This window comes from Nonomuraea sp. NPDC003214 (assembly GCF_053590035.1).
The window spans coordinates 286,467-514,453 of record NZ_JBSFSX010000003.1; the positions used below are offsets into that span (position 1 = coordinate 286,467).

201 protein-coding genes, 1 other RNA gene, 1 pseudogene and 1 riboswitch (2 of these 204 cut by a window edge) are annotated in these 227,987 nt (G+C 73.2%); of the genes and pseudogenes, 99 read left to right on the forward strand and 104 right to left on the reverse strand.

Annotated elements, in window-relative coordinates; genetic code table 11:
• From ACWDXC_RS10250 to ACWDXC_RS10265, 4 genes are all read left to right on the forward strand, one after another.
• A protein-coding gene (locus tag ACWDXC_RS10250) for a DUF1116 domain-containing protein (RefSeq protein WP_449981007.1) crosses the window boundary here: on the forward strand, positions 1–134 show its 3' portion. 1,237 nt of this gene lie to the left of the window's left edge; the window shows 134 of its 1,371 coding nt (coding positions 1,238–1,371); its start codon lies off the left edge, out of view; its stop codon occupies positions 132–134.
• A 128-nt stretch (positions 135–262) separates the two neighbouring features.
• Positions 263–2,488, forward strand: a complete 2,226-nt coding sequence (locus ACWDXC_RS10255) for a protein kinase domain-containing protein (RefSeq protein ID WP_449980262.1) — start codon at positions 263–265, stop codon at positions 2,486–2,488.
• Between the two features lie 23 nt (positions 2,489–2,511).
• Complete coding sequence (locus ACWDXC_RS10260) at positions 2,512–3,324, forward strand: MOSC domain-containing protein (protein WP_449980264.1); 813 nt, start codon at positions 2,512–2,514, stop codon at positions 3,322–3,324.
• A 63-nt stretch (positions 3,325–3,387) separates the two neighbouring features.
• Entirely contained in the window at positions 3,388–4,671 is a 1,284-nt protein-coding gene (locus ACWDXC_RS10265) for an MFS transporter (protein ID WP_449980266.1), read from the forward strand.
• 6 nt (positions 4,672–4,677) lie between these two features.
• On the opposite strand, the gene ACWDXC_RS10270 is transcribed toward ACWDXC_RS10265, so the two are convergent.
• Together ACWDXC_RS10270 and ACWDXC_RS10275 are read right to left on the reverse strand one after the other, a co-directional pair.
• Entirely contained in the window at positions 4,678–6,240 is a 1,563-nt protein-coding gene (locus ACWDXC_RS10270; RefSeq protein WP_449980268.1) for a bifunctional 3'-5' exonuclease/DNA polymerase, read from the reverse strand.
• A 21-nt stretch (positions 6,241–6,261) separates the two neighbouring features.
• The gene (locus ACWDXC_RS10275; RefSeq protein ID WP_449980270.1) at positions 6,262–7,746 is read right to left on the reverse strand and encodes a metallophosphoesterase family protein; all 1,485 of its coding nucleotides are present in this window, start codon (positions 7,744–7,746) and stop codon (positions 6,262–6,264) included.
• 132 nt (positions 7,747–7,878) lie between these two features.
• On the opposite strand from ACWDXC_RS10275, the gene ACWDXC_RS10280 reads away from it, so the two are divergent.
• Entirely contained in the window at positions 7,879–8,286 is a 408-nt protein-coding gene (locus ACWDXC_RS10280) for a hypothetical protein (RefSeq protein WP_357589518.1), read from the forward strand.
• On the opposite strand, the gene ACWDXC_RS10285 is transcribed toward ACWDXC_RS10280, so the two are convergent.
• Positions 8,283–9,857, reverse strand: a complete 1,575-nt coding sequence (locus ACWDXC_RS10285; RefSeq protein WP_449981009.1) for an FAD-binding oxidoreductase — start codon at positions 9,855–9,857, stop codon at positions 8,283–8,285. The two genes, ACWDXC_RS10280 and ACWDXC_RS10285, sit on opposite strands and share 4 nt — an antisense overlap.
• Positions 9,858–9,888: 31 nt before the next feature.
• On the opposite strand from ACWDXC_RS10285, the gene ACWDXC_RS10290 reads away from it, so the two are divergent.
• From ACWDXC_RS10290 to ACWDXC_RS10305, 4 genes are all read left to right on the forward strand, one after another.
• Positions 9,889–10,398, forward strand: a complete 510-nt coding sequence (locus ACWDXC_RS10290) for a TetR/AcrR family transcriptional regulator (protein WP_449980274.1) — start codon at positions 9,889–9,891, stop codon at positions 10,396–10,398.
• Positions 10,391–11,920 (forward strand): glycerol-3-phosphate dehydrogenase/oxidase, encoded by a 1,530-nt coding sequence (locus ACWDXC_RS10295; RefSeq protein WP_449980277.1) that lies wholly within the window; start codon positions 10,391–10,393, stop codon positions 11,918–11,920. Before ACWDXC_RS10290 ends, ACWDXC_RS10295 begins: the two co-directional genes overlap by 8 nt.
• 53 nt (positions 11,921–11,973) lie before the next feature.
• Complete coding sequence (locus ACWDXC_RS10300) at positions 11,974–12,888, forward strand: sucrase ferredoxin (protein ID WP_449980280.1); 915 nt, start codon at positions 11,974–11,976, stop codon at positions 12,886–12,888.
• 101 nt (positions 12,889–12,989) lie between these two features.
• Complete coding sequence (locus ACWDXC_RS10305) at positions 12,990–13,301, forward strand: WhiB family transcriptional regulator (RefSeq protein WP_125634885.1); 312 nt, start codon at positions 12,990–12,992, stop codon at positions 13,299–13,301.
• Positions 13,302–13,496: 195 nt separating this feature from the next.
• On the opposite strand, the gene ACWDXC_RS10310 is transcribed toward ACWDXC_RS10305, so the two are convergent.
• Entirely contained in the window at positions 13,497–13,730 is a 234-nt protein-coding gene (locus tag ACWDXC_RS10310) for a DUF397 domain-containing protein (RefSeq protein WP_219506737.1), read from the reverse strand.
• A gap of 125 nt (positions 13,731–13,855) precedes the next feature.
• Positions 13,856–14,758 carry a helix-turn-helix domain-containing protein gene (locus tag ACWDXC_RS10315; protein WP_449980283.1) on the reverse strand — a complete coding sequence of 301 codons (903 nt, stop codon included), beginning with the start codon at positions 14,756–14,758 and terminating at the stop codon, positions 13,856–13,858.
• A 127-nt stretch (positions 14,759–14,885) separates the two neighbouring features.
• Between ACWDXC_RS10315 and ACWDXC_RS10320 the strand changes: the two genes are divergently transcribed.
• On the forward strand, positions 14,886–15,359 hold the full coding sequence (locus ACWDXC_RS10320) for an ATP-binding protein (protein WP_219506741.1): 474 nt from the start codon (positions 14,886–14,888) through the stop codon (positions 15,357–15,359).
• A gap of 8 nt (positions 15,360–15,367) precedes the next feature.
• Here the strand turns inward: ACWDXC_RS10320 and ACWDXC_RS10325 are convergent, their stop codons facing one another.
• Entirely contained in the window at positions 15,368–15,997 is a 630-nt protein-coding gene (locus ACWDXC_RS10325) for a phosphoribosyltransferase (protein WP_449980286.1), read from the reverse strand.
• 598 nt (positions 15,998–16,595) lie between these two features.
• The gene (gene rsgA, locus ACWDXC_RS10330) at positions 16,596–17,693 is read right to left on the reverse strand and encodes a ribosome small subunit-dependent GTPase A (RefSeq protein WP_449980288.1); all 1,098 of its coding nucleotides are present in this window, start codon (positions 17,691–17,693) and stop codon (positions 16,596–16,598) included.
• Positions 17,694–17,991: 298 nt separating this feature from the next.
• Between rsgA and ACWDXC_RS10335 the strand changes: the two genes are divergently transcribed.
• Both ACWDXC_RS10335 and ACWDXC_RS10340 read left to right on the forward strand, forming a co-directional pair.
• A complete protein-coding gene (locus ACWDXC_RS10335) occupies positions 17,992–18,531 on the forward strand; it encodes a sigma-70 family RNA polymerase sigma factor (RefSeq protein ID WP_246645137.1) in 540 nt (179 codons plus the stop codon).
• The gene (locus ACWDXC_RS10340; RefSeq protein WP_449980291.1) at positions 18,528–19,244 is read left to right on the forward strand and encodes an anti-sigma factor family protein; all 717 of its coding nucleotides are present in this window, start codon (positions 18,528–18,530) and stop codon (positions 19,242–19,244) included. The genes ACWDXC_RS10335 and ACWDXC_RS10340 overlap by 4 nt, the downstream gene beginning before the upstream one ends.
• A gap of 273 nt (positions 19,245–19,517) precedes the next feature.
• Here ACWDXC_RS10340 and glyA read toward each other — a convergent pair whose 3' ends face one another.
• From glyA to ACWDXC_RS10360, 4 genes are all read right to left on the reverse strand, one after another.
• Positions 19,518–20,768, reverse strand: coding sequence for a serine hydroxymethyltransferase (gene glyA, locus ACWDXC_RS10345; RefSeq protein ID WP_219519586.1), 1,251 nt, complete (start codon positions 20,766–20,768; stop codon positions 19,518–19,520).
• Positions 20,769–20,793: 25 nt separating this feature from the next.
• Positions 20,794–20,876: riboswitch (ZMP/ZTP riboswitch) on the reverse strand.
• Positions 20,877–20,899: 23 nt separating this feature from the next.
• Positions 20,900–22,432: a serine/threonine-protein kinase gene (locus ACWDXC_RS10350; protein WP_449980293.1), complete on the reverse strand. Its 1,533-nt coding sequence runs from the start codon at positions 22,430–22,432 to the stop codon at positions 20,900–20,902.
• Positions 22,433–22,457: 25 nt separating this feature from the next.
• On the reverse strand, positions 22,458–23,390 hold the full coding sequence (locus ACWDXC_RS10355; protein WP_219519592.1) for a YihY/virulence factor BrkB family protein: 933 nt from the start codon (positions 23,388–23,390) through the stop codon (positions 22,458–22,460).
• 60 nt (positions 23,391–23,450) lie between these two features.
• On the reverse strand, positions 23,451–23,825 hold the full coding sequence (locus ACWDXC_RS10360) for a YccF domain-containing protein (RefSeq protein ID WP_449980295.1): 375 nt from the start codon (positions 23,823–23,825) through the stop codon (positions 23,451–23,453).
• A gap of 61 nt (positions 23,826–23,886) precedes the next feature.
• On the opposite strand from ACWDXC_RS10360, the gene ACWDXC_RS10365 reads away from it, so the two are divergent.
• The gene (locus tag ACWDXC_RS10365; RefSeq protein WP_281427552.1) at positions 23,887–24,015 is read left to right on the forward strand and encodes a hypothetical protein; all 129 of its coding nucleotides are present in this window, start codon (positions 23,887–23,889) and stop codon (positions 24,013–24,015) included.
• Here ACWDXC_RS10365 and ACWDXC_RS10370 read toward each other — a convergent pair.
• Positions 24,012–24,365: a glutaredoxin domain-containing protein gene (locus tag ACWDXC_RS10370; RefSeq protein WP_449980297.1), complete on the reverse strand. Its 354-nt coding sequence runs from the start codon at positions 24,363–24,365 to the stop codon at positions 24,012–24,014. The genes ACWDXC_RS10365 and ACWDXC_RS10370 overlap by 4 nt on opposite strands.
• Before the next feature lie 76 nt (positions 24,366–24,441).
• On the opposite strand from ACWDXC_RS10370, the gene ACWDXC_RS10375 reads away from it, so the two are divergent.
• The 5 genes from ACWDXC_RS10375 (at position 24,442) to ACWDXC_RS10395 (ending at position 28,102) form a co-directional block, all read left to right on the forward strand.
• Positions 24,442–24,525, forward strand: a complete 84-nt coding sequence (locus ACWDXC_RS10375) for a putative leader peptide (RefSeq protein WP_311132608.1) — start codon at positions 24,442–24,444, stop codon at positions 24,523–24,525.
• A gap of 103 nt (positions 24,526–24,628) precedes the next feature.
• Positions 24,629–26,302 (forward strand): nitrite/sulfite reductase, encoded by a 1,674-nt coding sequence (locus ACWDXC_RS10380; RefSeq protein ID WP_219519598.1) that lies wholly within the window; start codon positions 24,629–24,631, stop codon positions 26,300–26,302.
• Complete coding sequence (locus tag ACWDXC_RS10385; RefSeq protein WP_219519600.1) at positions 26,299–26,442, forward strand: Insertion element protein; 144 nt, start codon at positions 26,299–26,301, stop codon at positions 26,440–26,442. Before ACWDXC_RS10380 ends, ACWDXC_RS10385 begins: the two co-directional genes overlap by 4 nt.
• The gene (locus ACWDXC_RS10390) at positions 26,439–27,167 is read left to right on the forward strand and encodes a phosphoadenylyl-sulfate reductase (RefSeq protein ID WP_449980301.1); all 729 of its coding nucleotides are present in this window, start codon (positions 26,439–26,441) and stop codon (positions 27,165–27,167) included. Before ACWDXC_RS10385 ends, ACWDXC_RS10390 begins: the two co-directional genes overlap by 4 nt.
• Before the next feature lie 86 nt (positions 27,168–27,253).
• On the forward strand, positions 27,254–28,102 hold the full coding sequence (locus ACWDXC_RS10395; RefSeq protein ID WP_449980304.1) for a sirohydrochlorin chelatase: 849 nt from the start codon (positions 27,254–27,256) through the stop codon (positions 28,100–28,102).
• 99 nt (positions 28,103–28,201) lie between these two features.
• On the opposite strand, the gene ACWDXC_RS10400 is transcribed toward ACWDXC_RS10395, so the two are convergent.
• A complete protein-coding gene (locus tag ACWDXC_RS10400; protein WP_219519322.1) occupies positions 28,202–28,864 on the reverse strand; it encodes a DUF1707 SHOCT-like domain-containing protein in 663 nt (220 codons plus the stop codon).
• 113 nt (positions 28,865–28,977) lie between these two features.
• Between ACWDXC_RS10400 and ACWDXC_RS10405 the strand changes: the two genes are divergently transcribed.
• Positions 28,978–30,981 carry a zinc ribbon domain-containing protein gene (locus ACWDXC_RS10405; RefSeq protein WP_449980306.1) on the forward strand — a complete coding sequence of 668 codons (2,004 nt, stop codon included), beginning with the start codon at positions 28,978–28,980 and terminating at the stop codon, positions 30,979–30,981.
• Positions 30,982–30,991: 10 nt separating this feature from the next.
• Entirely contained in the window at positions 30,992–32,335 is a 1,344-nt protein-coding gene (locus ACWDXC_RS10410) for an ankyrin repeat domain-containing protein (protein ID WP_449980309.1), read from the forward strand.
• Positions 32,336–32,353: 18 nt separating this feature from the next.
• Here ACWDXC_RS10410 and ACWDXC_RS10415 read toward each other — a convergent pair whose 3' ends face one another.
• Both ACWDXC_RS10415 and ACWDXC_RS10420 read right to left on the reverse strand, forming a co-directional pair.
• Positions 32,354–33,247, reverse strand: a complete 894-nt coding sequence (locus ACWDXC_RS10415; protein ID WP_449981011.1) for a maleylpyruvate isomerase family mycothiol-dependent enzyme — start codon at positions 33,245–33,247, stop codon at positions 32,354–32,356.
• Entirely contained in the window at positions 33,247–33,804 is a 558-nt protein-coding gene (locus ACWDXC_RS10420; protein WP_219519328.1) for a sigma-70 family RNA polymerase sigma factor, read from the reverse strand. The genes ACWDXC_RS10415 and ACWDXC_RS10420 overlap by 1 nt, the downstream gene beginning before the upstream one ends.
• A gap of 169 nt (positions 33,805–33,973) precedes the next feature.
• Between ACWDXC_RS10420 and ACWDXC_RS10425 the strand changes: the two genes are divergently transcribed.
• The 4 genes from ACWDXC_RS10425 to ACWDXC_RS10440 are packed head-to-tail and all read left to right on the forward strand — an operon-like array spanning position 33,974 to position 38,463.
• The gene (locus ACWDXC_RS10425; protein WP_449980311.1) at positions 33,974–34,399 is read left to right on the forward strand and encodes an OsmC family protein; all 426 of its coding nucleotides are present in this window, start codon (positions 33,974–33,976) and stop codon (positions 34,397–34,399) included.
• Positions 34,400–34,432: 33 nt separating this feature from the next.
• The gene (gene glgX, locus ACWDXC_RS10430; protein WP_357589540.1) at positions 34,433–36,553 is read left to right on the forward strand and encodes a glycogen debranching protein GlgX; all 2,121 of its coding nucleotides are present in this window, start codon (positions 34,433–34,435) and stop codon (positions 36,551–36,553) included.
• Between the two features lie 30 nt (positions 36,554–36,583).
• Complete coding sequence (locus tag ACWDXC_RS10435) at positions 36,584–37,303, forward strand: pyrimidine reductase family protein (RefSeq protein WP_449980315.1); 720 nt, start codon at positions 36,584–36,586, stop codon at positions 37,301–37,303.
• Positions 37,300–38,463, forward strand: a complete 1,164-nt coding sequence (locus tag ACWDXC_RS10440; protein ID WP_449980317.1) for an ATP-dependent DNA ligase — start codon at positions 37,300–37,302, stop codon at positions 38,461–38,463. Before ACWDXC_RS10435 ends, ACWDXC_RS10440 begins: the two co-directional genes overlap by 4 nt.
• Here ACWDXC_RS10440 and ACWDXC_RS10445 read toward each other — a convergent pair.
• The 3 genes from ACWDXC_RS10445 to ACWDXC_RS10455 all read right to left on the reverse strand — a co-directional run bounded on the left by ACWDXC_RS10445 (position 38,460) and on the right by ACWDXC_RS10455 (position 41,538).
• Positions 38,460–39,680 (reverse strand): beta-ketoacyl-[acyl-carrier-protein] synthase family protein, encoded by a 1,221-nt coding sequence (locus ACWDXC_RS10445; RefSeq protein ID WP_449980319.1) that lies wholly within the window; start codon positions 39,678–39,680, stop codon positions 38,460–38,462. The genes ACWDXC_RS10440 and ACWDXC_RS10445 overlap by 4 nt on opposite strands.
• A 397-nt stretch (positions 39,681–40,077) precedes the next feature.
• On the reverse strand, positions 40,078–40,782 hold the full coding sequence (gene pgeF / locus ACWDXC_RS10450) for a peptidoglycan editing factor PgeF (protein WP_219518750.1): 705 nt from the start codon (positions 40,780–40,782) through the stop codon (positions 40,078–40,080).
• Positions 40,783–40,950: 168 nt separating this feature from the next.
• On the reverse strand, positions 40,951–41,538 hold the full coding sequence (locus ACWDXC_RS10455) for an N-acetyltransferase family protein (RefSeq protein WP_449980322.1): 588 nt from the start codon (positions 41,536–41,538) through the stop codon (positions 40,951–40,953).
• A gap of 154 nt (positions 41,539–41,692) precedes the next feature.
• Here ACWDXC_RS10455 and ACWDXC_RS10460 point away from each other — a divergent pair, with 154 nt between their 5' ends.
• On the forward strand, positions 41,693–42,580 hold the full coding sequence (locus ACWDXC_RS10460; RefSeq protein ID WP_449980326.1) for a tetratricopeptide repeat protein: 888 nt from the start codon (positions 41,693–41,695) through the stop codon (positions 42,578–42,580).
• Here ACWDXC_RS10460 and ACWDXC_RS10465 read toward each other — a convergent pair.
• The 8 genes from ACWDXC_RS10465 to hemG form a co-directional block, all read right to left on the reverse strand.
• The gene (locus tag ACWDXC_RS10465; protein ID WP_449980328.1) at positions 42,546–43,772 is read right to left on the reverse strand and encodes a low temperature requirement protein A; all 1,227 of its coding nucleotides are present in this window, start codon (positions 43,770–43,772) and stop codon (positions 42,546–42,548) included. The two genes, ACWDXC_RS10460 and ACWDXC_RS10465, sit on opposite strands and share 35 nt — an antisense overlap.
• A 147-nt stretch (positions 43,773–43,919) precedes the next feature.
• Positions 43,920–44,321, reverse strand: coding sequence for an RNHCP domain-containing protein (locus ACWDXC_RS10470; RefSeq protein ID WP_219518742.1), 402 nt, complete (start codon positions 44,319–44,321; stop codon positions 43,920–43,922).
• Positions 44,322–44,332: 11 nt separating this feature from the next.
• Positions 44,333–44,692, reverse strand: a complete 360-nt coding sequence (locus tag ACWDXC_RS10475; protein WP_219518740.1) for an RNHCP domain-containing protein — start codon at positions 44,690–44,692, stop codon at positions 44,333–44,335.
• Between the two features lie 210 nt (positions 44,693–44,902).
• Positions 44,903–45,898, reverse strand: a complete 996-nt coding sequence (ligD, locus tag ACWDXC_RS10480) for a non-homologous end-joining DNA ligase (protein WP_219518737.1) — start codon at positions 45,896–45,898, stop codon at positions 44,903–44,905.
• A gap of 208 nt (positions 45,899–46,106) precedes the next feature.
• A complete protein-coding gene (gene msrB / locus ACWDXC_RS10485) occupies positions 46,107–46,508 on the reverse strand; it encodes a peptide-methionine (R)-S-oxide reductase MsrB (RefSeq protein ID WP_219518735.1) in 402 nt (133 codons plus the stop codon).
• Positions 46,509–46,817: 309 nt separating this feature from the next.
• Entirely contained in the window at positions 46,818–47,561 is a 744-nt protein-coding gene (locus ACWDXC_RS10490) for a hypothetical protein (protein ID WP_449980333.1), read from the reverse strand.
• A 103-nt stretch (positions 47,562–47,664) separates the two neighbouring features.
• Positions 47,665–48,375 (reverse strand): hydrogen peroxide-dependent heme synthase, encoded by a 711-nt coding sequence (gene hemQ, locus ACWDXC_RS10495; protein ID WP_449980336.1) that lies wholly within the window; start codon positions 48,373–48,375, stop codon positions 47,665–47,667.
• Complete coding sequence (gene hemG / locus ACWDXC_RS10500; protein WP_364169170.1) at positions 48,372–49,775, reverse strand: protoporphyrinogen oxidase; 1,404 nt, start codon at positions 49,773–49,775, stop codon at positions 48,372–48,374. The genes hemQ and hemG overlap by 4 nt, the downstream gene beginning before the upstream one ends.
• A gap of 106 nt (positions 49,776–49,881) precedes the next feature.
• Between hemG and ACWDXC_RS10505 the strand changes: the two genes are divergently transcribed.
• A complete protein-coding gene (locus ACWDXC_RS10505; RefSeq protein ID WP_449980339.1) occupies positions 49,882–50,871 on the forward strand; it encodes a DUF4349 domain-containing protein in 990 nt (329 codons plus the stop codon).
• A 34-nt stretch (positions 50,872–50,905) separates the two neighbouring features.
• Here the strand turns inward: ACWDXC_RS10505 and ACWDXC_RS10510 are convergent, their stop codons facing one another.
• Both ACWDXC_RS10510 and hemE read right to left on the reverse strand, forming a co-directional pair.
• Complete coding sequence (locus tag ACWDXC_RS10510; protein WP_449980341.1) at positions 50,906–53,092, reverse strand: BTAD domain-containing putative transcriptional regulator; 2,187 nt, start codon at positions 53,090–53,092, stop codon at positions 50,906–50,908.
• 155 nt (positions 53,093–53,247) lie between these two features.
• The gene (gene hemE / locus ACWDXC_RS10515) at positions 53,248–54,267 is read right to left on the reverse strand and encodes a uroporphyrinogen decarboxylase (protein ID WP_449980343.1); all 1,020 of its coding nucleotides are present in this window, start codon (positions 54,265–54,267) and stop codon (positions 53,248–53,250) included.
• Positions 54,268–54,662: 395 nt separating this feature from the next.
• On the opposite strand from hemE, the gene ACWDXC_RS10520 reads away from it, so the two are divergent.
• The 6 genes from ACWDXC_RS10520 (at position 54,663) to ACWDXC_RS10545 (ending at position 59,964) form a co-directional block, all read left to right on the forward strand.
• Positions 54,663–54,818 carry a hypothetical protein gene (locus tag ACWDXC_RS10520; protein WP_219518012.1) on the forward strand — a complete coding sequence of 52 codons (156 nt, stop codon included), beginning with the start codon at positions 54,663–54,665 and terminating at the stop codon, positions 54,816–54,818.
• A gap of 60 nt (positions 54,819–54,878) precedes the next feature.
• The gene (locus ACWDXC_RS10525; protein ID WP_049567020.1) at positions 54,879–55,475 is read left to right on the forward strand and encodes a DUF3000 domain-containing protein; all 597 of its coding nucleotides are present in this window, start codon (positions 54,879–54,881) and stop codon (positions 55,473–55,475) included.
• Between the two features lie 45 nt (positions 55,476–55,520).
• Entirely contained in the window at positions 55,521–56,741 is a 1,221-nt protein-coding gene (locus ACWDXC_RS10530) for a ribonuclease D (RefSeq protein ID WP_219518008.1), read from the forward strand.
• 66 nt (positions 56,742–56,807) lie between these two features.
• Entirely contained in the window at positions 56,808–57,953 is a 1,146-nt protein-coding gene (locus ACWDXC_RS10535) for a Gfo/Idh/MocA family protein (protein ID WP_449980348.1), read from the forward strand.
• On the forward strand, positions 57,950–59,113 hold the full coding sequence (locus ACWDXC_RS10540; RefSeq protein WP_449980351.1) for a dihydrodipicolinate synthase family protein: 1,164 nt from the start codon (positions 57,950–57,952) through the stop codon (positions 59,111–59,113). The genes ACWDXC_RS10535 and ACWDXC_RS10540 overlap by 4 nt, the downstream gene beginning before the upstream one ends.
• Positions 59,110–59,964, forward strand: a complete 855-nt coding sequence (locus tag ACWDXC_RS10545) for a sugar phosphate isomerase/epimerase family protein (RefSeq protein WP_449980354.1) — start codon at positions 59,110–59,112, stop codon at positions 59,962–59,964. Before ACWDXC_RS10540 ends, ACWDXC_RS10545 begins: the two co-directional genes overlap by 4 nt.
• Here ACWDXC_RS10545 and ACWDXC_RS10550 read toward each other — a convergent pair.
• From ACWDXC_RS10550 to ACWDXC_RS10575, 6 genes are all read right to left on the reverse strand, one after another.
• Complete coding sequence (locus ACWDXC_RS10550; RefSeq protein ID WP_449980357.1) at positions 59,951–62,536, reverse strand: PEP/pyruvate-binding domain-containing protein; 2,586 nt, start codon at positions 62,534–62,536, stop codon at positions 59,951–59,953. The genes ACWDXC_RS10545 and ACWDXC_RS10550 overlap by 14 nt on opposite strands.
• 61 nt (positions 62,537–62,597) lie before the next feature.
• The gene (locus ACWDXC_RS10555) at positions 62,598–63,518 is read right to left on the reverse strand and encodes an alkaline phosphatase family protein (protein WP_449980360.1); all 921 of its coding nucleotides are present in this window, start codon (positions 63,516–63,518) and stop codon (positions 62,598–62,600) included.
• An 8-nt stretch (positions 63,519–63,526) separates the two neighbouring features.
• Positions 63,527–64,303, reverse strand: coding sequence for a sugar phosphate isomerase/epimerase family protein (locus ACWDXC_RS10560; RefSeq protein WP_449980363.1), 777 nt, complete (start codon positions 64,301–64,303; stop codon positions 63,527–63,529).
• Between the two features lie 396 nt (positions 64,304–64,699).
• Positions 64,700–65,734 (reverse strand): LacI family DNA-binding transcriptional regulator, encoded by a 1,035-nt coding sequence (locus ACWDXC_RS10565; protein ID WP_449980366.1) that lies wholly within the window; start codon positions 65,732–65,734, stop codon positions 64,700–64,702.
• A gap of 58 nt (positions 65,735–65,792) precedes the next feature.
• A complete protein-coding gene (locus ACWDXC_RS10570) occupies positions 65,793–66,896 on the reverse strand; it encodes a hypothetical protein (RefSeq protein WP_449980369.1) in 1,104 nt (367 codons plus the stop codon).
• A gap of 168 nt (positions 66,897–67,064) precedes the next feature.
• A complete protein-coding gene (locus ACWDXC_RS10575) occupies positions 67,065–67,622 on the reverse strand; it encodes a TetR family transcriptional regulator (protein WP_449980371.1) in 558 nt (185 codons plus the stop codon).
• Positions 67,623–67,705: 83 nt separating this feature from the next.
• Here ACWDXC_RS10575 and ACWDXC_RS10580 point away from each other — a divergent pair, with 83 nt between their 5' ends.
• Positions 67,706–68,431 (forward strand): SDR family NAD(P)-dependent oxidoreductase, encoded by a 726-nt coding sequence (locus ACWDXC_RS10580; protein WP_219517994.1) that lies wholly within the window; start codon positions 67,706–67,708, stop codon positions 68,429–68,431.
• Here the strand turns inward: ACWDXC_RS10580 and ACWDXC_RS10585 are convergent, their stop codons facing one another.
• A complete protein-coding gene (locus ACWDXC_RS10585; protein WP_449980373.1) occupies positions 68,432–69,874 on the reverse strand; it encodes an LCP family protein in 1,443 nt (480 codons plus the stop codon).
• 143 nt (positions 69,875–70,017) lie between these two features.
• On the opposite strand from ACWDXC_RS10585, the gene ACWDXC_RS10590 reads away from it, so the two are divergent.
• The 4 genes from ACWDXC_RS10590 (at position 70,018) to ACWDXC_RS10605 (ending at position 74,749) form a co-directional block, all read left to right on the forward strand.
• Positions 70,018–70,923, forward strand: a complete 906-nt coding sequence (locus tag ACWDXC_RS10590; RefSeq protein ID WP_449980376.1) for a hypothetical protein — start codon at positions 70,018–70,020, stop codon at positions 70,921–70,923.
• A 60-nt stretch (positions 70,924–70,983) separates the two neighbouring features.
• Positions 70,984–72,147, forward strand: coding sequence for a thiolase family protein (locus ACWDXC_RS10595; RefSeq protein WP_219507835.1), 1,164 nt, complete (start codon positions 70,984–70,986; stop codon positions 72,145–72,147).
• Entirely contained in the window at positions 72,144–74,237 is a 2,094-nt protein-coding gene (locus tag ACWDXC_RS10600; protein WP_449980378.1) for a 3-hydroxyacyl-CoA dehydrogenase NAD-binding domain-containing protein, read from the forward strand. The genes ACWDXC_RS10595 and ACWDXC_RS10600 overlap by 4 nt, the downstream gene beginning before the upstream one ends.
• 92 nt (positions 74,238–74,329) lie before the next feature.
• A complete protein-coding gene (locus ACWDXC_RS10605) occupies positions 74,330–74,749 on the forward strand; it encodes an SSI family serine proteinase inhibitor (RefSeq protein ID WP_449980381.1) in 420 nt (139 codons plus the stop codon).
• Positions 74,750–74,786: 37 nt separating this feature from the next.
• Here the strand turns inward: ACWDXC_RS10605 and ACWDXC_RS10610 are convergent, their stop codons facing one another.
• A complete protein-coding gene (locus tag ACWDXC_RS10610; RefSeq protein WP_449980383.1) occupies positions 74,787–76,244 on the reverse strand; it encodes an amino acid permease in 1,458 nt (485 codons plus the stop codon).
• Positions 76,245–76,284: 40 nt separating this feature from the next.
• On the reverse strand, positions 76,285–78,165 hold the full coding sequence (gene dxs, locus ACWDXC_RS10615) for a 1-deoxy-D-xylulose-5-phosphate synthase (protein WP_449981012.1): 1,881 nt from the start codon (positions 78,163–78,165) through the stop codon (positions 76,285–76,287).
• Between the two features lie 147 nt (positions 78,166–78,312).
• On the opposite strand from dxs, the gene ACWDXC_RS10620 reads away from it, so the two are divergent.
• Entirely contained in the window at positions 78,313–79,167 is an 855-nt protein-coding gene (locus tag ACWDXC_RS10620; protein WP_219507801.1) for a neutral zinc metallopeptidase, read from the forward strand.
• 142 nt (positions 79,168–79,309) lie between these two features.
• The gene (locus tag ACWDXC_RS10625; RefSeq protein WP_449980386.1) at positions 79,310–80,047 is read left to right on the forward strand and encodes a neutral zinc metallopeptidase; all 738 of its coding nucleotides are present in this window, start codon (positions 79,310–79,312) and stop codon (positions 80,045–80,047) included.
• Here ACWDXC_RS10625 and ACWDXC_RS10630 read toward each other — a convergent pair.
• The 5 genes from ACWDXC_RS10630 to ACWDXC_RS10650 form a co-directional block, all read right to left on the reverse strand.
• Positions 80,044–81,252: an ROK family transcriptional regulator gene (locus ACWDXC_RS10630; RefSeq protein WP_357591535.1), complete on the reverse strand. Its 1,209-nt coding sequence runs from the start codon at positions 81,250–81,252 to the stop codon at positions 80,044–80,046. The genes ACWDXC_RS10625 and ACWDXC_RS10630 overlap by 4 nt on opposite strands.
• A gap of 35 nt (positions 81,253–81,287) precedes the next feature.
• Entirely contained in the window at positions 81,288–82,550 is a 1,263-nt protein-coding gene (locus tag ACWDXC_RS10635) for a sugar ABC transporter permease (protein ID WP_449980390.1), read from the reverse strand.
• Positions 82,547–83,299 carry an ATP-binding cassette domain-containing protein gene (locus ACWDXC_RS10640; RefSeq protein WP_357591538.1) on the reverse strand — a complete coding sequence of 251 codons (753 nt, stop codon included), beginning with the start codon at positions 83,297–83,299 and terminating at the stop codon, positions 82,547–82,549. The genes ACWDXC_RS10635 and ACWDXC_RS10640 overlap by 4 nt, the downstream gene beginning before the upstream one ends.
• A 61-nt stretch (positions 83,300–83,360) precedes the next feature.
• Positions 83,361–84,476 (reverse strand): sugar ABC transporter substrate-binding protein, encoded by a 1,116-nt coding sequence (locus tag ACWDXC_RS10645; protein ID WP_219507790.1) that lies wholly within the window; start codon positions 84,474–84,476, stop codon positions 83,361–83,363.
• A 145-nt stretch (positions 84,477–84,621) separates the two neighbouring features.
• Positions 84,622–85,956, reverse strand: coding sequence for an amidase (locus ACWDXC_RS10650; protein WP_449980394.1), 1,335 nt, complete (start codon positions 85,954–85,956; stop codon positions 84,622–84,624).
• A gap of 160 nt (positions 85,957–86,116) precedes the next feature.
• Between ACWDXC_RS10650 and ACWDXC_RS10655 the strand changes: the two genes are divergently transcribed.
• The gene (locus ACWDXC_RS10655) at positions 86,117–87,520 is read left to right on the forward strand and encodes a DUF5685 family protein (RefSeq protein ID WP_449980396.1); all 1,404 of its coding nucleotides are present in this window, start codon (positions 86,117–86,119) and stop codon (positions 87,518–87,520) included.
• 60 nt (positions 87,521–87,580) lie between these two features.
• Here the strand turns inward: ACWDXC_RS10655 and ACWDXC_RS10660 are convergent, their stop codons facing one another.
• Positions 87,581–88,306 (reverse strand): sulfite exporter TauE/SafE family protein, encoded by a 726-nt coding sequence (locus ACWDXC_RS10660; RefSeq protein ID WP_449980399.1) that lies wholly within the window; start codon positions 88,304–88,306, stop codon positions 87,581–87,583.
• A 164-nt stretch (positions 88,307–88,470) separates the two neighbouring features.
• Between ACWDXC_RS10660 and ACWDXC_RS10665 the strand changes: the two genes are divergently transcribed.
• Positions 88,471–89,226 carry a neutral zinc metallopeptidase gene (locus ACWDXC_RS10665; RefSeq protein WP_449980402.1) on the forward strand — a complete coding sequence of 252 codons (756 nt, stop codon included), beginning with the start codon at positions 88,471–88,473 and terminating at the stop codon, positions 89,224–89,226.
• Between the two features lie 237 nt (positions 89,227–89,463).
• Here ACWDXC_RS10665 and acnA read toward each other — a convergent pair whose 3' ends face one another.
• Entirely contained in the window at positions 89,464–92,208 is a 2,745-nt protein-coding gene (gene acnA, locus ACWDXC_RS10670; RefSeq protein ID WP_449981014.1) for an aconitate hydratase AcnA, read from the reverse strand.
• A 134-nt stretch (positions 92,209–92,342) separates the two neighbouring features.
• On the reverse strand, positions 92,343–93,071 hold the full coding sequence (locus ACWDXC_RS10675) for a metal-dependent hydrolase (RefSeq protein ID WP_219507787.1): 729 nt from the start codon (positions 93,069–93,071) through the stop codon (positions 92,343–92,345).
• Between the two features lie 283 nt (positions 93,072–93,354).
• Between ACWDXC_RS10675 and ACWDXC_RS10680 the strand changes: the two genes are divergently transcribed.
• Complete coding sequence (locus ACWDXC_RS10680; RefSeq protein WP_449980404.1) at positions 93,355–94,056, forward strand: PadR family transcriptional regulator; 702 nt, start codon at positions 93,355–93,357, stop codon at positions 94,054–94,056.
• 12 nt (positions 94,057–94,068) lie between these two features.
• A complete protein-coding gene (locus ACWDXC_RS10685) occupies positions 94,069–94,569 on the forward strand; it encodes a DUF1707 SHOCT-like domain-containing protein (RefSeq protein WP_449981016.1) in 501 nt (166 codons plus the stop codon).
• A gap of 6 nt (positions 94,570–94,575) precedes the next feature.
• Here ACWDXC_RS10685 and ACWDXC_RS10690 read toward each other — a convergent pair whose 3' ends face one another.
• The 5 genes from ACWDXC_RS10690 to ACWDXC_RS10710 all read right to left on the reverse strand — a co-directional run bounded on the left by ACWDXC_RS10690 (position 94,576) and on the right by ACWDXC_RS10710 (position 101,048).
• Positions 94,576–95,976: a sugar porter family MFS transporter gene (locus ACWDXC_RS10690; RefSeq protein ID WP_449980406.1), complete on the reverse strand. Its 1,401-nt coding sequence runs from the start codon at positions 95,974–95,976 to the stop codon at positions 94,576–94,578.
• Between the two features lie 64 nt (positions 95,977–96,040).
• On the reverse strand, positions 96,041–96,166 hold the full coding sequence (locus ACWDXC_RS10695) for a hypothetical protein (protein WP_364169256.1): 126 nt from the start codon (positions 96,164–96,166) through the stop codon (positions 96,041–96,043).
• Positions 96,163–98,622, reverse strand: coding sequence for a polynucleotide kinase-phosphatase (locus ACWDXC_RS10700; protein ID WP_449980409.1), 2,460 nt, complete (start codon positions 98,620–98,622; stop codon positions 96,163–96,165). Before ACWDXC_RS10700 ends, ACWDXC_RS10695 begins: the two co-directional genes overlap by 4 nt.
• Entirely contained in the window at positions 98,615–100,084 is a 1,470-nt protein-coding gene (locus ACWDXC_RS10705) for a 3' terminal RNA ribose 2'-O-methyltransferase Hen1 (RefSeq protein WP_449980412.1), read from the reverse strand. Before ACWDXC_RS10705 ends, ACWDXC_RS10700 begins: the two co-directional genes overlap by 8 nt.
• 49 nt (positions 100,085–100,133) lie before the next feature.
• On the reverse strand, positions 100,134–101,048 hold the full coding sequence (locus ACWDXC_RS10710; RefSeq protein ID WP_449980415.1) for an LLM class F420-dependent oxidoreductase: 915 nt from the start codon (positions 101,046–101,048) through the stop codon (positions 100,134–100,136).
• Between the two features lie 121 nt (positions 101,049–101,169).
• On the opposite strand from ACWDXC_RS10710, the gene ACWDXC_RS10715 reads away from it, so the two are divergent.
• The 4 genes from ACWDXC_RS10715 to ACWDXC_RS10730 all read left to right on the forward strand — a co-directional run bounded on the left by ACWDXC_RS10715 (position 101,170) and on the right by ACWDXC_RS10730 (position 105,111).
• Positions 101,170–102,201 (forward strand): hypothetical protein, encoded by a 1,032-nt coding sequence (locus tag ACWDXC_RS10715; protein WP_449980417.1) that lies wholly within the window; start codon positions 101,170–101,172, stop codon positions 102,199–102,201.
• Positions 102,202–102,275: 74 nt separating this feature from the next.
• Positions 102,276–103,397 (forward strand): sensor histidine kinase, encoded by a 1,122-nt coding sequence (locus tag ACWDXC_RS10720; RefSeq protein WP_449980420.1) that lies wholly within the window; start codon positions 102,276–102,278, stop codon positions 103,395–103,397.
• The gene (locus ACWDXC_RS10725) at positions 103,394–104,515 is read left to right on the forward strand and encodes a sensor histidine kinase (protein ID WP_449980423.1); all 1,122 of its coding nucleotides are present in this window, start codon (positions 103,394–103,396) and stop codon (positions 104,513–104,515) included. Before ACWDXC_RS10720 ends, ACWDXC_RS10725 begins: the two co-directional genes overlap by 4 nt.
• Complete coding sequence (locus tag ACWDXC_RS10730) at positions 104,512–105,111, forward strand: response regulator transcription factor (protein WP_219507769.1); 600 nt, start codon at positions 104,512–104,514, stop codon at positions 105,109–105,111. Before ACWDXC_RS10725 ends, ACWDXC_RS10730 begins: the two co-directional genes overlap by 4 nt.
• Positions 105,112–105,115: 4 nt before the next feature.
• On the opposite strand, the gene ACWDXC_RS10735 is transcribed toward ACWDXC_RS10730, so the two are convergent.
• On the reverse strand, positions 105,116–106,318 hold the full coding sequence (locus ACWDXC_RS10735; protein WP_449980426.1) for an FAD-dependent monooxygenase: 1,203 nt from the start codon (positions 106,316–106,318) through the stop codon (positions 105,116–105,118).
• Between the two features lie 55 nt (positions 106,319–106,373).
• Here ACWDXC_RS10735 and ACWDXC_RS10740 point away from each other — a divergent pair, with 55 nt between their 5' ends.
• Positions 106,374–107,111, forward strand: coding sequence for a TetR/AcrR family transcriptional regulator (locus tag ACWDXC_RS10740; RefSeq protein ID WP_449980429.1), 738 nt, complete (start codon positions 106,374–106,376; stop codon positions 107,109–107,111).
• Here the strand turns inward: ACWDXC_RS10740 and ACWDXC_RS10745 are convergent.
• Positions 107,092–108,354, reverse strand: a complete 1,263-nt coding sequence (locus ACWDXC_RS10745) for a class I SAM-dependent RNA methyltransferase (protein WP_449980432.1) — start codon at positions 108,352–108,354, stop codon at positions 107,092–107,094. The genes ACWDXC_RS10740 and ACWDXC_RS10745 overlap by 20 nt on opposite strands.
• Before the next feature lie 80 nt (positions 108,355–108,434).
• Between ACWDXC_RS10745 and ACWDXC_RS10750 the strand changes: the two genes are divergently transcribed.
• Positions 108,435–110,054, forward strand: a complete 1,620-nt coding sequence (locus ACWDXC_RS10750) for an alpha/beta hydrolase (RefSeq protein WP_449980435.1) — start codon at positions 108,435–108,437, stop codon at positions 110,052–110,054.
• On the opposite strand, the gene ACWDXC_RS10755 is transcribed toward ACWDXC_RS10750, so the two are convergent.
• On the reverse strand, positions 110,041–112,068 hold the full coding sequence (locus ACWDXC_RS10755) for an APC family permease (protein WP_449980438.1): 2,028 nt from the start codon (positions 112,066–112,068) through the stop codon (positions 110,041–110,043). The two genes, ACWDXC_RS10750 and ACWDXC_RS10755, sit on opposite strands and share 14 nt — an antisense overlap.
• 103 nt (positions 112,069–112,171) lie before the next feature.
• Between ACWDXC_RS10755 and ACWDXC_RS10760 the strand changes: the two genes are divergently transcribed.
• Genes ACWDXC_RS10760 through ACWDXC_RS10770 form a run of 3 tightly spaced genes read left to right on the forward strand, consistent with a single transcriptional unit; the run spans position 112,172 to position 114,153 of the window.
• The gene (locus ACWDXC_RS10760) at positions 112,172–112,837 is read left to right on the forward strand and encodes a potassium channel family protein (protein WP_219507760.1); all 666 of its coding nucleotides are present in this window, start codon (positions 112,172–112,174) and stop codon (positions 112,835–112,837) included.
• On the forward strand, positions 112,837–113,496 hold the full coding sequence (locus tag ACWDXC_RS10765; RefSeq protein WP_219507758.1) for a potassium channel family protein: 660 nt from the start codon (positions 112,837–112,839) through the stop codon (positions 113,494–113,496). Before ACWDXC_RS10760 ends, ACWDXC_RS10765 begins: the two co-directional genes overlap by 1 nt.
• 3 nt (positions 113,497–113,499) lie before the next feature.
• Positions 113,500–114,153: a tetratricopeptide repeat protein gene (locus ACWDXC_RS10770; RefSeq protein WP_449980443.1), complete on the forward strand. Its 654-nt coding sequence runs from the start codon at positions 113,500–113,502 to the stop codon at positions 114,151–114,153.
• A 198-nt stretch (positions 114,154–114,351) separates the two neighbouring features.
• Here the strand turns inward: ACWDXC_RS10770 and ACWDXC_RS10775 are convergent, their stop codons facing one another.
• Genes ACWDXC_RS10775 through ACWDXC_RS10800 form a run of 6 tightly spaced genes read right to left on the reverse strand, consistent with a single transcriptional unit; the run spans position 114,352 to position 118,370 of the window.
• Positions 114,352–115,020 carry a DUF3159 domain-containing protein gene (locus tag ACWDXC_RS10775; RefSeq protein ID WP_449980446.1) on the reverse strand — a complete coding sequence of 223 codons (669 nt, stop codon included), beginning with the start codon at positions 115,018–115,020 and terminating at the stop codon, positions 114,352–114,354.
• Positions 115,021–115,024: 4 nt separating this feature from the next.
• Positions 115,025–115,411: an OB-fold nucleic acid binding domain-containing protein gene (locus ACWDXC_RS10780; protein ID WP_049570465.1), complete on the reverse strand. Its 387-nt coding sequence runs from the start codon at positions 115,409–115,411 to the stop codon at positions 115,025–115,027.
• A gap of 29 nt (positions 115,412–115,440) precedes the next feature.
• On the reverse strand, positions 115,441–116,079 hold the full coding sequence (locus tag ACWDXC_RS10785; protein ID WP_308125868.1) for a DUF3710 domain-containing protein: 639 nt from the start codon (positions 116,077–116,079) through the stop codon (positions 115,441–115,443).
• 34 nt (positions 116,080–116,113) lie between these two features.
• Entirely contained in the window at positions 116,114–116,554 is a 441-nt protein-coding gene (gene dut, locus ACWDXC_RS10790; protein WP_219507754.1) for a dUTP diphosphatase, read from the reverse strand.
• A complete protein-coding gene (locus tag ACWDXC_RS10795; protein ID WP_357591561.1) occupies positions 116,551–117,105 on the reverse strand; it encodes a PaaI family thioesterase in 555 nt (184 codons plus the stop codon). Before ACWDXC_RS10795 ends, dut begins: the two co-directional genes overlap by 4 nt.
• Before the next feature lie 11 nt (positions 117,106–117,116).
• A complete protein-coding gene (locus tag ACWDXC_RS10800) occupies positions 117,117–118,370 on the reverse strand; it encodes an AI-2E family transporter (RefSeq protein WP_449980451.1) in 1,254 nt (417 codons plus the stop codon).
• Positions 118,371–118,460: 90 nt separating this feature from the next.
• On the opposite strand from ACWDXC_RS10800, the gene ACWDXC_RS10805 reads away from it, so the two are divergent.
• Positions 118,461–120,752 (forward strand): DUF6351 family protein, encoded by a 2,292-nt coding sequence (locus tag ACWDXC_RS10805; RefSeq protein ID WP_449980454.1) that lies wholly within the window; start codon positions 118,461–118,463, stop codon positions 120,750–120,752.
• A gap of 7 nt (positions 120,753–120,759) precedes the next feature.
• Here the strand turns inward: ACWDXC_RS10805 and valS are convergent, their stop codons facing one another.
• Complete coding sequence (gene valS, locus ACWDXC_RS10810) at positions 120,760–123,261, reverse strand: valine--tRNA ligase (protein WP_449980457.1); 2,502 nt, start codon at positions 123,259–123,261, stop codon at positions 120,760–120,762.
• 109 nt (positions 123,262–123,370) lie between these two features.
• Here valS and ACWDXC_RS10815 point away from each other — a divergent pair, with 109 nt between their 5' ends.
• The gene (locus ACWDXC_RS10815) at positions 123,371–123,655 is read left to right on the forward strand and encodes a DUF4235 domain-containing protein (protein WP_219507747.1); all 285 of its coding nucleotides are present in this window, start codon (positions 123,371–123,373) and stop codon (positions 123,653–123,655) included.
• On the opposite strand, the gene ACWDXC_RS10820 is transcribed toward ACWDXC_RS10815, so the two are convergent.
• The 5 genes from ACWDXC_RS10820 to paaN are packed head-to-tail and all read right to left on the reverse strand — an operon-like array spanning position 123,588 to position 129,994.
• The gene (locus tag ACWDXC_RS10820; RefSeq protein ID WP_364169306.1) at positions 123,588–125,021 is read right to left on the reverse strand and encodes an alpha,alpha-trehalose-phosphate synthase (UDP-forming); all 1,434 of its coding nucleotides are present in this window, start codon (positions 125,019–125,021) and stop codon (positions 123,588–123,590) included. The two genes, ACWDXC_RS10815 and ACWDXC_RS10820, sit on opposite strands and share 68 nt — an antisense overlap.
• Before the next feature lie 21 nt (positions 125,022–125,042).
• Complete coding sequence (locus ACWDXC_RS10825; protein ID WP_449980461.1) at positions 125,043–126,575, reverse strand: FAD-dependent monooxygenase; 1,533 nt, start codon at positions 126,573–126,575, stop codon at positions 125,043–125,045.
• 13 nt (positions 126,576–126,588) lie between these two features.
• Positions 126,589–127,548 carry an MBL fold metallo-hydrolase gene (locus ACWDXC_RS10830; protein WP_449981018.1) on the reverse strand — a complete coding sequence of 320 codons (960 nt, stop codon included), beginning with the start codon at positions 127,546–127,548 and terminating at the stop codon, positions 126,589–126,591.
• Positions 127,545–128,354, reverse strand: coding sequence for a 3-hydroxyacyl-CoA dehydrogenase family protein (locus ACWDXC_RS10835; RefSeq protein WP_219507744.1), 810 nt, complete (start codon positions 128,352–128,354; stop codon positions 127,545–127,547). Before ACWDXC_RS10835 ends, ACWDXC_RS10830 begins: the two co-directional genes overlap by 4 nt.
• Complete coding sequence (paaN, locus tag ACWDXC_RS10840) at positions 128,351–129,994, reverse strand: phenylacetic acid degradation protein PaaN (protein ID WP_449980465.1); 1,644 nt, start codon at positions 129,992–129,994, stop codon at positions 128,351–128,353. The genes ACWDXC_RS10835 and paaN overlap by 4 nt, the downstream gene beginning before the upstream one ends.
• 81 nt (positions 129,995–130,075) lie before the next feature.
• On the opposite strand from paaN, the gene ACWDXC_RS10845 reads away from it, so the two are divergent.
• Positions 130,076–130,657, forward strand: a complete 582-nt coding sequence (locus ACWDXC_RS10845) for a TetR/AcrR family transcriptional regulator (protein WP_449980468.1) — start codon at positions 130,076–130,078, stop codon at positions 130,655–130,657.
• On the opposite strand, the gene ACWDXC_RS10850 is transcribed toward ACWDXC_RS10845, so the two are convergent.
• From ACWDXC_RS10850 to ACWDXC_RS10865, 4 genes are all read right to left on the reverse strand, one after another.
• Positions 130,646–131,446: a hypothetical protein gene (locus tag ACWDXC_RS10850; protein WP_449980471.1), complete on the reverse strand. Its 801-nt coding sequence runs from the start codon at positions 131,444–131,446 to the stop codon at positions 130,646–130,648. The two genes, ACWDXC_RS10845 and ACWDXC_RS10850, sit on opposite strands and share 12 nt — an antisense overlap.
• Positions 131,447–131,461: 15 nt before the next feature.
• Positions 131,462–131,761, reverse strand: a complete 300-nt coding sequence (locus tag ACWDXC_RS10855) for a DUF4193 domain-containing protein (RefSeq protein WP_049570503.1) — start codon at positions 131,759–131,761, stop codon at positions 131,462–131,464.
• Between the two features lie 282 nt (positions 131,762–132,043).
• On the reverse strand, positions 132,044–133,312 hold the full coding sequence (locus ACWDXC_RS10860; protein ID WP_449981020.1) for a sensor histidine kinase: 1,269 nt from the start codon (positions 133,310–133,312) through the stop codon (positions 132,044–132,046).
• Positions 133,313–133,350: 38 nt separating this feature from the next.
• Complete coding sequence (locus ACWDXC_RS10865; RefSeq protein WP_219507742.1) at positions 133,351–134,004, reverse strand: response regulator transcription factor; 654 nt, start codon at positions 134,002–134,004, stop codon at positions 133,351–133,353.
• A gap of 199 nt (positions 134,005–134,203) precedes the next feature.
• Between ACWDXC_RS10865 and ACWDXC_RS10870 the strand changes: the two genes are divergently transcribed.
• A complete protein-coding gene (locus tag ACWDXC_RS10870; protein ID WP_219507740.1) occupies positions 134,204–134,368 on the forward strand; it encodes a hypothetical protein in 165 nt (54 codons plus the stop codon).
• Between the two features lie 81 nt (positions 134,369–134,449).
• Here the strand turns inward: ACWDXC_RS10870 and ACWDXC_RS10875 are convergent, their stop codons facing one another.
• Positions 134,450–135,247, reverse strand: coding sequence for an inositol monophosphatase family protein (locus ACWDXC_RS10875; RefSeq protein ID WP_449980476.1), 798 nt, complete (start codon positions 135,245–135,247; stop codon positions 134,450–134,452).
• Positions 135,247–137,262, reverse strand: coding sequence for a prolyl oligopeptidase family serine peptidase (locus ACWDXC_RS10880; protein WP_449980479.1), 2,016 nt, complete (start codon positions 137,260–137,262; stop codon positions 135,247–135,249). Before ACWDXC_RS10880 ends, ACWDXC_RS10875 begins: the two co-directional genes overlap by 1 nt.
• Before the next feature lie 56 nt (positions 137,263–137,318).
• On the opposite strand from ACWDXC_RS10880, the gene ACWDXC_RS10885 reads away from it, so the two are divergent.
• A complete protein-coding gene (locus tag ACWDXC_RS10885; RefSeq protein WP_449980482.1) occupies positions 137,319–138,266 on the forward strand; it encodes a ferrochelatase in 948 nt (315 codons plus the stop codon).
• Here the strand turns inward: ACWDXC_RS10885 and ACWDXC_RS10890 are convergent.
• Positions 138,257–139,414 (reverse strand): lytic transglycosylase domain-containing protein, encoded by a 1,158-nt coding sequence (locus tag ACWDXC_RS10890; protein ID WP_449980485.1) that lies wholly within the window; start codon positions 139,412–139,414, stop codon positions 138,257–138,259. The two genes, ACWDXC_RS10885 and ACWDXC_RS10890, sit on opposite strands and share 10 nt — an antisense overlap.
• Positions 139,415–139,504: 90 nt before the next feature.
• On the opposite strand from ACWDXC_RS10890, the gene ACWDXC_RS10895 reads away from it, so the two are divergent.
• The 5 genes from ACWDXC_RS10895 (at position 139,505) to sepH (ending at position 146,579) form a co-directional block, all read left to right on the forward strand.
• Positions 139,505–140,710 (forward strand): MFS transporter, encoded by a 1,206-nt coding sequence (locus ACWDXC_RS10895; RefSeq protein WP_449980488.1) that lies wholly within the window; start codon positions 139,505–139,507, stop codon positions 140,708–140,710.
• Positions 140,711–140,788: 78 nt separating this feature from the next.
• Positions 140,789–141,484, forward strand: coding sequence for a polysaccharide deacetylase family protein (locus tag ACWDXC_RS10900; protein WP_449980491.1), 696 nt, complete (start codon positions 140,789–140,791; stop codon positions 141,482–141,484).
• A gap of 38 nt (positions 141,485–141,522) precedes the next feature.
• The gene (locus ACWDXC_RS10905; RefSeq protein ID WP_449980494.1) at positions 141,523–142,800 is read left to right on the forward strand and encodes a D-arabinono-1,4-lactone oxidase; all 1,278 of its coding nucleotides are present in this window, start codon (positions 141,523–141,525) and stop codon (positions 142,798–142,800) included.
• Positions 142,801–142,887: 87 nt separating this feature from the next.
• On the forward strand, positions 142,888–143,829 hold the full coding sequence (locus ACWDXC_RS10910) for a hypothetical protein (protein ID WP_449980498.1): 942 nt from the start codon (positions 142,888–142,890) through the stop codon (positions 143,827–143,829).
• A gap of 161 nt (positions 143,830–143,990) precedes the next feature.
• Positions 143,991–146,579 carry a septation protein SepH gene (gene sepH / locus ACWDXC_RS10915; RefSeq protein WP_449980501.1) on the forward strand — a complete coding sequence of 863 codons (2,589 nt, stop codon included), beginning with the start codon at positions 143,991–143,993 and terminating at the stop codon, positions 146,577–146,579.
• A 261-nt stretch (positions 146,580–146,840) separates the two neighbouring features.
• Here the strand turns inward: sepH and ACWDXC_RS10920 are convergent, their stop codons facing one another.
• Together ACWDXC_RS10920 and ACWDXC_RS10925 are read right to left on the reverse strand one after the other, a co-directional pair.
• Positions 146,841–148,535, reverse strand: coding sequence for a PH domain-containing protein (locus ACWDXC_RS10920; protein ID WP_449980504.1), 1,695 nt, complete (start codon positions 148,533–148,535; stop codon positions 146,841–146,843).
• Between the two features lie 101 nt (positions 148,536–148,636).
• Positions 148,637–149,158: a PH domain-containing protein gene (locus ACWDXC_RS10925; protein ID WP_449980507.1), complete on the reverse strand. Its 522-nt coding sequence runs from the start codon at positions 149,156–149,158 to the stop codon at positions 148,637–148,639.
• Between the two features lie 96 nt (positions 149,159–149,254).
• Here ACWDXC_RS10925 and ACWDXC_RS10930 point away from each other — a divergent pair, with 96 nt between their 5' ends.
• Positions 149,255–150,220 (forward strand): ATP-binding cassette domain-containing protein, encoded by a 966-nt coding sequence (locus ACWDXC_RS10930; RefSeq protein WP_219507728.1) that lies wholly within the window; start codon positions 149,255–149,257, stop codon positions 150,218–150,220.
• Positions 150,217–151,023 carry an ABC transporter permease gene (locus ACWDXC_RS10935; protein WP_364169356.1) on the forward strand — a complete coding sequence of 269 codons (807 nt, stop codon included), beginning with the start codon at positions 150,217–150,219 and terminating at the stop codon, positions 151,021–151,023. The genes ACWDXC_RS10930 and ACWDXC_RS10935 overlap by 4 nt, the downstream gene beginning before the upstream one ends.
• Positions 151,024–151,056: 33 nt before the next feature.
• Here the strand turns inward: ACWDXC_RS10935 and ACWDXC_RS10940 are convergent, their stop codons facing one another.
• Together ACWDXC_RS10940 and ACWDXC_RS10945 are read right to left on the reverse strand one after the other, a co-directional pair.
• Entirely contained in the window at positions 151,057–153,537 is a 2,481-nt protein-coding gene (locus ACWDXC_RS10940; RefSeq protein ID WP_449981032.1) for an ATP-binding protein, read from the reverse strand.
• Between the two features lie 591 nt (positions 153,538–154,128).
• Positions 154,129–154,809 (reverse strand): annotated as a pseudogene (locus ACWDXC_RS10945) (AfsR/SARP family transcriptional regulator); the annotation flags it as partial.
• 138 nt (positions 154,810–154,947) lie between these two features.
• On the opposite strand from ACWDXC_RS10945, the gene ACWDXC_RS10950 reads away from it, so the two are divergent.
• The 3 genes from ACWDXC_RS10950 (at position 154,948) to ACWDXC_RS10960 (ending at position 159,626) form a co-directional block, all read left to right on the forward strand.
• On the forward strand, positions 154,948–155,472 hold the full coding sequence (locus tag ACWDXC_RS10950) for a YbhB/YbcL family Raf kinase inhibitor-like protein (protein ID WP_449981022.1): 525 nt from the start codon (positions 154,948–154,950) through the stop codon (positions 155,470–155,472).
• Between the two features lie 198 nt (positions 155,473–155,670).
• The gene (locus tag ACWDXC_RS10955; RefSeq protein ID WP_449980512.1) at positions 155,671–157,179 is read left to right on the forward strand and encodes a hypothetical protein; all 1,509 of its coding nucleotides are present in this window, start codon (positions 155,671–155,673) and stop codon (positions 157,177–157,179) included.
• A 269-nt stretch (positions 157,180–157,448) separates the two neighbouring features.
• Positions 157,449–159,626, forward strand: a complete 2,178-nt coding sequence (locus ACWDXC_RS10960) for a SulP family inorganic anion transporter (RefSeq protein ID WP_449980515.1) — start codon at positions 157,449–157,451, stop codon at positions 159,624–159,626.
• A gap of 10 nt (positions 159,627–159,636) precedes the next feature.
• On the opposite strand, the gene ACWDXC_RS10965 is transcribed toward ACWDXC_RS10960, so the two are convergent.
• Both ACWDXC_RS10965 and ACWDXC_RS10970 read right to left on the reverse strand, forming a co-directional pair.
• The gene (locus ACWDXC_RS10965) at positions 159,637–160,299 is read right to left on the reverse strand and encodes a hypothetical protein (protein WP_364169368.1); all 663 of its coding nucleotides are present in this window, start codon (positions 160,297–160,299) and stop codon (positions 159,637–159,639) included.
• 79 nt (positions 160,300–160,378) lie between these two features.
• Entirely contained in the window at positions 160,379–160,996 is a 618-nt protein-coding gene (locus ACWDXC_RS10970; protein ID WP_219517181.1) for a maleylpyruvate isomerase family mycothiol-dependent enzyme, read from the reverse strand.
• Between the two features lie 55 nt (positions 160,997–161,051).
• Between ACWDXC_RS10970 and ACWDXC_RS10975 the strand changes: the two genes are divergently transcribed.
• Positions 161,052–161,666 carry a TetR/AcrR family transcriptional regulator gene (locus ACWDXC_RS10975; protein ID WP_449980520.1) on the forward strand — a complete coding sequence of 205 codons (615 nt, stop codon included), beginning with the start codon at positions 161,052–161,054 and terminating at the stop codon, positions 161,664–161,666.
• A gap of 2 nt (positions 161,667–161,668) precedes the next feature.
• Here the strand turns inward: ACWDXC_RS10975 and ACWDXC_RS10980 are convergent, their stop codons facing one another.
• The 8 genes from ACWDXC_RS10980 to ACWDXC_RS11015 all read right to left on the reverse strand — a co-directional run bounded on the left by ACWDXC_RS10980 (position 161,669) and on the right by ACWDXC_RS11015 (position 167,131).
• Positions 161,669–162,331 (reverse strand): HD domain-containing protein, encoded by a 663-nt coding sequence (locus tag ACWDXC_RS10980; protein WP_375072115.1) that lies wholly within the window; start codon positions 162,329–162,331, stop codon positions 161,669–161,671.
• 1 nt (position 162,332) lies between these two features.
• The gene (locus ACWDXC_RS10985) at positions 162,333–162,596 is read right to left on the reverse strand and encodes a hypothetical protein (protein WP_308126156.1); all 264 of its coding nucleotides are present in this window, start codon (positions 162,594–162,596) and stop codon (positions 162,333–162,335) included.
• 2 nt (positions 162,597–162,598) lie between these two features.
• A complete protein-coding gene (locus ACWDXC_RS10990; protein WP_449980524.1) occupies positions 162,599–163,075 on the reverse strand; it encodes a hypothetical protein in 477 nt (158 codons plus the stop codon).
• A gap of 250 nt (positions 163,076–163,325) precedes the next feature.
• Entirely contained in the window at positions 163,326–163,769 is a 444-nt protein-coding gene (locus tag ACWDXC_RS10995; RefSeq protein ID WP_375072114.1) for a MarR family winged helix-turn-helix transcriptional regulator, read from the reverse strand.
• A gap of 42 nt (positions 163,770–163,811) precedes the next feature.
• An RNA gene (gene rnpB, locus ACWDXC_RS11000) (RNase P RNA component class A) lies at positions 163,812–164,216 on the reverse strand.
• A gap of 148 nt (positions 164,217–164,364) precedes the next feature.
• Positions 164,365–165,591 (reverse strand): bifunctional RNase H/acid phosphatase, encoded by a 1,227-nt coding sequence (locus tag ACWDXC_RS11005; RefSeq protein ID WP_449980527.1) that lies wholly within the window; start codon positions 165,589–165,591, stop codon positions 164,365–164,367.
• A complete protein-coding gene (locus ACWDXC_RS11010) occupies positions 165,588–166,328 on the reverse strand; it encodes a zinc ribbon domain-containing protein (RefSeq protein ID WP_449980530.1) in 741 nt (246 codons plus the stop codon). Before ACWDXC_RS11010 ends, ACWDXC_RS11005 begins: the two co-directional genes overlap by 4 nt.
• Positions 166,329–166,330: 2 nt before the next feature.
• Entirely contained in the window at positions 166,331–167,131 is an 801-nt protein-coding gene (locus ACWDXC_RS11015; protein ID WP_449980533.1) for a Nif3-like dinuclear metal center hexameric protein, read from the reverse strand.
• A 112-nt stretch (positions 167,132–167,243) separates the two neighbouring features.
• Between ACWDXC_RS11015 and ACWDXC_RS11020 the strand changes: the two genes are divergently transcribed.
• The 6 genes from ACWDXC_RS11020 to ACWDXC_RS11045 all read left to right on the forward strand — a co-directional run bounded on the left by ACWDXC_RS11020 (position 167,244) and on the right by ACWDXC_RS11045 (position 174,271).
• Entirely contained in the window at positions 167,244–168,674 is a 1,431-nt protein-coding gene (locus ACWDXC_RS11020) for a flavin-containing monooxygenase (RefSeq protein ID WP_449980536.1), read from the forward strand.
• A 74-nt stretch (positions 168,675–168,748) separates the two neighbouring features.
• Positions 168,749–169,777 (forward strand): dipeptidase, encoded by a 1,029-nt coding sequence (locus ACWDXC_RS11025; RefSeq protein ID WP_449980539.1) that lies wholly within the window; start codon positions 168,749–168,751, stop codon positions 169,775–169,777.
• A 125-nt stretch (positions 169,778–169,902) separates the two neighbouring features.
• Entirely contained in the window at positions 169,903–170,613 is a 711-nt protein-coding gene (locus tag ACWDXC_RS11030; RefSeq protein ID WP_449981024.1) for a GNAT family N-acetyltransferase, read from the forward strand.
• Between the two features lie 57 nt (positions 170,614–170,670).
• Positions 170,671–172,104, forward strand: a complete 1,434-nt coding sequence (locus ACWDXC_RS11035) for an Nramp family divalent metal transporter (RefSeq protein WP_449980542.1) — start codon at positions 170,671–170,673, stop codon at positions 172,102–172,104.
• Between the two features lie 42 nt (positions 172,105–172,146).
• Positions 172,147–173,109, forward strand: coding sequence for a helix-turn-helix transcriptional regulator (locus ACWDXC_RS11040; RefSeq protein WP_449980545.1), 963 nt, complete (start codon positions 172,147–172,149; stop codon positions 173,107–173,109).
• 34 nt (positions 173,110–173,143) lie between these two features.
• Complete coding sequence (locus tag ACWDXC_RS11045; protein ID WP_449980548.1) at positions 173,144–174,271, forward strand: C45 family autoproteolytic acyltransferase/hydolase; 1,128 nt, start codon at positions 173,144–173,146, stop codon at positions 174,269–174,271.
• On the opposite strand, the gene ACWDXC_RS11050 is transcribed toward ACWDXC_RS11045, so the two are convergent.
• Genes ACWDXC_RS11050 through ACWDXC_RS11060 form a run of 3 tightly spaced genes read right to left on the reverse strand, consistent with a single transcriptional unit; the run spans position 174,243 to position 177,912 of the window.
• Positions 174,243–175,706 carry an AMP-binding protein gene (locus ACWDXC_RS11050; RefSeq protein ID WP_449980551.1) on the reverse strand — a complete coding sequence of 488 codons (1,464 nt, stop codon included), beginning with the start codon at positions 175,704–175,706 and terminating at the stop codon, positions 174,243–174,245. The genes ACWDXC_RS11045 and ACWDXC_RS11050 overlap by 29 nt on opposite strands.
• Positions 175,706–176,737 carry an acyl-CoA dehydrogenase family protein gene (locus ACWDXC_RS11055; protein WP_449980553.1) on the reverse strand — a complete coding sequence of 344 codons (1,032 nt, stop codon included), beginning with the start codon at positions 176,735–176,737 and terminating at the stop codon, positions 175,706–175,708. The genes ACWDXC_RS11050 and ACWDXC_RS11055 overlap by 1 nt, the downstream gene beginning before the upstream one ends.
• A complete protein-coding gene (locus ACWDXC_RS11060) occupies positions 176,734–177,912 on the reverse strand; it encodes an acyl-CoA dehydrogenase family protein (RefSeq protein ID WP_449980555.1) in 1,179 nt (392 codons plus the stop codon). The genes ACWDXC_RS11055 and ACWDXC_RS11060 overlap by 4 nt, the downstream gene beginning before the upstream one ends.
• A 160-nt stretch (positions 177,913–178,072) precedes the next feature.
• On the opposite strand from ACWDXC_RS11060, the gene ACWDXC_RS11065 reads away from it, so the two are divergent.
• On the forward strand, positions 178,073–179,410 hold the full coding sequence (locus ACWDXC_RS11065; protein ID WP_449980557.1) for a sensor histidine kinase: 1,338 nt from the start codon (positions 178,073–178,075) through the stop codon (positions 179,408–179,410).
• A 56-nt stretch (positions 179,411–179,466) separates the two neighbouring features.
• Positions 179,467–180,066 carry a TetR/AcrR family transcriptional regulator gene (locus ACWDXC_RS11070; RefSeq protein ID WP_219518216.1) on the forward strand — a complete coding sequence of 200 codons (600 nt, stop codon included), beginning with the start codon at positions 179,467–179,469 and terminating at the stop codon, positions 180,064–180,066.
• Positions 180,067–180,070: 4 nt separating this feature from the next.
• Here the strand turns inward: ACWDXC_RS11070 and ACWDXC_RS11075 are convergent, their stop codons facing one another.
• Positions 180,071–180,829: a class I SAM-dependent methyltransferase gene (locus ACWDXC_RS11075; RefSeq protein WP_364169421.1), complete on the reverse strand. Its 759-nt coding sequence runs from the start codon at positions 180,827–180,829 to the stop codon at positions 180,071–180,073.
• Between the two features lie 49 nt (positions 180,830–180,878).
• Between ACWDXC_RS11075 and ACWDXC_RS11080 the strand changes: the two genes are divergently transcribed.
• The gene (locus tag ACWDXC_RS11080; RefSeq protein WP_449980561.1) at positions 180,879–181,511 is read left to right on the forward strand and encodes a copper resistance CopC family protein; all 633 of its coding nucleotides are present in this window, start codon (positions 180,879–180,881) and stop codon (positions 181,509–181,511) included.
• Positions 181,508–182,536 (forward strand): copper resistance D family protein, encoded by a 1,029-nt coding sequence (locus tag ACWDXC_RS11085; RefSeq protein WP_219518220.1) that lies wholly within the window; start codon positions 181,508–181,510, stop codon positions 182,534–182,536. The genes ACWDXC_RS11080 and ACWDXC_RS11085 overlap by 4 nt, the downstream gene beginning before the upstream one ends.
• On the opposite strand, the gene ACWDXC_RS11090 is transcribed toward ACWDXC_RS11085, so the two are convergent.
• Together ACWDXC_RS11090 and ACWDXC_RS11095 are read right to left on the reverse strand one after the other, a co-directional pair.
• Positions 182,494–183,546: a hypothetical protein gene (locus ACWDXC_RS11090; protein WP_449980564.1), complete on the reverse strand. Its 1,053-nt coding sequence runs from the start codon at positions 183,544–183,546 to the stop codon at positions 182,494–182,496. The genes ACWDXC_RS11085 and ACWDXC_RS11090 overlap by 43 nt on opposite strands.
• 127 nt (positions 183,547–183,673) lie before the next feature.
• Positions 183,674–185,035, reverse strand: coding sequence for a cytochrome P450 (locus ACWDXC_RS11095; protein WP_449980566.1), 1,362 nt, complete (start codon positions 185,033–185,035; stop codon positions 183,674–183,676).
• A gap of 25 nt (positions 185,036–185,060) precedes the next feature.
• Here ACWDXC_RS11095 and ACWDXC_RS11100 point away from each other — a divergent pair, with 25 nt between their 5' ends.
• The 7 genes from ACWDXC_RS11100 (at position 185,061) to ACWDXC_RS11130 (ending at position 197,631) form a co-directional block, all read left to right on the forward strand.
• The gene (locus tag ACWDXC_RS11100) at positions 185,061–185,468 is read left to right on the forward strand and encodes a PaaI family thioesterase (protein ID WP_219518224.1); all 408 of its coding nucleotides are present in this window, start codon (positions 185,061–185,063) and stop codon (positions 185,466–185,468) included.
• Positions 185,469–185,514: 46 nt separating this feature from the next.
• A complete protein-coding gene (locus ACWDXC_RS11105; protein WP_449980569.1) occupies positions 185,515–188,199 on the forward strand; it encodes an alpha/beta fold hydrolase in 2,685 nt (894 codons plus the stop codon).
• Positions 188,196–189,041 (forward strand): ABC transporter permease, encoded by an 846-nt coding sequence (locus ACWDXC_RS11110; protein ID WP_219518229.1) that lies wholly within the window; start codon positions 188,196–188,198, stop codon positions 189,039–189,041. The genes ACWDXC_RS11105 and ACWDXC_RS11110 overlap by 4 nt, the downstream gene beginning before the upstream one ends.
• Before the next feature lie 239 nt (positions 189,042–189,280).
• Entirely contained in the window at positions 189,281–190,465 is a 1,185-nt protein-coding gene (locus ACWDXC_RS11115) for an FAD-dependent monooxygenase (RefSeq protein WP_449980572.1), read from the forward strand.
• A gap of 75 nt (positions 190,466–190,540) precedes the next feature.
• Positions 190,541–193,927, forward strand: a complete 3,387-nt coding sequence (locus tag ACWDXC_RS11120) for a BTAD domain-containing putative transcriptional regulator (RefSeq protein WP_449980574.1) — start codon at positions 190,541–190,543, stop codon at positions 193,925–193,927.
• 207 nt (positions 193,928–194,134) lie between these two features.
• Complete coding sequence (locus tag ACWDXC_RS11125) at positions 194,135–195,310, forward strand: FAD-dependent monooxygenase (RefSeq protein ID WP_449980576.1); 1,176 nt, start codon at positions 194,135–194,137, stop codon at positions 195,308–195,310.
• A gap of 206 nt (positions 195,311–195,516) precedes the next feature.
• Positions 195,517–197,631 (forward strand): ATP-binding protein, encoded by a 2,115-nt coding sequence (locus tag ACWDXC_RS11130; protein WP_449980579.1) that lies wholly within the window; start codon positions 195,517–195,519, stop codon positions 197,629–197,631.
• 50 nt (positions 197,632–197,681) lie between these two features.
• Here ACWDXC_RS11130 and ACWDXC_RS11135 read toward each other — a convergent pair whose 3' ends face one another.
• Both ACWDXC_RS11135 and ACWDXC_RS11140 read right to left on the reverse strand, forming a co-directional pair.
• Positions 197,682–198,683, reverse strand: coding sequence for a terpene synthase family protein (locus tag ACWDXC_RS11135; protein WP_364169455.1), 1,002 nt, complete (start codon positions 198,681–198,683; stop codon positions 197,682–197,684).
• 70 nt (positions 198,684–198,753) lie between these two features.
• Positions 198,754–199,140 carry an ankyrin repeat domain-containing protein gene (locus tag ACWDXC_RS11140; protein ID WP_449980583.1) on the reverse strand — a complete coding sequence of 129 codons (387 nt, stop codon included), beginning with the start codon at positions 199,138–199,140 and terminating at the stop codon, positions 198,754–198,756.
• Positions 199,141–199,234: 94 nt separating this feature from the next.
• Here ACWDXC_RS11140 and ACWDXC_RS11145 point away from each other — a divergent pair, with 94 nt between their 5' ends.
• Both ACWDXC_RS11145 and ACWDXC_RS11150 read left to right on the forward strand, forming a co-directional pair.
• On the forward strand, positions 199,235–200,134 hold the full coding sequence (locus ACWDXC_RS11145) for a proteasome assembly chaperone family protein (protein ID WP_449980585.1): 900 nt from the start codon (positions 199,235–199,237) through the stop codon (positions 200,132–200,134).
• Positions 200,127–201,173, forward strand: coding sequence for a Gfo/Idh/MocA family oxidoreductase (locus tag ACWDXC_RS11150; RefSeq protein WP_449980588.1), 1,047 nt, complete (start codon positions 200,127–200,129; stop codon positions 201,171–201,173). The genes ACWDXC_RS11145 and ACWDXC_RS11150 overlap by 8 nt, the downstream gene beginning before the upstream one ends.
• 25 nt (positions 201,174–201,198) lie before the next feature.
• On the opposite strand, the gene ACWDXC_RS11155 is transcribed toward ACWDXC_RS11150, so the two are convergent.
• On the reverse strand, positions 201,199–201,981 hold the full coding sequence (locus ACWDXC_RS11155) for a tyrosine-protein phosphatase (RefSeq protein ID WP_308126076.1): 783 nt from the start codon (positions 201,979–201,981) through the stop codon (positions 201,199–201,201).
• A gap of 73 nt (positions 201,982–202,054) precedes the next feature.
• Between ACWDXC_RS11155 and ACWDXC_RS11160 the strand changes: the two genes are divergently transcribed.
• Positions 202,055–202,930 carry a hypothetical protein gene (locus ACWDXC_RS11160; RefSeq protein ID WP_449980590.1) on the forward strand — a complete coding sequence of 292 codons (876 nt, stop codon included), beginning with the start codon at positions 202,055–202,057 and terminating at the stop codon, positions 202,928–202,930.
• On the opposite strand, the gene ACWDXC_RS11165 is transcribed toward ACWDXC_RS11160, so the two are convergent.
• Positions 202,911–205,427: an ATP-binding protein gene (locus tag ACWDXC_RS11165; RefSeq protein ID WP_449980593.1), complete on the reverse strand. Its 2,517-nt coding sequence runs from the start codon at positions 205,425–205,427 to the stop codon at positions 202,911–202,913. The genes ACWDXC_RS11160 and ACWDXC_RS11165 overlap by 20 nt on opposite strands.
• Before the next feature lie 75 nt (positions 205,428–205,502).
• Positions 205,503–207,620: a M6 family metalloprotease domain-containing protein gene (locus tag ACWDXC_RS11170; RefSeq protein ID WP_449980595.1), complete on the reverse strand. Its 2,118-nt coding sequence runs from the start codon at positions 207,618–207,620 to the stop codon at positions 205,503–205,505.
• A gap of 106 nt (positions 207,621–207,726) precedes the next feature.
• Here ACWDXC_RS11170 and ACWDXC_RS11175 point away from each other — a divergent pair, with 106 nt between their 5' ends.
• Together ACWDXC_RS11175 and ACWDXC_RS11180 are read left to right on the forward strand one after the other, a co-directional pair.
• Positions 207,727–208,908, forward strand: a complete 1,182-nt coding sequence (locus tag ACWDXC_RS11175; RefSeq protein WP_449980597.1) for a PucR family transcriptional regulator — start codon at positions 207,727–207,729, stop codon at positions 208,906–208,908.
• Positions 208,909–208,950: 42 nt separating this feature from the next.
• Positions 208,951–209,958, forward strand: coding sequence for an amidohydrolase family protein (locus tag ACWDXC_RS11180; protein ID WP_449980599.1), 1,008 nt, complete (start codon positions 208,951–208,953; stop codon positions 209,956–209,958).
• 5 nt (positions 209,959–209,963) lie between these two features.
• Here the strand turns inward: ACWDXC_RS11180 and ACWDXC_RS11185 are convergent, their stop codons facing one another.
• Positions 209,964–210,383, reverse strand: a complete 420-nt coding sequence (locus ACWDXC_RS11185; protein WP_449980601.1) for a MarR family winged helix-turn-helix transcriptional regulator — start codon at positions 210,381–210,383, stop codon at positions 209,964–209,966.
• A gap of 58 nt (positions 210,384–210,441) precedes the next feature.
• Here ACWDXC_RS11185 and ACWDXC_RS11190 point away from each other — a divergent pair, with 58 nt between their 5' ends.
• The 5 genes from ACWDXC_RS11190 to ACWDXC_RS11210 all read left to right on the forward strand — a co-directional run bounded on the left by ACWDXC_RS11190 (position 210,442) and on the right by ACWDXC_RS11210 (position 215,249).
• Entirely contained in the window at positions 210,442–212,175 is a 1,734-nt protein-coding gene (locus tag ACWDXC_RS11190) for an ABC transporter ATP-binding protein (protein ID WP_449980604.1), read from the forward strand.
• Positions 212,176–212,226: 51 nt separating this feature from the next.
• Complete coding sequence (locus ACWDXC_RS11195) at positions 212,227–212,919, forward strand: Crp/Fnr family transcriptional regulator (RefSeq protein WP_449980606.1); 693 nt, start codon at positions 212,227–212,229, stop codon at positions 212,917–212,919.
• Between the two features lie 93 nt (positions 212,920–213,012).
• Positions 213,013–214,308 (forward strand): MFS transporter, encoded by a 1,296-nt coding sequence (locus ACWDXC_RS11200; protein WP_449980609.1) that lies wholly within the window; start codon positions 213,013–213,015, stop codon positions 214,306–214,308.
• 53 nt (positions 214,309–214,361) lie between these two features.
• Positions 214,362–214,895: a hemerythrin domain-containing protein gene (locus tag ACWDXC_RS11205; protein ID WP_449980611.1), complete on the forward strand. Its 534-nt coding sequence runs from the start codon at positions 214,362–214,364 to the stop codon at positions 214,893–214,895.
• 33 nt (positions 214,896–214,928) lie between these two features.
• On the forward strand, positions 214,929–215,249 hold the full coding sequence (locus ACWDXC_RS11210) for a DUF5709 domain-containing protein (protein ID WP_219511585.1): 321 nt from the start codon (positions 214,929–214,931) through the stop codon (positions 215,247–215,249).
• A 10-nt stretch (positions 215,250–215,259) separates the two neighbouring features.
• Here ACWDXC_RS11210 and ACWDXC_RS11215 read toward each other — a convergent pair whose 3' ends face one another.
• Positions 215,260–215,916 carry an HAD family hydrolase gene (locus ACWDXC_RS11215; protein WP_449980613.1) on the reverse strand — a complete coding sequence of 219 codons (657 nt, stop codon included), beginning with the start codon at positions 215,914–215,916 and terminating at the stop codon, positions 215,260–215,262.
• Between the two features lie 105 nt (positions 215,917–216,021).
• Here ACWDXC_RS11215 and ACWDXC_RS11220 point away from each other — a divergent pair, with 105 nt between their 5' ends.
• Both ACWDXC_RS11220 and ACWDXC_RS11225 read left to right on the forward strand, forming a co-directional pair.
• Positions 216,022–218,025, forward strand: a complete 2,004-nt coding sequence (locus ACWDXC_RS11220; RefSeq protein WP_449980616.1) for a catalase — start codon at positions 216,022–216,024, stop codon at positions 218,023–218,025.
• Positions 218,026–218,074: 49 nt separating this feature from the next.
• A complete protein-coding gene (locus ACWDXC_RS11225) occupies positions 218,075–218,662 on the forward strand; it encodes a Uma2 family endonuclease (protein WP_449981026.1) in 588 nt (195 codons plus the stop codon).
• Here ACWDXC_RS11225 and hrpA read toward each other — a convergent pair.
• A complete protein-coding gene (gene hrpA / locus ACWDXC_RS11230) occupies positions 218,652–222,521 on the reverse strand; it encodes an ATP-dependent RNA helicase HrpA (RefSeq protein ID WP_449980618.1) in 3,870 nt (1,289 codons plus the stop codon). The genes ACWDXC_RS11225 and hrpA overlap by 11 nt on opposite strands.
• Before the next feature lie 221 nt (positions 222,522–222,742).
• Positions 222,743–223,480, reverse strand: coding sequence for a polyphosphate--glucose phosphotransferase (gene ppgK, locus ACWDXC_RS11235; RefSeq protein ID WP_219511580.1), 738 nt, complete (start codon positions 223,478–223,480; stop codon positions 222,743–222,745).
• 111 nt (positions 223,481–223,591) lie between these two features.
• Here ppgK and ACWDXC_RS11240 point away from each other — a divergent pair, with 111 nt between their 5' ends.
• Both ACWDXC_RS11240 and ACWDXC_RS11245 read left to right on the forward strand, forming a co-directional pair.
• Positions 223,592–224,707: a TIGR03118 family protein gene (locus ACWDXC_RS11240; RefSeq protein WP_449980621.1), complete on the forward strand. Its 1,116-nt coding sequence runs from the start codon at positions 223,592–223,594 to the stop codon at positions 224,705–224,707.
• A 70-nt stretch (positions 224,708–224,777) separates the two neighbouring features.
• Positions 224,778–225,440 carry a TenA family protein gene (locus ACWDXC_RS11245; protein ID WP_449980624.1) on the forward strand — a complete coding sequence of 221 codons (663 nt, stop codon included), beginning with the start codon at positions 224,778–224,780 and terminating at the stop codon, positions 225,438–225,440.
• On the opposite strand, the gene ACWDXC_RS11250 is transcribed toward ACWDXC_RS11245, so the two are convergent.
• The 3 genes in view from ACWDXC_RS11250 to ACWDXC_RS11260 are tightly spaced (at most 7 nt apart) and all read right to left on the reverse strand, a layout consistent with a single transcriptional unit that may run on beyond the window.
• On the reverse strand, positions 225,437–226,105 hold the full coding sequence (locus tag ACWDXC_RS11250) for an HAD family hydrolase (RefSeq protein WP_449980627.1): 669 nt from the start codon (positions 226,103–226,105) through the stop codon (positions 225,437–225,439). The two genes, ACWDXC_RS11245 and ACWDXC_RS11250, sit on opposite strands and share 4 nt — an antisense overlap.
• Positions 226,102–226,707: a response regulator transcription factor gene (locus ACWDXC_RS11255; RefSeq protein WP_219511574.1), complete on the reverse strand. Its 606-nt coding sequence runs from the start codon at positions 226,705–226,707 to the stop codon at positions 226,102–226,104. Before ACWDXC_RS11255 ends, ACWDXC_RS11250 begins: the two co-directional genes overlap by 4 nt.
• Positions 226,708–226,714: 7 nt before the next feature.
• Positions 226,715–227,987, reverse strand: the 3' portion of a protein-coding gene (locus ACWDXC_RS11260; RefSeq protein ID WP_449980631.1) for a carboxylesterase/lipase family protein. Its footprint extends 254 nt past the window's final position; 1,273 of the gene's 1,527 nt are visible here — the last part of the coding sequence; the start codon falls outside the window, past its right edge — the gene reads right to left on this strand; its stop codon occupies positions 226,715–226,717.

Here is a 227,987-nt window from a genome sequence, read left to right on the forward strand (position 1 = left end):
CCAGGACCGGGCTGCTGCCCGTGGTCAACACGGGCATCGCCGGGCGTGTCGCGGGCACCGGGCAGGTGGGGGCGGGGCTGGTGAGCCCGCCCGCAGAGGCGTTCACCAGCGCGCTCGCGGCCCTTGCAGGCTGACGTATCGGCAGGTCAGGGCTTCTGTAAGGAAGGTTTGGCTTCACACCCGGAATGGCCTGCCTATATCGTGGCGAATCTCATTAATCTGGAACGTATGCCGCGACGCAGGTAACAGATGGGGGCGTGACATGGCAGCCGACCGCGTACTCAGCGGCCCCGGCGCCGAGGGCGGCGCCTCACAGAGCCAGGGCCGCCTGATCGGCCGCCGATACCGCCTGATGTCGCCGGTGGGCCGGGGCGGCATGGGCATGGTGTGGCACGCCCACGACGTCCTGCTCGCCCGGGACGTGGCGGTCAAGGAGCTCATCCTGCCGTTCGGCCTGGACCACGCGGGCAAGCAGGTGGCGCACCGGCGGATGCTGCGCGAGGCGCGCTCGGCGGCCCGGCTCACGCACCCCGGCATCATCACCGTGCACGACGTCGTCGAGGAGGACGGCCGCCCGTGGATCGTCATGGAGCTGGTCCGCGCCTGGTCGCTGGAGCAGGCGGTGCGGCAGGGCGGCCCGCTGCCGGTGGTCCAGGCGGCCGAGATCGGCATCCGGGTGCTCGACGCGCTGCGGCACGCGCACTCGGCCGGGATCCTGCACCGTGACATCAAGCCGGGCAACGTGCTGCTCACCGCCGACCGGGTGGTGCTGACGGACTTCGGCATCGCCGCGATCGAGGGCGACGTGACGATCACGCAGACCGGCCTGCTCATGGGCTCGCCCGCCTACATCCCGCCGGAGCGGCTGTCGGGCCAGCCGCTGACCCAGGCGGCCGACCTGTGGTCGTTCGGGGCGACGCTGTACGCGGCGGTCGAGGGGCGGCCGCCGTACGAGGGGCCGGACGCGATCGCGGTCCTCGGCACGGTCCTCACGCAGGAGCCGAACCCGCCGCAGCGGGCGGGCGCGCTGCGGCCGGTCATCGACGGGCTGTTGCGCAAGAACCCGGCCGAGCGGCTGACCTCCGACCAGGTGGTGGAGCAGCTGGAGCGGGTGCTGCGCGCGCACGGCTCGGCCCGCCCGCGCGTGCCGGACGTGCCGCCGCCCCCGCCGCTGCCGCCCGACCCGGACTTCGGCGCGGACTTCGACGCGGGCGAGCCGCCGTCCGGGCCACTGCCGGGGCCGCCGTCCGGGCCGCTGCCGTCGCGGATCGTGGAGACCCCGTCGGGTCCGGTACGGGTCCCGTACGATCCGCTGGGCGGCTCGTCCGGCGGGTACGCGGTGGCGGGCCCGGCCGGCGGGCACCCGACCGACCAGCTCAGGCAGCCGCCGGCGGCGGACGGCTTCGACGCGTTCGGCAGCCGCTCCGGACCGCACCGCGTCCCGGAAGCCTCGTCGGGCTCGTACCCGCTGCCCGACCCCTCGTCCGGTTCGTACCCGCTGCCCGACCCTGCGTCGGGCTCGCACCGCATCCCCGACAGGTCCGGCCTGCACGACACGTCCGGGCCGCAGCGGATGCCGGAGGAGACGCCCGGGCCGCAGGAGGCGCCGTTCGTGGCGCGCGGCCTGCTCGACGGCCCGTCGAACCCGCCGCTGGGCGGCTACCCGAACGTGGACGACGACGAGCCGTCCGCGCCGCCGATCCTGCCGCTGACCAGCGACAGCCGGACCGCCGGCAGGTCCGCGCCGTGGCCGCTGGCCTCCCCCGACGACCTGCGCGACCAGTCCAGGGACCTGTCGCGCGAGATGCCGCACAGCCGCCTGGCCACGCTGCCGGGCGTGGCGCACCGCCAGACCAGGAGCAGGCGCAGGCCGGACGACTCGGGCAACGCCTGGGTGCGCGGCGGCAGGCCGACGCCGCTGCTGCTCCTCACGGCCGTGGCCGCCGTGGTCGCCGTCGTGGCGGCGCTGGTGCTGCTCTCCACCGGCGGCACGACGGAGCCGGCGGTGAGCGCGTCCCCGTCGGCGAGCGCCGCCGACGCCGCCCCCTCGCCGGTCCCCGACGGCTACCGGGAGCACACGCCGCCCGGCTTCACGGTGGCGCTGCCGGACAGCTGGAAGCTGACGTCGTCGGGCGACGAGGCCACGTTCACCGGCCCGAAGGACTCGGGCCTGACGATCGAGGTGGAGCAGGCGACGCCGCAGGCCGACGGCGGCCTGTCGGAGCTGACCCGGCGCGAGGCCGACGGCGGCGTCGACGCCTACATCCAGGTCCAGCTCCAGGCGGTGAAGTACCGCGGCTGGAAGGCGGCCGACTGGGAGTACACCTACACGACCGGCAACGGCGTCCCCATGCACGCCCTGACCAGGCACGTCACGATCAACGAGCGGACCGCGTACACGATCGCGTTCACGATGCCCGAGCTGCGCTGGGACGACGAGGCGGACACCCGCAAGGTCTTCCTGGACACCTTCCGCGAGACCACCTGATCGCCCCCTGTTACGGTCGCGGCATGGAGCTGGCGAACATCTACTTCTATCCGGTCAAGTCCACCACCGGTCACGAGCTGCGCAGTGCCGAGGTGGAGCCGTGGGGGCTGGCCGGTGACCGGCGCTACCTGGTCGTGGACGAGGCCGGCGAGCCGCTGACGGCGCGCGAGTTCCCGGTGATGCTGTCGTGCGTGGCGCGGCCGGACGGCGGCACGATCACGCTGACGGCGCCGGGCGCCGCCCCGTTGCGGGTCACGCCCACGGCGGCGCGGGTCATGGTCAGCGTGTGGGGGACGCCGGTGGAGGTGACCGACTGCGGCGACGACGCGGCGGCCTGGCTGGCGGCGCTGATCGGCCGGCCGGCGCGGCTGGCCTGGCTGGACGACCCGACCCGGCGTCCGGTGGACCCCGCCTACGGCCGCGCGGAGGACCGGGTGAGCCTGGCCGACGCCTACCCGCTGCTGCTGACCACGACGGCGTCGCTGGAGCAGCTCAACACCTGGGTGGCGGCCACGGCCGCCGAGCTGGGCGAGCCGGAGCCGCGGCCGCTGTCGATGCGCCGGTTCCGGCCGAGCGTGGTGGTCTCCGGGTCCGAGCCGTTCGCCGAGGACGCGTGGAAGCGGGTCCGGATCGGCGAGGTGGAGTTCAGGGGCGTCAAGCTGTGCGACCGGTGCGTGCTGACGACGGTCGACCCCGACACGTGGACCAAGGGCAAGGAGCCGATCCGCACGCTGGCCCGGCACCGCCGGTGGGACGGCAAGACCTGGTTCGGGCTCAACCTCATCCCCGACGGCACGGGCACGATCCGCCAGGGCGACCGGGTGACGGTGCTCTGAGCGCATCGGGACGGCCGACTGTCCTGTTTGGGGCCATCTCTGGGGTTATGCGAGACTTCACGGGTGACCAGCGCCCCCCCGAATGCTGAAATTTCGCCCCCTGGCCGGATCCGTGGCATCCAGCGCCGCATCCTCGTCGTGCTGTCGGCGGCGCAGATCGTGGGCGGGGTGGGCGTCGCCGTCGGGCTGGCCCTCAGCTCGGTGGTCGTCGACGACCTGTCGGGCTCGACGGTGATCAGCGGCTTCGCCGGGACCGCCACCGTGCTCGGCGCGGCGCTGCTGGCGCTGCCCACCGCCAAGGCCGCGGGCCGCAGCGGACGCCGGGCCGGGCTGGCGCTGGCCTACCTGGCGGCGCTGCTCGGCTGCGTGATCTCGGTGGCGGCCATCAGCATCGGCAACTGGCCGCTGCTGCTGGCCGGCCTGGTGCTGGTGGGCGGCGGCAGCGCCGGGAACCTGGCGGCCCGCTACTCGGCCACGGACCTGTCGCCGCCCGGCCACGCGGCCAGGCATCTGTCGCTGGTCGTCTGGGCGGCCACGTTCGGCTCGGTGGCGGGCCCGAACCTGGCCGAGCCCGCCGACCGGATCGGCATGGAGAGCCTGGGGCTGGTGGAGAAGGCCGGGCCGTTCGCGTTCGCGGCGCTGGCGTTCGCGGTCGCGCTGGTGATCATTTTGGCGGGCCTGCGCCCCGACCCGCTCAGGCTGGCCCGCGAGCTCGACGGCACGCAGTCGGCGGGCCGGGGCGGCAAGCGGACCGTCCGCACCGCCTGGCGCACGCTGCGCACGACGCCGATGGCCCGCAACGCGCTGGTGATGATCGCGGTCAGCCACACGGCGATGGTCTCGATCATGTCGATGACGCCGGTGAAGCTGCACCACGACGGCTCGTCCCTGGACGTGATCGGCATCGTGATCAGCCTGCACATCGCCGGCATGTACATGATGTCGCCGGTGGTCGGCTGGCTGGCCGACAAGGCGGGCCGGGTGCCGGTGCTGATGCTCGGCATGGGGCTGCTGCTGGCCTCGGCGGCGCTGGCGGGCACGGCCGGGCACCGGGTGTGGCAGGTGACGCTGGCGCTGTTCCTGCTCGGGCTGGGCTGGTCGTGCGGGCTGGTGGCGGGGTCGGCGCTGGTCAGCGAGTCGGTCGCGCTGGAGGCGCGGCCCGCCGTGCAGGGCCTGTCGGACCTGCTCATGAACGTGTGCGGCGCCACCGGCACGATCATCGCCGGGGCGATCGTCGGCGGCCTGTCGTACGGGGTGCTCGGGCTCGTGGTCGGAGTGATGGTGACCGCGGCCGGGCTCTGGCTGGTGGTCGTCCGGCGGCGCGCCGAAGACGCGGCGCCCGCCTAGGACCGGCTACTTCGCGTCGGCGTAGCAGCTCACCGCCACGGTCTCCATCGGGAAGCGGACCGGGGTCGGCCCGAACAGCAGCCTGCTCGCCTCCGCCGCGGCGGCCGACACCGCGGCCATGACCTCGCCGGCCCGGTCGAGCGGGCAGTGCACCATGACCTCGTCGTGCTGGAAGAACACCAGCCTGGCCGGGTCGGGCAGCATCCCGCGCAGCACCGCCATGAGGGCCAGCGCCCACTCGGCGGCCGTGGCCTGCACGACGAAGTTGCGGGTGAAGCGGCCCCGGTCGCGGGCCGCCCGGCCGCCCTCGGGCCCGGACACCAGCTCCCGCCAGCGGCCGGACGGCGGCGGGCTGGTGCGCCCGAGCCAGGACCGCACCACCCGCCCGTCCTCGCCCGCCTTGGCCGCGTCCTCGACGAACTGGTAGGCCCGGGGGAAGCGCTGGCGCATCACGGCCAGCAGCTTGGCGGCGTCGCCGCTGGTGCCGCCGTACATGGCCGACAGCATCGCGATCTTGGCGTGGTCGCGCTCGCCGCCGAACGCCTGGGCGAGGGCCGCGTAGAGGTCGATCTCCCCGGCGGCCCTGGCCAGCCCGGCGTCCCCGGCCATCGCGGCCAGCACCCGGGGCTCCAGCTGGGCGGCGTCGGCGACGACGAGGGTCCAGCCGTCGTCGGCCATCACCACGCGCCGCATCACCTTGGGGATCTGCAGGGCGCCGCCCCCGCTGGTCGCCCAGCGGCCCGACACGACGCCGCCCACCACGTACTCGGGCCGGAAGCGCCCACCGCGCACCCACTGGTCGGCCCACGCCCAGCCGTGGAAGCTGAACAGCCGGGCCAGCTCCTTGTAGGCCAGCAGCGGCGCGACGGCCGGGTGGTCGACCTTCTTGAGCTCCCACGAGCGGGTCGTCTTGAGCGCCACGCCCGCGCCCTTGAACGCCTTGACGAGCTGCTGCACCGAGTCGGGGTTGACCGGGTGGCCGAACGCCGCCGCCACCTCGTCGGCCAGCGCCTGCAGCCGGGCCGGGCGCATGCCGTGGACCGGGCGCGGCCCGAGCAGCTCGGTGAGCAGGGCGTCGTGCACGTCGCGCCGCCACGGCATGCCGTCGTGGCCCATCTCGGCGGCGATCAGCGCCCCCGCGGACTCGGCGGCCACCAGCAGCCGGAACCGCCCGGGGTCGGGCAGCGCCTCGATCCGGCGGAGCTGGTCGCCGAGCACCTCGGCGACCGCCTCGGCGGGCAGCGGCTCGGGCTCGAACAGGGTGCCGGGCACGCTCGGCTGCTCGTCGGGCACGGGCAGCCCGCGCAGCCTGGCGTGGGCGGCCCTGGCCGACCGGGGCTCGCCGTAGCGGCCCTCGTGCGCGAGCAGCAGGCCCTCGGTGAGGGCGAGGTCGTGGCAGCGCGAGACCCGCACCCCGGCCGTGAGCAGCGGCGGGTAGGACTCGCGCGTGTCGGCCCACACCCAGCGCGGCCGCTCTTGCTCCAGCTCGCGCACGGCCCGGGCCGGCGGGCCCGGCAGGGGCGCCTCGCCGATCCGCAGGACCGTCTCTCCCGCCACCACCGCGTACACGCCCCCCAGGGTGCCAGGCGGCTACGACAAAGCGATGCTCACCTCGTCCTCAAGCGGCGGGTCCTCCTCCTGCTTGCGGCATCCGGTGGCGGCGAAGCAGCGGATGGTCACCCGGTCCGGGGTGACCGAGAGGTGCAGGAACTGCTTGAAGAACGGCGGGGTGTCCCAGTCGGAGAACTCCGACAGGTAGCGGTGGAAGACCTGGCCCACCGGCAGCCGGAACGGCCACGGCCAGGAGCCGAGCAGCCGCGCCGCCCACCGCATCCGCCGCGTCACCGTGACCTGGCCGAGCGGGCGCACGGGGGTGTTCTTGATCTGCTCGGACATGATGCAGGCGGCCTCGTCCGGCGTCAGGTAGATCCACTTCATCCGCAGCCGCCTGGCGTAGAGCTGGCTGTAGAACGACAGCGAGTCGCCGCGCAGCGGGTAGCAGCGGAAGTCGTCCTCGTGCACGCCGCCGGCGTCGACCCGCCGGATGGTGTGGGTGGCGTGCATGAAGGCGCCGCTGCCGCCGGAGACGATGTACTGGATGACGCGGTCGCCGACCTTGACCGGGTAGCGCTGGTAGTTGTGCACGTCGCCGCCGATGGCCGCCACGTAGCGGTGGGCCGGGTCGCGGACGATGTCGTCGATCGTCCCGCCGCCCTCCAGGGGCGAGGGCTTGTAGTCGTTGCGCGTGTAGATCGGCTTGCCGGTGACGAGGATCTTGGGGCGTGGGTCGAGGGAGACGCGGCGCAGCCAGCCGGCCTGCTCGGCGTCGATCGCGCCCCTGATGCCGGTGTCGACGCCGACGACGAGCAGCGACGGGCTCTCGATGACCCAGTACGGGCCGGGCTGGGTGGCCTGCTGGGTGGGCTTGCCGCGCAGGGCGCGGGCCTCGGCCAGGGCGCTCTCGTCGACGGTCTCGGGCTTGCGCCACAGCAGCCCGCGCAGCCCCCGGTCGGGTCTGGGCTTGAGCGGGGGCGCGTCGCAGAAGACCCGCATGAAGCCGCCGAGCCCGTCGTACCAGTCGTGGTTGCCGGGGATGGCGTAGATCGGCGCGTCGTAGTCCTTGTAGGGGCGGAAGAACTTGTCGCGGTACTCGTTGCCGGACCCGGCGGGGTAGACGACGTCGCTGGCGATCACCGCGAAGGCGGTGCCGGCGCCGATGTTGAGCATCCCGGGGACGACCGCGTACTGGGAGGCGTCGCCCTCGCCGGTGTCGCCCAGCAGCAGGAAGCTGAAGCTGTCGCCCAGTCCCGGCGTGATCGCGAACCTGTCGCCGGCGCCGCGTTCGCGCTGCGCCGCGACCCACCGGCGGCGCACCTCGCCGGACGGGTCGCCGAACAGGCCGGCGAGGATCTCGTTCCTTGACCTCCACAGCGTGCGTAAGTCGAGCCAGCTGAAGCCCTGCCGGTCGGGCCGCAGTCCGGCGTACGTGCCGATCTCCTGGCAGGCCCAGCCGGCGCCCTCTTCGGACACCCGGGAGGACGCCTGCTTCCCCCGTTCTGCCGCGATTTCCACCATGACCACATCTTCGCCGTGCCGCCCGGGAAGCGCATCCTGAAACGGAGCGTGCCGTACCCGCCACAGAAGGTGCGCCATGGTGTAACCTCAATCGCCCCAAGCAAGCGGTTGTCGTCGCCAAGGAGGGCTCCCATGGCCCGGAACGGTTCCGATGACGCGCTCCGGCGGGGCACCACGGGGGTCGAGGCCGTCGAGGGCCTGCTCGCCTACGCGACGACTCGGCGCAGGTGGGGCGGGGGCGGGCTGCGCAGCGCCGACCGGGCCGTCGCGCTGAGCCGCGCCCTCGTGGCCGAGAACCCCGCCCACACGCCGCTGCTGGCCCGCGCGCTGCGCACGGCCGCCCGCCTGCACCTCGGCCACCGCCGCCCGGCCGACGCGCTGCCGCTGGCCGCGGAGTCGGTCGAGCTGGCCCGCCAGGCGGGCGGCCCCGCGCTGGTGCTGTCACTGGCGTGCCTGGCCGAGGTGTACGAGTCGCTCCAGCGTTACGGCGACGCCGCCGCGGCCCTGTCGGAGGCCGACGGCCACACGCCGCCCGCCTAGGCGATCAGCGCCCCGGGGTTGAGCACGCCCGCCGGGTCCACCTGGGCCTTCACCGCGCGCAGGATCGCCGAGCCGAGCGGGCCCACCTCGGCGGCGTGCGCGTCACGGTGGTCGCGGCCCACGCCGTGGTGGTGGGAGATCGTCCCGCCGGCCGTCACGATGGCCTCGTTCGCCGCCCGCTTGGCCCGCTCCCACTGCGCCACCGGGTCGCCGTCCTGGGCGATGACGACGGTGAAGTAGAGCGACGCGCCGGTCTCGTACACGTGGGAGATGTGGCACATGACCAGCGGCGTGCCGAGCGCGCCGAGCAGCGCGAGCCGGACCGCGTCGTACAGCCGGGGCAGGCCGGACCAGAAGCCGGCCGTCTCCAGCGTCTCGACGGTGGCCCCGGCGGCGAGCAGCGAGTCGCGCAGGTACGGCGCCTCGAAGCGGCCGCGCGCCCACGACTCGCCGGGCTCCTCCCCCAGCGGCACGCCGCCGAGGCCGGCCAGCACGGCGGCGACCTCGGCGCGGCGGGCCTCGGCGAGCGCGGCGGAGCCGCCGTCGGGCGTCTCGTGGCCGGCGATCAGCAGGCAGCCGGTGTCGCCGCCGCCGATGGCGTCGGGGCGGGCCAGGCCGATCATCGTCTCGGTCTCGTCCGACAGCCGCAGGACCGCCGGGAGCGCGCCGCCCTGGGCGAGCGCGCGCAGGGCGGCGGCGCCGGTGGCGAAGTCCGGCAGCCGCCAGCCCTCGAAGCCGCGGGCGGCGGGCAGGCGGCGCACGCGCAGGCGCAGCGAGGTGATGACGCCGAACGCGCCCTCCGAGCCGAGGACGAGCTGGCGCAGATCGGGCCCGGCGCCCGACTTGGGGGCGCGGCCCAGCTCCAGCGTGCCCGCCGGGGTGGCGAGGGTGAGCCCGGCGACCATGTCGTCGAAGCGGCCGTAGCCCGCCGACGCCTGGCCGCTGGAGCGCGCCGCCGCGAACCCGCCGAGCGTCGCGTACTCGTAGGACTGCGGGAAGTGGCCCAGCGTGAGCCCGTGCGCGGCCAGCAGCCGCTCGGCCTCGGGCGCGCGCACGCCCGGCTCGAACGTGGCGATCATCGACTCGGCGTCGACGCCGGTGAGCCGGTCCATCCGGCCCAGGTCCAGGCTGATCACGCCGGCGAACCCGGGGCCCGGGGACGCCAGGCCGCCGACGACCGAGGTGCCGCCGCCGAACGGGACGACCGCGACGCGCTCGGCCGAGCAGAGCCGCAGCACCTCCGTCACCTCGTCGTGGCCGCCCGGCCGCACGACCGCGTCGGGGGCGTCCGCGCCGTCGCCGGCGCGCAGGCGCAGCAGGTCCGGGGTGGACTTGCCGCGCGTGTGCCGGACGCGGGCCTCGCGGGAGGTGTCGACGTTCGCGGCGCCCACCAGGCCGGCCAGCGCCGCGAGCAGCCGGGGGGCGAGCGAGACGGGCGGCAGGCGTACGGACTCCAGGGTGGCGGCGGGCTCGGCCGGGGCGCGCACGCCGAGCAGGTCGCCCAGCAGCCGGGTGATCTCCTCGGGCAGGTCGCGGGCCTTGGCGGGGTCGCCCCACCCTGACCAGAGCATGGGTTCGGTTGGCACGCATACACTGTGACACATGCCGTCGATTCGTCACAATGAGGGCGTCCTGGACGCGGCCCGGGACTGCGTGCTGGCCTACGGGGTGCGGCGCACGACGCTGACCGACGTGGCGCGCCGGGCCGGGGTGTCGCGGATGACGATCTACCGCCACTGGCCGGACGTGCGCTCGCTGGTCGCGGACCTGATGACGCGCGAGTGGGTGGCGGCGATCGCCGGGCTCGACCTGTCGGACCCGGTGACGGCCGTGGTGACCGGGGTGCGGCGGCTGCGCGAGCACCCGCTGTGGCGCAAGATCGTCGAGGCGGACCCGGAGCTGCTGCTCCCCTATCTGCTGCACCGGCGGGGCGCCAGCCACGAGGCGGCGCTGGCCGCGCTGGAGCCCGCGCTGGGCGACGCCCGCAAGGCGCGGGCGGTGCTGCTGGTGGCGCAGGCGTGGCTGCTGTCGGCGCCGACGATGCTGGACCCGGTGACGCTCGACGAGCTGGACGACGAACTGCGCACACTGCTGGAGGGTTACGTTGGCTAAGCGGGACACCTCGCCGGACACCTCGCTGAACGCCGGCAGGAGGAGCCGCGAGCTGGAGCTCGTGGCGGAGGAGCGGGTGGACGTGCTCGTCGTGGGGCTGGGCGCGACGGGCGCGGGGGCGGCGCTGGACGCGGCGTCCCGGGGGCTCAGCGTAGCGGCGATCGACGCCCACGACCTGGCGTTCGGCACGTCCAGATGGAGCTCCAAGATGATCCACGGCGGCCTGCGCTATCTCGCCAAGGGCCAGGTCGGGGTGGCGTACGAGAGCGCGGTCGAGCGCGGCTTCCTGCTCAGGCGCACGGCCCCGCACCTGGTCCGGGCGCATCCGTACGTGCTGCCGCTGACGCGGGAGGTGTCGCGGCGGCAGCAGGCGCTGGTGATGGCCGGCTACCGGCTGGGCGACGGGCTGCGCGCGGCGGCCCGCACGCCGCGGCGGCTGCTGCCCGGCCCGTCGCGGCTGACGGCGGAGCGCACGCGGCGGCTGGTCCCGGCGCTGGACGGCGAGGGCCTGCGCGGCGGGCTGCTGTCGTGGGACGGGCGGCTGCTGGACGACGCCCGGCTGGTCGTGGCCGTCGCCAGGACGGCGGCCGGGCAGGGCGCGCGGGTGCTGACCCGGTGCCGGGCGCTGGAGCTGACCGGCACGGGCGCGCGGGTGCGCGACGAGCTCACCGGGCGCGAGTTCGCGATCCGGGCCCGGGTGGTGATCAACGCGACGGGCGTGTGGGCGGGCGGCCTGGACCCGTCGGTGCGGCTGCGGCCCTCGCGCGGGACGCACCTGGTGCTGCGGCCGGGCACGCTGCCGGGCATGTACGCCGGGATGCACGTGCCGATCCCGGGCGAGCGCAACCGGTTCGCGCTGGTGCTGCCGCAGCCCGACGGCCGGGTGCACGTGGGGCTGACGGACGTGGCGGTGGACGGGCCGGTGCCCGACGTGCCCGAGGCGCCCGAGGAGGACGTCAGGACGCTCCTGGAGGTGCTGAACGGGGTTGTCGGGACTGAGGTGACACGGGAGGCGGTGGCGGGCGCGTACGCGGGCCTGAGGCCGCTCCTGGCGGCCGACGGGCGGACGGCCGACCTGTCGCGGCGGCACGCGGTGCTCGCGGGCGACGGCGTGGTCACGGTGGTCGGCGGCAAGCTGACGACGTACCGGCGGATGGCCGAGGACGCGGTGGACCGCGCCGCGGAGCTGGCGGGGCTGCGCGCCGGCCGCTGCCGCACGGCCTCGCTCCCCCTGGTGGGCGCCGGGCCGGCGCGGCGGCCGTCGTCGGTGCCGGAGGGGGCGGCGGGCACGTGGCGGCGGCTGACCGAGCGCTACGGGGCCGAGGCCGCGGCGGTGTGGCCGCTCGTGCGCGATCACCCGGAGCCGGTCGGGCTCGGGCTGAGCGTGGGCGACCTGCTGTGGTCGGCGCGGCACGAGGGCGCGCTCGACGCCGCGGACCTGCTCGACCGGCGGACCCGGCTCGGGCTGGTGCCGGAGGACCGGCAGGCGGCGGCCGGAGCGGCGGAATCGGCGATCGCCTGACACCTCGCCATCCCGTTAGGTTAGTCTTACCTAATTCGCGGAAGGGGGACGGTGTGGCGAAGGGCTGTGAACACGCGGAGGGGTGCCACACCGGTGGCATACCCACCCTGGCCAGTGCGACGGTGGGGGCCCGGCTGTGGCTGCTCGTCGAGCACGAGGGCCCGTGGCCGGCCCGCCTGGAAAGCTCAGAACTTCCTGAGAACATCGCCAAACTCGTCACCAGAGCCCTCGAACGCGGTATCAGGCCGCAGCTGATCCGCCGTCCCGGACGCCGTACCCGCCCACGGAACCGGGACATCCGTGTGCTAGTGGCGTACGGGGTCGGAGACGCGCCCTGGCTGGCCAGCGGTGTCGTCGCAGGTCCTGACGATCTTGACCTGGACGCGCTGGTGGCCGGAGTGGTCCCCGAGTCCTGCATACTTGAAGACGAGCCGGTATTTCTGGTGTGCACGCACGCCAAGCGCAACGCGTGCTGCGCCCGCATTGGATTGCCCCTCGCTCGGTCCCTGGCGGATTTTCTGCCGGACAGAGTGTGGGAAACGTCACACGTTGGCGGCGATCGCTACGCCGCCAACCTTGTGTGCTTGCCACACGGAATTTTCTACGGCAGCATGTCTCAGGCTGCTGCGATCGCAGCGGCAGACGCGTACCGGTCGGGCGAGGTCATTCTCGACCGTCTCCGGGGACGCGCAGGCATCCCTGAGCCATTGCAAGCCGTGGAGCACTTCGCCCGAGCCCATACGGGAGAGCGCTCCGTCGGCGCGGTGGCCGTGGAATCCTCAAGGTCGGACGGCGACGTCACCGAAGCCATCGTGCGCTGCGGAGACGTCCGGTTCCAGGTTGTGGTCAAGCCATCGGCGTGCCAAGCGCCGTGTGGCACGGGTTGCGCCGAGACGATCACCACCTACCGGCTGGTTTCGCTGGACAGGCTCACGCCTGTGCGGTACGCCACGCCAGCCCTCACCTGACCAAGGGAACATCACGGTCTCGCTTTGCGTTGGAACAGTGACGCCGAAAGCGTCCAATGCGGCTCAATTACCGAAATACCTCTCAAGAAGGTGGTTTTCTCATGTCTCAGGTACGTCGGCAGCTCGCCCGCCCGCGCCCCAGCTGGGGTTGGCAGGATGATGCCGCGTGCCGGGGTGAGGACCTCGTGCTCTTCTTCGGCCCTGACGGAGAGCGGCAGCCCGAGCGTGACGTACGTGAGCGGAAGGCCAAGGCGATCTGCGCCGGGTGCCCGGTCCGCAACGAGTGCCTGGACTACGCGCTGTCCCGTCCGGAGAAGTACGGCACGTGGGGTGGCCTGAACGAGGACGAGCGCGCCTCCGAGCGTCGCCGTCGCATGCGCCGCGCCGCCAGCGCCGGCATCTCCGCCGCCTGACACCCGGCAGCATTCCCCGCGCAGATCATCGCGTGATCACGCAGTTGTCCCGATGAACCGGAGCCTGGCACACCGCGCTCAGGCTCCGGCGAACCCGGTCGGGACAACTGCCTGATCAGGCAGCTCACCCCGCGCACGACGAAGCCGCCGTCCAATCCCGGACGGCGGCTTTCGCATGCCCTCGTTCAGACCGGCTCAGACCAGCAGGTCGTCGAACTCCCCGTCCTTGGCCCCGAGGACGAAAGCGGTGATCTCGGCCCTGGTGTAGACCAGCGCGGGCCCGTCCGGGAAGCGTGAATTGCGCATCGCCACCTCGCCCGTGGGCAGGGGCGCCACCTCGACGCAGTTGCCGTTGGGATTGCTGCGCGCGCTCTTGCGCCAGACGACGGGAAGACGACGCGCGGGCGTTCCGTTGCGGAACTCAAGCATGGGGGCAGCTCCTCGGCCATACGGATGCACGTGCATCCGTGCTTACGAGCAGACAATACGGTGACGAGCCCATCGCCATATACGGGATGACCAAAAATCCGCTATGCCGTGGATCACACGCGTTTTCACCGGTCAAGCAGGCTCTCGAGGAACCGCCTGCTCTCCTTCGGCTCCTGAGCCTGCACGCTCAACCGGTCCATCACCTTGACGTAATGTTCGGACTCGGCCGCCTTGTCCAGATAGAGGGCGCTGGTGAGCTGCTCCATGTAGACCACGTCCGGCAGCTCGCGCTCCGGGAAGCGCAGAATGCTGAACGAGCCGCCCGCCGCCGCGTGCCCGCCCCGGTCGAACGGCATGACCTGCACCGTCACGTTGCGCTCCGCCGTCATGGCCAGCAGGTGCTCGATCTGCTCCCGCATGGCCTCCGGTCCGCCGAGCGCCCGCCGCAGCACCGCCTCGTCGATCACGGCCCACAGGTTGAGCCGGTCGTCCCCGGTCAGCCGCCGCTGGCGGGCCACCCGCAACTGCACCCGCCGGTCCAGCTCGTCCGGGGCCGCCCGCTCGTTGCCCAGCTCGATCACCGCCCTGGCGTAGGCCGGCGACTGCAGCAGACCGGGCACGAACTGGTTCTCGAACGTGCGGATGGCCGAGGCGGCGCCCTCCAGGCCGATGTACACCTCGAACCAGCTCGGCAGCAGATCGCCGTACTTGTGCCACCATCCCGGCGCGTTGGCCTGCTTGGCCAGCGCGATCAGCGGCGCCCGCTCGTCCGGGTCGGTGACCCCGTACAGCGTCAGCAGGTCGGCCACGTCGCGCTCCTTGAAGCTGACCTGGCCCAGCTCCAGCCTGCTGATCTTGGCGTGGGAGGCGCGGATCGAATAGCCGGCGTCCTCGCGCGAGATGCCGCGCTCGGTGCGCAGCCGGCGCAGCTGCGTCCCCAGCAGGATCCGCAGCACCGTCGGGCTCCCCGTCGAATGCTTCAGGATCGTGCTTCCGAGACCCTCGGCACTCTCTGCGCTCACGTCCATCGCTCCCAGATCATCTGCACGTGCAGATGCATTCTGCATCGGTAAACATCGAAAAGTCTTGCATCTGTGCCGCACGGTCGTAAAGATGGGGAATGGATCACCAGAAACCGCGCCTCGGGGGCCAAGGATGACGACTTTCGACGCCCGGCCGCAAGCCTCCAGCGCCACCCGGCCGCCGGCGTGGCTGACGTCCGCGATGCTGGACGGCCGCACCGGCGACGGCGACGCGGTCTTCCCCTTTCACGAACTCAGCTCGTTCGAGCCCGGGTGCGTGGCCATGGCCAGGCGATTCGTCGACCGCACGCTCGGCTCGTGGGGGGCGGAGCGGGCGGCCTTCGACGCCACCCTGGTCGTGTCCGAACTGGTGACCAACGCCATGCGCCACGGAGGCGGCGCCATCCAGCTCCGCCTCCTGCGCCACGGCGGCGAGGTGGCGTGCGTCGTCACCGACTACAGCTCCACGCCGCCGTCGCCCGCGGGCGCCGACATCTTCTCCGAGTACGGGCGCGGGCTGCGGCTCGTCGAAGCGCTCTGCTCCGGCTGGGGCTGGGTCGCCCCGGGCGGCCCCGGCAAGATCGTGTGGGCCGTCCTGCCCGCCTGACGTCAGCCTCACCGGTTCCGGTCCAGCACGTCCAGCACGTCGGCGTCGGACAACTGCTCGAAGTGCGCGTACCACTGGCCCACCGCCCGGAAGTCGGGCGGCTCGCTCAGCACCACCACCTCGTCCGCCTCCCGGCGCATCGCCTCGACCGTCTCCGGCGCCCCCACCGGCACCGCCAGCGTCACCCGCGCCGGGCGCGCCGCCGCCACCGCCCGCAGCGCCGCCCGCGCCGTCGCCCCCGTCGCCAGCCCGTCGTCGGCCACCACCACCTCGCGCCCCGCCAGCTCCGGCAGCGGCCGATCCCCCCGGTACGCCGCCACCCGGCGGGCCAGCTCACGCCGCTCCGCCTCCACCACCTCGGCCAGCGCCCCCGGCGTCAGCCCCAGCCGGGCCAGCAGCGCGCCGTCGAACACCGGCTCACCGCCCTCGGCGATCGCCCCCACCCCCAGCTCCGGCTGCGGCGGGTAGCCGATCTTACGGGTGACGAGCACGTCCAGCGTGCCGCCCAGCCGCCGCACGATCGGCTCGGCCACCGTCACCCCGCCGCGCGGCAGCGCCAGCACCACCGGCTCGGGCACCTCCAGCCGCTCGGCCAGCAACCTCCCGGCCTCGGCCCGATCGGCGAACATCCGCTCCATACGTCCCCCGTACCCGCAACACCCCACTTCCCACGATCCCACCTTTTGGACGCCCGCCCTTTCGGGGAGGTGCCCACCGAAGCCCCTCTGACGGAGGACCCACCCCTCAGAGAGAGAAACCACCCCTTATCGGAAGAGGCCGTTCTGTCGGGTAGCCCCTGGCGGAATCGCCCCTTTCCGACGGGAGCGCACCCCCTGAAGGCAACGCCCTCCCGGGGAACGCCCCCGAGGGCGCGGGCCTTGCGGGGGCGCGGGCCTTACGGGGGCGCGGGCCTTACGGGGGCGTGGGCCTTGCGCCGGGCAGTCCCGGGTGCGGCCCTCCGGGGGCAGCCCTCGGTGGCCGCGCTCCCGGAGCTCCCCTTCCAGAGGGCGGCGGCCTCCTCCGGAGGGAGCGGCCCCTCCGGAGGGCGGCCCGCCCCCAGGGGAGCGGGTCCCCGTAAGGCGGCCCGCCCCCAACGGGCGCGTACCCCCCGCAGGGCGGCCCGCCCCGAGGGCCCGACCGGCCCGGGGGGGGTCGGCCCGGGGGGCGGTCGGCCCGGGGGGCGGTCGGCCCGGGGGCGGTCGGCCCCTCCGCGGGTGTGCCGCTTGCCGGTTAGGGTCAGGGACGGTTGCGGCCGGAGCGGCGCATTTCCTTGTGGATGACCTTCCACCGGTTCTGCAGGTCCTTGCGGAGGCGGGCGTCGGTGCGGGCGGCCATCCAGGCGGCCTCCCGCTGGAGCTTGCGCCAGCTCTGCAGGCGCCGTTCGGGCAGCTCGCCGGAGTCGACGGCGGCCAGCACGGCGCATCCGGGCTCGCTGTCGTGCCCGCAGTCCTGGAAGCGGCAGCGGGACGCGAGCTCCTCCAGGTCGGCGAAGACGAGGTCCACGCCCTCGCTGATCTCGTACAGGCCGACCCGCCGGATGCCGGGCGTGTCGATGACGAGGCCGCCGCCGGGCAGCGGGATGAGCTCCCGGTGCACGGTGGTGTGCCGGCCGCGTCCGTCGGCGGCGCGTACCTGCTGGGTTTCCATGACGCCGTCGCCGGCGAGGGCGTTGACGAGCGTGGACTTGCCGGCGCCGGACGGGCCGAGGATGACGGCGGTGCGGGAGCCGTCGAGGTAGCCGCGTACGAGCTCGACGCCCTCGCCGCGCAGCGAGGAGACGGCGTGCACGTCGACGCCGGGGGCGGCGGCGCGCACGTCGGTCAGGAGCTCGTCGAGCCCCTGCTCGAACAGGTCGGCCTTGGTGACGAGCACGACGGGCGTGCCGCCGGACTCCCAGGCGAGCGCCACGAGGCGTTCGATGCGGCCGAGGTCGGCGTAGTCGGTGGAGTGCATGGACGGTTCGGCGACGAAGACGATGTCGACGTTGGCGGCGAGCACCTGGCCCTGGCCGTCGCCGGACAGGCCGCCGCGCGAGTCGCGGCTGACGCCGCCCCGGACGAACGCGGTCGTCCTGGGCAGCACCTCGTCGAGCTCGTAGCGGCCTTCGGGCAGCGCGCGCAGCGCCACCCAGTCGCCGACGCACGGCAGCGCGACGGGGTCCTGGGCGGCGGCCCGGCGCACGCGGGCGCCGTAGCGGGCGTTGTGCTGGCCGTCGGCGGCGATGACCTCGGCGGCGCCGCGGTCGACCCGCGAGACCCGGCCGGGGACGGCGTCGTCGGGCAGCTCGGCGGCGCGGGACGCGGTCCAGCCGAGCAGAGAAAGATCGTGAAGCAACGGATTACACCTTTGGCGGAGAAGGAATGCCGGGTGACTAGAGGAGTCCCCGGAGGATGTCGGACGGCACGCAGCACAGGACAATCCGCATGGGTCCTCACCTCCTTCTCGATCCGTTTCGCGAGGCGACTTTACGGCACCCGCCGGGAGGGACGCAATCCGGTTTTCGGACGCCGCCCGGCCGCCCCGGTTGAACCCGGGCGGGGACGCGGGCCGTACCCCCTGCCGACGGACGCGAGAAAGGGGAAAGATGCGACTGAGCACGTATCCCCCACCCTCGGCAGAGGGGGCAGCCCCCATGCGGTTACGGCACTGGATGAGGCGGGCGCGGCCCGACCCGGAGGTGGTCGTGTCCGCGCTCTACCGGCAGTATCACCGGCCGCTGCTGGCGTTCGTGGTCCGGCTGACGGCGGGTGACCGGCAGTGGGCGGAGGACGTGGTCCAGGAGACCATGATCCGGGCCTGGCGCAGCGCCGAGCGGCTGGATCCTGACGCGGCCTCGCTCATGCCCTGGCTCGCGACCGTCGCCAGACGTATCGTGATCGATGACCGGCGGCGGCGGGAGTCGCGCCCGGCGGAGCTGGGCGACGGGCCGCTGGAGAGCCTGCCCGTGCCCGACGAGATGGAGAAGCTGCTGCACCAGGTGGTCGTGTCCGAGGCGCTGCGGGCGCTGTCGCCGGCCCATCGCGAGATCCTCAACGAGACGATCCTGCGGGACCGGTCGGTCAACGACGCCGCCGAGGCGCTGGGCATCCCCGTGGGCACCGTGAAGTCCCGGGTCTACTACGCGGTCCGGGCGCTGCGGGTGGCGCTGGAGGAGAGGGGGGTGACGGCATGACCGCGCGTGTGGAGCACACCGATGTCGGCGCCTACGCCCTGGGCCTGCTGGAGGACGACGACAGGCGGGCGTTCGAGGAGCATCTGGCGCACTGCCGGCCGTGTGTGACGGAGTTGTCGGAGCTGTCCGGGGTGGCGCAGGCGCTGACCGGGCTGGGCCCGCTGGAGGACGAGCCGCCGCGCGGTGAGGAGCCCGCCGAGGTGATCGACCTGCTGCGCCGCAAGCAGGCGGCCGACCGGCGGTCGCGCCGGGGCACGTTCCTGGTGGGGGTGGCGGCGGCGGTGACGCTGGTGGCGGGCGGGCTGGTGGCGGGCGCCCAGTTCGGCGGCTCGTCGCCGGCCGCGCCCGTCGCCTCGCCGCACGACGACGTCGGCCCGGCCGAGCGGTTCTACGCCGCGGGCACGCCGGTCGAGGGCGTCGGCAGCGGCGGCGTGACGGGCGGGCTGGTGCTGGAGTCGAAGGGCTGGGGCACGCACGCGGCGCTCAAGCTGGCAGGGGTCAAGGGGCCGCTGGAGTGCGCGCTGGTCGCGGTGTCGCGCGACGGCGACCGCCGCATCATGATGGGCTGGGCCGTCCCGCCCGCCGGCTACGGCGTGCCGGGCTCTCCCGGGCCGCTGTACGTGCACGGCGCGAGCGCGCTGCCGCTCGACCGGATCGACCACTTCGAGGTGGTCACCACCGAGGGCGCCACCCTGCTGACCGTGAAGGTGTGACGGAGGCGGCCCCGGTACGGAGGATTTCCCGTCGTCCGTTGAACCCGGGGCCGCCCGCCGTCCGTACTGCTTTCGTACGACGAGTACGTGACCGGCGTGATCAGGGGACACGCCGGTCACTTCCGGGACGAACCACCCACGGCCGACGGCGGCCTTCCCCGCTCGCCGGTCGGCCCTCGCTCCGGGGCATCCGGCCCGCCCCGGGAGCGACGGCGCCCCGCCGCACGAGAGAGCCCGTGCGGCGGGGCGTTCCCGGTCGCCCGGGGGACTCGCTTACAGGCCCGGCGCGGGGAACTGCGCGGTCAGCTCGCTGACCTCGCGGTGCACGCGGGTGATCACGTCCTCGGCGTCGCCCTTGGACAGCGCGGTGACGACCTCGTCCATCCAGGCGCCGATCTGCCGCATCTCGGCCTCGCGCATGCCGCGCGAGGTGACGGACGGGGTGCCGATGCGGATGCCCGACGGGTCGAACGGCTTGCGCGTGTCGAACGGCACCGTGTTGTAGTTGGTCTCCAGCCCGGCCCGGTCGAGCGCCTGGGCGGCCGGCTTGCCGCCGATGCCCTTGGGCGTCAGGTCGAGCAGGATCAGGTGGTTGTCGGTGCCGCCGGAGACCAGGTCGAAGCCGCGCGAGGCGAGCTCGTCGGCCAGCGCCTTGGCGTTGGCGACAACCTGGTGGGCGTAGGCCTTGAAGTCGTCGGTGGACGCCTCGCGCAGGGCGACGGCGATGGCCGCGGTGGTGTGGTTGTGCGGGCCGCCCTGCAGGCCGGGGAAGACGGCCTTGTTGAGCGCGGCGGCGTGCTCGTCGGCGGTGGCCATGAGCATGGCGCCGCGGGGGCCGCGCAGCGTCTTGTGGGTGGTGGTGGAGATCACGTCGGCGTGGCCGACCGGCGACGGGTGGGCGCCGCCGGCGACGAGGCCGGCGATGTGCGCGATGTCGGCGGCCAGCACGGCGCCCACCTCGCGGGCGATCGCGGCGAAGCCCTCGAAGTCGATCGTGCGCGGGATGGCGGTGCCGCCGCAGAAGATGAGCTTGGGCCGGTGCTCCAGGGCCAGCTCGCGGACCTGGTCGAGGTCGATGCGGCCGGTGTCCTGGCGGACGCCGTAGCGGACCGGGTTGAACCACTTGCCGGTGGCCGAGACCGACCAGCCGTGCGTGAGGTGGCCGCCGAACGGCAGGCCCATGCCCAGCACGGTGTCGCCCGGCTGCAGGAACGCCATGTAGATGGCCAGGTTGGCGGGCGAGCCGGAGTAGGGCTGGACGTTGGCGTGGTTGACGCCGAACAGCGCCTTGGCGCGGTCGACGGCCACGGTCTCGATCTGGTCGATGACCTGCTGGCCCTCGTAGTAGCGCTTGCCGGCGTAGCCCTCGGAGTACTTGTTGGTCAGGACGGTGCCGGTCGCCTCGAGCACCGCCTTGGACACGTAGTTCTCCGAGGCGATGAGCTTGACCGTGTCGGCCTGGCGGCGCTCCTCGGCCTTGATGAGCTCGGCGATCTGCGGGTCGACGCTAGCGAGAGAACTCATGAGTCTCCTGTCATCATTGACATCCTGCGAAGACCCAGGCGCACGGCCTCCGCTCCTTCCGCTCCCTGGTGGTCGATCCCACCGATTGCGCCAGTCGCGACGCCTTGACGATATCGGAAGCACGGGGGCTGTCAGCTCGGGGTGATGGCCACGTTCCTGATGACGCCGAGCGGGCCCATGTCGACGTCGACGCGGGCGACGTCCTCGGGCACGTTCGCGTAGATGGCGTAGAGCTGGACCTGGTCGCCGCCCTGGAAGGGGGCGACGGGCAGGTCGGTGCAGTCGCAGCCGCCGTCCTTGCTCGCCGGGTAGATCGGCGAGCCGACGCCGGGCGGGACCAGGCTGACCCGCGAGGCGGTGGAGTCGAGGGCGCCTCGGCCGAGCTTGCCCGCGAGGGGCGCGTTCTCCTCGCCGACGTTCTTGACGGTCCACTGCAGGCGGACGGTGCCGCCCTGCCGGACGAGGGAGTCGACCTGGACGCTCAGCCTGCTGCCGAGCGCGTCGATCGTGCTGGCGGCGGCGGGGGTGCCGGGCTCGCCGGCGGCCTGTTCCCAGGGGCGCAGGACGGCCACGGTGACGCCGGCGCCGACGGCGGCGGCCAGCAGCGCGGTCACCACGGGCACCCACCGCCGCCCGCGCCCGGCCGCCCCGCCGCGCCGCCCGGCCGGTCCGGGTCCCGGCCGGCCGTCGCCGTTCCCGCCGCCGTTCCCGCCGCCGTTCCCGCCACCGTGGCCCACAGGGAAGGGACCCCCGGGGTAGGAGCTCGCGGGGAAGGAGCTCGCGGGGTAGGGCGCCGGGGGCGTGCCGCCGGCCGGCGCCAGGACGGGGGTCCAGGTCTCCGACACCACCCGCGTGGCGGCGTCCACCTGCACCTCCGTACGGCCCAGCAGCCGGTCGAGGAGCTGCTGGGCGGTGGGCCGCCGGGCGGGGTCCTTGTCCAGGGCGCGCTCGACCAGCGAGCGGATGCGCTCGTCCAGCCCGTCGAGCACGGGCGCGTGGTTGACCACCCGGTAGACGACCTCGGCGACGCCCCCGGTGCCGAACGGCGGCCTGCCGGTGCCCGCGTACGCCATCAGCGCGCCCCACGCGAAGACGTCGCCGGCGGGGGTGACGGGCTCGCCCCTGGCCTGCTCGGGCGACATGTACGCGGGCGTGCCCATGCTCTGCGCGACCGTGAAGGGCAGGTCGGCGGTGTCGGCGAGCTGCGCGATGCCGAAGTCGATCACGCGCGGCCCCACGGGGCTCAGCAGCACGTTCGACGGCTTGAGGTCGCGGTGCACGACGCCGGCCTGGTGGATGGCGGCCAGCGCGGTGGCCACGCCCACGGCCAGCGCCTCCAGGTTGGAGCCCGTCATGGGCCCGTGCCGCCGGATCACCCCGGCCAGGTCGGGGCCCTCGACGAACTCGGTGACGAGGTAGGCCGTGCCGCCGTCGAACCCGGCGTCGAGCACGGGCGCGGTGCAGAACCGGGCGACCCGCCGGGCCGCCTCCACCTCCTTGCCGAACCTGCGCCGGAACTCCTCGCGGGCCGCGAGCTCGGGCCGCATCATCTTCAGCGCGACCTGCCTGCCGGACCCGTCGCGGGCCAGGTGGACGAAGCCCATCCCGCCCTCGCCCAGCTTGCGGAGCAGGACGTACGGGCCGACCCTCTGCTGCGCCTCCATCGGGGCGATTATGGCGGAACGACGGTCATTTCGCACGGCCGAGGCCGGGCCAGAGCCGGTCGACCTCGGCGTTCAGGATGGCCCCGATGAGCACGGCCAGCGCGGTGATGTAGAGCCAGAGCAGCACCGCGATGGGCGCCGCGAGCGACCCGTACACCGAGACGGGCGTGAACCAGGCGGCCAGCACGCCGCGCAGCACGGCGGCGCAGACGATCCACAGGATGAGCGCGAGGATCGCGCCGGGCAGCTCGCGGTACCACTTCGTGCGCACGGGGACGCTCACGTGGTAGAGCACGGTCAGGAAGAGCACCGAGCCGACGATCACCACCGGCCAGTAGAGCACGTCGATGAGCACGCCGTACTGGCCCGGCAGCACGCCGCGCAGCAGCGTCGGCCCGATGACCAGGATCGGCATCACGATGATGCCGATGACCAGCCCGACCACGTACAGGCCGAACGACATGAGGCGGGTGCGGATGATGCCGCGCTCCTCGCCCAGGCCGTAGGCGACGGAGATGAGGTCCACGTACACGTACAGGGCGCGCGAGCCCGACCACAGCGACAGCAGGAAGCCCAGCGAGATGATCGACACCTTGCTCGCGTCGTCGCGCAGCACGTCGGCCAGCAGCGGGCGGACGACGCCGGTGACGGCGTCGTCGGTGAACAGCAGCCCGGCCTGGTCGATCACCCACGCCTCGATGTCGCGCACGCGCTGCCTGCCGAGCCAGGTGCCGAGCTTGGCCAGCACGCCGATGAGTCCCAGGACGAACGGGGGCAGCGACAGCAGGGCGAAGAACGCGGCCTCGCCCGCCAGGCCGGTGACCCGGTAGTTGACGCCGGCGTTGGTCGCGGCGCGGGCGGTCGCCCACGACCTCGTGTCGCGCACCCAGCTCAGCCTCGCCCGGGCTTGGGCGGCGAGCCGCCTCTTGGACCGGCCAGGCGCATCCGTGGACGTCATGGCACCCAACGCTATTTCGCAGTGACTCTCGGGGACAGCTTACGTCCCCCTCGTCCTGCCCTAGGCGTTGTCGACGATGCGTGCGCCCAGCGGGAGAAGTGAGACGGGGATCATCTTGATGTTGGCCACGCCCAGCGGGATGCCGATGACGGACACGAACAGCGGGATGGACGTGAGCACGTGCCCGATCGCCAGCCAGATGCCCGCGACCAGGAACCAGATCACGTTGCCGATCAGCGTCAGCGCCCCGGCCTCGGGGTCGCGCACCACGGTCCTGCCGAACGGCCACAGCGCGTAGGCGGCGATCCGGAACGAGGCGATGCCGAACGGGATCGTGATGATGAGGACGCAGCAGACGATCCCGGCGACCGCGTAGCCGATGGCGAGCCAGATGCCGGCGAACACGAGCCAGATGACGTTGAGGATGGTGCGCATGGTCACAGCATGTCACCGTGCGTACCCGGCCCACATCGGGGATCACCCTGATAATGCAGGGGTGATCTGCGAACGCTGCAAGGAACGACGTCACGACGAGTGCCGGGGCGGCTCGTGGTGCGACTGCCAGCACCAGGAGCCCGAGCCGGAGCCGGACGAGCCCGTCGTCAACTGGCTGCGCCAGGGCTAGCCGGCCTGACCGGCGGCCTCCAGGAGCTGCCGCCTCGACGGGTTGACCAGCACCCGGCCGCCCACGGTGACGGTGGGCACCGTCTCGTCGCCGCCGTTGACCGACCGGACGAACGCCGCCGCCTCGGGGTCGCGCCAGATGTTCACCTCGGCGTAGGCGAGCGGGGTGAACCGCAGCCCGGTGCGCAGCCGCATGCAGTAGCGGCAGCCCGGCCGCCAGTAGACGACGACGCCCGTGCGGTCCGCCCCGCTGTGGGACGCCGAGCGCCCCCGGCGCGGCAGATTGGCGAGCACCGTCCAGGCGACGTAGAGGGCCGCGACGATGAGCAGGGCCGTCATCAGGGGAGACATACCGCGAACGTACCGGGCGAGTCCAGAGTCTGGACCCGGTCTTGGACATCGATCGTCGCCGGGGTATCTTCGAGGCATGCCAGCGGACCCCATGCTCGTCGGCCGACGCCACGTCGACCTTCAGCGTGTCCGCAGTGCCATCTGTTGCGACGCCCGGTAACCGCAGATTTCTTCCGCTGAGCGCGTCGCACCTCCTCTCCCCTGCACTCGATGACGAGGCAGGAGGAACGCTGCGCGCGCCCATAAACCCAAAAGGACGCGCAATGAGCACCCCTGCCAGCCGGCACCACAAGCGCCCGCGCGGCGAAGGCCAGTGGGCCCTCGGTTACCGAGAGCCGCTGAACAAGAACGAAGAGAGCAAGAAGGCCGACGACGGGCTCAACGTCCGCCAGCGGATCATCGACATCTACTCCAAGGGCGGCTTCGACTCGATCGACCCCGCCGACCTGCGCGGCCGCTTCCGCTGGTACGGCCTCTACACCCAGCGCAAGCCGGGCATCGACGGCGGCAAGACGGCGATCCTCGACCCGGAGGAGCTCGACGACCGCTACTTCATGCTGCGGGTGCGCATCGACGGCGGCCAGCTCGACATCCGCCAGCTGCGCGTCATCGCCGACCTGTCCAACGAGTACGCGCGCGGCACCGCCGACATCACCGACCGGCAGAACGTGCAGCTCCACTGGGTGGAGATCGAGTCGGTGCCCGACATCTGGGAGCGGCTGGAGGCCGTCGGGCTGAGCACGACCGAGGCGTGCGGCGACACCCCGCGCGTGATCATCGGGTGCCCGGTGGCCGGGATCGACGCCGAAGAGGTGATCGACGCCAGCGCCCAGATCCGCGAGCTGAACGAGAAGTTCATCGGCAACCCCGCCTACTCCAACCTGCCGCGCAAGTTCAAGACGGCGCTCAGCGGCTGCTCGGCCCACTGCACCGTGCACGAGATCAACGACGTGGCGTTCGTCGGCGTCGTCAACGAGCAGGGCGAGCGGGGCTTCGACCTGTGGGTCGGCGGCGGCCTGTCGACCAACCCGATGCTGGCCAAGCGGCTCGGCGTGTTCATCGCCCCCGAGCGGGCGGCCGACGTCTACGCGGGCGTCATCGGCATCTTCCGCGACTACGGCTACCGGCGGCTGCGCCACAGGGCGCGGCTGAAGTTCCTGGTCAACGACTGGGGCGTGGAGAAGTTCCGCGAGGTCCTGGAGACGGAGTACGTCAAGGAGAAGCTGCCCGACGGCCCCGCCCCCGCGCTGCCCCGCGCCAACCGGCGTGACCACGTCGGCGTCCACCCGCAGCACGACGGCAACTTCTACGTCGGCTTCGCGCCCCGCGTGGGCCGCCTCGACGGCGACAAGCTGCGCCTGATCGCCGACATCGCCGAGCGCCACGGCTCCGACCGGGTGCGCACCACCGTCGAGCAGAAGATGGTCATCCTCGACGTCGCCCCCGACCAGGTCGACTCGATCGTCGCCGAGCTGGAGGCCAACGACCTCAAGGTCAACCCCTCGACGTTCCGCCGCCAGACGATGGCCTGCACCGGCATCGAGTTCTGCAAGCTGGCGATCGTCGAGACCAAGGCCAGCGCCTCCCGGCTGATCGACGAGCTGGAGCGGCGGCTGCCGACGTTCGACGAGCCGCTGACCATCAACGTCAACGGCTGCCCCAACTCCTGCGCCCGCATCCAGACCGCCGACATCGGGCTCAAGGGCCAGCTCGTCATGGACGAGAACGGCAACCAGGTCGGCGGCTACCAGATCCACCTGGGCGGCTCGCTGGGCGTCAACTCCGGCTTCGGGCGCAAGGTGCGCGGCCTCAAGACCACCGTCGAGGGCCTGCCTGATTACGTGGAGCGCGTCGTGACGCACTACGACGAGCAGAAGAAGGAAGGCGAGACGTTCGCCGACTGGGTGCAGCGCGCCGACGAGGCGGACCTCAAATGACCGCACGCGCCGTGCCCTTCCACTGCCCCTACTGCGGAGATGAGGACCTCGAACCGTACGAAGGCGACGGCGGCTGGTACTGCCGCGCCTGCTCGCGCGCCTTCAAGCTGAAGTTTCTCGGAATCGGGGTGAACCTGTGACGCTCGTCGACATCGAGGCCGGGCTGACGCAGCAACGCGGCACGCTGGACCTGCAGGACATCGTCGAGTCGGCCGCCGTCTTCCTGGAGGACGCGCCCGCCCGCGAGATCATCCGCTGGGCGGCGGCGACGTTCGGCGACCGGCTCTGCCTGACCTCCTCCATGAGCGACGCCCTGCTCATCGACCTGGTGAGCCGGGTCAAGCCGGGCGTGGACGTGCTCTTCATCGACACCGGCTACCACTTCGCCGAGACCGTGGGCACCCGCGACGCGGTCCAGCAGGTCTACGACGTGAACGTGATCAACGTCAAGCCGTCGCGCACCGTCCAGGAGCAGGACCGCGACCTCGGGCCGCGCCTGTTCGGCCGCAACCCCGACCTGTGCTGCTACCTGCGCAAGGTCGAGCCGCTCAACCGTGCCCTGGAGCCCTACCTGGCGTGGATCTCCGGCATCCGCCGCGACGAGTCCGCCACCCGGGCCGGCACCAAGGTCGTCGAATGGGACGCCAAGCGGCAGATGGTCAAGGTCAACCCGATCGCCTCCTGGACCCAGGACGACGTCGACAACTACATGGCTGACAACGGGGTGCTGATCAACCCGTTGCACTACGACAGCTACCCCTCGATCGGCTGCGCGCCGTGCACGCGCCAGGTCGCCGAGGGGGAGGATCCGCGCAGCGGCCGCTGGGCGGGGCTGGGGAAGGTCGAATGCGGCATTCACCTGTAACTCCCGGCCGCCGGCCCGCCCCGTTGGCAGACGGGGCGGGCCAAGGCGGGCCGCCCGGCTCTCCGCCCGGCGGCGGGGTGCCGCTGGTGGCCGTGGCGCACGGATCGCGCGACCCGAGGGCCGCGGCGACGGTCGAGGCGCTGCTGGAGGAGGTGCGGCGGGCGCGGCCCGGACTGCCGGTGCGCGGCGCGTACCTGGACCACTCGGCGCCGACGCTGGCGCAGGCGCTGCACGGGCACGCGGAGGCCGTGGTGCTGCCGCTGCTGCTGACGGCGGCCTACCACAGCCGCGTCGACCTGCCGGCGGCGCTCAACGAGGCGCGTGCCCGCGATCCGCTGCTGCGCGTCCACTACGGCGACACGCTCGGCCCCCACCCGCTGCTGGTGTCCGTCCTGGAGCGCCGGCTGGCGGAGGCGGGCGTGACGCCGGGCGATCCCGGCACGGCGGTGGTGCTCGTCTCGGCGGGCTCCAGCGACGCGCGCGCCAACGCGGTCGTCGCGGACCTGGCCCGCACCTGGCGCCCCTCCCCCGGCCGTGCGAGCGGCCCTCTGGGCGGCCCCACGAGCGGCCCTTCGAGCGACCCCACGAGCGGGCCTTTGAGCGACCCCACGAGCGGGCCTTTGAGCGGCCGCGCAACGGGCCCGGTCAGCGGTGGCGGCGGCTGGTGGGCGGTGACGGCGGCGTACGCGTCGGCCGCCGGGCCGACGCCCGCGGAGGCGGTCGCGCTGCTCAGGCGGGCGGGCGCGCCCCGCGTGGCGGTGGCGCCCTACCTGCTGGCCCCCGGCTACTTCGCCGACAAGGTGCGGCGCGACACGCTGGCCGCCGGCGCCGACGTGGTCGCCGACGTGCTCGGCCCGGCCCCGGAGCTGGCCCAGGTGGTGCTGCGGCGCTACGAGGCCGCCCTGTGCGCCCCCGTGGACGCGGCGGCCTCATGAGCTGATCCCCGCCGCCCGGCGTGATCGGGCGGCGGGCCCGTCAGCAGCCCCGGTCTCAGCAGCCCGGGTCTCAGTAGCCCGGGTCTCAGTAGCCCGGCCTCAGTAGCCCCGGTCGAGGGAGCGGCGCTCGTTCCAGTCGTCGCCGTGCAGCTCCCGCCAGTGCTCGCGCCAGGCCGACCAGCGGCGCTTGAGCGGCTTGGCCCGCGAGTCGCCGAGCACCTTGACGTCGCCCATCACCGCGTAGGCGTGCACGCGCACGACGGGCGCACTGGTGCCGGGAGCGGCCTCCTGCACGTCGACGCGCTTGTCGCCCATGATGGCCACGCCGTCGAGGTCCACGTTGACCCCGTCCGGCACGATGATCTTCACGTCGCCCATCACGGACACGGCGGTGATCTCCACCAGGTCGGTGCGCACCTCGGCCTCGCGCAGGTCGAGCAGCACGTCGCCCATCACCGCGACGGCGCCGAGCTCCTGGTCGATGCGCCAGGTGCCGCGCCGCTTGGTGTCACCCATGATGCCCACGAACCAGCGCCGCTTCCTGCCCTCGCGCGGCTGGACCTGACCGGGGGCGGCCGGGGCCGCGGGCAGGTCCTGGGTGAGCAGGGCCAGCTCGGCGTGCGTGGTGGCGGTGTAGGCGGCCTCGGTGCGGTCGGTCAGCTCGGCGAGCGTGAGCCGTCCTTCGACGGAGGCCTCCCGCAGCATCTCCACCACGGCTTCCCGCTCGGCGTCGGAGGCCCGTACCTCCCCAGGGTCAGTCATACTCGCAACATATCGCGTTTGCGGGGGTTTGCGATCCTCCCGAAGAAGGAATCGCCATCCCCCGAACCTCGCATCGGTGAATACCGATGAAAGCGTGTCGCATGCCGTGGACAATGATCACTGTGAGCGAGGAGCCGCCGGTCCCCGATGGATCGGTCACACGCATGGCGAGCGCCAGGATCAGGTTGCTCGGCGGCGTGGCCGAGCGGTCCGGCAGCCGCCTTTCCGCGTCCCAGCTCGCCGAACGCGTCGGCTGGTGCGCGGATCTGGTGTCCGGCATGGTGGCGGATCTCGTCGCCCGGCACTTCAACATGGCCGACGTCTCCAGGCTCGCCTCCGGTGTCGACGCCGGTGGCCGCAGGCTTCCGGCTCATGCCTGGATGGCGTTGCGCCGTCTGGGGTGGACGGTGCGAGCCCCCGTCGGCGCCACGATCACCGACCGCATTGCGCGCATGGCTCAGGAACAGGCAGGACGGACGCTGCGTGAGTCCTGCCGCAGAGCGGACCTCGTGACCGGAGTGCTGGCCACCTGGCCGGCGAATCCCCGCAGGCGGAGCCCCGCCGAGTGGGACGCGGTCCGAGCGGCGATCGACGGTGGCCGGCAGCTGCCCGCCAACGTGATCACAGCTCGCACCCGGCAGATCACCGGCTTCGTCCAGGCTCACGGCCGGCTGCCGGTCGACGTGTACGAACTGGAGGGGGCGCCTGGAGCGGCCCGGATGCTGCTGCTGTCCGCGTGCGACCGGCAGCAGGCCGTCGTGGAGCGCGTCTCCGGCGCACCGGAACGGGCAGTATTGCGCCTGCGCTTGCCGATCCGGCCTCAGCCTCGCTCCTACGGGGACTGGGAGTGGATAGCCTGCCCGATCAAGCTGCCACCGACCGTGCCGGCATCCGCGAAACTGCACCTCCCCACTGTGTGGCCGGCGCCCGGCGCGGTACGTGCCGACCTCGCCTTCAGCCATCAGGTTCCGCCGCCGTCGCGTACGGGGCACCGGGTGGGCCTCGGGGTCGACTGGGGCCTGAACACGTTGCTCACGGCCGGTGCGGCCCGCCTGCACGCCGACGGGGCCATCTCCGCCCTGGGGTCCGGCGGGCAGTTCAGAGCCGCGGGGGTGGTCGCCAAACTGCATCGGCTGCGCCGCCTGTCCGAGAGCCTGCGGGCCAAGGCCGACCGGCAGCGACGCATCGCGGACGGCCGCACACGGCGCGGGCTGGGCGTCGACCCGGCCCTGCGGTCGGCTCAGGAGGCGGTCTCGCGCGAGGCGCGCGCTGTGTCGGCCCGACGCACCCGCCTCGGCGACGCGCTCGCCCGGGCATCGGCCCGATGGGCCGTCGACCAGGCCGTCGCAGCTCGTGCCAGTGTCATCTACCTCGAAGACCTGCGCTCGATGGACGCCCGGGGGATGACCCGTGCCGCGAACACCCGGCTGTCGCAGCAGGTCCGCGGCCGGATAGCCGCACGCATCAGGCACATGGCCGCCGAGGTGGGCATCGCCGTCGTCATGATCCCGGCCCGCAACACCTCCAGGCATTGCCCCGGATGCTTGACGCCCCTGCGGCACCGTAAGGCGCCCGACCGCTCCGCCGAGGGGTGGAAGTGGGCTGTCTGCCCGGCCTGCGGCTGGCAGGGCGACAGGGACGACGGGGCCTGGCGTCGCATCGTCGCGCGTGGCCTGAGCCACCAGGCCACGACCGTGACAGACAGCGCCACCGGCGTCATGCTGATTCCCGCCGTGGTGGACACGCTCGAAGCGCGAGCGGTCATCACCCCGGCCCGGAAGACCCGGCGGCCGGATCGGTCCAAGACCGGGCCGACACGGCGCCGTCCGCCACGCCCCGCGCCCAGGCGACGCGGGGCACCCTCCCCGGCGGGCCCCACGGGCCTGGCCGGCCGGCGTCCGGAGGGACACGCACCCACGGACCGAGCCCGGCTGCCTCGCGCCGCCGTCCGGCACCAGGGCGTGCTCACGAGCAGCGAACCCAGCCGCCGTCACAGGCCGCGCGGCACTGCGTTGGGAGCGGGATTCCACCTCCACGCCCACGCTTCCCCGCCACGCTGGGAAACCGTCCCGGACAACACGTCCGCGGAAGGTCATCCGGCTGCTCAGAGACGCTAGGGTCCCTGTCATGCATGAGGAACAGCTCTACCGGGCGGCGTTGAACGGCGATACCGAGGCGGTGGGCGAGCTGCTCGCCCAGGGGGCCGATCCCAACGTGGCCAGCGAGGGCGCGGACGAGGAGGGCGGGCTGCCGCTGTGCGCGGCGGCCGCCTGGGACCGGGTGGAGACCGCCGGGGCGCTGCTGGCGGCCGGCGCGCAGGCCGACGGCCGGGAGAGCGGCGGCTGGACGGCGCTGATGTGGGCCGCCGCCAACGGCAGCGCCGACACGGCGCGGGTGCTGATCGAGGCGGACGCCGACGTCGACGCCGTCAACGAGTCCGGCGACACGCCGCTGTCGCTGGCGGCCCGGCGCGGGGCGCTGGGCGTGGTGCGTGAGCTGCTGGCGGCAGGCGCCGACCCGGAGAAGTACGACGGCGACGGCGACACGCCGCTGGACATCGCGGCCGACTGGCTGGGCGTGCACCTGGAGAGCGCGCTGCTCGACCAGATCGGGCAGGAGGACTGGGAGTACGTGGTGGCGCGGCAGTTCGCCAAGGACGGCACCGAGCTGGTGACGGTGGCGGGCCGCTCGGCCGACGGGTCGCAGAGCGAGCAGGTGCAGGCGCAGCGCGGCCACGCGGCGATCGCGACGCTGCTGGAGGACGCGGCGGGCGTCTACACGCCGATCGACCGGCTGGTGGCGCGCGCGCTGGCGCACCGCGACGTGGACGAGGACGCCGAGACGTGGTGGGTGGTGGCCGACACGCTGGGCAAGCGGGCCGACGACGAGACGTACGAGGCGCTGGCGAAGCTGTGCGTGAGCGAGGACGCCAGGGAGCGTGAGTTCGGTGTCGACGCGATCGCCCAGTTCGGCGTGACGAGCGAGGACAAGCCCTATCTGGAGCGCACGCTGCCGCTGCTGCAGAAGATGACGACCACCGAGGGCAACCCGCAGGTGCTGCGCTCGGTGCTGGCCGCGCTGGGCCACACGGGCGATCCGAGGGCGCTGCCGCAGGTGCTCGACATCATCGGCCGCCCGGGTCACAAGCGCACGATGACCGACGCGATCGCGCTGGCCGACGTGCTGCCGCCGGATCACGCCGAGGGGCTGGCGCTGCTCATCGACATGACGCGCGACGACGAGACCGAGGTGCGTGACTGGGCCACGGCGGGGCTGGCCGGGCTGGACGCCGACACGCCGCAGATCCGCGACGCGCTGGCGGCCCGGCTCGACGACGCCGACCTGCGCACGGTGGCCGAGGCGACGCGGGGGCTGCGGGCGCGCGGCGACGAGCGGGCGCAGCAGGGCGCCAAGCGGGTGCTGGAGGAGTCCGACGACCCGTACGCCGTGGAGCTGGTCACCGAGGCCTGAGCGGCCTCTCAGCGCCCCTCAGGGGCCTGACAGGGCGGGTGCGGTGGCGAGGACGTCGCGGGCCAGCGCCCGGTCGCCGGTCAGCTCGGCGGGGAAGCTCGCCGGGTCGCCGCGTCCGCCCAGCAGGAAGCAGAACGCGACCACGTCCGCCGTGATGCCCGCGTCGGGCTCGGCGGGCGGGGCGGGGTCCTCGACGCCGAGGGCGACGTTCCACTCGCCGCCGCCGGGCCCGGTGAGGGTGACGCGCACGCCGCGCCCGGACGCGTCCAGGCCCGACAGCAGCATCGTCCACGGCAGCAGCCGGGCGCACAGGTCGGCGACCGGGTGGATGTGGCCGGGCAGCGGGTGCGGCAGGCTGACGCGGGCGGTGCGGGCGGCGTCGTCGGTGTGCACCCACGTCTCCAGCATCCTGGCCAGCACGTGGTCGGCGGCGGGAGCCTCCAGGCCGTCGAGGGTGGCGGGGGTGCCGGCGGGCAGGCCGGCGAGGTGGCGGCAGAGCGCGTCGGCCTGCGCCCGCCAGTCCCTGCGGGTCTGCTCGGGGTCGCGGGAGCGCTCGTACGCCTGTACGTGCGCGGTGCGGGTGGCCGAGTCGGCGGCGGTGAGCTCGGGCCCCAGGACGGGCGCGCCGACGGAGGCGGCGAGCAGGCCGTCCTTGGCGGCCAGGTGCGCGACGAGTTCCTGGAGCGTCCAGCCTTCGACGATCACGCGGGACCAGTCGTCGTCCACGGCCGAGGCGAGCAGCGCGTCCATGGCGGCCACGCGGCCGGCGTACGGCTCGGCCCAGGGCGCGGTGGGGGCGGCGGGCCGGCGCCGCGCCCTGGCCCCGGCCAGCAGTTGCGGACGCAGCGTGCCCGTGGGCTCCACCGGGTCCTCGAGCAGCGCGTCCAGGTACAGACGCTCCAGCGGCTCCATCACACCTCTTCCTCTGCCAGCGCGCCGGCCAGGCGGCGCAGCGCCAGCCGGATGCGCGACTTGGCCGTGCCCTCGGGCACGCCCAGTTCCTCCCCCACCTGCCGGTACGTCCTGCCGCCGAAGTAGGCGAGCTCGACCGCCTCGCGCAGGGCGTCGGGTAACGCCGTGACCGCCTGCCGCACCCGTTCGGCCTGGTCGGCGGCGAGCACCGTGTCCTCCAGCCGGTCGGGCGCCCGTTCGAACAGGCGGGGGCCGAGCGTGGAGACGCGGCGGCGCTCCTCGGCGCGCACGTGGTCGACGGCGCGGCGGTGGGCGATCGTGGCGAGCCAGGCGCGCAGCGTCCCCCGGCCCGGGTCGTAGGCCAGCGGGCGCTCCCAGAAGATGAGGAACACCTCCTGCGTGATGTCCTCGGCGATCACCCGGTCCCGCGTGACGCGCAGGGAGAGACCGAAGATCAGCGAGGAGAGCCGATCGTAGATCTCCCCGAGCGCGGCCTCGTCGCCGCCGACCACCCGCTGGTGCAGCAGGCGGTCGTCGTACGGTGCCTCCACTGGCACCACACTCCCGTGATCCGGACCTAGGCGGCGGGTGTGCCGCGACCCGAGCATGTCACTATTCGCCGGAAAAGGGCAGACGGATGTCGGAGCCCGGCGCGCCCGCCGGGCCGGGATAGTGTCAGAAGACACCACGAGTCGTCGCACGTCCAGAAGCAGAGGGAGCACATTCATGGCCACCACGCGCACCGCCACGACCGAGTGGAAGGGGGCCCTGCTCGACGGGTCCGGCACCGTCACGCTCGACACGTCCGGGGTGGGCACGTTCGAGGTGTCCTGGCCGTCCAGGGCCGAGGCGCCGTCCGGCCGGACCTCGCCGGAGGAGCTCATCGCCGCCGCGCACTCCTCGTGCTTCTCCATGGCGCTCTCGCACGCCCTGGCGGGCGCGGGCACGCCGCCGGAGTCGCTGCGGACCAGCGCCGACGTCACCTTCCAGCCGGGCGAGGGCATCACCGGCATCGTGCTCACCGTGCAGGGCCGGGTGCCGGGGATCGACGCCGCGCAGTTCCAGGAGGCGGCCGAGACGGCCAAGGCGAACTGCCCGGTCAGCAAGGCGCTCGCGGGCACCACGATCAGCTTGCGCGCCGAACTCCTGTAGCGGGACCGCGATCGCGTGCGACAATCGGGTCACATGCGCGAAGTCTGGCCGGGCGAACCTTATCCACTCGGTGGCACCTGGGACGGCGTGGGCACCGGTTTCTCGGTGTTCTCCGAGGTGGCCGAGCGGGTCGAGCTGTGCCTGTTCCACGACGACGGCTCCGAGGAGCGGATCGACCTGCCCGAGGTCGACGGGTTCGTCTGGCACGGCTACCTGCCCGGGATCATGCCGGGGCAGCGCTACGGCTACCGGGTGCACGGGCCCTACCAGCCGGCCCAGGGCTACCGGTGCAACCCGGCCAAGCTGCTGCTCGACCCCTACGCCAAGGCCGTCGACGGCGAGCTGACGTGGAACGAGGCGCTGTTCCCCTACCACTTCACCGATCCGTCGCGGCCCAACTCGGCCGACAGCGCGCCGTACATGCCGAAGAACGTGGTGATCAACCCGTTCTTCGAGTGGGGCAACGACCGCTCGCCGCGGGTCCCGTACCACCAGAGCGTGATCTACGAGGCGCACGTGCGGGGGCTGACGATGCGCCATCCCGGCGTGCCCGAGGACCTGCGCGGGACGTACGCGGGGATGGGGCATCCGGCGATCATCGACCACCTGGTGTCGCTCGGGGTGACGGCGGTCGAGCTGATGCCGGTGCACCACTACATGCCCGAGCACTTCCTGGTGGCGCGCGGGCTGACGAACTACTGGGGCTACAACACGATGGCCTACCTGGCCCCGCACGGCGGCTACTCCAGCTCCGGCACGCGGGGCGAGCAGGTGCCGGAGTTCAAGGCGATGGTGCGGGCGCTGCACGAGGCGGGCATCGAGGTGATCCTCGACGTGGTCTACAACCACACCGCCGAGGGCGACCACATGGGGCCGACGCTGGGCTTCCGCGGCATCGACAACGCCGCCTACTACCGGCTGCACGACGGCGACCGGCGCTACTACCTGGACTACACCGGGTGCGGCAACTCGCTCAACGTGCGCTCGCCGCACGCGCTGCAGCTCATCATGGACTCGCTGCGCTACTGGGTGCTGGAGATGCACGTCGACGGGTTCCGGTTCGACCTGGCCTCGGCGCTGGCGCGGGAGCTGCACGACGTCGACCGGCTGAGCGCGTTCTTCGACCTGATCCAGCAGGACCCGGTGATCTCGCAGGTCAAGCTGATCGCCGAGCCGTGGGACGTGGGGCCGGGCGGCTACCAGGTGGGCAACTTCCCGCCGCTGTGGACCGAGTGGAACGGCAAGTACCGCGACACCGTGCGCGACTTCTGGCGGGGGACGCACTCGGCGCTGCCGGAGTTCGCCTCTCGGCTGACGGGCTCGGCCGACCTGTACGAGACGTCCGGGCGGCGGCCGGTGGCCTCGATCAACTTCGTCACCTGCCACGACGGCTTCACGCTGACGGACCTGGTCTCGTACGACCACAAGCACAACGAGGCCAACTGCGAGGACAACCGCGACGGCACCGACGACAACCGGTCGTGGAACTGCGGGGCCGAGGGGCCGGTCGAGGATCCGCGCATCGTCGGGCTGCGGCACCGGCAGCGGCGCAACTTCCTGGCCACGCTGTTCCTGTCGCAGGGCGTGCCGATGCTCTCCCACGGCGACGAGCTGGGCCGGACCCAGCGGGGCAACAACAACGCCTACTGCCAGGACAACGAGATCGCCTGGGTCGACTGGTCGATGCTGCACACCGAGTCGGACCTGCTGGAGTTCGTGCGCAGGCTGTCGCAGCTGCGGCGGGAGCACCCGGTGTTCCAGCGGCGGCGCTTCTTCCACGGGCGGCATTCGGGCAACGGCCTGCGCGACCTGGTGTGGCTGACGCCCGGCGGGGCGGAGATGACGGCGGGCGACTGGCACATCGGCTACGCCAAGTCGCTCATGGTCTACCTCAACGGCGAGGCGATCACCGAGCCGGGGCCGCGCGGGGAGAAGATCACCGACGACTCGTTCCTGCTGCTGATCAACGCCCATCACGAGGACATGACGTTCACGCTGCCGGGCGAGGAGTTCGGCGGCACCTGGATCCCCGAGATCGACACCAGCCACGAGACGCTGGAGAGCGTGTTCGTCGACGAGGGGTGGCGGCCCGGCGACCTGGTGGCGGTCACCTCCCGGTCGTTGCAGGTGCTGCGCCAGCCCCGGCGTCCATGACTTGTCACAGGCGTGTGCCAAGGTAGAGGGGTGCGTCGCATCCATCCCGACATAGAAGACAATCCCGACATCGAGCGGGCCTACGCCTATCCCGACCGGCCGTGGCTGCGCCTCAACATGGTGGCCAGCGCCGACGGCGGCGCGTGGGTCGAGGGGCTGTCCGGCGGGCTGTCGAGCAAGGGCGACCGGCGCGTCTTCGGGGTGCTGCGCGGGCTGGCCGACGTGATCGTGGCGGGCGCCGCCACCGTCCGGGCCGAGGGCTACGGCGCGGTCCGGCCGCGCGAGTCGTGGCGCGAGATACGGGCGGGCCGGCCTGCCGCGCCGCCCATCGCGGTGATCACCCGCGGCCTCGGCCTCGACCTGGCCGGGCCGCTGTTCGACGGCGGCGTCAGCCGGACCATCGTCATCACCTGCGAGAGCGCGCCCGCCGAGCGGCGCAAGGCCGCCGCCGAGGTCGCCGACGTCATCGTGGCCGGCGAGGAGTCCGTCGACCTGGCCGCCGCCCTGGCCGCGCTGCACGAGCGCGGCCTGACCCGGGTGCTGTGCGAGGGCGGGCCGCTGGTCAACGCCCAGCTCGCCGCCGCCGGGCTCGTCGACGAGCTGTGCCTGACCGTCAGCCCGGCGCTGATCGGCGGCGACGCGGCGCGCATCCTCAACGGCGCGCCGTCACACGTCAAGCTTGAGCTCAGCCAGGTGCTGGAAGAGGAGGGGGTCCTCTTCTGCCGCTACACGAAGGAGTCGGGCCCATGACAGAGCCGACCGCGCCACGGGGGAAGAAGGCGGCCAAGGAGCCGGAGCCGATCCCGGACCTCGACCTGCCCGTGCGCCCGCCGGTCGCGCCGATGCTGGCCAAGCCGGTCAAGGCGATGCCCAAGCAGGCCGGCAACCTGTTCTACGAGCCGAAGTGGGACGGGTTCCGGTGCATCGTCTTCCGCGACGGCGACGAGGTCTATCTCGGCAGCCGCAACGAGCGGCCGTTCACCCGCTACTTCCCGGAGCTGGTGGAGGCCGCCAAGGCGGAGCTGCCCGACCGGTGCGTGGTCGACGGCGAGATCGTGCTGCCGCGCGGGTCGCACCTCGACTTCGAGGCGCTGCAGCAGCGCATCCACCCGGCGGCGTCGCGGGTCAAGATGCTGTCGGAGCAGACGCCCGCCTCGTTCGTCGCCTTCGACCTGCTGGCCCTGGGTGACGAGTCGTTCATGGAGACGCCGTTCGCGGAGCGCCGGCGGCGGCTGGTCGAGATATTTCCCGAAAAAGGCGGATCCATCCGGCTCACTCCGGTGACGACGGACGACGCCCAGGCCGCCGAGTGGTTCGACATGTTCGAGGGCGCCGGGCTCGACGGCATCATCGTCAAACCCGGCGACCAGCCCTACATCCCCGACAAGCGGACCATGTTCAAGGTCAAGCACGAGCGCACCGCCGACGTGGTCATCGCCGGCTACCGCGAGCACAAGAGCGGCCCGATCGTCGGCTCCATCCTGCTCGGCCTCTACGGCGACGACGGCCGCCTGCACCACGTGGGCGTGGCGGCCTCGTTCCCCATGGCGCGGCGGGCCGAGCTCGTCGAGGAGCTGCGACCGTACATCGCCGAGCTGTCGGAGCACCCGTGGGGCCACTGGGCCGAGCAGGCCGCCGCCGGCATCGGCCAGCCCGCCGCCACCCCGGCCACCGGCGGGCAGCGGGTGCCGGGCGCGATCTCGCGGTGGAACGCCAAGAAGGACCTGTCGTTCATCCCGCTGCGGCCCGAGCTGGTGATCGAGGTGGCCTACGACCAGATGGAGGGCGACCGGTTCCGCCACACCGCCCAGTGGCGGCGGCTGCGTCCCGACCGCACCCCCGAGTCGTGCACGTACGAGCAGCTCGACCGGCCCGTCTCCTACGACCTGGACGACATCCTGGCCCGCTAGGCGGTGAAGGCCAGGCTGGCGTTGTGCCCGCCGAAGCCGAAGGAGTTGACCATCGCCGCCCGCCACCGGCCCCGACGGGCGGCGCCCGCCACCAGGTCGAGCTTCACCTCGGGGTCCGGGTCGGCCAGGTTGCGCACGGCGGGGATCACACCCTCGCGCAGCGACAGGATCGCCGCGATCGCGGCCAGCGAACCCGAGGCGCCGCACAGGTGACCGGTCATCGACTTGACCGCGGTGACGGCCGGGTGGACGCCCACGGCCTCGGCGATCGACGCGCTCTCCGTCAGGTCGCCCGTCGGCGTGGAGGTCGCGTGCGCGCTGACGTGACCGACGTCCAGCGGGCTCAGCCCGGCCGAGTCCAGAGCCAGCCGCATCGCGCGCACCTGGCCCTCCGCCGTGCCCGCCGTGATGTGATGGGCGTCGGAGCTGGTGCCCGCGCCCGCCAGCGTGGCATGCGTACGGGCGCCGCGCCCCGCCGCGAACCCGCCACGCTCCAGCACCAGCACCGCCGCGCCCTCCCCGAGCACGAACCCGTCCCGCGCCGCGTCGAACGGCCGCGACGCCTCCTCCGGCGGGCCGTCGAACCGCGACAACGCCCTCGCCTGCGCGAACCCCGCCAGCGTGAGCGGATGCACGCACGCCTCCGCGCCGCCCGCGACCACCACGTCGGCGCGGCCCAGCCGGATCAGGTCCAGGCCCATCGCGATCGCCTCCGCCCCGGACGCGCAGGCGCTCACCGGCGTGTACGCGCCCGCCCGCGCGCCCAGCTCGATGCTCACCACGGCGGCTGCGGCGTTGGGCATGAGCATCGGGACCGTGTACGGCGACACCTTGCGCGGGCCGGACGCCTCCATCAGGTCGTCCTGCGCCAGCAGCGTCAGCACCCCGCCGACGCCCGTGCCGATCACCACGGCCAGCCGCTCCGGCTCCACCTCCGGCGCGCCCGCGTCCGCCCACGCCTCCCGCGCCGCGACCAGCGCCGCCTGCTGGCAGCGGTCCAGCCGCCGGGCCGGCACCCGGCCCAGCACCTCGGCCGGGTCGACGCTCATCCGGGCGGCGATCCGCACCGGCAGGCCGGCCGCCCACTCCTCCTCGACCAGCGCGGCGCCGGAGCGCCCCGCCAGCATCGCGGCCCACGTGGAGGCCACGTCACCGCCCAGCGGGGTGGTCGCTCCCAGGCCGGTGACGGATGCGCCCGCGGTCAACGTGTCGTGCACGAGGTGTCCCCTTTCGTCCTGCCGTCCACGCTGCCAGGACGCGCCCGTACGGGGAGGCGTGAAGATCGACGAAAAACCACCGCCGTCTTTGTCGCCCCGGACCGACGCCCACCACGGCCATGCGGGGGTTTCCGGCCACCGGGACGGCACCCGGCGAGCGGTCAGGGAGGACCGCCGCCGGTCCCCCAGGGCGGGCACCGCGCGGGCGCTCTGGGAGGGCCGCCGCCGGGCGTGCGGGGACGGGCGACCCCGGGCACACGGCGGGCGGCGGCGGGCGCTCGGGAGCACGCGGCGGGTGCTCGGAGAAGTCCGGCGGGTGCCCAAAGCTTTCGCTGGGGAACCGCGGGGTCGTTCCGGTGGGGCTCGGTGCTCGCCGGCCGGTGGGAGAGCGGCGGGGTCAGGTGAGCCAGATGAGGCCGGCGAAGCGGCCGGGGTCGTGGCGGCGGTGGGAGTAGAGGTCGGCGGTCTCGATGGTGCAGCGGTCGTCGTGGCGGACGTCGGCGACGCCGGCCTCGCGGAGCTGGGCCTCGATGCCGGCGCGCAGGTCGAGCGCCGGGGTGCCCCAGGAGGTGGTGGAGCGGGTCTGCGGCACGGTGGCGGCGACGCGGTCGCGCAGCTCGGCGGGCACCTCGTAGCAGCGGCCGCAGGCGCCGGGCCCGATCAGCGCGGCCATCCGGGCGGGCACGGCGCCCTTGCCGGCCATCGCGGCGACCAGGGCGGCGGCGATGCCCGCCTCGGTGCCGGGCCGGCCGGAGTGGGCGGCGCCCACCATGCGCGCGACCGGGTCGGCCACCAGCACGGCCGGGCAGTCGGCGCCGAGCGAGGCGAGCGCCAGGCCGGGCTCGGTGGTGAACACGCCGTCGACGGGCGGCGGGTCGTCGCCGAACGGCTCGCTCACGTACGCGATCTCGGCGCCGTGCACCTGGCGCATGAACACGATCGCGCGCACGCCGAGCTCGGCGGCCACGCCGGCGCGGTTGGCGCGGACGGCGGCGGGGTCGTCGCCGGTGCCGCCGCCGAGGTTGCGGGTGCCGTGCGGGCCGGCGCTGACGCCGCCGTGGCGGTCGGTGACGGCGACGTGCACGCCGGGGACCAGCTCCATGCCCCCGATCCTATGACCCGCCGGGCCCGGGCCCGGAAGGCCGGGTTCCCTGGCGTGAGGAGTGCGCCTGACGAGCCTGGACGACCCGCACGCGCAAATGGCCCGGCGCGGGTGCCCGGTGGTGCGGGCGGCGCCCGCCCCGGCGGCCCAGGGAGCACGGGCGGTGAGCTAGGGGCGGCGGCGGGGGGACGAGCCGGGACCGCCGGGGCCGGAGCCGCGCGGGATCACGCCGGGCGCCCGGCCGAGGGCGATCGACATGTGCACCTCGTCGTAGCGTTCGCGGCCCACCTCGACCACGTTCGGCAGGCGGCCCCACTCGGTGAAGCCGAGCTCCTCGTACAGCTCGATGGCGCCGTGGTTGTTGCTGCGCACGCTGAGCGTGAGCGTCTCCAGCCCGGCGGCGCGGGCGCTGTCCGTGAGCGCGGAGACGACGAGCCTGCCGAGGCCCAGGCCGCGCGCCGACGGGTGGGCCATGATCTTGGCGACCTCGGCGGTGCGGGTGAACACGGCGTGCGGGGAGCGCCGCCACAGGCCCATCGCCTGGACCGTGCCGTCCACGCGGGCCAGGGCGAGGCGGGCGTCGCCGTCCCTGACGGCCTTGAGCACCTCCTCCAGCCAGGGGTCGGTCTGCTCGCGGCCGGGGGGCTCCGGGTAGCCGATGGCTCCGCCGAGCCCGGCGACGGCGTGCATCACGCGGTGGACGGCGGACTGGAGCTCTTCGTCGGCGGAATCCGGCCAGGTGAGGTCAATGCGCACGGTTGACCATTATGTCGGGATTTTTCGCCGTAATCGGCTTTACGGTCGGGGCGCGGGCGGTCGATTCGGCCCGCCACCGGCGTGATCACCCGCGTACGCGATCAGCCCCGGAAAAGCCGATCGTGATCCGTATGTCGCGCGATAGATTGCGCTCATGAGCGAGGGGATCATGCCGGAGCTGCCGGACCTGACGGGGTTGTCCGAGGCGGCGGCCCAGTCGCGGGCCTCGGTGCTGCGCAGCCGCGCCGAGTCGTACATCGCGCTGGGGCGGCACGACGCGGCGATCGCGGACCTGACGGAGTCGATCGCGCTCGTGCCCGGCAACGCGCGGGCCTGGCGGCTGCGTGGGGAGAGCCACCGGATCGTCGAGCGGTTCGAGGCGGCGGTGGCCGACTTCGACGAGGCGCTGCGGCTGGAGCCCGACAGCTCCTACGCGCTGGGCTCGCGCGGCCAGGCGTACGCGTCGCTGGGCCGGATGGAGGAGGCCATGGCCGACTTCGAGCACGCGCTGACGCTCTCGCCCGAGTCGCTGTGGATCCTGGAGGCCAAGGCGGACGCGCTGGCCGACCTGGACCGGTTCGACGAGGCGCTGGACGAGCACGCCAAGATCATCGCGCTGAACGAGGAGCTGGCCTACTCGTGGCTGGCCCGCGGCGACCTCTACCAGCGGATGGGCCTGTATGCCGAGGCCATCTCCGACTACGGCCGCGCCCTGGAGGCCGACCCCGACTACGTCCGGGCGCTGAGCAGGCGTGGCGAGGCGCTGCGCATGATCGACCGTTACGAGGAGGCGCTGGCCGACCTCAACCGGGCCGTCGAGCTCGACCCCGACAACGACCGGGCGCTGGGCAGCCGGGGCGCGGTGCTGAGCGAGCTGGGCGACAACGAGGCGGCGCTGAAGGACCTGAACCGGGCCGTCGAGCTGGACGAGGAGTACATCTGGGCCTACCGGGTGCGCGGCGAGATCCTTCAGGACCTCGACCGGCACGAGGAGGCCGTCGCCGACTTCACCCGCGCCCTGCATCTGGAGTTCGGCGACTGACCGCCGGGGGCCGGCGGCCGATCGCGACGACGGTGACGATCAGCAGCACGCAGGCGGCGGCGATCCCCGCGACCACGGCCGGCACCCCCGCCCGGGGCGCCGCGAGCGGCAGGAGCAGGATGACCAGGGCGTACCCGGGCACCACGGCCGGATGGGTGACGCGGGCGCGCACGACGGTCCCGTGGATCAGCCGGAACAGGACGAGGAACACCGCGGCCGGGATCGCGACGGCGTAGCCGATGGCCAGGGGCGTGGCGGTGACGTCGTGCCCGGTCTGCTCGGCGGCCACCTCCAGCCCGGCGCCGAGCGCGGCCAGCGCGGCGAACACGCCGTAATGCCCGTACCCCCACAGGTAGGACAGATGGGGGCGCTCCTCCAGCCCCTCGCCCGCGGGCAGGAGGAAGTAGACCCACCACAGCGCGAACAGCAGCACGAGCCCCGAGACGGCCATGACGACCAGGGGCGCGCCCGTCCGGGCCGCCGCCAGCGCGCCCGCGACGCCCCGGGTCGCGGCCAGGACGCTCTCACCGAGCAGGATGATCGTGAACAGCCCGTAGCGTTCGGCGATGTGGTGCGGATGCCAGTGGGTCCGCCCGGCGCGTTCGGCCCAGACCGGCACCGCCAGCTCGGCAGCGGCCAGCGCGACGAACAGCGGCAGCCGCGCCCCCTCCGGCACCGCGCCCGCCTCCACGAGGACGAGGCGCAGCACCCACCCCGCCTGCACGACGGTGATGCCCGCCGCGTAGCGCAGCGCGGTGCGGCGGCCCGCCGGGTCCTCGACGGCGGCGCGCACCCACTGGGCGACCAGCGCGATGCGCATGATGAAGTAGCCGAGCGTGACCGCGCCGAAGTCGGCGTGGTCGGCGGCGGCCGGCACCCCGGCGGCGAGCACGAGCACGCCGCCCATCTGCACCATCGTGAGCAGCCGGTAGGGCACGTCGTCGGTGTCGTAGGCCGAGGCGAACCAGGTGAAGTTCATCCACGCCCACCAGATCGCGAAGAACACCTGGAGGAACAGGACCAGCCCGGGCAGCGCGTGGCCGTCGGCCACGGCGTGGGCGAACTGCGCGGTGGCGGCCGCGATCGCCACCACGAACGTGAGGTCGAACAGCAGTTCCAGCTCGCTCGCCGCGCGGTGCGGCTCGTCGACCGCCCGGGGACGCATCCTGACGCGGATCTCCCGTGCCTTCATGTCCCTTCCCTCCCCGGGGAAGCGGCCGATGAAAGGTTCTCTCCCGGTGAAGCGGCCGGTGAAAGGTTCCCTCCCCGGGGAAGCGGCCGGTGAAAGGCGGAAGGCACGGAACCCTTCGTCACGGGTCCCGTGCCTTCCTGCGGCGCGCTACAGCGTGAGCAGCGCGTTGACCGGCAGACGCCGGTCCGACAGCGGGCGCATCGCGATGCGGAGCAGCGCGAGCGCGTTGTCGTCACCCGCGATGCGGTTGGCGCTGAGCCCGCCGCACGACTGGCAGTGGTGGATGATCAGCCACTCCCCGTCGTGCCGCACGGACACGCTCAGCGCCGCCATCCGCCCGCGGCAGCCCGCCCGCCGGTCACCGGGGACGCGGTGGTCGACGTGCAGGCTCGTCAGACAGTGCGGGCAGTGGTTGCGGTGCGCGGTGCCCGGCGCGAGGACGGGCACGTCGAGGCGGCAGCCGACGCATCGGAACGCGTCGCCCGGCTCGCCGTGACGGACGTCCTTGCGCCGCTGCGGCCTGCGCGGGTCCGGTTTCCTGCGTGGCATGTCCGCTCCCGTCACAGGTCGCCGAACGTTTCCAGCGGAAACGGCGGCTGAGCGAGCGGGCGTACGGCCATGCGCATGAGGATGAGCTGGTTGTCGTCCCCGGAGATCGGGTTGGACGTCAGCTCACCGCACCGGGTGCAGCGGTGGATGATCATCCAGTCGCCGCTGCGCAGCACCGCGATCGAGATCGGGGTCATGCGCGACCGGCACTCGGACGGGCCGCCCTCGGCACGGTCGAGGACGTGCAGCGAGTGCAGGCAGCTCGGACAGTGGTTGCGCCGGGTCCCGTCGGGACCGGCTGCGGCCACGGTCAGCCCACAGCGCACGCACGCGAACGTGTCGGTGACGGTACGGATCTTGTTGGTGGACACCCTGGGTTCTCCTTGCCGGAATGGTGCTTGTCGTGCAGCAAGGAAGCGCCGTGCGGGCCTCGCCCCGGGTCAGGGGCAGATGCGGATGACGAAGTGACGAGGCGCGCATGGCGCAGGGCGGAACATCAACTCACCTTCCCAGGGCCGGAGTATGGACGTCGTTCGACACAGCCGCGAGCGTAATGCCCGGGATGCGAGGATCGCCATTCATTATTCGCGGGCCTTGCTGGGCTGGACGCGCTTGGGCTCGCCGGGCATCTTCGGATAGTTGGGCGGATAGGGCATGTCGCCCCGCTCGTCCTTGGCGTAGAGCTCCAGCAGCGGCTCGATCGAGTGGGCGCGGTCGTCGATCGCGGCGTGCACGTCGCCGAGCTCGGCGAAGCGGGCCGGGACCGTGCGGATGTCGAAGTCACGCGGGTCGGCGTCGGCCAGCTCGTCCCAGGTGAGCGGCGTGGAGACGGGGGCGTGCGGCTGGGCGCGCACCGAGTAGGCGCTGACGACGGTGCGGTCACGGGCGTTCTGGTTGAAGTCGATGAAGACGCGGTCGCCGCGCTCCTCCTTCCACCAGGCGGTGGTCACCAGGCCCGGATCACGCGCCTCGACGGCCCTGGCCAGCGCGATGCCGGCGTGGCGCACCTGGACGAAGTCCCAGCGCGGCTCGATGCGGACCGCGATGTGCGCGCCCCGGTTGCCGGAGGTCTTGACGAAGCCGGTCATGCCGAGCTCGTCGAGCACCTCGCGGGTCAGCGCGGCGGCCCGGCGCACCGCGCCGAACTCCAGCCCCGGCTGCGGGTCGAGGTCGACGCGCAGCTCGTCGGGATGCTCGACGTCGGCCGCGCGCACCTGCCACGGGTGGAAGTCGATGGTGCCGAGGTTGGCGCAGTAGGCGATCGAGGCCACCTCGGTCACCCGCAGCGAGTCGGCGGTGCGCCCGCTGGGGAACGTCACGGTGACCGTCCGCAGCCAGTCGGGATGCTTGGGCGGCATCCGCTTCTGGTAGATGGCGTCGTTCTGCACGCCGTCGGGGTGGCGCTTGAGGTTGGTCGGCCGGTCGCGCAGCGCGCGCAGCACCCCGTCGCCCACGCTCACGTAGTATTCGACCAGCTCACGCTTGGTCGCGCCGATCTCCGGAAAGTAGACCTTGTCGGGGTTGGTGACCTTGACGGTCCGCTCCCCCACCTCAAGCTCGATGTACGGCGATGCCATGCGTCACAACCTACCCGGCGCTCCCGACAGAACCCCTGAAGGACGCCGGCTCACCGCACCCGCACCCGGGTCTTCGCGCACACGTCGCACCGCTGGGTGACGACACGGCCGATCGTCTCGATCGTCACCCAGCGGTGACGAAAGTGGACAGGACGCACGGGAAATGTTTACCCTGGCCCGGCGATCGATACGCGGAGTCGCCGGACGATCACTCCGAGGGGTCGAGCCGGAGCGACACCGAGTTGATGCAGTAGCGCTCGTCGGTCGGCGTCGGATAGCCCTCGCCGCGGAACACGTGCCCCAGGTGCGAGTCGCAGCGGGCGCAGCGCACCTCCGTGCGGACCATGCCGTGGCTGCGGTCCTCGATCAGCGTGACGGCGTCGTTCTCCGACGGCTCGTAGAAGCTGGGCCAGCCGCAGTGCGACTCGAACTTCGTGCCGGAGGTGAACAGCTCGGCCCCGCAGGCGCGGCACGTGTAGACGCCCTCGGTCTTCGTGTCGACGTACTCGCCGGTGTACGGCGCCTCGGTGCCCGCCTGCCTGAGCACGCGGAACTCCTCAGGAGAGAGCTGGACCCGCCACTCGGCCTCGCTCTTGACCACCTTGTCCATACGTCCAGGGTACGAGATACGGCAAAAGGAGATCTCCGCAGGGGGAAGCATCCAATCTGGGGCGAAAATGCGTCTTTGACGACAAGGGGGTGTCATCGCCTCCTCCATGGGGTGAGATCACTCGCAGGATCGCCCGAGCGGCACAGCCCACGCCCGTGCTGGCGCCGCCGGCGATCGGCCCGGCCGGCCGGGTGGCGCGCCAGCGCCCGGAACGGCCCGCGGGTGATCTCGTGAAGCCCGTCCCGTCGAGCCCCCGGTCCCGCCACCGAGGCGGCTCCGGGACGGGCCCCCATCCGCTCCTCGCCTCCGTCAGCCGGGGGCGGGGTGGGTGACGCGGCAGGTGGTGTCGCCGGGGCCGAGGATGTTGGCGAGCACCGGGTTGCCGTTCTCGCCGAACCTGGCGTGCACGAAGACCACCGGGGCAGCGGTGCCCGCGTCCCGGAGGTAGCTCAGGCCGCGCTCGCACAGGGTGAGGGCCTGCCGGGAGTTGCCCGCCGTTTCCGGCAGGGTGGTGTAAATGCGGAGATATCCGCCGATGGTGCGGATGTCCTTCACGTGGCCCGCCGCCCTGTCGTCCCACCGGCTCCGGAAGTACGTGACCGCGTCATGATCGGTGTGCCTGGACGGATCCCCCTCGGCACCGTCCGGCTCGTGGACGGTCCCGCCCGCTCCCTCACCGGGGACGGCCTCACCAGGAGCGCCGGGGTGACCTGCGGGCTCGCCGGAGCCGGTCGCCACGGCCTGGCCTCCGCGCCGGTCCTCGCCGTCCGTGCCGGTCCCCGGCCCCTGCGCGCCCGTCCCTCCTCGGAGGTACGTCTCCGATGGAGCGGGCGGCCGGGCGTAGGCGTCGTCCGGGGCGGTCGTCGACAGGTGCGCGCGGGCGGTGAGCAGGACGCCGGTGAGCGCGGCGAGCGCCGCCACCGCAAGGGCCCACGGCCTGCGCGAGGGGCGCCGGCGGCGGCCTCGGCGGGCGTGTCGCGTCGCGGCCCTGGTCCGGCCGAAGGGGGACGGCCGCGCGGCGATGGCGCGGTGGTGACCTGTGCGCTCCTTCACGTGGGCGCTCCCTGGGGCCGGACCCGGCAACTGCCCTGATTGTGACAAGCAGGGTGCGGTCCCGTCAGCCGATCAGGCCAACCCGGGAGCCCGGGACGGCTCGCTAGGGAAGGGCGTTGACGAGCTCCTGGACGGGCTTGCGCACGCCGGTGTAGAAGGGGATCTCCAGCCGGGTGTGGCGGCGGGCCTGGGCGGCGCGCAGCTCACGCATCAGGTCGACGATGCGGTGCAGCTCGTCGGCCTCGAAGGCGAGCATCCACTCGTAGTCGTTGAGCGCGAAGCACGCGACCGTGTTGGCCCGCACGTCGGGGTAGCCGCGGGCCATCTGGCCGTGCTCGGCGAGCATGGCGCGGCGCTCGGCGTCGTCCAGCAGATACCACTCCAGGGAGCGGACGAACGGGTAGACGCTGACGAACGCCCGCGGCTCCTCCTCGGCGAGGAACGCCGGGATGTGCGACTTGTTGAACTCGGCGGGCCGGTGCAGCGCCATCGCCGACCAGACGGGCGTGCTGTGGCGGCCCAGGCCGGTGCGGCGGAAGCGGGAGTAGACGTCCTGGAGGTCCTCGGCCGAGGGGGCGTGCCACCAGAACATGTAGTCGGCGTCGGCGCGGAACCCGGCCACGTCGTAGAGGCCGCGGGTGACCACGTCCTTGCCGGCCGCCTGCTCCAGGAGCTCCTCGACCTCGTCGGCGATGTTCTCCCGGCTGCCGGGGACCGGCTCGGCGGCCTTGAACACCGACCACATCGTGTAACGGATCACCTGGTTGAGATCGCGGGCCTTGAGCCGCGTCGTGCCCTCTGTCATGCCTGTCATTCTCCTCCTCGGCCCAGGTGGTCCAGAATCCGGGAGGCCGCCGTGCGGGCGGTCGCGACGCAGGCGGGGATGCCGAGCCCGTCGTAGGCGGCGCCGCAGACGGCCAGCGAGGGCTGCCCGGCCACGGCCGCGTGGACGCGGGCGACCCGGTCGAGGTGGCCGACGTTGTACTGCGGCAGGCCGCCGCCCCAGCGGGTGACGCGGGTGTCGGCCGGCTCCTGGCGGACGCCCATGACCTCGGCCATCTCCGCGCGGGCGAGCGCGACCAGGTCTTCGTCGTCGCGCTGGAGCAGGTGCTCCTCGCCGACGCGGCCGATGGAGCAGCGCAGGATCACCAGGTCCCGGGCGAGGTGCGGCCACTTGACGGAGCTGAACGTGACGGCCTTGACGGCCCGGCCGTCGACGGGCGGGACGAGGTAGCCGCTGGTCGAGGGCGGCTCGGGGAAGGCGGACACCGGGTAGGCGAGGGTGACGACGGCCATGCTGGCGTACTCGATCCTGGCCAGCTCGCTCGCCGCCTTGGGCACCTCGGCCTTGAGCAGGCGGCTCGCGGGGGCCGCGGGCACGGCGACGATGACGGCGTCGGCCTCGACGACCTCGGGCCTGGGCACCGGGCCGGTGACGAGCCGCCAGCCGTGCTCGGTGCGGGCCAGCTCGCGCACGGTGACGCCGGTCCTGATGTCGGCGCCGGACGCCTTGGCCACGGCCTCGGGCAGGCTGCCGATGCCGTTTCTGAGCGAGGTGAAGACCGGGCCGGCGTTCTTGGGCGCCTCGCGGGTGATCTGGCGGGCGGCGGCGAGCAGCGAGCGTTCGGCGCGGGCGGCGGCGGCCACCCGCGGCATCGTGGCCTCCAGCGACAGCTTGTCGGCGCGGCCCGCGTAGACGCCGCCGAGCAGCGGCTCCACCAGGCGTTCGACGATCTCGGGACCCATCCTGGCGCGGATGTAGGCGGCGACGGACACGTCGGTGCGCACGAGGGTGGCGGGCAGGATCTGGTCGAGCGGCACCCGCAGCAGCCCGCCGGGCGAGACGATGCCGGATCTGGCCAGCTCGGCCAGGTCTCCGGGCACGCCCATGAACTGGCCCTTGGGCAGCGGGCGCAGCGCTCCCCTGGTGTAGACGGCCGAGCCGGCGGAGCCGGGGCCGACCAGGTCGTCGCCGAGGCCGACGGCCCTGGCCAGGTCCTTGCCCTCTGGGCGTCTGGCCAGCATGGACTCGGCTCCCGCGTCGACGCTGACGCCGGCGACCTCGGACGCGTACAGCTTGCCGCCGATGCGTGGGGCGGCGTCGAGGACGGTCACCTTGACCCGCTCGCCCGCGCCCTGCCTGAGGTGCCAGGCGGCGGCCAGCCCGGAGATCCCGCCGCCGATGACGACCACGTGTGCCTGTTTGCCTGCCACGGTTCAGACGCTACCGTCCCGCGGGCGCGGCCCCGTTTCCGGGGCGTGTGACCGTACCGTGACGCGACGGTTCAAACCGGTGCGCACAGGGGTCCGTCTTAGGGGCATGAGGAGATCGCAGATCGTGCTGACGGGCGTCCTGGCCGCGCTGCTGCTGTCCGCCTGCGGGGGCGCCGGCGAGAGCGCCACGGGCGGGGCGGACGTGCCGATGGCGCAGGTCGATTCCGCCAAGGCGGTCGCGCGGGACGTGACGGCGCCGGAGAGCGCCGCCACGGCGCGGCCCACACCGGCGCAGAGGCGCCCGGCGAACGCGGCGTCGGGCGTCGAGGTCACCCAGCAGAACCGTCAGGTGATCTACAAGGCGAGCATGACCGTACGGGCCGAGGACGTCGCCGCCGCCGTCCAGCAGGCCAAGCAGACGGTCACCACGGCGGGCGGCTACCTGGCCAGGGAGGAGAGCCGTTCGTCCGACGACGCGCGGGCCTCGGCGCTCCTGGAGTTCAAGATCCCGCCCGCCCGCTACAACGAGGTGCTGGCCACGCTGGGCAAGGACCTGGGCAGGCAGCTCAGGCTGGAGCAGGGCACCGAGGACGTCACGCTGAAGGTCGCCGACGTGGAGAGCCGGCTGAAGTCGGCCGAGCAGGCCCTGGAGTCGCTGCGCAGCCTGCTGAAGCGGGCCGACACGATCGGCCAGGTGCTGGACGTGGAGCGGGAGATCGCCGGCCGCGAGGCGGACCTGGAGTCGCTCCAGGCGCAGCAGAAGGAGCTGGCCGCGCAGGTCGGCATGGCCACGCTGTCGCTGCGGCTGGTCGGGCCGGTCGTGGTGGTGGAGGAGCCCTCCGACGAGCCGGCGGGGTTCCTCGGCGGGCTGAAGAGCGGCTGGAACGGGCTGGTGTCCTTCGTGAAGGTGCTGCTCACCGTGCTGGGGACGGTCCTGCCGTGGCTGGTCGTGGTGGTGCCGCCGCTCGCGCTGGCGATCTTCCTGGTACGGCGTCGCCGCCGGGCCGGAGGCGGCGGCACCGGCGGTCCCGGCGAGACGGACGGATCCGACGATCCGGCTCCGGCCCCGCCGGTGAAGGACGCGGCCCCTGTCTGACCGGATCTCCCGGCCGGGTGAGCGCGCCGGGCGGTCAGGCCCGCAGGCGCCGCAGGGCCTCGTGCGCGCGGCCGGCGCCGGACGGGTCGGCGGGCCGGTCCGCGAGAAGCACGGCGGCGCCGGGGATGGCGGGCCCGTCCTGCCCGGCTCCGCCCGCGACGCGGCGGCGGCCGGTGGCGGTCGCGGGCGGCGGCGGGCCGGGGTGCCGGAGGAGGTCGGACAGCCGGGCCCCGGCGAGCGCCAGGTCCCGGCACAGGCCGCTCTCCCCCAGCCCGGCCGCCGCCGGCACCGCGCGCGCCAGTGTGCCGCGCTCGCAGCGGAGCCACCCGAGCGGGTCGCCGCCCAGCAGCGCCTCCACCTCGCCCGGCCCCGCCTGCCAGAGCGGCGCGCGGTCGCGGCCGGGCGGGAGGCGGCCGGGGCTCGCCCTGCGCAGCGCCTCCCCGGCCAGCGCCAGCAGCGCGCCGAGCGCGCGCGGGACGGCCGCCCGCCGCTCGCCCTCCGGCACGTCCGCGGCCGCGCGCTCGGCGGCGTACAGGCGGGTCAGGTCGGGGAGGCGGTAGCGCTCCTGCCCGGCGGCGTCGATGCGGCCGTGCCGGACGAGCTGGGCGTCGGCGAGCCGGTCCAGCAGCCGGGCGGCCTCGCCGACGGGGGCGCCGAGCAGCGCCGCGGCGGTCCACGGGGCGAAGTCCGCCAGCGGCGGCAGCAGCCCGAGCAGGCCGAACAGCAGCCGCTCCCGCTCCCCCAGCGCCCGGTGGCCGGGCGCGAGGCCGGCGCGCACGTCCAGGTCGCCGGCGCGCAGCTCGTCGAGCCTGCCGCACTCGCGGCGCAGCCGGGCGGCCAGCCCGGCGGCGGTCCAGCCGGGCCGGGTGGCCAGCCGCGCCCCGGCGATGCGCAGCGCGAGCGGCAGCCCGTCGCAGAGCCGCGCGAGCTCGGCCAGCTCGGCGGGCCCGCCTCTGGCGCCCGCCGGTCCGCCGGCGACCCGGCCGATCAGCTCGGCGGCCTCGCCGGGCGGCAGCTCGCCGAGCGGGACGGGCCGGGCGCCCTGCCCGGCGACCAGCCCGTCGAGCGCGCCGCGCCCGGTCACCACGACGCCGCACCCGGCCGAGCCGGGCAGCAGCGGACGTACCTGGGCGGCTCCGGCGGCGTCGTCGAGCAACACCAGCATCCGCCGCTCGCGTAGCAGCGTCCGGTAGAGGGCGGCGCGCTCCTCCAGGGAGCCGGGCACGCCGCCGGCGCCGAGCGCGCGCAGGAACCGGCCGAGCACCTCTTCCGGCGGCAGCGGCCGCGCCCGGCCGCGCAGGTCCGCGTACAGCTGGCCGTCGGGGTAGCGGGCGGCCCGCGTGTGCGCCCAGTGCACGGCCAGCCCGGTCTTGCCGACGCCGCCGGGGCCGACGACCAGCGCCACCGCGCCGTCGGCGGCGCAGCGGTCGAGCGCGGCCAGCTCGCGGGCGCGGCCGGTGAACGCGGTGACGCCGGGCGGGAGCTGGCGCGGCGTCGTGGCGACGGCCCGCTCCTCGTCGCCCAGCACCCGGGCGTGCGCCGCCCGCAGGTGGTGGCCCGGCTCCACGCCGAGCTCGGCCACCAGCAGCTCGCGGCCCTCGTGGTAGGCGGTCAGGGCCTCGGCCCGCCGGCCCGACCGGTGCAGCGCGAGCAGGTGCAGCGCGCGCAGCCGTTCGTCCAGCGGGTGGGCGGCCACCAGGGCGGCGAGCTCGGCGGCGGCCTCCGACGGGCGGTCCAGCGCGATCAGCGCCTCGGCGCGGCCCTCGCACGCCGAGACACGTGATCGCTCCAGCCTGGCCGCCTCCTCGCGCAGCGCGTCCAGGCCCTCGTAGGCGTCGCCGCGCCAGCAGGCCAGCGCCTCGCCGTAGAGCCGGGCCGCCGCCCGGTGGTCGCCCGCCGCCGCGGCCGGGGCCGCCCGCGAGCACAGCTCCTCGAACCGGACCGCGTCGAGCTCGTGCGGCTCGGCGGCCAGCAGGTAGCCGTCGCCGTCGCGGCTGATCCGGTCGCCGCCGAGGCGCCGCCGTACCTGGTGGACGTGCCAGCGGACGGTGGAGCCCGACGGGCGGGCGGCGCCCCAGACGGCGTCGGCGAGCACCCCGTCGGGGACGCGCCTGCCCGCGCGGCTCAGGAGCACCGCCAGCAGGGCGCGCTGTTTGGCCGTCAGCTCGACCTCGGCGCCGTCACGCACGACCGTGAGCCGCCCCAGGACCCCGAACTCCATCCGCGCCCCCCAACCCCGACGGTCCCACCACAATACTCAGTAAGCCGAAGCATCGCACCAAGCCGGGCGGATCGGGCACGGGCGGCGTCACCGGGCATGCCAAAGCGCCCCGGCTCGGCGAGCCGGGGCGCGGCAGGAACGGGGCCGGTGGCCGGTCAGGCGGCCTCGTGGACCAGGTCGGTCAGGCGCTTGAGCTGGTCGGGGTCGGTGTTGGGGAGCACGCCGTGGCCCAGGTTGAACACGTGGCCCTCGGCCGCGGCGCCCTCGCGCAGCACCTCGCGGGCCTTGCGCTCGACGACCTCCCACGGGGCCAGCAGGATCGCCGGGTCGAGGTTGCCCTGCAGCGCCTTGCCGGGACCGACCCGGCGGGCGGCCTCGGAGAGCGGCACCCGCCAGTCGACGCCCACCACGTCGGCGCCCGCCTCGCCGAGCACGCCCAGCAGCTCGCCGGTGCCGACGCCGAAGTGGATGCGCGGCACGTCCGGCAGGCCGGCGAAGATGCGGCGGGTGTGCGGCAGGATGAACTCGCGGTAGTCGGCCATCGGCACCGCGCCCACCCAGGAGTCGAATAGCTGGATCGCCGAGGCGCCCGCCGCCACCTGGATGCGCAGGTGCTCCAGCACGATGCCGGTCAGCCGCTCCATGAAGTCGTGCCACAGCGCGGGCTCGCCGTACATCATGGCCTTGGTCCGGTCGTGGTTCTTGGACGGGCCGCCCTCAATCAGGTAGGAGCCGAGCGTGAACGGCGCGCCGGCGAAGCCGATCAGCGGGGTGCCGCCGAGCTCGCCGGTGAGCGCCTGGATGGCCTCGGTCACGTACGGGACGTCGCCGGGCTCCAGGGGACGCAGCGCCTGGAGGCCCCTGGCGTCGCGGATCGGGTCGGCGACGACGGGGCCGACGCCGGGCTTGATGTCGAGGTCGATGCCGATGGCCTTGAGGGGCACCACGATGTCGCTGAAGAAGATGGCCGCGTCGACGCCGTAGCGGCGGACCGGCTGCAGGGTGATCTCGGCGATGAGGTCGGGCGTGGCGCAGGCGGTCAGCATCGGGACGCCCTCGCGGACCTTCAGGTATTCGGGCAGCGAACGACCGGCCTGCCGCATGTACCAGACGGGGGTGTGCGGGACGGGCTGACGGCGGCAGGCACGCAGGAACGCTGAGTCGGCGAGGTTCACCCCTCAAGGGTGCCATGAGGTGCGCTCGCCCCCGCCACCGGAAGGCGGTGCCGGAAGGCGGTGTCGGAAAAATATGCCTGGCGCGCCCCAATTCATGATCAGATAGCGGAATGCATGTTTACCGGCCGGCCCGGCGTCGGGACCCTTCACGGGTCGCGCACACCCCATGGGCGACCAGAGAGGCGGTCTCGGCTGGGCCAAAACTTCGCAAACCCACCGCGCGGCATCGATTCAGCGACCACTTTCGGGACACGCCGAGCGCGTTGCGGGGAAATGTCGGCGGCTCGTGCCAACGTCGAAGCCACGTCCCGAAGAAAGGCCCCGGTTCGATGACTGGTGCGATGACCGCGTTGCGGAGTTCCGTGCTCCAGGGGGAGCACCGTTTTGGACACTGCGTGACGTGCGCCGGCGAGCGGCTGTTCGAGCGCCCGGCCTGCTCCGACGGGCACGAGCCCGGCGAGTGCCCCGAGTGGGCGTGCGCCGAGTGCGGGCACGCGATCTGGCTCGGCCTGGCCGAATGCGCCCGGCCGCTGGTGACGGCCGCGGTTTGATCGCCACCGATGAGTACCCCCGTGGTCCCCTTCCGTCCCGCTTCGACCTACTCTTCGACTATGACCCTCGGTGACCGTCCACCGGCTCCCGCGGCCTTCAGGCGCGCGGTCGAGAGCCTGCGGCCGGCCGAGGTCCGGCCGGAGATCGAGCTCGAGGACCTGCCGGCCCCGCAGCGGCTGGCCCCGCACTCGGCGGCGATCGGCGCGTCGGTCTACCGCGACGACGACGAGCTCGCGGTCGGGCGGCTGATCCTGCTCTACGACCCCGACGGCCAGCGCGGCTGGGACGGCCCGTTCCGGCTGGTGGCCTACGTGCGGGCCGACATGGAGCCGGAGATCACCTCCGACCCGCTGCTCGGGCCCGTCGCGTGGAGCTGGCTGACCGAGGCGCTCGACGCCCATCACGCCGACTACTCCGCGGCTGGCGGTACCGTGACCAGAGCGGTGTCCGAGGGTTTCGGCAACAAGGCCGAGGATCCGGTCACCACCGAGCTCGAGCTGCGGGCGTCCTGGTCCCCCGCAGAGGAGGACCTGTCCGGACATGTGGCCGCCTGGTGCGATCTCATGTGCGTGGCCGCCGGGATTCCGCCGCTTCCGCCGGATGTGGCCGCCATGCCCCGCCGACGCGATGATCCGGAGAGTGACCGAACGAAGTGAGGGCACAAGTCAACACAGCAGCGTGGTCGTGAGGGCGGTGCGCTCATGACAGAAGAACGAACCGTGGTCCCGCTGCTCGAGCCGCGCGAGGGCATCCCGCCGGTCGTGGCCGACGCCGCGTCGCTGGCCCGTGCCGTCGCCGCGTTCGGCGCGGGCACCGGCCCCGTCGCCGTCGACGCCGAGCGGGCCTCCGGCTACCGCTACGGCAACCGCGCCTACCTGGTGCAGCTACGCCGCGCCGGCGCCGGCACCGCGCTCATCGACCCGGTGGCCTGCCCCGACCTGTCGGAGCTGGACGCCGCGCTGGCCGGCGCCGAGGTCGTGCTGCACGCCGCCTCGCAGGACCTGCCGTGCCTGATGGAGATCGGGTTCCGGCCGCGCCGGATGTTCGACACCGAGCTGGCCGGCCGGCTGCTCGGCTACGAGCGGGTCGGGCTCGGCACGATGGTGGAGACGGTGCTCGGGCTGCGGCTGGAGAAGGGCCATTCGGCCGCCGACTGGTCGACCAGGCCGCTGCCCGAGGACTGGCTGCGCTATGCCGCCCTCGACGTGGAGGTGCTGGTCGAGCTCCGTGACGCGCTGCACGAGGAGCTGGCCGAGAGCGGCAAGCTGGAGTGGGCGCAGGAGGAGTTCGCCGCGGTGCTCGGCACGCCGCCGCCCGCGCCGCGCTCCGACCCGTGGCGGCGCACGTCCGGCATCCACAAGGTGCGCAGCGTGCGGGCGCTGGCGATCGTGCGCGAGCTGTGGACGATGCGCGACCGGATCGCCCGCGAGAACGACCTGGCGCCGGGCCGGGTGCTGCCCGACGCGGCGATCGTCAGCGCCGCCCTGGAGGGGCCGCGCACGAAGAAGGCGCTCACCGAGATCTCTGCGTTCACCGGGCGCAGCGCGCGCCGGCACATGAACGACTGGCTGGCCGCGGTGACCAGGGCGCGGGCCCTGCCCGACGGGCAGCTTCCGCAGCCGAGCACGCCGGGCGACGGGCCGCCGCCGGTCAACCGGTGGCCAGACCGCGACCCGGCGGCGGCCAGGCGGCTGGCCGCGGCCCGCGCGGTGGTGTCGGCGCTGGCCGACGAGCACCACATGCCGACGGAGAACCTGTTGCAGCCCGACGCGGTGCGCAGGCTCACGTGGGAGCCGCCGGAGGAGATCACCGACGAGAGCGTGACGGCCAGGCTGCGCGGGCTGGGCGCCCGCGAGTGGCAGCTCGGGCTGACCGCTCGTCCCATCGCCGCGGCGCTGGCCAGGCTGGAGTCCCGGGAGTAAGGCACTTGACGCCTCCGGCGGCTCCGCCGTACCGTTCGGGAAAGCGCTTTCCTCGAAAGGACTCCCATGAGCGTGCGCACCATCGGCGTCGTGATGAACGGCGTGACCGGACGGATGGGCTACCGCCAGCACCTGGTCCGTTCCGTTCTGGCGATCAACGAGCAGGGCGGTGTGACGCTCTCCGACGGCAGCCGCGTCACGCTGAAGCCCGTGCTCGTCGGCCGCAACGCCGACAAGCTGGCCGCGCTGGCCGCCCGCCACGGCATCCCCGACCACACCACCGACCTGGAGTCCGCGCTCGCCGACCAGGACAACCTCGTCTACTTCGACGCCCAGGTCACCTCCGCCCGGGTCAAGGCCGTGCTCCAGGCCATCGAGGCGGGCAAGCACGTCTACGCCGAGAAGCCCACCGCCGAGTCGGTGCAGGAGGCGGTCGCGCTGGCCGAGGCCGCCTCCGCGCGCGGCGTCAAGAACGGCGTCGTGCAGGACAAGCTGTTCCTGCCGGGGCTGCTCAAGCTCAAGCGGCTGATCGACGGCGGCTTCTTCGGGCGGATCCTGTCGGTGCGCGGCGAGTTCGGCTACTGGGTGTTCGAGGGCGACTGGCAGGAGGCGCAGCGGCCGTCGTGGAACTACCGGGCCGAGGACGGCGGCGGCATCGTGCTCGACATGTTCCCGCACTGGCACTACGTGCTGGAGAACCTGTTCGGCCGGGTCGAGTCCGTCTACGCCCAGGCCGTCACGCACATCCCGGAACGGGTGGACGAGCGGGGCGAGACCTACCAGGCGACGGCCGACGACGCCGCCTACGGCGTGTTCGGGCTGGCGGGCGGCATCGTCGCACAGATCAACTCGTCCTGGACGGTCCGGGTGAACCGGGACGAGCTGGTCGAGTTCCAGGTGGACGGCACGCACGGCAGCGCGGTCGCGGGGCTGCGCGGCTGCCGGATCCAGCACCGTGCCGCCACGCCCAAGCCCGTCTGGAACCCCGACCTGCCCGCCACCGCCCGCTTCCGCGACGGCTGGCAGGAGGTGCCCGACAACGGGGAGTTCGACAACGGGTTCAAGATCCAGTGGGAGCTGTTCGTCCGGCACGTGCTGGAGGACGCGCCGTTCCCGTACGACTTCGCCGCGGGCGCGCGCGGCGTGCAGCTCGCCGAGCTGGGGCTGCGCTCGTCCGCCGAGGGCCGCAGGATCGAGGTGCCGCAGCTGTGAGGATCGACCTGCCGGGCGGCGCCTACACGCTGCGGGAGCCGGTGACCTGGCCGGTGCCCGGCACGCCCGCCGTGAGCCGGGTGGCGTACGCGGCTGCGCACGTGGTGGCCGACCCGCGCGGCGGCAACGCGCCGGGCGCCCCGGCCGCCGTCGACTGGGACGCGACGCTGGGCTTCCGCCGCCACCTGTGGTCGTACGGGCTGCGGGTGGCCGACGCGATGGACACCGCGCAGCGCAACATGGGGCTGGACTGGGCGGCGACGCGGGAGCTGATCCGGCGCAGCGCCGCCGAGGCGCGCGCGTTCGGCGACCCGGCCGAGCTGGTGGCGTGCGGCGCGGGCACCGACCACGCGCCGGACGCCGCCGGCCTGGACGCCGTCACCGCGGCCTACGCCGAGCAGGTGGAGGCCGTCCAGGAGACGGGCGCCGGCGTGATCGTCATGGCGTCGCGTCAGCTCGCCCGGCTGGCGGGCGGGCCGCGCGACTACCACCGGGTGTACGGCAAGGTGTTCGGGCTGGTGCGACGGCCGGTGATCCTGCACTGGCTGGGCGAGATGTTCGACCCGCAGCTCGCCGGCTACTGGGGCTCGCGGGACGTCGCCGCGGCGACGGAGTCGTTCCTGGAGCTGGTGCACGCGCACGCGCCGCTGGTCGACGGGGTGAAGGTGTCGCTGCTTGACGAGGAGCACGAGGTGCGGCTGCGGGCCGCGCTGCCCGGCGGGGTCAGGCTCTACACCGGCGACGACTTCAACTACCCGTCGCTGATCAGGTCCGGCTCGCACGCGCTGCTCGGCATCTTCGACGCGATCGCGCCGGCCGCCGCGATGGCGCTGCGGGTGCTGGACTCCGCCGAGGCCGCCTGCGACGAGGCGGGCCGCGAGCGGCTGCTGGCCCAGTACGAGGAGATCCTGGCGCCGACGGTGCCGCTGTCGCGCAAGATCTTCGAGACGCCGACCTATCACTACAAGACCGGCATCGTCTTCCTGGCCTGGCTGAACGGCCACCAGGACGGGTTCGCGATGGTGAACGGCGCCCAGTCGGCGCGCTCGATCACGCACCTGGCGGAGGTGTTCCGGCTGGCCGACCAGGCGGGGCTGCTGGCGGACCAGGAGCTGGCCGTGCACCGGATGAAGGTGCTGCTGGAGGTGAACGGCCTGTGAGCCTGTCGCTGAACCAGTGGACGACCCGCCGCTGGACGCTGCCCGAGGCCGTCGACGGGTGCGTCCGGCACGGCCTGGAGGCGATCGGCCTGTGGCGGGAGAAGGTGGCCGAGCACGGGCTCGCGCGCAGCGCCAGGCTGGTGCGCGAGAGCGGGCTGCGGGTCTCGTCGCTGTGCCGGGGCGGCTTCCTGACCGCCGGGGAGCTGTCCGGCGAGCGGGGCCGGGCCGCGCTGGACGACAACCGGCGGGCCGTGGACGAGGCCGCCGAGCTGGGGGCCGCCTGCCTGGTCATGGTGGTGGGCGGGCTGCCCGGGGTGACGCCCGGCGAGCCGCCGCCCGCCGGTTTCTCGCGGGACGTGGCCGGGGCCAGGCAGCGGGTGGCCGAGGCGCTGGCCGCGCTCGCGCCGTACGCCGGGGAGCGGGGGGTGCGGCTGGCGCTGGAGCCGCTGCACCCGGTCTACTGTCCGGACCGGGCGGTGCTGTCGACGCTCGGCCAGGCGCTCGACCTCGCGCTCGCCCATCCGCAGGAGCAGGTCGGGGTGGTGGTCGACACCTTCCACGTGTGGTGGGACCCGGCGCTGCACGAGCAGATCGCCCGCGCGGCCGGCCGGATCGCCTCCTACCAGGTGTGCGACTACCTGCACCCGCTCCCGGCGGACGTGCTGCTGGGCCGGGGGATGATGGGCGACGGGGTGATCGGCTTCCCGCCGATCACCCGGGCCGTGGCCGAGGCCGGCTACACCGGCGACGTCGAGGTGGAGATCTTCAACGCCGACGTCTGGGCCGCCGACCCCGACGAGGTGGTGGCGACGATGAAGGCCCGCTACGCGGACGTGGTCATGGCGTCGTGACGGTCCCGGCGGCGCCGTCGACGGTGACGGTGTCGCCGGTGGTGATGCGGTGGGTGGCCCCGGGCACGCCGACGACGGCCGGGATGCCGTACTCGCGGGCCACCACCGCGCCGTGCGACATGGCGCCGCCCATCTCCATCACCAGGCCGCCCGCCGTGAGGAAGAGCGGCGTCCAGCCGGGGTCGGTGGACGGGCAGACGAGGATCTCGCCCGGCTCCAGGTGCGCGCCGACCGGGTCGAGCACCACCCGGGCGGTGGCGGTCACCGTGCCCGCGGAGGCGGCGGTGCCGGTCAGCGCGCCGTCCGCCGCGGCGGCAGTGGTGGCGGTGGTGGCCAGGGCCTCGGGCTCGGTGCCGTCGGACAGCAGCATCCTGGGCACGTGACGGCGGCGCGCCTCCCGCTCGCGCTCCGCCCGCCGCCCGGCCACCAGGTCGCGCGGGTCGCCGCCGGCCAGGGCGGCGCGGGCCTCCTTGAACGTGAGGAAGTAGACGTCGCCGGCCGCCTCCAGGACCCCCCGTTCCGCCAGGTGCGCGCCGACGGCGAGCATGCTGTGCCGCACCGCCGCGAGCACCTTGACCAGGTAGAACTTCGGCAGCTCGCGCAGCCCGGCGAGCCTGCGGGTGCGGCGCAGTCCGAAGCGGACGACGGCGCCCCGCCACCGGGCCCGCCGGCGGGCGGCGGCCACCACGCGGTCCACGGCCGCCTCCGCCTCGGCGGCGCCCCTGGCGAACAGCTCGTCCGGCGCGGGCCCGCCGTCCATGCGTAGGTAGTTGGCCAGCACGCCGAGCAGGTGCGACGGGTCGTCGGACCAGCGCGGGACGCCCAGGTCGATCTCGGCGACGCCGCGGTGCCCGTACGTGTCCAGGAAGGCCGTGATGCCGCGCTGGGCACGCGGCGGCAGCTCGCCGGCCCGGTGCAGGCGGACCAGCTCGGGCACCGGCAGCGTGCGGAACGGCTCGGGCTCGACGCGGGTGGCCAGGGCCCACAGCTCCAGGTCCATCTCGGTGGTCGGGTTGTTCGGCACGCTGCGCAGCACGTCCTGCATGTCGCCGATCGGCACGCCGGAGAGCCGCGACGACAGCGCGAACAGGCCGTAGCCGGTGAGCGCGTACGGCATGATCGAGATGATGGCCGGGAAGGTGGCGGTCAGCGCCCGCTCGGCGTGGGCCAGCCGCTCGGCGGGGGTGGCGGCGGCGGGCAGGGCGAGCCGCCGGTCCAGCTCCTCCCCCAGCCGCCGGGTACGGGCCAGCGCCCGCTCCGGCCTGGTCAGCGCCTCGAACACCCGCCCGGGGACGCGCACGCGGCGGGCGAAGCGGAGCGCGGCGCGGGCGAACGGGCGGCGGCCGGGGTGGATCACCGAGAGCCTCGGGTCGTCCATCAGGCCCTCGACGAGCGCGACCGTGCGCGCCTCGCCGACGCGCAGCAGCTTCGGCAGGATGACGCGGCCCGCGCGGCTGCGCAGCGGGGTGGTGAGGTCGAGCCAGAGCCGCTGCCCCGACTCCGTCATGGCGCGCGGCCCGTCGTGCGGGTCGGCGGGCGCGAACCCGAACAGGGCGGCGGCCCCGGAGCCGACCAGCCGGAACGCCGCGATCCCCATCGGCGTGATCGGCCCCATGACGCCCTGGGCCACGTTGAAGGAGAAGTACGCGCGCAGGCCGTCGCCGCGCGGCTCCGGCAGCGGGTAGAGGGTGGTGATCGGCCTGGCCTGGGTGAGCCAGATCCGTCCGGCGGCGTCGATGGCCCACTCGGTGTCCTGCGGAGCGCCGTAGTGCTCCTCGACGCGGGCGCCGAGCGCGGCCAGCTCCCGCACCTCGGCGTCGGTCAGGCACAGGCCCTCGTGCCCGGTCTCGACCCGTTCGGTGCCGCCGCCGGGCAGCGCGCGGATGGCCACCCGCTTGTCCCCGGCGTGCCGCTCGACGGCGTCGCCGCGGACGACGAACCGGTCGGGGTTGACCGCGCCCGACACGACTGCCTCGCCCAGCCCCGGGCTGGCGTCGATGACCGCCTCGTGCCGCCGCCCCGTCACCGGGTTCGCGGTGAACATCACCCCGGCGACCCGCGCGTCCACCATGTCCTGGACGACGACGGCCAGCGAGACGGCGGCGTGGTCGATGCCGTTGGACTCGCGGTAGGCGACGGCCCGGTCGGTCCACAGCGACGCCCAGCAGCGGCGCACCGCGTCGAGCAGCGCCTGCTCGCCGACCACGTTGAGGTAGGTGTCCTGCTGGCCGGCGAAGCTGGCGAACGGCAGGTCCTCGGCGGTGGCCGAGGACCGCACGGCGACGGCCCGCCCCGGCGTGTACGCGGCCAGCACGGCCTCGGCGACCTCCGGCGGCACCGGCGTCTCCAGCAGCCGTGACCTGGCCTTCTCCGCCAGCCCGTCGCCGCCCGCGGCGATGACGCCGTCGAGGCCCGCCGCTGCGGCGGCCTGCCGGTAGGCGCGGGTGGTGAGCACCCAGCCGGGCGGGACGGGCAGCCCGGCCCGGGTGAGCTCGCCCAGGTTGGCTCCCTTGCCGCCCACCTCGTCCAGCATGCCGCCGTCGATCCGGGAAAAGTCCAGTGCCGTCGTCATCGGTCGCTCTCCTGCCGTCAACGCGCCGTCATGACGAGTGTTCCCCTTTCCCGGCAGAAATTCAACAAGTGATGAAAATTGATCGCCCTTCCAGCCCCCAGGCTGGGTCCGCCTCGACGCCCAGCTCCGCCAGCGCCGTCGGGGCCACGTCCACCAGCCGCGCCTCGGGCAGCTCCACCCCGCCCAGGTCCTCGCCCAGCCGGGCGGCGGCGACGAAGACCGTGCGCTCCTCGTCGGACGTGCCGCCGTGGCCGCCCGCGTCGACGTGGCCGTGGTCCGTGGTGACCAGCACCGTCCAGCGCTCGCCCGCGAACCCCGGCCGGGCGCGCACCGCGTCCAGGAACCGGCCCAGGTCGGCGTCCTGGAGGAGGAGCGCCGCCGTGTACTCGGGGGCGTGCGGGCCCAGGTCGTGGGCGACCTCGTCCGTGTCGCCCAGGTAGACGAAGGTCAGGTCGGGCCCGGCGTCCGCCAGGAGGCGCTCGGCCTTGGCCGCGATCTCCCGGTCGGCGGCGGCGAACGTCAAGGCGAACCCGTCGAGCACCACCCGGGTCCCGATGTCGCGGCCGAACGCGCCGTGCTCGTCCAGCGCCGCCCAGGAGAACAGCGCGGCCGTGGTGAGGCCGGGGCGGGCGTGGAGCGCCCGAGTCAAGAAGTCCGGATATTTCGTGAACTGCTGGCCGCTGAACCCGTTGTCCACGACGCCATGCTTGTCGGGCCACACGCCGGTGGCGATCGACGACCACCCCGGCCCGGAGTCGGTGCGCGCCCGGATCGTCCCCGGCACCGCCTCATGCGGCTCCGGCACGACCTCCCCCGGCGACTCCGTACGGGGCGCCTCCCGCTCACCGTAAGGAAGCCTGCTCGTCCCGTACACGCCGGACGCCATCAGCGAGGTCAGCACGGGAGGCCGCACGGCCAGGACACGATCGAAGCGCAGGCCGTCCATCCCGACGACCAGCACCTTGTTTCTCAGCTCGGACATCCCCCCATCTAAGCGCCGAAACGCCGCACCCAGGCGGCGGCCCCCGGCAGGATCTCCTCCACCGGGGCCACCTGCGGATACCAGGTCCGCTCCCACTCCAGCGACACCCAGCCGCGATAGCCGTGCGCGCGCAGCAGCCCGCCCGCCTCCTCCAGCGGCACCCCGCCCTCGCCCATCGCCACCGGCGTCGTGTCCGTGGCCGACACCGCATCCTTGACCTGCACGTACTCCAGATACGGCGCCAGCGCCGCCAGCGTCGCCGCCGGCTCCTCCCCGTTGCGCCACGGATGCAGCAGATCCCACAGCGCCGCCGCCTGCGCCACCCCGGCCTCCCTCAGCAGCGCCGCCACGGCCGCCCCGGTCGCCATCTGGTCGTGCGTCTCCACCAGCACCTTCACCCCGAGCGCCGCCGCCTCCCCGGCCACCGCCCGCAGCCGCCGCGCCCCGACCGCCGGATCGTCCCCCCTCGGGAACACCCGCACCCCGCCCGCCCCCAGCTCGGCGGCCAGCCTCAGATCCTTCAGCAGCGCCTCCACCACCGGCCCGTCGTCCCCCGGCTCGCACAGCCGCACGTACCCGGCCAGCGCCGACACCTCCAGCCCGGCCGCCGCCACCCGCCGCCTCACCTCCCGCCGCTCCCCCGTCCCCAGCCCGGCATGCACCCCGGTGTCCTCATGCAGCCGCAGCTCCACCCCCGCACACCCGAACCGCCCCGCCATCGCCAGCGCCTCCCCGAGCCCGGCACCCGGCATCCCCAACGTGCTGACCGCCAACCGCATCGCCATCTCCTCACCCTCACTCACGACCCCGAACCCCATCCTGGCCCGACCATCCCGGACGAACGCCCCTCCTTCGGCGGCCCTCCCGCCCCTCGGGGGCTCTTGCAGGTGGTGAGGGCAGCGCCCCTCTCCCGCACGGGCCACTCCCGTGCACGGGCCACCCCATGGACGGGCCACCCCATGGACGGGCCACCCCGTGGACGGGCCACTCCGGCGGACGGGCCGACCCCTCCCGCTGCGGTCCCACGGCGGGGTTCGCGCCCCCTCGGGCCGCTGGCCCTCCCCAGCGAAAACGCCCCCACCCCCCGGGGACGGGCCGGCCCCCCGGGGGCAGCCCCTGGGAGGGCCTGCGCCTGGAGAGGCGCTCTCTGCGAAGTGGGCGTTCACCTGTACGGGGTTCGGTCAAGGGAGGGGTTTGACGCTTTCGCGGAGGACGACCTCGCCCGGGACGTTCTCCACCACGCGAGAGTCCCCGCCGCTCAGGGCCAGTTCGAGGGCCCGGGCGCCCATGTCCTTGAGCGGCAGCCGTACGGTGGTGAGCGAGGGGACCTGGTCACGCAGGGTGACGATGTCGTCGAACCCCGCCACGGACACGTCGTCGGGGACGCGGATGCCGCGCTCGCGGTAGGCGGCCAGGGCGCCGACGGCCATCACGTCGTTGACGGCGAAGACGCAGGTGGCGTCGCCCGTCTCCTGGGCGGCGGTGTAGCCGCCGTCGCGGTCGAAGGGCCCGTGGACGACGCGCGGCGCCGGGAGGCCGAGGTCGCGGACGGCGGTGACGAATCCGGCGCACCGGTCGGCGGCGGTCAGGAGGTGCGGCGGCCCGGCGAGGACGGCGAAGCGGGTGTGGCCGAGCCCGGCGAGTGAGCGGGCGAGCGCGGCGGCGCCGTCGTGGTTGGCGGGGGCGACGGTGTCGACGCCGAGGAGGTCCTGGCCGACGCAGGCGACGCGGCCGCCGCTCGCCTGGTAGGCGGCGAGTTCGGCGGCGAGGCGGGCGGTCACGCGTTCGTCGGCGACGCGGGAGCCGGCCAGGAGGACGGCACGGACGCGCTGGGCGTGCAGGGTGGCCACGTAGGCGATCTCCTGCTCGGGGTCGCGGTGGGTGGTGCCGACCATGACGAGCAGCCGTTCGCCGGCGGCGGTGCGCATGGCGCCGTCGGCGAGGGCGGCGAAGTAGGGGTCGGTCAGGTCGTGGACGACGATGCCGATGACGTTGCCGGCCCCTCGGGCCAGCGTCTGGGCGGCGATGTTGGCGCGGTAGCCCAGTTCGTCGGCGGCGCGTTCGACGCGTGCCCGCAGTGCCGCGCCGACCTGGCGGGTGCTGCCGTTGAGCACCCGCGAGGCGGTCGCGAGCGAGACGCCCGCCTGCTTGGCGACGTCCTCCAGCGTGACCACGAGACCTCCCGGAAAGCGATTTCCAGTATGCCGGACCGGCATCTGGCTCCGCATCCTCGCACGCCTCGCCGCCGGATGACAGCGTGCGTGCCGGGGCTCGTCAGGCCCAGGGGAACAGGATGTCCAGCAGTCCGCCCTTCTTGCTCTCCGACGGCTGCGGCTGCGGCTGCTCGGTGGGCTCGGGGGGCTGGGTGGTCCGCTGCTCCTCGGGGGTCGGCTCCTTGGTCGGCTTGGGCTTCTTCTCCTCGACCTGGGGCCGGACCTGGTCTTCGCCGGTCTCGTTCATCTCGCGCACCTGGGACTGGGTGGCGCGGGTGGTGGGCCTGGCGGACTGCCGGGCGGTGCGGGTGGGCTGGGCCTCGTTCATCGCCGGGGAGCGGGTGGGGCGGACCCGGGCCGTGGTCGGCTCCTGGGAGGGGGTTACGGTCTGGGAGACGCTGGGTTCGGGTGCGGCCGTATCGGTGGCTTCGCCGATCGGGACGTCCGTAATGGCGTCCTGCGGGGCGGTGGGCGAGCTGAGCTCGCCGACGCTGGCGCACTTGCCGCCCGCGCACGGGTCGTCGGAGGACGTGCCGGTGAGCATCCAGCCGGCCGCCGCGCCGGCCAGGACCACGGCGGCCGCCGCGACCAGCAGCACCCGGGTGCGGCGGCGCACCTCGCGCTCGCCGCCGTCGTGCTCGTCGCCGGAGCCGTCGGTCCAGCCGGAGCCGAGGAAGCCGCGCCTGGGCTCGTCGGCCTCGTCGCCGTAGCCGCGGTCGAGCGGCAGGTACGGGGGCTCGTCGGCGTCGTCGCGGTCCACCGGGCCGCTGTCGGCGTCGCCGGTGTAGTGCGGGCCGCTCGCCGCGTCACCCGTGTAGTGCGGGCCGCTGTCGGCGTCGCCCGTGTAGTGGGGGCCGCTGGGGGCGTCGCCCGTGTAGTGCGGGCCGCTCGCCGCGTCGCCGGTGTAGAGCGCGTCGGCGGCGTACGCGGGGTCGCTGAAGGCGTCGCCCGCGTACGGGGCGGGCGCCGGCTGGTCGCCGCCGATGCGCTCGGAGGCGCCGTCGGCGTGCAGGACGTACGTCTCGCTGCCCGAGACCTGGATGGCCGGCTGCTCGTCGGTGTCCTCGGTGCTCCAGCGGGGGGACAGCACGTCGCCGGTCAGCTCGGGGTTTAACGCTCGCCCCTGCGCGTCCTCATAGGACTTGTCGTTCTCGTCGCGCGCCACGCTGAGCCTCTCTAGTACGAATACGGACCGCGACCTTTCTTAACAGAATCAACCCCAACTTGTCCGGAAATTTCACCTGTTTCGCTAAAACTACGCTGCGTAACTTCCGTCACTCCGGCAACATCACCGGCCACACGCAGTACGGACGCGGAACGGACGCGGAACGGCTCAGAGCCCGGCGGCGAGCACGTCCAGAGCGGCCTTGACCCGCTCGATCGGCACCCCCTGGTCGCGCACCTGCCGGGCCAGCAGCGGCGCGGCGAGCGGCGCCAGCAGCGCGTCGGCCAGGCAGTAGACGTCGGCGTCGGGGCGCAGCCGCGCGATCAGCAGCGCGAGGTGCGCGCGGTAGGCGTCGTACGCGCCCCCGAACCGGGCGTACGGCCCCGCGGTCTCGGCCATCACCAGCAGGTCGAGCTGCTCCACGGTCCGGTCGGCGAGCGCGGCCAGGAAGGCGCGGACCCGCTCGCGCGGTTCGGCGCCCGGCCCGAGCGGCGGGGGCCCGTCGAGGAAGGCCGCCTGGAACTCCCGCTCGCGCTCGTCGATGAGCGCGTACGCCAGCCCGGACCGGTCGCCGAAGCGGCGGTAGAGGGTGCCGACCCCGACCCCGGCGGCGGCGGCGACCTGGGCCATCGACAGCCCGGCGACCCCTTCGGCGGCCACGATGGCGGCCGCGGCGTCGAGGATCCTCTCCCGGTTGCGGGCCGCGTCACGTCTCACGCCCCTCATCTTCCCTCACTTGCCATCCGGAACGCATTCCACTTACTGTTGAAGCGGAACGGATTCCGCTTAACTGAGAAGGAGACGCAGTGATGAGAGTCGCTCTGGTGACCGGTGGCAGCAGAGGCATCGGCGCGGCCATCGCGCGCCGCCTGGCCGCCGACGGGTTCGACGTGGCGATCACGTACGCCTCGGCCGCCGGCAGGGCCGCACAGGTGGTGGCGGACGTGGAGGCGGCCGGGCGGCGCGGCCTGAGCCTGCGGGCCGAGGCGGCGCGCGCCGAGGACCTGGTGGCCGCCGTCGAGGACACGGTGGCCGCGTTCGGCAGGCTGGACGTGGTGGTCAGCAACGCCGGCATCGCCCCGTACGGGCCCCTGGAGGACGTGACGCTCGACGAGGTGGACCGCACGCTGGCCGTGCACGCGCGGGCGGCGTTCGTGCTGGCGCAGGCGGCGGCCAAGCACCTGCCCGAGGGCGGCAGGATCGTCACGATCGGCAGCAGCCTGGCCGAGCGGGTCCCGTACCCGGGCTGGACCCTGTACGCGATGAGCAAGTCGGCACTCAGCGGGCTCACCAAGGGCCTGGCCCGCGACCTCGGCCCGCGCGGCATCACCGCGAACCTCGTGCACCCCGGCTCCACCGACACCGAGATGAACCCGGCCGACGGCCCGGACGCCGACGACGAGCGCTCCTACACGGCGCTGGGCCGCTACTGCGACCCCGGCGACATCGCCGCGACCGTCTCCCACCTGGTGGGCGAGGGCGGGCGGTCGATCACGGGGGCGGCAATCGCGGTGGACGCGGGCGTCACCGCCTGACTAGAGGCACGGGTTCGTGGAGCTGTCGACGACCTTGTCCTTGAGCGAGTCGGGGATCGTCGACACGACCCGGACGCCGGGCCAGTCGGCGCCGATGACGAGCTGGACGGACGGGCCCGGGGGCGGCGTGGCGGCGCTCTTGTACGGCTCCGCGGACACCGGCCTGACCTTGCCCGCCACCGGGGTGCGCTTGTCCTTCGACAGCCGGGCGGCCACCGCCTCGGCGTACGCGGGGCCCTGGGCGGCGTCCTTCTTCGCGTAGCGGATCGTGGTGGTGTCCGCCGGGGCGGCGTTGCCGACATGGGTCACGACGAAGCCCTGCGCGGCCAGCTCCTCGGCCACGACGCCGGCCTTGCCCTGCTCGCCGGTGGCGTTCAGCACCTGGACGCGCACCTGCTCGTTCTTCACCTTCGGGGCGGCGCTGGGGGCGGCCGGGCCCTTGGTCGCCGTCACCTCCACGTCCTCGCGCACCCGCTTGAAGAAGTCCGACGCCGCTGGCTCGCTGAACTGGACCCGGTTCTTGTCCGCCGGGTACGGCTCGGTGGGCACCGTGATGCCCTTGAGCTCCTTGGCCGTCATGCCGCTGACGCTGTTGGCGATCTCCAGCATCCGCTCGGGCGTGAGCTCGCTGTCGACGGTCACCGCCTTGATCCCGGCGCGCAGGAACGCGTCGAGCGCGATCGGGTCGGTGAGCAGGCCGCCGTCGGTGACCTTCTCCATCACCTTGGTGAGGAACACCTGCTGGCGCTGGATGCGGCTCAGGTCGCTGCCGTCGCCGAGCGCGTAACGGGTGCGCACGTAGCCGAGCGCCTGCTCGCCGTTGACGACGTGCTTGCCGGGCCCGAGCACGAACTTGGCCTGCGGGTCGTTGACCGCCTTGGGCAGGCAGATCTCGATGCCCTTGATCGCGTCGATGATGCCCTTGAAGCCGGTGAAGTCGACCTTCACGAAGTGGTTGATGTGGATGTCGGTGAGCGCTTCGAGCGTCTTGATCGTGCAGGCCACGCCGCCGTCGTTGAACGCGGAGTTGATCTGGCCGATCCCCGCCGGGCGGACGCCGCCGCCGCGCAGCTCGCACTCCGGCATCATGACCATCGAGTCACGCGGGAAGCTGATCATGGTGGCCTTGTCCCGGTCGGGCGAGAGGTGCAGCAACATGATCGTGTCGGTGCGCTCGCCCTTGCCCTGCGACAGCGCCCCGTACTTCTTGTTGTCGCCGTCGCGCGAGTCGGAGCCGATGAGCAGCACGTTCAGCGCGCCGGTCTCCCGGGGGCGGTCCGTGCCGAGCTGACCGGTGAGGTCGGACTGCTTCAGCTCGCCGTAGATGCTGCGGTAGTAGCCGTACGCCGACAGCGTGACCACCACCAGCACGCCGGTCAGCACGACGCCCACCCAGCCCGCCGGGGTCAGCCGCCGGGCGGTCCGTGAGTTCGCGTTTCCCACGCTGCGCCCCTCAGAAGATGATCAGATCGGGCAGCATACTGAGAAACGGGCCATCGCCCGAAATGATCGCCGATGAACCAGGGCTCCATGCGAACTCGGTGAATCCGGGACGTCACACACCGTTGTCCCGCATCATGACATCCATGCCCTCGACCAAGATCGCGCCCCCTCCCGGCGCGTCCTCCGTGGCCGCCCTCCGCGCGCGGGCGCTCGCCGCACGGCGGGCCGCCCGCACTGCGCTGACCTCGTCGATCGCGCTGCTGTGCGCCGTCCAGCTCATCGCCGAACGGGCTCCCGCCGGGCAGGACACGCTGCCGCTCGCCGTGCTCGCGCTGGCCGTCAGCCTCGGGGCGCCGCCCGCGCTGGCGCTCACCCAGGCTGTCTGGGGCGCGCGGGCCCGCGCCGTCCGCCGCCGCGAGAGCGAGCTGTACGCCGCCCCGCCCTCTCCCGGGCTCGCCCTCGGCCGCCTCGCGGTGGCGGCCGGCTGGGCGGTGCTCGTCCTGCTCGCCTGCGCGGTGCCCCAGCTCTTCACCGCCGCCGGCCACCCCGCCCCCGCCGGCGCCCTGACCATCCCCCTCACCGCCATCGCCTGCCTCGCAGGTTGGTGGACCACCACCCGGACGCCCGGCCGCGCGGCCTCGTGGGCGCCTCCCCGCAGCGGGCCCGCCCGCGTCGGCGCGGTGCCGCCGTCGGCGTCGGCCGCCCCGAGCGGGCCTGCGGAAACGCGGGCGGAGAGGCCCGGCCGGATGGGCCGGGCCTCTCGGTGGGCGCCTCCCCGCAGCGGGCCCGCCCGCGTCGGCGCGGCGTCGCGTTCGGGGGGAGCGGGGCGGGGGGCGGCGTCCGGGTGGGCGGGGAAGGTGCCGGGGGATCCGTGGGATCCGGGCCGCGGGGCGCGTACGGGAGGGTGGGGGCGGGCGTCGTGGGCCTGTGCCGTCGCGGGGGTCGTGGCCCTGGTCGGCGCCCGCGCGCACCTGTGGGACCCGCACATCGCCGTCGTGTACGCCCTGCTGGCCGCGACGCTCGTCTGCGGAGTAGTTACTGGCGAGTAGCATGGGCGAGGAAGCTGTCCAGCAACGAGGAGCGAATCCGTGCCTTCCTCTCGTGACGTCGTGTTCGTCGACGGCGTGCGCACGCCTTTCGGCAGGTCGGGGCCGAAGGGGCTGTACGCGGAGACCCGCGCCGACGACCTGGTCGTCCGCGTCATCCGCGAGCTCATCCGGCGCAACCCCGGCCTGCCGCCCGAGCGGGTCGACGAGGTCGCGATCGCCGCGACCACCCAGATCGGCGACCAGGGCCTGACCATCGGCCGTTCGGCCGCGGTGCTGGCGGGCCTGCCCAAGTCGGTGCCCGGTTACGCGATCGACCGCATGTGCGCGGGCGCGATGACCGCGGTCACCACGGTGGCGGGCGGCATCGCGTTCGGCGCCTACGACGTGGCCATCGCGGGCGGCGTCGAGCACATGGGCCGTCACCCGATGGGCGAGGGCGTCGACCCGAACCCGAGGTTCCTGTCGGAGAAGCTGGTCGACCCGAGCGCCCTGGTCATGGGCATGACGGCGGAGAACCTGCACGACCGCTACCCGTCGATCACCAAGGACCGCGCCGACGCCTACGCGGTGCTGTCGCAGGAGAAGGTCGCCAAGGCGTACGCCGACGGCAAGATCCAGCCCGACCTGGTGCCGACGGCGATCCGCACGGCCGAGAAGGGCTGGGGCCTGGCGGTCCAGGACGAGGCGCCCAGGCCGGGCACCACGGCGGAGGCGCTGGCCGGGCTGAAGACGCCGTTCCGGCCGCACGGCAACGTGACGGCGGGCAACTCGTCGGGCATCAACGACGGCGCCACCGGCTGCGTGGTCGCCGCCGCCGACGTGGCCGCGGAGCTGGGTCTGAGCGCGAAGATGCGGCTGGTGTCGTACGCGTTCGCGGGCGTGGACCCGGAGGTGATGGGCGTCGGCCCGATCCCGTCGACCGAGCGGGCCCTCCGCCTGGCAGGTCTGGATATTTCGGATATCGGGCTGTTCGAGATCAACGAGGCGTTCGCCGTCCAGGTCCTCGCGTTCCTGGAGCACTTCGGCATCGCCGACGACGACCCCCGCGTCAACCCCTACGGCGGCGCGATCGCCTTCGGCCACCCGCTGGCCTCCTCGGGCGTGCGGCTGATGACGCAGCTCGCCCGCCAGTTCGGCGAGCGCCCCGACGTGCGCTACGGCATCACCACCATGTGCGTCGGCATGGGCATGGGCGGCACCGTGATCTGGGAGAACCTGGCATGAGCGACATCGAGACCTGGCGCGCGCTGCTGAGCGACCGCAACGCCGACGAGGTGGTGACCAAGGCCCTCGTCCGCGACGTCGAGCTGCCCGGCGGCGCGGGCACGATGGCCCTCATCACGCTCGACAACGGCTTCGACCACACCAAGCCCAACACGTTCGGCCCGCACGGCCTGTTCGCGCTCAACGGCGCGCTGTCGGAGATCGCCGCCCGCACCGACCTGGTCGCGGTGGGCGTGACCGGCAAGCCGTTCATCTTCGGCGTCGGCGCCGACCTCAAGGGCGCGGCCCAGGTGACCTCCCGCGAGGAGGCGCTGGCCATCGGCGCGCTGGGCCACCACGTGTTCCGGCGGCTGGGCGAGCTGGGCATCCCGTCGTTCGCGTTCGTCAACGGCGCGGCCATGGGCGGCGGCCTGGAGATCGCGCTGCACTGCACCTACCGGACGATCTCCTCCGGCGTCCCGGCGGTCGCGCTGCCCGAGTGCTTCCTCGGCCTCGTGCCGGGCTGGGGCGGCACGCAGCTGCTCCCCCGCCTGGTCGGCCCGGCCAACGCGATCAAGCTGATCATCGAGAACCCGATGAGCCAGAACCGCATGGTCAAGGGCGCGCAGGCGTACGAGCTCGGCGTGGCCGACGCCCTGTTCGAGCCCGCCGACTTCCTGGAGGAGTCGCTGCGCTGGGCCGCCCGCGTGCTCCAGGGCGCCGAGCAGGTGTCGCGCCCCGACCACACGGCGGGCGACTGGGACAAGACGGTCGCCGACGCCCGCTTCCTGGTCGACCTGAAGCTGCACGGCGCCTCCCCGGCCCCCTACCGGGCGCTCGACCTCATCGCGCTGGCCCGTACGGCCTCCCGCGACGAGGGCTTCGCGGCTGAGGACGAGGCGCTGGCCGACCTGCTGATGAGCGACGAGCTGCGGGCCGGCCTGTACGCCTTCGACCTGGTGCAGCGGCGGGCCAAGCGCCCGGCCGGCGCGCCCGACAAGGCGCTGGCGCGCAAGGTCACCAAGGTCGGCGTCGTCGGCGCCGGCCTGATGGCCTCGCAGATGGCGCTGCTGTTCGCCCGCCGCCTGGAGGTCCCGGTCGTGCTGACCGACCTCGACCAGGCGCGCCTGGACAAGGGCGTCGGGTACGTGCACGCCGAGGTGGACAAGCTGCTGGCCAAGGGCCGGATCTCCGGCGACCAGGCCAACCGGCTCAAGGCGCTGGTGACCGGGTCGCTGACCAAGGACGCCTTCGCCGACGCCGACTTCGTCATCGAGGCGGTCTTCGAGGACCTGGCGGTCAAGAAGCAGGTGTTCGCCGAGGTGGAGGCCGTGGTCTCGGCCGAGTGCGTGCTCGCCACCAACACCTCGTCGCTGTCGCTGACCGAGATGGGCGCGGACCTGAAGCACCCCGAGCGGCTGGTCGGCTTCCACTTCTTCAACCCGGTCGCGGTCATGCCGCTGCTGGAGATCATCCGGGGCGCGGCGACGGACGACGCCACGCTGGCCACCGCGTTCGCCGTCGGCAAGTCGCTGAAGAAGTCGTCGGTCCTGGTCAAGGACGCCCCGGCGTTCGTGGTCAACCGGCTGCTCACCCGGTTCATGGGCGAGGTCATCACCGCCGTCGACGAGGGCACGCCGCTGGAGACGGCCGAGCACGCGCTGGACGGCCTCGGGCTGCCGATGACGCCGTTCGCGCTGCTGCAGCTCGTCGGCCCGGCCGTCGGCATGCACGTGGCCGGGACGCTGCACGAGGCGTTCCCGGACCGGTTCGGCGTCTCGGCCAACCTGGCCAAGCTCGTCGCCTCCGGCAAGCCCGGCGTGTACGGGGCGGACTTCTCGCTCGACCCCGAGGCGGTGGCGTTCTTCGCGGGCGGCGACCGCCCCTCCACGGCCGAGCAGGTGCGCGAGCGGGTGCTCGGCGCGCTGGCCGAGGAGATCCGGCTCATGCTGGAGGAGGGCGTGGTGGCCGCGCCCCAGGACATCGACCTGTGCATGATCCTGGGCGCGGGCTGGCCGTTCCACCTGGGCGGCATCACCCCGTACCTGGACCGCAGCGGTCACTCGCAGTCACGCTTCCTGCCGCCGGGGGTGGCCTCTCTCCCGGCTTGACCTGGTCTTTGAGGAGGTCCGCCCGGCGGGCCTCCTCAACGGCCGTCACTGTCCGTCGTAGCGTGTGGTCCCTCGCTACGAAGGGAGACACCATGTTGAAGGCGGTCGGCGCGCTGGCGCTGAGCGGAGCCTTCCTGTTCGCCGCGGCGGCTCCGGCGCTCGCGGATCCGGCCCAGCGATCGGACCAGCGCTCGGACCAGCGGCCGGAGCAGCGGTCGGCGCTGCGCGTCCTGGTCGCGGAGAAGGGCGGCGAGACCAAGGCCGTCACGCTGACCTGCGACCGTGACGGCGGCACCCACCCGTCGCCGCGCGCGGCCTGCCGGCTGCTGCGCAAGGCGGGCGGCGACCCGGCCAGGCTGGCGGCCTCGCCCGGCCAGGTCTGCACCAAGGAGCTGCGCCCGCACGCGGTCGTCGTGGCCGGCATGTGGCGGGGCAAGCCCGTCGTCTTCGGCCGCGTCTACAGCAACGCGTGCCTGATGCGCGCGGCGGGCGGGGCGGTCTTCACGCTCTGACCGCCCCTTCCGGGGGTGGCCGCCCGCCCCCGGACCGTCAGAGGCCCTGCCGGGCCCTGCTGTGGCGCCTGCCGTACAGGAAGTAGAGCACCGCGCCGATGACCATCCAGATGACGAACCGCAGCCACGTCTCGACGGGCAGGTTGAGCATCAGGTAGAGGCAGGCGAGCACGGCCAGGATCGGCAGCACCGGCACGCCCGGCGCGCGGAAGGCGCGTTCGAGCTCCGGCCGGGTGCGGCGCAGGATGATCACGCCGGCGGAGACGACGACGAACGCGAACAGCGTGCCGATGTTGACCAGCTCGGCCAGCGCGCCCAGCGAGATGAACCCGGCCAGCACCGCCGCCACCGCGCCCACGATCGCCGTCAGCAGCGCGGGCGTGCCGGTCCTGGGGTTGACCTTGGCCAGCGGGCGGGGCAGCAGCCCGTCGCGGCACATCGCGAACAGCACCCGGGTCTGGCCGAGCATGAGGATCATCACCACGGTGGTCAGGCCGGCGATCGCGCCGATGCTGATGAGCGTGGCCGCCCACGACTGGCCGACGGCGGTGAAGGCGTCGGCCAGGGGCGCGCTGCTGCTCAGCTCGGTGTAGTGCTGCATGCCCACCACGACGAGCGAGACCGCGACGTACAGAATCGTGCAGATGGCCAGTGAGCCGATGATGCCGCGCGGCACGTCGCGCTGCGGCTCGATGGTCTCCTCGGCGGCGGTGGCGACGATGTCGAAGCCGATGAAGGCGAAGAACACGATCGCGGCGGCGGAGAAGACGCCGAGCACGCCGAAGGCGACGGGCGTGATGCCGAACAGCACCTGGATCAGCGGCGCCTGGACGCCCTCGACGGTCGGGGTGGCCTCGGGCGCGGGGATGAACGGCGTGTAGTTGGCCGCCTTGACGAAGAACAGCCCGGCCACGATCACCAGCAGGATGACGGCGACCTTGATGACCACGATGGCGAGGTTGACCCGGGAGGACAGCTTGATCCCGGCGATCAGGACGCCGGTGAGGATCAGCACGATGATCATCGCGGGCAGGTTGACCACCGGCTCGTCCCCGGCGATCGAGGCGGGCAGCTGGATCCCGATCGAGGACATCAGCGAGGCGAAGTAGCCTGACCAGCCGACGGCGACCACGGCCGCGGCCAGGGCCATCTCCAGCAGCAGGTCCCAGCCGATGATCCAGGCGGGGAACTCACCCAGCGTGGCGAAGGCGAAGGTGTAGGCGGAGCCTGCCACCGGGATCGTGGAGGCGAACTCGGCGTAGCACAGCGCCGCCAGGCCGCAGACGACCGCGGCGACCACGAACGAGATCGCCACGGCCGGACCGGCCATCTCCTTGGCCACCTGGCCGGTCAGCACGAAGATGCCGGTGCCCACGATCACGCCGATGCCGAAGACGGTCAGGTCCACGGCGTTCAGGCGCTTGCGGAGCTGGTGCTCGGGGGCTTCGGTGTCGCGGATCGACTGCTCGACACTCTTGGTGCGAAAGATATCCACGGTGAGCGACCTTCCCCCACCGCGGATGATCAACCGCCTGCTACGAAGGGCTTACCACGGGGGAACCGCGCCGGGCGACGGCCTCGGTGATCTGCCGGGCCAGGTCCTGCCCGGTGAGCCCGATCCGGCCGAGGATGGCGGCCCGCTTGGCGTGGTCGAGGAACTCCTGCGGGATGCCGTAGGAGCGCACCGGCACGTCCACGTCGGCGTCGCGCAGCAGGCGCGAGACGGCGTCGCCGACGGCGCCCACGCGGCCGTTGTCCTCGACGACGGCGACGAGCTTGTGCGCCTTCGCCGCGCCGACGAGGGCCTCGTCGAGCGGCTTGACCCAGCGCGGGTCGACCACGGTCGAGGAGATGCCCTGCGCGTCGAGCAGGACCGCCGCCTCCATGCACGCCTGCGTCATCGGGCCGACGCCGACCAGGAGCACATCGGGCTCGCCGGAGGCGGGCTCGCGCAGCACGTCCATCGTGCCGAGGCTGCCGACGGGCTCGACGGCCTCGGCTACCGGGCCCTTGGGGAAGCGCAGCGCGGTGGGCCCGTCGGAGACGGCCACCGCCTCGCGCAGCAGCTCGGTGAGCCGCGTGCCGTCGCGCGGCACGGCGACGCGCAGGCCGGGCACCACCTGGAGGATCGACAGGTCCCACATGCCGTTGTGGCTGGCGCCGTCGTCGCCGGTGACGCCCGCCCGGTCGAGCACCACGGTGACCGGCAGCCGGTGCAGCGCCACGTCCATCAGGAGCTGGTCGAAGGCGCGGTTGAGGAAGGTGGCGTAGACGGCGACCACCGGGTGCATGCCGCCGAGGGCCAGGCCGGCGGCGCTGGTGAGGGCGTGCTGCTCGGCGATGCCGACGTCGTAGATGCGCTCGGGGAACGCCTCGGCGAAGGCGGCCAGGCCGGTCGGGTGGAGCATCGCCGCGGTGATCGCCACCAGGTCGTCGCGCTCGTGGCCGAGCCGGACCAGCTCCTCGCTGAAGACGTTGGTCCAGATGCGGCCCTTGGGCTTCTCGGCGCCGGTGGCGCGGTCGAAGGCGCCGGGCGAGTGGAACTGGTCCTCGTCGTGGTTCTCGGCGGGGCTGTAGCCGCGGCCCTTCTGGGTGAGGGCGTGCACGATGACCGGGCCGCGGAAGCCGCGGGCCTTGCGCAGCGCCGCCTCCATGGCCTGCTCGTCGTGGCCGTCGATGGGGCCGACGTATTTCAGGCCGAGGTCCTCGAACATGGCCTGCGGGGCGATGACGTCCTTGACGCCCTTCTTGATGCCGTGCAGGGCGTCGTAGAGCACGGGAACGTTCCCGATCTTGCCCTTGACGTACTCCAGCATGTCCTCGTAGCGGCGGTTGACGCGCAGCGACGACAGGTGGGAGGCGAGCCCGCCGATGGTCGGCGAGTAGGAGCGGCCGTTGTCGTTGACGACGATGACGATCGGCAGGTCCTTGGCCCCGGCGATGTTGTTGAGCGCCTCCCAGGCCATGCCGCCGGTCAGGGCGCCGTCGCCGATCACCGCGACGACCGTGCGGTCGTGCTCGCCGCGCAGCTTGAACGCCTTGGCCAGGCCGTCGGCGTAGGACAGCGCGGTCGAGGCGTGGGAGTTCTCGACGAAGTCGTGCTCGGACTCGGCCCGGCTCGGGTAGCCCGACAGGCCGCCCTCCTGCTTGAGCGCGTCGAACCCGGCGGCCCTGCCGGTCAGCAGCTTGTGCACGTAGCCCTGGTGCCCGGTGTCCCACACGACCGGGTCGCGGGGGGAGTCGAAGACGCGGTGGATGGCGATGGTCAGCTCCACCACCCCCAGGTTGGGCCCCAGGTGCCCGCCGAACTTCGCGCACGAGTCGACGAGCAGGTCCCGCACCTCACCCGCCAGCCGCGGCAGCTCCTCGGCAGCGAGCCTCTTGACGTCGTGCGGTCCCTTGACTGAGTCCAGCAACCCGCTCACGGATCAGACTCCCCTCTGGTCTTGTACGCCGACGCAAGGAGTCTAGTTCGCGGACGACACGCTGACCTCATCGAGTCAAATGCGCCCACATTTGTCAGAACTTGACCTAGTCTTTCCCTCACTATGAACACTCTCCCCATGAAGAAACTGTCGTCACTGCTGGCTGCCGGGGTGATCGTCTCCCTGGCGGGCGCGGGGACGGCGGTCGCCGAGGCGAACACTGCCAAGGCAGCAGCACAGAACGTCGCACAGGTCACGCAGGCTCAGCAGCAGCAGACGACGACCGCCGTCCCCCGGGGCAAGGCGGCCGCCACGCACAACCCGCTGTACAAGACGGGCCGGCTGGCCTCGTCCAACTGCCGTCCCGGCAGCCTGCCCCGGGGCAGCACGGCGGCCTACAAGCGCTTCCTCAGCCGGGTCACCAACTGCCTGAACAAGTCGTGGGCCTCGCAGTTCCGCAAGGCCCGCCTGTCGTTCAGCAAGCCGCGGCTGCGCATCACCACCCGTAAGCTCAGCAGCCCCTGCGGGCGCTGGGTCGGCGGCGCGGACGGCTACTACTGCTCGTCCAACCGCACGATGTACATGCTCATCACCAAGACCCAGCTGCGCAACCCCGACCCGATCGGCATCGCCCGCCTGATGGCGCACGAGTACGGCCACCACGTGCAGGCGATCTCCGGGATCTGGAACTACTACGGCCCGGCCTACAACCGCGCCAGCGGCTCCGCCAGGCTCCAGCTCTCGCGCCGCTCGGAGCTGCAGGCCGAGTGCTTCTCCTCGGTCTTCATGCGCTCGGTGCGCGACACCCTGCCCGTCGACTCCGGTCGCTGGGCGCAGATCGTGGACTGGTTCCACGACCACGGCCACGAGGGCTGGGCGCAGAACGACCACGGCAAGGGCCCGTCGCAGGCGTTCTGGATGAAGCGCGGCTTCAGCTCCGCCTCCCCGGGCTCCTGCAACACCTGGCGGGTCTCGTCCCGCTACGTCGCCTGATCCTGCCCGTCCGTGCGGCCGCGCTGCTGCGGTGCGGCCGCACCTTCTGGCGACAAATGCCACATACAACCCTCCAAAAACACCATGAACTGGTCTAGTATCCGCGATCGTGCGTACTCCCCTTATCGCAGCGTCTGTCTGCATGATCGCGGGTCTGGCCCTATCTGGTACGGCTAGCGCCGAGACGAAGTCCGCGAGCTCGGGGCTGCCGGCCGTACTGACCAAGAACAAGATCTACCGGTCGGGCACCCCCTCCACCCTGACCTGCGCGATCCCCGAGATCCGCGAGGGCAGCACCTCCTCCGTCAAGACCTTCCACCGGGCCATGGCCAGGTGCGCCAACCGCTTCTGGGCCACCCGCTTCAAGGCCGCCGGGATGCGCTACTCGCCGCCGAAGGTGTCCATCACCTCCGGCAGCCGCTCGGTGTGCGGCACGATCACCACGAACGGCGCCCAGTACTGCCCGGCCCAGCGCACGATCGCGATCCGGATCCAGAAGCGCGACCTGCGCGACCCGTTCAAGATGAACATCGCGCACTCCGTCGCCCACGAGTGGGGCCACCACGTGCAGGAGCTCACCGGCATCCTGGACGCGCAGAACCGGCTCTACTGGCGGGCCGGCGCCAAGGCCCGCACGACGCTCAGCCACCGCCTGGAGATGCAGGCCGAGTGCTTCGCCGGCGTCTTCTACAGCGCCACGATCGACTCGGTCGACCCGGGCATCACCTGGGGCCAGTGGGTCGACGCCATCCGGCAGGCCGACGAGAGCAAGGTCCACGGCAAGCCGCGCAACCTCGCCTACTGGCAGAACCGCGGCTACAGCGGCGGCTCGGCCCGCTACTGCAACACCTGGACGGCGCCGAACTCCCGCGTCGCCTAACTTCCGGCCCTGGCCAGCACCTCGAGAGGGTCGGCGAGCACGTGGGCGAAGGCCAGCTCGGCCGCGCCCACGAGCGTCGCGTCGTCGGCCAGGGACGAGGTCCGCAGCCGCAGCCGCTCGCGCTGCGGCGCCATCGCGTGCAGGGTCAGCCGGCTGCGCACCTGGGCCGCCGAGCCGAGGTAGACCTCGCGCAGCATCCCGCCGAAGATCACCATTTCCGGGTTGAAGATGTTGACCAGGTTGGCGATGCCCAGGCCGAGCCAGTCGCCGACCCGCTTGAGCGCCTCCTGCGCCACGATGTCGCCCCGGTCGGCCGCCTCGACCACCGCCCGGACCGCGTCGCGGCCGTGCTGGCCGGAGCGGAACCGGCCGGCCGCCTCCAGCAGCGCCCGCTCCCCCACCTCGGCCTCCAGGCAGCCGTACGAGCCGCAGCCGCAGGCCCGGCCGCCCGGGTTGACCACGATGTGGCCGACCTCGCCGCCGTAGCCGTCGTGGCCGCCGAGCAGGTGGCCGCCGGTGATGATGCCGCCGCCGATGCCGACGTCGCCGTGCAGGTAGATCAGGTCCTTGACGGCGGCGCCCACCCCGCGGCTGTGCTCGGCCAGCGCCGCCAGGTTGGCGTCGTTGCCCACGCTCACGGGCAGGCCAAGGCCGAGCCTGCGGCCCAGCTCCTCGCCGAACGGCACCGCCTCCTCGACCCCCAGGTTGGGGCCGAAGGCGACCACGCCGTCGGCCTTGCGCACCCCGCCCGGCACCGCGGCGGCGGCGCCCACGCAGACCGTGTCGTCGCGGGTGCGGCGGCGCATCTGGCGGGCGAACCCGGCCAGCACCCCCGCCAGCTCGCCCAGCGCCGGCGACCCGCGCTCGCGCGCCACCTCCCGGCGGTCCAGGATGAGCCCGCCGAGGCCGACCCGCGCCACCGCGAGCCGGTCGGGGCTCACGTCGAAGGCGAACACGTACACCCGCGACGACTCCGGGCGCACCACCAGCGACGGGCGGCCGGCGCGGCCCGTCTCGCGCGGCAGCTCCTCGCGCACCAGCCCGGCGGCCGTCAGGTCGGAGGTGAGCGCCATGATCGTGCTGCGGTTGAGCCCCATCCGCGAGGTCAGCTCGGCCCGCGAGATCGGCCCGCCCAGGTGGACATGGCGAAGCAGCGCGCCGAGGTTGTGGCGCCTGATGTCCTCCTGCGAGGGGCCGGCACGCATCGTCTGAGGTTCCTTCAACGGGTGGAAGTCGCTGATCACCTTAGACCAGCGGAGGCCGCCCGTTTGCGCGCCAGCGCGTCCACGCCCGCGGCCAGCAGCAGGACGCATCCGGTCACCAGATACTTCACGCTGGAGCCGTAACCCATCAGGGCCATGCCGTTCTCGATCACCGCGACGACCGCGCCGCCGAGGATCGCGTCGACCACCCGGCCCTTGCCGCCGAACAGGCTCGTGCCGCCGATCACCGCCGCGCCGACCGCGTACAGCAGCACCGAGCTGCCGCCCGTGTTGGGGTCGACGGAGCTGGCCCGGGAGGCGGCGATGACGCCGCCGACCGCCGCCATGGCCGAGCAGATCACGAACGCGCTGACCTTGATCCGGTCCACCGCGATGCCGGCCCTGCGGGCCGCCTCCGCGTTGCCGCCGACCGCGTAGATGTGCCGCCCGAACGCGGTTCGGCGCAGCACGAACGTCCACAGCACCAGGAGCGCCAGGATCACCGGGACGACGATCGGCACGCCGGTGAGCGAGGTGATCAGCGGGTTGCGGCTGCGCTCCAGGTTGAGCACGTACACCGCCAGGCCCGCGATGACCGCCAGCGAGCCGACCCGGACCGCGATCAGCGACAGCGGGTCGGCAACCAGCCCGCGCCCGGCCCGCCGCCTGGCCCGGACGAGCTGGACGGCCGCGTAGACCGCCACGCACGCCGCGTACAGCCCCCAGCCGAGCCACGGCGGGAGGTTGCGGCCGGCGATCGCGACGATCACCTCGTCCCTGATCGAGATGTTCTTGCCCTCGTCGACCAGCACCAGCACCAGGCCCTGGAAGGCGAGGAAGGCGGCCAGCGTGACCACGAACGACGGGATGCCGACCTTGGCCACCAGCGAGCCGAGCACGACGCCGATGACCGCCCCGGTGGCGACGGCGGCCAGCACGCACACGTACCACGGCAGGCCGAGCGAGGTAAGCGTCACCGCGAGCACCGCCGCGCAGACGCCGCTGGCGAACCCGGCCGACAGGTCGATCTCGCCCAGCAGCAGCACGAACACCAGGCCCATCGCGATCACCGTGACCGCGGCGCCCTGCGTGAACAGGTTGGCGAAGTTGATCGGGCTGAGGAAGGACGGGCGGGCGATCGCGAAGACCGTGCAGAGCACGACCAGGCCGAGCACGGCCGGCAGCGCGCCCATGTCGCCGCCGCGCACGCGCTCGGCGTAGGCGCGCACGCTGTGCCCGATCGACGGGGCCTGCACCGCGGTGGCGATGGCCTCGCCGGGCAGTTCCTTGACCTTGTTCATGACACGATCCCCAGGTCTCCGCTGCGGCCGGACGTGATCAGTTCGACGACCTGCGCGTGCGTCACGTCGGCGGTCCTGACCTGCGCGGCCATCCTGCCGAGGTAGAGCGCCGCGATCTGGTCGGAGACGGCGAACACGTCGTTCATGTTGTGCGAGATGAGCACGACGGCCAGGCCCTTGTCGGCGAGCCTGCGCACCAGTTCGAGCACCTGGGCGGTCTGGGCGACGCCGAGCGCGGCGGTCGGCTCGTCGAGGATGACGACCTTGCTGTTCCACAGCACGGCCTTGGCGATGGCGACCGTCTGCCGCTGGCCGCCGGACAGGCTGGAGACCTGCTGGCGGATCGACTTGACGGTGCGCACGGACAGGCTGCTCAGCGTCTGCTCGGCCAGCTCCTCCATCGACGCCTCGTCGAGCACGAGGCCCCGGCGGCGCTCGCGGCCCAGGAACATGTTCTGGACGATGTCGAGGTTGTCGCAGAGCGCCAGGTCCTGGTAGACGATCTCGATGCCGAGCTCGCCCGCGTCGCGCGGGCCGTGCACCTGGACCGGGCGGCCGTCGAAGACGATCTCGCCCGAGTCGATCGGATAGATGCCGCCGACGCACTTGACGAGCGTCGACTTGCCGGCGCCGTTGTCGCCGACCAGCGCGGTGACCTCGCCCGCATGGGCGGAGAACGCGACGTCGTGCAGGACCTGCACGGGCCCGAAACTCTTGTCGATCCCGCGCACTTCGAGCAGGGGGGTCATGTGGCTCCCTCGGGTCGGGCCCGGCCCGCGCGGCGGGCGCGGGCCGGGCCCTGTGCCGTCACTACTGGATTCCCGCCTCGGCGCACTTGTCGGCGAAGTCGCCGGTGCACAGCTCCTCCTTGGTGACGTAGCCGTCCGCCACCACGTCCTTGACGTTCTCGAAGTAGATCGCCTGCGGCTCCATCAGCTCCGCCGGGACGTCCTGGCCGGTCTCCGGGTCCTTGACGCTGCCGCTCGCCGCGGGCTTCTCGCCCTTGGCCAGCGCGACCGCGAGCTTGGCGGCGGCGTCGGCCTCCTTCTTGACGGCCTTGTAGACGGTCATGCACTGGTCGCCCGCCAGGATGTTCTGCAGGCCCTGCACGGTGGCGTCCTGGCCGGTCACCGGCACCTTGCCGTTGAGCTTGTTCTTCTTCAGCACGGTGATGGCGGCGTTGCCCAGGCCGTCGTTGGCGGCCAGCACGCCGGCGATCTTCGGCTCGCTGGTGAGCATCTGCTCGAAGATGGTGCCGGCCTGGGTGTTGTCCCAGTCGGGCACGGCCTGGTCGGGGCCCTTGACGTACTCGCCCGCGTCGAACTTGGGCTTGAGCACGCCGTCGTAGCCCTCCCTGAACAGGGTCGCGTTGTTGTCGGTCGGCGAGCCGTTCAGGTAGGCCACGATGGGCTTGTCGGCCTTCTTGTCGGCCAGGCACTTGCTCAGGCCCTCGCCCTGGAGGGTGCCGACCTTGGTGTTGTCGAAGCTCACGTAGTAGGCGGCGCCGCCGCCCAGCGTCAGCCGGTCGTAGTCGATGGTGGCCACGCCCTGCGACTTGGCCTTGTCGATGACGGTCTTGCCGGTGCCGCTGTCCAGGTTGACGATCATCAGGACGGTCGCGCCGTTCGTGATCATCTGGTCGGCGATGGTCTGGAAGGCCGTCTTGTCGTTCTGGGCGTTCTGGATGTCGTAGGCCACGCCCGCGGCCTCGAACGCCTCCTGCAGGTACTTGCGGTCCGCCGTCTCCCAGCGGGCCGACGACTTGCTGTCGGGCAGGATGACGCCGATCTTGCCCGTGGCCGCCGGTGAGGAGGCGGCCGGGGCCGAGGAGGTCGTGGTGGTCGTCCCGCCGTCGCCCCCGCAGGCGGTGAGACCGAGAGCCAGCGATGCTGCCGCGGCGGTCAAGCTGAGGATCCCCTTGCGCATGGGTGCAGGGTCCTTTCTTCCGGAGGGGCCCGGATGAATGTTGTTTGCGGCAACGTATTCCGGGATGGCCTGCTTTGGAAGACCCGCGACGGGGGGAGTTTGTTGTTCCCGGTAACAATCCAGACACGCCCTCCCGCCGGGCGGATCACCGGGGCCCTGATCGCCCGGCCTTCTCCGCGACCTGGAACAGCAGGTGCTCGCCGCCGGGGCGGCACACCAGTTGCAGCCCTGCCGGCAGGCCGTCCACCAGCCCGGCGGGCACGGTCAGCGCGGGCAGGCCCAGCACGTTCCACGGGCTGGTCAGCGCGAGCAGCGCGGCGCGGACGGCGACGGTCCCGCCGTCCAGCACGACCTCGCGCCGCTGGAGCGGCGGCGCGGTGAGCGGCACGGCGGGCAGCGCGAGCACGTCGTGCCCGCCGTCGAACAGCTCGGCGACCACGCCGCCTAGCCGCCGCCGCTCCTCCATCGCCCGCACGTACCGCCACCCCGGCACCTCGGCCGCGACCCGCAGCCGTTCCAGCACCTCCGGGTCGAACAGCCCCGGCGCGCCCGCCAGCCGCTCCGCGTGCACGGCCGCCGTCTCACAGCTCTGGATCACCGTGTACGTCTCCCGCAACCGCGCGCCGACGCCCTCGGGCAGCTCCACCACGTCCGGCGCCCCGGCCGCCTCCCGCGCCAGGGCGGCCACCCGGGGATCGCACGGGGTCAGGCCGGCGGGGTCCAGCCACGCCGTCCGCACCGGCTCCCCGCCGTCCTGCGCCGGGCGCTCGTCCGCGAGGCACGCGTACGCCAGCAGACAGTCCTCCGCCCGCCCGGCCAGCACGCCCACGTGGTCGAGCGTGACCGACAGCGGGAAGACGCCGTCGGCGCGGATCGCCCCGTACGCGGGCTTGAAGCCGGCGACCCCGCACAGCGCGGCCGGGATGCGCACCGAGCCGCCCGTGTCGGTGCCGAGCGCCAGCGGGACGATGCCCGCCGCCACGGCCGCGCCGCTGCCGCCGCTGGAGCCGCCCGACATGCGCTCCGGGTCCCACGGGTTGCGCGAGGGCCCGTTGGCCGACCGGTCGCCCGTCGGCCCGTACGCGAACTCGTGCGTCGTCGTCTTGCCGACGATCACCGCGCCCGCCTCCCGCAGCCGCGTCACGCAGGCGGCGTCGGTGTCGGGGACGTACCCGGCGAAATGCCGCGAGCCCATCGTCGCGGGCATGCCCGCCACCATGATCAGGTCCTTGACGCCGACCGGTATCCCGTGCAGCGGCCCCCGGTCGGCGCCCTCGGCCAGCTCGCGGTCCGCCGTCCGGGCCGCCTCCAGCGCCCCCTCGGCATCGACGGTGACGAACGCGTTCAGCGCCGGGCCGAGCCGGGCGGCGGCCTCCAGCGCCAGCCGGGCCAGCTCGGCGGCGGTGACGCGGCCGGCGCGCAGGTCGAGGGCGAGGTCGGAGACGGTACGGCCGGCGAACGGGCCTGGGGTGACGGGCATGGCGTCCTCTCGGTGCTGGGGGTGACGAGCTGGGTGCCGGGGTGACGAGCCCACTGAACACCAACCCCTCCTGATGGCGAAGATCCGGTGCTACGGTGGGCTCCGCCATACTGCACAAAGGGGACGTATGTTCGGCATTGTCCGCCCGTGTCGGCACGTCATGTGCAAAGGGCTGTACGCGGACTGGATGGCCCACCTGTGCGGGCTGTGCCTGGCGCTCCGCGACGAGCACGGGCACCTGTCCCGCCTGGTGACCAACTACGACGGCCTGCTCGTGTCCGTCCTGACCGAAGCCCAGACGGCCGGCGCGCCCGCCCGCCGCCAGGCCGGGCCCTGCCCGCTGCGCGGCTTCACCGGCGCCTCCGTGGCCCACGCCGAGGGGGCCCGGCTGGCGGCCTCGGTGTCGCTGCTGCTCGCCGCCGGGAAGATGCGCGACCACGTGGCGGACGGCGATGGCCGGTACGCCCGTCCCCTGGTCGCCGCGGGCGCCTCCCGCCTGGCGCGCCGCTGGACCACCGCGGGCGCCGCCACGGCCGGCGCCCTCGGCTTCGACCCCCGCCCCCTCACCGCCGCCGCCTCCCGCCAGGCCCTGCTCGAACACCCCACGGTCCCCGCCCGCACGCCTCCCGCCCACCCGGACGGCGAGCCTCCGCCGGCTCGGCCCCGCCTCGGCCTCCGGACGCACCCCACACCGCCGACGGAGACACCCGGCGGGCCGCTCACGGGACCCGCGCCCCTTGCGGAGGGACACAGCAAGCCGCTCTCCGGGCCGCAACCGGGCAACGCGCCGCAGGGGCGCAGGGGGCCGCTCTCCGGGTCGCAGGCCGGGCGGGCGGGGCTTGTGGTCTCGCAGGTGCCGGTCCCCCGGGCGGGCGGCGGTTCGCTCGCGGAGGCCGGGGCCCTCGTGCGGCCGGAGGGCGCTCCGGTGCTGGCTGCCGTGGGGTTACGGGAGGTGACCGGGCCGACCGAGGAAGCGGTGGCCGCCGCGTTCGGGCACACGGCGGTGCTCGCCGGGCGGCCGGGCAACCAGCATGCACTGGAGGCGGCGGGAAGGGCGTTCGGGCGGCTGGCGCATCTGCTCGACGCCGTGGAGGACCTGGCCGACGACCGGGCGAACGGCGCGTACAACCCGCTGGACGCCACCGGCACCGATCTCGCCGAGGCGCGCCGCCACTGCGACGCCGCGCACACCGCCCTGCGGGAGGCGGTGGACGAGCTGGACCTGCCCCGGCCGGGCCTGGCGCGCGCGCTGCTGGTGCGGGAGACCGGCCGCGCCGTCACCCGCGCCTTCGCCACCGGGAGCGGGCAGTCGCCGGTGGACGACCCGAAGGCGCCGGGGCGGCGCAGGCAGGATCCGGGCGGCCTGCTGTCGTTCATGTGCGCGTCGCTGACCTGCTGTACGTGCGGGCTGTACCGGCCGGAGTGGGACGAGGAGCACGAGAGCTCGTTCTGCCAGCGGTGCGACTGCTCGGGCTGGGACTGCTGCTCGAACTGCGACTGCGGCTGCTGCTGCTCGGAGGACGGCGGCTGCGGCTGCGACGGCTGCAGTTGCGGCTGCGACTGACCCGGGCCGCGATCACCCCGGAGGCGACCGGCCCGGAGACGGCCGGTCCGGCGGCGGGGGTCAGGCCAGGGCGGTGACGACGAGGAGGCCGAGCGCGGAGGCCGCGGCGACGACCAGGACGGCGGCGCGGACCCGGCCCTGGTCGAGGTGGCGGCGCAGCGGCCCGGACAGGGCGAAGCCGAGGATCATCGGCACGACGAGCGCGCCCCCGGTGGCCAGGGCGCGCATCGGCAGGCGGTCGACCAGGGCGAGGACGGCGATCGACTGCGCGGCGCTGAGGAAGAAGAACATGGCCAGCGTGGCCCGGATCTGCGGCCCTCTGGCGTTCTGGTAGACGAGGGCGAGAGGCGGCCCGCCGATGCCGGTGGCGGTGCCGGTGACGCCCGACAGGAACCCCGCCGAGGTGATCGTCGCCCCGTTGCGCGGCACGCTGAACGCCCGCGCGGTGAGCCCCACGGCGGCCAGCACCATGACCGCCACGAAGACGCTGAGCGCGTGGATGGACACGTACACGACGATGAACGCCCCCACCACGCTGCCCGGGAGGCGGCCGAGGAGCGCGAAGCCGAGCCCGCGCCAGTCGACCCGCCGCCACTCGGCGGCGAGCGTGAACAGCGGCAGCGTCATGTTGACCACCTGCATCGCGCCCGGCATGACGCCCGGGTCCAGCATGGTGAGCACGGGCACGCCCACCAGCCCCAGCCCGAACCCGACGCTGCCCTGCACCACCGCCCCGGCGAGCACCGCCGCCCCGCCGACGACCAGGACCAGCACCTCATGAGTCACGAAGAGGAGTCAACCACCACAACCTCCCCAAGACCGAGGCGGACGACCGGGGCGGGCGTACGGGCCGAGGCGAGCAGGCGGACGACCAGGGCGAGCGGGCGGGGCGAGCGGGCGGGGCGAGCGGGGCGTCCGGGCTGGCTGGAGATCGCCTAAGCTGCGTGATCGTGCGTCTGCTTCTCACTCTCCCGCTCCTCCTGTCGTCCGGGTTCGCGCTGCCCGCCCAGGCCCAGAGGCCGTACGTGGATCCGCTGGCGGCGACCGGCCGGATGGCGACGGCGGCGTGCCCGGAGCCGGAGATCGTCCAGGGCGGGATCCCGCGCACCCGCGAATACCTCACCGCGATCACGAAATGTCTGGACAAGTCGTGGTCCAAGCACCTCGCCGGGACGCGCCGGACGTTCCGCAAGCCCATCGTGCGCTACTACGACGAGCCCGCACCGCGCGTGTGCGGCCTCGACTGGCCCGAGGGGGCCGCCGCCTTCTACTGCACCGAGCGGGCCACGCTGGTCTTCCCGCTGACGGGCCGCTGGATCGAGGACCGTACGGACCTCTACCCCCTCAAGGTGGCCGCGCACGAGTACGGCCATCACGTGCAGAGCCTGACCGGGATCAGGAAACACTACGAGAGCGCCGCCGCCCGGGCCGGGCGGGCGCGGCAGGCGGAGCTGGGGCGGCGCTACGAGCTGCAGGCCGACTGCCTGTCGGGGGTGTTCCTGGGCAGCGTGTGGGGCTCGCTCGGCCGCGGCCGGGGCGACTGGGAGTCCCTGCTCGACGCGACCCGCGCCAGCGGTGACGACGACGGCGAGCGGCGCAGCCACGGGAAGGGCGCCAACCGGGCCTACTGGCTCAAGCGCGGCTTCACCACGCAGCGGCCCGGCTCCTGCGACACCTGGGCGGCCCCGCCCGCCCGCGTCGCCTGAGCCCCGCACACCCGCGTCGCCTGAGCGCCGCCCGGCCGGCGGGGCGCACGGGCGCCTCGTGAATGCCAAGAGCCGCCCGGCGGTGGGTGGTGCGCCGGGCGGCTCGTGACGTTCGGGTGGTTCCCCCGAGGTGGGCGCGTGAGGTGCGCGCGCCCGGCCCGGCCGCGTGAGGGCGGCCGGGCTCCCGCCGCCCGCCACCGGCTGATGACCGGGGCGCGGGCGGGGAAGCGGAGCGGGTCAGGACTTGGCGAGCAGCGAGCGCAGCACGTACTGCATGATGCCGCCGTGCCGGTAGTAGTCGGCCTCGCCGGGCGTGTCGATGCGCACGACCGCGTCGAACTCCACGTCGCCCGCCTTGACGTGCACCGTCTGCGGGATGGAGCCGCCGTTGAGCGCCTCGACGCCGGTGATGTCGAACGTCTCCTCGCCGGTCAGGCCCAGCGACTCGGCCGTGGCGCCCTCGGGGAACTGCAGCGGCAGCACGCCCATGCCGATGAGGTTGGAGCGGTGGATGCGCTCGTAGGACTCGGCGATGACGGCGCGGACGCCGAGCAGCGCGGTGCCCTTGGCGGCCCAGTCGCGCGAGGAGCCGGAGCCGTACTCCTTGCCGGCCAGGACGACCAGCGGGGTGCCGGCGGCGGCGTAGTTGACCGAGGCGTCGTAGATGAACGACACGGGCGCGTCGGCCTGGGTGAAGTCGCGGGTGTAGCCGCCCTCGGTGCCGGGCGCGATCTGGTTGCGCAGCCGGATGTTGGCGAACGTGCCGCGGATCATCACCTCGTGGTTGCCGCGCCGCGAGCCGTAGGAGTTGAAGTCCTTGACCTCGACGCCGTTGGCCTGCAGGTACTGGGCGGCGGGGGTGCCGACCTTGATGGACCCGGCGGGCGAGATGTGGTCGGTGGTGACGGAGTCGCCCACCTTGACCAGCACGCGGGCGCCGGCGATGTCGGTCACCGGCTCCGGCTCCGGCGGCATGCCGTCGAAGTAGGGGGCCTTGCGCACGTAGGTGGAGGCCGGGTCCCACTCGAAGGTGTCGCCGGTCGGGATCGGCAGCGAGCGCCACAGGTCGTCGCCCTTGAACACGTCGGCGTAGTCGCGCTCGAACATGTCGCGGCCGATCGAGGAGTGGACGACCTCGGCGATCTCCTCCGGCGAGGGCCAGATGTCGCGCAGGTAGACGGGCTCGCCGTCGGCGCCGAGGCCGAGCGGCTCGGTGTCGAGGTCGAGGTCCATGGTGCCGGCGAGCGCGTAGGCGACGACGAGCGGCGGGGACGCCAGGTAGTTCATCTTGACGTCGGGGTTGATGCGGCCCTCGAAGTTGCGGTTGCCGGACAGCACGGCGGTGACCGCGAGGTCGTTGGCCTGGACGGCCTCGGAGATCTCGGCGGGCAGCGGGCCGGAGTTGCCGATGCAGGTGGTGCAGCCGTAGCCGACGAGGTTGAAGCCGATCTTGTCGAGGTACGGCTGGAGGCCGGAGCGCTCGAAGTAGCCGGTGACGACCTGGGAGCCGGGCGCCAGGGAGGTCTTGACCCACGGCTTGCGGGTCAGGCCCTTCTCCACGGCGTTGCGGGCCAGCAGGGCGGCGCCGAGCATGACGTACGGGTTGGAGGTGTTGGTGCAGGAGGTGATCGCGGCGATGGAGACGATGCCGTGGTCGATCTCGAAGGAGGTGCCGTCGGCGAGCGTGACCGCGACCGGCTTGTGCGGGCGGGCGCCGTTGGCGTCGGCGTTGGAGGCGGGCGCGTCGGAGGCGGGGAAGCTCTCCTTGACGGCCTCGTCGACGCCGTCGGGGTCGTCGACGTAGGCGCGCACGTCGCGGCGCCAGGTCTCCTTGGCGGCCGACAGTTCGATGCGGTCCTGCGGGCGCTTGGGGCCGGCGATGGACGGCACGACGGTGCCCAGGTCGAGCTCGATGTACTCGGAGAACTGGGGCTCGGGGTCGTGCGGGTCGAGCCACAGGCCCTGGGCCTTGGCGTAGGCCTCGACGAGCGCGATCTGCTCCTCGGAGCGGCCGGTCAGGCGCAGGTAGTCGACGGTCTGGCCGTCGATGGGGAAGATGGCGCAGGTGGAGCCGAACTCGGGGCTCATGTTGCCGATCGTGGCGCGGTCGGCCAGCGGCACGGAGGAGACGCCCTCGCCGTAGAACTCCACGAACTTGCCGACGACGCCGTGCTTGCGCAGGATCTCGGTGATGGTGAGCACCAGGTCGGTGGCGGTGGCTCCGGCGGGCAGCTTGCCGCTGAGCTTGAAGCCGACGACGCGCGGGATGAGCATGGAGATCGGCTGGCCGAGCATGGCGGCCTCGGCCTCGATGCCGCCGACGCCCCAGCCGAGCACGCCGATGCCGTTCTCCATCGTGGTGTGGGAGTCGGTGCCGACGCAGGTGTCGGGGTAGGCCTTGCCGTCGCGGGTCATGACGACGCGGGCCAGGTGCTCGATGTTGACCTGGTGGACGATGCCGGTGCCGGGCGGGACGACCTTGAACTCGTCGAAGGCGGTCTGGCCCCAGCGCAGGAACTGGTAGCGCTCGCGGTTGCGCTCGTACTCGCGCTCGACGTTGCGCTGGAAGGCGTCGGGGTGGCCGAAGTAGTCGACGATGACCGAGTGGTCGATGACCATCTCGGCCGGGGCGAGCGGGTTGATGCGGGCAGGGTCGCCGCCGAGGTCGCGCACGGCCTCGCGCATGGTGGCCAGGTCGACGACGCAGGGCACGCCGGTGAAGTCCTGCATGATGACGCGGGCCGGGGTGAACTGGATCTCCACGCTCGGCGCCGCATTGGGGTCCCAGGAGCCCAGGGCGCGGATGTGGTCGGCGGTGATGTTGGCGCCGTCCTCGGTGCGGAGGAGGTTTTCCAGCAGGATTTTCAGGCTGTACGGGAGGCGGGCAGCGCCTTCGACAGCGTCCAGCCGGAAAATCTCATATGACGCGTCGCCGACGCGCAGCGTGTCACGGCTGCCGAAGCTGTTCGCGGACACGGTGATTCGCCTCCTCCATAGACAGTTGCTCACTTGAGATCCTGCCGCACGCGGGAAGCGTTCTCGACGTCAGGTCACCCTAAGTCGGCCGCACAGGTCTCTCGATGTCAAGATATCTCGAAAAGTATCTCGACATCAAGTTAAACGGGGGCGAGCCGCCAGAAGAGCAGGCCGACGATGGCCAGCGACAGCAGCGGAGCGAGGATCTTCTGCTCGAACTTGCGCCCCGTCTTGATGCCGATCTTCCACGGCAGCACGAACTTCATCGACAGCGGCCACAGCACCGGGCACCCGCGTTCGGTCATGCAGTCGCCCACCACGTGCATGAGACAGCCGATCCCCACGGCCAGCCCCAGCCAGGCGTACCCCACCGACAGCGACAGGAACACGGCGTAGAGCCCCGCCGTCAGGCCGATGTTGACCATGGCCGAGCCGAGCTTCTTGCCCGGGATGCCGATGCCGATCGCGCGCAGGGCCAGCCCGATGAGCAGCACGACCATGATGTCGCGGCCGATCGGATAGGTGTTGGCCAGCCAGTGCGTGCCGAACCCGACCGCCACCGCGAACGCCAGGGAGTGCGTGGCCCCCCGGTGCCCGCCGCTGATCCACGACACGCCCTTGCTCAGTAACCAGGTGACCGGCCCGAACGTCTGCGCGATCGTCGCGCTGGGGTGGTCGAGGTCGGGCAGCATGGCGGCGCCGGCGCAGATGATGGCCCCGGCGATCAGCTCGGCCGGGCTCAGCGCGGTGGCCATGATGCCGGTGTCGATGAACCGGGAGGACTCGTTGAGCAGCGGCAGCGCCGCGAGCGGCGGCGCCAGCCCCAGCCAGGCGATGACCCCGGTGAGCGCGTGCGTGTGCCCCATCATGATCGGGACTGTACGGCAATCCGCGCCGGTGTGCGGTGCCCGGGCGCGGACCCCGCGAAACGTCCCGCAAACGCAGACGAGGTCGTCTCCGCGGCGACAGCACCCCCCAGCCCTGCCGACGCGGAACGACCTCGTCTGCTGTGAACAACGGACGCCTCCCGGATCCTGTTCCCGGATTCCCGGAAGTTTTTGGTGATCTGTCTCACTTGAGCATCACCCTTGATGGCGACATTCTTCCGATATATCGTTGAAGCATCGAGAACGATCGCGAGGAGGCACCACGATGACATCCGCTCAGGCGGCCGGGGGCCAGTGGCCCGACGCGCACGAGTTCAAGAAAGCCGCGAAGGAGGCGATCAAGGCCGTGGCCGACGCCTTCGAGCAGGGCCACCACCACCGCGGCGGCCCGCACGAGCACCGGCACCGGGGGCGCCGCGGGCCGGGAGCGTTCCCGTTCGACCTGGGCCGGGGGCCGTGGGGCCAGGGCCCGTTCGGCGGGCACCGGGGCTGGGGCGGCCGGCCGCGCAAGGCCAAGCGGGGCGACGTGCGCGCCGCGATCCTGGCCCTGCTGGCCGAGGAGCCGCGCAACGGCTACCAGATCATCCAGGAGATCGCCGAGCGCAGCGAGGGCGGCTGGAAGCCCAGCCCCGGCGCCGTCTACCCGGCGTTGCAGCAGCTCAGCGACGAGGGCCTGGTCATCTCCGAGGAGAACGAGGGCCGCAAGACCTTCCGGCTCACCGACACCGGCCGCGCCTACATCGAGGCGCACGCCGACGAGGTCCGCGCCCCGTGGGACGAGATGCGGCCAGACGTCGACGACAGCACGGCCGACCTCTGGGACCTGTCGCGCCAGTCGGCGTTCGCGCTGATGCAGGTTCTGCAGACCGGCACCGATGCGCAAATCCGCGAAGCGCGTAAGACTCTGGTGGAGACCCGGCGCAGGCTCTACCAGATTCTGGCCGACGGCGACCCGGGTGAGGAGTGAGCCTTGAAGGGGGTGGCGACCGCCATGGACCACGGCGACCTGCGCATCGGTGACGCCGAGCGCGAACGGACGATGGCCTCCCTGCGCGAGCACTTCGCGCTGGGGCGCCTGACACACGAGGAGCTCGACGAGCGGCTGGACCGGACGCTCGCCGCCCGCACCCGGCGGGACCTGGCCACGATCACGCAGGACCTGCCCGGCGAGGGCCCCGTCGCCCAGGCCGGGCCGGTGCCGCCGCACACGGTCGACTCCTGGCACGCGGCGATGCGCGAGCAGCGCGACCGCATGCGGGAGCTGGCCCAGCGGCACCCCGGCATGAGCCATCACCTGCGCGGGCCCGGGCACCCGGGCCGCCGCCACGGCCACGGCCCGGGGCGGTTCGTGCCGATCCTGGTCCTGCTCATGGTGGCGATGGTGGTGACCGGCGGGGCGGGCCTGTTCAAGCTGCTCTTCTTCGTCGCGCTCGGGGCGATGGTGTTCTCGCTGGTCAAGCGGGCGTGGGGCCGGAGGTGAGCGGGCTCAGCCCATCTCCTCCAGCCGGCGCCCCTTGGTCTCCTTGACCCACTTGAGGACGAAGACGAACGACAGCAGGGCGAACAGGGCGTACATCGCGTACGTGAGCGGCAGGTTCCACTCGGCGAGGGCCGGGAACGTGACGGTGATCAGCCAGTTGGCGATCCACTGCGCGGCGGCGGCGATGCCTAGCGCGGCGGCGCGGATCCGGTTGGGGAACATCTCGCCGAGCAGCACCCAGACCACCACTCCCCACGACAGCGCGAAGAACAGCACGAACAGGTTGGCGGCGACCAGCGCGATCAGGCCCTGCGGGTCGGGCAGCGACACGTCGCCGCCGACGGGTCGGGCGGAGCTGAACGCCCAGGCGGCGGTGGCCAGCGAGATCGCCATGCCGGCGGAGCCGATGAGGAGCAGCGGCTTGCGCCCGATCTTGTCGACGAGCGAGATGGCGATGAACGTGCCGATGATGTTGATGATCGAGCTGGAGAAGCTGATCAGCAGCGAGTTGGCCTGGTTGATGCCCACCGACTGCCACAAAACGGACGAATAGTAGAAAATAACGTTAATACCGACGAACTGCTGAAAAGCCGACAGGACGATGCCGATCCACACGATCGGCAGCAGGCCGAGCGCCGGGCCGCGCAGATCCTTCATCGTGGGCCTGGCCTCGGACCTCAGCACGTGCTGGATCTCCCGTACGCGCTCGTCCAGGTCCACGTCCTCGCCCTCGACCTCGGCCAGCACCGCGCGGGCCTGCCGGGTGCGGCCCGCCATGATGAGGTAGCGCGGCGACTCCGGGATCGTCGAGGCGAACAGCAGGAAGAGCAGGGCGGGCACGACGCAGGCGCCGAGCATCCACTGCCACGCCTCCAGCCCCCACAGCTGGTTGTTCACGTCGCCGCCCGCCAGCCTGGCGATCACATAGTTGACGAGCTGAGAGACGGCGATGCCGAGCACGATCGCGAGCTGCTGGAACGAGCCGAGCCTGCCCCGGTAAGCGGGCGGCGCCACCTCGGCGATGTAGGTGGGCCCGAGCACCGACGCCATGCCGATCGCGGCGCCCGCGAGCACCCGCCACAGCGCCAGGTCCCAGATCGCGAACGGCAGCATCTGCCCGATCGAGCTGATGGCGAACAGCACCGCGGCCACCTGCATGGTCCGGGTGCGCCCCCACCGGTCGGCGAGCCGGCCGCCGATCCAGGCGCCGACGGCCGAGCCGAGCAGCGCGATCGCCACCACGAACCCGGTCTCGACCGCGCCGACCGCGAAGTGGCGCTGGATGCCGACCACGGCGCCGTTGATGACCGAACTGTCGTAGCCGAACAGGAACCCGCCGATGGCCGCCGCCGCCGCGATGAAGACGACGTGACCCAGGTTCTCCTGATGGGCGTGCTGAGTAGCCATGCGGGTCCTTCCCCCTCTGGCTGAGGGACATACCCGTGACTACGTTACGTACTGCTTCAATTACTCAAACTTGGGCGAGCCAGAAGACCGCCACCACCACGGCCGCCACCGCCAGGGCGACGCCGTACAGCAGGACGGCGCGGCCCAGGCGGCGGCGCAGGTAGCCGGGCCGGTGCCGGTCGGCGGTCACAGGCGCGGGTCCACGGGCTCGGACTCCAGCGCGAGCACGGCGAAGACCGGCTCGTGCACCCGCCAGCCCGGCTCGCCGTCGGCCAGCCGCGCCAGCGCCTCCAGGCCGAGCGCGTGCTCGCGCAGCGCCAGCGACCGCTTCTTGCCGAGGAAGCGCCGGCGCAGCACGTCCAGCGACTCGGTGTAGTCGGGGCCGTAGATGATGCGCAGGTACTCGCGGCCCCGGACCTTGACGCCCGGCTGGACCCGGCCGCCGGTGTGCGCGGCGGGCTTGACCACCATGCCCTCGCCGCCCGCCGCCGTCATCGCCTCCCACCAGGCCGTCGCCTCGGCGCGGGAGGACGGCGAGTCCAGCGAGACGAACACGTGCCGGGTCGGCGCGATGATCGGCGCGTCGAGCAGCGCCAGCGTCGACAGGTGCCAGGCGTGCGGCTCCAGCGCCGTGGCCCGGCCCTCGCAGGCGAGGATCTGGAACGGCGCCAGCCGCACCCCCTCCAGGCCGTCGACCGGCCAGCAGTAGCGGGCGTAGGCGTCGCGGAACAGCGTGGCGTTGCCCGCCCGGCGGCGGGTGCGCTCCAGCAGCTCCGCCACCTCCAGCCCGCGCGCGGCGGCGGCCTCCAGCGCCGAGACCGCCTCCGGCAGCGCGGCCCCGGCGGCGGCGCCCACGGACGCGTACTGGGACCTGATGAGCCCGTCCGCCTTCGCCGACCAGGGCAGCAGCTCGCAGTCGAGCACCACCCAGTCGGAGCCGAGCGCCTCCCACAGCGGCGCGCACGCCTCCCGCAGCCGGTCGACCAGCGGCGTCAGGTCGTCGAAGAACGGCCGCCCGGTGCGCGTGTAGACGGCGCCCGCGCTGCCGTCGGTGACGCCGAACCGCGCCGCCGCCACCTCGGGCGTGCGGGCGAGCACGGCCACGGCCCGCGAGCCCATGTGCTTCTCCTCGCACACGACCTCGCTCACCCCGGCCTCGGCGAACTCCGCGAACGCCTCCTCCGGGTGCTCCAGGTAGCCGTCGAGCGCGGACGTCTGCGACGGCGCCATCGTCGGCGGCAGGTAGACGAGCCAGCGCGGGTCGACCGCGAAGCGGCTCATGACCTCCAGCGCCGCGGCGGCGTTCTCCTCGGCCACCTTGACCCGGCCGGCGAAGCGCGTCTCGACGTGGCGGGTGCCCTGCACGTCGCCGATGTCGAGCATGACCGCGTCACGCGCGGGGGCGGCCAGCGGCTTGACCGGCTCGTACCACACCTTCTCGGCCGGGACCCGGACGAGCTCGCGCTCCGGGTAGCGCAGCGCGGTCAGGTGGCCGCCGAACACGCAGCCGGTGTCGAGGCAGATCGTGTTGTTGACCCATTCCGGCTGCACCGTCGGCGTGTGGCCGTAGACGACCATGGCCCGGCCCCGGTACTCCTCGGCCCACGGGTAGCGCACGGGCAGCCCGTACTCGTCGGTCTCGCCGGTGGTGTCGCCGTACAGGGCGAAGGCGCGCACGCGGCCGGAGGCGCGGCCGTGGTAGGCCTCCTTGAGCCCGGCGTGCGCGACCACGAGCCGCCCCTCGTCCAGCACGTAGTGGCTGAGCAGCGAGTCCATGAACGTCCGCGCCGACTCGACGAACTCCGGCGGCTCGGCGGCGAGCTGGTCGAGCGACTCCTGCAGCCCGTGCGCCACCTTGACGTTGCGCCCGGCCAGCGCGCGCACGAGCTTCTGCTCGTGGTTGCCGGCCACGCAGATCGCGGTGCCGGCCGCGACCATGCTCATGACCAGGCGCAGCACGCCCGGCGTGTCGGGGCCCCGGTCGACGAGGTCGCCGACGAACACGGCGGTGCGGCCCTCGGGGTGCGTGAGCCCCTGCCAGCCGAGCTCGGCCAGCAGCGCCTCCAGCTCCGCCCGGCAGCCGTGGACGTCGCCGATGATGTCGAACGGGCCGGTCAGCTCGCGCCGGTCGGACCACGCCTTCTCGTACGTGATCTCCGCCCGCTCGATCTCCTCGACGCCGTGCAGCACGTGGACCTTGCGAAAGCCGTCGCGGGAGATCTTGCCGAGCGAGCGGCGCAGGTCCTTGCGCTGGCGGATCACCACGCGGGCGCCGAAGTCGCGGTCGGGGCGGCCGGCGTTGCGCTCGACGGCGACCTCCTCCGGCACGTCGAGCACGATGGCGTCGGCCATCACGTCGTGCTGCCGGGCGAGGTCGATGAGGCTCTTGCGGGCCGCGTACTGCACGTTGGTGGCGTCGACCACAGTGAGCAGGCCGCGCGACAGGCGCACGCCGACGATGTGGTGCAGCAGGTCGAACGCGGCGGGGGTGGCGCTCTGGTCGTTCTCGTCGTCGGAGACCAGGCCGCGGCAGAAGTCGGACGAGATGACCTGCGACGGCTTGAAGTGGCGGGCGGCGAAGGTCGACTTGCCGCTGCCCGAGACGCCGACGAGCACGACGAGCGACAGCTCGGGAACGCTAATCACGGGTGAACACCCCCATCTGGGTCGGCGGGCCGACCTCCGGATCCTCCTCGCCCACGGGCCGGAACGCGACCCGGTAGCCGTGCCGGGCCGCCACGTCCTGGGCCCAGGCGGCGAACTCGGCCCTGGTCCACTCGAAGCGGTGGTCGGCGTGGCGCAGGCCGGTCAGGAACTCGTAGCGGACGTTGTACTCGACGTTGGGCGTGGTCACGAGCACGTGCGCGGGCCTGGCGTGGCCGAACACGACGTGTTCGAGGGCGGCCAGCCGGGGCGGGTCCACATGCTCGATCACCTCCATGAGCACGGCGGCGTCGTAGCCGGCCAGGCGCTTGTCGGTGTAGGTGAGCGCGCCCTGGAACAGCGTGAGCCGGGCGCGCTTGGCGTCGGGCATGCGCTCCAGCTTGAGCTTGCGCGCGGCGATGGTCAGCGCCATCGGCGAGACGTCCATGCCGGCGACCCTGGCGAAGCGCGGCCTGGACAGCAGCGCCCCGACCAGCTCGCCCTGGCCGCAGCCCAGGTCGATCACGCTGACGGCGCCGAGCTCCTCCAGCGTCTCCAGCACGGCCTCGCGGCGCCGGGTGTTGAGCGGCGTGCGCCTGGCGGGCCGCTCGTCGACCCCGCCGGCCTCGGCCGCTTCGGCCGCCTCCGCCTCGGCGGCCTCGTCGGCGGCGGTCTCCCCCGCCGGGGCGTCCTCCGCGACCGCGGGCTCCAGCTGCTCCTCGGTGTCGTCGCCCAGCTCGGCCAGGCGGGCGAGCGCGACGCGGGCCATGCTCCAGCGCCGTCCCAGGTAGCGGCGGACGATCAGCCCGCGCTCCGGGTGGTCGCGCAGCCAGCCCTCCCCGGCGCGCACGAGCTTGTCGATCTCGTCCGGCGCCATCCAGTAGTGCTTGGCCTCGTCCAGCACCGGCAGCAGCACGTACAGGTGGTTGAGCGCGTCGGCCAGCCGCACGGTGCCGTCGAGCGTGAGCCGCACGTACCGCGAGTCGCCCCACTCGGGGAAGCCCGCGTCGAGCGGCACCGGCTCGGCGGTGACGTGCCAGCCGAGCGGCGTGAACAGCCGCCCGGCCAGCTCGGGGCCGCCCCGGCAGGGCAGCGCGGGCAGCCGGATCCGCAGCGGCAGGGGCGTGGCGGCCAGCTCCGGCCGGGCGTTGCAGCGTCCGGCCCGCGCGGTGCGGAACACGTCGGCCAGCGCCACGGCCAGCAGCGACGAGGCCGCGTAGGGCCGGTCGTTGACGTACTGCGACAGGCTGAAGTCGGGCGATCCCTTGCCCCGTGACCGGGCCAGCTTGACCGGGTCGACGTCGAGCAGGAGCGCCGCCGTGCAGCGTTCCGCGCCCGCCTCGGGGTAGAACACCGTCGCCTCGCCGAACGACTGGGCGAACCGTTGCACCCGGTCGGGATGCTTGTGCAGCAGGAAGCCCAGGTCGGTGGCAGGCGACACGGTGGTGGAGATCGTCAGCAACACCCCGCCAAGTGTGCCGCAGCCCGGCTGGGACATGCCACCGCATATCCGATCAGACGTGCGGCAACACCTCGGCCGCGATCAGCTCCAGGTGGTCCAGGTCGGCCAGGTCCATCACCTGGAGGTAGACGCGCTCGGCCCCCAGCTCGCCGAGCTTGCCGATCTTCTCCAGCACCTCGGCGGGCGTCCCGGCGAGCCCGGCCTCGCGCAGCGTGTCGAGCGGCTGCTCGATGGCGGCGGCCCGGCGCTCCAGCTCGGCCTGGTCGCGCCCGACGCACACGGTCTGCGCCGCCGACAGGACGACTTCGCGTCCGGTCCGCTCGCACGCCTGCCGGACCCGGTCGAAGGCGGCGCCGGTGTCGCCGAGCCGGTGGAACGGCACGTTGTACTCGTCGGCGAACGTGGCGGCCAGCCGGGGCGTGCGCTTGGCGCCGACGCCGCCGATGATGATCGGCGGGCCGGGCCGCTGCGCCGGCTTGGGCAGCGCGGGCGAGTCGACGAGCCGGTAGTAGCGGCCGTCGTAGGAGAACGACTTGCCGGCCGCCCACAGCCCCCGGACGATCTCCAGCTGCTCCTCGAAGCGGCCGAACCGCTCCGCCACCGGCGGGAACGGGATTCCGTACGCGGCGTGCTCGCCGTCGAACCAGCCGGTGCCGAGCCCGAGCTCGACGCGCCCGCCGCTCATGGCGTCGACCTGGGCGACGCTGATCGCCAGCGGGCCGGGCAGCCGGAACGTCGCGGGTGTCACCAGCGTGCCCAGCCGGATCCCGGACGTCTCCCGCGCCAGCCCCGCCAGCGTGATCCACGCGTCCGTCGAGCCGGGGCCCGGGTCGCCCGCGCCGATGCGCTGGTAGTGGTCGGACCGGAAGAACGCGTCGAAGCCGAGGCGCTCGGCGGCCTGGGCGACGGCGAGGAGATCGTCGTAGGTGGCGCCCTGCTGGGGCTCGGTGAAGATCCGCAACTTCATGTCGCCATTATCGCCACACAACGGACGTCATCCGGAGATTGCCCCCGCGACACCGCGAACGCTTGCTAACGTCCACCCTCAAGCGCACCCTGTAGCTCTGCGAACACGGAGGGTGGTCGACATGTCGGCTTCGCGGCGCAGAAGACCCACCGGCACGCTCCCGCGGCCCTTCGCGGTCCTGTTCGCCCTGGCGCTGACCGGCGCGACGGGGGTGGCGGTCTCGCTGCTGCCCGCCCGCGCCACGCTCCAGCCGGCCGACCCGCCGCCCCCGCCCGCACGGCCCTCCCCGTCCCCCTCGCCGACGCCGCCGCCCGTGCCCGGCGGCTACGTCGGCTTCGTCGACACCGCCGCCGACCCGGGCTTCGACCTGCCGGCCGACTCGCGCCGCACCGGGGTGCGCTGGTACGCGCTCGGCCACCTGGTCGCCGGGCCCGACGGGTGCGGCGTGCGCTGGGCCGGGCGGCTCGACTTCGGCCACGACCCGGTCGCCAACAAGATCGGGCGGCTGCGCGCCAGGGGCGGCGACGCCGGGCTGGTCTTCGGCGGCCCCGACGGGCGGGAGGCCGCCGCCACCTGCACCAGGCCGGGCGCGCTCGCCGCCGCCTACCGGCGGGCCGTCGGCGCGTTCGACGCCGCCTACATCGACTTCGACCTGCGCTCCGACGCCGCCCTCGATCCGCGCTCGGGCGCCGGTGAGGCCACGGTGCTGCGGCGGGCGCGGGCGATCCGGGCGCTGCAGCAGGAGCGGCGGCTGCGGGTGGGCTTCACGCTGCCGCTCAAGCCGTACGGGCTGGCCGCGCGCGACGTCGAGACGCTGCGGCTCACCCGGCGGGCGGGCGCCGACGTCTCCGGCGTCAACCTGCTGGCCGAGATCGAGCCGCAGAGCGCACCCGAGGGCCGCATGCAGCGGCTCGCCGAGGCGCTGCGCGCCGCCCGCACCCAGCTCGCCGAGGTGTACGGCCTGGCCGGGCCCGACGACGCCTGGCGGCGGATGGCGGTGACCTGCGTGCTGTCCGGCCCGGACGACCTGAGCGAGGGCGACGCCCGCAAGCTCACCGCCTTTGCCGCCCGCTACGGCGTGCCGTGGCTGTCCGCGCGGGGCGCCGAGCCCGCCCCGGAGGCGGCCCGCGTCCTGCACGGCTTCTCCGCGTGACCTCGGCGCACCCCCGCAGAAACTATAAGGTTGTCCCGATACGGGGTGCTTTTGGGCGATAGGGGGATGGGCGGGTGTCCACCAGGCCGGAGACCGCGAAGAAGCTCCTGCTCTACTGGATGGACGGCATGGTCGTCCTCCTGGGCTTCTTCCTCGTCGCGGTGATGGTGAACGCCACGACGGCGGGCCGGCAGTCCCCCGTCACCACCGCCGTGGGCCTGCTGTCCATGACCGGCGTGATGGTCCTGTACTCCCTCGTGATGCGCGACGCCTACGACGAGCGCCCCCGGCCGACGGCGAAGCTGGTCGCCGGCGGGCTGCTCACCGCCGCCGCGATGCTGCCGGTCCTGCCCCTGCCGCCCGACGCCAGCGGCACCTGGGAGACGCTGACGTACGTGTGGCTCTCCTCCGTCGCGCTGTATCTGCCGCTGTGGGTGACCGTCTGCGCCGGCGCCACGCTCGTCACCGCGATCACCGTGTACGTCTCGGCCGCGCTGGACCAGCCCTGGCAGGCGGTGCTGATGAGCCAGGCGCTGAGCGCGGTCTTCATCCCGGCCGCCACCTGGATCTGGTGCTGGCTGTGGCGGACGATCCGCGACGCGCACGACAGCCAGGCCGCCAAGGCCCGCCTCGCGGTGGCCGAGGAGCGGCTGCGCTTCGCCCGCGATTTGCACGACCTGCTCGGTCACAGCCTGTCGGTGATCACGCTGAAGAGCGAGCTGGCCGCCAAGCTCGCCACCAAGGACGCCGCCAAGGCCGGGCGCGAGATGGCGGAGGTGCGCCGCCTGGCCGGCGAGTCGCTGGTGGAGGTGCAGGTGGCCGTCGACGGCTACCGGATGCTGGACCTGGACGCGGAGCTGAGGGGCGTGCGCGCCGCGCTGGAGGGGGCCGGGGCCCGCTGCGTGACCGACGTCCGGGCCGACGACCTGTCGCCCGAGGCTCGTACGCTGCTCGCCTGGGCGGTGCGGGAGGGGGCAACCAACGTGCTCAAGCACAGCAAGGCCACGAGCTGCGAGATCACCATCGCCCGCGGGGTGCTGGAGATGCGCAACGACGGGGTGCCGCCGGACGCGCCGGCGGGCGCCGGGAGCGGGCTGCGCGGGCTGGCCGAGCGGATGGCGACGGCGGGCGGCTCGTTCTCCGCCTCGCCCACGCCCGCCGGGGAGTTCCTGCTGCGCGCGGAGGTGCCCGTATGAGCCGGACCGCCCGCGCCGGCCGGGTGCGCGCGGCCACCAAGCTGGACAAGATCCGCTGGATCGTCGTCTACTCCGGCGACATCGGCTTCCTCATCGGCCTGGTGGGGCTGCTGCACCTGGCGCTCCTCGTGCTCGAGTACGGCCTCCCGGTGCCCGTGGCCGTGATCTCCGGGGCGTTGCAGCTGGCCCTGATCGTGATGGCGAGCCGGGCGGTCCGGATCGCCGTGCGCGGCGAGCGGCGTCCGACCGCCATGCTCGTGGCCGGCGGGGTGATCACGCTGCTGCAGCTGGTGATCCCGGTCATCTGGGCCGCCCCCGTGTGGCTGGCCATGATCGCGCCGTTCGTGCGCCGCCGGACCCTGGCCGCGGCGACGCTGGCCACGCTCGGGCTGACCACGGCCAACCTCCTGATCGCCGGCGACCTCCAGCCGCTGCCGCTGGTCGTGCAGAGCGCGCTCAGCGTGGCGCTCGGCGCCGGCATGCAGGCCAACATGTGGCTGTGGCGCCTCGCCAAGGAGGCGCACGAGGGGCAGGAGGCCAAGGCGCTGCTGGCGGTGTCGGAGGAGCGGCTGCGGTTCGCCCGCGACCTGAACGACCTGCTCGGCCAGAGCCTGACCGGCATCGCGGCCCGCGCGGCGGGCGCCCAGGAGCTGCTGCGCGCCGACCCGGAGGACGCGGCGCGCGAGATGTTCGAGGTGCGCGACACGGCCCGGCAGGCGCTGCGCGAGGTGCGCGCCACCGTGCAGAGCTACCGGGCGCTCGACTTCGACGAGGTGCTGGCCAGCGTCCGCGCCGTGCTGGAGGCCGCCGACGTGCGCTGCACGGTCCAGGCCGACGACACCGCCGGCCTGGCGCCGGAGACCCGTACGCTGCTGGCCACCGTGGTCCGCGAGGGCGCCACCAACGTCCTCAAGCACAGCCGGGCCGAACGCTGCACGATCACGATCAGGGAAGGAATCCTCGAGATGTCCAACGACGGCGTCAGCGGGGCCGTGGGCGAGCACGCCCCCAACGGTCTCGGCGGCCTCGCCAAGCGCGTCGCGACCGCCGGCGGCTCGCTCTCGGCCGCGCCCACCCCCGACGGCGCCTTCCTGCTCAGGGTCGAGGTGCCCGCATGACCACGCGCGTGCTGCTGGCGGACGACGAGCACCTGATCCGCGGCGCCATCGCCGCCCTGCTGGACCTGGAGGACGGCATCCAGGTCGTCGCCCAGGTCGGCCGGGGCGACGAGGTCGTGGCGGCCGTGGCGGAGCACCGGCCGGACGTGGCGGTGCTCGACATCGAGATGCCCGGCATGGACGGGCTCAGCGCCGCCGAGCGGATCAGCGCCGATTGCAAGATCGTCATCCTGACGAGCCTGGGCCGGCCCGGTTACCTGCGCCGCGCGATGGCCGCCGGGGTGAGCGGGTTCCTGGGCAAGGACGCCTCGGCGGAGGAGCTGGCGATGGCGATCCGCAAGGTGCAGGCGGGCGGGCGCTACCTGGACGCCGAGCTGGCGGCGGCGGCGATGGCGGCCGGCGACAGCCCGCTGACCGACCGGGAGCGTGACGCGCTGCGCCTGGCGGCCGACGGCATGGCGATCTCCCGGATCGCCGGGGAGCTGCACCTGACGGAGGGCACCGTGCGCAACTACCTGTCGAGCGCCATGACCAAGCTCAACGCCCAGAACCGGCTGGAGGCCATCCGCACCGCCCAGCGCATGGGCTGGCTGTGACGGGTCAGGCGTCCGCGCGGACCGGCTCCTCCCAGTCGACGCGGTAGTCGTAGATCCACCGGCTCGGGTCCTCGCCCCGGCGGGCCATCCGCTTCAGCGCGGCCGACATGATGAGGTCGCGCGGGATGCGGGCGATCGGCCCGAGCCCCTTCCAGCCGCCGGTGCTGTTGCCCTGGGCGACGACGCGCTCGACGCGGGCGCGGCGCAGCCGCTCGTAGGCGGTGAAGGCGGCGGTGACGCCGGGGCTGTCGCGCAGGCACTTGGCCAGGACGACGGCGTCCTCGACGGCCATGGCGGCGCCCTGCCCGATCGATGGGGCGGTGGCGTGGGCGGCGTCGCCGATGACGATCATCCGGTCGCGGTGCCAGCGGGGCACGGCCGGCACGTCGTACGTCTTCCAGGCGTCGAAGATCTTGTCAGAGGCCGCGACGAGGTCGGCGGCGGGGCCCTCGTCGTCGCGGAACAGGCCGAGCAGGCGGGCCCGCCACTCCTCCGGGCCGGTCGCGGCCAGTTTGGCGCGGGTGGGCTCGGCCTTCCTGGTGAGGTTGGCCGCCCACCAGACCTCGCCGTCCGGGTGGGTGAGGTGCGCGAAGAAGGCGTGCCGCCCGAAGATCGCGCACATCAGGCCCGGTTCGGCGCCGGTGGACACGCCGCGGGCGTAGCCGCCGGTGTTGAGCAGTCCCGAGTAACGGACGCCGGGCGCGTGCGGGTCGATGATCTCGCGGGTGCGTGACCACAGCCCGTCGGCGCCGATGAGCAGGTCGCCCTCGGCCGTGCCGCCGTCGGCGAACCTGGCCAGCACCCGGCGGCCGTCGCTCTCGGCCTCGACGAGCCGCTTGCCGTACTCGATCGGCACGCCGAGCCGTTCGGCGTGCAGGCGGAGCAGCCGGTAGAGGTCGGCACGCTTGACGGTCCGGCTGACGGTGCCGTCGGGGAGCGGGTCGCCGTAGCGCAGCTCGCCGAGCTTCCTGCCGGAGCCGCTGGTCAGGGCCATCCTCGGCGTCGCGAAGCCGATCTCCCTGGCGTCGACGCCGAGGGTGCGTAAGGCGTGGAGCGCGTTGACCGCGAGGGTCAGGAAGGCGCCGGCGTTGTCGGCGTCGCGGTCGTAGGCCTCGTGGACGACGGCCGCGATGCCCGCCTTGTGCAGCGCGATCGCGCTCAGCGTGCCGGCGATGCCGCCGCCCGCGATCAGCGATGTGTATGTCATACACTCGAATATATGGCATACACTTCGGGAGGGGTCAACGAGTGAAGGCGGAGCGATGAAGGAAGAGCTGCCCGCGGGCCTCGCCGAGCTGTGGGACCGGCTCGGCGCGCCCGAGCCCGCGCCGAGAAACCGGCTGACGCTCTCCCGCGTCACCGGCGCGGCCGTCGAGCTGGCCGACGCCGACGGGCTCGACGCCGTGTCGATGGCCCGGGTCGCCGAGCGGCTCGGCTACACCACGATGTCGCTCTACCGGCACGTCAAGAGCAAGAACGAGCTCCTGCTGCTGATGCTCGACCGCGTCGCGGCCCTGCCCCCCGAGCTGGACGAGCCCTTCGACGGCTGGCGCGACGGCCTGGAGCGCTGGTGCCGGGCGCAGTGGGAGATGCTGCACGCCCACCCCTGGGTCGTGCACCTGCCGATCACCGGGCCGCCGATCACGCCCAACCAGCTCGCCTGGACCGACCGCGCCCTGCGCACCCTGCGCGGCACCGGGCTGAGCGAGGCCGACAAGGCGGGCGTCGCCCTGCTGGTCGCCAGCCACCTGCACACCGTGGCGCGGCTCGGCGCCGACCTCGGGCCCGCCGCCTCGGGCGAGTCGATCGCGGCCTACAGCGACCTGCTCGGCAGGCTGGTCGACGGGGCCCGCTTCCCCGCGCTGCGGGCCGCCGTCGACGCCGGCGCCTACGACTATCCTGCGGGCACCCCGGCCGAGGAGCGGCGGCTGGACTACCGGTTCGGGCTCGCCCGCATCCTCGACGGCGTCGCCGCGCTGATCAGCTCGGCCGGCGGGTGAGCAGCGCCACGCACTCCACGTGGTGGGTCATCGGGAAGGCGTCGAAGGCGCGCAGGTCACCCAGCTCGTAACCACGCTCGGCGAACCACTTCAGGTCACGGGCCAGCGTCGCCGGGTCGCACGACACGTACACCACGCGCAGTGGCTCCAGCGACACCACGCGCTCGACCACGTCGAGGCCCAGCCCCGAGCGGGGCGGGTCGACCACGACGAGGTCGGCCCGCTCGATCTGGAAGCGGTCCAGCGCCTCCTCCACCCGGCCCCGCTCGACCCTCGCCTGAGGCAGGTCGCGCAGGTTGGCGCGGGCGTCGCGCACGGCGGCGGCCTCCGACTCCAGCCCGAACACCGCCCCCTCGGGGCCGACCGCCTCGGCCAGGCCCGCCGCGAACAGGCCCACGCCGCAGTAGAGGTCGAGCGCCCACTCCCCCGGCTCCGGCGCGGCGTAGGCGAGCACGGCGTCGAGCAGCGTCTCGGCCGCGCCGGGATGCACCTGCCAGAAGCCGCTCCCGGAGACGCGGAACTCGCGGTCGCCCACCCGCTCGTGCAGCAGCCCGGAGCCGTGGCGCGGCACGGTGCGGCCCTTGCCCTGGTCGAGCAGGATCGAGGCGGGCGCGTCGAGGTCGGGCACCGCCACCTTGCGGCGCGGGCGCGGCGCGACCACGACGGCCCGGTCGCCCTCGGAGGAGGCGATCACCTCGACCGACGCGGCGCCCGGCCACTGGTGGTCCTCGGCGGCGACGGCCTCCACCTCGGGGTGCGCGATCAGGCAGGCGTCGATGAGCTGAAGGTCGTGCGAGCGGTGCTTGCGCAGCCCGAGCCGGCCGTCGGGCAGGGCGGCGAACTGGACGCGGGTGCGCCAGCCGAGGCCGTCCTTGGCGCCCGGCACCTCCTCCACGACCACGTCACGCTCGATGCCGGCCAGCCGGTGGAGCTGCTCGGCGACCACGGCCGCCTTGAGCCCGCGCTGCGCCTCCAGCGTGGCGTGCTGCCAGTCGCAGCCGCCGCACAGCCCGGGCCCGGCATAGGGGCACGGCGGGACGACGCGGTCGGGCGACGGCTCGAGGATCTCCACGGCGTCGGCGCGCAGGAACCGGGTGGTCTCCTCGGTGACCTCGGCGCGGACCCGCTCCCCCGGCAGCGCGTGCCGGACGAACACCACGCGCCCTTCGTGGCGTGCCACGCACCAGCCGCCGTGGGCGACCGGACCTACTGTCAGCTCGAGTGATACCTGTTCCACACGCATACCCTATGCCCAGCCGGGCGGCACTCCTCCGGTTACGCTGAGTGGTCGCACGCTCGTCAGTGGTTCGGGGGGACGCTGAGTTGTGGAAGCTGGGGTTCGGGGGGACTCTGCTCGGCACGCTGTTCTTCTGCGCGTCGCTGACGCCGTCGCTGCTGCCCCGGACGTGGCTCTACCAGGGGGTCATGGGCGCGGTCACGGCCGTGCTCGGCTACGCCGCCGGGGCCTCGGCGGGCGCGGTGTGGCGGGCGCTGGTGCGCCGCCGCCCGCCGGAGCGCTGGCGCCGGCCGGCCTGGCGGATCATGCTGACCGGCTGCGCGCTGCTGACCGCCGCCGCGCTGTGGTACAGCTACGACTGGCAGCGCGACCTGCGGGCGCTCATGGGCATGGACACCGCGATCACCTGGTTCCCGCCGGTCATCCTGGCGCTGGCCGTGGTGCTGTTCGCGCTGTTCCTGGGCCTGGCCAGGCTCGTACGGCTCGGCGGGCGCAAGCTGATCGCCTGGCTCGACAGGTTCGTCCCGTTCTACGTGGGTCACGTGCTCGGCGTGCTGGTCGTCGGCTTCCTGGTGGCGGTGTTCGCCAACGACGTGCTGTTCTCCGGGTTCGTCCGGACGATGAGCGACATCTCGTCCGTGACCAACGCCACCACGCACCCGGGCGTCCACCGGCCGGCCTCCGCGTCGCTGTCCGGCGGCCCCGGGTCGCTGGTGAGCTGGGACTCCCTGGGCCGGGAGGGGCGCAGGTTCGTCGGCACGGCCACCACCCCGGCCCGGCTGCGGGAGTTCACCGGGGAGCCCGCGCGGCAGCCCATCCGCGTGTACGTGGGGCTCGACACGACGGCCTCACCGCGTGACCAGGCGGCGCTGGCGGTGCGCGAGCTGGAGCGCACGGGCGCGTTCGACCGCGCGGTGCTGGCCGTGCTGGGCACCACCGGCACCGGCTGGGTCGACCAGGGCATGGCCGATCCGCTGGAGTACATGTACGGGGGCGACTCGGCGCTGGTCGCGCTGCAGTACTCCTACCTGCCGAGCTGGGTGTCGTTCCTGGTCGACCAGAAGAAGGCGGCGCAGGCCGGGGCGGCGCTGTTCGACGCGGTGCGCTCCCGGTGGGAGCAGCTGCCCGCCGGCGACCGGCCCAAGCTGGTGGTCTCGGGCGAGAGCCTGGGCTCGTTCGCGCTGGAGAACGCCTTCCGCGACGTGGACGACCTGGCCGCCAGGACCGACGGCGCGCTGTTCGTCGGGCCGCCGAACGCCAACCCGATCTGGAACGAGGTCACCGCCGGCCGCGACCGGGGCAGCCCGCTGTGGCGGCCCGTCTACCAGGACGGCGTCACCGTCCGCTTCGCCCAGCGGCCCGGCGACCTGGAGCAGCCGCCCGGCCCGTGGAAGGAGCCCCGGGTCGTCTACCTGCAGAACGCCTCCGACCCGGTCGTGTGGTGGACGCCCCGGCTGATCTACGACCGGCCCGGCTGGCTGGAGGGGCCGCGCGGGCCCGGCGTCAACCCGCAGATGAACTGGTTCCCGCTGGTGACGTTCTGGCAGGTGCTGGTGGACATGACGGCGGGGCTGTCGGTGCCGCCAGGCCACGGCCACCGCTACGGCCCGAACATCGCCGACGGGTGGGCCGCCGTGGCGGCGCCGCCCGGGTGGAGCGAGGCCGACACCGCCAGGCTGCGCGGGCTGCTGCTCAGCGGTTCTTGACCTGCTCGCCGCCCGACCGCCGCGCCACGCCAGGCGCGTACTGCTCGGGGCGCCCGCGCAGCCGGTCGGAGGAGTGGAGCTGCCACGGCACGCTCGTCACCATGACGCCCGGCTTGAACAGCAGCCGCGCCTTCAGCCGGAACGCGCTCTGGTTGTGCAGCAGGTGCTCCCACCAGTGGCCGACCACGTACTCGGGGATGAAGACCGTCACCACGTCGCGCGGCGAGCGGCGGCGCACGGTCTTGACGTAGTCGAGGATCGGCTGGGTGATCTCCCGGTAGGGCGAGTTGAGCATCTTCAGCGGCACCGGGATGCCGCGCCGCTCCCACTCCTCCTGCAGCGCCCGCGCCTCCTTGCCCTCGACGCCGACCGTGATGGCCTCCAGCGTGGACGGCCGGGTGGCGCGGGCGTAGGCCAGGGCCCGCAGCGTCGGCTTGTGGATCTTCGAGACGAGCACGATGGCGTGGTTGCGGGCGGGCAGCGTCGACTCGTCGTACTCCTCGGTGATCTCCAGCTCGGCGGCGACGTTGTCGTAGTGGCGCCTGATGGCCTTCATCATGAGGAACAGGATCGGCATCGCGATGCACACGATCCACGCGCCGACGACGAACTTGGTGAGCAGCACCACCACGAGCACCAGCCCGGTCATGACCGCGCCGAAGAAGTTGATCGTGCGCGAGCGGTGCATCTGGTGGCGGGCCTTCAGGTCCTCCTCGGTCCTGAGCCGGCGGGTCCAGTGGATGACCATGCCGGTCTGGCTGAGCGTGAACGAGACGAAGACGCCGACGATGTAGAGGTTCAGCAGGCGGCTGACGTCGGCGTCGAAGCCCCACAGCAGCAGGCAGGCCATCAGGGCCAGGATGATGATGCCGTTGGAGAAGGCGAGCCGGTCGCCGCGGGTGTGGAGCTGGCGCGGCAGGTAGCGGTCCTGGGCGAGGATCGAGCCGAGCACCGGGAAGCCGTTGAAGGCGGTGTTGGCGGCCAGGAACAGGATGAGCGCGGTGACGCCGGAGATGACGACGAACGGCAGCGACCCGCCGCCGAAGACCGCGTCGGCCACCTGCGAGATGATCGGCTGCTGGTGGTAGCCGGGGCCGACCGGCGTGCCGTCGGGCCGCAGCAGGTCGGTGGCGGCCACCGACGGCTCGGCCACCTTGACCCCGGAGACCAGGCCGAGCGCGATGATGCCGCCGAACATGCTGATCGCGATGAGGCCCATCATGAGCAGCGTGGTGGCGGCGTTGCGGCTCTTGGGCTTGCGGAAGGCGGGCACGCCGTTGCTGATGGCCTCGACGCCGGTCAGGGCCGCGCAGCCGGTGGAGAAGGCGCGCAGCACCAGGAACGCCGCCGCGAACATGGTCAGGTCGGTCTGCTCCGGCACGATGTCGAAGTCGGCGCTCGGCGCGCGCAGCTCCTCCTTCAGGAAGACGACCTCGAACCCGCCCACGGCGATCATGCCGAGCACCGCGATCATGAACGCGTACGTGGGGATCGCGAACGCGGCCCCCGACTCGCGCAGGCCGCGCAGGTTGACGACGGTGAGCAGGATGACGATCCCGATGGCCACGGCGGGCTTGTGCTGGGCCACGAACGGGATCGTCGCGCCCACGTAGTCGACGCCGTTGGCCACCGACACCGCGACCGTGAGCACGTAGTCGACCATGAGGGCGCTGGCCACGGTGAGCCCCGCGTTGGCGCCCAGGTTGGTGGTGGCCACCTCGTAGTCCCCGCCGCCGCTCGGGTAGGCGTGCACGTTCTGCCGGTAGGAGGCGACGACCGTCAGCATCACGACCACCACGGCGATCGCGATCCACGGGCTGTAGGCGTAGAACGAGACGCCCGCCAGCGACAGGATGACCAGGATCTCCTGCGGCGCGTAGGCGACGGAGGAGAGCGCGTCGCTGGCGAACACGGGCAGGGCGATGCGTTTCGGCAGGAGTTGCTCGTGAAGCTGGCCGCTTCTCAGGGCCCGCCCCACGAGCAGGCGTTTGACAAGATCCGATGCTTTCGCCACGTTACGGAATGCTAGTCCTATGTGCCTGTGGCGCCGACGGGGCGCTCCCGGTGGACGCCATACTGGTGTCGAGCAACGGGCCGACCGCGGAGTGCGGGGGAGTATGCATATAGTGATCATGGGGTGTGGCCGGGTCGGATCGACTCTCGCGCACATCCTTGAGGACAACGGGCATTCGGTCGCGATCATCGACCGGGACCCGCAGGCGTTCCGCAGGCTGCGGGCCGGGTTCCGCGGCCGCCGGGTCACCGGCATCGGCTTCGACCGCGACGTGCTCACCGAGGCGGGCGTCGAGTCCGCCGCCGCGTTCGTGGCGGTCTCCAGCGGCGACAACTCCAACATCATCTCCGCCCGCGTGGCCCGCGAGACGTTCGGCGTCGACGACGTGGTGGCGCGCATCTACGACCCCCGGCGCGCCGAGGTCTACCAGCGGCTCGGCATCCCGACCGTGGCGACCGTGCGCTGGACCGCCGACCAGATCCTGCGCCGCGTCCTGCCCGAGGGGGCCGAGCCGCTGTGGCGCGACCCGACCGGCACCGTCGTGCTGGCCGAGGTGACGGTCAACCCGGCCTGGATCGGCACCCGCGTCGTCGACCTGGAGGCGCACGCCGGGGCCCGCATCGCCTTCCTCAACCGGATGGGCGAGGCCGTGGTCATCACCGGCACCACGATGGTGCAGGACGGCGACGTGCTGCACGTCATCGCCGCCGAGGACGACATGGACCGGATCAACCAGGTGCTGGCCGAGGCACCGGAAGAGGACGAGTGATGCGCGTCGCCATCGCCGGGGCCGGCGCCGTCGGCCGCTCCATCGCCGCCGAGCTCCTGGAGAACGGCCACGAGGTCCTGCTCATCGACGTCAACCCCAAGGCCATCAAGATCGACAGCGTGCCGCGGGCCGAGTGGCTGCTCGCCGACGCCTGCGAGATCGCCTCCCTCGACGAGGCCGGGCTCAGCAACTGCCACGTCGTCGTCGCCTCCTCCGGCGACGACAAGGTCAACCTGGTCGTGTCGCTGCTGGCCAAGACCGAGTACGGGGTGCCGCGCGTGGTCGCGCGCATCAACCACCCCAACAACGAGTGGCTGTTCAACGAGTCGTGGGGCGTCGACGTCGCGGTCTCGACGCCGCGCCTGCTGAGCGCGCTCGTCGAGGAGGCGGTCAGCGTCGGCGACCTGGTGCGGCTGATGACGTTCCGCCAGGGGCAGGCCAACCTGGTCGAGCTCACGCTGGCCGACGACGCGCCGGTGGTGGGCCAGCGGGCCGGCACGGTGCCGTGGCCCACGGACTCGGCGCTGGTGGCGATCCTGCGCGAGGGCCGCGTCCTGGTGCCGACCGCCGACGACCCCCTGGAGGCGGGCGACGAGCTGCTGTTCGTGGCCAACCAGGAGGTCGAGCAGGAGCTCGCCCACCTGCTCTCCCAGCACTGACCCATGACGACGCCCACGCAGGACGGAGACGGGATCGACCGGGCCGGACGGCTGTGCGACCGCGCCGTCTTCGCCGGTGACGACGGCGCGCTGGAGGCGGCCGGCCGGGAGCTCGACGTGGTGGAGGCGCGCCTCGCCGTCGCCCGGGGCCGCGTCCTGCACGCGCGCTTCCTGGAGGACCGGCGCGCCGACGCCGCCGAGCTCGCGCTCTTCGAGCGCGCCGCCCGCCTCTACCGGGCGCTCGGGGACCCGGCGGGCGAGGCGGAGGCGCTGTTCTGGACGGGCTGCTTCCACCAGGTCGTACGCGACGACCCCGGCACGGCGGTCCCCCTGTTCGAACGCGCCGTGGAGCTGGCCGAGCGGGCCGGCGACCTCGGCACCCAGGCGTACGCGCTGCGGCACCTGGGCATCGCCGACCACGCCGCCGGCCGCCTGGAGGCCGCCCGGGAACGGCTGACGGAGTCCACCCGGCTGCGCCGCCGGATCGGCCACCTCGCGGGCGTGGCCGCCAACCAGGTCGGGCTCGTCCACCTGGCGATCGACGAGGGCCGCCCCGCCGAGGCGCGGGCCCTGGCGGACGAGGCCTACGCCCTGGCCGAGTCGTGCGGCGCCGTACGGATCATGCGCCAGCTCGACCAAGCCCGCACCCGCCTCTGACGCCGTCCGCTTCGAACCCGAGGCCCGCCCGCCCCTTTCGGACCTGAGGCCCGCCCCTTTCGGACCCCCGCCCTCTTCGGACCCCCGCCACTCCGGCCCCCGCCACTCCGGCACCGGCTTCTCCGCCGGGCCCGGGAAGCCCCCGGAATGACGGAACCCGCCTCTCCTTCGAGAGACGGGTTCGCCGGGCGGACGGGGTCAGGCCGGGGCGGGCGGGTTGAGCGGAGTGCGACCCCGGCCGAGCACCCACACCATCGCGGCCAGCGCCGCCACCTGCAACGGCCAGCCCATGACGATCTTCGCGAAGCCGAGCGCCGCCACCGCCGGGTCGCCGCCGCCGAACAGGTAGACCGGAAGCTGCACGGCCACCCGCACCACGCACGGGATCATGAGCAGCCAGGTGAGCCGGGTGCAGAGCTTCACGATGCCGGGGTCCTTGTGCCACCCCACCGGGTCGTTGGTGACCGACCCGATGAGGAAGCCGACGACCGGCCACCGGGCGACGATCGAGACCAGCATCCCGACCGAGTAGGCGGCGTTCCACAGGATGCCGGGCAGGAAGTAGTCCTTCGCGTCACCGGTGCGGCTGGCGAAGAACGCGCCGATCGCGATGCCGATGAGGCTGTTGATCACGAACTGCGGCGTGGACCGCTGCACGAGCCGCACCAGCAGCAGCGCCACCGCCAGCGCGATGCTGACGATCAGCGACAGCCGGAGCTGCTCGGTCGTGATCCAGGTCAGCGTGAAGGCGATCGTCGGCACCGCCGCCTCGATGATGCCGCGCACGCCGCCGAACGCCTTGGCGAGCTGGGCTCGCACCGCCGCCTCGACGGTGTCGTGGGCGGCTTCTCCGGCCTCAGCACTCACCTGATCAACTCCCTGGGCGCAGCTCGTATCGCGGATTGAACATCACCTTGCGGCCGTCCTGCATGCTGACCAGCCCTTCGGCCTTGACCGGCCGGCCCGGCTCGATCCCCGCGATCTTGCGGCGGCCGAGCCACACCAGGTCGATCACGTCGGAGCCGTCGTACAGCTCGGCCTCCAGGGCGGGGGCGCCGCCTCGCGGACGCAGGGTGACCGTCCGTAGCGTACCGGCTACGCAGAACCGGCGTCGGCCGCCACACGAGGCGATGGGCGTGGCGCCTGCCTCGTCGGCGCCCTCACGAAGCTCCTGTGCCTCCAGCTCGGACCGGCTCGTGGCCAGCCTGCTGAAGAAGGCCCGCAATCCTCCGCGTTTCGGAGGCTCTGCCGTACTCATGATGGTTCAGCCTATGTGATAAGGACGCGTCAGCGTATCTCGCTGATTTCGGGGCCGCGTTTGAACGGGTTCTGCTGCTGGGCCTCGGGCTGCTCGGCGACCGGCTGCTCGTTGGGGCGGCGCAGCGGGATCGATTCCTCCCGGGCCATCGGCTCGTCGCCCCGGACGACCACCACGTCCTTGACGAACTCGACGAACGCCTCGGCCACCGTGTCGTCGACCGCGGCGCGGCCGTTGATCACGGCGAGCAGGAACCAGCGGGGGCCGTCGATGCCCAGGTAGCGGGCCGGGCGGCTGCCGCCCTCGACGGGGATCTGCCCGGCCAGCTCGGGGCCGAACGGGCCCTCGCGCTCCTCCAGCGCCGGGGCGCTCGCCTTGATCTTGGTCCTGATCTCGTCCCACAGGCCCGAGCTCTTGGGCGCGGCCAGCGCCTGGAGCTGCAGCGAGCTCTCCTCCCACAGCGCGACCACGCCGACGTGCTGGTCCCCCACGGAGGCCAGCCGGACGTCGAAGGCCGGGTTGTGGGGCAGGCGCAGCCCGCCCAGGTCGGTGCGGTCGTGGTCGGGGTGGGGCTCGTCGGCGTCCCACGGGCCGGATTCGCGCGCAGGGACGGCGGCGGTCTCCTCCGCCACCTGCTCCGGCTGCTCACGACGGCGACGTCGCAACACGTTGTCTCACTCTCCCTGATCTTGTCAGTGTCTTTCAGCGTCCGGTCGAACCGTGCCCGCCGGCGCCCCGAGCGGACTCCGGCAGGCTCTCCACCTCGCGGAAGGCCGCCCGCTCCACCCTCTGGAAGACGAGCTGGGCCAGCCGGTCGCCGCGGCGCAGCCGGAACGGCTCCTTCGCGTCGGTGTTGATCAGCGTGACCTTGACCTCGCCCCGGTAGCCGGCGTCGACCGTGCCGGGGGCGTTCACCATCGTGATGCCGTGCCTGGCGGCCAGGCCGGAGCGGGGGTGGACGAAGGCCGCGTAGCCGTCGGGCAGCGCGATCGCCACGCCGGTGCGGATGACGGCCCGCTCCCCCGGCAGCAGCTCGGCGTCCTCGGCGGAGTAGAGGTCGGCGCCCGCGTCGCCGGGGTGGGCGTAGCGGGGCACCGGCAGCCCGGGGTCGAGGCGCTGGATGAGGACCTCCACCTCGGTCACGGGTTCACCTCGTAGTCCTGGTGCTCGGCGGCGATGGCCGCGAGGTCGCCGTGCTCGGCGAAGTGCGCCATGTCCACCTCGATGAACAGCGCCGCCGCGCGAACGGCGACCGGGCCGTCGGGGGCGCCGATGCGCCCCTCCGCCTCAAGGTACGCCTTGCGGCCCGAGATCCCGTTGCACCAGGCACGCAGGTGGAGTGTCGTGCCCACGGGAACGGGGAGGAGGTAGTCGGTCTCCAGCCGTCCCGTGACATAGGGCTTGTGGAACAGCCAGACGGACATTCCGATGACCTCGTCCATGGCAGCGGCGAGCACGCCGCCGTGCGCGAGCCGGGGCGCGCCCTGGTGCGCCTCCCCCACGGTGAACTCGGCCTCGACGGTGTTGCCGTCCGGGGTGACGGCGTTGATGTGCAGGCCGGTGGGGTGGTCGGCGCCGCAGCCGAAGCAGCGGCTGTAGTGGGAGCCGAGGGCGGCGCCGGGGCCGGGGGCGCCGGGGTGCGCCTTGGGCGGCTCGGCGCCGGGCGGCGGGGTGGTAACGGTGGAACGAGTCACGGGTGACGAGGCTACTCCGTGTCGGCACCGGCCCGGGTCGCGGCGGGGGAACGTCCCTGTTGCGGGGGATCATCCAAGGGCCCGTCGGGGCCTCCGTCTTCCGAAGGGCCGTCCGACGGCCCGTCCGTGGGCCCGTCCTGCGGCCCGTCCTGCGGCCCGTCCGGCGGGCCTGTCCCGGCGTCACCGGCTGGGCGGGGCGGGGGCGGCAGCGAGGGCGGGTCGGAGCGCAGCTCGGGCAGCGCGCGGTAGATGACGGCGGCGATCGGCACCGCGACGACGGCGCCCGCGATGCCCGCCAGGATGCCGCCCACGGACAGCACGAGGATGATCGCCAGCGGGTGGAACCGCAGCGCCCGGCCGACGATCAGCGGCTGCAGCACGTGGTTCTCCAGCTGCTGCTCGATGACCAGGATGCCGACGAAGATGAGCGCGTAGACGATGCCCTTGGCGCCCAGCGTGACCAGGGTGGCGACGGTGCCGGCGAAGAAGATGCCGACGATCGGGATGAAGCTGGCGAAGAAGATGAGCACGGCCAGCGGCGCCCACAGCGGCACCCCCATGCCGGCCAGCACGATGCCCATGACGACGCCGTGCACGGCGGCCACCAGGACGCTGCCCTGCACGTAGTGCGACAGCGTGGTCCACGCGGCCCGCCCGGCCCGGTCGACGCGCGGCGACATCCCGCCGAACCCCTTGAGGAACCACGACCAGATCCGCTCGCCGTCCTTGAGCAGGAAGAACGTCACGAACAGCAGCAGCACGATGGAGGCGAGCACCTCGACGGCCACCGCCCCGGCGGACAGCACGGTGCCGGTGATGGCGTCGCGCTGGGCGTTGATCATCTTGACGACTTCGGCGACGTACGCGCTGATCTGCGCCTGCTCCAGGTGCAGCGGCCCGGTGGTGAGCCACTGCTGCACGTCGGCGACGGTGGCCTCGACCTGCTTGACCAGGTTGGGAAATTCCTCGGTGGCGCGCACGCCGACCAGCCAGCCGGTCCCCACCAGCACGGCCAGCGCGGCGAGCATGGTGAGCCAGGTGGCCCAGATGGGCCGCAGCCCGGCCTCGCGCAGGCTGCGGGTCAGCGGGAAGAGCAGCGCGGTCAGCAGCAGCGCGATCGCGACGGGCAGCGCCACGAAGCTGAGCCGGGCGATCACCTGGACGAAGAAGTAGACGACCACGCCGACGAGGACCAGGCACAGGCACCACGCGGCCATGCGGGCGAGCACGGGGGGCACGAGTTTGGTGGGTCGGTCGGTCAGCACGTTTCAAGACTGGCACGCCGGAGCCGAGGATGCGCGCGGTTAAAAGTTCGGGCCTGGGCAAGGCGGGGCCGCCGTGTCACCGTCATGGTCATGAATCCAGTCGGGGCCGTGAAGGCGGGCGGGGTCAGGAAGCCGGGCGGGGTCAGGAAGCCGGGCGGGGTCAGGAAGGCGGGCGCGGTGGCGCTCGCGGTCGTCCTGGGGCTGGCGGCGGGTCCGGCCTCCCCGGCGCGGGCAGGCGGAGGCGGAGCCGGAGGCGAGCTCTCGACTGAGCTCTCGACTGAGCTCTCGGTGAAGGTCTCGGTGAAGGTCTCGGTCGAGGTGCTCTCCAGCCGGGCCGACCAGGTCAGCGGCGGTGACGCCCTGGTGCGGGTACGGGTGCCGCGCGGCGAGCGGCCGAGGGTGCTGCGTGACGGCGCCGACGTCAGCTCGGCCTTCCGGGCCGACCCGGGCGGGCGCTCGTACACGGGCCTGGTGACGGGGCTGGCGGCCGGGACGGGCACGATCACCGCGTACGCGGGCCGGCACCGTGACTCGCTGCGGGTGCGCAACCACCCGATCTCCGGCCCGATCTTCTCCGGTGAGCACCAGTACCCGTTCGTGTGCAAGACGGAGCGGAGCGGGCTCGGCCCGCCCGTGGCCGACAACCGGGACGGTCAGGGCATGCGGGTGGCGGGCGGCTGGAGCCGCGACTGCTTCGCGCCCCCGGTCACCGACCGCCTCTACCGCTCGACCGGCGGCGCGTTCAAGCCGATGCCGCCGCAGGGCCGCCCGGCGGACCTGGCGACGACCACGACGCTGGACGGCCGGACGGTCGACTTCGTGGTGCGGCGCGAGCGCGGCGTGATCAACCGGTTCGTCTACTCGATCGCGGCGCTGGAGGACGGCTACACCGGCCGGGCTGTCTACCAGTTCGACGGCGGCGTGGCGATCGGCCACGACCAGGGCACGCTCGGCTCCGGGGCGCTGGACCCGTACGGGCTGGGCAAGGGGTACGCGATCCTGCACTCGTCGGGCACCCGCACCTCGACCCACTACAACCTGATCCTGGGCGGCGAGACGGCGCTCATGGTCAAGGAGCGCTTCGTCGAGACGTACGGGGTGCCGCTGTACACGGTGGGCGTGGGCGGCTCGGGCGGCGGCATCCAGCAGTACATCTACGGACAGAACCACGGCAACCGGATCATCGACGCGGCCATCGCCCAGTATTCCTATCCGGACATGGTCACCCAGACCATCCACGTGGGCGACTGCGAGCTGCTCGAACGGTACATGGACGGCAACCCGCGCTGGGCCCGCTGGGAGGACCGCACCGCGCTCATCGGCATGAACGCCAGCGACACGGTCGTGAACCCGTTCACCGGCAAGCCCGGCTCGGACGAGTGCGTGACCGGCTGGCGCGGCCTGACCCCGCTGGCCATGAACCCGCGGTGGACCGACGACGACGCTCCGGAGTGGGAGCGGACGGACCCGCCGGGCGTCAAGGAGAGCGTCCAGTGGACGCACTGGGACGACCTGCGCAAGGTGTACGGGGTGGACGCCGCCGGGTACGCCCGCTCGGCGTGGGGCAACGTGGGCGTCCAGTACGGGCTGAAGGCGCTCACGGACGGCGTGATCACGCCCGCGGAGTTCCTGGACGTGAACGCGAAGGCGGGCTCGTGGAAGGAGCAGGCCGACATGGTGCAGGAGGGCTGCCCGTTCACCCCGCCGGCCTGCCCCGGCGACGCCGACCCGTGGAGCGCGCGCAACATGAACCTGGGCGACCCGGCGCCGCGCCGCGCGCCCGACCCGGTGGCGGTCAGGAACGTGCTGCGCAGCGGCCTGGTGTTCGGCGGCGACATCGACATCCCGGTGATCGACTGGCGGCCGTACCTGGAGGAGCGGCTGAACATGCACAACGCCCACCAGTCGTTCGCCACGCGCAAGCGCATGCTGGACTACGACGGCCGGGCGGGCAACCAGGTCATCTGGTTCACCGACGCCCGGCCCGAGCCGCGCTCCGACGCGACGCCCGAGGCGCTGGCCGTGATGGAGGAGTGGCTGACCGCGATCCGGGAGCGGCCGTGGCGCGGCGTGACGGGCAACAGGCCCGCCGAGGCGGTGGACCGCTGCTTCGCCGTGGACGGCACGCAGATCGCGGCCGGGCCGCACGTGTGGGACGGCATCCTGGACCGGCGGGAGCCGGGGGCGTGCACGAAGGCGTTCCCGCTCTACTCGACCTCCCGCGTGGTGGCGGGCGGGCCGATCGAGGGCGGCGTCTACGCGTGCCGGCTCCAGCCGGTGTCGAGGGCGATCGCCCGCGGCCTCTACGGCGCGTGGACGCCCTCGGCGGCCGAACGCGCCCGCCTGGAGCAGATCTTCCCGACGGGCGTGTGCGACTACTGAACAGCGGCTACTGGACGGCTGCTACGGCCGGGGAGCCGAGCAGGACCTCGACGGTGTGGCTCTCGCCCTGCTCCAGGACGAACTCCTCGACCGCGCCCGCCCCGCACAGGTCGTCCTGGGCGAGCCGGATGAGGGCGGCCTGCGGCGAGGTCACGGTGAGCCGGGACACCTCGGCCCGCATCGACGCCTTGGCCTCGGACTTGGCCTTGCGGACCTGGCGCAGCACCTGGGAGGCGGCCTCCAGCACGGCGGGGTCGCCGCCCGGCTGCCCGGCCTCGGGCCAGGCGGCCCGGTGGACCGAGCCGTCGCGCCACCACGACCACACCTCCTCGGTGACGAACGGCAGGAACGGCGCGAACAGCCGCAGCAGCACGTCGAGCGCCTGCCGCAGCGCCTCGTGCGCCGACGCCGCCACCGCGCCTTCCTCGTACGCCCTGGCCTTGACCAGCTCCAGGTAGTCGTCGCAGAACGTCCAGAAGAACCGCTCGACGGCCTCCAGCGCCCGCGTGTGCTCGTAGGCGCTGAACGCCTCGGTGGCCTCGCGGACGGTGGCGGACAGGGCGGCGAGCATCGACAGGTCGAGCGGCTCGGTCACCTCGCCGCCGCCCTCGCCGAGCCCGAGCACGAACTTGGAGGCGTTGAGGATCTTGATGGCCAGCCGCCGGCCGATCTTGAGCTGCCCGGCGTCGAACGCGGTGTCGACGCCGTAGCGGCCGCCCGCCGCCCAGTAGCGGACCGCGTCGGAGCCGTGCTGCTCCAGCAGGTCCATCGGGGTGACCACGTTGCCCTTGGACTTGGACATCTTCTTGCGGTCGGGGTCGAGGATCCAGCCGGAGATCGCCACGTCGCTCCACGGCGTGCTGCCGAACTCCAGGTGGGAGCGGACCACGGTGGCGAACAGCCAGGTGCGGATGATCTCGTGCGACTGCGGGCGCAGGTCGGCCGGGAAGACCCGCCGGAACAGGTCGTCGTCGGTCTCCCAGCGGCCCGCGATCTGCGGCGTGAGCGACGAGGTGGCCCAGGTGTCCATCACGTCGGGGTCGGCCATGAACCCGCCGGGCACGCCGCGCTGGTCCTCGGTGTAGCCCGGCGGGGTGTCGGACGACGGGTCGATCGGCAGCGACTCCTCGGGCGGCGTGATCGGCTCGTCGTAGACCGGCTGCCCGGCCTCGTCGAGCCGGTACCACACCGGGAACGGCACGCCGAAGAAGCGCTGCCGGGAGATCAGCCAGTCGCCGGACAGGCCCTGCACCCAGTTGTCGTAGCGGACCCGCATGTGCGGCGGGTGCCACTCCAGCTCGCGCCCGCGCTCCAGCAGCCGCTCGCGCAGCGCCTCGTCGCGCCCGCCGTTGCGGATGTACCACTGCCGGGTGGTGACGATCTCCAGCGGCTTGTCGCCGCGCTCGTAGAACTTCACCGTGCGCTGCACCGGGCGCGGGTCGCCGTCGAGGTCGCCGGACTCGCGCAGCAGCTCCACGATCCGCTCGCGGGCGCTGTGGACGGTCTTGCCGGCCAGCTCCTTGTACGGGCCGGGCTCGACGCCCTCCGGGGGCTCGGGCAGCAGCCGGCCGTCCCAGCCGATGACCGGGCGGGTCTCCAGGTTGAGCTCGCGCCACCAGGTCACGTCGGTGATGTCGCCGAACGTGCAGATCATCGCGATGCCGGAGCCCTTGTCCGGCTCGGCCAGGTGGTGGGCCAGGATCGGCACCTCGACGCCGAACAGCGGCGACAGCGCCGACGTGCCGAACAGCGGCTGGTAGCGCTCGTCGTCGGGGTGGGCGACCAGCGCCACGCAGGCGGGGATCAGCTCGGGCCGGGTCGTCTCGATCCAGACCGGGCCCTTCTCGCCGTAGAAGGAGATCCGGTGGAAGGCGCCGGGCCACTCCCGGTCCTCCAGCTCGGCCTGGGCGACGGCGGTGCGGTAGCTGACGTCCCACAGGGTGGGCGCCTCGGCCAGGTAGGCCTCGCCGCGCGCCAGGTTGCGCAGGAACGCCCGCTGCGACACGCGCCGCGAGTCGTCGCCGATCGTGGTGTAGAGCAGCGACCAGTCGACCGACAGGCCGACGCGCCGCCACACCTCCTCGAACGCCTGCTCGTCGATCTCGGTCAGCTTGTGGCACAGCTCCACGAAGTTGCGCCGCGAGATGGAGATCTCGCGCTTGCCCGGCTTGTCCGGCGGAGTGAAGCCGGGGTCGTAGGGCAGGGACGGGTCGCAGCGCACGCCGTAGACGTTCTGCACCCGCCGTTCGGTCGGCAGGCCGTTGTCGTCCCAGCCGATGGGGTAGAACACCGACTTGCCCAGCATGCGCTGGTGACGGGCCATGATGTCGGCGTGGGTGTAGGAGAAGACGTGACCGACGTGCAGCGAGCCGGAGACGGTGGGCGGCGGCGTGTCGATCGCGTAGACCCGCTCACGCGGGCTCGTGCGGTCGAAGCGGTAGGTGCCCTGCTCGTCCCAGCGGGCTACCCATACCTGCTCCAAGCCGTCGAGAGTCGGTTTCTCGGGCATGAGGGCATGGCGTAGTCGCTGCTGAGTCATGCCTCCTTATGGTACGGCTTGGCGGGCGCAGAAGCGGTAGAGACTAGTGTTCGTTACAAAGGGGAAGGGAGAAGGTCGGATGGCTGATGACAAGCCCGATGTCGCCTGGCGGGTGGTTGGCGGTCTGGTGGGGCTGGTGACCGCGTGGGCGGCCAGGAAGCTCCTCGGCTACGCCTGGGTCAAGGCGACGGGCAAGGAGCCTCCTGTCGATCCCGACTCGCCCGAGGTCAACATGGGTGAGGCGATCGGCTACGCGGTCGTGATGGGCGTGGGCATGTCGGTGGCGCAGATCGTGGTCAACCGGACCGCCAAGAAGCGCTATGACTCGTGGCGGGCTCTGAAGCAGGCGTCTCCAAAGCTGTGAGGAACTCGCTGGCCCAGCGGTCCACGTCGTAGGTGGCGACCCGGCGGCGCATCGTGCGCATGCGCCGGGCCAGCTCGTGCGGCGTGGCCCGCATCGCGGCCAGCATCTGGCGCTTGACGTCCTCGACGTCGTACGGGTTGACCAGGTAGGACTGGCGCAGCTCGTCGGCCGCCCCGGCGAACTCGCTGAGCACCAGCGCGCCGCTCAGGTCGTGGTGGCAGGCGACGTACTCCTTGGCCACCAGGTTCATCCCGTCGCGCAGCGGCGTGACCACCATGACGTCGGCGGCCAGGTAGAGCGCGGCCAGCTCCTGCTTGCCGTAGGACTGGTGGAAGTACTGGATCGGCTGGCCGCCGAAGACCGCGTTCTCCCCGTTGATCCGGCCCACCTGCAGCTCGATGTCGTCGCGCAGCCGCCTGTACTCCTCGACGCGTTCGCGGCTCGGGGTGGCGATCTGCACGAACGTCGCCTCGCCGGGGGCGATGCGGCCGTCCTTGAGCAGCTCGCCGAACGCCTCCAGGCGCTGGCCGATGCCCTTGGTGTAGTCGAGCCGGTCCACGCCCAGCAGCACGTGCTCGGGGTCGCCCAGCTCGGCCCTGATCTCCTTGGCCCGGGAGATGATGTTCGGCTCGCGGACGAGGGAGTCGAGCTCGCCGAAGTCGACGGAGATCGGGAACGCCTGCGTGGTGACGACCCGGTCCTCCAGGAAGATCTCGTTCCCCTTGTACGGGACGCCGAGCAGCCGGCGGCACAGGCGGCGGAAGTTGGAGGCGCCGCCGGGCAGCTGGAAGCCGACCAGGTCGGCGCCGAGCAGCCCTTCGACGAGCTCCCTGCGCCACGGCAGCCGCCAGAACAGCTCGACCGGCGGGAACGGGATGTGCAGGAAGAAGCCGATGCGCAGGTCGGGCCGGAGCTTGCGCAGCAGGGCGGGCACGAGCTGGAGCTGGTAGTCCTGCACCCAGACGACGGCGCCCTCCTCGGCGGCCTCGGCCGCGGCGGCGGCGAAGCGCTCGTTGACGGCGCGGTAGGTCTCCCACATGGGCCGCTCGAAGACCGGCGGCGCGACCACGTCGTGGTAGAGCGGCCAGAGCGTGGCGTTGGAGAAGCCCTCGTAGTAGAGCTCGACCTCCTCGGCCGACAGCGGCACCGGGATCAGGCTCATGCCGTCCTGCTCGAAGGGCTCCAGCTCCTCGTCGGCCGCGCCGTGCCAGCCGAGCCAGGCGCCGTGGCGGCGCTGCATGACCGGCGCGATGGCGGTGACCAGCCCGCCGGGGCTTCTGCGCCACGAGGCCGTTCCGTCCGGGTCGACGGTCCGGTCCACCGGCAACCGGTTCGCGACGATCAGAAACGAACTACGGCCAACCACCCGAGATCTCCTCCCAAAGGCTCATTGGTACGCGAGACGCGACGCGCGTCTCACGGCGTCCGCCACCGTCTCGGGCCCCGCGTGGGGGATGATCGCGGCGATGTGGGCATCCGGCCTGATCAGCCATGCTTCGCCAGGTCCAGCGCCGAGCCTCTCAGCGAGCGTGCCGGTCCCGTCCATCTCCGCGAGCTCGCGTACGGCGAGCGGCGCCAAGGTGACCTTGCCCAAGACCTGGGCAAACAAACCCGAATCGCACATTTCACCCAGGAGTACCAGGAATCCATCGCGGCAGTGCTCGCGCAGGCGTCCCCCGGGCAGCGGCACGTCCGGCACGATCACTCCCGGCGCGGGCTCGCACGGCGATCCCCTGGGTGGCCGGCCCCGGAACGGACGGGTGGGCTCCGGCGTGGTGAGCGGCGAGTCCACGTACCAGAACGGCTCGGCGAACCGGCCGGAGTCGACCTGCTCGGGCCGCCCGCTGCCGAGCGCCGCGCGCCGCCGGGCCCGCTCCTCCTCGGTGCGGGGCGCCAGGAAGCGCATGGTGGCGCCGGTCACCTCCAGGTTCTCCAGCGCCGCCGCGTGCCGCTCGGCGTGGTAGCTCTCCAGCAGCTCCTCCGGCGCCCACCCGTGGAGGACGAAGGCCAGCTTCCAGGCCGCGTTCTCGGCGTCGGGCACGCCCGAGTTGAGGCCGCGCGCCCCGAACGGCGCCACCAGGTGCGCGCAGTCGCCCGCGAGCAGCACCCGCCCGGCCCGCATCCGGGAGGCCACCCGCGCGTGGAAGCGGTAGGTCGACTGCCACAGCAGCTCGTAGTCGCGCCCGCCGATCACCTGCCGGATCCGCCTGTCCACCTCCTCCGCGGACGGGACGTGGTCCGGCGGGATCTGCCAGTCGATCCGGTACGACGACCCCGGGCACGGATGGACGAGCACCTGCCGCCCCGGGTTCCACTCGGGGTCGAAGTGGAAGCGGCGCTCGTGCTCCCAGCCCGGCAGGTCGGCCCGGATGTCGCAGATGAGGAACTGGTCGCCGAACGTCTCCCCCTCGAACGTGACGCCTAGCGCCCGCCGCAGCTCCTGCGCCCGCGCCCCCGCGCACACGACCGCGTACGGGGCGCGCAGGACGCGCTCGCCGCACCGCACGGTGACGCCGCCGCCGTCCTGCTCGATCCCGGTCACCCGGTGGCCCCAGCGCACCTCGATCAGCGGCTGCCCGGCGATGGCCTCGTCGAGGATCTCCTCGGTGCGGGCCTGGGAGATGTTCACGCACGGCGGCAGCGGGCCCTGGCCGCCGAACGTCCAGGAGAACAGCTCCTCGCCCCGGTAGTAGGTGCGGGCGGTGGTCCACGCCAGCCCCTCCTCGGCGATGCGCCCGGCGCCCGCGGCGGCCCAGATGTCGAGCACGTCACGCTGCTGGCAGATGGACCTCGACCCGGTGGCGTCGCGCCGCTCGCGCTGGTCGAGCACGAGCACCGGCACGCCCCAGCGGGCCAGCAGCAGCGCCGCGCTCTGCCCGACCGGGCCCGCGCCGACGACGATGACCTGCGGCTCCGCCAACAGGAGGCTCCCTTCAGGACTGCAACTGGGCCCAGACCTGCCAGTCGCGCTCGGCGGTCCACACGCGCGGGCGCGTCACGCCGTCCAGCTCGTCCCACAGCCGGGAGACGTTGAACGGCAGGCAGTGCTCGAAGATCGGCCACGAGCCGTAGCGGGGGGCGAGCGCCCGGTGCACGGCCTGGAAGGCGTCCTTGAGCGTGCCGCCGCGCTCGCGGACCCGCCCGGTCTCGGCGAGCATGACGGCCAGGAAGTCGCGGGTCTGCCCGATCGCCGCGTCCACCCCGGCCTTGCCGCGCGCCACCGCGCCCCTGCCGCCGACCAGCGTCGTCGCGCCGAACGAGGCCACCCGGTCCAGGGTCGGGCCGGCCCAGTCGCGGTGGAAGGCGTCGCCGGTGTAGAGGGCGGCCTGCGACTCGACCAGGTCACCGGCGAACAGCACGCCCTGCCGGGGCAGCCACGCCACCAGGTCACCCTCGGTGTGGCCGCGCCCGCAGTAGTGCAGCTCCACCCGGCCCCGGTCGCCGCCGAGCTCGATCGTCATCCGGTCGCCGAACGTCACCGTGGGCCTGGTCAGGCCGGGGATCGACGCCGGGTCCTTGAACAGCCGGGGCATCCGCCCGTACTCGCTGGCCCAGTCCTGCTCGCCGCGCTCCTCGATCAGCTCGGCGGTCTTCTCGTGGGTCACGATCGCGTCGGCGCCGAACGCCGAGGCGCCGAGCACCCGGACCGCGTGGTAGTGCGACAGGACCAGGTAGCGCACCGGCTTGTCCGTGCGCTCGCGCAGCAGGGCGAGCCATTCGCGGGCCGCCACGGGGGTCGCCATGGCCTCGAAGCAGACCAGGAAGTCCTCGCCCTCGACGGCGCCCACGTTGGGATCGCCCTCGGCGGTGAGCGCGTGGACGCCGCCGCCCAGGTCCTCGAAGCTGCGCTGCTTGTCCTCCAGGTCCGCAGAGGAGGCGAACGGCCTGCTCACCACGTGTAGAACCCCTTCCCGCTCTTGCGCCCGAGCCTGCCCTCGGCGACCATCTCGCGCAGCAGCCGGGGCGGTTCGAAGCGCGGGCCCAGCCGGGCGTGCAGGTAGTCGGCGATGGCCAGCCGCACGTCCAGGCCCACCAGGTCGCCGAGCTTGAGCGGCCCCATCGGGTGGTTGTAGCCGAGCGTCATGGCGGTGTCGATGTCCTCGGCCGAGGCGACGCCCTCCTCGACCATGCGGATGGCCTCCAGGCCGAGCAGCACGCCCAGGCGGCTGGTGGCGAAGCCGGGCGAGTCGTTGACGACGACGCTCGTCTTGCCCAGCCGCTCGGCGCAGGCGCGGGCCAGGTCGAGGGCGGCGGGCTCGGTGGCGGCGGTGACGACGATCTCGACCAGCCGCTGCACCGGCACCGGGTTGAAGAAGTGCAGGCCGAGGAAGCGGCCGGGCCGCTCCAGCCCGGCCGACAGCTCGGTGACCGACAGCGAGCTGGTGTTGGTGGCCAGCACCGCGCCGGGCCCCAGCCGTGACTCGGCCTCGCCCAGCACTACGGCCTTGAGCGCCGGGTCCTCCGGCACGGCCTCGACGACGAGGTCGGCGTCGGCCGGGACCGGCCCGAAGGCCAGCCGCTCCAGCGCCCGCGCCCGGCTGCCGCCGCCGCGCGACTCGGCCACGCCGAGCCCGTGGACGATCCGCTCGCGGGCGGCGTCGGCCTGCGGCTCCTGCACGGTGACGGTGTCGCCGGCGGCCAGGAACACCTGCGCGATCCCGGCCCCCATGCGGCCGCCGCCGATGACGCCGATCCTCATGAGGCGGGGCGGCGCGACTGGACGACGTGGAAGCGGCCGGCGACGTAGCCGGGGTCGGTGAGCGAGGCGGTGGCGGCCGGGTTGGCGCCGCTGCCGTGGTAGTCGGAGAAGGCGGCCGACTGGTTGACGAACACGCCGCCGGTGAGGTTGCACGACAGGTTGACGCCCGCGTCGAGCGCGGCCCGCTCGGCCTGCTCCAGCACGTCCTCCGAGGTGGAGTAGACCGACGCGGTGAGCGCGCCGCGCTCGGTGATCGTACGGCGCAGCAGGTCGAGGCTCGCGGCGGTGGAGTCGGTCGGGACGACGAACGAGATCGGCCCGAAGTGCTCGCGCCCGAAGACGTCGGCCCGCTCTGGCCCGACGCGGACGATCGCCGGGGTGCGGACCACCGCGTCGGGGAACGCCGGATGCTTGATCGCCCGCGACGCGAGGACCGGCTCGCCCAGCTCCGGCGCCTGCTCGACCCTGGCCAGCACGTCCGGGTTGACGATCGCGCCGGTCAGCTCGACGGCCTTGGCGTCGTCGCCGAGCAGCCGGTCGACCGCCGCGGCCAGGCCCCGGGCGACCTCGTCGAAGCTCTTGTGCCCCTCGTCGGTGTCGATGCCGCCGGCGGGGACCAGGATGTTCTGCGGCGCGGTGCACATCTGCCCGCTGTAGAGCGACAGCGAGAACGCGAGGTTGGCGAGCATGCCGCGCCAGGAGCCGGTCGAGTCGACGACGACGGTGTTGACCCCGGCCTTCTCCGTGTGGACGAGCGCCTGCCCGGCGTTGCGCTCCAGCCAGTCGCCGAACTCGGTGGAGCCGGTGAAGTCGACCACCCGCACCCGGGGATCGGTGGCCAGCTCGACGGCCAGGCCCCTGCCCTCCTCGACGGCGAGCTGCACCAGCGCCGGGTCGAAGCCCGCCTCGGCCAGCACCTCGCGGGCCACGCCCACGCTGATGGCCAGCGGCAGGATCGCCCGGGGGTGCGGCTTGACGACGACGGGGTTGCCGGTGACCAGCGAGGCGAACAGCCCCGGGTAGGCGTTCCAGGTCGGGAACGTGTTGCAGCCGATGACCAGCGCGACCCCGCGCGGCACCACGGTGAACCGCTTGTCCATCACGACCGGCTCGCCCTTGCCCGGCTTCTCCCAGCGGGCCGTGGCGGCCGACGCCGTCATGGCGGCGTAGCCGTACGCGATCGCCTCCAGCGCGCGGTCCTGCGCGTGCGGGCCGCCCGCCTGGAAGGCCATCACGAACGCCTGCCCGGTCGTGTGCTGCACCGCGTGGGCCAGCTCGAAGCTGCGCTCGTTGATCCGGCGGACGATCTCCACGCAGGCCAGCGCGCGGGCCTCGGGGCCGGCGTCGCGCCAGGCGGGCATGGCCGCCCGCGCGGCGTCGAGCAGTTCGCCGGCGGGCGTGCGCGGGTAGGTGACGCCCAGGTCGATCCCGTACGGCGAGCGCTCGGCGCCGATCCGCTCGCCGGGCTGCTCCAGCGGGAACGGCTTGCCGAGCAGGCTGTCGAACGCCTCCTTGCCCCGCTCGGCCGCGCCCTCGCCGTAGACGCGGGGGCTCGGCGACTCGGGGTAGGCGCTCCAGTAGGCGCGCCGGGCGACGGCGGTCAGGGCCTGGTCCAGGGTTTCGCGGTTGCGTTCGAACATCGTTGTTCACCCTCTTGACAGGGAACGACCGGACGGTTGAGTGTTTACCGAACATTCGGTCAGTTGACAAGGAAGACTTGCGTGGAACGCGAACGCAAACGCGGACATGACCCCGAGTCCGTGCTCGCCGTGGCCGTGCGCGTCTTCAACGAGCGCGGCTACGACGGGACCAGCATGGAGGACCTGGCCAGGGCGCTCGGCGTCACCAAGTCCGCCATCTACTACCACGTGCCGGGCAAGGAGCAGCTTCTCGCGCGGGCGCTCGACCGGGCGCTCGACGGGCTGACCGCGCTGGTCGCCGACGAGCGCGCCGCCTCGGGCCCGGCGATCGAGCGGCTGGAGCGGGTGGTGCGGCAGAGCGTGCGCATCCTGGTGGAGCGGCTGCCGTACGTGACGCTGCTGCTGCGGGTGCGCGGCAACAGCGTGACCGAGCAGCGGGCGCTGGAGCGGCGGCGGGAGTTCGACGCGTTCGTGAGCCACCTGGTCAAGGAGGCGGCGGCCGAGGGGAGCATCCGGCCGGACCTCGATCCGGCGCTGGTGACGCGGCTGCTGTTCGGCGCGGTCAACTCGATCACCGAGTGGTACCGGCCGGGGCGCGGCGGCTCGCCCGGCGAGCTGGCCGACGCGCTGGTCGCGATGACGTTCGGCGGGCTACGGGTTTAGCTCGGGACGCTCCCCCGGCGGCAGCGGGCTCTTGATCCGCAGGTCGTTGCGGATGGCCTCGCCGAGCTTCTTGGTGGCCATCCGGTTGAGCGCTCCCCCGGCCACGGCGCCGGTCAGGAACGGGCCCAGCGTGGTCAGGTGGCGGCCCAGCGTGCGCATCAGCCGGTTGCGCAGCGCGGTCTTGGTGGCCGCGCCGAGCGCGAGCGTCACCGAGGCGGGCGCCAGCGGGTCGATGCCGCGCTGCTTGGCCCAGGCGGCGGTGAACGCCACCGCGCGCTGGGCGCCGGTGCCCTGCACGCGCACGCCGTAGACCTCGTGCAGCTCGGCCAGGAGCTTGACCTCGATGGCGGCCACGACGATGGTCTCGGCGACGAGCTGGGCAGGAGCGGAGAGGAGGAGGGGTGGGGCGGCGAACTCCGCCGCGGCGAGCGCCCCGCCGATGGCCCCGACGGTCATCGTGGCCTTCTGCGCGGTGCGGACGAGGTCGTCGGCGAGCTCCTCGCCGGTCAGCCCCTGGTGGTGCTCGGACAGCGTGTGCAGGTCCCTGATGGGGATGCGGGGGGCGATGTTGAGGAAGACGTCGGCCAGCCAGCGACCACGGCCCGCGCCGCTCTTCCTGGCCTTGCTCGCGCCCGTGGACAGGGCACGGGCTAGTCGGCCGAGCAGCCTGCGCCGCTCGGCCGGCTCGAGCTCACCGGGTGCGGTGAGCCTGCCCACGAGCTCGCCGACCTCCGACTCGGAGGCGGCGACCTCGTCGCCTGGTTGTTGATCCTTTTCAGGTGCGGCCACGCGGTTGCCTCCTTATCAGGCGGCGCACTCCCGGCAGACCTGCTGACCGTTCTTCTCGGAGGCCAGCTGGCTGCGGTGGTGCACGAGGAAGCAGCGCGCGCAGGTGAACTCGTCGGCCTGGCGCGGGATCACGCGCAGGCTGAGCTCCTCGTTCGACAGGTCGGCGCCGGGCAGTTCGAGCGACTCGGCCAGATCGGTCTCGTCGATGTCGATGCTGCCGGACGACTTGTCGGTGCGCCGCGCCTGAAGCTCCTGGAGACTGTCCTCCCCAAGATCGTCGTCTGTCTTGCGCGGGCTGTCGTAGTCGGTAGCCATGATTACTCCATCCCCCTCATCAAATATGTCGTCGCGCTCGTCGCGCGTCTTCTAACGTCCGGGAGGCCCGTCTTGTGCCCGTTCCGCCGGGGAGATTTCCCATCGGTACCCCGCGGGAACGGACGGCGAACCTCCCAACACGCCAGGGCGTGACGCGTCCGGCAATGGTTAGCCAAATATGGCCGAACCCACAGCCTTGGCGTCATGCCCCACCGTGTTCGACGGCACATCCAACCACATGTGCGACGCGAACGAGACGCCCCGTGCAGGGCAACACGCCGATCAACGTCTTGGAAGCCTCATGGTGACCACAAGACCTCCGCCCTCCCGTGGGACGGCGTTGACGTTGCCGCCGTGCGCCTGCACCACGGCGCGGACGATGGACAGCCCAAGGCCCGCTCCCTTGGCCGAATCCACCCGATCGGCATTGAGCCTCCTGAACGGTTCGAACAGGCTGTTCACCTCGTACGCCGGGACGTGCTGCCCAGTGTTGGCCACCTGAACAACCAAGGCACCGTCCACCATTCCCGTCCGGATCCAGACTTTTCCGTTTTCGGGAATGTTGTACTTGACCGCGTTCTCAAGGAGGTTGCTGATCGAGCGTTCCAGCAGAACCGGGTCGCCCACGGTAGGCGCGCTGACCAGTTCGGTGGTGAATGTCACCCCGTGCTGCTCGGCGAACGGCAGCACCTGGTCGACCGCCGTCTGGGCGACCTCCCGGACGTCCAGCGGCTTGCGCACCGCCAGCTCCCGCTCGCTCCTGGCCAGCAGCAGCAGGCCCTCGATGAGCTTCTCGTTGCGGGCGTTGACCTCCAGGAGGGTACGGCCCAGCGCCTTGAGGTCCTCCGACGCCTCGGGGTCCGACAGGGCGATCTCCAGGACCGTCCGGTTGATGGTCAGCGGCGTGCGCAGCTCGTGGGATGCGTTGGCGACGAACCGGCGCTGGGCGTCGAAGGCGACGTTGAGCCGGGTGAGCATGTCGTCGAAGGTGTCGGCCAGCTCCTTGAGCTCGTCGTCCGGCCCCTTGAGGTCGATGCGCTGGTGGGCCAGCGTGCTCTCCGACAGCTTGCGCGCCGAGGCGGTCATCTGCGCCACGGGCCGCATCGCCCGGTCGGCGACGAAGTAGCCGATGATGAGCGCCAGGATGCCGACGCCGGCCAGCGCCATGAACGAGCTCTGCACCAGCGCGTCCCGCGCCCTGGCCACCGCCTCCAGCCTGGCGGCGTCCCAGATCGCCTGCGTCTGCTGCTCCTGGGCCTGGCTCAGCCAGCCGCCGGTGTCGAGGGTCGGCCAGGCGTCGTCTATCGCGTTGCCCACGATGGCGTACACCGAGAACAGCAGCACGGCGGCGGCGGCGAAGACGAGCGCGCTGTAGGTGATCGTCAGTCGCCAGCGGATGCTGACCCTGCCGGGAAGCTCCTTCACACGCTCCATGGTGGAGCGCGAGGACGGCGGCGACGACGGCGGGGGCGGACCGTCCCAGGCGGGCGGCCCCTGAGGAGGCGGCGCCTGCGGGCGCACCCCCTTCCGCTCCGAGTGCGGGCTGATCATCGGATGCGTCGGCGCCGACGCACGGTCCGGCCGTTCCGTCACAACTTGTACCCAACTCCAGGCACAGTCTCGATCACCTGAGGCTCGCCCAGCTTCTTGCGCAACGTCATCATGGTCACCCGCACCACGTTGGTGAACGGGTCGATGTTCTCGTCCCAGGCCTTGTCGAGCAGGTCCTCCTGGCTGACCACGGCGCCCTCGGCGCGCATGAGCTCCTCCAGGACGGCGAACTCCTTCTTGGTGAGCACGATCTCCTTGCCCTCGCGCTCCACCAGCCGCTTGCCCGGGTCGAGCCGGATCCCCGCGCGCTCCAGCACCGGCGGCAACGCCGGGGCCGAGCGCCGGCCCAGGGCACGCACCCGGGCGACCAGCTCGATGAACACGAACGGCTTGGCCAGGTAGTCGTCGGCGCCCAGGCCGAGACCTTCGACCTTGTCGTCCACGTCGCCCGAGGCGGTCAGCATGAGGATGCGCGAGGCGGTGCGCTGCTCTACCAGGCGGCGGCACACCTCGTCCCCGTGCACGACCGGCAGGTCACGGTCCAGGACGATCACGTCGTAGTCGATGTAGGAGGTGCGCTCCAGCGCGCCGCCGCCGTCGTAGGCGACGTCGACGGCCATGGCCTCGCGTCGCAGCCCTGTCGCGATCGCGTCGGCGAGCACCCGCTCGTCCTCGACCACCAGCACTCGCACCCTGGTACACCTCTTCCCGATCGTGGTGCCTCATTCTGCCCACAGCCTCGATAAGCGCACGGTAAGGCATGTGCGGGCCCGTCAGGACAGCGGTGACACAAGCGACAGTCAATTTCATGTTTCGGGACCGCGCGTGCCTGGGTACACCAGCCAAACACCTTTCGCCCCCACGAGAACGGACCCCGAGAGAGCAGGTGAGATGGGCGAGTTCACGACCACGATCGAAAGCCGCCTGAACCAGGCTTACCAGGGCCTGCGCGAAGCCAGGAGCTCCGGCGACGACTACCTCGCCGACACGCTCACCGCCGAGATCGAAGACCTGCGCCGCCTGGCCGACGATCACGGCGTCCCGCTGCCCCGCTGAACCACCGACGGCCGGAGCCCCGGGCAAGGGGCTCCGGCCGTCGCATGCTCGGCACCGGCCGGTCGCGGGTCAGCCGCAGGGTCAGTCGCGCTCGGGGTGCAGCGGCGCGAGCAGGTCGTGCAGCTCCTCGAAGAGCCCCGGTGCGGCGCTGAGCGTGAGGTCGATGTTGGCCGGCCGGCCGCGCAGCCCGCCGACCCTGGCCCCGGCCTCGGCCGCCACCAGGCCCGCCGCGGCGTGGTCCCAGTAGTTCACGCCGCGCTCGAAGTAGGCGTCCACCCGGCCGCTCGCGACCGAGCAGAGGTCGACCGCGCACGAGCCGCCGCGCCGGATGTCGCGCACCCGGGGCAGCACGGCCGTCAGCGCCGCGGCCTGCTCCGCCCGGCGCGCCGCGTCGTAGCCGAACCCGGTGGCCACCAGGGCCTGCCCGAGCGGCGCCGCCGGGTTGACGCGCAGCCGCTCGCCGCCCAGCCACGCGCCCTCGCCGAGCGCCGCGGTGAACACCTCGCCGCGCGGCGCGACGTTCACCACGCCCGCGACGATCCGGCCGCCGGCCTCGACCGCGATGGACACGGCCCAGTCCGGCAGGCCGTACAGGAAGTTGACGGTCCCGTCGATGGGGTCGACGACCCAGCGCACGCCGGAGCCGTCGCCGCCCTCCTCACCGCCCTCCTCCCCCAGGACGCGATCGTCCGGCCGGGCGGCCCGGATGCGCTCGCGGATGAGCTCCTCCGAGGCCCGGTCGAGCGCGGTGACCACGTCGGTGGGGCTGGACTTGGTCTGGACGGCGCCCGGCTCGACGGACATCGTGGGCCGTTTGGCCAGCAGCATGTCGCCGGCCTCGCGGGCGATGTCCTCGGCCAGGCGCAGGAAGTCCGTCATCACGCCACCGAGTCCGGGCGCTTCCACTCCTGGCCGAGCACGTGCTGGGCGAGGAAGGCCAGGACCGTCTCGTACCAGGCGACGGCGTTGCCGGGCTTGAGGATCCAGTGGTTCTCGTCGGGGAAGTAGAGGAACTTCGACTCGACCTCCGAGCGGCGCAGGTCCCACCACAGGCGCAGCGCCTCGCCGATCGGCACCCGGTAGTCCTTGTCGCCGTGGATGACGAGCATCGGGGTGCTGATCTTGTCGAGCGCGCGGTGCGGGGAGAGCCGGGCGTAACGGTCGGAGCCGGGCGCGCCGAACTCGCGCTGCCAGTAGGCGGAGGCGTCGGTGGTGCCGGCGAACTGGTCGAGGTTCCACAGCGAGGCATGCGTGACGATGGCGCGGTAGCGGTCGCTGTGGCCGGCGATCCAGTTGGCCATGTAGCCGCCGAAGGAGCCGCCCATCGCGCCGATGCGCTCGGCGTCGATGTCGTCCCTGGCCAGGGCCACGTCCACGATCGCGTCGAGGTCGGCCTGGGTGCGCGGGCCCCAGTCGCCCCAGCCTCGGTCGATCATGTCCTGACCGTATCCGGTGGACAGGCACGGGTCCGGCATCAACACGGCGTATCCGTGCTCGGCCATGATCCATGACTGCCAGCGCCACTGCCAGTCGTTCCAGGAGGCGACGGGGCCGCCGTGGATCCACAGCAGGAACGGCGCGGGCGACTCGGCCGAGGCGCCTTCCGGCAGGACGAGCCAGCCGCGGATCTCGGCGCCGTCGTCGGCGGTGGCGGTGATCTCGGTGAGCGTGCCGCGCACCTCGGGGCGCGGGACGGGCGAGAGCAGGTCGGTGACCTCGCCGGTGCCGGCGTCGACGCGGGCCGGGGCGGGCGCGAGGGCGATGCCGCTGCGCAGCGCGTACACGGTCCGGCCGTCGGGCGAGACGTTGAGCCCGAGGTAGGAGGCGTCGTCCTGGGTGAGGCGGACGGCCTCGCCGCCGCCGGGGGTGACGCGGAAGACCGGACGGCGGCCCCGGAAGTCGGCGACCAGGTAGACGGCCGAGGAGTCGGGCGCCCAGGCCACGTCCATCGGGAACAGGTCGCCGGCGTGCGGGCCGCCCTCGCCGGTGGCCACGTCGGCGATCCACAGCTCGACCCGGGCCGAGACGTCCAGGTCGGTGTGGCGCTCGCGCGAGCACGCCAGCCTGGTCCCGTCGGGCGAGACGGCCAGCGGGCCGCCGAAGTCGTGACCCTCCTCGCTGAGGAGCGTGCGCCGCTCGCCGGTGGCCACGTCGACGGCCACCAGGTCGATCCGGCTCTGCCCGGCCGACAGCGGGACGCGCCAGGTGGTGATCACCGTGCGGCCGTCGGGGGTGAGCTCGAAGGCGGCGTCGCGCAGCGCCTCGCCGGGCTCGGGGGTCAGTTCGCGCACGTCCTCCAGGCGGTCGGCGCCGAGCCTGCCGGTGAACAGCCGGGTGCGGCCGGGGCCGAGGTCGTGGTCCCAGTAGCGCACCGGGTAGCCCTCGTGCAGGATGGCGCTGATCCCGGCGTCCTTGCGCGCCTTGCGCCGCTCCTCCTCGTCCGCCTCGTCGCCGTCGAGCACGTCGGAGGCGAACACCACCACGTCGCCGGCGGTGCGGACGGCGCCGATGCCGCCGGGGCGGCTCGCCACCTGGCGGGCCTCGCCGCCCTGGCGCGGCAGCAGCCACAGGGCGGGCGTCTCGTCCCCGTCGTCCTTCGCGGTGGGGTCGGGGCGGGCCGAGGTGAACAGGAGGTCCCCGGAGGCGGTGAAGACCGCCTGGGTCTCCCCCTTGGCCGACCTGGTCAGCCGGTACGGCTCGCTGCCGGGCTCACTGCCGGGCTCACTGCCGGGCTCGCCGTCCGGCGTGACGGCCCACAGGGCGGTCCCGTACGACTTGCCGTCGGGGTTGAGCGACTGCACGGCCGACACGAGACGGGAGCCGTCGGGTGAGAGCTTCAGGGAGAGAACTCGGGGGATCGCGACATAATCGCGAATGTCGTGAAATGCGGTCACCCATCCGAACCTACCTCGTGAGAGGACCACGGGCACGCGCGCATAAGGTTGCTCACGTGGGAGATTACGACGCGCTGCTGGTGCTGTCGTTCGGCGGTCCCGAGGGCCCCGACGACGTGCTGCCCTTCCTGGAGAACGTGGTGCGGGGCCGCGGAGTGCCCCGGGAGCGGCTGATGGAGGTCGCCGAGCACTACCAGAGCTTCGGCGGCGTCAGCCCGATCAACCAGCAGTGCCGCGACCTGGTCGAGGCGCTGCGCCCGATCGCCGGCGTGCCGGTCTACTGGGGCAACCGCAACTGGCACCCGTTCGGCGAGGAGACGGTCAAGCGGATGGCCGGCGACGGGGTGCGCAGGGCGGCGGTCTTCGCCACCTCCGCCTACGCCGGCTATTCGAGCTGCCGCCAGTACTACGAGGACATCGCCCGCATCTCCTTCGAGGGCGGCCCCGAGCTGGTCAAGATGCGCCACTTCGGCGACCACCCGTCGTTCGTCGAGGCGATGGCCGACCACACCCGGCAGGCGCTGGAGCGGCTGGGCCGCGACGACGCCCGGCTGGTGTTCACCGCCCACAGCATCCCGGTCACGATGGCCGAAACCGCGGGCCCGACGGGCGGCCTGTACGAGACGCAACTGCGCCGCACGGCCCGGCTCGTCAGCGAGGCGCTCGGCCGCGACGAGCCCTGGGACCTGGTGTGGCAGTCGCGCAGCGGCCCGCCGCAGGTGCCGTGGCTGGAGCCGGACGTCTGCGACCACCTGCGCCAGGTCGACGCGGGCTCGGTGGTGCTGGTGCCGATCGGGTTCGTCTCCGACCACATGGAGGTCGTCTACGACCTCGACACCGAGGCCCGGCAGGTCGCCGCCGAGATCGGGCTGCCGATGGAGCGGGCGGCGACCGCGGGCACCCATCCGGCGTTCGTGCGGATGGTGCGCGAGCTGATGGACGAGCCCGAGCCGGTCGCCTGCGCGCTGACCTGCTGCCCGGCCCCGCGCCGCCGTCAGGCGTAGGCGCGGGCGTAGGCCTCGGCGATGCTCAGGACCTTGTTCACGTAGTCCCACGAGTGGTTGTAGTGCCACACGGCCTTGCGCAGCTTCTCGCCGCCCTGGCCGGCGCCCGTCTTGCACAGGTAGTTGGCCGCGCCCGGCACCGCGTCGTACGGGCTCCAGATGTCGCGCTCGCCGTCCCCGTCGCCGTCGACCCCGTACGCCTTCCAGGTGGCGGGCATGAACTGCATCGGCCCGAGCGCGCCCGCGCTGGACGGGCCGTTGTTGCGCCCGTGCCCGCTCTCCACCTGCCCGATCGCGGCCAGCACGGTCCACGACAGGCCGGGGCAGCGGGTCGCCGACTGCTTGTACAGCTCCAGGTAGCTGCCGGGCCGGGCGGCCGTGGCCGTGGCGGGCTGCTCGCGCCTGGCCTCGGTACGCCGCGCGGCGCCCAGCATGACGACCTGGCTGCCCTTGCCGAGCACCTTGCGCACGCCCTTCTCGCTGATGCCGCCCTCCTTGCCGTGCAGCAGCACCGCCACGCCCTGCGCCATGCCGAGGGTGCGGCCCAGGTCGGCGCCGACCAGGCCGTCGACGCCGGTCAGCCCGAGCGGGGCCGACGCGCCCACGCGCAGCCTCGGCCCGCCGTCCACCTGGTAGTACGCGCCCAGCGTCAGGCCGTACTTGCGCATGGCCGCCGAGTCGGCGACGACCTCGCCCCGGGCCAGCGCGCTCCACACGCCGGGCTGGTCGGCGACGACCTTGGGGGTCCAGGAGCGGAAGTCGGCGGGGTCGACGGCGAGCAGGTTCAGCCCGGTGCCCGACACCTTGACCGAGCCGGCGTCGACCACGAGGGCCTTCTGCACGTGCTTGAGCGCGGCGAGCCGGTGGCGGGCCTGCTGGGGCACGGTGCCGGGGGCGATGGCGAGCACCCGGGGCGGGGTGGGCGTGACACCGGCGCCGCCCTGGCCGAAGTCCTTGACAGGGGCCGTCGTGGGAACGAGCTTGTCGAGCGCGGGGGTCTCCCGCCGCACGGTCCGGGGCGGCGGCGCCGTCGTCGTCTCGAACGGGTCCTCGCCCAGGAGCAGCACGACGCCCGCGGCCGCGAGCGTGACGGTGAGCACCGCGGCGACCATGAGCAGTGCGCCGCGCAAAGAGGGAAGACCGGACACGCGGCACACGTTAACCCACGTGCCGGAAATAGGTTGCGATCCGGACAGATGATGCGCGAGGGTGTGTCGGCACAGTAAGGAGAAACGCGGATGGTCGGGCCTTACCGGGGGTTGTTCAAAGGGCCCGGCGTCAAGGGTTTCGTCCTGGCCGGCTTCGTCGGCCGGATGCCGATGTCCATGCTCGGCATCGGGATCGTGCTGCTCATCGAGGGGGTCACGGACTCCTTCGCGGTCGCCGGCGCGGTGGCCGGGGCCTGCAACGTCGCCTTCGCCGTGGCCGCCCCCATGTCGGCGCGGCTGACGGACCGGTTCGGCCAGAGCCGGGTGATCGTCCCCTTCGCCACCCTGAACGCGCTCGCGCTCGCCACCCTCATGCTCAGCGCCGGGCTCGGCCTGCCCGACTGGACGCTGTACGTGTCGGCGCTGCTGGTCGGGGCCACGTCGCTGTCGCTCGGCTCGATGGTGCGGGCCCGCTGGTCCCACGCCCACAGCGGGTCGGCCAAGCTGCACACGGCCTTCGCGTTCGAGTCGGTCATCGACGAGGTGATCTTCGTCACCGGCCCGGCCCTGGTCACCGTGCTGGCCACCGCCGTCAACCCGTTCGCCGGGCTGGTCGTGGCGCTGGTGTGCATGTTCACCGGCTCGCTCGCGCTCGCGCTCCAGCGGCGCACCCAGCCGCCGATCCAGCCGGTCAGGATCGGCGGGGGCGGCAGCCCGATCCTCATCCCCGGCATCGCCCTGCTGTCGTGCGTCTACCTGGGGCTCGGCGCGGTCTTCGGGTCGGTGGACCTCATCACGGTGGCCTTCGCCACCGAGCACGGCGCGAAGGGCATGTCGGGGTTCCTGCTGGCCGCCTTCGCGGGCGGCTCGATGGTGTCGGGCCTGTGGTTCGGCTCGCGGCACTGGCAGATCTCGCTGCGCGGCCGGTTCGTCCGCTCGCTGGGCGTGTTCGTCGTCGGGCTGCTGCCGATCATGTTCATCGGGAGCGTGCCGGTCATGGCGGCCGGGCTGTTCCTGGCCGGGCTGGCCATCTCGCCGACGCTCATCACCGGCTTCTCGCTCACCGAGCGCCTGGTGCCGTCGTCGCTGCTCACCGAGGGCATGGCGTGGATCTCGACGGCGATCGGGCTCGGCGTCGCGCTGGGCGCCTGGGCCGGCGGTCAGCTCACCGAGCTGTACGGGCCGTCCAACGCCTACGCCTTCTCCCTGGGGGCCGCGGTCTTCGCCGTCGTCGTCGGGCTCGCAGGTTCGGGTTTCCTGAGACTTCCCGAAGCGCCTTCACCGGCCAAGAGCTGATCCGCTACGGTCGAGACATCCCTCGCAACATCCATCACATTGGAAACATTGCTTATGTCCCGACATCTCAGTTCACTCTTGGCCATCGCGGCTGTCACGGTCGCCCTCGCCCCCGCCCCCGCGCTCGCGGCCCCCGCCGAGGAGGAGGTCGACTGCACGAAGGTCAAGTGCGTGGCGCTGACCTTCGACGACGGCCCCGGCAAGTACGCGGGCACGCTGCTCGACACGTTGAAGAAGTACGACGCCAAGGCGACGTTCTTCCTCGAAGGCCAGTACGTGAAGAGCCGCCCCTCCTACGTCAAGCGGATGGTCGCGGAGGGGCACGAGCTGGGCAACCACAGCTACAAGCACCCCGACTTCACCAAGCTGACCGCGCCCGCGATCCGCTCGGAGATCCAGCGGACCAACGACGAGATCAAGAAGGCGGCGGGCGTCGAGCCCAAGCTGCTGCGTCCGCCGTACGGCATGTCGGACCTGACGACGTCGGAGGTCGCCGCCGAGTTCGGCATGCCGATCATCCTGTGGACCGGCGGCTCGGCCGACTGGAGCTCCAAGAACGAGGAGGCGATCAAGAAGCAGACGCTGAAGGTCGCCAAGCAGAACAGCATCGTCCTCATGCACGACTGGGTGAAGCAGACCGTCGACGCGATGCCGTCGATCGTCCGGACGCTGCAGAAGAACGGCTACCACCTCGTCAAGGTGAGCGACATCGTCAAGCACGAGAATCTGAAAGCCGGTGACACGTTCCCCCTCCCCGAGGGCTGGGATAAGTGAGTATCGTTCGCGTTTAGTCGGACGACAGGGGTGTGCGCGTGGCCTTCATCAACTGGGCGGGGAACCAGGCCATCGAACCCGCCGAGGTACGCGTCCCCACCTCCACCGGCGACGTCGTCCGGGCCGTGCGTGACGCGGCGGCGAGCGGGCGACGGCTGCGCATGGTGGGAACGGGCCACTCCTTCACCGGAGTGGCCCTCACCGACGGCCTCATGCTCCGCCCCGACGGGCTGACCGGCGTCGTCTCCTGGCACGACGACAGCGTCACCGTCCTGGCCGGCACCCCGCTCCGCACGCTCAACGAGCTGCTCGGCGAGCGCGGCCTGGCCCTGGCCAACATGGGCGACATCACCGAGCAGACCGTCGCGGGCGCCATCCAGACCGGCACCCACGGCACCGGCCGCGACACCGGCGGCCTGGCCGACCAGGTCACCGCCCTGGAGCTGGTGCTCGCCGACGGCACCGTGACCACCGCCGGGCCCGGCGAGGACCTGTTCGACGCCGCCCGGGTCGGCCTGGGCGCGCTCGGCGTGCTCACCTCCGTCACCTTCCGCGTCGAGCCCGCGTTCCTGCTGCGCAACGAGCGCCGGCGGATGCCGCTGACCCGCATCCTCGACTCGCTCGACGAGCTCACCTCGGGCAACGAGCACCTGGACTTCTTCTGGCTGCCGCACACCGACGCGTGCCTGGTCAAGACCAACAACCGCCACCCGGGACCGGCCAGCCCGCCCGGCGCGTTCCGGCACTGGCTCGACGCCGTCTTCCTGGAGAACACGCTGTTCGGCGCCGCGTGCGCCGCCGGCGCCCGCGTCCCGGCGCTGATCCCGCGCATCAACGCCGTCAGCGCCGCCGCGCTCGGCGACTCCGCCTCCGTCGACACCTCGTACAAGATCTTCACCGCCCGGCGGGACGTGCGCTTCCTGGAGATGGAGTACGCGATCCCGCGCGAGCGGCTCGGCCAGGCGCTGCGCGAGACCCGCGACCTGATCGAGCGGACGGACTGGAAGATCACCTTCCCCGTCGAGGTCCGCGTCACGCCGCCGAGCGACGCGTGGCTGTCCACCGCGTACGGGCGGCCGACCGCGTACCTCGCCTGCCACGTCTACCGGCCCACGCCCAACCCCGCCTACTTCGCCGGCGTCGAGGAGATCATGACCCGGCTCGGCGGGCGGCCCCACTGGGGCAAGCTGCACACCCGCGACGCCGCCTACCTGGCCACCGTCTACCCGCGCTTCGCCGACTTCATCGCGCTGCGCGACCGGCTCGACCCCGGGCGCCTGTTCGCCAACGCCTACCTGGACACCGTCCTCGGCTAAGCCTTTGGTAAAGAACCGGCTGGCGAATCGACGGGATCGCGTGTCCCGTACCCCGTGAACGGCCCGCGGGCGGCACCCTCTTCGCTCGTGCCCCGACGATTCGGCCTGCCCTCCCTGTACCTCGCGGCGGCCGTGGTCACCGCCGCCGCGACGGCCGTCACCACCGCTGTCCCCCTCATGACGCCCGCCTCCGGCCTGGCCGCCCGGCCCCGCCACGCCGAGCCCGCGCGCCCGTACATCGTCACCGCGCGCGACCGGGCGGCCGCCCGCGCCCTCGTCGGCGAGGTGCGCTGGCGGGTGCGCCGCTACTACACCGCCGCCCTGCCCGGCTTCGCCACCGTGCTCAACGCCGCCGAGGAGGCCGAGCTGCGCGCCGACCCGCGCGTGCTCGCCCTCGAACCCGACCGCGCCATCCGCCCCGCCCCCGGGCGCGCGGCCACCCCCGCCCGCACCCCCGGCGGGCGCGGCGTCACCGTGTACGTGGTCGGCAGCGGCATGGACGTGGACCGGTTCGGCGACCGCGCCTGGCGGGCCTTCGACGCCACGGGCGGCACCGGCCACGACTGCACCGGGCACGGCACCCGCGCCGCCCGCGCCGTCGCCGCCGCCGCGCCCCAGGCCAGGATCGCCTCCGTGCGGACGCTCGGCTGCCACGGCGCCGGCAGGCTCTCGGACGTGCTCGCCGGGCTCGACTGGGTGCGCCGGCACGCGCGCGGCCCCGCCGTCACCAGCGTCCCGCTCGACACCGCCGGCTCCCCCGCCCTCACCACCGCCCTGCGCGCCCTCGTCAGATCCGGCGTCTTCGTCACCGCCACCGGCCCCGGCGCCTGCCGGACCGCGCCCGGCGAACCCGCCTACACCGCCGCCGCACCCCATCTCGCCGGCGCCGCAGCCGGATACCTGGAGTCCCATCCGGGCGCGAATCCGGCAGATCTGGCGACTTGGCTCAAGTGCCCGGCGGTGCGCGGCGCGATTCGCCAGAATCCGTCGAGGAGCTCTAACCTCCTCCTGCGCACCGGTGGGCTCTGAAGGGGATGGATTCGTCAAATGTGACCGGCGTCACATCGCCTCCGGGCTATCCCAGGAAGGCGATGTTCGGACATGCCGGGTACGGTGCTGGCAGGCAACCGGCACACGCGAGAGACTCAAGGGTCCGGGGGAAGAATGGCGACGCTGACGAAGGGACTCGCATGCAGGAGCTCCGACTCGTCGCGGTGAGTGAGGACGGCACCTACCTCGTGCTGGCGACTGCCGGACGGGGTACACGCTTCACGCTCCCCGTGGACGACCGGCTCCGTGCTGCCGTCCGCGGCAACTTCTCCCGTCTCGGCCAGTACGAGATCGAAGTGGAGAGCCCGTTGCGTCCCAAGGAGATCCAGGCCCGCATCCGAGCAGGTGAGACCGCGGAAGAGATCGCCGCGACCGCCGGCATCCCGGTCGAGCGCGTCCGCTGGTTCGAGGGCCCGGTCCTCCAGGAGCGCGAGTACGTCGCCCAGCAGGCCCAGCGCGTCACCGTCCGCATGCCCGGCGAGTCCTCGCCCGGCCCCACCCTCGGCGAGCTCGTCGCCGAGCGCCTCAACCGCCGCGGCGTGCCCACCGACGAGATCGACTGGGACTCCGCCAAGCGCGACGACGGCCTGTGGCGGGTCAAGCTCGGCTACGTGTGGAACGGTCACACGAGACACGCCGAATGGCTCTTCGACCCGCGCCGCCGCCACGTCACCCCGCACGACGACGAGGCGCTGCGCCTGTCGTCCGCCGACTTCGACCCCGACCCCGTGACCGAGGACACCACGGTCACGCCCTTCACGCCCCGCGTCGCCAAGCTCCAGCCGGTGCCGCCGCTGGCCTCCGACCCGCTGCCGTTCCCCTCGGTCATCCGCAACGAGCCCGATCCGGAGCCCGCCCTGGAGGCGCCGTTCGACCGGCAGCCGCCGCGCGACCCCGCCCGGGAGACCGGCCAGACCCGCCCCGCCGACCCGCACCGCCGGGCCGGCTCCTCACCCTGGCTGCCCGACTTCGGCCAGTCGCGGGCGACGGACTCCGAGTCCTTCTACGCCCCCCGCCCCACCCGCGACCCCGACCCCCAGCCTTCCTTCACCCCGCCACCGGCCCCGCCGTCACCTGCCGCGTCGTCACCTGCCGCGTCCTCCCCCTCGGCCGAGCCGTACGCGCCCGCCGAGTCGCGGTCGCCTGCCGAAACCCGGCCGCCTGCCGAGACCCGGTCGCCTGAGACGCCGTCGCCGTACAGGTCGTCGGCGCCCTCCTTCCTGCCGCCATCGGCCCCGCCGTCCTCCGCGCAGCCCGAGGACACCGCCGTCCCGTCCCTGCCCGCCGCCGCGGCTCCCCCGGCCGCCGACGTCACATCCCCGGACACCGAGGCTCCCGCGCAGGCCCAGCCCACGACGGCACCGGCCGCCCACCAGGAGCCGGCCACGGCCCCGCCGGCTGCCACGTCCACCGCCCCTGAGCCTTCACCGGCGACCGCCGACACCACGCCTCAGGCAGCGACCCCCGAGCCTGCCGCAACGCCGTCCCAGCCCACGCCCACGTCGGCCGCCGAGGCAGCCGCTCCCGAGGTTGCGCCCGCCACCCCGGACACCCCGCCGGCAACACCGGATGCCGCTCTGGCGACGCCGGATGTCGCCCCGGCAACGCCCGCCGCCGCCCCGGCCCCCGTCGAGGCGGCCACCGCCTCCCTGGAAGCACCGGCCCCCGCTGCCCCGGCGCTCCCCGTACAGGAAGAGAGCGCCCGCGCCGACGCGACCCCGCCCACCACAGCGGACCAGCCGAAGCCCCCTGCCCAGGAGGCCCCGGCCCCGTCCGCCACCCCTGCCGAGGCAACCCAGGACGAGGCCCCCACGGCCGCCGCCACCCCGGCACCCGCAGCGCCCGAGGCCGCCGCCACCCCGGCACCCGCAGCGCCGGAGGCCGCCGAGAAGCCGGCCACCCCGCTCCCGGAGGCCGCCACCGCGCAGCCCACCGAGCCTGCGAAGACCGAGGAGTCCCCGGAGCCCGCCCAGCCCGAGGCCGCACAGGCCGCCGAGCCGGACAAGCCCGCCCAGCCGGTCACCACCACAGCCGACGGCCCCACACAGTCCGAGGCGGCCAAGGCCGAGGAGCCCGTCGCCAAGTCCGACGCGCCCACCGAGGCCGAAAAGCCCACGCAGCCCGACGCCACCAAGGCCGACGACCCCGTCGTCACCAAGACCGACGAGCCTGCCCAGCCGGTCGCGGCCAAGGCCGACGAGCCCACGCAGCCCGACGTCACCAAGGCGGAGGAGCCTGCGGAGCCGGCCGCCGCCAAGGCAGAAGAGCCCGTCGTCACCAAGTCCGACGAGCCCGCACAATCCGAGGAACCCGCACAGCCGGTCGCGGCCAAGACCGACGAGCCCACCCAGGCCGGCGCCAAGGCGGAGGAGCCCGCGGAGGCGGTCGCCGCCAAGGCAGAAGAGCCCGCCGAGCCCGAGGTCCGGAGCAAGCCCGTGGAGGCCGCCGCCTCCACCACGCCCGCCGAGCCTGACGTACAGGCTGAGGCCGAAGCCAAGGGGGCGGCGCCCAAGCCGGGGCCGAAGCCCGGGCCCAAGCCGGTGCCCGCGGCACGGCCGAGCGAGGAGGACGCGAAGGACAAGCCGGCGGCCAAGGAGGAGCCGCCGGTGCCGGTCCCGTCTCCCCCGCCCGCCCCGGCTGCCCGGCAGGCCCGCAAGGGTTCGCGGGGCCGTCGCGCCTCGGTGCCGACGTGGGATGAGATCATGTTCGGCGCCCGCCGCCAGGACTGACCCGCCACATCCGCGCAGAACGACGACCGGGTGGAGCTGGACGACAGCCCCACCCGGGCACAGACCCGCCGTAAGCGACCTTCCAGGCCCCCGGATCCGCCACGCAGGGGCGCGGTCAGGACGGTTGCAGCTCGTCGAAGAAGGCGAGGGCGTCGGCAGGGTCCGGGCTCACGAGGCGCTCCAGGCCCCGCTGCCGTCATCGCCGCCCATCGACCGGCCCGTGGCCGCCATGGCTGGCCGCCCGCCCCGCTTGACCGGCCCTCAGGACCCTCCCGGGCCATCTGAGCTGTCAGAGCTCTCGCCGCCCTGCTCGGAGCCGTCCCTGTGCCGCTCAGGAAGGTCCCCCTGCCGCTCGGGGAGGTCCCCCTGCCGCTCGGGGAGGCCCCCGTGATGCTCGGGGACGTGCGCGCCCCGCTCGGGAGCGGGTGCCAGGAAGGGGGCCAGCCAGTCGGGCGTCACCTCGGCCGGAAAGTCCCTGGCCTGGGCCTCGGAGACGTCGACGGCCGAGTAGCCGCCCCGGCCCGCGCCCACGCCGGCCGTCAGCGTCACGACGCCGGCACGCCGCTGGAACCAGGTCTGCCGCAGCCGCCACCCCACGACGGCGCGCCGCTCCACCACGGCCTGCGTACGCCGCAACGACCCGCCGCGGACGGTCACCCGCTCGCCGTCGTAGCCGTGGCCGAGCGAGCGGTAGCGGTCGAGCCCGAGCGGCACCCCGACGGCGGCCAGCAGGAGGGCCAGCACCAGGACGATCCACCAGATCAGCGAGGCGGTCAGCACGGCGGCCGCGGTGGCGAGCGCGGCGACGGCCAGCCACGGGAAGACGGCGCGGAACAGCCGCCGGTTGCGCGCCACCGGCGGATGGGGGCGCAGCTCCGCCCGGTAGGGGCCGACGGCGTCGCTGGTGACCTGGCGGGCGACGGCCCGGGGTACCACCGGCAGCAGCTGGCCGCGCGTCTCGGAGTCGCCCAGGCCGGTCACGATCGCCCACGCCCTGGCGACGCCGGCCCAGCGTTCGGCGAGGCCCTCGGCGATCTCGTAGCCGCGTACGCGCCGCGATTCGAGCGACACGCTGCGCCGGTTGACGAGCCCGCGTTCGGCGACCAGGTAGCCGTCGCGCCGTTTGAGCTTGAAGTCCCAGTTGAACACCGCGTACATCACGCCACCCACGAACGGCATGGCCACCACGAGCAGCACCGCGATCGCCACGAGCAGCCACGGATGCTCCCAGAGCCAGGTGCCGGCCGTCCAGGCGGCGTCCCTGCCGAACCCGAGCTCGTCCCCCCACTGGAACGCCAGCCCCACCGCACCGCCCGCCAGCGCGAACGGGGTGAGCAGGTAGGCCCCCGACAGCGGCCCGTACAGCAGCCACCGGCGCGGCACGGCGGTGATGACGCGTTCCTCCGGCTCGTGCGGCCGCTCCGGCACGGCGCCCGGCCCGGCGGGGTCGAGGACGCCCTCGGGCACGGCGGTGGCCACCCCGGAACCGGCCCCGGCGGCGTGCGGGCCGGGGTGCGCGTGGCGGGCGGCGGCGGCGCGGCGCAGGAGGACGGGCTTGAGGCGTTCGGCCTCGTGGCGGGTGACGCCGTCGAGCGTGGCCTCGCCGTCGCCGCCGCTCGCCCCCGTGTCGATCTTCAGCACGGACAGGCCGAGCAGCCGGTGCATGGGCGGGGTGGACACGTCGACGCCGCGCACCCGTTCGAGCGGAATCGTCCGCACCGACCGGCTGATCAGCGAGCGCTTGATCTCCAGCCGGTCACCGATGATCTCGTACGTGAACGTGGCCCAGCGGACGACCGCGAACACCACGGTGCCGACCAGGCCCAGCGCAGCCCACAGGTAGGACCGGCCGGAGAAGCCGCCCACGACGAGCACGCCGACGAGCGGCACGAGCAGCGACGGCAGCATCCGGACCGGGTCGATGAGCAGCACCTTGGGGCTCAGCCTGAGCGGCACCCGGGGCGGCGGGAACGCACCGGGCCCCTCCGGCGGCGGGCCCGCGGGACCCTCCGGAAGGGACGGCGGCGGAGGGGGCGGCTGCGGGGGCGGGGCGCCGGTCACGTGGCGTCGTCCCTGAGCTGCTCGGCGCGGCGAGCGAGCTCTTCGGCGAGCCCGGCCGCCACCTGGTGGTCGAGCCCCTTGATCGTGGAGGACCCGGCGTGCGAGGCGGTGCGGATCTCCAGGGTCGCCAGCCCGAGCATCCGTTCCATCCACCCCTGTCCCTTGTCGACCGTCTGGATGCGGCTGACCGGCACGAACACCCACTCCCGGGTCAGGAACCCCTGCCGGGCGTAGACGACATCTCCCGACAGCTCCCACCGGTGCACCGCGTAGCGCACGAACGGCTCCGCCACCAGGAACGGCGTCGTCAGCACGCCCACGACGACCGGCAGCAGCCACGGCGCGCTGGCGAACCAGCCGGGCACCCACGACCAGCCGCTGCCGCCCACCCAGCCGCCCACGAGGATGGACCCGCCCACGAGCAGCACGAACCCGATCAGCGCCTCCAGCAGCCAGAGCCCCCGGGCTCTGGGCGAGACGCGGTTCGCCGGGTCGCGGAGCGGGCCAGTTGAGTTCACGACTCCAGCTTAGGGCTCGCGCCGATGTCAGCGATCTGTCAGCGGCCGGTGGAGCGTGTGGGCAAAGTGTCAGTGGCGTCGGGCAGGGTGATGCCCATGGGATACGCGATTGAAGCCGAAGGCCTGGTGAAGCACTACGGCGAGACCAAGGCGCTCGACGGCGTCGACCTCGCCGTGCCGGCCGGCCGGCTGCTCGGCGTGCTCGGGCCCAACGGCGCGGGCAAGACCACGGCCGTGCGCATCCTGGCGACCCTGCTGGTGCCCGACGCCGGGCGCGCTTCGGTGCTCGGTTACGACATCGGCCGCCAGGCGCACCAGGTCAGGTCGCTGATCGGCCTCACCGGGCAGTACGCCGCCGTCGACGAGATGCTCACCGGGGTGGAAAACCTGATCATGATCGGCCGGCTGCTCGGCCTGTCCCGGAGCGAGGCGCGGCGGGAGGCGACGGCGCTGCTGGAGCGGTTCGATCTGACCGAGGCCGGAGGGCGGGCCGCCAAGACGTTCTCGGGCGGCATGCGCAGGCGGCTCGACCTGGCCGCGAGCCTGGTGGGCCGGCCGAAGGTGCTGTTCCTCGACGAGCCCACCACCGGCCTCGACCCGCGCAGCCGCACCGAGCTGTGGGGCGTGGTGCGCGGCCTGATGGCCGACGGGGTGACCGTCCTGCTCACCACCCAGTATCTGGAGGAGGCCGACCAGCTCGCCGACGACATCGTGGTCTTCGACCACGGCAAGGTGATCGCGACCGGCACCTCCGACCAGCTCAAGGCCACCACCGGCGCCCAGGTGCTGGAGGTGCGGCCGATGGAGGAGCACCAGCTGGAGCTGGTGGCCAAGGTCGTCACCGACGTCGTGGAGGAGACCCCGGCGATCGCGGGCGGCAAGGTCACCGCCGCCGTGCGCGACCCGGCCGTGGTGCCCGCCGTCGTGCGCCGCCTCGACGACCTCGGCATCGTGGCCACCGAGCTGGCGCTGCGCAAGTCCAGCCTCGACGAGGTGTTCCTGGCGCTGACCGGGCACCGCGCCGAGGAGCCGGAGAAGACCGACGAGGAGACCTACGCATGACCGCGACCACCGCCTCCCTGCCCGCGCCGCCGAGGCGGGTGAGCCCCGGCGCCACGGTCGGCCAGACGATGACGCTGGCGTGGCGCAGCCTGGTGCAGATCAAGCACAACCCGTGGGAGCTGCTCGATCTCAGCATCCAGCCGATCATGTTCCTGCTGCTGTTCACGTACGTTTTCGGCGGCGCGATCTCCGGCTCGACGGGCGACTACCTGCAGTTCGCGCTGCCCGGCCTGCTCGTGCAGAACGCGCTGTTCTACACGCTGTCCACGGCGATCGGGCTCAACACCGACATCACCAAGGGCGTCTTCGACCGGCTGCGGAGCCTGCCGATCGCGCGCACCGCGCCGCTGGCCGGGCGGGTCATCGCCGACACGTTCAAGCAGGTGTGGGCGTTCGCGCTGCTGGTCGGGTTCGGGATGGCGCTCGGGTTCCGGGTGACGACCGGCGTGGCCGGGCTGCTGGGCGCGCTGGCGCTGCTGGTGGTCGTGGCGCTGGCGATGTCGTGGATGTCGGTGCTGATCGGGCTCAAGGCGTCCAGCCCGGAGAAGGTGCAGATGGTGGCCTTCTCGGTGATGATGCCGCTGACGTTCACCAGCAGCGCGCTGGTGTCGCCCGACACGTTCCCGGGCTGGCTGAAGGCGTGGTCCGACGTCAACCCGGTGAGCCACCTGTCCGACGCCATCCGCGGGCTGATGATCGGCGGCGAGGTGGCCTCCCCGGCGCTGGTGTCGCTGCTCTGGTCGGCGGGCTTCGTGGTGGTGTTCGCGCCGCTGGCCATCAGGGTCTTCCGCACCCGCCTCTGACGCTCCCGCGAGCCCGGTTCCGGGTCTCGCGGGTCAGACCCGCAGGGCGAGGGCGATGACGGCGTCCCGGTCCATCCGGCGGCCGCGCGCGAGGTGGCGGCCGAACTCCGCCGCCCCGAGCGCGGCCTCGGTGTCGCCGGTGATCCGTACATGGTCGAAGTCCACGACGGCGGCGATGCCCTTGACCGCCTCGGCCCCGCCCAGCAGCGCGGCGGCGTCCTCGGCCCGCCCGGCCGCCAGCGCGACGGCGGCGCAGGCGATGACCGCGATGCCGATGAGCTGCGCGTCGCCCGACTGCGCCGCCTGCTCCAGCCCGAGCGCCACCAGCCGCCGCGCCTCGGGAAGATCTCCTTCCTGTACGGACAGCAGGCCGCGGGAGGCGTTGACCGCCGAGACCATCTGGAGCGGCACCCCGCGCGCCCGCTCCATGATCTCCGCGGACCGCGCGAAGAGCTCGCGGGCGGTGGCCAGGTCGCCGTCCTGGCGGGCGAACTCGCCCCACGCGCCCACCACGCCCGCCTCGCCCACCTGGTCGCCGTTCTCCGTGACCAGCCGGACGACCTCGCGCAGCATCTCCTCCGCCTCCGCCCGGCGGCCCAGCTGGTTGAGCCCGAGCGCCAGCCTGGCCCGCATGTACGCGGTGTCGTCCTGGGCGCCCAGCTCGTCCATCACCCGCAGCGCCTCCCGCATGACGGCGATGCCCCGGGCGCTCTCGCCGCGCAGCAGGAGGACGTCCGACATGCCGGCCAGGGCGGTGCCGGCGCCCCAGCGGTCACCGGCCGCGCGGAAGCCGTCCAGCGCCGCCAGGTAGTCGCGCTCGCCCTCCTCGATGCGCCCGGCCGCGTAGTGGGCCAGCCCGCCGCACAGCCGCCCCGCCGCCACCACCCACGGGTCCGGATGGCGGGCCATCTCGGCCATAAGCTGCTCGGCCTCCGGCTGGGTGGCGCCGAACATCACGAACATCGGCCCCACCATCGCCACCAGCGGGTGGTGCGGCGGCGGGCCCTTGAGCCTGCCGATCTCCGCCTGGGCCTCGCCCGCCTCCTCCCACGACAGCATCGTGCCGAGCCCGTTCAGCACGTACACGGCCAGGCCCAGGGCCCGCGCGGGTCCCGGCGCGCCGGGCGTGGCCTGCAGCACCTCGCGCGCCCTGAGCGCGCCCTCCAGCCGGTGGCCGCGCAGCCACCAGTACCAGCCCAGCGCCCCGACCAGCCGCAACGCCACCGCGGCCGCTCCCCCGCCGGACGCGGCGGTGCCGGCGCTGTCGGTGGCGTTGGCGGTCGCCCAGCGCAGGGCGGCCGTCAGGTTCTCGTGCTCCGCCGTCAGCTCGGCCAGCCGGTCGAGCTGCGCGCCGGTGCGCAGGCCCGGCTCGGCCGCCTCGGCCAGCTCCGTGAAGTGATGGGCGTGCCTGCGGCGCACGTCCTCCAGCTCGCCCGATTCGGCGAGGCGTTCGTGGGCGTACGCGCGGATCGTCTCCAGCATCCGATAACGTCCGCCGTCGAACACCACGAGCGACTTGTCCACCAGCCGGGTGAGCGGCTCCAGCACGTCCCCGTACAGCCGCTCGATCGTCGCCAGCCCGGCGCCCCCGGCGAACACCGACAGCCTCCGGCCCAGCGCCCGCTCCTGCTCGTCCAGCAGGTTCCAGCTCCACTCCACCACCGCCCGCAGCGTCTGGTGGCGCGGCTGGGCCGTCCGGCTGCCGCTGCTGAGCAACCGGAACTGGCCCACGCCGCCCAGCCGGGAGGCGATCTCCGGGGCGGACATCGACCGCAGCCGGGCGGCGGCCAGCTCGATCGCGAGCGGCATCCCGTCCAGCGCCCGGCAGATCGCCACGACCGCCTCGGTGTCCGCGCCCACCTGGTACCCGGGCCGCACGGCGGCGGCCCGCTCGGCGAACAGCCGCACGGCGGGATACGCGCCGGCCTCGTCCGCGCCCGTCCCCGCAGGCGGCAGGCCCAGCGGCGGCAGCGCCCAGGTGACCTCGCCGGTGATGCCCAGCGGCTCCCGGCTCGTCGCCAGGATCCGCACCCCCGGGCAGTCGGCCAGCACCCGGTCCGCCACCCGGGCCGCCTGCTCCACCACGTGCTCGCAGTTGTCCAGCACGATGAGCAGCCGCTTGCCGCGCAGCGCCGCCACCAGCCGGTCCAGCGGCTCCGTCACGCCCAGCCCGGCCGCCTGCGGCAACGCGTCGCGCACGTCCAGCGCGCTCGTGACGCTCTGCACCACGCCCGCCTCGTCCTGTACGGGCGCGAGCTCGGCCAGCCACACCCCGTCGGGCAGCTCCGCGCTCCCGGCCACCTCCGTGGCCAGCCGCGTCTTCCCCGCCCCGCCGGGGCCGATCAGCGTCACCAGCCGATGCCCGCCCACCAGCCCGGCGGTGTAGGCGAGGTCCCATTCCCGGCCCACGAAGCTCGTCAACCGCGCCCGCACGTTCCCCCGCTTGCTCCCGTCGTACTCGAACGCCCCCACCCCGCCGACCCGGGCCGATCCCCCCTCCCCCGCCCCCTCCACGCGGGCTGCGCCTCCCGGGCGGGGTGCACCACTGTGAGCAGCCGCCCCCTCCACAGGGTGCGCGCCCTCCCCGAGGAAGTGCGGACGTACGAGAGCCACCCCACCTGCGGGAGACGCGACCGAGTCGGACGGGACCCCCTCCACAGGGTGCGCGCCCTCCCCGAGGTGCTGCGGGCGTACGGCAGGCGCCGCGCCAGCGAGGCCCACCACCGGAGCGGAGGGGGCCCCCTCCGCTGGGTGGGCCTCCTCCGGACGGGGGGCGCCGCCCGGGCGGGGTGCGTCTCCCGGGTAGGGGGCGCCACTGTGAGGGGCCACCTCCTCCGCAAGGTGCGTGCCCTCGCCGGAGGGGTGCGGACGGGGGGTGGGCCTGGAGGGGTGCAGGGCTGGAGGGGGTGGCTCGGTGCCGGGGGGCCGGGCGGTTTCCGGGAGAGGGCTCTCGGGGTGGAAGGCTTCCGGGGCGGGGGGCTCTTCCGGGAGGTCCGGGGTGGTCCCCCGGGTGTGCGTGGTTTCCGGGGTGGGGTGGGCGTCGCGGAGGAGGGTGAGGTGGAGGGAGGTGAGGGCGGGCGAGGGGTCGGCGCCGAGTTCGTCGCGGAAGGTGCGGCGGGCTTCCTCGTACGCGGCCAGTGCCTCGACGCGGCGTCCCGCGCCGTGGAGGGCGCGCATGCGTTGGGCGTGCAGGCGCTCGCGGAGAGGGTGGGCGGCGAGGAGGCCGGCGAGTTCGTCGAGCAGGCCGGCGGGGCGGCCGAGGAGCAGGTCGGCTTCGATGCGGTCCTCGACGGCCGACAGGCGGCGGCTTTCCAGGTGGGCGGCGGGGCCGGCGGCGCAGCCGGGGAGGCCGGCGAGGACGGGGCCGCGCCACAGGGCGAGGGCTTCGCGCAGGAGGGCGGCGGCGGTGCGGGGGTCGCCGGCGGCGAGGGCGGCGTGCCCTTGCCCGGCGAGGACGGTGAAGCGTCGCGCGTCGACCTGATCGGGATCCGCGATCAGCCGATACCCGGACGGATCGGCCACCACGAGCTGGCGTGCCCAGTTTTTTCCGAGCGCCGTGCGGAGCCTGGAGACGAGCGCCTGGAGGGCGTTGGCGACGGCGGCGGGTTCGCGGTCGTCCCAGATCCCGGCGACGAGGCGTTCGACTGGAACGGTCCGGCCGGCGTCGAGAACGAGCAGGCCAAGGAGGGTGCGCAGGCGCCGCCCCGCGATGTCGACGAGCTCGCCGTCTCGCCGGACCTCGAGCGGGCCGAGGACGGCGAAGGTGATGCTGGTGTCCCGCTCCATCCCTCGATTGTGGCGGATTTCGGGCCCTCCACCGGCCACCGACCCTGGCGAAACGGTCGGCGCACCGCCGAGACGCGCGTAGCATCATCCGGCATGGGGCTGCGTAACAGGGCTGGACGCGTGCGACGCATCGCCGTCATGGTGACAGCGGTGGCGAGCGCGTTCGCTTTGTCCGGGTGCGCCACCGTCTTCGGAAGGTCCGAAGCCAGCGACATCGCGCGGATCAACGTCTCCGGGCCGGATCTTCGCGAGGGCAAGCCGCTGCCTCGCCAGCACTCCTGCAAGGGCACCGCGGGGAGCCCGGCGTTGCGCTGGTCGAGCCGTCCGCTGCCCGACGCGAAGTCGATCGCGATCGTGGTGGACTCCCACACCCAGGCCGAGCCTGCCGTGCACTGGGTGATCTACAACATCCCGGCGACCACGACCGAGCTGGGGCCGGGGGCCTCGGAGAGCCCGCCGGACGGCTCGGGCCAGGCGGTGGTCACCGGAGGGAAGACGGGCTATCAGCCCCCGTGCGACGACAAGGGCAGCTACCGTTTCAGTGTCTACACACTGAGCGGGAAGGTGGAGTCCGAGAAGGACGCTCCGCTTTCCAAGATCTTGAAGGAGATCGCGGACAGGACCATTGCCCGCGGACGGCTCACGGCGGTCGACATTGAGTGACAGCCCGGAAGCAGTCGGTAGTACTGGTTACCAATTCTTCACTTAGGGTGTGACAACGCTCGTCGTAGTCCGCCAGAATCAGATCCAATTGTTAGGCGCTGGTGATCAAAGGGGGCAGATCGCGTCGATGGCCGCGCGATCTCACCGGTGCCACAGGGAGGCCATGGCTTTGAGGGTGGTGCAATGACCGCGGTTATCGTGAGCTTGGTCGCTGTCGTGCTCCTCGTGCTCGTCGTCGTGGCACTGGGCATGCGTTCCATGAACCGGCGGGAGAGCTCTCTCCCTCCCGAACGGCTGAAGGAGATGGCCGAGAAGGAGGAGAAGACGCACGCGCGGTCGACGGACGAGTTCGCCGCGCACGAGCCGCGGATGAGCAAGTTCAGCCCGGATTTCAGCCCGATCGACGAGCCGAAGCCCAAACCGGTGCGTACGGGGCAGCGTGGCAAGCGTGGCGTCGACGAGTGGGGCAACCCGCACTCCGACGACGAGGACGAGGAGTTCTGGGCCAACATCCGCAGCGACGCGGAGGAGGGCGGCTTCGGCGCGGGCGGCACGGTCGCGGCGCGCAAGGGCGCCTCCCGGCCGGTCGAGCGCGAGCGTCCCGCCGCCGACCGTCCCGCCGAGCGTCCCGCCGCCGCCGACCGGCCTACCGACCGGCCCGCTGACCGGCCCGCCGCCGAGCGGCCCGCCGGGCGCCCGGAGCGTCCTTCGCGCCGGGCCAAGCGCGAGCCCGTCGCCGCCGACCCCAACGCCGCCACCGTGCAGGCGCCGCTGCCGCAGCGGCCCGCCAAGGCCCCGGCTCCCGCCGCCGCTTCGGGCCTGGCCGACCTGGTCGAGCCGGTGCAGCGGCCCGCCCGCTCCAGCGCCGACCTGGCCGACCAGCGCACGATGACGTTCGCGGCCCCGACGGCCGACGTGCTGTCCATCCTCGGCGCGGGCGCCCAGCCGGTGCCGCCGGCCCGCCCCGAGCCGACCGGCTCCTACCCGGGCAGCGGCTCCTTTCCCGCGACCGGCTCCCCGTCGAGCGGCTCCTTCCCGGCCGCGGCCTCGCCGTCGAGCGGTTCGTTCCCCGCCACGAGCGCCGCCTCCACGGGCGCCTTCACCGCCGTGCCCGCCTCCCCCATCCACGGCGCCCCGACCAGCGACCCGTTCCCGGCCTACAACGGCGGCTCCGCCCAGGGCTCCACCGGCCCGCTCGACTCCCCGTGGCCCGCCCCTCCCGGCGCCTCCCCCGGCATCTCCTCCCCGGGCACCACGTCCGGCTCCTGGGCGGCCTCTCCCGACATCCTCGACGACCCGGGCCCCGCCTCCACCCCGAGCGGCTCCTGGCCGGCCTTCGAGCCGCAGCAGCCGGCCTACCCCGCCTCCTACGAGGTGCGCGCCGGGTGGGCGGTGGCCGACGACTCCGACGCGCTGACCGGCCCGTCGCCCGTCACCGGCACCCCGACGGCGCCCGCCCGCGCGGTGTCGGCCTACGACGACGTGCTGTCGGCGCCGCCTCCGGCGCAGGTCCCCGGGCAGTCCTACGCGTACGAGACGGGCGACTTCACCAGCCCCGCGATGAGCCAGCCGGGTCAGGCCGCGTGGCCGGAGCCGCCGGCGCCGGCCGCCGGGTGGCCCGGCTACGGCGCGCCCGAGCCGGGTGGCAGGCCCGCCGCGCGCCCGCGGCCGACTCCCGAGCAGGAGTTCCCCGACTACTACCGCTGACGTCCGGCGGCCGAGATCCCCGTCCTGGTTCCCAGGGCGGGGATCTCGCGCGTCCGGCCGGACCGTCCCGTCAGGGACGGCAGGTCTGTCCCGTCAGAACGGCCGGACCGTACGTCGGGAGCGCCGGACTGTCCCGTCAGGGAGCGGTTCCTCCCGGGCTCGAAGGCCGAGGGTTCGTGGCCCTTCGGTAAAACCCGGGGTGCACGTCTCACGCGCGGCCCCAGCGGCATTAGGGTTTTCGCATGTTCCGCGTCACGAAGAGTAGCGTCATGGCCACGCTCCGATACGACGTGCCCGCCTCGCTCGTGGTGTTCCTGGTCGCCGTGCCCCTTTCGCTGGGGATCGCGATGGCCTCGGGCGCCCCGTTCGCCGCCGGGCTGATCGCGGCCGTGGTCGGGGGGATCGTGGCCGGGGCGCTCGGCGGCTCGGCCGTGCAGGTGAGCGGCCCGGCGGCGGGCCTCTCGCTGGTGGTGGCGGACCTGGTCCACACCTACGGCTGGCGGGCCACCTGCATGATCACCCTGCTGGCGGGGGCGGTGCAGCTCGTGCTGGGGGTGTTCCGGGCGGCGCGGGCGGCGCTGGCGGTGTCGCCCGCGGTGATCCACGGCATGCTCGCGGGCGTCGGCGTGGTCATCGCGCTCGCGCAGCTCCACGTCGTGCTGGGCGGCAGCCCTCAGTATTCGGCGATGGCGAACCTGGTGGAGCTGCCCGGCCAGCTCGCGGAGCTGCACGGCCACAAGATCGCGGTCGGCCTGCTCATGATCACCGTGCTGGCGGTGTGGAGCAGGCTGCCGAAGCCGGTCAAGGCGGTGCCGGCGCCGCTGGCCGCACTGGTGATCGCCTCGCTGAGCGCGTGGGCGTTCGGCTGGGACGTGACGCGCATCGATTTGTCCGGCACGTTCACCGAGTGGTCGTTCCCGGTGCTGCCGCAGGGCGACTGGCACGTGATCGTGGCGGCCGTGCTGCTTCTGGCGCTGCTGGCCGGGGTGGAGTCGCTGCTGTGCTCGGTGGCGGTCGACAGCATGCACAAGGGCCCGCGCGGCGACCTGGACCAGGAGCTGACCGGTCAGGGCGTGGCCAACATGGTGGCGGGCGCGCTGGGCGGCCTGCCGCTCGCGGGCGTGATCGTGCGCAGCACCACGAACGTGAAGGCGGGCGCGCGCAGCCGGATGTCGGCGATCCTGCACGGCGTGTGGGTGCTGCTGTTCGCGCTGGGCTTCGGCTGGGCGATCCAGCTGATCCCGATGGAGGCGCTGGCGGCGCTGCTGGTGTTCATCGGCGTGCAGATGGTCAACCTGGGGCACGTGCGCAAGGTGCACGGCCACGGCGAGGTCCCGGTCTACATGGTGACGATGGCCGGTGTGGTGGTGCTGGGGCTGGCCGAGGGGGTGCTGTTCGGGCTGGCGCTGGCGGCGCTGCTGGCGCTGCGGCGGCTGACGTGGGTGACGGTCAGGACGCGGCAGGAGGCCGGCGGGCGGCACCACGCGACGATCTCGGGCTCGCTGACGTTCCTCGGGGTGCCGAGGCTCACCCAGGAGCTGCGCGCCATCCCCGCCGGGGCGTCGGTGGACCTCGACCTCAACATCGACTTCATGGACAACGCGGCGTTCGAGGCGATCCACTCCTGGCGGCTGGACCACGAGAGGTCGGGCGGCACCGTCGACATCGACGAGCTGCACGACGAGTGGTACACGCTGGCGGCCAGCGGCGCCCGCATGTACCCGGCCAAGACGCCGGCGCGCCCGCCGGACCGGTCGTGGCTGCCGTGGTCGCACCGGGGCCGCCGCAAGCCGCACCGGATGCTGCCGTTGCACCCGGCCGACTGCCAGCTCACGGTGGGGGCGCGGGAGTATCACCGGCGTACGGCGCCGCTGGTGCGGCCGATCCTCACCGAGCTGGCCGGCAAGCAGCAGCAGCCGACGCACCTGTTCATCACGTGCGCCGACTCGCGGATCATGCCGAGCCTGATCACGTCGAGCGGCCCCGGCGACCTGTTCACCGTGCGCAACATCGGCAACCTGGTGCCGCGCCGGGGCGCCGAGCCGAACGACGACTCGGTGAGCGCGGCGATCGAGTACGCGACGCAGGTGCTGGGCGTGCACACGATCACGGTGTGCGGGCATTCGGGCTGCGGGGCGATGGCCGGGCTGCTGAGCGGCGGGGTGAAGGCGGGCAGCCTGCCGGGGATGCGGCGCTGGCTACGGCACGGCAACCACAGTCTGGCCAGGTTCATCGAGACGGAGGGCGACCGGCTCGACGGCGGCGCGCTGGACGTGCTGTGCCGGGTGAACGTCCAGCAGCAGCTGGAGAACCTGCGCACCTACCGCAAGGTGGACGAGCAGGTCAGGGCCGGGCGGCTGAAGCTGGTGGGCCTCTACTTCGACATCGGCTCGGCGCGGGTGCACATCCTGCCGCCGGCGCCGTCCTCGCTCACGGTCAAGAGCTGAATCACGTCATTCACGCGCGGGCCGGGTAGTAGGCGGCCCACGCCTCGTCACCCATGCGCAGCATGCGCACGCCGATCCAGCCGAGCGCGACGACCGGCACGGTCCAGAAGATCACGGTGAGGGGCCCGTACGAGACCGTGAAGGAGCCCACGTAGCCGGCGGCGACCAGCGCCGGCGCCCACCAGCCGACGAACCCCGCCCGCCAGACGGCGGCGACGAGCACGGGCAGCCCGAGGAAGCCGAGGAACATCCACGGCAGCTGGAAGCCGAACGTGACGCCCGGCAGGCCGAGCATCTCGTCGAGGATGCGCTGCGCCTCCTCCGGCGGGTGGCGCTGGCCCAGCCACCATTCCACCGGGTCGCTGAGCAGCAGCCCGGACAGCGACAGGTAGCCGATCACCGTGCTCGCGCCCGCGACGTGGCCGAGCGTGACGGCCTTGCGCCGGGTGAGGTGGACCAGCCCGAACGCGGCCACGGCCATGAGCATCCAGCTCCAGTGGTAGAGCACGGACTGGGTCTGGGCGAGGGCCGGGTTGTCGCCGAAGCTGACCGCCTCGCGGTCGTCGCCCCACGTACCGGGGTCGACGACGACGGCCACGGCCTGGAGCAGCGGCGCGACGATCAGCAGCAGGCCCGCCGAGACGCGCCTGAAGGTCACTTGGTCGTTGAGCATGCCGCGAACGTTAGGCAGCGCGGGCACGGACGGTCGTCAGCCTGCGGGCGGATCGCCCCTCAGCCGGGCGGCGGAGCGTTCACACGGCGGTGTAGCGGTCGCGGGCCTGGCCCTGGAGGTGGCCCGGCGGGAGCCTGCGGCCGTAGGCGAGCAGCAGGAGGTCCTGGGCGGCGCCGCTGAGCGGGGTGCCGGCGCCGAAGGACCAGTCGAGGTCGGTGGCGCGCAGCTCGACGCCGGCCAGGTCGGCGCCGAAGAACCTGGTGGTCCTGGGGGTGACCTGGCCGAGGAGCACACGCAGGCGCTCCTCGGGGACGGCGCGTTCCAGGCCGAGGGCGACGGTGATGTCGAGGCCGTGGACCACGTCGTGCCCGAGCGCCGCGGCCACGCCGCCGACGGGCGGCTTCCACGGGTGGTGCGCGTTGTCCCTGAGCGCCGCCGCGAGCTGCGCGGTGGACAGGGCGGCGGCGTCCTTGCGGGCGCACCGGTCGGTCATCCGGTTCAGGTTGCCTCCGGCCTTGACGAGCTCCAGCGCCATCCTGGGCAGCGGGTAGCGGAAGCCGAGCGACATGTGGGCCGCGACCTCGCGCACCCGCCATCCGGCGCACAGCGTGGGCTCGTCCCACTGTCCGGGCGAGAGGCCGTCCAGCATGTCCGCCAGCTCCCGGCGTTCGGCCGCGATGGCCGCCCTGATGTCCATAGGTCCGTTCCCCCTGGTTATCGACTCCTAATGAGATTACTGTAATAATCGGATTATGAGAATGACAAGGGCGGAGACGAAGGAGCGCAACCGGCGCGCCCTGCTCGACGCCGCGCGCCGGATCGTCGCCAGGGACGGCCACCGCGCCAAGCTGGAGGAGATCGCCGAGCAGGCCGGGCTCACCACCGGGGCCGTCTACTCGCTGTTCGGCAGCAAGAACGGCCTGCTGGTCGCGCTGGCCACCGACTACCTCGACCCCGAGTACGAGGACCTGGCCCGCGCCTTCCCGCCCGACCTGGACCTCGCCGGGACGGTCGACGCCTTCGCCCGCCACCACCGCCGCCTGTGCGACGACCCCGAGGCGCGGCAGCGGCTCTCGTTCGAGCTCAGCCTCCAGGATCTCGGGCTGCGCGAGCCCGCCCTGCGCCCCAAGCTCGCCGAGGCCGTACGCCTCCAGGAGGAGCGCCTGGTGGCCCTGCTGGCGGGCAGGACGCACGACGGCGCCCGGATCACCGAGCGGCAGGCGCGGCGCCTGAAGACGGCGCTGAGAGGGCTGCTGACGGGGCTGAGCCAGGGCGTCGTGCTCGGCCTGGCCGACACGACCCCGGAGCCGTACTTCGCCGCCGCCGCCCGCGCCCTGCTCACCCCGGAGGTGCTGGGCCCGCCGTGAGCTCAGCCCTCGTAGCCGTCGTAGTCGCCCCAGCCGCCGGCCTCCATCAGCTCCCGCCAGGTGGGCCAGCGCTGCCCGGTCGCCTGGCGGACGAGCTCACCGGGCATGGTGTACGGCGGCGCCTTCTGCGGCTTGGCGGCCGCCTGGCCCACGATCGCGTCGTGGAGCACGGCGGCGGCGTGCAGCCGGGGCAGCACGGCGTGGATCCGGTCGGCGTAGCCCGGCGGCAGGGCCGGCCCGTCGGGCCCGAGATCGTACCCGGACCCGGCCGCGACCAGGGCGATCTCCGGCCGCTTGCGCGCGGCGAGCTGCGGGTGCAGGTGGAGGGCGATCGCGTCCCAGACGACCTCGACCCGCTCCGGCGCGACGCCCTGCTCGGCGAGGAACCCGGCGGCCAGGTCGGCGCCGTCGAGGTCGAAGCGCTGGTCGCCGTCGCCACGCTCGCTCAGCCCGGCGTCGTGCAGCACGCAGCCGAGCAGCAGCAGCTCGTCGTCGTAGTCCTGGCCGGGCCGCAGCCCCTGCTGCTCGCCGAGGAAGCGCCCGTAGAGGTAGGCGCGCATGCAGTGGTTGAAGATCGGGCGCGCCACCAGGTCGCGGGCGAAGCGGACGGCGTTCAGGGTCAGCCCGGTCCAGGGGAAGGTCAGGTTCCCGTACGTGTCGAGCACGTCAGCCTCCTTGGGGGTCGGTGCGCCGGATGTGCCGGAGTACGAGCAGGCCGCCGATGCCGGGGACCGCGGCGCGCCAGCGGGTGGCGGTCGAGGCCACGGCGGGCGACAGGATGGTGGTCACCAGGACGGTGAGGTAGGCCGAGCCGTGCAGCGGGCCGCCGAGCGACGTGATCGCGTCGTGGTGCACGGTGAAGACGTTGGTGAGGAGGACCACCAGGCTGACGGCCTCGACGGCGGCGGCGATCCGGAGCGCGAGCAGCACGGTCACGCACCCCCGCCGGCGCCGGGGCGCACGATCATCATGACGACGACGGCGGCCCACAGCAGGTTGTAGACGCCGGCGAGCATGGACAGCGGGCGCAGCCGGTCGCGGTCGCCGGGGGTGGCGAGCGCGTCGCGCTGGCGGGGGTAGATCTGCAGGGCCAGCAGGATGCCGGCCGCGGCGGTGAGGATCATCGAGAGCGTGATCCAGATCTCGCCGCTGCGCCCCTGGGCGAAGGCGAGCACCAGCCCGGCGGCGGGCACCACGAGGCCCAGGAGGCTGTAGCCGCGGGTGATGCGGTGCAGCGCGACGGCCACGGCACGGCTGCGATCCTCCGGCGGCGGCGCCGGCGAGCCCGCGCCCGCCGCCACGGGCACGGCGACCGGCACGTAGCGGGGGAACAGGCTGGTGGCGACCGCCGAGCCGCCGATGAACACGATGGCGGCCAGCACGTGCACGGACAGCAGGAAATCTTCCATGAGCTCTCCTCAGGGACCTTCAGGTTGCCTGAAACTTAGCAGACAACCTTCAGGGTCCCTGAAGGAGGGCCCGGAGTGATGGAGGAGAGGACCGGAAGGAGGGCCCGGAGTGACGGAGGAGAGGACCTGAAGGAGGGCCCGGAGTGACGGAGGAGAGGACCTGAAGGAGGGCCCGGAGTGACGAAGGAGAGGTCCCGAAGGAGGGGCCGGAGTGGCGGAGGGACCGTGCTGTCGGCGGAGGCGCCGGGGGTCAGGCCAGGCCGGAGAACGCGGCGCGTACGGCGTCGCCGACCTGCCGCTGGATCGGGTCGGCCGCGGGCCCGAACATCCGCTCGTCGACCTCCTGCACCGCCGCCCGCGCCGCCCGCAGCAGGCGGGCGCCGTCGGCGGTGAGCTCGATGGCGGAGGCGGACCCGGCGCGGGCCGTCGTGTCGCGCACCAGCCCGGCCCCGGCCAGCGCCTTGACCGCCCCGTGGACGCTCTGGACGGTGATGCCGGACATCCGGGCCAGGTCGCTGAACGACACCCCGGGCATGGCGGAGATGTGGCCGAGCAGCCCGAGCCTGCTGACGGTGAGGTCGAGCGGCGCGAGGGCGGCGTTGAGCTCGGTCTCGATCCGCCGCGCCAGGGTGAGCACCACGATGGAGGTGCTGCTCACGGGAGTCGCGGGGCGGGAGTCGTTCTCGGTGCTCACCCGTCCAGTCTCCCGCACCCCGCCCGCGGCGCCGGACGGCGGGAGACGAGCCGGCCTGTAGGCCGGGTTCTGTCCTCCGGCCCCGTGACCGGGGACGGAGGGGCGACCATCCATCTAGGGCCGCCGTTGCCGGCGGCCTCAAGCGGTCTACCCGCGCGCCTCGGGCGGGCAGCCCTCGGACGGCGCGCGCGGGCCGCTCCGGAGAGCGACCCTTCTTGACCTTGCTCCAGGTGGGGTTTACCGAGCCGCCCACGTCACCGTGGGCGCTGGTGGTCTCTTACACCACCGTTTCACCCTTACCGCCCGGAAAACCGGGAGGCGGTTTGCTTTCTGTGGCACTGTCCCGCGGGTCACCCCGGGTCGGCGTTACCGACCACCCTGCCCTGTGGAGCCCGGACCTTCCTCGGCGGGCCCGTGCGGGCCCGACGCGGCCGCCCGGCCGGCTCGTCTGTGGGTGAGGCTATCAGCTACAAGCCAACCGCAAGCAAATAGCAAGATCGAGGCGATGGGATGGGACCCGTCACCGCCTGAGGGGGGCGGAGGCACCGGTGGTCGTGCCGGGTGTTCTGGCGGCGCCCGGCACGACCGGAACCGGTCAGCGCAGGTGGGACGTGTCGTTGAACGACTTCACCACGGCCTGGCCGTCGAGGTAGTGCTCGATGAGCGACAGGCAGGCCACGTCCAGGTGCATGCGGTAGAGGGCCGCGGGGGGCGCCGTGAGGGCCAGGCGCAGCAGGGTCTTGATCGGGGTCACGTGGGAGACCACCAGGACGGTACGGCCCTCGTAGGCCTCCATGAGCCGCCGCTGGGCGCGCTCGACGCGGTCGGCCACGGCGGTGAAGCTCTCGCCGCCGGGCGGCGGGGTGGCGGGGTCGGCGAGCCAGGCGGTGAGCTCGTCCGGCCAGCGGCGCCCCACCTCGGTGAACGTCAGCCCCTCCCAGGCGCCGAAATCGACCTCCCGCAGGTCGTCGTCCACCTCGACGCTCAGGCCGGTGCGCCCGGCCACGGCCTCGGCCGTCTGGCGGGCGCGGGTGAGCGGGGAGCTCACGACGGCGTCGAGCCGGTACGGGTCGCGGGAGAGCCGGACGGCGGCCGCCTCGGCCTGGGCGTGGCCGTTGGGCGTGAGCTCGGCGTCGCCGAGACCGGAGAAGCGGCGCTCCACCGACAGCGGGGTCTCGCCGTGCCGGAGCAGGAGCAGGGAGGTGGCCACGCGGGTGGGCGGGGCCCAGCCGGTGCCCGGCGCGCTCTCCTGAGCGGCCACGGAGGCGGCCACGGAGGCGGCCACGGAGGCGGCGGGGGCGGACAGGTCGAGCAGATCGGTCTGCTCCACCAGCGGCGGGCGGTGCTCGCCGGTCGCCGGCGGGGCGGTGGCGCCCGCGGTGGAGCCGCCCGCCGACCAGGCCAGGCCCTTGGCGGCGGCGTCCATGGCCTCGTTGGCCAGCCGGTCGGCGTGGGCGTTGTGGGCGCGCGGGATCCACGTCCACTCGGTGATCCGCAGCCGCCGGGCCAGCTTGCCCGCCTCGAGCGCCAGCGGGCGCAGGCCCTCGTTCTTGATCTTCCAGCGGCCGGCCATCTGCTCGATGACGAGCTTGGAGTCCATCCGGACCGCCACCCGCGCCCCGTCGCCGGCCAGCGACAGCACGGTCTGCAGGCCGGCGATGAGGCCCCGGTATTCAGCCACGTTGTTGGTCGTGACGCCGATCGCCTCGGCCGCCTCGGCCAGCACCTGCCCGTCGGCGGCGTCCTTGACGACGGCGCCGTAACCGGCGGGGCCCGGGTTGCCGCGCGAGCCGCCGTCGGCCTCGATGAGGTAGGAGGTCACAGGCCCGACTCTGGGGTGCGGACGAGGATCCGGCGGCACTCGTCGCAGCGCAGCACCTCGTCGTGCGGGGCGGCCTTGATGCGGTTCATCTCGGCGATGGACAGCGCCACCTTGCATCCCTGGCAGCGGCCGCCGTGCAGCATGGCGGCGCCGACGCCGTACTGGGCCTTGAGCTTGTCGTAGAGGGCCAGCAGGTCGGCGGGGATCTCGCCGGAGAGTGCGTCGCGGCGGCCCTGCACCTCGTCGGTCTCCTTGCCGATGTCGCCGAGCGCGGCGTCGCGGCCGGCCTCGGCGGCGGTCAGGCCGGCGGCCACCTCGTCACGCTGGGTCACCAGGTCGCGGACGCGGGCGTCGGCGGCCTCGCGGCGCTCCATGATCTCCAGCACGACCTCCTCCAGGTCGCTCTGGCGGCGCTGCAGCGAAGCGATCTCCGACTGCAGGCTCGCCAGGTCGCGCGGGGAGGTGACGGCGCCGGAGTCGAGGCGCTTCTGGTCGCGGTCGGCGCGGGCGCGGACGGTGTCGACGTCGCTCTCGGCCTTGGCCTGCTCGCGTGCCAGGTCGCCCGCCTCGGTCTCGGCCTCGATCACCTCGGTGGCGAGCTTGGCGAACCGCTTGGACCGCTCGTCGATCTCGGCCAGCTCCGGCAGGGTGCGGCGGCGGTGGGCCAGCCGGTCGAGCTGGGAGTCGAGCGCGGCCAGATCGAGAAGTCTCTTCTGGGCCTCGGGGGCTGCTTTCATGATCAATATCCTCGTGTCCAAGCATCGGTGACCGCGGCGGAGACGCGCGTCTCAACGTTAACGCCACCGGCGGCCAGGATGGACGCGGCGCCGTCGAGCCACGGCCATTCGGTGGCCCAGTGGGCGGCGTCGATCAGCGCGGGCCCGCCCGCCTCCATGAACTCGCTGGCGGGGTGGTGGCGGAGGTCGGCGGTGAGGAACACGTCCGCCCCGGCGGCGCGCGCGTCGGCCAGCAGCGAGTCGCCCGCTCCCCCGCTGACGGCGACCCTCGAGACGGGGCGGCTCACGTCGCCGGCGACGCGGATGCCCCACGAGGTGGCGGGCAGCCCGGCGGCGGCGCGGGCGGCGAACTCGCCGAGCGTGGTCTCCTCCGGCAGGTCGCCGACGCGGCCGAGCCCGCACGCGGGGTCGTCGGGCAGCGGCCGCAGCGGCGTCAGGCCGCCGGTGAGGCCGACGGCGCGGGCCAGCGCGTCGGAGACGCCCGGGTTGGCCACGTCGGCGTTGGTGTGGGCGGTGTAGAGGGCGATGTCGTGCTTGATCAGGGTGTGGATCAGCCGGCCCTTGGGGGTGGTCGCGGCGACGCTGGTGGTGCCGCGCAGATAGAGGGGGTGGTGGGTGACGATCAGGTCGGCGCCCCACTCCAGCGCCTCGTCGGCGACGGCGGCGACCGGGTCGACCGCGAACAGCACCCGCCCCACCGGCTGGGCGGGATCGCCGCAGACCAGGCCCACGGCGTCCCAGGACTCGGCCCGGGCGGGCGGGTAGGCCGCCTCGAGCACGTCGATCACGTCAGTCAGCGTCACAGCAGCCACCTGGGAAGACTATCGGGATCTACGGCCGGACGAGGAGCGCGGGGCTGGGCGGGGCATCCCTTCGGGCGTAATGTAAGTGGATCCTGACTCGGGCGGAGGACGCATGACACCGAAGGTCGCGATCATCGGGGCGGGGTTCGGCGGGCTGTGCATGGCGATCCGGCTGGAGAAGGCCGGGATCGGCTCCTACACGGTGTTCGAGAAGGCGGGCGCGCTCGGCGGCACGTGGCGCGACAACAGCTATCCGGGGGCGGGCTGCGACATCCCGTCGCACCTGTACTCGTACTCGTTCGAGAAGTACGCGAGCTGGACCCGCAGATACCCGGAACAGCCCGAGATCCTGGCCTATTTAGAACACTGCGCCGACAAGTACGACGTCAGGCGGAAAATCAGGTTCGGCGCCGAGGTCACCGACGCCGCCTTCGACGGCTCCCGCTGGCAGGTCACCGCAGGCGGCGAGAGCGAGGCGTTCGACGTCGTCGTGATGAGCGTCGGCCAGCTCAACCGCCCCCGGCTGCCCGAGATCCCCGGCATGGACGACTTCGAGGGCGCCGCCTTCCACTCCGCCCGCTGGGACCACGGCCACGACCTGACCGGCAGGCGGGTCGCGGTGATCGGCAGCGGCTCGTCGGCGGCACAGCTCATACCCCGGGTGGCCGAGCGCGCCGAGCGGCTGACCGTGTTCCAGCGCACGCCGAACTGGGTGATCCCCAAGCCCGACGCCGAGTTCGGCACGGCGGCCAGGCTGGCGTTCCGGTTCGTGCCGGGGCTCCAGCGCGCCTACCGGGAGTGGATCTTCCGCTACGCCGAGGCCGCACTCTACCCCGCGCTCGCCGGCGGCTGGAGCCGCGACCTGCTGCGCAGGCGGGCCCTGGGCCACCTGCGCGACCAGGTGCCCGACCCGGAGCTGCGCGCCAAGCTCACGCCCGATCACCCGCCCGGCTGCAAGCGGGTGATCATCGACAGCTCGTTCTACCCGGCGCTGTGCCGCGCCGGCGTGGACGTGGTGACCGACCCGATCTCCCGCATCACGCCCAAGGGCGTCGAGACGGCCGCCACCGCGTACGAGGCCGACACGATCGTCTACGCGACCGGTTTCCGCGCCACCGAGTTCCTGGCGCCGATCCGGGTGACGGGCCGGGCCGGGCGCGAGCTGGCCGAGCAGTGGGCCGGCGGCCCGGAGGCGTACCTGGGCATCTCGGTGCCGCACTTCCCGAACCTGTTCCTGCTGTACGGGCCCCACACGAACCTGGGGCACAACTCGATCGTGTTCATGCTCGAATGCCAGGTGGCGCACGTCATGGCGTGCCTGCCGCACCTGTCGGGCGGGCGGCGGCTGGAGGTGCGCCCGGAGGCGATGGCGGCCTGGCGCGCCCAGCTCGACGCGTCGATGGCCCGCATGGTGTGGGGCGCCGGCTGCCGGAGCTGGTACAAGGACGCCGAAGGCCGCGTCACCAACAACTGGCCGGGCCCGGCGCCGCTCTATCGCCGCCTGACGGCCCGGCCGCCGCGCACGGCCTACCGGCAGGTGTGAGCGTCCAACGCGCGCCGCGATTTCCGTACGATGCCACATGGCACCGGCATGGCCGGGGCGGTAGCGTCCCTCGCATGACGACCTCCCTGCATCAGCGCGCGCTCGTCGCGGACACCCACAACGACCTGCTCATGGCCGTCTCGGCGCGCCCGCCGGAGCGGTGGGCGGACTTCTTCCGCGAGCGCTGGCTGCCGCAGCTCGTCGCGGGCGGCGTGAACCTCCAGGTGCTGCCCGTCTTCATCGACGACCAGTACCGGCCGGAGGGCGCGCTGCGCCAGACGCTGCGCATGATCGAGTGCGCCCACGTGATCGCCGAGGGCAACCCGGAGCACGTCCGGCTCTGCCGTGACGCGGCGGAGATCGACGCCGCGCTCGACGCCGGCCTGATCGCCCTCGTGCTGGCGCTGGAGAGCATGCCGGGCCTGGACGCGAGCGTGGAGCTGATCTCCACGGTGCGCCGGCTGGGCGTGCGGGTGGCCTCGATCGCGCACTGGGGCCGCACCCCGCTGGCCGACGGCAGCGGCGAGGACGCCACCGGCAGCGGGCTCACCTCGCACGGCGTGGCGGCGCTGCGCGAGATGGAGCGGCTCGGCGTCGTCTTCGACGTCTCCCACCTGGGCGCCTCCGGCGTCGCGCACGTGCTGGAGCTGACCGCCAAGCCGCTCATCGCGACGCACTCCTCGGCCCGCGCGCTGCGTGACCACCACCGCAACCTCACCGACGAGCAGCTGCGCGCCGTGGCGGCCACGGGCGGCGTGGTGTGCGTGAACTTCTTCGCGCCGTTCCTCACCGAGCGCGAGCACGAGGCGACCCTCGACCACCTGCTCGACCACATCGAGCACGTCGCCTCGGTGGCCGGGATCGACCACGTCGGCCTGGGTCCCGACTTCATCCGCGAGGTGATGGACGACCTGACCCCGCCCTGCTGCGAGGACCTGCAGCTCAGGGGCGTCGACACGCGGGCGGCCATCCCCGGTCTGGAGGGGCCGTCGGGGCTGCCGATGGTCACCGAGGGCCTGCTCGGGCGCGGCGTGCCGGAGAAGGACGTGCTGAAGATCCTCGGCGGCAACGTGCACCGGCTCTTCACCGAGCTGCTCGTGTGACAGGCGGGCGCGAGCACGGGTACGACCAGGGTGTGACCACTGAGGGTGTGACCGACCTGACCGGCGAGGACCTGGCGGCCGGGGCCGCCGCGCGGAGCGGGGTGGCCATCCGCGAGCTGCACGCGATGGCCGAGTTCCGGCAGGCGCTGCGGCTGTTCGACGACATCTGGCATCCCGACCCGGGCAACGTGCCGGTGCCGCTGGAGCTGATGATCGCCTTCGCGCACGCGGGCGGCTACGTGGCGGGCGCCTACGAGGACGACGTGCTCGTGGGCGCGTCGGTCGGCTTCCTGGCGGCCGGGCGCGCCCTGCACTCGCACGTCACCGGCGCGCTGGTCGGGCGCGGCGTCGGCTACGCGCTCAAGCTGCACCAGCGCGCCTGGTGCCTGCGGCGCGGGCTGGACCGCATCACCTGGACGTTCGATCCGCTGGTGCGCAGGAACGCCCGGTTCAATTTGGCCAAGCTGGGCGCGCGGCCCGAGGCGTACCTGGAGAGCTTCTACGGCGCGATGGCCGACGCGATCAACGAGGGCGACGACTCCGACCGGCTGCTGGCGGTGTGGCACCTGACCCGGCCGCCGGGCGGCGGCCGGGCCGCGCCCGGGGCGGCGCGGCTGCTGGACGCGGTGGGCGAGCGGCCGGTCGTCACCGACGCGGAGGGGCCGGTGGTGCTGGTGGCCACGCCGGACGACGTGGAGACGCTGCGCCGCGCCGACCCGGGCGCGGCCCGGGAGTGGCGGCTGGCGACGCGCCGGGTGCTCGGCGGGCTGCTCGCCGGGGGCGCCCTCGTCACCGGGTTCACCGACGACGGGGATTACGTGGTCGAGCGGGGGTAACAAGCTGTCGAAAGCCGCGTAAAGCGCGGCGATCAGGACTGCAGCAAGGAGCTCCGCATGACGGACTTCACCCCCACCGTGCCCACGCGGGTCCTGCCTCCCGTCACCGTCCGCGACCTTCCCGAACCGCCCCGCTCGACCTGGCGCGTCATCGGCCCCGGCCTGGTCGGCGCCGGGGTCGGGCTGGCCTCCGGCGAGTTCATCCTCTGGCCGTACATCGCCTCCCAGGTCGGCCTGGTCTTCCTGTGGGGGGCGGCGATCGGCATCATCACGCAGTGGTTCCTCAACATGGAGATCGAGCGCTACACGCTGGCCACCGGCGAGACGGCGCTCACCGGGTTCAGCCGGATGTGGCGGCACTGGGGCCTGGTGTTCGTGCTCATGACGCTCTGCGCGAACCTGTGGCCCGGCTGGGTCACCACGTCGGCGACGATGGTGACGTACCTGACCGGCACCGGCGCGGAGAGCGTGCGCTGGATCGCGGTCGGCATGCTGGCGGTGATCGCGCTCGGGCTGACGCTCGCGCCGGTGATCTACACCGCGCTGGAGCGGGTGATCTTCGTGAAGATCGCCCTGGTCGTCACGCTGATCGTCGTCGCGATCCTGTTCGCGATCAACGCCGAGAGCTGGGTCGAGCTCGGCCGTGGCCTGACGGTGAACGCCGGGTTCCCCGCCGACGACCTGGGGTTCGCGCTGGTGATGGGCGCCATCGCCTACGCCGGCGCGGGCGGCGGCCAGAACCTGTGCCAGAGCAACTGGATCCGCGACAAGGGCTTCGGCATGGGCGCGTACGTGCCCCGCCTGGTCAGCCCGGTCACCGGGCAGGAGGAGGCGGCCTCGTCCACCGGCTACCAGTTCGCGCCGACGAAGGCGAACCTGGAGCGCTGGCGGCAGTGGTGGCGCTTCGCCAACGTGGAGCAGGGCGCCACGTTCGCGCTGGTGTCGTTCCTGACGATCGCGTTCATGTCGATGCTGGCCTACTCGACGGTGTTCGGCCGGGAGGGGCTGGCCAACAGCATCGACTTCCTGCGGATCGAGGGCCAGGTGCTGCAGGAGGTCGTCGGGCCCTGGTTCGGCGTGCTGTTCTGGCTGATCGGCGCGCTGGCGCTGTTCGCCTCGGCGATGGGCATCGTCGACTACACCTCGCGGCTGGCCTCCGACACGATCAAGACCGTCTACCTGCGCGAGCGGGCCGTGTCGGTGAACCGCGTCTACTTCTACGTCGTGTGGGCGATGGCGCTGGTCGGCGCCGCGATCCTGCTTCTGGGCTTCGACCAGCCGCTCATCCTGCTGGTGGTGTCGGGCAGCGTCGCGGCCGTGATGATGTTCGTCTACTCGATCCTGCTCATCGTGCTGAACCGGGGCGCGCTGCCCGACGCCATCAAGGTGCGCTCCTACCGGCTCGGCGCGCTGGTCTGGTCGGTGGCGTTCTTCGGCGGGCTGACCGTGCTGACGCTGATCGAGCAGGGACGCAAGCTGTTCGGCGGCTGACGCGGAAGCGACCCTTCCGCGATCGGCGGCAGACTGGTCGGCATGCTGGAAACCTCGGCCCGCCTGCTCAAGCTGCTGTCGCTGCTCCAGGCGCACAGGGAGTGGACCGGCCCCGAGCTGTCACGGCGGCTCGGGGTCTCCACCAGGACCATCCGCAACGACGTGGAGCGGCTGCGCACGCTCGGCTACCCGGTGCACGCCACCCCGGGCGTGGCCGGCGGCTACCGGCTCGGCGCGGGCGCCGCGCTGCCCCCGCTGCTGCTCGACGACGAGGAGGCGGTGGCCGTGGCCGTCGGGCTCGGCCGGGCGGCGGGCGGCGGCGTCGAGGGCATCGAGGAGTCGTCGGTGCGCGCGCTGGCCAAGCTGGAGCAGGTGCTGCCGTCGCGGCTGCGGCACCGGGTCAGCGCGCTGAACTCCTACACCGTGCAGATCCCCGGCGCCGCCCCGTCGGTGCCGCCCGGCGTGCTGACCACGATCGCGAACGCGGCCCGCGACCGCGAACGGCTCCGCTTCGGCTACACCGGGCACGACGGCGCCGAGAGCGAGCGCGACGCGGAGCCGTACCGGCTGGTGCACCGCCGGGGCCGCTGGTACCTGCTCGGCTACGACGTGGGCCGCGACGGCTGGCGGACCTACCGGGTGGACCGGCTCACGCCGCGCACGCCGGGCGGGCCCCGGTTCACGCCGCGCGAGCTGCCGGAGGACGGCGACGTGGCCGCGTTCGTGGAGCGGGCCGTCAGCACGGCCATGTGGCGCCACCGGGGCACGGTGCTGGTGCACGCCCCCGCCGAGCGGGTGCGGGAGCTGGGCGCGACCGCCGGGCTGGACGTCGAGCCGGTCGACGACGCCACCTGCCTGCTCCGGCTGGGCGGCGACGACCTGACCGGGATGGCCGTCTGGGTGGGCTTCCTCGGCCTGGACTTCGAGGTGCTCGACCCGCCTGAGCTGGCGGAGGTCGTACGGGAGCTGTCAGAGCGCTACCGGCGCGCGGTCAGCGGGCGGTAGGACGGCGGTCAGCCCCCGCGCGCATCGTGAGGTCATGACAATCACGCAAATCGCGGGCGGCAGGGGCGACTTCCAGACCGTGCACCACCTGACCGTCGGCGGTTCCCAGGAGGAGATCGGCAGGCGGCTGACCGAGGAGGCGCGGCGGCTCGGCTGGCAGCCGCAGCGGATCGACCCGGTGGTGAGCCGGGCCCGCCGCACCTGGTTCGAGCGGCACTGGCCGCAGCATCACGCCCGCATGGACGGCGCGGCGCAGGCGCTCGGCCTCGACCCCGAGCAGGACGAGCTGGCGCTGGACGGCCTGAGCGTGATCCCGGGCGGGTCGGGCTGCTCGGCGCTGTGGTGCCCGCCGTCGGCGGCCACCGACGGGCACGGCAGGGCGGGCCGCAACTACGACTTCTTCACGCTGACGACCAGCGAGTTCATGGGCCGGGAAAGCACGCCAGGCGAGCTGCCGATCGCCTCGCGCCCGTACGTGATCACCACGGTCCCGGACGAGGGCCTGGCCTCGACCGTGATCACGATGAACGAGCTGGACGGCTGCATGGACGGCATCAACGAGGCCGGGCTGGCGGTGATGCTGCTCATCGCCGACATCGAGAACACGACGCCGCCGGAGGCGGCCGACCCGCAGGTCGGGCTCGGCAGCGTGCAGCTCCCCCGGTTCCTCGTCGACACCTGCGAGAACGTCGAGCAGGCCAAGCAGGCGCTGCTCGGCGCCAAGCACTACGACCACGGCGCCCCGCTGCACTACCTGGTCGCCGACGCGCGCGGCGGCGCGTTCGTGTGGGAGCGCGGCCGGGACGGCACCGAGCACGTGATCGAGGTCGGCGACGGGCCGCTGTGCGTCACCAACCACCTGCTGCACCGCAACCCCGACCCGATGAACCTGCCGCAGGACGGCGAGGCGAGCTTCGGCACGTACGGCAGGCTGCGCACGCTGTACGAGCGGAGCAAGGGCGTGCTCATGTCGCCGGACGACCTGCGCGCGAGCCTGGCCGCGGTGGCCGTGCCTGCGGGCACGGAGGGGCCCTGGCGCACGACCTGGACCACCGTGTTCGACACGCACGACCGCACCCTGTCGACCCGCTTCTACCTGGGCGACGAGGCCGGCTACAGCGAGGAGCTGGTGTTCACTCCCCGTCCAGGTAGGACTGCCTGACCTTCGAGCGTGACAGCTTGCCGGTGGGCGTGCGCGGCAGGCTGTCGCGGTAGGCGATCACCTTCGGGTGCTTGAACCTGGCGATGCGCGGGCCGCAGTGCTCCAGCAGCTCGGCGGTGAGCCCGGGGCCCGGCGTGACCCCTTCGGCGGGCTCGACGAGGGCGACCACGTTGTGGCCCCACTCCTCGTCGGGGACGCCGATGACGGCCACGTCGGCCACCGCCGGATGCTCCAGCAGCGCGGCCTCGACCTCGGCCGGGTAGATGTTGACCCCGCCCGACACGATGAGGTCGGTCCGCCGGTCGCACAGGAACAGGAAGCCGTCCTTGTCCAGGTAGCCGATGTCGCCCGGGGTGTACCAGTCGCCGCGCATGCTGGCGGCGGTCTTGGCCGGGTCCTTGCGGTACTCGAACGAGCCGAGGCTCGACCTGACGTAGACGAGGCCGGGCTCGCCGGGCGGCAGCTCGTTCCCGTCGTCGTCGAGGACGCGCGCCTCGAACGTGGGCGCGGGCCTGCCGACGGTGCCGGGCCTGGCCAGCCAGTCGTGCGGCTTGACGGCGAAGGCGATCGCCGACTCGGTGGAGCCGTAGTACTCGTAGAGCACCGGCCCCCACCAGTCCATGATCTGCTGCTTGACCGCGACGGGGCAGGCGGCGGCGGTGTGGATGACCTGCTGGAGGCTGGACACGTCGTAGCGGTCGCGGACCTCCTGCGGCAGTTGCAGCATCCGGTGGAACATCGTGGGCACCATCATCGCGTTCGTCACCCGGTGCCGCCCGATCAGCTCCAGCACGGTCTCCGGCCCGAACTTCGGCGCGATCACCACCGTGTGCCCCAGGTGCAGCGCGAACTGCGTGTGGGCGCACGGCGCGGAGTGGTACATCGGCGAGGTCACCAGGTGGACGCCGTCGCCCGGCCGCAGGTCGACGACCTCGCCGAGGAACCACGTGTAGAGCGGCACGACGGCCTCGGGCTCGGCGCCGGGCAGGGGGCGCTGCACGCCCTTGGGGAAGCCGGTGGTGCCGGAGGTGTACCACATGACCGCCCCGGCCGCCCGCTCGCCGGGCGCGCCCGATGGCTGCCCTGCGGCCAGCCCCGCCGTCCCCTCCTCCGCCGTCACGACCAGCCTGGCGTCGCAGTCTTCGACGATGTACGCGATCTCCGCCTCGGTCAGGTGCCAGTTGACCGGCACGTAGTAGAGGCCGATCTGCCCGGTCGCCATCAGCATGACGACGGCGTCCAGGCCGTTGGGCAGCACGCCCGCCACCACGTCGCCGCCGCCGAGGCCGCGCTCGCGCAGCCCGTGGGACACCTGGTTGACCAGGGCGAGCAGCTCCCCGTAGGTGGTGCGGGCGCCGTCGGGGCCGATGACGGCGAGCCGGGCGGGGTCGGCCTGGGCGATGGCGTAGAAGCCGGGCAGGGCGCTGACGTCCATCACAGCTCCAGCAGGCGGGCGAGCCTGGCCCGGTGCTCGCGCGGCGGCCCCAGCAGCACCTCGTCCGTCTTGGCGCGCTTGTAGTACAGGTGCGCGTCGTGCTCCCAGGTGTAGCCGATGCCGCCGTGCAGCAGCAGGTGGTCGCGGGCCACCTCGAAGCAGGCGCGGCCCACGTACGCCTGGGCGAGCGCGGCGGCCTCCGGCAGCTCGCCGGGCGACTCGTCGGCGGCCCAGGCGGCGTAGCGGACGATCGACTCGGCCTGCTCCAGCTTGCCGTGCATGTCGGCGAGCTTGTGCTTGACGCCCTGGTAGGAGCCGATGTAGCGGCCGAAGGCGACCCGCGCCTTGGCGTAGGCGACGATGGCGTCGAGCGCGGCGCGCATCACGCCGAGCTGCTCGGCGGCCAGCGCGACGGCCAGCCGGTCGGCGACGCCGGCGGCGTCCGGGAGGGGGCCGAGCACCCGGGCGGCGGCCGCCGTGAGCTCGACGCGGGCCTGGCCGCGCGTGAGGTCGAGGGTCTCCAGCGGCGTCCGCGTGACGCCCGGCCCGTCGAGCGTGACGGCCGTCAGGACGGCGCCCCCGTCCGTCGTCGCGGGCACCAGCAGCACGTCCGCGTCCATGCCGGACAGCACCTGCGGCAGCGTGCCGGTGAGCGCGCCGTCGCGCAGCGGGATCGCGGCCCCGGGCAGGACGAGGGCGGCGGCGATCCGGCCTTCGGCGATGCCGGTCAGCAGCTCCTTGTCGGGCGTGCCGGCCAGCGCGATCGCGGCGAACGTCGTGGCCAGGAACGGGCCGGGCAGCAGCGCCGCGCCCGTCTCCTCCAGGGCGACGGCCAGGTCGGCGAACCCGGCGCCGGCGCCGCCGTACTCCTCGCCGACGATCAGGCCCGCCAGGCCGAGCTCGCCGTTGAGTCGCGCGTAGACGGCGGGGTCGTAGCCCTCGCGGGCCTTGGGCAGCGGCGAGGCGGCGGCCAGGAACGCGCGGACGGCGGCGCGCAGCTCCTGCTGCTCCTGGCTGAGTACGAGCTTCACGCCTGCGTCCCCACCTTCAGGTCCTTGAACGGCACGGTCTTGTCCACCCGGGGCTCCGGCGGCAGGCCGAGCACCCGGTCGCCGACGATGTTGCGCATGATCTCGTTGGTGCCGCCGCCGAGCGCCATGCCGGGGGCGGCGGCGAGCGTGAAGCCGAGCGGGTGGTCGCCGACGACCGACTCGGGGCCGGTCAGGCGGGTGGCCAGGTCGGCCTGGAACAGGTAGAGCTCGGCCAGCAGCAGCTTGGCGGCGCTGCCCCGGGCGCCGGGGAACTGCCCGGCGCTGGTCTCCTGGGCCAGCCGCTGGTTGAACAGCGCCAGCGCGCGGGTGCGGATGTGCAGCTCGACGAGCTCGTCGCGGACCAGCGGGTCGCTGGTGTCGAGGGTGCGGCGCAGCGCCTCCAGCGAGGCGGGGTTGTCACGCTGACCGCTCATGCCGACGCCGGCGGAGATCGACAGCCGCTCGTGCAGCAGGGTCGTGACGGCGACGCTCCAGCCGTCGTTCACCTCGCCGATGCGGTGCTCGTCGGGGATGTGCACGTCGTCGAAGAAGATCTCGTTGAAGTTGGCGCGGCCGCTCATGTCGCGCAGCGGCCGGACGGTGACGCCCGGGTGGCGCATGTCCACCACGAACATCGTCAGGCCCCGGTGCTTGGGCACGTCCACGTCGGTGCGGGCGAGCAGCAGCCCCCAGTCGGCGTGCTGGGCCACCGACGTCCACACCTTCTGCCCGTTGACCACCCAGCCGTCGCCGTCGCGCACGGCCCGCGTCTGGAGGGCGGCCACGTCGCTGCCGGCGCCCGGCTCGGAGAAGAGCTGGCACCAGATCTCCTCGCCGCGCAGCAGCGGGCGCAGGAAGCGCTCGCGCTGCTCGTCGGTGCCCCGGTCGACGATCGTCGGGCCGGTCATGCCCAGGCCGATCGAGAAGACGTAGGTGGGCAGCGTGAAGTCCTTGGCCTCGGCGGCGAACGCCCGCTCCTCCGCCTGGGTCAGTCCCTGGCCGCCCCACCGCTCCGGCCACGTGATGCCGGAGTAGCCGGCGTCGTGCAGCCGGGCCATGAAGTCCTTCGCCCGGGCGATCGGGTCGCCGCCGGGTTCGTCGTCCGATGGTGCGTTCTCCCGCAGCCAGTCCCTGGCCGCACGCCGGTAATCAGCGAGGTTCACAGCGAGATTCACATCGACTCCTCGGCAATCAGTGCTCACTTACTCTAACCAGCGCGCGGCGGGGCGTACAGAGCATTGATCTGGAGGCGTTTTAGGGGGATTTGTCGTTGAATCTCCGCTAATTAGCATTGCCGTGACCTACTGTGATCACCTGATTACCGGAGGGGGAGGTGTGATCACGCGGTTCGGCGGCTCCATGCGCAGGCGGCTGGCACTGTTCGCCAGCTTGGCCATGGCGCTGATCTGCGTCGTGGTCAACTCCTTCGTGCTGTACGCGCTCTACAACGCGACCGTCGAGTACAAGCGCGTCGAGGTCGTCGACTACGCGCTGCACGTCGTCCACATGATCAAGCGGAACCGGCTGCCCGACAGGATCAGCTCCGGGATGGACGGCGTCCAGGTCGTCGACGCCTCCGGCCGGGTGATCGCCGCCGGCGAGCACCTCACCGGGGCGCCGCGCATCAGCCACCTGTCGCCGCACGCCAACAGCGTCAACCACGTCGACGTCATCTGCGACGTGCCCGCGCTGCCTGACGGCTGCCAGATGCTGGCCGTCTTCCGCGTCTACCAGCCCGAGGGCGACTGGCTGGTGTACGTCAGCGACGCCACCGTCCCCTGGTACGTCACGCCGCAGGTGCCGCTCTACCTGTTCGGGCTTTCGGCCGGGCTGGTGACCCTGACCTGGCTCGGCGTGTCCCGGGTGGTGGCCAGGACGCTCGCGCCGGTGGACCGGATCCGCGCCAAGCTCGCCGAGGTCAGCGCCACGCGCAGCGGCATGCGGGTGCCGGTGCCGGAGACCGACGACGAGATCCGCGACCTGGCCCTGACCGCCAACCAGACGCTCGACCGGCTGGAGGAGGCCGCCGAGCAGCAGCGCCGCTTCGCCTCCGACGCCTCCCACGACCTGCGCAGCCCCATCACCGCCATGCGCGCCCAGGTGGAGGAGGCGATGCTGCACCCGCACGACGCCGACTGGCCGCAGACCGGCGAGGCGCTGCTGGCCAGCCTGGACCGGCTGCAGGCGATCGTCAGCGACCTGCTGACGCTGGCCAAGCTGGACGCGGGCGAGCCGCCCCGGCTGGAGCCGGTGGACCTGGGCGAGCTGGTCACCGCCGAGACCCGCAGGCCGCGCGCGCACCGGGTGGTCGTCACCGTCCAGCCCGGCGTGGTCGTCACCGGCGACCGGCTGCGCCTGGCCCGCCTGCTCACCAACCTGCTCGACAACGCCGACCGCCACGCCGAGTGCACGGTCATCGTCACCGTCAGGAAGGACGGCCAGGCGCTGCTGGAGGTGCTGGACGACGGCGCCGGCATCGCGCCGGACAAGCGGGAGATGGTCTTCAACCGGTTCACCCGGCTGGACGCCTCGCGCAGCCGTGACGCGGGCGGCACCGGGCTGGGGCTGCCGATCGCGCGGGAGATCGCCGCCGCCCATCACGGAACGCTCACGATCGAGGATTCGGAGACCGGCGCTCGGTTCGTTCTGCGCCTTCCGCTCCGGGAAACGTAATGCTCGTCCTTTTTGTCCCTACGAATACCTCTGAGCGTTGATTAAAGTAACCGGCTGTGACTCCAGGTTTTAGCCGGTTACGGCGCGAAGATTTGCTGAAGACCGCCTGCGAAGTGATCGCCGCACAAGGATTCGGGCATACGAGGACAGTCGACATCGCCCGGGCCGCGGGGGTCAGCCAGGCGCTGCTCTTCTACCACTTCGAGACGAAGGACGGGCTGTTCGCCCAGGCCTTCGCCTACGCCGCCCGGCGGCACCTGGACGCCCTGGCCGGAGTGGAACGCTCCCCCCGGCCGCCGCTCGACCGGCTGCGCGCCCTGCTGCGGCTCTGCTCCCCCGGCGGCTCCCCCGAAGGCTGGCGGCTGTGGATCGACGCCTGGGCCGAGTCGATGCGCAGCAAGGACCTGGAGGAGACCTCCCGGCGCCTCGACGTGCAGGGCAGGCTCGTGATGCGCGGCATCATCGAGGCCGGCGTCGCCTCCGGCGACTTCACCTGCGACGACCCCGACGACGCCACCTGGCGCATCTTCGCGCTGAGCGACGGGCTGGCGATCCAGCTGAACGTGCACGGCAGGGTCCTGTCGCGCCGCCGCGCCAGCCGGCTCGTCCGCACCGCCGCCGCCCGCGAGCTGGGGCTGACCGCCGAGGACCTGTGACCTGTCAGGACCGCCTGGCGACCAGCACCGACGTGACGACCCGCTGCTCCCACACCCCCGACGGGCGCGCCTCCAGCAGCGCCTCACGCACGGCGGCGGCGAACCGCGTCACCCGGTCGCCGAGCCGCGCCGGCGAGCTGTAGGAGTAGGACAGCTGCAGGCCCACCACGGCGTCCACGTCCCGGGGCAGCGTCCAGGCGAACTGCGCCTCCTCCAGCCGGCAGAACGGCGAGCGCTTCAGCACGTCATCGTGGTGCTCGCCGGTCGCCTGGAACGAGTCGCGGGCCGTCATCTCCCCCAGCCCGAACCTCTCCCGCACCGCCCGCACCACCGGCTCCCACGGCTCGTCCGGGTGATCCCTCGACGGGCCCACCAGCATCACCGTGCCGCCCGGCGGCAGCAGCACGTCCAGCTCCGCCAGCACCGCCCGCCGGTCCATCCAGTGGAACGAGCGGCCCATCACCACGTGGTCGAACGGGGGCAGCGCCGCCAGCGTCGTGGAGTCGCCGCGCAGCCAGCGGACGTTGCCCGCGCCCTCCGCCAGCTGCTCGCCCGCCGCCAGCATCGCCGGGTCCGGGTCCACCGCGATCACCTCGCGCACCCGCGCCGCCAGCGGGATCGCCACCGTGCCCGGCCCGCAGCCCAGGTCCAGCACGCACGCGCCCGAGCCGGCCACCCGCGCCAGGTACGCGATCGCCTCGTCGCCGTGCGGGGCCCGATAACGGGCGTAGTAGGGAGCCGCACCGCCGAACAGGTCACTCATGGATGGCACCATAGACGGGATTTGAACACGCTCGATGGAAGGTTGTTCGTTGAGGCGGCTACTCACGGTCCTGCTGCTGGCGGCCTGCGCGGCGGCGGGCCTGGCGTCCCCCGCGTGGGCGCACAACGTGCTGGTCGGCAGCGACCCGGCCGACGGGGCGACGCTGGCCGCGCCGCCGTCGCGGATCACGCTGACCTTCGACCAGCCCGCGCGCCAGGGCTACGCCCAGATCGGCGTCACCGGCGGCGACGGCTCCGCGTGGGCCGACGGGGCCGCCGTGGTGTCGGCCGAGAAGGTGTCCGTCGCGGTCAGGCCGATGCCGGCCGGGAGCTACGTGGTCGGCTACCGCATCCTGTCGTCCGACGGGCACCCGGTGACCGGCAAGCTCACCTTCACCGTCGCCGGGACCGGCGCCGCCGCCCCGTCCGGTGACGCCGCCACCGCCCCCGCCGCCCCCGACGCGGGCGCCGCCGCCGCCGAGGCCGCGGCCAACGGGGGCGCGGGGATGGCCGTGGTGTGGATCGTCGCCGCCCTCTTCATCCTGGCCGCCGGCACCGCCCTGGCCCTGCGCCGTGCCACCCCGCCTCCCACCGGTCCTTCCAGCACCGCCGAGGGCGGAGCTTCGGAGGGCGTAGGGTCCGGTGGTTCCGGCGGGCGTGACGGGAAGGGGGCGCGGGCGTGACGGCCACGCAGGTCGCCGCCGGGAGAGCGGTCCGGGGGCAGCTCGCGGGCGGCGTGTTCGCCGTGAGCGCGGTGGTCGCCGCCGTCGTCGCGAGCACGCTGACCGCGCAGGAGGCCGTGCCCGGCATCCCGATGCCGGGACCGCTGGTCACCGTGGGCCTGCCGGTGGTGCGGGTGCTGCTCGACGTGGCCGCCGTGGCCGTCGTCGGGCTGAGCCTGGTGCCGAAGCTGCTCGGGTTCGACGCCCCCGAGCGCAGCGAGCCGGTGCTGCGCCGGGTCCGGCCGCTCGCCGTCACCGCCGCCTGGGCGTGGGCGGTGTGCGCGCTGCTGACGATCGTGTTCCAGACCGCCGAGCTGAACCCCGGCCGCGTCCCCACGCTCGGCATGATCGCCTCGTACGTCGACACCGTCGGCACCGGCCAGGGCCTGCTGTTCAGCGCGGCGTGCGCGCTGGCGGCGGCGGGGATCGGGCTGATGGCGGTGCGGTTCGGCGAGAAGGTGCCGGCCGAGCTGCGGATCGTGGTCGCGCTGTTCGGGCTGCTGCCGATCCCCGTGACCGGCCACGCGGTGGACTCGGTGTGGCACGACCCCATCATGATCATGATGGAGGTGCACGTGATCGGCGCCGCCGCGTGGACGGGCGGGCTGATCGCGCTGGCGGTGTTCGTGGCGCCGCGCGCGGAGCTGCTGGCCGTGGCGCTGCCGCGCTTCTCCAGGCTGGCGACCGTGTGCCTGCTCATGGTGGGCCTGTCGGGCCTGGTCAGCGGCCTCGGCACGATGGCGCTGACGCCCGGCGTGGAGCTGCCCGGGGCGATCGTGACCAGCCAGTACGGGCTGCTCGTCGTGGTCAAGGTGACCCTGACGGCGCTGCTGGTGCCGCTGGCCGCGCACATCAGGTTCCGGCTGCTGCCGGCCATCCGCGCGGGCCGGGCCACGGCCGTCGCCGGCTGGGCGACGGCCGAGGTGGCCGTGATGGGCCTGGCCTACGGGGTGGCGGTGGCGATCACCCGGGCCTCGATCGGCTGACGGCGGCCGGCCCACCATTCGCAGGCCAGCCAGACGACCAGCAGCCCGAGCCCGGCCCACACGGCTGACGCCGTGGCCAGGGGCGGCGAGCCGTGCAGCCCCTCCTGGCCCTTGAGGAACCCGTACACCGGGCCCATGACCGCGTCCTGCGCGATGAGCGCGCCGTAGACGGCGGCGGTCGCCCCGGCGGCGCCGACGACGGCGCGCACGGCCGGGTGGCGCAGCGCGAACGCCAGGTCGACCAGCAGGCCGCCGACCACGAGGAAGAACGGCACCGCCGACGGCGGGAAGCCGGCCACGGTGAGCAGGGGCCAGATCGCCACCCGGAACACCACGTACGCGGCGGCCACCAGCGTCGCCGCGCCGAACCTGCCGATCATCATCCGGGCCGCGACCAGCACGCCCAGCCCGGCGACGACCGCGTACACGGGGTAGAGCGTGTCGGGGACCGGCAGCGTGAAGTTGGTGATCATGATGCGGTCGACCGGGCGGCCCATCTGCTCGGCGGCGAAGTCGAGCAGGATCTTCTCGGCGTAGACCACCTTGTTGTCCCAGGCGCCGAGCGACAGGATGCCGTACTCCTGGTGCTGCTCGGGGAAGTGCACGTTCTCCAGGAAGAACGCCAGGAACGCGCCCAGCACCACCGTGCGCTCGCGGCCGGGCGGCGCGCCCATGAACCAGCCCCGGACCACGCCGGCGATCATGAAGAACGTGCCGACGTACAGCATGATGTGGGACGGGCTCCACGACGTGATGTCGAGGCCGTTGATGCGGTGGTTGATCAGGTCGAGCGGCACCGCGACGAGGAACACGCCGGTGCCCCACTGGATCAGCCGGAGCGCGGCCCGGTCGACGCCGTAGCCGGTGTAGCCGTGGATGATCGTCAGGGCGACCACGATGGCGGTGCCGACCGAGTTGAGCAGGTGCGGCGGGGCCAGGTCGTCGCGCAGCCACATGAAGTGCCACGAGACGTCCCACGCCGAGCCGAGGACCTTCAGGGCAAACGCCACCAGCCACCCGAAATACAGCACACGGAACAGATCATGCGGCGTCTCGCGTCCCGCGGGGCCCCTCGTCCAGTAGGGCAGGGCCCAGTTCTTAAGCGTCGCTGGTGACATCACGGCGCAAATCTTACGGTCATGCCGGTGGGCGGCTCACGGCCCGGCGGCGGCGCAGCCGTACCGGTAGGTGTTTGAGACCGTTCTGGAAGTTGGAGGTGAGGCGGCGCGGGGCGCCCGTCAGCGTGACGTCCCAGGAGAGCAGTTCGCCGAAGACGGCGCGCATCTGGGCGCGGGCGAGGTGCGCGCCCAGGCAGAGGTGCGGGCCGGCGCCGAAGCTGACGTGGTCGTTCGGGGCGCGGCCGACGTCGAAGCGGTCGGGGTCGGGGAAGACCGACGGGTCGCGGTTGGCGGAGGCGTGGTAGACGACGACATTGTCGCCCCGGCGGATCCGCTGCCCGCCGAGCGTGAGGTCGCGGGTGGCGGTGCGCCGGAAGTCCATCACCGGCGGCCAGAAGCGCAGCATCTCCTCCACGGCCGGGCCGAGCAGCGACGGGTCCTCGCGCAGCCGGGCCAGCTCCCCCGGGTGGCCGAGGAGCGTGAGCAGGCCGCCGGGGATGCCGTTGCGCAGGGTCTCGTTCCCGGCGACGGCGAACAGGAAGAACATGTTCTCGAACTCGGCCTCCGTCAGGCCGCCGCGCAGCATGGCGGACATCACCGAGTCGCCCGGCGGGCTCACGGCCAGCGCGTGCGCGTAGGCGAACATGTCGGCGAGCGCCGCCCGGGAGCGCGGGTTCACGCCGGGACGCGGCTCCGGGCGCCGGGCGGCCGCCTGGCGGCCCATCGGGGTGAGCGCGTCCGTCTCGGCCGTGGACAGGCCCGCGTAGTCGGCGTCCTGGTAGCCGATCACCCGCGACGCCCAGTCGTACAGCAGCCTCCGGTCGCGGTCCGGCACGCCCATGACGTGCGCGAGCGTCCACACGGGCAGGTCGGCGGCCACCTCGACGAAGTCGCACTCGCCCTCGGCGAACAGGCCGCGCGCCCGCTCGGCGATCTCCCGCTCCAGGGCCCGCACGGCGCGCGGGGTGAACGCGGCGGCGACGATCCGGCGCAGCCTGGAGTGCGCGGGCGGGTCGGTGTTGAGCATCATCGCCCGCACGAACTCCAGGTCGGCCGGGGTGTCGGGGTCGCGGATCTGGGTGGCGCCGAGGTGGGAGGAGAAGTCCTCCGGGGTGCGCAGGACGTGCTTGACGTCGGCGTGCCGGAACACCGCCCAGTAGCCGGGCCCCTCCTTCCACGGGCCGACCGCCGGTTCGGGGATCCGGCAGACGGGCGCTTCCCTGCGCAGCCGGGCGAACAGCTCGTACGGGACGGCCCGCTCGTACGTGGACGGCAGGAAGACCTCTTCCCGCAGGTCACCGTGGGTGTGGCCGGTGTCGTCCACAGGGGAGGCCGTTCCGGGCGTGTCGTCCACAGGAGGTCGCGGCGTCTCCTCGCTCATGACGTCCAGGGTGCAGGATGGGCGCGTGACTCCAGAAGAGGGACAGGCGATCCTCGCCGAATACTTCGCGCCCTGGGTGCGGCGGCTCGGCCTGCTGGTCGAGGAGGTGGGCGACCGGCACGCCGTGCTGCGCCTGCCGTGGTCGGCCGAGCTGGCCCGGGAGGGCGGCGGGCTGAGCGGCCAGGCGATGATGGCCGCCGCCGACACCGCCACCGTCGTCGCGATCTCCGCCGCCCGGGGCGGGTTCGTGCCGATGACGACCGTCCAGCAGTCCACGACGTTCCAACGGCCGGTCGTGGACAAGGACGTGCTGGTCGAGGTCCGCATCTCCAAGCTGGGGCGCACGCTGGCCTTCAGCGAGGTCACGCTCACCGCCGCGGGCGAGAGCGACCCGGCCGCCCGCGCCTCGACGGTCTACGCCCTCCTCGCGTGATCGCGTCTCAGAAATCTCTCAGGTGGGGAAAGTAGGATTCCACCTCATGAACCGTACGGCCGCGCTGGTCGCGGTGCTCGCCCTGCTGGGGGTGACGACGTGGCTGGTGTGGCCGTCAGCGCCCGGCGCGCGCGGCCAGGACCAGATGATCACCGTCGTCGACGGCCCCGCCGACGACCAGCGGGTCCAGATCGACACCACGTTCTACCCGCCGGCCGGTGCTGACAAGGCGCCCGCGGTGCTGCTCGCGCACGGGTTCGGCGGCAGCAAGCGCAGCGTGAGCGAGCAGGCCGAGCGCCTGGCCGGGTCGGGCTACGCGGTGCTGACCTGGTCGGCGCGCGGCTTCGGCCGCTCCGGCGGCGAGATCGCGCTCAACTCCGCCGACTACGAGGTCAAGGACGTCAAGCAGCTCATCGACTGGCTGGCCAAGCGGCCGGAGGTCGCGCTCGACGGGTCGGGCGACCCGCGCGTCGGCATCGCGGGCGGCTCCTACGGCGGCGCGATCGCGCTCATGACGGCCGCCCATGACGCCCGCGTCGACGCGATCGTGCCCCAGATCACCTGGTCCGACCTGGCCGGCGCGCTCTTCCCCGACGCCACCGGCAAGGGGCCCGCGAACGGCGTGTTCAAGCGCATGTGGGCGGGCATCTTCTTCGGCCGGGGCGGCGCGGGCGTGCCGCAGGGCCTGGAGGCGCTCACCGAGCGGCCCGAGCCGCTGACCGCCGAGCAGGCGCGCTGCGGCCGGTTCCTGCCCGCGATCTGCGAGATCTACCAGGAGGTCGCCAAGACCGGCAAGGCCACGCCGGAGGCGATCGAGCTGCTGCGCAAGTCGAGCCCCGTCTCCGTCGCGGGCCGGATCAAGGCGCCGACGCTGCTCATCCAGGGGCAGCGCGACTCGCTGTTCCCGCTCGACCACGCCGACGCCAACGCCAAGGCGATCGCCGCCGCGGGCACCCCGGTCAGCCTGGCCTGGTTCGACGGCGGCCACGACGGCGGCGACGGCGAGGCCGAATGGCTGTACGAGCAGACGGCGGCCTGGTTCGACCACTACCTGAAGAACGCCGGCGCCACCGCCCCGCAGGCCGCCACCACCCCCGCCGGCGCCGGCACCACCGCCGGCACCGCCGCCGGGACGCCTGTCAGCGCCTTCACCGTGACCCGCGACGGCGGCCGCGACCCGGGCACCCGGCAGCGCATCCGCCTGCACCCCGAGGCCACCGCCTATCCCGGCCTGGGCGGCACCGACGTCACCGACGTCCCGCTCGCCGGACCCGAGCAGCACGTCGTCAACCCGCCCGGCGGCTCACCCGCCTCGATCTCCACGGTCCCGGGCGTCGGCAGCCTGCTCGGCGGCGGCAGCGGTCAGAGCGGCATGAGCGTCTCGCTCGACATGCCCGGCCAGAGCGCCGCGTTCGAGTCCGCGCCGCTCACCGAGCCGCTCCAGCTCACGGGCTCGCCGACGGCCAGGATCAAGGTGTCGGGCTCGGGCGAGGTGACCCTGTTCGCCAAGCTGTTCGACGTGCCCGACTCGATGCAGCCGCCGACCCTGCCCGCCGGTCTGGTCGCGCCCCTGCGCGTGACGATCCCCGAGGGCGCGGGCAGCGCCGAGGTCACCGTCACGCTCCCGGCCGTCGACCACCGCTTCGAGATCGGCCACCGGCTGCGGCTGGTCGTCGCCACGACCGACATGGGCTACGCGACCCCGGCCGAGCCGGCCTCCTACCGCGTCGCCCTCGCCTCCCCCGCGGTGTCCGTCCCGACGGTCGCCACCCTCGCCGCCCCGCCCGCCGGGATCGCCTGGTGGGTGTGGGCGATGCCGCTGACGGCGATCCTCGTCGCCGCCGCCGTCCTCACCACCGGCCGCCGCCGCCCGGCCCCGGCCCCGGCCCCCACCCCGGCCCCGGCTTCCGTCGGCGTCGGGGCCGGCGCGTCGCCGGACTCCGTGGCTTCCTCCGCCGCCGAAGCGGGGGCGCCGGTGCCCGCCGGGACGGCCGAGGTGCCGCTGGACATCCGGGGGCTGAGCAAGGCCTACCGCAACGGGGAGCCCGCCGTGGACGGCCTGTCGTTCCGGGTGGAGCAGGGCCAGGTGCTGGGCCTGCTCGGCCCCAACGGCGCCGGCAAGACGACCACGATGCGCATGATGATGGGCCTCATCCACCCCGACGGCGGCGAGATCCGGATCTTCGGCGAGCCCGTCACCCCCGGGGCGCCGGTCCTGTCCCGGCTGGGCTCGTTCGTGGAGGGCCCCGGGTTCCTGCCGCACCTGTCCGGGCGCGACAACCTGGAGCTCTACTGGGCCGCCACCGGCCGCCCCGCGGCCGACGCCCGGTTCGACGAGGCGCTGGAGATCGCCGGTCTCGGCACCGCGCTGGAGCGGGCCGTACGCACCTACTCGCAGGGCATGCGCCAGCGCCTGGCCATCGCCCAGGCCATGCTCGGCCTGCCGGACCTGCTCGTGCTCGACGAGCCCACCAACGGCCTCGACCCGCCCCAGATCCGGGAGATGCGCGAGGTGCTCAAGCGCTACGCGCGCGACGGCCGTACGGTGATCGTCTCCAGTCACCTGCTGGCCGAGGTGGAGCAGACCTGCACCCACGTGGTCGTCATGCAGCGCGGCAGGCTCGTGTCGGCCGGGCCGGTGTCGGCGCTGCTCAGCTCGGCCGCGACCGGCAACGGGCACGGGCCGCGCCTGGAAGACGTGTTCCTGGACCTCATCGGGGAGAAGGCATGACCGCCGCCACGGGCTACTCGCCCCGCCGGACCCTCCCGCTGCGGGTCGAGATCGTCAGGCAGTTCAAGCGGCGGCGCACGCTGGGCATGTTCGGGCTGCTGCTGGCGCTGCCGTGGATCCTGGTGATCGCGTTCCAGCTCGGCCCCGACGGCTTCGGCGACCAGTCGTCGCTGCGCATCTCCGACCTGGCCACGGCCAGCGGGCTCAACTTCGCGGCGTTCGCGCTGTCGGTGTCGGCGAGCTTCCTGCTGGTGGTCGCGGTGGCGCTGTTCTGCGGCGACACGGTGGCCAGCGAGGCCAACTGGTCGTCGCTGCGCTACCTGCTGGCGGCGCCGGTGCCGCGTGACCGGCTGTTGCGGCAGAAGCTCGTCGTGGCGCTCGGCTACTCGGCCGCCGCCGTGATCAGCCTGCCGCTGATGGCGCTCCTGGCGGGGACCCTCGCGTTCGGCTGGGCCGACATCCAGGTCCCCGGCACCGGCGAGACCATCCCGGCGCTCGACGTGCTGCCGCGCTTCGGCATCGTGATCGGTTACGCCATGGTCAGCCAGCTCGTCGTGGCGGCTCTGGCGTTCCTGATCTCCACGATGACCGATTCGCCGCTGGGCGCCGTGGGCGGGGCGGTCGGCCTGTGGATCGTTTGCACCATCCTGCAGGCGGTGGAGGCGCTGGGGGCGCTGCGCGAGTTCCTGCCCACGTTCTGGAACAACGCCTGGATCGACGCGCTCGCCCCGGAGCTGGACTGGAGCGGCATGGCCAAGGGCGCCTCGGTGTCGATCACGTACGCGGCCATCCTCATCGCCATCGCCTTCCGCCGCTTCCGCAGCAAGGACGTGGTGAGCTGACCGCGCCCCGGCGGAGGTGACCGTGGTGGTCCGGGGGCGCGCCGTAATGCGCCACCGGACCACGCCCGCTGACCCGCGCGACACGGGACACGGGCGCACGCTGGTCCGCAGGACGTGGCGGTGTGGGGGTGTGGCGGTGTGGGGGCTCCCCGGCGTTCTGGGCCTGGTGCGCATTCCGGCGGGGTGGTGGTGCGGGACGGGTGGGCGGCGGTGGGCGCTGGGGCGGGTAAGGAGGTCTCATGACTCGTCGCGTTCTCGTGTCCGGTGCCAGCATCGCCGGTCCTGCCGTGGCCTACTGGCTCGACCGCTACGGTTTCGACGTCACGGTCGTGGAGCGGGCTCCCGCCGTCCGGGGCGGTGGTTACGCCATTGACATCCGTGGCACCGCGCTCGGCGTGGTGGAGCGGATGGGGCTGCTTCCCCGGCTCCGGGACGCCCACGTCGACTCGCAGAAGGTCTCGTTCGTCGATCCGGAGGGCGAGGTGATCGCCGCCATTCCGGCCCAGGACGTGGTGGGCGGCACGGAGGGCGTCGACCTTGAGGTGCGGCGCGGCGACCTGGCCGACGCGCTCGTCGACGTGATCCGTGACCGGGTCGAGTTCGTGTTCGGCGACTCCGTCGCCGTCCTGCACGACGACGGCGACCGGGTGGAGGTCGCGTTCGACAGCGGCCGGACGCGGACGTACGACCTGGTGATCGGCGCCGACGGCCTGCACTCCGGCACCCGCGCCCACGTCTTCGGCCCCGAGGGGCCCTTCCACCGCTATCTGGGCTGCTGCTTCGCCGGGTTCACGCTGCCCGGTGACCTCGGCCTGGCGCACGAGGCGTTCATCTGGAACGTCCCGGGCAAGGCCGCCGTCCTCAACGCGCACGAGCCCGGCACCCCGGTGCACGGTTTCCTGGTGTTCGTCCGGGACGAACCGCCCTTCGACGTCCTGCGCGACCCCGCCGCCCTGCGTGACCTGGTCACCGCCGAGTTCGCGGGCGCCGGTTGGGAGGTGCCCCGGCTGGTGACCGCCATGCGCGAGGCCGACGACCTGTTCTTCGACCTCGTCAGCCAGATCCATCTGCCCGCCTGGTCGCGGGGCCGTGTCGCGCTGGTCGGCGACGCCGCGTACGCGCCCTCGTTCATGTCGGGGCAGGGGTCGAGCATCGCCCTCGTCGGCGCGTACATCCTGGCGGGCGAGCTGGCCGTGCGGGACGGGCACGCGGCCGCGTTCGACGCCTACGAGAAGACGGCGCGGGAGTTCGTCGAGACGAACCAGGCCCTGGTCATGGGAGGCGGCTCCGCCCTCCTGCCCCGTACGCGGGAGGAGCTCGACGCGCGCAACGCGGCGCTGCGCGACCCGGAGCTGCTGCCCGGGAAGCAGGTGTCCGCCGCCAGCCTCAGCCTCGCCCTTCCCGACTACGGCCTCGCGGAGTGAGCCGCGCCCTGGTCCACGGGGGTGCGGTGATCGGGACGCGGCGGGCGTGTTGCCGGGATCGGGCAGAATCGGCGCATGCGGTTCGGTGTCCTGGGGGGCTTGGAGGTGCGCGGGGCCTCCGGTGAGGTGGTGTCCGTCGGCGGGCCCCGGCCGCGGGCGCTGCTGGTGATGCTGCTGCTGAACGCCGGCCGGGTGGTGACCGTCGAGGAGCTGATCGACGGCCAGTACGGGGAGGAGCCGCCGGCCGGGGCGGCCAACGCGGTGCAGGCGCAGGTGTCGCGGTTGCGGCGGGGTCTCGGGGCCGGGCTGGTCGAGTTCCACGGGAACGGGTACCGGCTGGCGGTCGATCCGGACGACGTGGACGCGCACAGGTTCGAGCGGCTGGCCCGGGAGGGGCGGCGGCTGGTGGCGGCCGGGCACCACGCGCGGGGGGCGGCGCTGCTGCGGGAGGGTCTGGCGTTGTGGCGCGGGCCGGCGCTGAGCGATCTGCCGTCGGGCGGGGCGCAGGCGGCGCGGCTGGAGGAGCTGCGGCTCGGGGCGCTGGAGGATCTGGCGGAGGCCGAGCTGGGGTTGCCCGAGGGGGCTTCGGTGGCGGAGCTGCGGGGGCTGGTGGACGCGCATCCGTTGCGGGAGCGGCTGCGGGCGCAGCTGATGCGGGCGCTGCACGCGGCGGGGCGGCAGGCCGAGGCGCTGGAGGTGTTCGAGGAGGGGCGGCGGCTGCTGGCGGACGAGCTGGGCGTCGATCCCGGCGCCGAGCTGGCGGGCGCTCACCTGGACGTGCTGCGGGGGACCGAGCCGGTGCCCGTGGCGCGGCGGGGGCTGCCCGCGCAGTTGACCAGCTTCGTGGGCCGGGAGGAAGAGCTGGCGCTGATCGGGCGGCTGCGGGATGCCCGGTTGGTCACCGTCGTGGGGCCCGGCGGCACCGGCAAGACCCGGCTGGCGGTCGAGGCGGCCGCGCGGGAGACAGCCGCGCGGGAGACAGCCGCCCAGAAGATGGCCGCCCACGAGTCGGCCGCCCAGAAGGTGGGCGCCCGCGAGGTGGCCGGTCCTGTTGCGGGGGGCGGGGCCGGGGCGGGTGGGGTGTGTTTCGTGGATCTCACTCCGCTGGCCGAGCTGACCGGCGAGGGGGTGGGGGGCGAGGAGGTCGCTCGCGTGCTGCTGGGGGCGCTCGGCGTGCGGGAGGGCGGGCTGCGGGCGCCGTACACGGTGGACCCGGTGCGGCGGCTGGCGGCGGCGCTGGGCGGCGGGCGGGAGACGCTGCTCGTCCTCGACAACTGCGAGCACGTGGTGGGCGCCGCGGCCGGGCTGGTGCGGGAGCTGCTCGGGGAGTGCCCGGGGCTGCGGGTGCTGGCCACGAGCCGCGAACCGCTCGGGATCACCGGCGAGGCGCTGGTGACGCTGACGCCGCTGGCGACGCCGCCCGCCGGCCGGACGGCAGGGCCCGCCGGGCGGACGGCAGTGGGTGAGGCGATGGCGTACCCGGCCGTACGGCTGTTCGCGGACCGGGCGGGGGCCGTACGGCAGGGGTTCGAGGTGGGGCCCGGCAACGTGGAGGCGGTCGTGCGGATCTGCGCGGCGCTGGAGGGGGTGCCGCTGGCGATCGAGCTGGCGGCGGCGCGGCTGCGGTCGTTCGGGGTGGAGGAGATCGCGGCGCGGCTGGCGGAGGACGGCCGGTTCCGGCTGCTGTCGCGCGGGGATCGTACGGCGGCGGCGCGGCACCGGACGTTGCGCGCGGCCGTCGAGTGGAGCTGGGACCTGCTGACGGCCGGCGAGCAGGCGCTGGCGCGGCGGTTCTCGGTGTTCGCGGGCGGCGCGACGGTGGCGGCGGTGGAGGAGGTGTGCGGGCTGGACGACGCGGCGGGGCTGCTGGGCGACCTGGTGGACAAGTCGCTCGTCGAGCACGCCGACGGCCGGTACCGGATGCTGGAGACGATCCGGCTGTTCTGCGCGGAACGGCTGGCCGAGTCCGGCGAGCTCGAACCGACGCGGGAGCGGCACGGGCGCTGCTTCGAGGCGCTGGCGCAGCGGGCCGACCCACACCTGCGGCGCGGCGAACAGCTGGAGTGGCTGCGGCGGCTGTCCGCCGACCACGGCAACCTCATGGGGGCGCTGCGCTGGGCCGTGCGCCACGACCGCGACAGGGCGCTGCGCATGGTGGCGGCGCTGGCGTCCTACTGGTGGCTGAGCGGGCGGCAGAGCCAGGCCGGGGAGCCCGCCGCCGAGCTGCTGGAGGCCGTCGGGCGGCCCGTCGAGGGGCTGGAGGAGGGGTACGTGATGTGCGTGGTGCACGCCTCTCCCCCGGCCGCGGCGGAGCACTGGGAGCGGGCGGCGGCGTTCGTGGCCGGGCTGGACCGGCCGTTGCGGCATCCGATCACCGCCGCGCTGTGGGGGATGACGGTGGGGCCGCCGGCGCGGCCGGTCGGGCCGGAGACCGACTGGGTGCTCGGCTCCGACCCGTGGAGCGAGGCGCTGGGGCGGCTCGGGCGGGCGCTGCTGCGGGTGATCGACGGCGATCCTGCCGGGGGTGAGCGGGAGCTGGAGGACGTGCTCGGGCGGTTCCGCGCGGTGGGCGAGCGGTGGGGCATCGCGCAGGGGCTCGACTGGCTGGCCCTGCTCGCCGGGTGGCGTGGCGACTGGCGGCGGGCCGGGGAGATGTGGCGGGAGGCGCTGGACCTGCTCGGCGAGCTGGGGGCACTGGAGGAGATGGCGGACGTGCTCGGGCGGCAGGCCGAGGCGCTGGTGCGGGAAGGCGACCTGGCGGGCGGGGCCGCCGCCTACCGGCGGGCCGAGGAGGCCGCGCTGCGTGCCGGGCGGGGCGGGGCGCCGGTGACGGTGGAGGTGGGGCTGGGCGAGCTGGCCCAGGCGGCGGGTGACACGGGTGAGGCGCGGAGGCGGTTCGAGCGGGCGCTGGCGGCGTCGAGGAGCGGCGGGTTCGGGGCGCGGCAGGCGCGGGGGCGCGTGCTCGTCGCGCTGGCCCGCCTCACGGCGGCCGAGCGGCGGGCCGAGCGGCGGGCCGGTGTACGGGGGTCCGGTGTACGAGGGTCCGGGGGCGGCGGGGAGGCGCGGCGGCTGTACGGGCAGGCGGTGACGGCGGTGCTCGACGTCGGCCTGGCCGCCGACCTGGCGGACGTCGCCGCGGGGCTGGCCGGGGCGCTGGTCCTTGAGAGCGTGGCCGAGAGGGCCTCGGTGGTGGCGGGGCAGGGTGCGGTTTCTGCGGGGGTGGCGGAGAGGGCGGCGGTGTTGCTGGGGGCGGGAGTGGCGGTGCGGGGGGCGGCGGTGGCCGGTGATCGGCAGGTCACCGCGACCGCCGAGGCGGCACGCGAGGTGCTGGGGGCCGAGGCGTTCGACCGCGCGCACGCCCGTGGCAGGGCCCTGACGCGGGCGGACGTGCTGACGGCCCTGACCGCCGAAGGGGCGCGCCTGGCCGGCAAGGGCGACCCCCCGGCGCACCGGACCGGCTAGCGCCAGGCCCGCGTGGCGCCAGGCCCGCCGGCGCCCGGTCCGCCGGCGCCAGCCCCGTCGGCGCCCGGTCCGCGTGGCGCCCCGTCCGCGTGGCGCCCGGGCCGCCAGCGCCCGGTGCGGCCCGCTGACAGTGCGGGGGTGCGGCCAGGCCGGGGTTGTCAGCGGGGGCGCGGTGGGTTGTCAGCGGGGGCGCCCATGCTCGGTCTCATGGACACCGCTATGAAGAACACCTCGGTCCTCGTCTCCGGCGCGAGCATCGCCGGCCCCGCGATCGCCTACTGGCTGCACCGGTACGGGTGCCGCGTCACCGTGGTGGAGAAGGCGCCCGCGCTGCGGCTGGGCGGGCAGGCGGTCGACTTCAAGGGCGCCGTGCACCGTACCGTGCTGGAGCGCATGGGCATCCTGGAGGAGGTGCACCGCCGCCGGACCGGCGGGTCGGACCAGGAGATCGTCGACGCGCGGGGCAGGCGGCTGGCCGTGATGCCGGGCGAGTTCACCGGCGGCGACGTGGAGATCCTGCGGGGCGACCTGGCGGAGCTGCTGTACGAGCGGACGAGGGAGGGCTGCGAGTACGTCTTCGGCGACTCGATCACGTCGCTGACGCAGTCGGCCGGGGGCGTGGACGTGACGTTCGAGCGGGCGGCGCCGCGGACGTTCGACCTGGTGGTGGGGGCGGACGGGATCCACTCGAACGTGCGGCGGCTGGCGTTCGGCCCGGAGGAGGAGTTCGTCCGCTTCCTGGGCCACTACTACGCGCTGGTGCAGCTCGACCTGGAGTCGGGCAGCCAGATGTACAACGAGCCGGGCAGGATGGCGGCGCTGGGCGGGGTGAAGGCGCCGAGCTTCTTCGTCTTCGCCTCCGAGCCGCTGGACTACGACCGGTATGACGTGGAGCAGCAGCGCCGCGTCCTGATGGACGCCTACCGGGGCGCCGGGTGGCGGATCCCGGAGGTGCTGGACAGGCTGGCGGGGGTCGAGGACATCTATCTGGACTCGATCAGCCGGGTCGAGACGGACGAGTACGCCAGGGGCCGCGTGGTGCTGCTGGGCGACGCGGCGTACGGGAACACGCTGGGCGGTTTCGGCAGCGGTCTGGCGCTCGTGGGCGCGTACGTGCTGGCGGGTGAGCTGGCGGCGGCGGGCGGTGATCACCGGGCCGGGTTCGCGGCCTATCAGGAGGCGTTCCGCGGCTACGCCAAGGTGGCGCGGCAGGGGAACGCCGGGCCGTTCCTGGCGCCGGCGACGCCGGCGCGGATCAGGATGCGCAACTGGATGCTCCGCCGCAGGGTGATGATGCGGGCGATGCTCAAGGCCACGGACTGGTTCGCGACCGGCATCGAGCTGAAGGACTATGCCCAGTGCGGCGGCTTGTTGTCGAGGTAGAAGGCGTCGGGGTCGGTCTCGGGCCAGTCGCCCCAGCCGAGGTCGGTGTCGTCGGAGGTCTGCTCCGGGAGAAAATCCTGCACGGAATACATGCTACCGAGTGATACAAAGCCGACCCCGCGGGCGTTCCAGGCGCCGGGACACCCGGCGATCTCGGCGGTACGATGCCTAAGCAGGTTGTCGCCTATCCCCCCGAGAGGCTGCCCATGGCCACCCCGACAGGATGGCGGCGAGAAGGCAATCTGCCGGCGGAGCTGACCAGCTTCGTCGGCCGGACGCGCCTGCTCGCCAACCTCAAGCGGTACCTGGGCGAGTCCCGCCTGGTGACGGTCACGGGCATCGGCGGCGTGGGCAAGTCGCGCACGGTGCTGCGGCTGGCGCACCAGGTGCGCAACCATTATCCCGACGGTGTCTGGTTCGCCGATCTGGCCCGGTTGCAGGACGCGGGCATGGTCCGGCACACGATCGCGTCCGCGCTCGGCATCGCCGACCAGTCGTCGCGGGCGGAGTCGGAGACGCTGTCGGAGTGGGTGGGCACGCGCGACATGCTGCTCATCATCGACACGTGCGAGCATCTGGTGCAGGGCTGCGCGGAGCTGGTGCACGAGCTGCTGGAGGCGGCGCCCAACCTGAAGGTGCTGGCCACCAGCCGCCAGTCGCTGCACCTGCCGTACGAGCACGTGGTGCCGGTGCCGCCGCTGCAGGTGCCGGGCGACGACCCGGTGGAGAACCTGTTCACCAACGAGTCGGTGCAGTTGTTCGCGGCGCGGGCCGGGGCGGTGGTGCCCGATTTCGCGCTGGACGAGTACAACATCAACGCGGTGGCGGAGCTGTGCCGTCGTCTCGACGGCATCCCGCTGGCGATCGAGCTGGCGGCGGTGCGGCTGCGGGCGCTGTCGGTGGAGCAGATCCTGGCGCTGCTGGCCGACCGGTTCAGCCTGCTGGCGGGCGCGAGCCGGACGGCGCTGCCGCGGCATCAGACGCTGCGGGCGGCGATCGGGTGGAGTCACGAGCTGTGCGAGCCGGCCGAGCGGCTGCTGTGGGCGCGGCTGTCGGTGTTCGCCGGTGACTTCGAGCTGGAGGCGGCGCGTGCCGTCTGCTCCGACGAGCGGCTGCCGGAAGGCGACATCACCGACCTGGTCACGGGGCTGGTGGAGAAGTCGATCCTGATGATCAGCAGCAACCACGCCGGCGTCCGCTACAAGCTGATCGACACGCTGGCGGAGTACGGCGAGGAGTGGCTGGAGAAGCTCGGCCAGAAGCAGAACCTGCGCCACAAGCACCTGGCCTACTACCTGAGCCTGGCGCAGCGCAGCGAGGACGCATGGTCGGGGCCGAGGCAGATCTACTGGTTCGTCCGCATGCGGCAGGAGCACGACAACGTCCGCCTCGCGCTGGAGCACGCGCTGCGCACGCCGGGTGAGACGATTCTGGCGCTGACGCTGCTGTCGTCGCTGTGGTTCATGTGGGTGTGCTGCGGTTTCGTCCGCGAGGGCCGTCTTTATCTGGAGCGGGCCCTGGAGGCCAACAAGGGCTTCAGCAAGGAGCGCTGCAAGGCGCTGTGGGTGCTGTCGTACGTGCGCAGCGCCCAGGGTGACAGCGTGGGCGCGCTGGAGGCGGCCGAGCGGTGCAGCACCGAGGCGGTGCGGGTCGGCGACTCCAGGGCGGTGATCCTGGCCTCGAAGATGCAGGGCACCGCCGCGCTGCTGCAGGACGACCTGCAGAAGGCGAGCGCGCTGCTGGGCGTGGCGATCGAGTTCAACACCGACAACAAGGAGCTCAACCCGGGCCTGCTGCCGGCGATCGTGGAGCTGTCGCTGGTGCTGTCGGCGCAGGGCGAGCTGTACGAGGCCGAGTCGCTGCTGAACGACTGCCTCCAGGTGTGCAAGGAGCGCGGCGAGCTGTGGGTGAGCTCCTACGCGCAGTGGGCGATGTCGCTGACCAAGCTGGGCAGCAACCGGCCGGGCGAGGCGCTGGACGCGGCCCGCGAGGGGCTGCGGATCAAGCGTCACTTCCACGACACGCTGGGCACGCTGCTGGTGCTGGAGACGACGGCGCGGATCTTCGCCGCGATGGGGCAGGAGCCGCTGGCGGCCCGGCTGCTGGGCGCGTTGCAGCAGAACTGGAAGACGGCGGGCCTGCCGATGCTGGGCGCGCCGTTCCTGACCGGTGACCACGATCAGTGCGTCAAGGAGTGCCAGAAGGCGATGGGCGAGCGGGACTATCAGGCGGCGTTCGAGGAGGGCGGGCGGCTGGACCTCGACGAGGCGTCCGCGCTCGCGCTCGGCGACCTGGACGCCTCGGAGGACGGCGTTGTCTGAGGGGGTCCGGGACCTGGACCGCGGGGTGTGACGACGGAGCCCGCGCTCACCTAGACGGCTTGCGGCCAGCGGGTGTCGGTGGGCCAGGCGTGCACGTAGCGGGCGCTGCCGAGGGAGAACTCGATGTGCCCGCGCACCCAGTGTTCGAGTCCGCGCACGTATCGGCGGACGGGCAGCGAGGCCCACTTGTCGAGCGCCGCGCGCCGCTCCACGAAGGCGGCGATGGCCGCGTTGTGCATCTTCGACACCTCTTCGAGCGCCTCCTGGAGGTTGAACGTCCGGTGCGTGGCCAGCACCGTGACGAGGTTGTGCCGGGCCTTGTCGTTGCCCCGTTCCTTGGCGTACGAGAGCAGGTCGTTGTCCCAGCCGATGAGGTCGCAGGCCAGGTCGGAGAGCATGCGCACGTCGGGGTGGTGCCATTCTTCGGCTTCGAGCCTGTAGCCGCCGCCGACGTCGATGAGCGCGAAGCAGGTGAAGGTGGCCCCGGTGATGCGGCGCATGAGCACGTAGTCCTCGGGGGTGGGGATGAGGTCGACCTCCCGGTTGGCGGCCTCCCAGATCTGGGCGAACAGGTATTCCTTCACCGTGGTGCGCCACCGGTCGACCTGGGCGGGGGTGCCGGACTCGGCGATGCGGTCGAGGAGTTCGCGCAGGGTGACGCCGAACGGGTCGCCGCCGTCGGGTTCGCGGCGCCGGTCGAGGATCTCCAGGAGGGGCGGGAGGGCGCGGGCCAGCGCGGAGGCGCGGTGCCCCATCAGTTCGCCTTCGCAGAACGCGTCGTCGAAGGCGAACAGCCAGTTGTACCAGTCGTTGATCAGGCGGAGCGCGTCGCGGGGCACTAAGGGGTTGGTCCGCGCGGCGAGCATGCCGATCTTGGAGCGCCGGAAGTGCTCGAGGGTCTCGGCTCCGGGCAGCAGGTGTGAGGCGGCCAGCCAGCTATGGCTCTCGGCGTCGACCTCGGCGGCGTGCTCGTTTATCTCATTGGGGAACGGGCAGGGCAGCGGAGGGATCTGGAGTGGTCGCCTACTGAAGGAATGCGCAGAATTAGCCACTCATCCAGCATGACGATGGACCGTTCGAAAGGCCATACTCCCCTCATTCGTACATATTTCATATTATGAACTACTTTGCCCCAAACCATTCCAAAAACTCGTCGTGTGCGAACATCCTGGCCGTGTCGACGGCCGACGGGTTCCCGGCGGCCGGGTCGGCCCCGCCGTCGAGCAGCGCCCTGACCACGGCCGGCTCCTTCTTGAACACCGCGCCCGCGAGCGGCGTCTGGCCGCGGTCGTTGGCCCGCCCCGGATCGGCTCCCTGCTCGATGAGCATGCTCACGGTGGCCGCGTGCCCGTGATAGGCCGCGAGCATCAGCAAACTGTCACCTTTGCCATTGGTGAGATCGGCCGGGACCCCGGCCTCCACGTACGCGCGCAGCGCGTCGGTGTCACCGCTCCTGGCCAGGTCGAACATCCTGGTGGCGAACTCTTCGAGCTCCGGGTCCCCGTCCATGAGCCCATTGTGCCTCGATAGGGTGCCGATCACGGAATCGTTCCGGCTCGCCGTGGGTTCTGGAGATGAGTACCTAAGGAAAGGCTGACCAGACGTGTTCGACCCGACGGATCTCTACAAGCTCGCAGACGATGTCCCCGAGCTGACCGATCCGGTGTTGCTGTACCACTTCGACGGTTTCGTCGACGCCGGCGCCGCCGGGCGCCTGGCGTTGGGCCACCTGCTGGCCGAGCTGGAGCACCGGGTCGTGGCGACGTTCGACGTGGACCGGTTGCTCGACTACCGCTCGCGCCGGCCCATCATGACGTTCGACACCGACAGATGGGTGGAGGTCGAGACCCCCGAGCTGGCCCTGTACGCGGCCGAGGACGCCACGGGCACCCCGTTCCTGCTGATGAGCGGCCCGGAGCCGGACCGGGAGTGGGAGCTGTTCACCCGCGCGGTCGCCACCCTGGTCGAGCGCCTGGGCGTGAGCCGGATGGTCACGCTGCACGGCATCCCGATGGCGGTGCCGCACACCCGGCCGCTCGGCATCACCATGCACGCCAGCCGCCCCGAGCTGATCGGCCCGCAGACCAGCGCGTTCGGCCGGGTGCAGGTGCCGGGCAGCGTGGCGGCGCTGCTGGAGTTCCGGCTCGGCGCCGAGGGCCGCGACGCGGTCGGCTACGCCGTGCACGTGCCGCACTACCTGTCGCAGGCCGAATACCCGACCGCCGCCGTCACCGGGCTGGAGGCGGTCACCCGCAACACCGGGCTGGTCTTCCCGATGGACGGCCTGCGTGAGGCGGCCCAGCGCACGACGTCGGAGATCGAGGAGCAGATCGGCGCGTCGGCCGAGCTGTCCAGCGCGATCACCGGGCTGGAGCAGCAGTACGACGCGTTCGCGGCCGGCTCGGAGCGGGAGAATCTGATCGCCGACGCCACCCCGATGCCCACGGGCGACGAGCTCGCCGCCCAGTTCGAGCGGTTCCTGGCGGAGCGCGACGATGAGTGAGCAGCCGGTCCGGGTGGGCCTCGTCGGCTACGGGACCGCGGGGGCGTTCTTCCACGCGCCGCTGATCCACGCGACCGGCGGGCTGCGGCTGACGGCCGTGGTGACGCGCGACCCGGAGCGGCAGGCCGAGGTGGCCGCGCGCTACGGCGCCGAGGGAGTCGGCGACGTGGACCTGCTGTGGGACCGCTGCGACCTGGTCGTGGTGGCCTCCCCCAACCGGACCCACGCGAGCCTGGCCACCGAGGCGCTGCGCCACGGCAGGGCGGTCATCGTCGACAAGCCGTTCGCCCGCACCGCCGAGGAGGCGGAGCCGGTCGTGCGGCTGGCCACCGAGCGCGGGCTGCCGCTGACCGTCTTCCAGAACCGGCGGTGGGACGGCGACTTCCTGACCGTGCGCCGGCTGGCCGGTGACGGGGAGCTGGGCGAGGTGCTGCGGCTGGAGTCGCGCTTCGAGCGCTGGCGGCCGGCGCCCAAGGGCGGCTGGCGCGAGTCGGGCGGCCCCGGCGAGGCCGGCGGCCTGCTGTACGACCTGGGCAGCCACCTGGTCGACCAGGCGATCCAGCTGCTCGGCCCGGTCCGGTCGGTTTACTGCGAGAGCGACGTGCGGCGCGAGGGCGTCGGCGCGGACGACGACACGTTCGTGGCGCTGACGCACGCGGGCGGCGCCCGCTCCCACCTGTGGGCGAGCTCGCTGGCCGCCCAGCTCGGGCCGCGCTTCCGGGTGCTGGGCTCCAAGGCCGCCTACGTCAAGCACGGCCTGGACGTCCAGGAGGAGCGGCTGCGGGCGGGGCGCTCGCCCGGCGAGGCGGGGTTCGGCGACGAGCCCGAGGACCGGTGGGGAGTCCTCGGGGCCGGCGACGAGCTGCGCGCGGTGCCGACCGAGGCCGGCGACTACCTCGGCTTCTACCGCGGCGTCGAGCGGGCGCTGCGCACGGGCGCGCCCGTGCCGGTGCGCCCCGAGAGCGCGGTCGAGGCGCTGACCGTGATCGAGGCCGCCCGCCGGTCGGCCGAGGAGTCCGCCGTCATCAGCCTCGGCTGACCGCTCCCCCGTCGGCCTCGGCCGATCACTCGCGCAGGCGGGCCCGCATCGTGGCGGTGTCGTCCGGCGTCCAGCCGTGCCGGGCCAGCCAGCCCTGCGGCCCGCCGAATCGGTCGTCGAGCACCGCGAGGAACTGCTGGATGTAGCGCGGGCGCGGCATGTGGTCGTCGGCCGGGCGCGAGTCGAGGTCGTCGCGGTAGGTGGAGCTGCCGCGCAGCCGCCGCAGGACGGCCTCCAGCCGCTCGCCGGTGGCCGCGTAGTCCGCCACGATGGCCTCGCGGGTCACGCCCGCGATCTCCAGCGCCAGCGCCGACAGCACGCCGGTGCGGTCCTTGCCGGCCGCGCAGTGCACCACGGCCGCGCCGTCGGCCAGCGCCATCGCGCGCAGCGCCGCCACGACGGCGTCGGGCCGGTCGCGCAGGTAGCCGTAGTAGAAGCCGGTGACGCGCAGCTCCTCGTCGATCTGCCGCTCGTGCCAGGGCAGCACGCGCTCGGCGTCGATGGTGTCGGCCTCGACGTCGGTGTGCCGCCCGCCCTCGGCGAACAGCGTCAGGTGGTGGTGGGTCACCTCGGGCACCGCGGTGAGCGGGCCGGGGCCCTCAAGGGCGACCTCGGCCGTGGAGCGCAGGTCCACGACGTGCCGGAGCTTCAGGTCGCCGACCAGGCGGGAGACGTCGGCGGGGGTGAGCGCCTGAAGGTTGTCGGAGCGCAGGATCCGGCCGTAGCGGGTGACGCCGCCGTCCCGGGTGGGCAGCCCGCCCAGGTCCCGGACGTTGACCGCGCCTTCCAGATCGATCCATCTCGTCATCGCGTTCATCACGTTGACCCTATATGTCCGGCAAAACTGAGCGGATTCGGTCTCCATAACGCAGCATGAACGTATGGATCCGCGCTCCCTGCCCCCACGGATGGTGATCGATCCATCGCTGCCCCCGGACATCTCGGCCGAACTGCGCTCCAGCCCTCAGGTGCTCCGCATGGCCAGGACGGGCCGGCGGATGGAGCCCTCCCACTCTTCGACCTGGCTGTTCGTCGTGCCGGGCGCACTGCTGTTCATCTGGCTGGCGACCGGCAGCGTGGCCGGCGTGGCGATGACGGCGGTGGGCCTGAACCTGATCGCGATGCTGCGGTGGATGGCGGTCGACGCCACCAACCGCGCCGCCAGGCGGCGTCTCCGGCTCGCCTACGAGTACGCCGGCCACTACGTGCTGCCCGAGGACCTCGACCACCCCTGCCAGGTGCTGCTGCGCCGGGCGCAGGCGGCGGCCGACGCGATCCTCGGCTCACAGGTGCACCGGGCCGGACTGATCGACACGACCGACAACCGCGTCACGCTCCCGGAGGAGCTGTGGCAGATCAGCCGGCGGCTGGCCAAGCTGTCGGCCATGCACGCCGAGCACGGCCGGCTGGTCCCCCGCGACCTGCCCTCCGGTCTGGAGGACGCGTTCAAGCCCTACAGCTCGGCGCTCGACGCCGCCTGGACGTCCCTGTCGAGACGGGTGCGCAACCTGGAGAAGTACGCCAAGCAGGTGGTCAAGGCCGACCGGGTCTTCCACGCGCACCAGCGGCTGGAGGCGCTGGCCGCGCGCACGCCGGACTACCAGCAGCTCGTGGCCGAGACCGTGCGCGACGACCTGGCCCGCGCGCACATCAAGGAGCTGTCCGACCAGGCCACGCAGGTGCGCAGGCTGTTCGAGCAGAGCATCCACGAGGCCAGGCAGGCGGCCGGCGAGCTGCTCAGGTCTCCGCTCGTCTGAGCAGCTCCAGCGTCCTGCTCATGCCCGCCTCGTTGCCCAGGCTGCGGTAGAGGTCCCTGGCCTGGCGCAACGGCGGCACCGCCGGGGCGCGCCCGCCGTTGTCCAGGTGCGCCTCGCCCAGGTAGCGCAGGCTGAGCGCCATCCACCAGCGGTCGCCCAGCTCCTCGAACGCGCCCACGGCCCGGCGCAGCTCGTGCTCGGCCTCCGCCATCCGGCCCAGCCGGCCGAGCGCCCGGCCGATGGAGGCGGCGGTGCGGGCCACCCCCCAGGAGTCGCCGAGCACCGCCAGCATCTCCTCGGCCCGCCGGGCCAGCTCCAGCTCGCGCGGGCCGTTGGCCGGGTCGCCGACCTCGCCCGCGGCGCGCAGGCAGCGGGCCTCCTCCCACAGCTCGCCGCGCTGCCGGAACATCTCGGCCGCCCGGTCCAGGCTGTGGCCGGCCCGGGCGAAGCCGTCCTGCGCGGCCCGGTGCTCACCGGCCCGGCGCAGGCCGCGCGCCTGGGCGGCCAGCACCTCGCCGTAGACGCGCAGCGTCTGCGCCTCCGAGTAGCGGTTGCCCGCCCGCTCGAAGACCTCCAGCGAGTCCTCCAGCAGCCGCCTGGCCTCCTCCGGCCGCCGTTCGGCCAGCCGCAGCTCGGCCAGGTTGCGCTGGGTGCGGGCCATCCACCAGAAGTCCTCCTCGCCCCTGAACGCGGTGATCGCGCCGATGAGATGCTCCTGCGCCCGGTCGAGGTGGCCGTCGCTGAACAGCGTCATGCCGATGGCCCGCATCGCCCTGGCCGCCCACCACGACTCGCCCAGCTCGGTGAAGACCTCCAGCGCCCACTCGGCGTCCGCGCGGCCCCGCTCCTGCCCGCCCTGACCACCCTGTACGGCGGCGCGGTCGAGCATGGAGATCGCCTGGGCGCGCCGGTCGCCGGCCCGCTCGGCGGCCTCGCAGCCGAGGTCGGCCACCGTGTGCCAGTCGGCCCAGTAGGCGCGCAGCGAGTGGCACAGCGAGCAGAACGCCCTGGCCAGCCCCCAGGTGAGCTCCCACATCTCCAGCTGCCTGGCCAGCGTGATCATCGACATGAGCGTGAGCCGCTCGGCGTTGAGCCAGTCGCCGGCGTGGATCTGCCCCTCCGTGCTGGAGCGGCGGCCGCCCTTGCTCCAGTCCTGCGGCCACCGGTCCTGCGCGGCCTCCTCCGCACGGCGGCGGTAGCCGTGCAGCACCCGCTCGATGGCGTCGCCGCGCCGCTCCGGGTCGTCCTCGCCGGCCAGCTCGGCGGCGAACAGCGCGACGAGGTCGTGCAGCCGGTAGCGCAGCGCGCCGGTGGCGTCGGTGCCGGAGCACTCGGCGAGCTGGGCGTCGATGAGCGCCTCCAGCTGGTCGGCGCCGTCGAGGCCGGAGACGTCGAGCAGCTCCCCGGCGACCCAGGCGGGCACGTCGGGCGCGGGCAGCGCGCTGAGCAGGCGCAGCAGCCGGCGTTGCACGCCGGTGCAGTCGTCGTAGCTGAGCTGGACGGAGGCGCGCACGCTCTTGTCCACGGTGGGCGCGAGTTCGAGCTGGTCGAGGCGGCGGCGCTCGTCGTGCAGCCGGTCGGCCATCTGGCGCAGCGTCCACTGCTCGCGGGTGGCGAGCCGGCCGCCGCAGATGGTGACGGCCAGCGGCAGGTGGTCGCACTGGCGGACGATGCGCCGGGCCGACTCCAGGTCGTCGCTCACCCGGGCGCCGCCGGCCAGCCGGGCCAGCAGCTCCACGCCCTGCGCCTCGCTGAACACGCCGAGCCGCGTGTCGTGGGTGCCGTTCAGGAACAGCGGCTGGCGGGAGGTGACCAGCACCGCGCAGCCGCGCTCGGCCGGGATCAGCGCCTTGACCTGTTCGGCGTCGTGCGCGTTGTCCAGGCCGATGAGGATGCGGCGGCCCTTGGTCCAGGTCAGCCAGAGCTTGCGCAGCTCCTCCAGGCCGCCGGGGTCGATGGTGAGCCGGACGCCGAGCGCGCGCAGGAACCCGGTCAGCACCTCCTCGGGCCGTACCGGGGCGTCGACGCCGCCGCGCAGGTTGGCGTAGAGGCGGCCGTCGGGGAACCAGGCGGCGACCTCGTCCCCGAAGCGGGTCATGAGGGCCGACTTGCCGACGCCGCCGCGCCCGTACAGGGAGACCACGAGCGGCGGGGAGCCGGCGGCGGACCGGCGGCGGGCGGCGAAGACCTCGCGCAGCTCGGCGAGGCTCTCGGCGCGGCCGGTGAAGTGCTCGGGGACGGGCGGCCACTGGTCGGGCGGGCGTGAGGACGGCTCGGCGGGGACGCCGCGCCGGGGCCGGCTCTCGGTGGTGGCCCAGGTGGCCAGGCCGACCAGGAGCGCGGCGGCGGCGGTGACCCCGACCTTGGCCAGGGGCGGGATCTCCCATTCGAGGGCCGCCGCGAGGATGCTGGCCGCGGCGGCCGCGACGCCGGCGGCGACGGGAGCGGCCACTCCGAGCTTGCGCCGGCGCTGCGGCTTGTCCAACTCAGCTGTCACGTACGTGACCCCCCTTCCGGGGGTGATTCAAACCGACGGGGCACGGGCCGCGCCAGCCCGTGCCCCGTCGTTCAGCTACAGGCCGATCACGTGACAGGTGGCCGTCATCGACTTGGCCGGGTCGCTCTCCGACGTGGCGGTCAGCTTGACCCGGGCGAGGCGGGAGCCGCCGTCGCCGCGGAGCGCGTTGACCGTCACCTTGGCGTGCTCGCCGGCGGCGACGGAGGCCAGCGCGTTGGGCAGCTGGGCGGTCCAGCCCTTGCCCGACACCTCGGCCTTGAGACGGTAGACGTCGGAGCCGAGGTAGGCGCTGACGTCCTCGGGGTGCTGCCCGCGCACCGGGCCGGAGCGGCCGGTGTTGAAGAGCGGGAACTTGCAGGTGGACAGGTTCTTGCCGGTCGGGACGCCGGCGGCGGGCAGCAGCCGGACGCCGCGCCGCTGCGGGCCCGCGCCGTCGAGTGAGCGGACGGCGACGGTGTAGGACAGCACGCCCTGGCGGTCGCGGTGCACGTCGGTGATGTAGAAGTGCAGCCGGTTGGCCTCGTCGACGTACTCGTACTCGCTGCCGGAGTCGGTGCCGGCGTGGAAGAGGGCGTCGGACAGCTGCCGGTAGTCGCCGATCGTGATCGGCACCTTGGTCCCGTCGGGCATCACGTAGTCGGTCATGCCGATGTCCTGCGGGTTGGCGTCGATCACCCACTCGAACGGGGCGTCGTCGACGTTCTTGGTCTTGGCCAGCAGGACGCCGGAGTCGGGGGTGAAGGAGTCGGTGCCCATCCGGTCCACGACCTCGACGGTGTAGTTGTCGTAGCCGCCGCCGTCGCAGAGCGGGTCGACCTTCTCGTCACAGGAGCCGGTGCTCTGGTCGCGGGTGTCGAACTGGATGTTCACGCCGGCCAGCCCCTTCGGGCCGGGCTGCGCGGCGCGGGCGGTGATCCGGGCGGTGACCAGGCCGGACTCGTCGAGCGCCTCGCGTGACAGGCGCAGCACGTTGGCCTCGTCGACCATCTCCAGCTTGATCTTGTTGCGGAGCATGTGCTGGGCGCCCATCGAGCCGCCGGAGGTGGGCGGGATCAGCCAGCGGGAGTGCGGGCCGCCCGGCCCGTTGAAGCTGCCGCGGCTGAGCATCTCCCAGATGCCGGTGTAGGCGCGCCGGGGCGGCTTCCCGTACGGGTTGTTGTAGTTGTCGGCGATGCCCATGATGTGGCTCAGCTCGTGGGCGTAGACGCCCATGCCGGAGCTCTCGGCCTGCACGGAGTCGACGCCGAAGCGGGCGTTGGGCCAGAAGGTGGAGCCGGACTGCCAGGAGGTCCACTCGACGTAGCGGGTCCTGGACCAGTTGGGCAGCGCGGGATCGCCCTCGGGGCCCCACTCGTCGGGCACGTCCTCCTTGGTGGGGAACTTCATCATGCCGAACTCCTGCCAGGTGGACGACTCGTCCTGGCCGGCGCTCAGGTAGAAGACGAAGTCGAACTGGTCGGCGGTCTCCTTGCCGACGTCGGCCAGCCAGGCGGCGTTGCCGTCGGCGCGCAGGTTCTTGTTGCAGGAGTCGCCCGAGGGGCAGCCCTCGCCGCCCTGCATCTCCATGGCGTACTCGTGGTCCTTGCCGGGCATCGTGTACGGGCCGAACCCGGTCAGCTCGACACCGTAGCGTCCGCCGGAGTCCTCCATCCAGTATTCGTGGATGGTGTGACCCCGGTTGAGGTCGTTCGGGGTGTTGAGGAAGTCCTGGTAGAACTTGGCCACCTGGTCGCGCGGCACGTCGTGGGCCTGGGCGCTGGGGTTGGCGAAGATGGTCGAGCCCCGGGGCTGGGTCACCACGAACGGCTGGTTGGGGTAGTCCAGCAGGACGAGGGCGCCCTTGAAGGTGCGCTTGGAGCCCTTGACCGCGGGGTCGTTCCACTTGGTGCCGGGGATCTGCTTGTAGTCCGCCCACGTCATGTGGTCGGGGTTGACCCAGTTCTGCGGGTCGATCGGCTTGACGCCGGTGGACGGGCGGTCGCGGCGCAGCGACGGGGCCTCCTCGGGCGTGTCGCGCTGCCACGGCTGGGTCTGCGGCCAGTGCTCCAGCCGCCAGGGGTGCTCGGGGTCGTCTGCGGGGGGTGCTGCGGAAGCGGGGGTCGCCATCAGGCTCAGCGGGATCGTCACGATGACCGCTAGCAAGCCTTTGAGCAGCTTCTTCGGGGCGTTCACGAGTTGACGGTATAGACCCTATTGACCGAGATCACCGTTCAGTTGTAGGGAAGAGCTGTAGTGGCCGTTCCGACATTTGTTGAAAAACCCACATAAAGGGGCGTCTGTGGCGGATCTTCAGCGGATCGTCGACGAGCTCGCCGCTCGGCTCGAGCGTCCGCTGCTGCTGGAGGACCGCCTGCAACGGGTCGTCGCCTACAGCGAGCAGAACGGCGTCATGGACGACATCCGCCGCGACTCCATCCTGCGCCGCCACACCACGCCGGAGGTCCGCCAGTGGCTGCGCGACGCCGGGGCGCACGACTCCCCCGGCCCGCTGCGCACCCCGGGCGCGCCCCACCTCGGCCTGCTGCCCCGCGTGTGCGTCCCGGTACGGCACGAGGCCGGGCTGCTGGGCTTCCTGTGGTTCATCGACGCCCCGCCGCCCATGACCGCCGACCAGGTCGAGGAGGCCGCGGCGGCGGCACCCGGGCTGGCCCTGGCGCTCTACCACGAGAGCCTGGCCACCGGCCTGGCCTCGCACCGGGAGCTGGAGGCGGTGACCGGGCTGCTGCGCGGCGAGCGCGACGCGGCCAGGCAGCTCATCGAGGCCGGCGCGTTCCCGCAGGGCCAGCCGGTGACCGCGCTGGTCGCCAGGCAGCCGTCGGGCGAGCCGGACGAGGCGGTGCGGCTGGCGCTGGAGCAGGGCCTGCTGGCGGTGCGGCGGCGGCTGAGCGGCCACCATCCGCTGCACCTGGTCCGCTACGACCACGCCGTGCTGCTCGTGTCCGGCGCCCCGTTCGCGCCGGACGAGCTGCACGCCGCCCTGTCGGTCCGGGTCGTCGTCGGCGTCGGGCGGCCCCGGCCGTCGCTGGCCGAGGCGGCGGGCTCGTACGCCGAGGCCCGGCACGCGGCCGAGGTGGCGGCGCGGGTGCCCGGGCTCGGGCGCACGGCCCGCTGGGACCGGCTCGGCGTCTACCGGATGCTCACCGGGCTGCCCGACCACGAGCTGCACCCCGGGCTGGAGCTGCTGCTCGCCGAGGACCAGCACCTGCCGCTGCTGGAGACGCTGGAGACGTACCTGGACCTGGCGGGCAGCGCGGTGGCGACCTCGCGGGCGCTGCGGCTGCACCGGACCTCGCTCTACTACCGGTTGCAACGGGTGGAGGAGCTGGCCCGCACGGACCTGAAGGACGGCGGCGAGCGGCTGGCGCTCCACCTGAGCCTCAAGCTGGCCCGGCTGTCGGGCCGCTACCGCCCGCGTGGCGTTCACCAGGTGATTGCGCAGGTAGGACAAGACCCCGTTTAATGCCATAAAGGGGACAATCCGCCAGTCGAGACGGGAGCTCCGATGAGGTCCGCGCGGCGTTCCGGAACCACGCTGAACGCCCGCGCGCCCGCGCCCGTCGTCCTGCACTCCGCCCCGCTCGTCCTGCCCATCACCGCCGGACCGGTCCGCGACGGCGCCGTCGCCGTGCGGGGCGAGCGGGTGCTGGCGGTGGGCCCCCGGGCGGAGCTGCTGGCCTCCTGCCCCGTCGCGAGCGAGCGGCGCTGGCCGGGAATGATCGTCGCGGGGCTGGTCGACGCCTGCGCCGCGCCGGGCCCGCCCGCCCCCGGGGTCACCGCGCGGGCCGTCGTGGCCGCCGACCCCGGCGCGCTCCCCGGCGTCTGCTACGCCGAGGTGCGCTGCGCCTCGGAGCGGGAGTGGGAGGAACGCGGGCGCGACGCCCTCATCACCGCGATCCGCGAGGTGGACCGGCCGTGCGGCGTCGGCGTCGCGCCGGTCACCCGCGACCCGCACGTGCTGGAGGACGTGGCGGTGCTGGCCAGGACGTTCGGCCTGCGGCTGCTGGCGCGTCTCGACCGGCACGCGCCCGCCGCCCTCGACGAGGCGGGCCTGCTCGGCCCGCACTGCCACGTCGCCTGCGCCCGGGCCCTGGACCCCGGCGAGCGCAAGCTCCTGCGCCTGCGCGGCGCCGCCGTCGCCCTGTGCCCGTCGCCGCCGTACCCGGAGGAGTGGCTGGCGCTGCTGGACGAGGGCAACGTCCTGGCGTTCGGCACCGGCCCCGGGGACGCGCCCGCGGCCGGCCCGCTCGCCCGGGCGGCGGCCGTACGCGAGGGCGTGCGCGGGCTCGGCGGCCGGGTACGGGACCTGGACGAGCGGCTGGTGCGGGCGGCGACGCTCGGCGGGGCGCGGGCGCTCGGGATGGCGGGCGGTCCGGGCGGCGCGGGCTCGCTGCACGCCGGGGGCCGGGCCGACTTCGCGGTCTTCGACGCCCGGGGACGCCACCCGTACGCGGCCCTGCTGGGCGGGCCCGGCTGCCTGGGCACCGTCGTCGGCGGCCGGACGGTCACCTGAGCCCTTCAGGAGAACTGGCCGTCGACCGCCCGCAGCAGCTCCTTGAGCCGGTCGCGCTCGTCCTCGGACAGGACCGCGAACAGCTCCTGCCCGGCCTGGCGGCGCGCCTCGCGGGCGCGCTCGACGGCGGCGCGGCCCGCGCCGGTGAGCACGACCAGCGTCGAGCGGCGGTTGCCCGGGTCGACCTCCCGGCGCACCAGCCCCGCCTCCTCCAGCGCGTCGGCGACGGGCGTGACCGACCGCGGCACGATGCGCAGCGCCTCGGCGAGCTGCACCATCCTGAGCGGGCGCCCCGCGTCGGCGAGCGCGCGCAGCGCCCGCGCCTGGCCCGGGTTGAGGCCGTGCGGCTCCAGCAGGTGCGCGTAGCGGTGCCGCAGCCGCCGCCCGACCTGGTGGAACAGCTCGGCGAGCTCCGTGTCCTCCATGACGCCAGCTTACTGAGGTAACCTCAGTTTGAGACAACATCAGAAACGAGGTACCGATTTGGCCGATGAGCCACGGGCGCCCCTGCGGCGCATCATCACCCTCTTCCGCCCCTACCGCGGCCGCCTGGCCCTGGTCGGCGCGCTGATCCTGCTGGCCTCCCTGGTCTCGCTCGCCTCGCCGTTCCTGCTGCGCGAGGTGCTGGACGTGGCGATCCCGTCCCGCGACACCGGCCTGCTCACGCTGCTCGCGCTCGGCATGATCGCCGTCGCCGTCACCACCAGCGTGTTCGACGTGGTGCAGACGCTGGTGTCCACCACCGTCGGCCAGCACGTCATGCACGACCTGCGCACCGCCGTCTACGGCCACCTCCAGCGCATGTCCCTGGCCTTCTTCACGCGCACGAAGACGGGCGAGATCCAGTCGCGCATCGCCAACGACATCGGCGGCATGCAGGCGGTCGTCACCTCGACCGCCACCTCCCTGGTCTCCAACCTGACCACGGTGATCGCCACGATCGTCGCGATGCTCGCGCTCGACTGGCGGCTGACGGCGGTCTCGCTCCTGCTGCTGCCGCTGTTCGTGTGGATCAGCCGCAAGGTGGGCCGCGAGCGCAAGCGCATCACCGCCGAGCGGCAGCGCAAGCTGGCGGCGATCTCCGCCATGGTGCAGGAGTCGCTGTCGATCAGCGGCATCCTGCTCGGCCGGACGATGGGCCGCGCCGAGGACCTGGCCGGGCGCTTCGCCCGCTCCTCCGACGAGCTGGCCGCGCTGGGCGTCAAGGCGAGCATGGCCGGGCGGTGGCGGCAGTCGACCATCCAGGTGATCATGGCGGCGATGCCCGCGGCCGTCTACTGGGCGGTCGGCCACACCGGCGCGATCTCGGTCGGCACCCTGGTGGCCTTCACCACGCTGCAGGCCGCGCTGTTCAGGCCCACGGTGTCGCTGCTGCGGCTGGGCGTGGAGGTGCAGAGCTCGCTGGCGCTGTTCGGGCGCATCTTCGAGTACCTGGACCTGCCCGTCGACATCCGCCCCGGCACCCGCACGCTGCGTGAGGTGCGCGGCGAGGTCCGCTTCGAGGGCGTCGGCTTCTCCTACGACGACGCGCCCACGCTCAGCGGGATCGACATCACCGTCCCGGCGGGCGGCAGCCTGGCCGTGGTGGGCGAGACGGGCTCGGGCAAGACGACGCTCGGCTACCTGCCGCCCCGGCTGTACGACGTGGCCGAGGGGCGGGTCACGATCGACGGCGTGGACGTGCGCGAGCTGACCTTCGAGTCGCTGGCCGAGACGGTCGGCGTGGTCTCGCAGGAGACGTACCTCTTCCACGCCTCGATCGCGGACAACCTGCGCTTCGGCGCCCCGTCGGCCACCGACGAGGAGGTCGAGGCGGCGGCGCGGGCGGCCCGCATCCACGACCACATCGCCGCGCTGCCCGACGGCTACGACACGCTCGTGGGCGAGCGCGGCCACCGCTTCTCCGGCGGCGAGAAGCAGCGCCTGGCCATCGCCCGCACGCTGCTGCGCGACCCGCCGGTGCTGATCCTGGACGAGGCCACCAGCGCGCTCGACACCCAGACCGAGCGGGCCGTCCAGGAGGCCCTCGACGCGCTGGCCAGGGGCCGCACCACGATCACGATCGCGCACCGCCTGTCGACGATCCGCGACGCCGATGAGATCGTCGTGCTGGACGGCGGCCGGGTGGTCGAGCGCGGCACCCACGACGCGCTCATGGCCGCCGGCGGGCACTACGCGGCTCTGGCCAACCGGGATAGCCCACTCGAACTGGTCTGATCCCCGATCCGGTGCCATATTCGCGACAGGCGAGGGATGCCGGAGGGGGACATGACCGGTCTGCGCAGCTTTCCCGAGGGCACCTTCCTCCATTACCTGCCGCCCGCCGTGCGCGAGCGGCTGCTGGCCCTGGGCGCCGAGGCCCACTATGCGGCCGGGCAGGTGCTGATGCGCCAGGGCGAGGCCAGCACGCCGATCTTCGTGCTGCTGGAGGGCGTCACCAAGGTGTCGGCCAGGCCGGCCGGCGGCCACGAGTCGCTGCTGGCCGTCCGGGTGGCCGGTGACGTGGTGGGCGACATGGTGCCGCTGACGCACAGCCTGCACGCGGCCACCGTGACCACCTGTGGCGCCGTGCGCGCCTCGGTCGTCAGCGGGCCGGCGTTCCTGGACTTCGTCCGGAGCTCGGCGCCCGCGGGGCTGGCGATGAGCCGGTTCATCGTGGATCGGCTGCGCTGGGCCGAGCAGAGCAGGCTCGACCTGGCCGGCTACGACACGGGGGCGTGCCTGGCACGGCTGCTGCTGTCGCTGGCCGGGCGGCACGGCAGGCACGGGACCCGGGGCCTGGACGTCGGCGTGCCGCTGTCGGCGCCGGAGCTGGCGGCGCTGGCGGGCGCCGACCCGGACCTGGCCGCCAAGGCCCTGCGCGACCTGCGGCGACGCCGGCTGATCCGGCCGGTCGACGGGCGGATCGAGATCCTAGACGTGACGGCCCTGGCGGCCCTGGCCGACTTCCGCGCGTTTTAAACGTGACTTACCTCACTTTTCGGACATATCGGAATCCGTGTCCGTAAAGCGCGTGTTCACCACCTGTCGCCCCCGTCAAGCACAGGAAAAGTCTTGTCCCTCACTTCCTCCACGTTCCGCGCCCTCCGTCATCACAACTACCGGCTCTGGGCAGGCGCGGACCTGGTCTCCATCACCGGCACCTGGATGCAGGTCCTCGGGGTCAACTGGCTCGTGCTGTCCATGACGGGGTCGGCCACCAGCATGGGTCTCAGCCTGGTCATGCAGGCGCTGCCGACGCTGCTGCTGGGCATGTGGGGCGGCGCGCTGGCCGACCGGCTGCCGAGCCGCCCGGTGGTGATCGCGGCCCAGCTCGCCCAGGCCGCGCTGGCCGCCGTCCTGGCCGTGATCGCGCTGACGGGCGTGGACTCCGTGCTGCCCATCTACGCGGTGGCGCTGGCGGGCGGCGTCGTCTCGGCGCTCGGCGGGCCCGCGCTCGGCCGGTTCGGCGCGGAGGTGGTGCCGCGCGAGGACCTGCCGAACGCGATGGCGCTCGGCTCCGTCATCAACTCCGCCGGGCGCATCCTGGGCATGTCGATCGCGGGCGTGATGCTGCCCGTCACCGGTCAGGGCGGGCTGTTCGTGATCAACGCGGTCACGTTCTTCGCGGTGATCGCGGCGGTCGCCGCCATGCGCGCGTCGGAGTTCCACGAGCTGGAGAGCGCCGAGCGCGAGCCCGGCGCCATCGCCGCCGGACTCCGGTACGTGCTGCGGACCCCGTGGCTGCTGGTGATGCTGGCGCTGTCGCTGGTGCTGGGCAGCCTGGGGCGCAACTACCAGGTCACCATGGCCGCGATGAGCGCGGGCCCGCTGGAGGGCGGCGCGGGCGGCTACGGCCTGCTGTCCACGGTCTTCGCCGTTGGCACCGTGGTGGGCGGCGTCATCACCGCCTCCCGCGCGCGGCTGACGCTGCGGCTGCTGCTCGGCTCCGCCCTCGCCATCAGCGTCCTGCAGGCGCTGAGCGGGCTGCTGCCGACCCTGCCCGCGTTCGCCGTCGCCATGCTGCCGATCGCGGCCGGGGCCATCCTGGTGGACACCACGGTCTCGGCTCGGGCACAGCTCGACAGCCCCGACGCCATGCGCGGCCGGGTCATCGCCGCGGTCGGCATGGTCGGCGCGGCCTCGGGCGCGCTCGGCGGCCCGGTGCTCGGCCGGCTGAGCGACGCCTTCGGCCCGCGCGCGGCCCTGGAGGCGGGCGGCGTGGCCTGCGTGGCGGCGACGCTGCTGGCCGCCCTGGCGTTCGCCAGGCTCGCCCGCCGCCCCGCCCCCGCCCCGGCCCGGCAGCCCGCCCTGCAGCCCGTACGGCCCGCGTCCGCTCGCACGCTGAACCCGGTTCTGGAGAACGCCTGACCGGTGCCCGCCACCGTGATTGGACCGCCGCCGGCGGGGTAGCCCCGGTGCTCATGACAAGCGACGTCATCTCCCTCATCACCCAGGACCACCGCGAGGTCGAAGCCCTCTTCGAACGGCTCAGGAGCGGCCAGGGCGACCAGGCCGCCACCGCGGCCGAGCTGCACGCCCTGCTCACCGCCCACTCCCGCGCCGAGGAGGACCGCGTCTACCCCCAGCTCGACGCCCACCACGGCGTGGAGGAGCACAAGGAGGCCGAGGTCCTGCTCGACTCCCTGGTACGCGCCGAGCCCGGCACCGCGGAGTTCCGCCAGACCCTCCAGCGGCTCGAGGCCGCGGTCACCCACCACGTCAAGGAGGAAGAGGACGAACTCCTCCCCCAGCTGACCGAGTCCGCGACCCCCGAACGGCTGCGCGAGCTCGGCCAGGCCTTCAAGCAGCGCCGCGACGAGGAGCTGCGCGCGCTGACCGTCACCGGCGAGACCAAGGCCGAACTGTACGAGCAGGCGCAGCGCGCCGACATCCCCGGCAGGTCGCGGATGGACAAGCAGGAACTGCGTGACGCCCTGCGGCAGGCCGGAACCTAGGATTCCGGCCCGTCCACGGGGTAGGGGACGCGTATGACCGAACAGCCTCCGGACCGATACGGATACAGCGACGAGCAGGGGATCACGGTCGAGGAATGGACCGACGACCGGGGTCTCAACTACGAGATCACCGAGGACGATCCCCGGCATCGCGACTCACTCGACGAACGGCTCAGACGCGAGCTGCCCGACAGGCTGCGCCACGCGCCCCGGCCCGAGCACCGGCTGACCCAGCCGGACGAGGGCCTGGAGGCCGACGCGGAGGACCGCGAGATCGGCTCCGACTGGGGCGAGGACGGCGGCGACCTGTCGGCCGAGGAACGCGCCGTGCACATCGAGCGCGACGACGAGTGACTCCCCGCCGTCAGGCCATGCCGCGCAGGGCGGGGAGCAGGGCGTGCAGGTCGTCGACGATGACGTCGGCGACCTGGGCGGCCTGTGCCCGCTCGGCGTGCAGGTAGCCCCACGGCCCCCGGCGCAGCAGCGCCGTGCGCATGCCCGCCGCCGAGGCCGGCAGCACGTCGTTGTCCAGCCGGTCCCCCACGTACAGGATCTCCCCCGGCTGCCGTCCGGCGACCGCCGCGACCTTGGCGAAGAACTCCGGCGCGGGCTTGGCCACCCCCCACCCGTCGGAGGTGTGCACCGAGTCGACCGGCAGCTCCATCGCCACCAGCGCGTCGTAGGCCCGCTCCGGCTGGTTGCCCGCGATGATCACCTGGTAGCCGGCCGCCCGCAGCGCGGCGAGCGCCTCCCGCACGTCCGGGTAGAGGTCGTCGGCGTCGAAATGGTTGCGCAGGCTGCCGGGCTCGTCCCGCTCCCACGCCGCGTTCTCCGCCTCGAAGTCGAAGCCGGGCCGTACGAGCTCGAACGCGTCGCTGTGGGACCGGTCGAGCGCGGCCATCCCGCCGAGCGCGCCCATCAGCACGAACCTGGGCACCCCGAGCCGGTCGGCCCACCGCGACCAGATGCGCGTCTCGTCGATGAGCGTCTCACCGACGTCCAGCACCACTGCCTTGATCATCAAAACCCATCCGTTATCTGGAATTTTCCCTCCACTGTACGGATCCGCCGGAGTGGCCAGTGATGCCCCCGGGGTAGGTGTGGTTCGACAGCCAGGGGGGACCTCATGAAGCCTGAGACCGACGCCAAGGACACCCAGCTCCGCCCGTATCGGGTGCCGCTGGACGACGCGCCCATGACCACGGACCAGGGCTGCCCGGTCGACGACACCGACAACTCGTTGAAGGCCGGCACCCGAGGTCCGACCATCATGGAGGACTTCCACTTCCGCGAGAAGGTCACCCGCTTCGACCACGAGCGCATCCCCGAGCGGGTCGTGCACGCCCGGGGCTCGGGCGCGTACGGCTACTTCCAGGTCTACGAGTCGATGGCCGACGTGACGTGCGCCGAGTTCCTGAACGACACGACGGCGCGGACCCCCGTGTTCGTGCGCTTCTCCACCGTGGCGGGCTCGCGCGGCTCGGCCGACACCGTGCGCGACGTGCGCGGCTTCGCCACCAAGTTCTACACCAGCCAGGGCAACTTCGACCTGGTCGGCAACAACTTCCCCGTCTTCTTCATCCAGGACGGGATCAAGTTCCCCGACTTCGTGCACGCCGTCAAGCCGGAGCCGCACAACGAGATCCCGCAGGCCCAGTCGGCGCACGACACGTTCTGGGACTTCGTCCAGATGCAGCCCGAGACGATGCACATGGTCATGTGGCTGATGTCGGACCGGGCCATCCCGCGCTCGTACCGGATGATGCAGGGCTTCGGCGTGCACACGTTCCGGTTCGTCAGCAACGTGGGGCGGGCCACGTTCGTCAAGTTCCACTGGCGGCCCGTGCTCGGCACCCACTCGCTGGTGTGGGACGAGGTGCTGCGCATCCAGGGCAACGACCCCGACTTCAACCGGCGCGACCTGTGGGAGGCCATCGAGCGGGGCGCCTACCCCGAGTACGAGCTGTGCGTGCAGCTCGTGCCCGAGTCGGCCGAGCACGACTTCGACTTCGACCTGCTCGACGCCACGAAGATCATCCCTGAGGAGCAGGTGCCGCTGAAGCCCATCGGCCGGATGGTGCTCAACCGCAACCCGCAGAACTTCTTCGCCGAGACCGAGCAGGTCGCCTTCCACCTCGGCAACGTGGTGCCCGGCATCGACTTCACCAACGACCCGCTGCTCCAGGGCAGGCTCTTCTCCTACCTGGACACCCAGCTGCTGCGCCTGGGCGGGCCGAACTTCCCGCAGATCCCCGTCAACCAACCCGTCAGCCCGGTGCGCAACGACCAGCGCGACGGCTTCCACCAGCACCTCATCCACGAGTCGCGCACCAGCTACGCGGTCAACTCCATCAGCGGCGGCTGCCCGGCCGCCATCGACGGCTACAAGCACTACCAGGAGAAGATCGACGGGGCCAAGATCCGCAAGCGCAGCCCCAGCTTCGAGGACCACTACACCCAGGCCACGCTCTTCTGGAACAGCATGGCCGACTGGGAGAAGCGGCACATCGTCTCGGCGTTCCTGTTCGAGCTGGGACACGTCGAGCGCAAGCACATCAGGGAGGGCGTGCTCAAGCAGCTCGGCTCGGTCCACCCCGACCTGGCCGAACAGGTCGCCCACGGCCTAGGCCTGCCCGTGCCGCAGGGCGGCCCGGTGCACTCCGACGCCTCACCCGCGCTCAGCATGACGAACCAGCCCGGCGGCGTCGCCACCCGCAAGATCGCCATCCTCATGGCCGACGGCACCGACGCCGCCGCCGTCACCGCGCTCAAGCAGGCGCTGGAGGGGCAGGGCGCGATCTGCGAGATCATCGCGCCGCACGAGGGCTCGATCGGCGGCATCCCGGTCGACCGCCAGCTCAGCGCCGCCAACTCGGTCCTGTACGACGCGGTCGTGGCCGCCGACGGCCAGGCCCTGGCCGCCATGGGCCGCGCCCAGTTCTGGATCATGGAGGCGTACAAGCACGGCAAGCCCATCGGCGCCGTCGGCTCCGGCGCGCAGCTCGTGGAGGCCGCCCGCCTGCCCGGCAGCACCGGCGTCGTCACCGGCGACGACATCGCCCAGCCGTTCGCCGAGGCCGTCGCCGCCCACCGCTTCTACGACCGGGACGTGTCCAGCCTTCCCGCGTGAAATACTGAGCGTGCCTGCTCGAACACGAAGGGACATGTTCATGGCGACCATGACGATCAGCAAGCCGGAGCCCGCCGTGAGCGACACCGCACCGCATCATCTCCGAGACGTCTTCGACGCCCTACCCCCCATGCCCGGCGTCCGGGCAGAGGTCATCGAAGGGAAGGTCATCTTGAGCCCACTAGGCACCCCCGAGCACCACCGCATGGCCATGGAACTGGCCTACGAGCTCCTTCCGCTCAGCAGGGAGCGCGGATGGTGGCAGTCCGCAGGCGGCGTGAGCCTCTGCATCGAAGGCCCCCGCGACTCCTACCAGCCCGACTACCTGCTCGCACCCGCCGACTGCCCCCGCTGGGGGCATCTCGAGCTGCTGTCCTCCGGCATTTTCGTGGCCGCCGAGGTGGTCTCGCCGAGCAGCGCCCACGACGACCGCCAGGAGAAGCCCAAGGGCTACGCGGTCGGCAAGGTGCCGATCTACCTGCTCATCGACCCGATCGGCGACGAGCCGGGCGTGACCGTCTACAGCAAGCCGGTCGACGGCGCCTACACCTCGATGACCAGGGTGACGGTCGGCTCGCCGATCACCCTGCCGGAGCCGGTCGGGTTCGAGCTGGACACGTCGATCTTCAAGGGCTGAGCCTGTCCATCGCCTTGGCGATGCGCTTCTCCGACACCGGGGTCGGGGTGCCGAGCGTCTGGGCGAAGAAGCTGACCCGCAGTTCCTCGATCATCCACCGGATCTCCACCACGTCCGGGTCGGAGCGCCTGGCCGGGTGCAGGCGGTCGAGAAGGTCGTGGTAGTCGTCCTCCACCCGGTGCACCCGGTCCATCCACTCCTCGTCGCGCCACGGCTCCTCGGGCAGCTTGGTGAGGCGGCGCTCGACGGCACGCAGATAGCGCAGGATGTCGGGGAGGCGGCGGTGGCCGGTGGCGGTGACGAAACCCGGGAAGACGAGCCTGCCGAGCTGGTCGCGTACGTCCTGGGTGGAGGCGCCGGCGCGCAGGCCGTCCAGGCGGGTGCCGATGGCGTGCCAGACGGTGAGGATCTGCTCCACCCGCGACAGCACCTCGGCGGAGGTGTCCCACAGGTGGGCCCGTACGTGCTGGTAGAGGCGGTCGAAGGCGACCGGGTCCCAGGCGGGGCCGCCGACGTCGTTCGTCAGCTTGTCGACGGAGGCGTTGACGATGTCGTCGAACAGCGCGACCGCGCCGCCGTGGGGGCTGCGTGACAGCGCGAGCTTGGCCTGGTTGGACAGGCCGCCGAGCAGCGACCTGGCCGGGTTGGTGACGTTGAGCAGCAGCAGGCGGCGGGTGCCGGTCCAGTGGGAGCGGCGCTGCTCGGCCTCCGTCTCGAAGATCTTGATGGAGACGGAGTCGCCGGCGTCGACGAGCGCCGGGTAGCCCTTCATGCGGCCCTGCTCGAACACCTTGGGCAGGGTGCCGAAGCTCCACGTGGTCAGGCCGGTGCGCTCCAGGTCGTCGCCCGCCTGCGAGAGCGACTTGCGCAGGCGCGGCGCCAGGCGCCGCTTGAGCGCGTCGAGGTCCTTGTCCTCGGCGATCGTGCGCTTGCGCTCGTCGATCACCCGGTACGTGATCCGCAGGTGGTCGGGAATCTGGTCGAGCTGCCAGGCGTCGTGCGGCACGCGGACGCCGGTCAGCCGCAGCAGCTCGCGTTCGACGGCCTCCAGCAGCGGCTCGCCGCCCTGCTTGACGGCGGCCAGCACCTGCTTGGCGTAGTTGGGGGCGGGCACGAAGTTGCGGCGCAGGTGTTTGGGCAGCGACCGGATGAGCGCGGTGATGAGCTCCTCGCGCAGCCCGGGGATCTGCCAGTCGAACCCGTCGGAGTTGATCTGGTTGAGCACCTGCAGCGGCACGTGCACGGTGACGCCGTCGGCGTCGGCGCCGGGCTCGAACTGGTAGGTCAGCTTCATCCGCTGGCCGAGCTGCCGCCAGGTGTCGGGGTAGTCGCGGGCGCTGACGTCGGCGCCCTCGTTGACGAGCATGTCGGGCGAGAACGTGAGCAGCTCCGGCTGCTCGGTGCGCGCCTTCTTCCACCAGGCGTCGAAGTGCCGGGCGGAGACGACGTCGGCGGGCACCCGCTGGTCGTAGAAGTCGAACAGCGCCTCGTCGTCGACCATGATGTCGCGGCGGCGGGCCCGGTTCTCCAGCTCCTCGACCTCTTCGAGCAGCTTGCGGTTGGCCTTGAGGAAGCTGTGGTGGCTGTCCCAGTCGCCTTCGACGAGGGCGTGCCGGATGAACAGCTCGCGCGACAGGTCGGGGTCGATCCGGCCGTAGTTGACCTTGCGGCCGACCACGAGCGGCAGCCCGTACAGGGTGACCTTCTCCAGCGCGATCACCGCGCCCTGGTTCTTCTCCCAGTGGGGCTCGGAGTAGGAGCGTTTGACCAGGTGCTGGGCGAGCGGCTCGACCCAGTCGGGCTCGATCTTGGCGTTGACCCGCGCCCACAGCCGCGACGTCTCGACCAGCTCGGCCGACATCACCCACTGCGGCTGCTTCTTGGCCAGCGCGGAGCCGGGGAAGATGGCGAAGCGGGCGTTGCGCGCGCCGATGTACTCCTGGACGGGGCGGCGGCCGCCGTCGCCGCGCTTGTCCATGACGTCCTTGACGCCGATGTGCGACAGCAGCCCGACCAGGAGCGAGGCGTGCACCTGGCGCGGGTCGGCCGTCTCGGTGCCGGGGTGGGCGCCGAGCGACTGGCGGATCTGGCTGTAGATGTCCTGCCATTCGCGCACGCGCAGGTAGTTGAGGAACTCGGCCTTGCACATGCGGCGGAACGCGCTGGACGACAGCTCCTGCTGCTTGTCGCGCAGGTAGTTCCACAGGTTGACGTAGGACAGGAAGTCCGATTCGGGGTCGGCGAAGCGGCGGTGCTTCTCGTCGGCCTGCTGCTGCTTGTCGGAGGGCCGCTCGCGCGGGTCCTGGATCGACAGGGCGGCGGCGATGACCATGACCTCGCGCAGGCAGCCGTTGTGCTCGGCCTCCAGCACCATGCGGCCCAGGCGCGGGTCGACGGGCAGGGCGGCGAGCTTGCGGCCGATGGGCGTGAGCTTGCCGTGGGCGTCGAACGCGCCCAGCTCGTGCAGCAGGTTGACGCCGTCCTTGACCTGGCGGCGGTCGGGCGGCTCGACGAACGGGAACGCCTCGATGTCGCCCAGCCCGATGGAGGTCATCTGCAGGATGACCGAGGCCAGGTTGGTGCGCAGGATCTCCGGGTCGGTGAACTCCGGCCGCGCCAGGAAGTCCTCCTCCTCGTACAGCCGGATGGCGATGCCGTCGGAGGTGCGGCCGGAGCGGCCCTTGCGCTGGTTGGCGCTGGCCTGCGAGATGGCCTCGATGGGCAGGCGCTGCACCTTGGTGCGGTGGCTGTAGCGGGAGATGCGGGCGTAGCCGGGGTCGACGACGTACTTGATGCCGGGGACGGTCAGCGACGTCTCGGCCACGTTGGTGGCGAGCACGATGCGGCGGCCGGTGTGGCGCTGGAAGACTCGGTGCTGCTCGGCGGCGCTCAGCCGGGAGTAGAGCGGCAGGATCTCGGTGTTGCGGAACTCGGCCTTGGCCAGCGCGTCGGCGGCGTCGCGGATCTCCCGCTCGCCGCTGAGGAAGACGAGGATGTCGCCGGGGCCTTCGCCGATCAGCTCGCGGCAGGCGTGCACGATGCCCTGCGTCTGGTCGTCCTCGTCGTCGAGCGGCCGGTAGCGGACCTCGACGGGGTAGGTGCGGCCGGACACCTCGATGATCGGCGCGTCGTCGAAGTGGCGGGAGAACCGCTCGGGGTCGATGGTGGCGCTGGTGATGACGACCTTGAGGTCGGGCCGCTGCGGCAGGAGCTGCTTGAGGTAGCCGAGGATGAAGTCGATGTTGAGGCTGCGCTCGTGCGCCTCGTCGATGATCAGCGTGTCGTACTGCTCCAGCAGCCGGTCGTGCTGCAGCTCGGCGAGCAGGATGCCGTCGGTCATCAGCTTGACCAGGGTGCGGTCGCTCGCCTGGTCGGTGAAGCGGACCTTGTAGCCGACGGCCTGGCCGAGCTCGGTGCCGAGCTCCTCGGCGATGCGCTCGGCCACGGTGCGGGCGGCGATGCGGCGCGGCTGGGTGTGGCCGATCAGCCCGCGCACGCCCCGGCCCAGCTCCAGGCAGATCTTGGGGATCTGGGTGGTCTTGCCGGACCCGGTCTCACCGGCGATGATCACGACCTGGTGGTCGCGGATGGCCGCCAGGATGTCGTCCTTGCGCTGCGAGACCGGCAGGTTGTCCGGATAGGTCACGGCGGGCAGGGCTTCGCGGCGTCGCGCGAGCCGCTGCTCGGCGCGTTCGACGTCGGCGAGGATCTCCGCGGCGATCTTCTCGCGCGCCTCGCGGGAGCGCACCCGGCGCACGCCGTCGAGCCTGCGCCGCAGCCGCCGCTGGTCGCGCGGCATCAGACCGGGCAGGCGGGACTGGAGCTCGGTGAGTGGAGAGGACAACGCAGGAGTTCCCATACTGCTTCAAGGATATTCGGGCCCCGCTCGCCGGGAGCCAACGGCCCATCGTGCCCCACCGCGCGGCGCGGCGCATCCCAATATCGGGGCCCCGTCGTGCCGCTGGGTGACCGTGGCCCGCCACGACCGGCCCACTCTCCCCAGAGTTGAGTCGTGGCGGGCCACGGTCACGTCTATGAGACTCCTGGAACAGCCTCCGGGTTGCCTCTGTTTGATCACGTTTACGGCAGCGCTGTGCTGCGCCGATTACCGGCTGTCGCGGCGGCCCCGACGATGCCCGCCTCGTTGCGCAGCGCGGCGGGGATGACGGGCACGCCCACCTGGACGTACGGCAGGAACTTGTCGGCCTTCTTGCTGACCCCGCCGCCGATGATGATCAGCGACGGCGACAGCAGCATCACCACGTGCTCCAGGTAGTCCTGGACCCGGCCGGCCCACTCCCGCCAGCCGAGGTCGTGCTCCTCGCGGGCCCGGTCGGAGGCGCGGTGCTCGGCGTCGTGGCCGTGCAGCTCCAGGTGGCCCAGCTCGGTGTTGGGCACCAGCACGCCGTCGACGAACAGCGCGCTGCCGATCCCGGTGCCGAACGTGAGCATGAGCACGGTGCCGCGCTCCCCGCGCCCCTTGCCGTAGGTCATCTCCGCCAGCCCGGCCGCGTCGGCGTCGTTGACCACGGCCGCCCCGCCGAACAGCTCGGCGGCGTCGGCCCCGGCCCACGACTCGTGCAGGTTGACGGCGTCGCGCATCACGCCGCCGTGCACCACGCCGGGCACGGCCACCCCGACGGGGCCCGTCCAGGCGAAGTGCTCGACGATCCGCCCCACCTCGGCGGCGACCGCCCCGGGCACGGCGGGGCGCGGCGTCGGCACGCGCAGCCGCTCCCGGGTGAGCTCACCGGTCTCCAGGTCGACGGGCGCGCCCTTGATGCCCGATCCGCCGATGTCGATGCCCAGCACGTCCATGCGTCTTCCACTCCCCCGTACACGGCCGCGAAACGCCTCCAGGGACCCTAACTGAACCCGGGAGGCGGCTCTCGCGTATCTCGCGTCACAAGCGCTATCAAGGAGGTACGGATGCGGTCACGCATCATCGCCCTGGGCGCTGTCGCGGTCGTCATGGGCAGCACTCTCAACACCCCCGCACAGGCCACGAGCCACCGCACCCGGTTCGACGTCGTCAACCTGGTGTCGGACGTCAAGGGCAAGGCGGCGCTCACCGATCCCAAGCTGGTCAACCCCTGGGGGCTGGCCATGGGCAAGACGCTGTGGGTGTCCAACACGGGCACCGGCAGCGCCACCGTCTACTCCGGCCAGGGCAAGAAGGAGGCGACGGAGGTGGTCGTGCCGGGCGGCGCCCCGACCGGCCAGGTGTTCAACCCCGGCGACGGCTTCACCGTCAAGGGCAGGCCCGCCACGTTCGTCTTCTCCAGCCCGAGCGGCGCGATCAGCGGCTGGAACGCCGAGGCCGACCCGAAGAACGCGATCATCGGCGCGTTCACACGCGGCGCCGACTACAAGGGCCTGGCGCTGGCCGAGACGGACGACGGCGACTTCCTGCTGGCGGCCGACTTCGCGGGCGGCCGGATCCACGCCTTCGACGCCGACTTCCGGCGGGTGCGGCTGTCGCGCTCGCAGTTCAGGGACGCGGCGGTCCCGGCGAACTATTCGCCGTTCAACGTGGCCGTGGTCAACGGCAACGTGTGGGTGGCGTACGCGCTGCGCGACCCGAAGACCGGCAAGTCGGTCGCCGGGGCGGGCAAGGGCTTCGTCAGCCGCTTCGACCTCGACGGCAGGCTGACCGGGCGCATCGCGCGGACCGGCCTGAACGCGCCGTGGGCGATCACCAAGGCGCCGCGCCGTCTCGGCCAGTACGCGGGCGCGCTGCTGGTCGGCAACTTCGGCGACGGCACCATCCACGCCTATCGCGGCAACCGCCACCTGGGCGCGCTGCGCACGGCCGGCGGCAAGGCGATCACGCTGCCGGGGCTGTGGGACCTGGAGCCCGGCACGGCGGCGAACGGCGGCGAGAACGCGCTGTGGTTCTCGGCCGGCCTGGAGGGCGGCACGCACGGCCTGCTCGGCGTGATCCGCCCGGCGGGCTCCCGTCCCGCCACCCCGGCGGCCCCGGCCACCAAGGCCCCGACGAAGGCCCCCACGAAGGCCCCCAGCCAGCCGTACGGCGGCTACTGACCTTCGGGCGTTCCCGGCGCGGCCCCCGGCCCGCGCCGGGAGCCGGGGGTCAGGGCCTAGAGTCGGGTACGTGACCGAGACCTTCAGCGCATGGCTGCGCGAGCAGTGCGAGCCCGAGTGGACGGCGGTGGTGACCCACCCGTTCGCCACGGCGATCACAACGGGTGAGGCCGACATGCGGCGCTACCTGGAGCAGGACTTCCAGTTCGTCGACTCCTTCACCGCGCTCCTCGGCGCGGCCGTCGCCTGTGCCGACACCTTCGAGGCGCGCGTCCCGTACGGGCAGTTCCTCGGCCAGGTGGCGACGACGGAGGAGAAGACGTACTTCCACCGGGCGCTGGCGGCGCTCGGCGGCAGCACGCAGGCGGCGACGGAGCCGGTGACGGCGGAGTTCCGGCAGCTCATGGACGAGGTGCGCGCCTCGCAGGACTACCCGTCGATCGCGGCGGTGCTGTGCGTGGCCGAGTGGTCCTACCTCGGCTGGGCGTCCAGGGCGGTCGAGCCGCTGCCGGAGGGGTTCGTGCACCGGGAGTGGATCGGGCTGCACGAGGGTCCCGAGTTCCGCGCGTGGGTGGACTTCCTGCGCGGCGAGCTGGACCGGCTCGGGCCGGGGCTCGGCGAGGCGGGCCGGCGGCGCGTGCTGGAGGTGTTCGGCCGGGCGGTCGAGCTGGAGCGCCGCTTCTTCGACATGGCCCTCGGTCAGCCGAGGGCGTCAGACATGACCCTCGGCTAGCCGGGGGCGGCAGGCATAGCCCTCGGCTGACCGAGGGCGGCGGCCAGGTCGGCGGCCTGCCGGTAGTGGACTCCGGTCATGCCGAGGGCGACGGCGGCGGCGACGTTCTCGGCGCGGTCGTCGACGAACAGGCAGCGCTCGGGCGCGGCCCCGGCGAGCTCGGCGGCGATCTCGTAGATGCGCCGGTCGGGCTTGGCGACGCCGACGCGGGCGCTGCTGACGACGGCGTCGGCGAAGTAGGTGAGGCCGAGCCGGTCGAGGTGCTCGTCCAGGCTGTCCATGGCGTTGGTGACGATGATCACCGGGGCGTGCTCCTGGGCCTTGGCGAGCAGGGCCCTGACCTCCTCGTCGACCCGGAACGGCACGGCGGCGAACTCGGCGGCGGCCTGCCTGGCGCGCTCGTCGCCGCCCAGCGCGGCGGCGACGGAGTCGACCCACTGCGCCTCGGTGACGCGGCCGAGCGTGGCCGGGGAGAGGATCTCGGGGGCGAAGGCGGTGCGCCGCACGGGGAGGCCGTAGCGGGCCTCGATGGCGTCCTGGACGTCGAGGTCGAACAGGCGCAGGACGCCGTCGAGGTCACACAGCACGGCGTCGTACGGGAACGCGCCGGCGGCAGCCTGGCCGGCGGAGGTCTGGCCGGCGGGGGTCGCTTCGGTGGAGGTCACAGCCATCCATTGTGCCGTGCGAGCCTGGCGGCCTCGATGCGGTTGCGGGTGTGGGTCTTGCCGATGGCCGACGACAGGTGGTTGCGCACCGTGCTCTCCGACAGGTGCAGCCGGGCGGCCACGTCGGCGATGGTGGCGCCGTCGAGGGCGGCGGCGAGCACGTCGCGCTCGCGGTCGGTGAGCGGGCTGGGCCCGGCGCGCAGCGCGGCGGCGGCCAGCGCCGGGTCGACGATCCGCTCCCCCGCCGCGATCCGGCGGACGGCGGCGGCCAGTTCCTCGACGGGCCCGTCCTTGACCAGGAACCCGGCGGCCCCGGCCTCCATCGCGCGGCGCAGGTAGCCCGGCCGGGCGAAGGTGGTGAGGATCAGCACGGCGCAGTCCGGCCGGGCGGCCCGCAGCTCCGGCAGCACGTCGAGGCCGGAGCGGCCGGGCAGCTCGATGTCGAGCAGCGCCACGTCGGGCCGGTGGGTCTCGGCGGCCGCCATGATCGCGTCGCCGGACGACACCTGGGCGACGATCTCCAGGTCGTCCTCCAGCCCGAGGAGCAGGGCCAGCGCGTCGCGCATCATGCCCTGGTCCTCGGCGATCAGGAGCTTGATCAACGCCGTCCTACTTCCAGAAACCGAGCCGGTGCCTGGCAGCGTAGTCGATGACGCGGATCTTGCCGGGTTCCAGCGCGAGCGTGCCGGAGGAGGCGCGGGGCCAGGTGGGCAGGCCGTCGCCGTTGGGGTCGCCGGCGCGGGCGAAGTTGGTCCAGTAGCCGATCATCCGGTCCGACAGGGCGCGCTGGGCGGGCGCAAGCGGGGTGTCCTTCTCCTCGAAGAGGTACGGCAGGTCGCCCGCGTGGTAGGCGCCCCAGTCGAAGCCGGTCTCCAGCGGCAGGAACATCGGCGCGTCGCGGTCGGCGAACTCGTAGCCGTACACGGGGACGTGCCGGGCCAGGAGCGTGTTCTGTTCGTGGGTGGCGCGGGCCCACATGCGGTCGGTGAGGACGGTGGCCCACGCAATACTAGGAGACTTATACCGATTTACCGGGTACTTACGAAGAATGTCAGGTGCCTTCCTGCCGAACGCTTCCCGTACAAGTTTGGGATAATTCGGCGTTTTACCCTGAATGTCGTAATTCATCGCGACAAAGAGGCGATGCTCATCCCGGGTCGCCCCGGCCAGCACCGGCACCCGGTGGAAGCGCCCCTTGCGCAGGGCCTCGTCCGGCGACTGCGGCAGCACGCGGTTGCCGTACGCGTACACCTGGAACACGTTCATGATCTGCGGCACGTCGAGGATCTTCTTGACCGGGAGCGCGCGCAGGCACGCCAGGCTGTCGCAGCCGAGCTGCCGGGCGTACGCCTCGCCCAGGGCCGCGATCTCGGGCTTCGGCCGCCACATGAACGACGGCAGCGCCTCCAGGCCCGGCACCATGCTGCCGGCGGGCATGTCCATCATGGTCTCGCCGCTCTGCATGATCGCCCGGTGGAACAGGCCCTTGGCGCCCGGCGAGGTGAGCAGCGCGCCGATGGACGAGGCCCCGTAGGAGATGCCGAACACGGTCACGTTGCCCGGGTCGCCGCCGAAGGCCGCCGCGTTGCGCCGCACCCAGCGCAGCGCCTCGGTCTGGTCCTGGAGCCCGTACGTGCCGCCGTCGGCCAGGCCCGGGTGCCCGAAGCCGCCGAACACGCCGAGCCGGTAGTTGATCGTCACGACCACCGTGCCCTTGGCCGCCAGCCGGCGCGCGTCGGAGTAGTGCCCGGCGCCGAGCGCGCCGTCGCCGTGCAGCCACACCATCACCGGCCGCCGCGTGCCCGGCTTGGCGGGCTCGGCGGGGGTGGTCACGTTCAGGAACAGGCAGTCCTCGTCCTCGCTGCGGACGGGCGCGTACGGC

Coding starts and splice junctions, on each gene's coding strand:
- ACWDXC_RS10630 (WP_357591535.1), bottom strand. CDS start 81,252: ATGCGTGCCGGCCCCTCGCAGGAGGACATCAGGCGCCACAACCTCGGC.
- ACWDXC_RS11225 (WP_449981026.1), top strand. CDS start 218,075: ATGACGATCAGCAAGCCGGAGCCCGCCGTGAGCGACACCGCACCGCAT.
- ACWDXC_RS10550 (WP_449980357.1), bottom strand. CDS start 62,536: ATGACGACGGCACTGGACTTTTCCCGGATCGACGGCGGCATGCTGGAC.
- ACWDXC_RS10565 (WP_449980366.1), bottom strand. CDS start 65,734: ATGCCGGTCCGGCATACTGGAAATCGCTTTCCGGGAGGTCTCGTGGTC.
- ACWDXC_RS10675 (WP_219507787.1), bottom strand. CDS start 93,071: ATGATGGGGCACACGCACGCGCTCACCGGGGTCATCGCCTGGCTGGGG.
- ACWDXC_RS10855 (WP_049570503.1), bottom strand. CDS start 131,761: ATGGCTACCGACTACGACAGCCCGCGCAAGACAGACGACGATCTTGGG.
- sepH (WP_449980501.1), top strand. CDS start 143,991: ATGCAGGAGCTCCGACTCGTCGCGGTGAGTGAGGACGGCACCTACCTC.
- hemQ (WP_449980336.1), bottom strand. CDS start 48,375: ATGACAGGCATGACAGAGGGCACGACGCGGCTCAAGGCCCGCGATCTC.
- ACWDXC_RS10530 (WP_219518008.1), top strand. CDS start 55,521: ATGACAGAAGAACGAACCGTGGTCCCGCTGCTCGAGCCGCGCGAGGGC.
- ACWDXC_RS10350 (WP_449980293.1), bottom strand. CDS start 22,432: ATGGAGGCGCAGCAGAGGGTCGGCCCGTACGTCCTGCTCCGCAAGCTG.
- ACWDXC_RS10320 (WP_219506741.1), top strand. CDS start 14,886: ATGACGACTTTCGACGCCCGGCCGCAAGCCTCCAGCGCCACCCGGCCG.
- ACWDXC_RS10930 (WP_219507728.1), top strand. CDS start 149,255: ATGGGATACGCGATTGAAGCCGAAGGCCTGGTGAAGCACTACGGCGAG.
- ACWDXC_RS10650 (WP_449980394.1), bottom strand. CDS start 85,956: ATGCCCGTCACCCCAGGCCCGTTCGCCGGCCGTACCGTCTCCGACCTC.
- ACWDXC_RS11010 (WP_449980530.1), bottom strand. CDS start 166,328: ATGAAAGCAGCCCCCGAGGCCCAGAAGAGACTTCTCGATCTGGCCGCG.
- ACWDXC_RS10815 (WP_219507747.1), top strand. CDS start 123,371: ATGGCTGATGACAAGCCCGATGTCGCCTGGCGGGTGGTTGGCGGTCTG.
- ACWDXC_RS11210 (WP_219511585.1), top strand. CDS start 214,929: ATGACCGAACAGCCTCCGGACCGATACGGATACAGCGACGAGCAGGGG.
- ACWDXC_RS10745 (WP_449980432.1), bottom strand. CDS start 108,354: ATGCGTGTGGAACAGGTATCACTCGAGCTGACAGTAGGTCCGGTCGCC.
- ACWDXC_RS10680 (WP_449980404.1), top strand. CDS start 93,355: ATGACATCCGCTCAGGCGGCCGGGGGCCAGTGGCCCGACGCGCACGAG.
- ACWDXC_RS10655 (WP_449980396.1), top strand. CDS start 86,117: ATGTGCAAAGGGCTGTACGCGGACTGGATGGCCCACCTGTGCGGGCTG.
- ACWDXC_RS10965 (WP_364169368.1), bottom strand. CDS start 160,299: ATGCTCAACGACCAAGTGACCTTCAGGCGCGTCTCGGCGGGCCTGCTG.
- ACWDXC_RS10765 (WP_219507758.1), top strand. CDS start 112,837: ATGCGCGTCGCCATCGCCGGGGCCGGCGCCGTCGGCCGCTCCATCGCC.
- ACWDXC_RS10255 (WP_449980262.1), top strand. CDS start 263: ATGGCAGCCGACCGCGTACTCAGCGGCCCCGGCGCCGAGGGCGGCGCC.
- ACWDXC_RS10410 (WP_449980309.1), top strand. CDS start 30,992: ATGCATGAGGAACAGCTCTACCGGGCGGCGTTGAACGGCGATACCGAG.
- ACWDXC_RS11020 (WP_449980536.1), top strand. CDS start 167,244: ATGACACCGAAGGTCGCGATCATCGGGGCGGGGTTCGGCGGGCTGTGC.
- ACWDXC_RS10415 (WP_449981011.1), bottom strand. CDS start 33,247: ATGGAGCCGCTGGAGCGTCTGTACCTGGACGCGCTGCTCGAGGACCCG.
- ACWDXC_RS11215 (WP_449980613.1), bottom strand. CDS start 215,916: ATGATCAAGGCAGTGGTGCTGGACGTCGGTGAGACGCTCATCGACGAG.
- ACWDXC_RS10385 (WP_219519600.1), top strand. CDS start 26,299: ATGACCGCACGCGCCGTGCCCTTCCACTGCCCCTACTGCGGAGATGAG.
- ACWDXC_RS10990 (WP_449980524.1), bottom strand. CDS start 163,075: ATGGAAGATTTCCTGCTGTCCGTGCACGTGCTGGCCGCCATCGTGTTC.
- ACWDXC_RS10640 (WP_357591538.1), bottom strand. CDS start 83,299: ATGACCCCCCTGCTCGAAGTGCGCGGGATCGACAAGAGTTTCGGGCCC.
- ACWDXC_RS10575 (WP_449980371.1), bottom strand. CDS start 67,622: ATGAGGGGCGTGAGACGTGACGCGGCCCGCAACCGGGAGAGGATCCTC.
- ACWDXC_RS10970 (WP_219517181.1), bottom strand. CDS start 160,996: ATGGACATCAGGGCGGCCATCGCGGCCGAACGCCGGGAGCTGGCGGAC.
- ACWDXC_RS10315 (WP_449980283.1), bottom strand. CDS start 14,758: ATGGACGTGAGCGCAGAGAGTGCCGAGGGTCTCGGAAGCACGATCCTG.
- ACWDXC_RS11185 (WP_449980601.1), bottom strand. CDS start 210,383: ATGGAGGACACGGAGCTCGCCGAGCTGTTCCACCAGGTCGGGCGGCGG.
- ACWDXC_RS10275 (WP_449980270.1), bottom strand. CDS start 7,746: ATGGTGGAAATCGCGGCAGAACGGGGGAAGCAGGCGTCCTCCCGGGTG.
- ACWDXC_RS10690 (WP_449980406.1), bottom strand. CDS start 95,976: ATGGCTACTCAGCACGCCCATCAGGAGAACCTGGGTCACGTCGTCTTC.
- ACWDXC_RS11035 (WP_449980542.1), top strand. CDS start 170,671: ATGACGGACTTCACCCCCACCGTGCCCACGCGGGTCCTGCCTCCCGTC.
- ACWDXC_RS10605 (WP_449980381.1), top strand. CDS start 74,330: ATGTTGAAGGCGGTCGGCGCGCTGGCGCTGAGCGGAGCCTTCCTGTTC.
- ACWDXC_RS10950 (WP_449981022.1), top strand. CDS start 154,948: ATGGTGACAGCGGTGGCGAGCGCGTTCGCTTTGTCCGGGTGCGCCACC.
- paaN (WP_449980465.1), bottom strand. CDS start 129,994: ATGTTCGAACGCAACCGCGAAACCCTGGACCAGGCCCTGACCGCCGTC.
- ACWDXC_RS10510 (WP_449980341.1), bottom strand. CDS start 53,092: ATGGAGTTCGGGGTCCTGGGGCGGCTCACGGTCGTGCGTGACGGCGCC.
- ACWDXC_RS10290 (WP_449980274.1), top strand. CDS start 9,889: ATGCCGTCGATTCGTCACAATGAGGGCGTCCTGGACGCGGCCCGGGAC.
- ACWDXC_RS10470 (WP_219518742.1), bottom strand. CDS start 44,321: ATGCCACGCAGGAAACCGGACCCGCGCAGGCCGCAGCGGCGCAAGGAC.
- ACWDXC_RS11150 (WP_449980588.1), top strand. CDS start 200,127: ATGAGTGAGCAGCCGGTCCGGGTGGGCCTCGTCGGCTACGGGACCGCG.
- ACWDXC_RS10400 (WP_219519322.1), bottom strand. CDS start 28,864: ATGACTGACCCTGGGGAGGTACGGGCCTCCGACGCCGAGCGGGAAGCC.
- ACWDXC_RS11205 (WP_449980611.1), top strand. CDS start 214,362: ATGACAAGCGACGTCATCTCCCTCATCACCCAGGACCACCGCGAGGTC.
- ACWDXC_RS10590 (WP_449980376.1), top strand. CDS start 70,018: ATGCCCTCGACCAAGATCGCGCCCCCTCCCGGCGCGTCCTCCGTGGCC.
- ACWDXC_RS10360 (WP_449980295.1), bottom strand. CDS start 23,825: ATGCGCACCATCCTCAACGTCATCTGGCTCGTGTTCGCCGGCATCTGG.
- glgX (WP_357589540.1), top strand. CDS start 34,433: ATGCGCGAAGTCTGGCCGGGCGAACCTTATCCACTCGGTGGCACCTGG.
- ACWDXC_RS11105 (WP_449980569.1), top strand. CDS start 185,515: ATGAACCGTACGGCCGCGCTGGTCGCGGTGCTCGCCCTGCTGGGGGTG.
- hrpA (WP_449980618.1), bottom strand. CDS start 222,521: ATGGGAACTCCTGCGTTGTCCTCTCCACTCACCGAGCTCCAGTCCCGC.
- ACWDXC_RS10375 (WP_311132608.1), top strand. CDS start 24,442: ATGCCAGCGGACCCCATGCTCGTCGGCCGACGCCACGTCGACCTTCAG.
- ACWDXC_RS10935 (WP_364169356.1), top strand. CDS start 150,217: ATGACCGCGACCACCGCCTCCCTGCCCGCGCCGCCGAGGCGGGTGAGC.
- ACWDXC_RS10340 (WP_449980291.1), top strand. CDS start 18,528: ATGACCGCGCGTGTGGAGCACACCGATGTCGGCGCCTACGCCCTGGGC.
- ACWDXC_RS10425 (WP_449980311.1), top strand. CDS start 33,974: ATGGCCACCACGCGCACCGCCACGACCGAGTGGAAGGGGGCCCTGCTC.
- ACWDXC_RS10325 (WP_449980286.1), bottom strand. CDS start 15,997: ATGGAGCGGATGTTCGCCGATCGGGCCGAGGCCGGGAGGTTGCTGGCC.
- ACWDXC_RS10635 (WP_449980390.1), bottom strand. CDS start 82,550: ATGAACAAGGTCAAGGAACTGCCCGGCGAGGCCATCGCCACCGCGGTG.
- ACWDXC_RS11125 (WP_449980576.1), top strand. CDS start 194,135: ATGGACACCGCTATGAAGAACACCTCGGTCCTCGTCTCCGGCGCGAGC.
- ACWDXC_RS11075 (WP_364169421.1), bottom strand. CDS start 180,829: ATGAGTGACCTGTTCGGCGGTGCGGCTCCCTACTACGCCCGTTATCGG.
- ACWDXC_RS10285 (WP_449981009.1), bottom strand. CDS start 9,857: ATGCTCTGGTCAGGGTGGGGCGACCCCGCCAAGGCCCGCGACCTGCCC.
- ACWDXC_RS10555 (WP_449980360.1), bottom strand. CDS start 63,518: ATGTCCGAGCTGAGAAACAAGGTGCTGGTCGTCGGGATGGACGGCCTG.
- ACWDXC_RS10770 (WP_449980443.1), top strand. CDS start 113,500: ATGACGACGCCCACGCAGGACGGAGACGGGATCGACCGGGCCGGACGG.
- ACWDXC_RS11195 (WP_449980606.1), top strand. CDS start 212,227: ATGACCGGTCTGCGCAGCTTTCCCGAGGGCACCTTCCTCCATTACCTG.
- ACWDXC_RS10535 (WP_449980348.1), top strand. CDS start 56,808: ATGAGCGTGCGCACCATCGGCGTCGTGATGAACGGCGTGACCGGACGG.
- ACWDXC_RS10305 (WP_125634885.1), top strand. CDS start 12,990: ATGTCTCAGGTACGTCGGCAGCTCGCCCGCCCGCGCCCCAGCTGGGGT.
- ACWDXC_RS10645 (WP_219507790.1), bottom strand. CDS start 84,476: ATGCGCAAGGGGATCCTCAGCTTGACCGCCGCGGCAGCATCGCTGGCT.
- ACWDXC_RS10600 (WP_449980378.1), top strand. CDS start 72,144: ATGAGCGACATCGAGACCTGGCGCGCGCTGCTGAGCGACCGCAACGCC.
- ACWDXC_RS10730 (WP_219507769.1), top strand. CDS start 104,512: ATGACCACGCGCGTGCTGCTGGCGGACGACGAGCACCTGATCCGCGGC.
- glyA (WP_219519586.1), bottom strand. CDS start 20,768: ATGAGTTCTCTCGCTAGCGTCGACCCGCAGATCGCCGAGCTCATCAAG.
- ACWDXC_RS10380 (WP_219519598.1), top strand. CDS start 24,629: ATGAGCACCCCTGCCAGCCGGCACCACAAGCGCCCGCGCGGCGAAGGC.
- pgeF (WP_219518750.1), bottom strand. CDS start 40,782: ATGGAGCTGGTCCCCGGCGTGCACGTCGCCGTCACCGACCGCCACGGC.
- ACWDXC_RS10725 (WP_449980423.1), top strand. CDS start 103,394: ATGAGCCGGACCGCCCGCGCCGGCCGGGTGCGCGCGGCCACCAAGCTG.
- ACWDXC_RS10735 (WP_449980426.1), bottom strand. CDS start 106,318: ATGACATACACATCGCTGATCGCGGGCGGCGGCATCGCCGGCACGCTG.
- ACWDXC_RS10760 (WP_219507760.1), top strand. CDS start 112,172: ATGCATATAGTGATCATGGGGTGTGGCCGGGTCGGATCGACTCTCGCG.
- ACWDXC_RS10580 (WP_219517994.1), top strand. CDS start 67,706: ATGAGAGTCGCTCTGGTGACCGGTGGCAGCAGAGGCATCGGCGCGGCC.
- ACWDXC_RS11160 (WP_449980590.1), top strand. CDS start 202,055: ATGGATCCGCGCTCCCTGCCCCCACGGATGGTGATCGATCCATCGCTG.
- ACWDXC_RS11115 (WP_449980572.1), top strand. CDS start 189,281: ATGACTCGTCGCGTTCTCGTGTCCGGTGCCAGCATCGCCGGTCCTGCC.
- ACWDXC_RS10260 (WP_449980264.1), top strand. CDS start 2,512: ATGGAGCTGGCGAACATCTACTTCTATCCGGTCAAGTCCACCACCGGT.
- ACWDXC_RS10975 (WP_449980520.1), top strand. CDS start 161,052: ATGAGAATGACAAGGGCGGAGACGAAGGAGCGCAACCGGCGCGCCCTG.
- ACWDXC_RS10560 (WP_449980363.1), bottom strand. CDS start 64,303: ATGGCGATGCGGTTGGCGGTCAGCACGTTGGGGATGCCGGGTGCCGGG.
- ACWDXC_RS10780 (WP_049570465.1), bottom strand. CDS start 115,411: ATGAGTACGGCAGAGCCTCCGAAACGCGGAGGATTGCGGGCCTTCTTC.
- ACWDXC_RS10280 (WP_357589518.1), top strand. CDS start 7,879: ATGGCCCGGAACGGTTCCGATGACGCGCTCCGGCGGGGCACCACGGGG.
- valS (WP_449980457.1), bottom strand. CDS start 123,261: ATGCCCGAGAAACCGACTCTCGACGGCTTGGAGCAGGTATGGGTAGCC.
- ACWDXC_RS10310 (WP_219506737.1), bottom strand. CDS start 13,730: ATGCTTGAGTTCCGCAACGGAACGCCCGCGCGTCGTCTTCCCGTCGTC.
- ACWDXC_RS10960 (WP_449980515.1), top strand. CDS start 157,449: ATGGCCACGCTCCGATACGACGTGCCCGCCTCGCTCGTGGTGTTCCTG.
- ACWDXC_RS10835 (WP_219507744.1), bottom strand. CDS start 128,354: ATGAGGATCGGCGTCATCGGCGGCGGCCGCATGGGGGCCGGGATCGCG.
- ACWDXC_RS10740 (WP_449980429.1), top strand. CDS start 106,374: ATGAAGGAAGAGCTGCCCGCGGGCCTCGCCGAGCTGTGGGACCGGCTC.
- ACWDXC_RS10460 (WP_449980326.1), top strand. CDS start 41,693: ATGAGCGAGGGGATCATGCCGGAGCTGCCGGACCTGACGGGGTTGTCC.
- ACWDXC_RS10440 (WP_449980317.1), top strand. CDS start 37,300: ATGACAGAGCCGACCGCGCCACGGGGGAAGAAGGCGGCCAAGGAGCCG.
- ACWDXC_RS11120 (WP_449980574.1), top strand. CDS start 190,541: ATGCGGTTCGGTGTCCTGGGGGGCTTGGAGGTGCGCGGGGCCTCCGGT.
- ACWDXC_RS10405 (WP_449980306.1), top strand. CDS start 28,978: ATGATCACTGTGAGCGAGGAGCCGCCGGTCCCCGATGGATCGGTCACA.
- ACWDXC_RS11025 (WP_449980539.1), top strand. CDS start 168,749: ATGACGACCTCCCTGCATCAGCGCGCGCTCGTCGCGGACACCCACAAC.
- ACWDXC_RS10870 (WP_219507740.1), top strand. CDS start 134,204: ATGGGCGAGTTCACGACCACGATCGAAAGCCGCCTGAACCAGGCTTAC.
- ACWDXC_RS11240 (WP_449980621.1), top strand. CDS start 223,592: ATGCGGTCACGCATCATCGCCCTGGGCGCTGTCGCGGTCGTCATGGGC.
- ACWDXC_RS10710 (WP_449980415.1), bottom strand. CDS start 101,048: ATGAAGTTGCGGATCTTCACCGAGCCCCAGCAGGGCGCCACCTACGAC.
- ACWDXC_RS10875 (WP_449980476.1), bottom strand. CDS start 135,247: ATGACGGACTTCCTGCGCCTGGCCGAGGACATCGCCCGCGAGGCCGGC.
- ACWDXC_RS11045 (WP_449980548.1), top strand. CDS start 173,144: ATGACAATCACGCAAATCGCGGGCGGCAGGGGCGACTTCCAGACCGTG.
- ACWDXC_RS10335 (WP_246645137.1), top strand. CDS start 17,992: ATGCGGTTACGGCACTGGATGAGGCGGGCGCGGCCCGACCCGGAGGTG.
- ACWDXC_RS11130 (WP_449980579.1), top strand. CDS start 195,517: ATGGCCACCCCGACAGGATGGCGGCGAGAAGGCAATCTGCCGGCGGAG.
- ACWDXC_RS10355 (WP_219519592.1), bottom strand. CDS start 23,390: ATGACGTCCACGGATGCGCCTGGCCGGTCCAAGAGGCGGCTCGCCGCC.
- ACWDXC_RS11140 (WP_449980583.1), bottom strand. CDS start 199,140: ATGGACGGGGACCCGGAGCTCGAAGAGTTCGCCACCAGGATGTTCGAC.
- ACWDXC_RS10860 (WP_449981020.1), bottom strand. CDS start 133,312: ATGATCAGCCCGCACTCGGAGCGGAAGGGGGTGCGCCCGCAGGCGCCG.
- ACWDXC_RS10465 (WP_449980328.1), bottom strand. CDS start 43,772: ATGAAGGCACGGGAGATCCGCGTCAGGATGCGTCCCCGGGCGGTCGAC.
- ACWDXC_RS11040 (WP_449980545.1), top strand. CDS start 172,147: ATGCTGGAAACCTCGGCCCGCCTGCTCAAGCTGCTGTCGCTGCTCCAG.
- ACWDXC_RS10715 (WP_449980417.1), top strand. CDS start 101,170: ATGTCGGCTTCGCGGCGCAGAAGACCCACCGGCACGCTCCCGCGGCCC.
- ACWDXC_RS10525 (WP_049567020.1), top strand. CDS start 54,879: ATGACCCTCGGTGACCGTCCACCGGCTCCCGCGGCCTTCAGGCGCGCG.
- ACWDXC_RS11030 (WP_449981024.1), top strand. CDS start 169,903: ATGGCCGAGTTCCGGCAGGCGCTGCGGCTGTTCGACGACATCTGGCAT.
- ACWDXC_RS11155 (WP_308126076.1), bottom strand. CDS start 201,981: ATGACGAGATGGATCGATCTGGAAGGCGCGGTCAACGTCCGGGACCTG.
- msrB (WP_219518735.1), bottom strand. CDS start 46,508: ATGGACAAGGTGGTCAAGAGCGAGGCCGAGTGGCGGGTCCAGCTCTCT.
- ligD (WP_219518737.1), bottom strand. CDS start 45,898: ATGGCATCGCCGTACATCGAGCTTGAGGTGGGGGAGCGGACCGTCAAG.
- ACWDXC_RS11050 (WP_449980551.1), bottom strand. CDS start 175,706: ATGGACGTCAGCGCCCTGCCCGGCTTCTACGCCATCGCCCAGGCCGAC.
- ACWDXC_RS11180 (WP_449980599.1), top strand. CDS start 208,951: ATGAGGTCCGCGCGGCGTTCCGGAACCACGCTGAACGCCCGCGCGCCC.
- ACWDXC_RS10505 (WP_449980339.1), top strand. CDS start 49,882: ATGAGGAGATCGCAGATCGTGCTGACGGGCGTCCTGGCCGCGCTGCTG.
- ACWDXC_RS11095 (WP_449980566.1), bottom strand. CDS start 185,035: ATGAGCGAGGAGACGCCGCGACCTCCTGTGGACGACACGCCCGGAACG.
- ACWDXC_RS10895 (WP_449980488.1), top strand. CDS start 139,505: ATGGTCGGGCCTTACCGGGGGTTGTTCAAAGGGCCCGGCGTCAAGGGT.
- ACWDXC_RS10805 (WP_449980454.1), top strand. CDS start 118,461: ATGAATCCAGTCGGGGCCGTGAAGGCGGGCGGGGTCAGGAAGCCGGGC.
- ACWDXC_RS11110 (WP_219518229.1), top strand. CDS start 188,196: ATGACCGCCGCCACGGGCTACTCGCCCCGCCGGACCCTCCCGCTGCGG.
- ACWDXC_RS10620 (WP_219507801.1), top strand. CDS start 78,313: ATGAAGAAACTGTCGTCACTGCTGGCTGCCGGGGTGATCGTCTCCCTG.
- ACWDXC_RS10370 (WP_449980297.1), bottom strand. CDS start 24,365: ATGTCTCCCCTGATGACGGCCCTGCTCATCGTCGCGGCCCTCTACGTC.
- ACWDXC_RS10625 (WP_449980386.1), top strand. CDS start 79,310: ATGATCGCGGGTCTGGCCCTATCTGGTACGGCTAGCGCCGAGACGAAG.
- ACWDXC_RS11220 (WP_449980616.1), top strand. CDS start 216,022: ATGAAGCCTGAGACCGACGCCAAGGACACCCAGCTCCGCCCGTATCGG.
- ppgK (WP_219511580.1), bottom strand. CDS start 223,480: ATGGACGTGCTGGGCATCGACATCGGCGGATCGGGCATCAAGGGCGCG.